197 protein-coding genes, 2 tRNA genes, 2 pseudogenes and 1 other annotated feature (1 of these 202 only partly in view) are annotated in these 214,532 nt (G+C 52.4%); of the genes and pseudogenes, 87 read left to right on the top strand and 114 right to left on the bottom strand.

The features are described from left to right. Positions 1-221 (top strand): annotated as a pseudogene (locus OGY17_RS17935) (IS110 family transposase); the annotation flags it as partial. Positions 222-397: 176 nt separating this feature from the next. On the opposite strand, the gene rsmJ reads toward OGY17_RS17935, so the two are convergent. Beyond that, complete coding sequence (gene rsmJ / locus OGY17_RS17930; RefSeq protein WP_003827462.1) at positions 398-1,147, bottom strand: 16S rRNA (guanine(1516)-N(2))-methyltransferase RsmJ; 750 nt, start codon at positions 1,145-1,147, stop codon at positions 398-400. A 134-nt stretch (positions 1,148-1,281) separates the two neighbouring features. Beyond that, the gene (gene prlC / locus OGY17_RS17925; protein ID WP_286582431.1) at positions 1,282-3,324 is read right to left on the bottom strand and encodes an oligopeptidase A; all 2,043 of its coding nucleotides are present in this window, start codon (positions 3,322-3,324) and stop codon (positions 1,282-1,284) included. A 208-nt stretch (positions 3,325-3,532) separates the two neighbouring features. Here prlC and OGY17_RS17920 point away from each other — a divergent pair, with 208 nt between their 5' ends. Together OGY17_RS17920 and gorA are read left to right on the top strand one after the other, a co-directional pair. After that, complete coding sequence (locus OGY17_RS17920) at positions 3,533-4,375, top strand: 23S rRNA (adenine(2030)-N(6))-methyltransferase RlmJ (protein ID WP_003827459.1); 843 nt, start codon at positions 3,533-3,535, stop codon at positions 4,373-4,375. A gap of 104 nt (positions 4,376-4,479) precedes the next feature. Next, positions 4,480-5,832, top strand: coding sequence for a glutathione-disulfide reductase (gene gorA, locus OGY17_RS17915; protein WP_286607951.1), 1,353 nt, complete (start codon positions 4,480-4,482; stop codon positions 5,830-5,832). An 85-nt stretch (positions 5,833-5,917) separates the two neighbouring features. On the opposite strand, the gene OGY17_RS17910 is transcribed toward gorA, so the two are convergent. Continuing rightward, entirely contained in the window at positions 5,918-7,081 is a 1,164-nt protein-coding gene (locus OGY17_RS17910; RefSeq protein ID WP_008786398.1) for a mandelate racemase/muconate lactonizing enzyme family protein, read from the bottom strand. A gap of 183 nt (positions 7,082-7,264) precedes the next feature. Here OGY17_RS17910 and OGY17_RS17905 point away from each other — a divergent pair, with 183 nt between their 5' ends. Further along, positions 7,265-8,191 (top strand): LysR family transcriptional regulator, encoded by a 927-nt coding sequence (locus OGY17_RS17905; protein ID WP_286607949.1) that lies wholly within the window; start codon positions 7,265-7,267, stop codon positions 8,189-8,191. A gap of 65 nt (positions 8,192-8,256) precedes the next feature. On the opposite strand, the gene OGY17_RS17900 is transcribed toward OGY17_RS17905, so the two are convergent. Continuing rightward, positions 8,257-9,651, bottom strand: coding sequence for a cytochrome-c peroxidase (locus OGY17_RS17900; RefSeq protein WP_003837773.1), 1,395 nt, complete (start codon positions 9,649-9,651; stop codon positions 8,257-8,259). Between the two features lie 427 nt (positions 9,652-10,078). Between OGY17_RS17900 and OGY17_RS17895 the strand changes: the two genes are divergently transcribed. Next, positions 10,079-11,728, top strand: a complete 1,650-nt coding sequence (locus OGY17_RS17895; RefSeq protein ID WP_003827453.1) for an alpha,alpha-trehalase — start codon at positions 10,079-10,081, stop codon at positions 11,726-11,728. Positions 11,729-11,755: 27 nt separating this feature from the next. Here OGY17_RS17895 and OGY17_RS17890 read toward each other — a convergent pair whose 3' ends face one another. Continuing rightward, a complete protein-coding gene (locus tag OGY17_RS17890) occupies positions 11,756-13,345 on the bottom strand; it encodes an STY4199 family HEPN domain-containing protein (RefSeq protein ID WP_032945303.1) in 1,590 nt (529 codons plus the stop codon). Positions 13,346-13,512: 167 nt separating this feature from the next. Here OGY17_RS17890 and OGY17_RS17885 point away from each other — a divergent pair, with 167 nt between their 5' ends. Together OGY17_RS17885 and OGY17_RS17880 are read left to right on the top strand one after the other, a co-directional pair. Next, entirely contained in the window at positions 13,513-14,052 is a 540-nt protein-coding gene (locus OGY17_RS17885) for a GNAT family N-acetyltransferase (RefSeq protein ID WP_048215348.1), read from the top strand. Between the two features lie 86 nt (positions 14,053-14,138). Further along, on the top strand, positions 14,139-14,489 hold the full coding sequence (locus OGY17_RS17880; protein WP_048215347.1) for a glycoside hydrolase family protein: 351 nt from the start codon (positions 14,139-14,141) through the stop codon (positions 14,487-14,489). Between the two features lie 15 nt (positions 14,490-14,504). Here OGY17_RS17880 and OGY17_RS17875 read toward each other — a convergent pair whose 3' ends face one another. Together OGY17_RS17875 and OGY17_RS17870 are read right to left on the bottom strand one after the other, a co-directional pair. After that, positions 14,505-15,110 (bottom strand): helix-turn-helix transcriptional regulator, encoded by a 606-nt coding sequence (locus OGY17_RS17875; RefSeq protein ID WP_003827446.1) that lies wholly within the window; start codon positions 15,108-15,110, stop codon positions 14,505-14,507. Positions 15,111-15,481: 371 nt separating this feature from the next. Next, a complete protein-coding gene (locus tag OGY17_RS17870; RefSeq protein ID WP_048215346.1) occupies positions 15,482-16,240 on the bottom strand; it encodes an SDR family NAD(P)-dependent oxidoreductase in 759 nt (252 codons plus the stop codon). A 119-nt stretch (positions 16,241-16,359) separates the two neighbouring features. Here OGY17_RS17870 and OGY17_RS17865 point away from each other — a divergent pair, with 119 nt between their 5' ends. The 3 genes from OGY17_RS17865 to OGY17_RS17855 all read left to right on the top strand — a co-directional run bounded on the left by OGY17_RS17865 (position 16,360) and on the right by OGY17_RS17855 (position 19,989). Continuing rightward, positions 16,360-17,259, top strand: coding sequence for a LysR family transcriptional regulator (locus OGY17_RS17865; protein WP_103014704.1), 900 nt, complete (start codon positions 16,360-16,362; stop codon positions 17,257-17,259). A 71-nt stretch (positions 17,260-17,330) separates the two neighbouring features. Then, positions 17,331-18,332, top strand: a complete 1,002-nt coding sequence (gene yhjD, locus OGY17_RS17860; protein ID WP_048215344.1) for an inner membrane protein YhjD — start codon at positions 17,331-17,333, stop codon at positions 18,330-18,332. A gap of 334 nt (positions 18,333-18,666) precedes the next feature. Continuing rightward, on the top strand, positions 18,667-19,989 hold the full coding sequence (locus tag OGY17_RS17855) for an MFS transporter (protein WP_286607947.1): 1,323 nt from the start codon (positions 18,667-18,669) through the stop codon (positions 19,987-19,989). 83 nt (positions 19,990-20,072) lie between these two features. Here the strand turns inward: OGY17_RS17855 and OGY17_RS17850 are convergent, their stop codons facing one another. Both OGY17_RS17850 and pdeH read right to left on the bottom strand, forming a co-directional pair. Further along, positions 20,073-22,133, bottom strand: a complete 2,061-nt coding sequence (locus OGY17_RS17850; RefSeq protein ID WP_219988475.1) for an AsmA family protein — start codon at positions 22,131-22,133, stop codon at positions 20,073-20,075. Positions 22,134-22,211: 78 nt separating this feature from the next. Further along, entirely contained in the window at positions 22,212-22,979 is a 768-nt protein-coding gene (gene pdeH / locus OGY17_RS17845; protein WP_008786408.1) for a cyclic-guanylate-specific phosphodiesterase, read from the bottom strand. A gap of 230 nt (positions 22,980-23,209) precedes the next feature. Between pdeH and kdgK the strand changes: the two genes are divergently transcribed. After that, positions 23,210-24,139, top strand: a complete 930-nt coding sequence (gene kdgK, locus OGY17_RS17840) for a 2-dehydro-3-deoxygluconokinase (protein ID WP_267438745.1) — start codon at positions 23,210-23,212, stop codon at positions 24,137-24,139. A gap of 99 nt (positions 24,140-24,238) precedes the next feature. On the opposite strand, the gene OGY17_RS17835 is transcribed toward kdgK, so the two are convergent. The 4 genes from OGY17_RS17835 to OGY17_RS17820 all read right to left on the bottom strand — a co-directional run bounded on the left by OGY17_RS17835 (position 24,239) and on the right by OGY17_RS17820 (position 29,738). Next, complete coding sequence (locus OGY17_RS17835; protein ID WP_286607943.1) at positions 24,239-25,732, bottom strand: M16 family metallopeptidase; 1,494 nt, start codon at positions 25,730-25,732, stop codon at positions 24,239-24,241. A gap of 221 nt (positions 25,733-25,953) precedes the next feature. Further along, positions 25,954-27,240, bottom strand: coding sequence for a C4-dicarboxylate transporter DctC (gene dctA / locus OGY17_RS17830; protein WP_008786411.1), 1,287 nt, complete (start codon positions 27,238-27,240; stop codon positions 25,954-25,956). Between the two features lie 157 nt (positions 27,241-27,397). Further along, positions 27,398-29,404: a biofilm formation regulator HmsP gene (hmsP, locus tag OGY17_RS17825; RefSeq protein ID WP_075553079.1), complete on the bottom strand. Its 2,007-nt coding sequence runs from the start codon at positions 29,402-29,404 to the stop codon at positions 27,398-27,400. Positions 29,405-29,630: 226 nt separating this feature from the next. Continuing rightward, positions 29,631-29,738, bottom strand: coding sequence for a type I toxin-antitoxin system toxin Ldr family protein (locus tag OGY17_RS17820; RefSeq protein WP_003827426.1), 108 nt, complete (start codon positions 29,736-29,738; stop codon positions 29,631-29,633). Positions 29,739-30,163: 425 nt separating this feature from the next. Here OGY17_RS17820 and megL point away from each other — a divergent pair, with 425 nt between their 5' ends. Both megL and OGY17_RS17810 read left to right on the top strand, forming a co-directional pair. Continuing rightward, on the top strand, positions 30,164-31,360 hold the full coding sequence (gene megL, locus OGY17_RS17815; RefSeq protein WP_008786414.1) for a methionine gamma-lyase: 1,197 nt from the start codon (positions 30,164-30,166) through the stop codon (positions 31,358-31,360). A gap of 117 nt (positions 31,361-31,477) precedes the next feature. Next, entirely contained in the window at positions 31,478-32,776 is a 1,299-nt protein-coding gene (locus OGY17_RS17810; RefSeq protein WP_043018665.1) for an aromatic amino acid transport family protein, read from the top strand. A 35-nt stretch (positions 32,777-32,811) separates the two neighbouring features. Here the strand turns inward: OGY17_RS17810 and OGY17_RS17805 are convergent, their stop codons facing one another. From OGY17_RS17805 to OGY17_RS17760, 10 genes are all read right to left on the bottom strand, one after another. After that, positions 32,812-34,014 (bottom strand): sigma-54 interaction domain-containing protein, encoded by a 1,203-nt coding sequence (locus OGY17_RS17805; protein ID WP_048215339.1) that lies wholly within the window; start codon positions 34,012-34,014, stop codon positions 32,812-32,814. A gap of 176 nt (positions 34,015-34,190) precedes the next feature. Next, the gene (dppF, locus tag OGY17_RS17800) at positions 34,191-35,195 is read right to left on the bottom strand and encodes a dipeptide ABC transporter ATP-binding subunit DppF (protein WP_003827418.1); all 1,005 of its coding nucleotides are present in this window, start codon (positions 35,193-35,195) and stop codon (positions 34,191-34,193) included. Then, a complete protein-coding gene (gene dppD / locus OGY17_RS17795; protein ID WP_003024317.1) occupies positions 35,192-36,175 on the bottom strand; it encodes a dipeptide ABC transporter ATP-binding protein in 984 nt (327 codons plus the stop codon). The genes dppF and dppD overlap by 4 nt, the downstream gene beginning before the upstream one ends. 10 nt (positions 36,176-36,185) lie before the next feature. Then, positions 36,186-37,088: a dipeptide ABC transporter permease DppC gene (dppC, locus tag OGY17_RS17790; protein WP_048215338.1), complete on the bottom strand. Its 903-nt coding sequence runs from the start codon at positions 37,086-37,088 to the stop codon at positions 36,186-36,188. 9 nt (positions 37,089-37,097) lie between these two features. Next, the gene (gene dppB, locus OGY17_RS17785) at positions 37,098-38,117 is read right to left on the bottom strand and encodes a dipeptide ABC transporter permease DppB (RefSeq protein WP_032945322.1); all 1,020 of its coding nucleotides are present in this window, start codon (positions 38,115-38,117) and stop codon (positions 37,098-37,100) included. Positions 38,118-38,283: 166 nt separating this feature from the next. After that, entirely contained in the window at positions 38,284-39,891 is a 1,608-nt protein-coding gene (dppA, locus tag OGY17_RS17780; protein ID WP_003827414.1) for a dipeptide ABC transporter periplasmic-binding protein DppA, read from the bottom strand. A 985-nt stretch (positions 39,892-40,876) separates the two neighbouring features. Further along, positions 40,877-40,953: transfer RNA gene (locus OGY17_RS17775), tRNA-Pro, on the bottom strand. A gap of 91 nt (positions 40,954-41,044) precedes the next feature. After that, the gene (gene eptB / locus OGY17_RS17770; RefSeq protein ID WP_032945323.1) at positions 41,045-42,739 is read right to left on the bottom strand and encodes a kdo(2)-lipid A phosphoethanolamine 7''-transferase; all 1,695 of its coding nucleotides are present in this window, start codon (positions 42,737-42,739) and stop codon (positions 41,045-41,047) included. Positions 42,740-42,949: 210 nt separating this feature from the next. After that, positions 42,950-44,152, bottom strand: coding sequence for an L-lactate MFS transporter (locus tag OGY17_RS17765; RefSeq protein ID WP_020996062.1), 1,203 nt, complete (start codon positions 44,150-44,152; stop codon positions 42,950-42,952). Positions 44,153-44,403: 251 nt separating this feature from the next. Beyond that, positions 44,404-45,105 carry an autotransporter outer membrane beta-barrel domain-containing protein gene (locus tag OGY17_RS17760; protein ID WP_048227291.1) on the bottom strand — a complete coding sequence of 234 codons (702 nt, stop codon included), beginning with the start codon at positions 45,103-45,105 and terminating at the stop codon, positions 44,404-44,406. A gap of 159 nt (positions 45,106-45,264) precedes the next feature. Between OGY17_RS17760 and tag the strand changes: the two genes are divergently transcribed. Then, positions 45,265-45,834 carry a DNA-3-methyladenine glycosylase I gene (tag, locus tag OGY17_RS17755; protein ID WP_103014702.1) on the top strand — a complete coding sequence of 190 codons (570 nt, stop codon included), beginning with the start codon at positions 45,265-45,267 and terminating at the stop codon, positions 45,832-45,834. Further along, positions 45,824-46,264, top strand: coding sequence for an N-acetyltransferase (locus tag OGY17_RS17750; RefSeq protein ID WP_003827401.1), 441 nt, complete (start codon positions 45,824-45,826; stop codon positions 46,262-46,264). Before tag ends, OGY17_RS17750 begins: the two co-directional genes overlap by 11 nt. Here the strand turns inward: OGY17_RS17750 and OGY17_RS17745 are convergent. Next, on the bottom strand, positions 46,233-48,566 hold the full coding sequence (locus tag OGY17_RS17745; protein ID WP_048215333.1) for a molybdopterin guanine dinucleotide-containing S/N-oxide reductase: 2,334 nt from the start codon (positions 48,564-48,566) through the stop codon (positions 46,233-46,235). The two genes, OGY17_RS17750 and OGY17_RS17745, sit on opposite strands and share 32 nt — an antisense overlap. Positions 48,567-48,725: 159 nt before the next feature. Between OGY17_RS17745 and OGY17_RS17740 the strand changes: the two genes are divergently transcribed. The 6 genes from OGY17_RS17740 to ghrB all read left to right on the top strand — a co-directional run bounded on the left by OGY17_RS17740 (position 48,726) and on the right by ghrB (position 54,642). Then, a complete protein-coding gene (locus tag OGY17_RS17740) occupies positions 48,726-49,388 on the top strand; it encodes an OmpA family lipoprotein (RefSeq protein ID WP_048215332.1) in 663 nt (220 codons plus the stop codon). Between the two features lie 104 nt (positions 49,389-49,492). Further along, positions 49,493-50,509 (top strand): LacI family DNA-binding transcriptional regulator, encoded by a 1,017-nt coding sequence (locus OGY17_RS17735; protein WP_048215331.1) that lies wholly within the window; start codon positions 49,493-49,495, stop codon positions 50,507-50,509. Between the two features lie 99 nt (positions 50,510-50,608). After that, positions 50,609-51,358 carry a sugar phosphate isomerase/epimerase family protein gene (locus OGY17_RS17730; RefSeq protein WP_079934331.1) on the top strand — a complete coding sequence of 250 codons (750 nt, stop codon included), beginning with the start codon at positions 50,609-50,611 and terminating at the stop codon, positions 51,356-51,358. Positions 51,359-51,361: 3 nt separating this feature from the next. Then, positions 51,362-52,300, top strand: a complete 939-nt coding sequence (locus OGY17_RS17725) for a sugar kinase (protein ID WP_048215329.1) — start codon at positions 51,362-51,364, stop codon at positions 52,298-52,300. A 64-nt stretch (positions 52,301-52,364) separates the two neighbouring features. Next, a complete protein-coding gene (locus OGY17_RS17720) occupies positions 52,365-53,645 on the top strand; it encodes an MFS transporter (protein ID WP_048215328.1) in 1,281 nt (426 codons plus the stop codon). A gap of 22 nt (positions 53,646-53,667) precedes the next feature. Further along, positions 53,668-54,642 (top strand): glyoxylate/hydroxypyruvate reductase GhrB, encoded by a 975-nt coding sequence (ghrB, locus tag OGY17_RS17715; protein WP_048227295.1) that lies wholly within the window; start codon positions 53,668-53,670, stop codon positions 54,640-54,642. Positions 54,643-54,700: 58 nt separating this feature from the next. On the opposite strand, the gene OGY17_RS17710 is transcribed toward ghrB, so the two are convergent. Then, positions 54,701-55,411, bottom strand: a complete 711-nt coding sequence (locus OGY17_RS17710) for a DUF3053 domain-containing protein (RefSeq protein WP_003827386.1) — start codon at positions 55,409-55,411, stop codon at positions 54,701-54,703. A gap of 380 nt (positions 55,412-55,791) precedes the next feature. On the opposite strand from OGY17_RS17710, the gene OGY17_RS17705 reads away from it, so the two are divergent. The 3 genes from OGY17_RS17705 (at position 55,792) to cueP (ending at position 57,300) form a co-directional block, all read left to right on the top strand. Continuing rightward, positions 55,792-56,082, top strand: a complete 291-nt coding sequence (locus OGY17_RS17705; protein WP_003827383.1) for an HTH-type transcriptional regulator — start codon at positions 55,792-55,794, stop codon at positions 56,080-56,082. A 279-nt stretch (positions 56,083-56,361) separates the two neighbouring features. Beyond that, positions 56,362-56,574 (top strand): transcription antiterminator/RNA stability regulator CspE, encoded by a 213-nt coding sequence (cspE, locus tag OGY17_RS17700; protein ID WP_000014594.1) that lies wholly within the window; start codon positions 56,362-56,364, stop codon positions 56,572-56,574. Between the two features lie 186 nt (positions 56,575-56,760). Further along, positions 56,761-57,300: a copper-binding periplasmic metallochaperone CueP gene (cueP, locus tag OGY17_RS17695; protein WP_032945331.1), complete on the top strand. Its 540-nt coding sequence runs from the start codon at positions 56,761-56,763 to the stop codon at positions 57,298-57,300. Positions 57,301-57,413: 113 nt separating this feature from the next. On the opposite strand, the gene glyS is transcribed toward cueP, so the two are convergent. From glyS to OGY17_RS17680, 3 genes are all read right to left on the bottom strand, one after another. After that, positions 57,414-59,483 carry a glycine--tRNA ligase subunit beta gene (glyS, locus tag OGY17_RS17690; protein ID WP_008786433.1) on the bottom strand — a complete coding sequence of 690 codons (2,070 nt, stop codon included), beginning with the start codon at positions 59,481-59,483 and terminating at the stop codon, positions 57,414-57,416. A 9-nt stretch (positions 59,484-59,492) separates the two neighbouring features. Next, positions 59,493-60,404: a glycine--tRNA ligase subunit alpha gene (gene glyQ / locus OGY17_RS17685; RefSeq protein WP_001168551.1), complete on the bottom strand. Its 912-nt coding sequence runs from the start codon at positions 60,402-60,404 to the stop codon at positions 59,493-59,495. 95 nt (positions 60,405-60,499) lie between these two features. After that, on the bottom strand, positions 60,500-60,808 hold the full coding sequence (locus tag OGY17_RS17680; RefSeq protein ID WP_020996059.1) for a YsaB family lipoprotein: 309 nt from the start codon (positions 60,806-60,808) through the stop codon (positions 60,500-60,502). A gap of 172 nt (positions 60,809-60,980) precedes the next feature. Here OGY17_RS17680 and OGY17_RS17675 point away from each other — a divergent pair, with 172 nt between their 5' ends. Further along, positions 60,981-61,976: an acyltransferase gene (locus tag OGY17_RS17675; protein ID WP_265639745.1), complete on the top strand. Its 996-nt coding sequence runs from the start codon at positions 60,981-60,983 to the stop codon at positions 61,974-61,976. On the opposite strand, the gene yiaB is transcribed toward OGY17_RS17675, so the two are convergent. The 3 genes from yiaB to xylA form a co-directional block, all read right to left on the bottom strand. Next, positions 61,973-62,338 (bottom strand): inner membrane protein YiaB, encoded by a 366-nt coding sequence (gene yiaB / locus OGY17_RS17670; RefSeq protein ID WP_048215326.1) that lies wholly within the window; start codon positions 62,336-62,338, stop codon positions 61,973-61,975. The genes OGY17_RS17675 and yiaB overlap by 4 nt on opposite strands. Before the next feature lie 167 nt (positions 62,339-62,505). Further along, a complete protein-coding gene (gene xylB, locus OGY17_RS17665; RefSeq protein ID WP_286607938.1) occupies positions 62,506-63,960 on the bottom strand; it encodes a xylulokinase in 1,455 nt (484 codons plus the stop codon). A gap of 71 nt (positions 63,961-64,031) precedes the next feature. After that, on the bottom strand, positions 64,032-65,354 hold the full coding sequence (xylA, locus tag OGY17_RS17660; RefSeq protein ID WP_286607935.1) for a xylose isomerase: 1,323 nt from the start codon (positions 65,352-65,354) through the stop codon (positions 64,032-64,034). A gap of 361 nt (positions 65,355-65,715) precedes the next feature. On the opposite strand from xylA, the gene xylR reads away from it, so the two are divergent. Further along, a complete protein-coding gene (xylR, locus tag OGY17_RS17655; RefSeq protein ID WP_003827365.1) occupies positions 65,716-66,894 on the top strand; it encodes a D-xylose utilization transcriptional activator XylR in 1,179 nt (392 codons plus the stop codon). 44 nt (positions 66,895-66,938) lie between these two features. Here the strand turns inward: xylR and OGY17_RS17650 are convergent, their stop codons facing one another. After that, entirely contained in the window at positions 66,939-67,763 is an 825-nt protein-coding gene (locus OGY17_RS17650) for a protein bax (protein WP_008786441.1), read from the bottom strand. Between the two features lie 316 nt (positions 67,764-68,079). Between OGY17_RS17650 and malS the strand changes: the two genes are divergently transcribed. Both malS and avtA read left to right on the top strand, forming a co-directional pair. After that, positions 68,080-70,110 carry an alpha-amylase gene (malS, locus tag OGY17_RS17645; protein WP_286607933.1) on the top strand — a complete coding sequence of 677 codons (2,031 nt, stop codon included), beginning with the start codon at positions 68,080-68,082 and terminating at the stop codon, positions 70,108-70,110. 175 nt (positions 70,111-70,285) lie between these two features. Continuing rightward, positions 70,286-71,536 carry a valine--pyruvate transaminase gene (gene avtA, locus OGY17_RS17640; RefSeq protein ID WP_003837697.1) on the top strand — a complete coding sequence of 417 codons (1,251 nt, stop codon included), beginning with the start codon at positions 70,286-70,288 and terminating at the stop codon, positions 71,534-71,536. 34 nt (positions 71,537-71,570) lie between these two features. Here avtA and OGY17_RS17635 read toward each other — a convergent pair whose 3' ends face one another. Continuing rightward, positions 71,571-72,044: a 4Fe-4S dicluster domain-containing protein gene (locus OGY17_RS17635; protein WP_286607931.1), complete on the bottom strand. Its 474-nt coding sequence runs from the start codon at positions 72,042-72,044 to the stop codon at positions 71,571-71,573. A gap of 166 nt (positions 72,045-72,210) precedes the next feature. Next, positions 72,211-73,026, bottom strand: coding sequence for a helix-turn-helix domain-containing protein (locus OGY17_RS17630; protein WP_003827350.1), 816 nt, complete (start codon positions 73,024-73,026; stop codon positions 72,211-72,213). A gap of 252 nt (positions 73,027-73,278) precedes the next feature. Between OGY17_RS17630 and OGY17_RS17625 the strand changes: the two genes are divergently transcribed. Then, positions 73,279-74,679, top strand: a complete 1,401-nt coding sequence (locus tag OGY17_RS17625; protein ID WP_286607929.1) for an MFS transporter — start codon at positions 73,279-73,281, stop codon at positions 74,677-74,679. A gap of 10 nt (positions 74,680-74,689) precedes the next feature. Further along, the gene (locus tag OGY17_RS17620; protein ID WP_286607927.1) at positions 74,690-76,645 is read left to right on the top strand and encodes a glycoside hydrolase family 127 protein; all 1,956 of its coding nucleotides are present in this window, start codon (positions 74,690-74,692) and stop codon (positions 76,643-76,645) included. A gap of 87 nt (positions 76,646-76,732) precedes the next feature. Here OGY17_RS17620 and OGY17_RS17615 read toward each other — a convergent pair whose 3' ends face one another. Then, the gene (locus tag OGY17_RS17615) at positions 76,733-77,473 is read right to left on the bottom strand and encodes a MipA/OmpV family protein (protein WP_286607925.1); all 741 of its coding nucleotides are present in this window, start codon (positions 77,471-77,473) and stop codon (positions 76,733-76,735) included. A gap of 121 nt (positions 77,474-77,594) precedes the next feature. Here OGY17_RS17615 and OGY17_RS17610 point away from each other — a divergent pair, with 121 nt between their 5' ends. Beyond that, complete coding sequence (locus tag OGY17_RS17610) at positions 77,595-78,545, top strand: LysR family transcriptional regulator (protein ID WP_103284581.1); 951 nt, start codon at positions 77,595-77,597, stop codon at positions 78,543-78,545. A gap of 16 nt (positions 78,546-78,561) precedes the next feature. On the opposite strand, the gene OGY17_RS17605 is transcribed toward OGY17_RS17610, so the two are convergent. The 9 genes from OGY17_RS17605 to OGY17_RS17565 form a co-directional block, all read right to left on the bottom strand. Further along, on the bottom strand, positions 78,562-79,698 hold the full coding sequence (locus OGY17_RS17605; protein WP_003827345.1) for an HlyD family secretion protein: 1,137 nt from the start codon (positions 79,696-79,698) through the stop codon (positions 78,562-78,564). A gap of 5 nt (positions 79,699-79,703) precedes the next feature. Then, positions 79,704-80,027, bottom strand: coding sequence for a DUF3302 domain-containing protein (locus tag OGY17_RS17600; RefSeq protein ID WP_121540541.1), 324 nt, complete (start codon positions 80,025-80,027; stop codon positions 79,704-79,706). Between the two features lie 250 nt (positions 80,028-80,277). Further along, a complete protein-coding gene (gene aldB, locus OGY17_RS17595) occupies positions 80,278-81,816 on the bottom strand; it encodes an aldehyde dehydrogenase AldB (RefSeq protein WP_048215318.1) in 1,539 nt (512 codons plus the stop codon). Between the two features lie 92 nt (positions 81,817-81,908). Continuing rightward, positions 81,909-83,060 carry an L-threonine dehydrogenase gene (gene yiaY / locus OGY17_RS17590; protein ID WP_235126189.1) on the bottom strand — a complete coding sequence of 384 codons (1,152 nt, stop codon included), beginning with the start codon at positions 83,058-83,060 and terminating at the stop codon, positions 81,909-81,911. Positions 83,061-83,248: 188 nt separating this feature from the next. After that, positions 83,249-85,093 carry a selenocysteine-specific translation elongation factor gene (gene selB / locus OGY17_RS17585; protein WP_103284579.1) on the bottom strand — a complete coding sequence of 615 codons (1,845 nt, stop codon included), beginning with the start codon at positions 85,091-85,093 and terminating at the stop codon, positions 83,249-83,251. Next, complete coding sequence (gene selA, locus OGY17_RS17580; RefSeq protein ID WP_079934341.1) at positions 85,090-86,481, bottom strand: L-seryl-tRNA(Sec) selenium transferase; 1,392 nt, start codon at positions 86,479-86,481, stop codon at positions 85,090-85,092. Before selA ends, selB begins: the two co-directional genes overlap by 4 nt. A 98-nt stretch (positions 86,482-86,579) precedes the next feature. Next, positions 86,580-87,188 carry a glutathione S-transferase gene (locus tag OGY17_RS17575; RefSeq protein WP_008786453.1) on the bottom strand — a complete coding sequence of 203 codons (609 nt, stop codon included), beginning with the start codon at positions 87,186-87,188 and terminating at the stop codon, positions 86,580-86,582. A gap of 98 nt (positions 87,189-87,286) precedes the next feature. Further along, positions 87,287-88,423, bottom strand: coding sequence for an HlyD family secretion protein (locus tag OGY17_RS17570; protein ID WP_003827339.1), 1,137 nt, complete (start codon positions 88,421-88,423; stop codon positions 87,287-87,289). Positions 88,424-88,425: 2 nt separating this feature from the next. Next, entirely contained in the window at positions 88,426-88,788 is a 363-nt protein-coding gene (locus tag OGY17_RS17565; RefSeq protein ID WP_003827338.1) for a DUF3302 domain-containing protein, read from the bottom strand. A gap of 531 nt (positions 88,789-89,319) precedes the next feature. Between OGY17_RS17565 and mtlA the strand changes: the two genes are divergently transcribed. From mtlA to mtlR, 3 genes are all read left to right on the top strand, one after another. After that, positions 89,320-91,233: a PTS mannitol transporter subunit IICBA gene (mtlA, locus tag OGY17_RS17560; RefSeq protein ID WP_060682944.1), complete on the top strand. Its 1,914-nt coding sequence runs from the start codon at positions 89,320-89,322 to the stop codon at positions 91,231-91,233. 128 nt (positions 91,234-91,361) lie between these two features. Next, positions 91,362-92,510, top strand: a complete 1,149-nt coding sequence (mtlD, locus tag OGY17_RS17555) for a mannitol-1-phosphate 5-dehydrogenase (RefSeq protein ID WP_020996057.1) — start codon at positions 91,362-91,364, stop codon at positions 92,508-92,510. Further along, a complete protein-coding gene (gene mtlR / locus OGY17_RS17550; protein ID WP_003024179.1) occupies positions 92,510-93,097 on the top strand; it encodes a mannitol operon repressor MtlR in 588 nt (195 codons plus the stop codon). Before mtlD ends, mtlR begins: the two co-directional genes overlap by 1 nt. 12 nt (positions 93,098-93,109) lie before the next feature. On the opposite strand, the gene OGY17_RS17545 is transcribed toward mtlR, so the two are convergent. Then, positions 93,110-93,316: a hypothetical protein gene (locus OGY17_RS17545; RefSeq protein WP_032945348.1), complete on the bottom strand. Its 207-nt coding sequence runs from the start codon at positions 93,314-93,316 to the stop codon at positions 93,110-93,112. 292 nt (positions 93,317-93,608) lie between these two features. On the opposite strand from OGY17_RS17545, the gene OGY17_RS17540 reads away from it, so the two are divergent. The 6 genes from OGY17_RS17540 to trmL all read left to right on the top strand — a co-directional run bounded on the left by OGY17_RS17540 (position 93,609) and on the right by trmL (position 99,907). Further along, positions 93,609-93,971 (top strand): YibL family ribosome-associated protein, encoded by a 363-nt coding sequence (locus OGY17_RS17540; RefSeq protein WP_008786458.1) that lies wholly within the window; start codon positions 93,609-93,611, stop codon positions 93,969-93,971. Between the two features lie 262 nt (positions 93,972-94,233). Beyond that, positions 94,234-95,889, top strand: a complete 1,656-nt coding sequence (gene lldP / locus OGY17_RS17535) for an L-lactate permease (protein WP_048215310.1) — start codon at positions 94,234-94,236, stop codon at positions 95,887-95,889. Continuing rightward, positions 95,886-96,662, top strand: coding sequence for a transcriptional regulator LldR (gene lldR / locus OGY17_RS17530; RefSeq protein ID WP_003024170.1), 777 nt, complete (start codon positions 95,886-95,888; stop codon positions 96,660-96,662). The genes lldP and lldR overlap by 4 nt, the downstream gene beginning before the upstream one ends. Next, a complete protein-coding gene (lldD, locus tag OGY17_RS17525) occupies positions 96,659-97,849 on the top strand; it encodes an FMN-dependent L-lactate dehydrogenase LldD (protein ID WP_204558676.1) in 1,191 nt (396 codons plus the stop codon). Before lldR ends, lldD begins: the two co-directional genes overlap by 4 nt. Positions 97,850-98,046: 197 nt before the next feature. Then, positions 98,047-99,387 carry an MFS transporter gene (locus OGY17_RS17520; RefSeq protein ID WP_032945353.1) on the top strand — a complete coding sequence of 447 codons (1,341 nt, stop codon included), beginning with the start codon at positions 98,047-98,049 and terminating at the stop codon, positions 99,385-99,387. A 46-nt stretch (positions 99,388-99,433) separates the two neighbouring features. Next, entirely contained in the window at positions 99,434-99,907 is a 474-nt protein-coding gene (gene trmL, locus OGY17_RS17515) for a tRNA (uridine(34)/cytosine(34)/5-carboxymethylaminomethyluridine(34)-2'-O)-methyltransferase TrmL (RefSeq protein WP_032945354.1), read from the top strand. 181 nt (positions 99,908-100,088) lie between these two features. Here trmL and cysE read toward each other — a convergent pair whose 3' ends face one another. The 5 genes from cysE to OGY17_RS17490 form a co-directional block, all read right to left on the bottom strand. After that, positions 100,089-100,910: a serine O-acetyltransferase gene (cysE, locus tag OGY17_RS17510; protein WP_003024160.1), complete on the bottom strand. Its 822-nt coding sequence runs from the start codon at positions 100,908-100,910 to the stop codon at positions 100,089-100,091. A 77-nt stretch (positions 100,911-100,987) separates the two neighbouring features. Then, the gene (gpsA, locus tag OGY17_RS17505) at positions 100,988-102,007 is read right to left on the bottom strand and encodes an NAD(P)H-dependent glycerol-3-phosphate dehydrogenase (protein ID WP_008786462.1); all 1,020 of its coding nucleotides are present in this window, start codon (positions 102,005-102,007) and stop codon (positions 100,988-100,990) included. After that, the gene (gene secB, locus OGY17_RS17500) at positions 102,007-102,474 is read right to left on the bottom strand and encodes a protein-export chaperone SecB (RefSeq protein WP_003024155.1); all 468 of its coding nucleotides are present in this window, start codon (positions 102,472-102,474) and stop codon (positions 102,007-102,009) included. Before secB ends, gpsA begins: the two co-directional genes overlap by 1 nt. A 46-nt stretch (positions 102,475-102,520) precedes the next feature. Beyond that, positions 102,521-102,772: a glutaredoxin 3 gene (gene grxC / locus OGY17_RS17495; RefSeq protein ID WP_003024152.1), complete on the bottom strand. Its 252-nt coding sequence runs from the start codon at positions 102,770-102,772 to the stop codon at positions 102,521-102,523. Positions 102,773-102,824: 52 nt separating this feature from the next. Continuing rightward, positions 102,825-103,256 carry a rhodanese-like domain-containing protein gene (locus OGY17_RS17490; protein ID WP_003024148.1) on the bottom strand — a complete coding sequence of 144 codons (432 nt, stop codon included), beginning with the start codon at positions 103,254-103,256 and terminating at the stop codon, positions 102,825-102,827. A gap of 249 nt (positions 103,257-103,505) precedes the next feature. Here OGY17_RS17490 and gpmM point away from each other — a divergent pair, with 249 nt between their 5' ends. Genes gpmM through OGY17_RS17475 form a run of 3 tightly spaced genes read left to right on the top strand, consistent with a single transcriptional unit; the run spans position 103,506 to position 107,282 of the window. Then, the gene (gpmM, locus tag OGY17_RS17485; RefSeq protein ID WP_057066896.1) at positions 103,506-105,050 is read left to right on the top strand and encodes a 2,3-bisphosphoglycerate-independent phosphoglycerate mutase; all 1,545 of its coding nucleotides are present in this window, start codon (positions 103,506-103,508) and stop codon (positions 105,048-105,050) included. Between the two features lie 33 nt (positions 105,051-105,083). Next, positions 105,084-106,343 carry a murein hydrolase activator EnvC gene (gene envC, locus OGY17_RS17480; RefSeq protein ID WP_286607956.1) on the top strand — a complete coding sequence of 420 codons (1,260 nt, stop codon included), beginning with the start codon at positions 105,084-105,086 and terminating at the stop codon, positions 106,341-106,343. 3 nt (positions 106,344-106,346) lie between these two features. Further along, positions 106,347-107,282, top strand: a complete 936-nt coding sequence (locus OGY17_RS17475) for a divergent polysaccharide deacetylase family protein (protein ID WP_286607920.1) — start codon at positions 106,347-106,349, stop codon at positions 107,280-107,282. On the opposite strand, the gene OGY17_RS17470 is transcribed toward OGY17_RS17475, so the two are convergent. Next, positions 107,283-108,317, bottom strand: coding sequence for a glycosyltransferase (locus tag OGY17_RS17470; RefSeq protein WP_060682948.1), 1,035 nt, complete (start codon positions 108,315-108,317; stop codon positions 107,283-107,285). A gap of 484 nt (positions 108,318-108,801) precedes the next feature. Between OGY17_RS17470 and OGY17_RS17465 the strand changes: the two genes are divergently transcribed. After that, positions 108,802-109,488, top strand: a complete 687-nt coding sequence (locus OGY17_RS17465; RefSeq protein WP_008786466.1) for a lipopolysaccharide core heptose(II) kinase RfaY — start codon at positions 108,802-108,804, stop codon at positions 109,486-109,488. 52 nt (positions 109,489-109,540) lie between these two features. Here the strand turns inward: OGY17_RS17465 and tdh are convergent, their stop codons facing one another. Continuing rightward, entirely contained in the window at positions 109,541-110,566 is a 1,026-nt protein-coding gene (tdh, locus tag OGY17_RS17460; protein ID WP_204558677.1) for an L-threonine 3-dehydrogenase, read from the bottom strand. A 9-nt stretch (positions 110,567-110,575) separates the two neighbouring features. Beyond that, a complete protein-coding gene (kbl, locus tag OGY17_RS17455) occupies positions 110,576-111,772 on the bottom strand; it encodes a glycine C-acetyltransferase (RefSeq protein ID WP_286607916.1) in 1,197 nt (398 codons plus the stop codon). 214 nt (positions 111,773-111,986) lie between these two features. Between kbl and rfaD the strand changes: the two genes are divergently transcribed. From rfaD to rfaC, 3 genes are read left to right on the top strand one after another with little or no spacing between them, the layout of a single operon-like run. Continuing rightward, positions 111,987-112,919, top strand: a complete 933-nt coding sequence (rfaD, locus tag OGY17_RS17450) for an ADP-glyceromanno-heptose 6-epimerase (protein ID WP_003827312.1) — start codon at positions 111,987-111,989, stop codon at positions 112,917-112,919. A gap of 2 nt (positions 112,920-112,921) precedes the next feature. Next, positions 112,922-113,968 carry an ADP-heptose--LPS heptosyltransferase RfaF gene (gene rfaF / locus OGY17_RS17445; RefSeq protein WP_008786469.1) on the top strand — a complete coding sequence of 349 codons (1,047 nt, stop codon included), beginning with the start codon at positions 112,922-112,924 and terminating at the stop codon, positions 113,966-113,968. A gap of 3 nt (positions 113,969-113,971) precedes the next feature. Beyond that, positions 113,972-114,934, top strand: coding sequence for a lipopolysaccharide heptosyltransferase RfaC (gene rfaC, locus OGY17_RS17440; RefSeq protein ID WP_008786470.1), 963 nt, complete (start codon positions 113,972-113,974; stop codon positions 114,932-114,934). A gap of 60 nt (positions 114,935-114,994) precedes the next feature. On the opposite strand, the gene OGY17_RS17435 is transcribed toward rfaC, so the two are convergent. The 6 genes from OGY17_RS17435 to rfaQ all read right to left on the bottom strand — a co-directional run bounded on the left by OGY17_RS17435 (position 114,995) and on the right by rfaQ (position 121,695). Then, complete coding sequence (locus tag OGY17_RS17435; RefSeq protein ID WP_020996055.1) at positions 114,995-116,101, bottom strand: glycosyltransferase family 9 protein; 1,107 nt, start codon at positions 116,099-116,101, stop codon at positions 114,995-114,997. A 71-nt stretch (positions 116,102-116,172) separates the two neighbouring features. After that, on the bottom strand, positions 116,173-117,210 hold the full coding sequence (locus OGY17_RS17430; protein WP_003827303.1) for a glycosyltransferase family 9 protein: 1,038 nt from the start codon (positions 117,208-117,210) through the stop codon (positions 116,173-116,175). Continuing rightward, positions 117,207-118,592, bottom strand: coding sequence for an O-antigen ligase family protein (locus OGY17_RS17425; protein ID WP_008786472.1), 1,386 nt, complete (start codon positions 118,590-118,592; stop codon positions 117,207-117,209). Before OGY17_RS17425 ends, OGY17_RS17430 begins: the two co-directional genes overlap by 4 nt. A gap of 121 nt (positions 118,593-118,713) precedes the next feature. Further along, positions 118,714-119,514 carry a lipopolysaccharide core heptose(I) kinase RfaP gene (gene rfaP, locus OGY17_RS17420; RefSeq protein ID WP_234103364.1) on the bottom strand — a complete coding sequence of 267 codons (801 nt, stop codon included), beginning with the start codon at positions 119,512-119,514 and terminating at the stop codon, positions 118,714-118,716. Next, entirely contained in the window at positions 119,507-120,631 is a 1,125-nt protein-coding gene (locus tag OGY17_RS17415) for a glycosyltransferase family 4 protein (protein ID WP_008786474.1), read from the bottom strand. The genes rfaP and OGY17_RS17415 overlap by 8 nt, the downstream gene beginning before the upstream one ends. Next, on the bottom strand, positions 120,628-121,695 hold the full coding sequence (gene rfaQ, locus OGY17_RS17410) for a lipopolysaccharide core heptosyltransferase RfaQ (protein ID WP_020996054.1): 1,068 nt from the start codon (positions 121,693-121,695) through the stop codon (positions 120,628-120,630). The genes OGY17_RS17415 and rfaQ overlap by 4 nt, the downstream gene beginning before the upstream one ends. Positions 121,696-122,103: 408 nt before the next feature. Here rfaQ and waaA point away from each other — a divergent pair, with 408 nt between their 5' ends. Together waaA and coaD are read left to right on the top strand one after the other, a co-directional pair. Continuing rightward, entirely contained in the window at positions 122,104-123,381 is a 1,278-nt protein-coding gene (waaA, locus tag OGY17_RS17405) for a lipid IV(A) 3-deoxy-D-manno-octulosonic acid transferase (protein ID WP_003827291.1), read from the top strand. 8 nt (positions 123,382-123,389) lie between these two features. Further along, positions 123,390-123,869, top strand: a complete 480-nt coding sequence (gene coaD, locus OGY17_RS17400) for a pantetheine-phosphate adenylyltransferase (RefSeq protein WP_003024099.1) — start codon at positions 123,390-123,392, stop codon at positions 123,867-123,869. 38 nt (positions 123,870-123,907) lie between these two features. Here the strand turns inward: coaD and mutM are convergent, their stop codons facing one another. The 4 genes from mutM to radC form a co-directional block, all read right to left on the bottom strand. After that, positions 123,908-124,717: a bifunctional DNA-formamidopyrimidine glycosylase/DNA-(apurinic or apyrimidinic site) lyase gene (mutM, locus tag OGY17_RS17395; protein ID WP_003827288.1), complete on the bottom strand. Its 810-nt coding sequence runs from the start codon at positions 124,715-124,717 to the stop codon at positions 123,908-123,910. A 98-nt stretch (positions 124,718-124,815) separates the two neighbouring features. Further along, on the bottom strand, positions 124,816-124,983 hold the full coding sequence (rpmG, locus tag OGY17_RS17390) for a 50S ribosomal protein L33 (protein ID WP_003024094.1): 168 nt from the start codon (positions 124,981-124,983) through the stop codon (positions 124,816-124,818). A 20-nt stretch (positions 124,984-125,003) separates the two neighbouring features. Then, entirely contained in the window at positions 125,004-125,240 is a 237-nt protein-coding gene (rpmB, locus tag OGY17_RS17385) for a 50S ribosomal protein L28 (RefSeq protein ID WP_003024071.1), read from the bottom strand. 276 nt (positions 125,241-125,516) lie between these two features. After that, positions 125,517-126,182, bottom strand: a complete 666-nt coding sequence (gene radC / locus OGY17_RS17380) for a RadC family protein (protein ID WP_286607911.1) — start codon at positions 126,180-126,182, stop codon at positions 125,517-125,519. 171 nt (positions 126,183-126,353) lie between these two features. Here radC and coaBC point away from each other — a divergent pair, with 171 nt between their 5' ends. The 3 genes from coaBC (at position 126,354) to slmA (ending at position 128,723) form a co-directional block, all read left to right on the top strand. Next, positions 126,354-127,574, top strand: a complete 1,221-nt coding sequence (coaBC, locus tag OGY17_RS17375) for a bifunctional phosphopantothenoylcysteine decarboxylase/phosphopantothenate--cysteine ligase CoaBC (protein WP_186413878.1) — start codon at positions 126,354-126,356, stop codon at positions 127,572-127,574. Next, the gene (dut, locus tag OGY17_RS17370) at positions 127,552-128,010 is read left to right on the top strand and encodes a dUTP diphosphatase (protein WP_003827259.1); all 459 of its coding nucleotides are present in this window, start codon (positions 127,552-127,554) and stop codon (positions 128,008-128,010) included. Before coaBC ends, dut begins: the two co-directional genes overlap by 23 nt. Positions 128,011-128,126: 116 nt before the next feature. Next, positions 128,127-128,723 carry a nucleoid occlusion factor SlmA gene (gene slmA, locus OGY17_RS17365; RefSeq protein ID WP_003827257.1) on the top strand — a complete coding sequence of 199 codons (597 nt, stop codon included), beginning with the start codon at positions 128,127-128,129 and terminating at the stop codon, positions 128,721-128,723. Positions 128,724-128,789: 66 nt separating this feature from the next. Here the strand turns inward: slmA and pyrE are convergent, their stop codons facing one another. Beyond that, a complete protein-coding gene (gene pyrE, locus OGY17_RS17360; protein ID WP_003837602.1) occupies positions 128,790-129,431 on the bottom strand; it encodes an orotate phosphoribosyltransferase in 642 nt (213 codons plus the stop codon). Between the two features lie 65 nt (positions 129,432-129,496). After that, complete coding sequence (gene rph, locus OGY17_RS17355; protein WP_003024054.1) at positions 129,497-130,213, bottom strand: ribonuclease PH; 717 nt, start codon at positions 130,211-130,213, stop codon at positions 129,497-129,499. 125 nt (positions 130,214-130,338) lie between these two features. Between rph and OGY17_RS17350 the strand changes: the two genes are divergently transcribed. After that, entirely contained in the window at positions 130,339-131,202 is an 864-nt protein-coding gene (locus tag OGY17_RS17350; RefSeq protein WP_003024052.1) for a YicC/YloC family endoribonuclease, read from the top strand. A gap of 258 nt (positions 131,203-131,460) precedes the next feature. Further along, complete coding sequence (locus tag OGY17_RS17345; protein WP_003024049.1) at positions 131,461-132,078, top strand: trimeric intracellular cation channel family protein; 618 nt, start codon at positions 131,461-131,463, stop codon at positions 132,076-132,078. Here the strand turns inward: OGY17_RS17345 and ligB are convergent. Next, positions 132,075-133,754, bottom strand: a complete 1,680-nt coding sequence (ligB, locus tag OGY17_RS17340) for an NAD-dependent DNA ligase LigB (protein WP_286607909.1) — start codon at positions 133,752-133,754, stop codon at positions 132,075-132,077. The two genes, OGY17_RS17345 and ligB, sit on opposite strands and share 4 nt — an antisense overlap. A gap of 261 nt (positions 133,755-134,015) precedes the next feature. Between ligB and gmk the strand changes: the two genes are divergently transcribed. Genes gmk through recG form a run of 5 tightly spaced genes read left to right on the top strand, consistent with a single transcriptional unit; the run spans position 134,016 to position 139,883 of the window. After that, a complete protein-coding gene (gmk, locus tag OGY17_RS17335) occupies positions 134,016-134,639 on the top strand; it encodes a guanylate kinase (RefSeq protein ID WP_003024042.1) in 624 nt (207 codons plus the stop codon). 54 nt (positions 134,640-134,693) lie between these two features. Next, positions 134,694-134,969 (top strand): DNA-directed RNA polymerase subunit omega, encoded by a 276-nt coding sequence (rpoZ, locus tag OGY17_RS17330; protein WP_000135058.1) that lies wholly within the window; start codon positions 134,694-134,696, stop codon positions 134,967-134,969. Positions 134,970-134,987: 18 nt separating this feature from the next. Then, complete coding sequence (gene spoT, locus OGY17_RS17325; protein ID WP_003024038.1) at positions 134,988-137,102, top strand: bifunctional GTP diphosphokinase/guanosine-3',5'-bis pyrophosphate 3'-pyrophosphohydrolase; 2,115 nt, start codon at positions 134,988-134,990, stop codon at positions 137,100-137,102. A 4-nt stretch (positions 137,103-137,106) separates the two neighbouring features. After that, on the top strand, positions 137,107-137,796 hold the full coding sequence (gene trmH, locus OGY17_RS17320) for a tRNA (guanosine(18)-2'-O)-methyltransferase TrmH (RefSeq protein WP_008786483.1): 690 nt from the start codon (positions 137,107-137,109) through the stop codon (positions 137,794-137,796). Positions 137,797-137,801: 5 nt separating this feature from the next. Next, a complete protein-coding gene (recG, locus tag OGY17_RS17315) occupies positions 137,802-139,883 on the top strand; it encodes an ATP-dependent DNA helicase RecG (RefSeq protein WP_008786484.1) in 2,082 nt (693 codons plus the stop codon). A gap of 42 nt (positions 139,884-139,925) precedes the next feature. On the opposite strand, the gene gltS is transcribed toward recG, so the two are convergent. Beyond that, positions 139,926-141,131, bottom strand: coding sequence for a sodium/glutamate symporter (gene gltS / locus OGY17_RS17310; protein ID WP_003024029.1), 1,206 nt, complete (start codon positions 141,129-141,131; stop codon positions 139,926-139,928). 225 nt (positions 141,132-141,356) lie between these two features. Between gltS and xanP the strand changes: the two genes are divergently transcribed. After that, on the top strand, positions 141,357-142,748 hold the full coding sequence (gene xanP / locus OGY17_RS17305) for a xanthine/proton symporter XanP (RefSeq protein ID WP_003024026.1): 1,392 nt from the start codon (positions 141,357-141,359) through the stop codon (positions 142,746-142,748). Positions 142,749-142,869: 121 nt separating this feature from the next. Next, positions 142,870-144,579, top strand: a complete 1,710-nt coding sequence (locus tag OGY17_RS17300) for an AsmA family protein (protein ID WP_286607905.1) — start codon at positions 142,870-142,872, stop codon at positions 144,577-144,579. 42 nt (positions 144,580-144,621) lie between these two features. Here the strand turns inward: OGY17_RS17300 and OGY17_RS17295 are convergent, their stop codons facing one another. From OGY17_RS17295 to OGY17_RS17255, 9 genes are all read right to left on the bottom strand, one after another. Next, positions 144,622-145,299 (bottom strand): D-lyxose/D-mannose family sugar isomerase, encoded by a 678-nt coding sequence (locus OGY17_RS17295; protein WP_020996051.1) that lies wholly within the window; start codon positions 145,297-145,299, stop codon positions 144,622-144,624. 49 nt (positions 145,300-145,348) lie between these two features. Continuing rightward, the gene (locus tag OGY17_RS17290) at positions 145,349-146,209 is read right to left on the bottom strand and encodes a ketose-bisphosphate aldolase (RefSeq protein ID WP_286607902.1); all 861 of its coding nucleotides are present in this window, start codon (positions 146,207-146,209) and stop codon (positions 145,349-145,351) included. An 80-nt stretch (positions 146,210-146,289) separates the two neighbouring features. Next, positions 146,290-147,141, bottom strand: coding sequence for a class II fructose-bisphosphate aldolase (locus OGY17_RS17285; RefSeq protein WP_008786487.1), 852 nt, complete (start codon positions 147,139-147,141; stop codon positions 146,290-146,292). A gap of 11 nt (positions 147,142-147,152) precedes the next feature. After that, positions 147,153-148,244 carry a PTS fructose transporter subunit IIC gene (locus OGY17_RS17280; RefSeq protein WP_008786488.1) on the bottom strand — a complete coding sequence of 364 codons (1,092 nt, stop codon included), beginning with the start codon at positions 148,242-148,244 and terminating at the stop codon, positions 147,153-147,155. A 26-nt stretch (positions 148,245-148,270) separates the two neighbouring features. Beyond that, the gene (locus OGY17_RS17275) at positions 148,271-148,591 is read right to left on the bottom strand and encodes a PTS fructose transporter subunit IIB (protein ID WP_003827230.1); all 321 of its coding nucleotides are present in this window, start codon (positions 148,589-148,591) and stop codon (positions 148,271-148,273) included. Between the two features lie 19 nt (positions 148,592-148,610). Beyond that, positions 148,611-149,081, bottom strand: coding sequence for a PTS sugar transporter subunit IIA (locus OGY17_RS17270; RefSeq protein WP_286607899.1), 471 nt, complete (start codon positions 149,079-149,081; stop codon positions 148,611-148,613). Positions 149,082-149,107: 26 nt separating this feature from the next. Beyond that, positions 149,108-150,661 (bottom strand): BglG family transcription antiterminator, encoded by a 1,554-nt coding sequence (locus OGY17_RS17265; RefSeq protein ID WP_204558687.1) that lies wholly within the window; start codon positions 150,659-150,661, stop codon positions 149,108-149,110. 456 nt (positions 150,662-151,117) lie between these two features. After that, entirely contained in the window at positions 151,118-153,436 is a 2,319-nt protein-coding gene (yicI, locus tag OGY17_RS17260; RefSeq protein ID WP_286607895.1) for an alpha-xylosidase, read from the bottom strand. Between the two features lie 10 nt (positions 153,437-153,446). Next, entirely contained in the window at positions 153,447-154,829 is a 1,383-nt protein-coding gene (locus OGY17_RS17255) for a glycoside-pentoside-hexuronide family transporter (protein ID WP_103014665.1), read from the bottom strand. 290 nt (positions 154,830-155,119) lie between these two features. On the opposite strand from OGY17_RS17255, the gene OGY17_RS17250 reads away from it, so the two are divergent. Together OGY17_RS17250 and OGY17_RS17245 are read left to right on the top strand one after the other, a co-directional pair. After that, positions 155,120-155,214, top strand: a tRNA-Sec gene (locus OGY17_RS17250). A gap of 108 nt (positions 155,215-155,322) precedes the next feature. Then, positions 155,323-155,889 (top strand): DUF6680 family protein, encoded by a 567-nt coding sequence (locus OGY17_RS17245; protein ID WP_060682980.1) that lies wholly within the window; start codon positions 155,323-155,325, stop codon positions 155,887-155,889. An 8-nt stretch (positions 155,890-155,897) separates the two neighbouring features. Here OGY17_RS17245 and OGY17_RS17240 read toward each other — a convergent pair whose 3' ends face one another. After that, on the bottom strand, positions 155,898-156,092 hold the full coding sequence (locus tag OGY17_RS17240; RefSeq protein ID WP_008786495.1) for a toxin-antitoxin system HicB family antitoxin: 195 nt from the start codon (positions 156,090-156,092) through the stop codon (positions 155,898-155,900). 135 nt (positions 156,093-156,227) lie between these two features. Here OGY17_RS17240 and OGY17_RS17235 point away from each other — a divergent pair, with 135 nt between their 5' ends. From OGY17_RS17235 to OGY17_RS17225, 3 genes are all read left to right on the top strand, one after another. After that, complete coding sequence (locus tag OGY17_RS17235; RefSeq protein ID WP_193134851.1) at positions 156,228-156,518, top strand: SymE family type I addiction module toxin; 291 nt, start codon at positions 156,228-156,230, stop codon at positions 156,516-156,518. A 174-nt stretch (positions 156,519-156,692) separates the two neighbouring features. Beyond that, a complete protein-coding gene (locus OGY17_RS17230) occupies positions 156,693-156,953 on the top strand; it encodes a type II toxin-antitoxin system Phd/YefM family antitoxin (protein ID WP_008786497.1) in 261 nt (86 codons plus the stop codon). A 3-nt stretch (positions 156,954-156,956) separates the two neighbouring features. Beyond that, entirely contained in the window at positions 156,957-157,259 is a 303-nt protein-coding gene (locus tag OGY17_RS17225) for a type II toxin-antitoxin system RelE/ParE family toxin (protein WP_008786498.1), read from the top strand. Between the two features lie 108 nt (positions 157,260-157,367). Here OGY17_RS17225 and misL read toward each other — a convergent pair whose 3' ends face one another. Next, entirely contained in the window at positions 157,368-160,148 is a 2,781-nt protein-coding gene (gene misL, locus OGY17_RS17220) for an intestinal colonization autotransporter adhesin MisL (RefSeq protein WP_286607891.1), read from the bottom strand. Between the two features lie 74 nt (positions 160,149-160,222). After that, a complete protein-coding gene (locus tag OGY17_RS17215; protein ID WP_032945410.1) occupies positions 160,223-160,840 on the bottom strand; it encodes a helix-turn-helix transcriptional regulator in 618 nt (205 codons plus the stop codon). A 577-nt stretch (positions 160,841-161,417) separates the two neighbouring features. On the opposite strand from OGY17_RS17215, the gene OGY17_RS17210 reads away from it, so the two are divergent. From OGY17_RS17210 to OGY17_RS17200, 3 genes are all read left to right on the top strand, one after another. After that, positions 161,418-162,191, top strand: a complete 774-nt coding sequence (locus OGY17_RS17210) for a winged helix-turn-helix domain-containing protein (protein WP_286607953.1) — start codon at positions 161,418-161,420, stop codon at positions 162,189-162,191. After that, positions 162,188-162,652 (top strand): YqeJ family protein, encoded by a 465-nt coding sequence (locus tag OGY17_RS17205; RefSeq protein ID WP_032945411.1) that lies wholly within the window; start codon positions 162,188-162,190, stop codon positions 162,650-162,652. Before OGY17_RS17210 ends, OGY17_RS17205 begins: the two co-directional genes overlap by 4 nt. Before the next feature lie 342 nt (positions 162,653-162,994). Beyond that, entirely contained in the window at positions 162,995-164,491 is a 1,497-nt protein-coding gene (locus OGY17_RS17200; RefSeq protein WP_286607888.1) for a C69 family dipeptidase, read from the top strand. Positions 164,492-164,527: 36 nt separating this feature from the next. Here OGY17_RS17200 and OGY17_RS17195 read toward each other — a convergent pair whose 3' ends face one another. Then, positions 164,528-165,430 carry a LysR family transcriptional regulator gene (locus tag OGY17_RS17195; RefSeq protein ID WP_048215260.1) on the bottom strand — a complete coding sequence of 301 codons (903 nt, stop codon included), beginning with the start codon at positions 165,428-165,430 and terminating at the stop codon, positions 164,528-164,530. Between the two features lie 104 nt (positions 165,431-165,534). Between OGY17_RS17195 and OGY17_RS17190 the strand changes: the two genes are divergently transcribed. Together OGY17_RS17190 and OGY17_RS17185 are read left to right on the top strand one after the other, a co-directional pair. Next, on the top strand, positions 165,535-166,542 hold the full coding sequence (locus OGY17_RS17190) for a zinc-binding alcohol dehydrogenase family protein (protein WP_204558690.1): 1,008 nt from the start codon (positions 165,535-165,537) through the stop codon (positions 166,540-166,542). A gap of 16 nt (positions 166,543-166,558) precedes the next feature. Beyond that, entirely contained in the window at positions 166,559-166,849 is a 291-nt protein-coding gene (locus OGY17_RS17185) for a putative quinol monooxygenase (protein WP_162623446.1), read from the top strand. A 39-nt stretch (positions 166,850-166,888) separates the two neighbouring features. Here the strand turns inward: OGY17_RS17185 and OGY17_RS17180 are convergent, their stop codons facing one another. After that, positions 166,889-167,665, bottom strand: coding sequence for an SDR family NAD(P)-dependent oxidoreductase (locus tag OGY17_RS17180; protein ID WP_071444556.1), 777 nt, complete (start codon positions 167,663-167,665; stop codon positions 166,889-166,891). A gap of 146 nt (positions 167,666-167,811) precedes the next feature. Between OGY17_RS17180 and OGY17_RS17175 the strand changes: the two genes are divergently transcribed. Beyond that, entirely contained in the window at positions 167,812-168,756 is a 945-nt protein-coding gene (locus tag OGY17_RS17175; protein ID WP_286607885.1) for a LysR substrate-binding domain-containing protein, read from the top strand. A gap of 25 nt (positions 168,757-168,781) precedes the next feature. Continuing rightward, positions 168,782-169,684, top strand: a complete 903-nt coding sequence (locus OGY17_RS17170; protein WP_003827166.1) for a carboxylate/amino acid/amine transporter — start codon at positions 168,782-168,784, stop codon at positions 169,682-169,684. 28 nt (positions 169,685-169,712) lie between these two features. Here the strand turns inward: OGY17_RS17170 and nlpA are convergent, their stop codons facing one another. The 10 genes and pseudogenes from nlpA to OGY17_RS17120 form a co-directional block, all read right to left on the bottom strand. Further along, positions 169,713-170,531, bottom strand: a complete 819-nt coding sequence (gene nlpA / locus OGY17_RS17165; RefSeq protein WP_008786507.1) for a lipoprotein NlpA — start codon at positions 170,529-170,531, stop codon at positions 169,713-169,715. A 123-nt stretch (positions 170,532-170,654) separates the two neighbouring features. Beyond that, a pseudogene (locus tag OGY17_RS17160) lies at positions 170,655-170,981 on the bottom strand (Rpn/YhgA-type helix-turn-helix domain-containing protein); the annotation flags it as partial. Between the two features lie 100 nt (positions 170,982-171,081). Next, complete coding sequence (dagF, locus tag OGY17_RS17155; RefSeq protein WP_286607883.1) at positions 171,082-171,825, bottom strand: 2-dehydro-3-deoxy-phosphogluconate aldolase; 744 nt, start codon at positions 171,823-171,825, stop codon at positions 171,082-171,084. Further along, positions 171,812-172,921, bottom strand: a complete 1,110-nt coding sequence (gene dgaE, locus OGY17_RS17150; protein ID WP_286607881.1) for a D-glucosaminate-6-phosphate ammonia lyase — start codon at positions 172,919-172,921, stop codon at positions 171,812-171,814. The genes dagF and dgaE overlap by 14 nt, the downstream gene beginning before the upstream one ends. Positions 172,922-172,924: 3 nt before the next feature. After that, the gene (locus OGY17_RS17145) at positions 172,925-173,785 is read right to left on the bottom strand and encodes a PTS system mannose/fructose/sorbose family transporter subunit IID (protein WP_005121522.1); all 861 of its coding nucleotides are present in this window, start codon (positions 173,783-173,785) and stop codon (positions 172,925-172,927) included. After that, a complete protein-coding gene (locus OGY17_RS17140) occupies positions 173,782-174,531 on the bottom strand; it encodes a PTS mannose/fructose/sorbose/N-acetylgalactosamine transporter subunit IIC (protein ID WP_003023960.1) in 750 nt (249 codons plus the stop codon). The genes OGY17_RS17145 and OGY17_RS17140 overlap by 4 nt, the downstream gene beginning before the upstream one ends. A gap of 25 nt (positions 174,532-174,556) precedes the next feature. Continuing rightward, positions 174,557-175,042 carry a PTS sugar transporter subunit IIB gene (locus OGY17_RS17135; RefSeq protein ID WP_003023959.1) on the bottom strand — a complete coding sequence of 162 codons (486 nt, stop codon included), beginning with the start codon at positions 175,040-175,042 and terminating at the stop codon, positions 174,557-174,559. 12 nt (positions 175,043-175,054) lie between these two features. After that, a complete protein-coding gene (locus tag OGY17_RS17130) occupies positions 175,055-175,480 on the bottom strand; it encodes a PTS sugar transporter subunit IIA (protein ID WP_032945423.1) in 426 nt (141 codons plus the stop codon). Positions 175,481-175,600: 120 nt separating this feature from the next. Then, a complete protein-coding gene (dagR, locus tag OGY17_RS17125) occupies positions 175,601-178,399 on the bottom strand; it encodes a transcriptional regulator DagR (RefSeq protein ID WP_032945425.1) in 2,799 nt (932 codons plus the stop codon). 90 nt (positions 178,400-178,489) lie between these two features. Then, positions 178,490-178,906 (bottom strand): GNAT family N-acetyltransferase, encoded by a 417-nt coding sequence (locus OGY17_RS17120; RefSeq protein ID WP_003827152.1) that lies wholly within the window; start codon positions 178,904-178,906, stop codon positions 178,490-178,492. Positions 178,907-179,036: 130 nt separating this feature from the next. Here OGY17_RS17120 and OGY17_RS17115 point away from each other — a divergent pair, with 130 nt between their 5' ends. Beyond that, complete coding sequence (locus OGY17_RS17115) at positions 179,037-179,330, top strand: YicS family protein (protein WP_008786509.1); 294 nt, start codon at positions 179,037-179,039, stop codon at positions 179,328-179,330. A gap of 37 nt (positions 179,331-179,367) precedes the next feature. On the opposite strand, the gene OGY17_RS17110 is transcribed toward OGY17_RS17115, so the two are convergent. Beyond that, a complete protein-coding gene (locus tag OGY17_RS17110; protein ID WP_032941556.1) occupies positions 179,368-180,315 on the bottom strand; it encodes a LacI family DNA-binding transcriptional regulator in 948 nt (315 codons plus the stop codon). Positions 180,316-180,607: 292 nt separating this feature from the next. Between OGY17_RS17110 and OGY17_RS17105 the strand changes: the two genes are divergently transcribed. From OGY17_RS17105 to OGY17_RS17085, 5 genes are all read left to right on the top strand, one after another. Continuing rightward, complete coding sequence (locus tag OGY17_RS17105) at positions 180,608-180,922, top strand: PTS sugar transporter subunit IIB (protein ID WP_008786511.1); 315 nt, start codon at positions 180,608-180,610, stop codon at positions 180,920-180,922. A 12-nt stretch (positions 180,923-180,934) separates the two neighbouring features. Beyond that, positions 180,935-182,266, top strand: a complete 1,332-nt coding sequence (locus OGY17_RS17100) for a PTS cellobiose transporter subunit IIC (RefSeq protein ID WP_008786512.1) — start codon at positions 180,935-180,937, stop codon at positions 182,264-182,266. A gap of 20 nt (positions 182,267-182,286) precedes the next feature. Continuing rightward, positions 182,287-183,669, top strand: a complete 1,383-nt coding sequence (gene gmuD, locus OGY17_RS17095) for a 6-phospho-beta-glucosidase GmuD (protein ID WP_008786513.1) — start codon at positions 182,287-182,289, stop codon at positions 183,667-183,669. A gap of 12 nt (positions 183,670-183,681) precedes the next feature. Continuing rightward, positions 183,682-183,984 (top strand): PTS lactose/cellobiose transporter subunit IIA, encoded by a 303-nt coding sequence (locus tag OGY17_RS17090; RefSeq protein WP_008786514.1) that lies wholly within the window; start codon positions 183,682-183,684, stop codon positions 183,982-183,984. A 205-nt stretch (positions 183,985-184,189) separates the two neighbouring features. Further along, positions 184,190-185,569, top strand: coding sequence for a carbohydrate porin (locus OGY17_RS17085; protein ID WP_008786515.1), 1,380 nt, complete (start codon positions 184,190-184,192; stop codon positions 185,567-185,569). 61 nt (positions 185,570-185,630) lie between these two features. Here the strand turns inward: OGY17_RS17085 and nepI are convergent, their stop codons facing one another. From nepI to OGY17_RS17070, 3 genes are all read right to left on the bottom strand, one after another. Next, positions 185,631-186,824, bottom strand: a complete 1,194-nt coding sequence (gene nepI, locus OGY17_RS17080) for a purine ribonucleoside efflux pump NepI (protein ID WP_008786516.1) — start codon at positions 186,822-186,824, stop codon at positions 185,631-185,633. Between the two features lie 141 nt (positions 186,825-186,965). After that, entirely contained in the window at positions 186,966-187,490 is a 525-nt protein-coding gene (locus OGY17_RS17075) for an SRPBCC domain-containing protein (protein WP_286607878.1), read from the bottom strand. 99 nt (positions 187,491-187,589) lie between these two features. Further along, positions 187,590-188,042 (bottom strand): DUF1198 family protein, encoded by a 453-nt coding sequence (locus OGY17_RS17070; RefSeq protein ID WP_003827141.1) that lies wholly within the window; start codon positions 188,040-188,042, stop codon positions 187,590-187,592. Positions 188,043-188,147: 105 nt separating this feature from the next. Between OGY17_RS17070 and OGY17_RS17065 the strand changes: the two genes are divergently transcribed. Then, complete coding sequence (locus OGY17_RS17065) at positions 188,148-189,053, top strand: LysR family transcriptional regulator (RefSeq protein ID WP_220394479.1); 906 nt, start codon at positions 188,148-188,150, stop codon at positions 189,051-189,053. Positions 189,054-189,100: 47 nt separating this feature from the next. Here the strand turns inward: OGY17_RS17065 and uhpT are convergent, their stop codons facing one another. The 7 genes from uhpT to rbsK all read right to left on the bottom strand — a co-directional run bounded on the left by uhpT (position 189,101) and on the right by rbsK (position 197,508). Then, positions 189,101-190,492, bottom strand: a complete 1,392-nt coding sequence (uhpT, locus tag OGY17_RS17060; protein WP_153687844.1) for a hexose-6-phosphate:phosphate antiporter UhpT — start codon at positions 190,490-190,492, stop codon at positions 189,101-189,103. 142 nt (positions 190,493-190,634) lie between these two features. Further along, entirely contained in the window at positions 190,635-191,963 is a 1,329-nt protein-coding gene (locus OGY17_RS17055; RefSeq protein ID WP_286607873.1) for an MFS transporter, read from the bottom strand. Between the two features lie 9 nt (positions 191,964-191,972). Then, entirely contained in the window at positions 191,973-193,475 is a 1,503-nt protein-coding gene (uhpB, locus tag OGY17_RS17050; RefSeq protein WP_057066455.1) for a signal transduction histidine-protein kinase/phosphatase UhpB, read from the bottom strand. Next, positions 193,472-194,065: a response regulator transcription factor UhpA gene (gene uhpA, locus OGY17_RS17045; RefSeq protein ID WP_003023923.1), complete on the bottom strand. Its 594-nt coding sequence runs from the start codon at positions 194,063-194,065 to the stop codon at positions 193,472-193,474. The genes uhpB and uhpA overlap by 4 nt, the downstream gene beginning before the upstream one ends. A gap of 153 nt (positions 194,066-194,218) precedes the next feature. Further along, positions 194,219-195,232 (bottom strand): aldose 1-epimerase family protein, encoded by a 1,014-nt coding sequence (locus OGY17_RS17040; protein ID WP_048215247.1) that lies wholly within the window; start codon positions 195,230-195,232, stop codon positions 194,219-194,221. Between the two features lie 11 nt (positions 195,233-195,243). Further along, positions 195,244-196,560, bottom strand: coding sequence for an L-fucose:H+ symporter permease (gene fucP / locus OGY17_RS17035; RefSeq protein WP_111464454.1), 1,317 nt, complete (start codon positions 196,558-196,560; stop codon positions 195,244-195,246). 27 nt (positions 196,561-196,587) lie between these two features. Beyond that, entirely contained in the window at positions 196,588-197,508 is a 921-nt protein-coding gene (gene rbsK, locus OGY17_RS17030) for a ribokinase (protein ID WP_003827124.1), read from the bottom strand. A 324-nt stretch (positions 197,509-197,832) separates the two neighbouring features. Here rbsK and OGY17_RS17025 point away from each other — a divergent pair, with 324 nt between their 5' ends. After that, on the top strand, positions 197,833-198,618 hold the full coding sequence (locus tag OGY17_RS17025; RefSeq protein ID WP_003827122.1) for a DeoR family transcriptional regulator: 786 nt from the start codon (positions 197,833-197,835) through the stop codon (positions 198,616-198,618). A 1-nt stretch (position 198,619) separates the two neighbouring features. Here OGY17_RS17025 and ilvN read toward each other — a convergent pair whose 3' ends face one another. The 3 genes from ilvN to ivbL all read right to left on the bottom strand — a co-directional run bounded on the left by ilvN (position 198,620) and on the right by ivbL (position 200,808). Further along, entirely contained in the window at positions 198,620-198,910 is a 291-nt protein-coding gene (ilvN, locus tag OGY17_RS17020; RefSeq protein ID WP_003023914.1) for an acetolactate synthase small subunit, read from the bottom strand. Between the two features lie 3 nt (positions 198,911-198,913). Next, positions 198,914-200,602: an acetolactate synthase large subunit gene (gene ilvB, locus OGY17_RS17015; protein WP_008786525.1), complete on the bottom strand. Its 1,689-nt coding sequence runs from the start codon at positions 200,600-200,602 to the stop codon at positions 198,914-198,916. Positions 200,603-200,709: 107 nt separating this feature from the next. After that, on the bottom strand, positions 200,710-200,808 hold the full coding sequence (ivbL, locus tag OGY17_RS17010) for an ilvB operon leader peptide IvbL (protein ID WP_003827118.1): 99 nt from the start codon (positions 200,806-200,808) through the stop codon (positions 200,710-200,712). A 522-nt stretch (positions 200,809-201,330) separates the two neighbouring features. Here ivbL and tisB point away from each other — a divergent pair. The 3 genes from tisB to emrD all read left to right on the top strand — a co-directional run bounded on the left by tisB (position 201,331) and on the right by emrD (position 203,753). Then, positions 201,331-201,420 (top strand): type I toxin-antitoxin system toxin TisB, encoded by a 90-nt coding sequence (tisB, locus tag OGY17_RS17005; RefSeq protein ID WP_003023909.1) that lies wholly within the window; start codon positions 201,331-201,333, stop codon positions 201,418-201,420. Between the two features lie 123 nt (positions 201,421-201,543). Next, positions 201,544-202,377, top strand: a complete 834-nt coding sequence (locus OGY17_RS17000; RefSeq protein ID WP_079934375.1) for an EamA family transporter — start codon at positions 201,544-201,546, stop codon at positions 202,375-202,377. Positions 202,378-202,568: 191 nt separating this feature from the next. Next, positions 202,569-203,753, top strand: a complete 1,185-nt coding sequence (emrD, locus tag OGY17_RS16995) for a multidrug efflux MFS transporter EmrD (protein ID WP_032934162.1) — start codon at positions 202,569-202,571, stop codon at positions 203,751-203,753. Here emrD and OGY17_RS16990 read toward each other — a convergent pair. Together OGY17_RS16990 and dsdC are read right to left on the bottom strand one after the other, a co-directional pair. Beyond that, positions 203,680-204,762: a cellulase family glycosylhydrolase gene (locus OGY17_RS16990; RefSeq protein WP_286607866.1), complete on the bottom strand. Its 1,083-nt coding sequence runs from the start codon at positions 204,760-204,762 to the stop codon at positions 203,680-203,682. The genes emrD and OGY17_RS16990 overlap by 74 nt on opposite strands. 78 nt (positions 204,763-204,840) lie before the next feature. Beyond that, a complete protein-coding gene (gene dsdC, locus OGY17_RS16985) occupies positions 204,841-205,767 on the bottom strand; it encodes a DNA-binding transcriptional regulator DsdC (RefSeq protein ID WP_057067116.1) in 927 nt (308 codons plus the stop codon). Positions 205,768-205,996: 229 nt separating this feature from the next. Between dsdC and dsdX the strand changes: the two genes are divergently transcribed. After that, on the top strand, positions 205,997-207,334 hold the full coding sequence (dsdX, locus tag OGY17_RS16980; protein ID WP_003827107.1) for a D-serine transporter DsdX: 1,338 nt from the start codon (positions 205,997-205,999) through the stop codon (positions 207,332-207,334). A gap of 17 nt (positions 207,335-207,351) precedes the next feature. After that, positions 207,352-208,674: a D-serine ammonia-lyase gene (dsdA, locus tag OGY17_RS16975; RefSeq protein WP_284884595.1), complete on the top strand. Its 1,323-nt coding sequence runs from the start codon at positions 207,352-207,354 to the stop codon at positions 208,672-208,674. A 12-nt stretch (positions 208,675-208,686) separates the two neighbouring features. On the opposite strand, the gene OGY17_RS16970 is transcribed toward dsdA, so the two are convergent. The 6 genes from OGY17_RS16970 to ibpA all read right to left on the bottom strand — a co-directional run bounded on the left by OGY17_RS16970 (position 208,687) and on the right by ibpA (position 212,818). Further along, a complete protein-coding gene (locus tag OGY17_RS16970; protein WP_219987981.1) occupies positions 208,687-209,199 on the bottom strand; it encodes a radical SAM protein in 513 nt (170 codons plus the stop codon). 14 nt (positions 209,200-209,213) lie between these two features. Continuing rightward, positions 209,214-209,576, bottom strand: a complete 363-nt coding sequence (locus OGY17_RS16965; RefSeq protein ID WP_032945444.1) for a DUF202 domain-containing protein — start codon at positions 209,574-209,576, stop codon at positions 209,214-209,216. Beyond that, positions 209,566-209,913 (bottom strand): YidH family protein, encoded by a 348-nt coding sequence (locus OGY17_RS16960; RefSeq protein WP_003023888.1) that lies wholly within the window; start codon positions 209,911-209,913, stop codon positions 209,566-209,568. Before OGY17_RS16960 ends, OGY17_RS16965 begins: the two co-directional genes overlap by 11 nt. Positions 209,914-210,098: 185 nt before the next feature. Further along, a complete protein-coding gene (locus tag OGY17_RS16955) occupies positions 210,099-211,760 on the bottom strand; it encodes a putative transporter (protein WP_286607861.1) in 1,662 nt (553 codons plus the stop codon). 123 nt (positions 211,761-211,883) lie between these two features. Then, the gene (gene ibpB / locus OGY17_RS16950; RefSeq protein ID WP_003827096.1) at positions 211,884-212,312 is read right to left on the bottom strand and encodes a small heat shock chaperone IbpB; all 429 of its coding nucleotides are present in this window, start codon (positions 212,310-212,312) and stop codon (positions 211,884-211,886) included. Positions 212,313-212,404: 92 nt separating this feature from the next. Then, positions 212,405-212,818 (bottom strand): small heat shock chaperone IbpA, encoded by a 414-nt coding sequence (gene ibpA / locus OGY17_RS16945; protein WP_003023882.1) that lies wholly within the window; start codon positions 212,816-212,818, stop codon positions 212,405-212,407. Then, positions 212,812-212,884, bottom strand: a sequence feature (ROSE (Repression Of Heat Shock gene Expression) occurs in the 5'-region of heat shock genes and acts as an RNA thermometer to modulate expression.). It overlaps the preceding gene by 7 nt. A gap of 238 nt (positions 212,885-213,122) precedes the next feature. Between ibpA and OGY17_RS16940 the strand changes: the two genes are divergently transcribed. After that, a complete protein-coding gene (locus OGY17_RS16940; protein ID WP_003023879.1) occupies positions 213,123-213,455 on the top strand; it encodes a YceK/YidQ family lipoprotein in 333 nt (110 codons plus the stop codon). 1 nt (position 213,456) lies between these two features. Here the strand turns inward: OGY17_RS16940 and OGY17_RS16935 are convergent, their stop codons facing one another. Further along, positions 213,457-214,532: the 3' portion of a YidR family protein gene (locus OGY17_RS16935; RefSeq protein WP_286607859.1), read on the bottom strand. Its footprint extends 151 nt past the window's final position; the window shows 1,076 of its 1,227 coding nt (coding positions 152-1,227); the start codon falls outside the window, past its right edge — the gene reads right to left on this strand; the stop codon is at positions 213,457-213,459.

Raw genomic sequence — 214,532 nt, 5'->3', positions numbered from 1 at the left:
GCGGCCATGTATCCCTGCGCAGGGCTCTGTACATGCCAGCGATGGTGGCAATAAGTAAAACGGAATGGGGGCGGGCGTTCCGCGACCGTCTGGCAGGAAACGGTAAAAAAGGGAAAGTGATAATAGGCGCAATGATGCGCAAGCTGGCGCATGTGTCTTACGGTGTACTGAAATCAGGTGAGCCGTTCGATGCGTCGAGACATGGGGTGATAACAGCCTGAAGGGAAGATGAATCAGGAAAAAACAGCGCCTGACGGCGCTGTGACTGGTCGTGCCTGCTATCCGTAACCGCGGAACCTGAAAAGGCTTGCAGGCGATAACAGTATCTACAAACCACACGCTGCCGTAGGCCTGATAAGCACAGCGCATCAGGCAGCACAGCGCACAGATCTACAAACTATGCTGTCCCAGCGTAGATATCAAACCGATGCCCTTTCGTGACTACCGCGTTCGGCGTGGCGACATCCGCCAGCGGCGGCGCGTAATCTGGGCGCTTCACCACCACACGTTTGGTGGCCAACTGACGCGCAGGCTCCAGCAGCCCATCCGCATCTAAATCCGGCCCCACCAATGACTGAAACACCCGCATTTCTTTTTTCACCAGCGCGCTTTTCTGCTTATGTGGAAACATCGGATCGAGGTACACCACCTGCGGGCGCGGCGTGATATCGGTTAACGCCGTCAGACTCGACGCATGGATCAGCTGTAAACGTTCCTGCAGCCACGGACCGATTTCCGGGTCGGCATAGCCGCGCGCCAGGCCATCATCGAGCAGTGCCGCAACCACCGGATTACGTTCCAGCATTCGTACGCGGCAGCCTACCGAGGCCAGTACAAACGCATCGCGCCCGAGCCCCGCGGTTGCATCGACCACATCCGGCAGGTAATCGCCTTTAATGCCAACCGCCTTCGCCACCGCTTCACCGCGTCCACCGCCAAATTTGCGCCGATGGGCCATCGCACCGCCCACGAAATCCACGAAGATACCGCCGAGTTTGGGTTCATCACGTTTGCGCAGTTCCAGATGTTCCGGCGTCATCACCAGCGCCATCAGGTTATCTTCATCGTGTTCCAGTCCCCAGCGGGCGGCAAGAACAGATAAGGCGCCGTCTCCGGCGCCTGTTTCATCTACTAAGCAGATTTTCAATTCCGCTTTACCCTAAATAATTCGAGTTGCATCAAGACAACAAGTGAAGGAATCCCTGGGAACGTACAAATAGTACGTGACCAGGGTGAGTAAGCGCAGTTGCCGAAGAGGCAGCTTGAAGTATGACGGGTAAATCAGCCTTTGATCCCGTAATGCTCCAGCATTGCATCCAGCTGTGGCTCGCGGCCACGGAAGCGCTTGAACAGTTCCATCGGCTCTTCAGAACCGCCACGGGTGAGGATGTTATCGAGGAACGATTGTCCGGTTTGACGGTTGAAAATCCCTTCATCTTCGAAGCGAGAGAAGGCATCTGCCGCCAGTACGTCTGCCCACAGATAGCTGTAGTAACCCGCTGCGTAGCCACCAGCAAAAATGTGGCTGAAGGCATGCGGGAAGCGGCCCCACGTTGGGCCCGGCACCACGGCGACCTGTTTTTTAATTTCCGCCAGCGTCTCGAGGATTTTAGCCCCTTGCTGCGGGTTAAACTCCGCGTGCAGACGGAAATCAAACAGACCGAACTCCAGTTGACGCAGAATAAACAGCGCTGCCTGGTAGTTTTTCGCCGCCAGCATTTTATCCAGCAGTTCCTTCGGCAACGGCTCACCGGTCTCAAAGTGACCAGAGATAAACGCCAACGCTTCCGGCTCCCAACACCAGTTCTCCATAAACTGGCTCGGCAGTTCGACCGCATCCCATGGCACACCGTTGATACCGGAAACGCCCGCGGTTTCGACACGGGTCAGCATATGGTGCAGACCGTGGCCGAACTCGTGGAACAGGGTGATCACTTCATCGTGGGTAAACAGCGCAGGTTTACCGTTCACCGGACGGTTAAAGTTACAGGTCAGGTAAGCGACCGGCTTTTGCAATGTGCCGTCTGTCTTGCGCATCTGGCCGACACAGTCGTCCATCCACGCCCCACCGCGTTTGTGTTCACGGGCATACAGATCAAGATAGAAGCTGCCGCGCAGCTCGTTGTTTTCGTCGTACAGCTCGAAGAAACGAACTTCCGGATGCCAGACGTCAACATCGGTGCGCTCTTTGGCGGTGATGCCATAAATACGTTTAACCACTTCAAACAGACCGTTAACGGCTTTGTTTTCCGGGAAGTAAGGACGCAGCTGCTCGTCGCTGATGCTGTAGAGGTGCTGTTTTTGTTTCTCGCTGTAGTAAGCGATATCCCACGGCTGCAGCTCATCAACACCAAATTCCGCTTTCGCGAAGGCGCGCAGTTGAGCCAGCTCTTTCTCACCCTGCGGACGGGCACGTTTCGCCAGGTCAGTCAGGAAGTCGAGTACCTGCTGCGGGTTCTCCGCCATTTTGGTAGCCAGAGATTTAAAGGCGTAGCTTTCAAAGCCCAGCAGTTGTGCCAGTTCGTGGCGCAGCGCGAGGATCTCTTCCATTATCGGGCTGTTGTCCCATTTGCCCGCGTTTGGCCCCTGGTCAGATGCGCGCGTGGAGTATGCACGATACATCTCTTCACGCAGCCCCTGGTTATCACAGTAGGTCATCACCGGCAGGTAGCTTGGGATATCCAGGGTTAACAGATAGCCTTCCTGCTCTTTGGCTTCAGCCTGCGCTTTTGCGGCGGCCAGCGCGCTTTCCGGCATCCCGGCAAGTTCCGCTTCGTCGGTCACCAGCTTGGTCCAGCCCATCGTAGCATCGAGGACGTTATTGCTGTACAGGTTGCCGAGCTCAGACAGGCGGGTGGCAATCTCACCATAGCGCTGCTGTTTTTCCTTCGGCAGACCAATACCAGAAAGCTCAAAATCGCGCAGCGCGTTATCAACCGCTTTTTTCTGTGCGGTGTTCAGGGTGGCGTAATGATCGCCATCACGCAGGTCGCGGTACGCTTTGTACAGGCCTTCATGTTGTCCAACCCAGGTACTGTATTCAGACAGCAGCGGCAGCGTTTGTTCGTAGGCTTCACGCAGTTCCGGGCTGTTTTTCACCGAATTCAGGTGACTAACCGGAGAGAAAATACGCCCCAGCACATCGTCGACTTCCGCCAACGGCTGGCAGAGGTTTTCCCAAGTGTACGGCGCGCTCTGCGCAACCACGCGCTCAACGTTTTCACGGCAATCGTTCAGCGCCTTAGTGACGGCAGGCACAACGTGTTCTGGCTGAATTTTAGAAAACGGCGGCAGTTCGAAGGGAGTCAGCAATGGATTGGTCATTAGCGCGGTCCTGTTGAAAAGAGTGAATGAAGCGCGTATCCGGCGCTGTGCATATTAATTTGTACAATGGGGTTAAGTGTAGAGGATTTCAATGCTAACCGTGATGGAAAGACGCCCGGTGACGCTGCGCTTACCGGGCCTACGGGTAATCCGTGTCGATCTGCTGTAAACTGTGGCAAATCGTCATTTCAGCGGAATTTCATTACCCATGCTCAGTTATCGCCACAGTTATCACGCAGGCAACCACGCCGACGTCCTTAAACATACCGTTCAGAGTCTGATCATCGAGTCGCTCAAAGAGAAAGAAAAACCGTTTCTCTATCTGGACACCCATGCTGGCGCTGGCCGTTATCAGCTGAGCAGTGAGCATGCCGAACGCACCGGTGAATACCTGGAAGGAATCGCCCGTATCTGGCAGCAGGACGATTTGCCTGCCGAACTGGAACCCTACATTGGCGTTGTGCAGCACTTCAACCGTAGCGGTCAGTTGCGCTACTACCCGGGCTCTCCGTTAATTGCTCGCCAGCTGCTGCGCGAACAGGACAGTCTGCAATTAACTGAACTGCACCCGAGCGACTTCCCTCTGCTGCGCGGCGAATTCCAGAAAGATGAGCGCGCTCGCGTGGCCAAAGCCGATGGTTATCAGCAGCTGAAAGCAAAATTACCGCCGGTTTCCCGTCGTGGGTTGATCCTTATCGATCCACCCTACGAAATCAAAAGCGACTACCAGGCAGTAGTGACCGGTATTAACGAAGGCTACAAACGTTTCGCGACCGGCACCTATGCGTTGTGGTATCCAGTGGTTCTGCGCCAACAAATCAAGCGCATGATCCACGATCTCGAAGACACCGGCATCCGCAAAATTCTGCAAATTGAGCTGGCAGTACGCCCGGACAGCGATCAGCGCGGCATGACGGCATCCGGCATGATTGTGATTAACCCACCGTGGAAGCTGGAGCAGCAGATGAACAACGTCCTGCCGTGGTTGCACAGCAAACTGGTTCCGACAGGAACCGGGCATACTTCCGTAAGCTGGATAGTGCCGGAGTAATCGCAGCCATCGGTGGAACCTTTTAATATCAGGTATACAATCGCGAATATTTTGGCGGATGGCGTAACGCTTCTCCGCCCTACAATGAACATAAAGGAGCGGTCATGACCAAGCACTATGATTACATCGCTATTGGCGGCGGCAGCGGCGGTATTGCCTCCATTAACCGTGCAGCAATGTACGGTCAAAAATGCGCACTGATTGAAGCCAAAGAGTTAGGCGGCACCTGCGTTAACGTTGGCTGCGTACCGAAGAAAGTGATGTGGCATGCCGCACAGGTCCGCGAAGCGATCCACATGTACGGTCCGGATTACGGTTTCGACACCACCATCAATAAGTTCGACTGGGATAAACTGATCGCCACGCGTACCGCTTATATCGATCGTATTCATACCTCGTACGACAACGTGCTGGGCAAAAATAATGTCGATGTGATCAAAGGCTTTGCTCGCTTCGTTGATGCAAAAACCGTTGAAGTGAATGGTAAAATCATCACTGCCGATCATATTTTGATTGCCACTGGCGGTCGCCCGAGTCGCCCGACTGTCCCTGGCGCGGAATACGGTATTGATTCTAATGGTTTCTTTGAGCTGCCAGCGTTACCAGAACGCGTGGCTGTTGTTGGTGCAGGCTACATTGCCGTTGAGCTGGCTGGTGTGATTAACGGCCTGGGTGCCCAAACGCACCTGTTCGTACGTAAACACGCGCCGCTGCGTAGCTTTGACCCGATGATCGTCGACACGCTGGTTGAGGTAATGAACGCCGAAGGCCCGACTCTGCATACTCACGCGATTCCAAAAGCGGTTGTTAAAAACGCTGACGGCAGCCTGACCCTGCAACTGGAAGATGGTCGTAGCGAAACGGTAGACTGCCTGATTTGGGCGATTGGTCGTGAGCCAGAAACGGACAACTTCAATCTGGCTGTTACCGGCGTGAAAACCAACGAAAAAGGCTACATCGTCGTTGATAAATTCCAGAACACCAGCGTGCCGGGTATTTATGCCGTCGGCGACAATACCGGTGCCGTTGAGCTGACGCCGGTTGCCGTTGCCGCGGGCCGTCGCCTGTCCGAGCGTCTGTTTAACAACAAGCCGGACGAGCATCTGGACTACAACAACATCCCGACCGTGGTCTTCAGCCACCCGCCAATTGGCACCGTGGGCCTGACCGAGCAGCAGGCTCGCGAACAGCACGGCGATGACCAGGTGAAAGTGTATAAATCCTCGTTTACCGCGATGTACACTGCCGTGACTTCACACCGCCAGCCGTGCCGCATGAAGCTGGTTTGCGTGGGTCCGGAAGAGAAGATTGTTGGTATTCATGGCATCGGTTTTGGCATGGACGAAATGCTGCAAGGCTTCGCGGTGGCGCTGAAAATGGGCGCGACTAAGAAAGACTTCGATAACACCGTCGCTATTCACCCGACTGCGGCAGAAGAATTCGTCACTATGCGCTAATTGCCCATGTGTAGACGTTATTCACTACACGCTTAAGTAACACTCCTCCGGCAACCGGAGGGGTGTTATGTCACCGCCGCCCGCGCTATTCGGCCAACGCGCGCATCTCTTTAATCAGGTCAGATTTACCTTCAAACCCTATGCCCGGCAGTTCTGGCATGACGATATGACCCTCTTCCACCTTAACTGAATCCGGGAAACCGCCGTACGGTTGGAACAGATCCGGATAACTTTCATTCCCACCGAGACCAAGACCCGCCGCAATGTTCAGCGACATCTGATGACCGCCATGCGGTATGCAGCGTGATGGGGACCAGCCAAACTGCGCCAGTACGTCGAGGGTACGCAGATATTCGACCAGACCGTAGGAAAGCGCACAGTCAAATTGCAGGTAGTCGCGATCCGGGCGCATGCCGCCGTAGCGCAGCAGGTTGCGCGCATCCTGATGAGAAAAGAGATTTTCACCCGTCGCCATCGAACCTGGGTAAAATTCTGACAGCGCGGCCTGGAGAGAATAATCCAGCGGGTCGCCAGCTTCTTCGTACCAGAACAATGGATAATCTCGTAGCATTTTGGCATAGGCAATACTGGTTTCCAGATTAAAGCGTCCATTGGCATCAACGGCAAGACGCGCTTCATCGCCAATTTCAGTCAACACCGCTTCGATACGGCGACGGTCCTCTTCCAACGATGCGCCACCGATTTTCATTTTAACCACGTTGTAGCCGCGGTTCAGGTAGCCTCGCATTTCCTGACGCAGCGCGCTCAGGTCTTTACCCGGATAATAGTAACCCCCCGCCGCGTAGACAAAGACGCGTGGATTCGCCTCAACACCCTTCATCTCAGCCAGCAGACGGAACAACGGCTTGTTGGCAATTTTGGCAACGGCATCCCAGATAGCCATATCCAGCGTACCCACAGCCACCGAACGCTCACCATGGCCCCCCGGCTTCTCATTACTCATCATGACGTCCCAGATTTTATGCGGATCCAGGTTATCGCCTTCGGCATTCAACAAACTTTCCGGGTCAGCGTCCAGAATGCGGTTACGGAAGCGTTCGCGGATCAATCCCCCCTGGCCGTAACGGCCATTAGAGTTAAATCCGTATCCCACCACACGGCGGCCCTCTATCTCAACATCAGTCACAACGGCCACCAGGCTGGTCGTCATCTTGCTGAAATCGATATAGGCATTACGAATAGGGGAAGCGATGGGTTTGGTAATTTCTACAACATCGAGGATACGCATGTTTTCTCCGGCGGGTTCTTGGTCAGTTATGCTTGCACTTACGCGCCTGTAAAAAGTGATAACTCATGCCGGTTTATTATTGGCATAATGCACTCAGGCAGCATTTAAGGACGCCATCGTCCTGTATTTCTCCATCTTAAGCAGTGCCTATTTACTGATCTAATGCCAAAGAGGCTGACTGTAATGCAAAATCGGCATCATCTGGAACTCACCTGGCTTGAAGACTGCGTTGCGCTGGCGCAGTCACTCAATTTCTCCCGCGCAGCCGCTTCCCGATATGTGACGCAGCCCGCATTCAGTCGGCGCATTGTTTCGCTGGAAGAGTGGCTTGGAACGCCGATTTTTGAACGTAACCGCCGTGGTGTCAGCCTGACCCGTGCGGGGGAAGTTTTCGTCGCTCAGGTGCCCGAACTGATCCGGGCGCTATACACCCTGAGAAATGAAACCATCGAAGCGGCGGGAAATTCCCGACCGGATGTTATTTTCTCCGCAACGCATTCCCTGTCGTTCTCATTTTTTCCGGCGCTGATGCGCAATAATGAAAAAATCGCCCGTTTCGGCTCATTTCGCCTGCTGTCAGACACGCTCAGCGCCTGTGAACGGATGATTGAAAAAGGGGATGCGCAGTTTCTGCTGTGTTATTACCACCCTCACATGCACATCAACCTCGATCAGACGAAATATCTTAGCGTCCGTCTCGGTCGAGAAATGTTATTACCTTACTCCAAATGCGATCCCCTCTCTCATCAGCCGCTCTGGCAGGCTACGGGGGGCAAAAAATTTCCGTTTCTCTCCTTCTCTGCAGAATCCGGTCTGGGGAGGATCCTCTCGAACACGTCATCGGTGAATCATGCCCGACGCGGTATGAACATCGCATTCACCGCCGATCTGGCCGCCACGCTGCTGGCGATGGTCAAAGCCGGGGACGGCATTGCCTGGCTGCCGGAAAGTCTGGCGGCCCCGGACGTTCAGGCCGGGACGATCGCCGCGGCGGCTTTACAGAAGAGCGGGTTATGGATACCCATTGATATCCGACTGTTTCGGCCTGCGGGCAGAATGTCCAGAGCAGTAGAAGAATTGTGGGGAATATTTGTGGATGAGCAGAGGTAAATACTCGCCAGGTAAAGAAGAATCATCCAGCCTGCAAAACGCGTCAGGCTGGATAACGCCAGAGGTTATTTACCCTGCATATATGGCGTATACACGCCGTTTAAGCTTTCGAGGAACGCCACGATATCGTCGATATCTTCCTGCGGCAGTTCTTTACCCACCTGATAACGCAGCATCAGTTTTACCGCGCCATCGAGCGTAGGCACATCACCGCGATGGAAATAAGGTGCGGTCAGCGCAACATTACGCAAGCCCGGGACTTTTTGACGCAGCTTGTCACGTAATTCATTAGTGACGTTCATGCGGCCAATATCTGCGGCAGTGACCTCACCGAAATTAAAGTCCTTTTTCAAACCCAATGGCTCAAATGAGCGCCCGCCTAAAATAATACCGCCATGACAGGTCGCACACTTATTATCTTTAAACAATTGATAGCCATGTTTCTGCTGAGCAGTTAACGCCGCTTCATCGCCGCGTAGCCATTTATCAAACGGCGAATTTGGCGTAATTAGCGTTTTCTCAAACTCAGCAATCGCATCGGTAATATTATCTCCGCTGAATCCCTGCGGATAAACCGCGATAAACTCTTGCTTCAATTGCGGATCTTTATCCAGTTTCTGGATAATTTCATCCCAGGATTTAGACGCCATTTCGATAGGGTTCAACGGCGGGCCGCCTGCCTGCGCCTGCAATGTTGGCGCACGACCATCCCAGAATTGTTCAACGTTGAAGACCGAGTTAAACACCGTCGGCGCATTAATCGGGCCAACGGCGCCGCCTACGCCGATCGACGTTTTCCGGCCATCCACGCCGCCTGCATTCAGGGCGTGGCAATGCGCGCAAGAAATCGTGCTGTCGCCTGAAATACGCGGGTCGTGGTAAAGCGTAAAGCCAAGCGCTACTTTGCGGGCATCGGTCGGGATACTTTCTGGTATCGGTTGTACCGGTTCATTACGATGCTGCGCGGCGGTATCGTTACTGGCGTAATACTGCTCACGCTGTTTCGCAATCCAGCCCAGGATCTCGGCTCGCTCCGTATCGCTGACCTTCCCGGCCCAGTGCAGCGCGGTATATCGCGTTGGCGGCATGGTGTCGTACTGCATCACCCATTCAATTTTATTCAGGTCGCTTTGCGAAACGGGTTTATCTGCGACCAGCGCCGCACGAACGGCTTCAAGATTGAATGATTTGTATCCCAGTTGAATGTCGTAATTCATCAACTGCTTAGCGACAGGAAAAGAAGAATAGAAAGGTAATTCAGCTGAAGGCGTGTGACAATAATCGCATCCTTTTTCGCGTAAAAATCCTAATACCTTATTATTTTCTTCCAGCGTAGAGGCCTGAACATCAGCCTGTTTGCTACGTTGATTATCGTGATACCACACATAACCGGATAATCCAAAATAACAAATCACGACGCCAGCTATGGCAATCGCGGTAAGACGGGTAATGATTTTCATTATTTTACCCTCACCGTTGTGAGTTATTGTGACCCAGAAAAATTAGAATAATTAATGCACAGTCTTTGTCAGACCTGACCATCATAGGAAATAAGGGGATTACTATTTTGATAAGTATCAAGCAATTACATGGAGGAGAACTATCAATAGAATAGCCTGCGCCTATTATAGAGATAAGACGTTACCTGTCTCTGTTCACACCTCGTTGCAATCGAATGCTCTGAAAATGGAATATATTCAGATTATGCAGAATTTTGAATTATCCATTATTTTCATTGGGATAGTCTGATTCTTTAAATTTTGCTCAGCATTAAAACGTGATCAACCGCACGCTTTACTCACCCGACACCGAAGCGAGTGTCTACGCTTAACTGACGACCGGGCAATAGCCTTAATCTTTCAACGTCCATCGGAGGTCTTTCTCATTATGCTCAACCAGAAACTACCCCACGCCCCTTCTGAAGAAATGACGATCGACATCGATCTGCTTTATGAAATGGATCCGTGCGAGTTAAAGCTGGATGAAATGATTGAGGCGGAGCCTGAGCCGGAGATGATTGAAGGGCTTCCCGCTTCAGATGCGTTAACTCCTGCCGATCGTTATCTCGAACTGTTCGAACACGTCCAGTCATCCAAACTGTTTGCGGATAGTAAAACCTTCCCAGATTGTGCGCCCAAAATGGACCCGCTCGATATTTTAATTCGCTATCGCAAGGTTAAACGCCATCGGGACTTCGATCTGCGACGCTTCGTCGAGAACCATTTCTGGCTCCCGGAAACGCCCTCCAGCGAATACGTTTCTGACCCGGAAAGTTCGCTGAAAGAACATATTGATCAACTGTGGCCGGTGCTGACGCGCGAGCCGCAGGATCACATTCCCTGGTCCTCGCTGCTGGCGTTACCGCAGTCATACATTGTGCCAGGCGGGCGTTTTAGCGAAACCTACTACTGGGATTCCTACTTTACCATGCTGGGTCTGGCAGAGAGCGGCCGCGAAGATCTGCTGAAATGTATGGCAGATAACTTTGCCTGGATGATTGAAAACTATGGTCACATCCCGAACGGCAACCGTACTTACTATCTGAGCCGCTCACAGCCACCCGTTTTTGCCCTGATGGTGGAGCTGTTTGAAGAAGATGGCGTACGCGGCGCGCGTCGTTACCTTGATCATCTAAAAATGGAGTACGCGTTCTGGATGGATGGCGCCGATTCCCTGGTACTCAACCAGGCCTACCGCCACGTGATCAGAATGTCGGACGGCTCTCTACTTAACCGCTATTGGGACGATCGTGATACGCCGCGCGATGAGTCATGGCTTGAAGACGTCGAGACCGCCAAGCATTCGGGTCGCCCGCCCAATGAAGTGTATCGGGATTTACGCGCGGGCGCGGCTTCTGGCTGGGATTATTCATCGCGCTGGCTGCGCGACGCAGGCCGCCTTGCCAGCATACGCACCACGCAGTTCATCCCAATTGACCTGAACGCATTCCTCTACAAGCTGGAAAGCACTATCGCCAATATTTCCGCGCTGAAAGGTGACAAAGAAACGGAAGCGCTGTTTCGCCAGAAAGCCAGCGATCGTCGTGATGCGGTAAACCGCTATCTCTGGGACGATGAAAACGGCTGCTATCGCGATTACGACTGGCGGCGCGAACAAATGGCCCTGTTTTCTGCCGCCAGTATTGTGCCGCTGTATGTCGGTATGGCAACGCATGAACAAGCCGATCGGCTTGCTAACGCAGTTCGCAGTCGCCTGCTCACGCCCGGTGGCATTTTAGCCACGGAGCATGAAACCGGGGAACAATGGGATAAACCCAACGGCTGGGCGCCGCTGCAGTGGATGGCGATCCAGGGCTTCAAACTGTACGGTGACGACCATCTCGGGGATGAAATTGCCCGTAACTGGTTGAAAACGGTGAATCTCTTTTATCAGGAACACCACAAACTTATCGAAAAATACCACATAGCCGACGCAGCGCCGCGCGAAGGCGGCGGTGGGGAATATCCGTTGCAGGACGGCTTTGGCTGGACCAATGGCGTGGTGCGCCGACTCATCGGTTTGTATGGCGAACCCTAGCAGCTGACGGTCTGAGTCATCAGGCTTTTAGTTAATCGCATCGTACAGCTCGGCGTGAATTTTCTGCCATTTCTTGTTCTCAGGGCTTGGCTGGGCGCGAACACGCAGCTCGGCCTGCTCAAGATCATATTGCTGACGCGCAACGACCGCAGGCACGGAACAAAAACTTTGCAGATAACTTTTATGCAGCGAAGTGAGCGATGCCCCATTCGACATCGCATGGCTGAGCGTAGTCATAAACTGTCGGCATGGTTTGCTTTCATCCATCTGCGAAGGGTAACGCAGCAGCAGTCTCAACACCTCTGTATTGCCCGCCGAAAACGCCTGCTCCGTCCACGCCAGCTTCCAGTCCATCCCGCCCTGTAGGAACAGTGACGTCACGCGGGTGTCATTGCGATCGATAGCCGCCCGCATGTTAAAGGCATCCCAGGTGATGCCCATTCGGGTCACCGCCTCCCGTGCGCTAGGGGCATCACGTCGCGGTTCCTCCTGCACAATTTCAACGGATTGTCCGGAAGACGCCTGTGGCGCTGGCGAAGTGAATAACCAGAACGCACCCAGCGAAATCGCCAGCACCATCACGCCGACCGCTACCCACAACATACCGGAAATCAGCTGTTCACGTTCTTCCGCAGTGCGCTTGGCCCGCTTTTCCGGCGGATCAATACTGTCTGCGATTTCATGCTTATCGCCTCCCGCTTGCTCGTCTTTTTGCTTTGCTGTTTCCCAAAACTGGCGGACCATGGCCTCATCAGATTCCAGATACGACGCAGGATTAATGCGCGTACGCCGTTCTTCAAATGCCCGTTGCACAGGATGAGTTATCTGTCGGTACTGGTAGTCCAGCAACATCAGTTGTACCGACGTCAGCGGCTGCTGCGCGATAACGCAGTTACGAGCCAGGCGGCAATCATCCAAAAACATGCGTAGCGTGATACGCGGCTCAACAAATGACATGAGCACTGAGGTATCGTTAAAAATCTGCGTAAAGTGGCGAACGAATAATTTCTTATCGACGACCATCAGCGCCAACTCGCTAAACATCATACCGTCCAGCGCATCTCGTCCTTCGCCCAACTTTAGCCAGCGACGCAGACGTTCACCACCAAAGTGCTGTTTCAGAAAGCTGTTGAGAGGATGTTGATCCGGCCATACCCGTGCAATCAGAGATTTGAGGGTTAATTCTATTGCGCGAAGTTGACGCTGCGCCCGCATCTGAGCATCCGGCTCCACAGGTGCAATTTCGGTTTGATACTTCAGGATGGGCTGTTGCTGGCGTAATTGTTCCAGAGAAGCCACAAAGCGCAGCGCTGAAATCAGCTGGTTTTCACTGACGTCCTGGCCATTTTCATATTGGGGTACACTCTGTTGAAGATGACGTAGCCGCAGAGTGAACTGGCTCAATTGCGCATCATTCATCTGCAACCGTCTGGCGACAGCCCCCCAGCCACCCAGATTCAGTCGTGCCTGATCCAGTTGCTCGAGAAACCACCGTGGGTCTTTGCCTTCTGCGGCATGTACGCCTAGCAGCAGTAATATTTCTACCGACGCCTGGCGGATAATCCCCAGACAATGTTCAAAGGGTGTACATGTCGCTTGTAACGCGCTATTGGTCATCATCTTCCCTAAAAGGACCCAAAACGTGCGGCCTCACAATGGTATGTAATTATCTTTTTTAAACGCAACGTTGTGCCGATGTAGACTAGAACACATTCATATAGCAAATAAATAAGTTTTACAGTGACTTCCGCACAATCATTGAAAATTATTCTGGAGATAAGCCTGTGCCTGTACTGCAAACATCACGTCTGCTCTGCCGCCCACTGACAGAAAATGACTGGACGTTCTTCTTAACGCTACAGCAGAACCCAGATGTGATGCGCTTTGTCGCTGACGCACGTACTGAAGAGGAAATACGGACAGCCTTCGACTCCCGCCTGCCTGAATGGTTTCCCGGCAGCCCGCACTGGCTATGTCTGCTCCTGTGCGATAAGACATCGGGAGCACCGCTTGGCGTGACAGGATACATTCAGGAGAGCAATGAGTGTGCCGAGGTTGGCTTTCTGCTCGCCCCAGAGGCGCAGGGTAAAGGGTATGGCGCTGAATCTCTGCATGCCGTGTGTGAATACGCATTTGCCAGCGGCGGTCTGCGGCGACTGACCGCCTGTGTCACCGCAGGAAACGAAGCCTCACGGCGTCTGTTGGAAAAGGTCGGGTTCATTCATGAAGGCACGCTACGCGCAAGCTACTGGCTACATCATACCTGGCACGATGACTGGATTTTTGGTCTGTTAAAACAGGAATATCAGCCGCCCACGGCATAGGTCGTTTTGCGGTAAATACTGGCTGTCAGGCAACTAGCGTAACGGCGTGTTTTTTTTAGAATAGGTCTCTTTGCACAGAGACTATTATGCCGCTGCGTTCGACGCATTTCACGCCCGCTTGTATTGCATTTATTAAGCAATGGCAGGGCCTGTCGCTGGAAAAGTATCAGGACAAAAAAGGCATCTGGGTCATTGGCTACGGACACGAAATCACCGCCAATGAATCCTTTGATACCCCAATTACGGTGATGCAGGCAGAAACATTGCTGCTCGCAGATATGAGGATCTGCGAGGCATTCATCCATAAGGAAATGACGCAAATAAAAGACAGGTTTCAGCTGGAAGCATTAATTACGTGGATATTCAGTGTGGGAATTACCCAATTTTGCGCTAAAAATATCTGGCCGGTGTTTATTTCACAGCCAGAAATATTCTGACTGTGAAATATGTTCCTAGTAAATGGTGTTGTTTAACATCATTGCCGCCTGCGTACGGTTTTTTACCTCCAGGCGCTGGTACAACGATTCAAGATGGGCTTTTACCGTTCCGGTACTGATATTTAACAGTCGACCAATTTGTTTATTAGATTCTCCGGCGGCCAGCATGGTCAAAATCTCCCGCTGACGCGCGCTGAGCAATCTGATATTTTGCCCACCGCTTTCGGTAGCGGTTATGCAGTCTCTGGGGATAAACATCATACCCATCGCGACGCTATTGAGGGCCAGCGTAAAGGTTTCCGCGTCAGAATCGCGCGGAACAATGGCCAGCACGTTCAGTTTAGTGACCTCTTGCAGCCATTTTTTACGGCAGTCCGTTGCGGTCACCAGCACCTTCACCATCGCAAAGCGCTCTGCTATCTGTTGCAGCAAGCTACAGCAGAACTCAGCATCAAGGTCGCCATCCAATATAACTAATGCCTCGGGTTTATCTTCCAGCGTCAGCCAAAGTTCATCTGCCTGACTGACACCCTGAACATCCACTCCTGGAATACGTTGCTGCAAACTTACATTCATTCCATGAATAAATATTGACTGCCTGTCAAACATTACTACCTGCATTATTTATCTCCATCCGAATAGGATATTAGCCTTAACATGCGGAAGGGTATTACCCATAGGGTAAAATAAGAAGTCACCATTTGGCGGGGGGCCATTTTACCGATAGATGGGGAAGAAAGAAGCAGAAGTTATGAATAGTTACAGCTCAACCCGAAGGATCATACAAAGGAACAAAAACAGGTTCGAAAATTAGGGAAAGTCTTAATATTCGACGCTCATGATAAGACAATGAATATTAATTAATATGATTTTATATTTTTAGCTAAAAATAAGATATCTACGACAATGGATAAATCTGTTACAAAATACAATCTAGCATTAAGTGCTCATTCAACGCATGCCGTGACCTGTTGAATAAGCACCTTATGGGTTTACAGGAACATTCCGCCGGATACCTCGATACGCTGTGCCGTCATCCAGGCCAGTTCATCGCTAAGCAGCGCAGCAATTGCATCGCCGATATCATCCGGCAAACCAACGCGTCCCAGCGCCGTTTGCGATGCAATGTACGCATTCAATTGCGCATTATCCCGCACATTTCCGCCGCTAAAATCCGTTTCTATTGCGCCTGGCGCAATAATATTCGCCGTTATGCCGCGCTCTCCCAGCTCTTTTGCCTGATAACGGGTTAACACTTCCATCGCACCTTTCATGGCTGCGTATGCGCTGTAACCCGGTAGCGCAAAGCGGGCAAGCCCGGTCGAGACATTGAGGATGCGACCACCTTTATTCATCAGCGGTAGCAAGCTCTGCGTCAGGAAAAAGGGGCCCTTAAAATGGATGTTCAAAAGTTGGTCAAATTGCGCTTCAGTAAATGCCGGATACGGTGCGTTAATGCCGATCCCGGCATTGTTCAATAAATAATCAAATGCGTTACTTTGCCACTGCGTTTGTAACGTTCCCTGCACCTGTTGAACAAACTGAGGGAATGTAGAAATATCACCGACATTCAACGGTAATGCCGCCGCTTTACCGCCAGATTGGCGTATTTCATCCACAACCTGCTGCGCTTCTTTTTCATTGCTGTTCCACGTCAGGATAATACCGATTCCTTTACTCGCCAGCTTCAGCGCCGCGTTCTTACCGAGTCCACGGCCGCCGCCAGTCACCAATGCGATACGTTGCGTCATAAGAAACCTCATTTCAGGTGTTGTGAAGATTGAGACAAAGCTTATTAGGTGATAGAAGAACAATAAATACTGCTAACTGCGCATTACTGTTTCATTTAGAACAACAATAGGGCATGAGAATGGATAAAATTCACGCAATGCAGTTGTTCATCCGCGTCGCAGAACTGGAGAGCTTTTCGCGCGCGGCAGACACCCTCGGACTTCCTAAAGGTAGCGTATCGCGCCAGATCCAGGCTCTGGAAAATCATCTGGGCACGCAATTGTTGCACCGCACAACACGCCGCGTTCAGCTCACGCAAGACGGCATGATCTATTACGAACGCGCGAAAGATCTGTTGAGTAATCTGGATGAGCTGGATGGGCTGTTCCATCACGATCCGTCCAGCATCAGCGGCAAGCTGCGCGTTGATATGCCGGTCGGTGTAGCAAGAAACCTGGTGATGCCCCGCTTACCGAGCTTTTTGCATCAGTATCCGGGCCTGGAACTCGAACTCAGCAGCAGCGACCGCCTGGTGGATTTGATCCGCGAAGGTTTCGACTGTGTGGTACGCGTAGGTACGCTGAAAGATTCAGGGCTGATTGCGCGCCCGCTGGGGAAACTCACGCAGATTAACTGCGCCAGCCCGCAATACCTCGCCCGCTTTGGTTACCCGGAAAGCCTGGAGGATCTTGCCTCGCATGCAGTGGTGCATTACTCGGTCAATTTGGGAACGCGTGCGCAAGGTTTCGAAGTGGCGACAGAAAACGGCACGCAATGGGTTAAAACCGGCGGCATGCTAACGGTAAACAGTACCGAAACCTATCACGCAGCATGCCTTGCCGGTCTGGGCATTATTCAGGTGCCGCGCGTTGGCGTGCGTGATGCCCTGCGCGCCGGTACGCTGGTCGAAGTGTTGCCGCAATATCGCGCCGAGCCAATGCCAGTCTCTTTGCTTTATCCGCATCGGCGCAACCTCTCCCGCCGGGTACATCTGTTTATGGAATGGCTGACTGGCGTGATGAAAGACTATGTGGATTAGTCCATTTTTCAGGATGCGCCCCTGAGCAGGCTATAATGTCATGAGTGAACAAAATAAGGACAACCGATCGGATGACGCAGGAACAAGACGCAAAACACCCTACGCCAGAACATAAATCAGCCTCCGCCGCGCCGGAGAAAAACGCTAAAGCGAACCAGGCGCTGAAAACCGCGCTGACCTTCGCTGATAAAATTCAACGCCAGCCCATCATCGCCCATCTTATTCGTGCCGCAGAGCGGTTTAACGATCGTATGGGAAATCAGTTTGGCGCCGCCATTACCTACTTCTCGTTTCTGTCGATGATCCCAATCCTGATGGTGTCGTTTGCCGCTGCGGGTTTTATTCTCGCTTCGCACCCTACGCTGTTGCAGGATATCTTCAGCAAGATTCTGCTGAACGTCAGCGATCCGACGCTCGCCTCTACGCTGAAAAACACCATCAATACCGCCGTTCAGCAGCGTACGACCGTAGGTTTGGTTGGGCTGGGTATCGCGCTCTATTCCGGCATTAACTGGATGGGGAACCTGCGCGAAGCGATTCGTGCCCAGTCGCGGGATGTTTGGGAACGTACGCCGCAGGATCAGGAAAAAATTTGGGTCAAATATCTGCGTGATTTTGTTTCCTTGATTGGCTTACTGGTTGCGCTGATTGTTACTCTGTCCATTACCTCTATCGCCGGTTCCGCCCAACAGATGATTATCTCTGCGCTGTATCTCGACGGTATCGAATGGCTGAAGCCCGCCTGGCGACTGATCGGCCTGACCATCTCTATTTTCGCCAACTACCTGCTGTTCTTCTGGATTTTTTGGCGGCTACCGCGTCACCGACCGCGTAAGAAAGCGCTCATACGCGGTACCTTTATCGCGGCGCTGGGGTTTGAAGTCATCAAAATGATCATGACGTATACGCTGCCATCACTGGTGCAGTCGCCGTCAGGCGCGGCATTTGGTTCCGTGCTTGGACTGATGGCATTCTTCTACTTCTTCGCTCGTCTGACCCTGTTTTGCGCAGCCTGGATTGCCACGGCGGAATACAAAGACGACCCGCGTATGCCGGGGAAAACACACCGCTAATCTTTGTTAACTGGCCGGATGGGGCTGCGCTTATCTGGCCTACGGGAGAGTATTGTTGGCCGGATAAGCGCAGCCCCATCCGGCAATTATAATGCCGCCTGCTCTCACTGATTTAGTGAATAAATCCAACCCGTAACTTTTATTTAACCAAAAACCAGTTTTATCATCCAAGTTTTAAATTGTGTGAAGCATTTCATGGAAGTGAAATCTCAAGCCTAAAAATTATCCCCTTTTTGCTCTGTTTTTGACCAATCTCAAAGTTTGTTACAGATTGAAATGTCTCTTTTGCTGTGCGTAATATGACCTTTCGTTCGGCCAAAAATAAGAAAATATTATGCAAGCAACAGCCACAACACTCGACAACGAACAGGAACACACCCCGGTCAACTCGCGCAATAAAGTTGTCGTCGCCTCGCTCATTGGCACCGCCATTGAGTTCTTCGACTTCTATATTTACGCCACCGCCGCGGTGATCGTTTTCCCGCATATCTTCTTCCCGCAGGGGGATCCGACCGCGGCAACGCTACAGTCCCTCGCCACTTTTGCTATCGCCTTTGTGGCCCGACCAATCGGTTCCGCGGTGTTCGGACATTTCGGCGATCGCGTCGGCCGTAAAGTCACGCTGGTTGCTTCACTGCTTACCATGGGGATCTCAACAGTCGTCATTGGCCTGCTGCCGGGCTATGAAACTATCGGCATTTTCGCCCCACTGCTGCTGGCGCTGGCGCGTTTTGGCCAGGGTTTAGGTCTGGGCGGTGAATGGGGCGGCGCAGCGTTGCTGGCGACGGAAAATGCGCCACCGCGCAAACGCGCGCTGTACGGATCATTTCCGCAGCTGGGCGCGCCTATCGGTTTCTTCTTCGCCAACGGTACCTTTCTGCTGCTCTCCTGGCTGCTGACCGACGAACAGTTCATGAGCTGGGGCTGGCGCGTACCGTTCATCTTCTCCGCGGTGCTGGTGATTATCGGTCTGTACGTCCGCGTTTCGTTGCATGAATCCCCGGTCTTCGCCAAAGTAGCCGCGGCGAAAAAACAGGTGAAAATCCCGCTGGGTACTCTACTGACAAAACATGTTCGCGTGACGGTCCTCGGCACGTTCATCATGCTGGCGACCTATACGTTGTTCTATATCATGACCGTCTATTCGATGACGTTCAGTACCGCCGCAGCGCCCGTAGGGCTTGGCCTGCCGCGTAATGAAGTGTTGTGGATGCTGATGATGGCGGTTATTGGTTTTGGCGTCATGGTACCGGTGGCGGGCCTGCTGGCCGATGCGTTTGGTCGCCGCAAGAGCATGCTTATAATCACCACGCTGATCATTCTGTTTGCGCTGTTTGCCTTTAAACCGCTGCTCGGCTCTGGCAATCCGGTGCTGGTGTTCGCCTTCCTGTTGCTGGGCTTAAGCCTGATGGGTCTGACATTTGGCCCGATGGGCGCACTGCTGCCGGAGCTGTTCCCGACCGAAGTGCGCTACACGGGGGCGTCGTTCTCGTACAACGTTTCGTCGATTCTCGGCGCATCGGTTGCCCCATACATCGCTGCATGGTTGCAGGCGAATTATGGTCTGGCGGCTGTTGGTACGTATCTGGCATCGATGGCGGCATTGACGCTGATTGCACTGCTGTTGACCCACGAAACCCGCCATCAGTCGTTGTAATTCTTTTGCCGGATGCGGCATAACCACCTTATCCGGCCTGGGTTGAGCATGAAATCCAGGCCGGATAAACATCCGGCCAGACATCACTTCTTCATCTGCGACAGGATCGTCCGGCACTGATTCGCGTCACCCTCTGACGGCGAAATCAGCGCCAACAAGGCTGCCGCGGGAGTAACTAACGTGGCTAATGCGGCAGCAACCGCACCGCGCGCAATCAGCGGTCCGGCCTTCACGCCAGCCCGCGGATTCTTAAATGTGCCGCGAACATACAGCGGCGAACGCAGAGTAATAATACGAATCCCTTTGCTCTCCGGATCGATGGTTAAATCCAGTTGCTCCGACGCAAAGCTTGCCGTACCAGTGACATTGATGACTGCGTTTTCCGTGTCGAAAGCAAAAATCTGCGGACGCGCCACGCCGTTAACAATATCCAGATTCGCCGCCGCGCAGTTCACCCGCACTTCGTCATCACCAAATATCTGCCCGACAAGATAGTTCCCCAGATTCAAGCCCACAATTTCCATCAGATTCCGGCTGATCAAGCCGTCATTCATCAGCAGTTTCAGGTTGCCATTGCTGTTACCCAGCAGCGCCGCTACCGAGTTTCCACTTCCGCTAAACCGGGCGTCCCCGTTCATTTCACCGAGCGTTTTCTGCATCAGTTCCACATCGGGCATCAGCGCTTTTAGCTTCAGCCGCCGCGCCTGAATATCCGCCTGCCCCCGCATCGGCTTTTTATCCCCTTCCAGATGGATGCTGGAGACAATGCTGCCTCCCGCAAGACCAAATTTCAGCGGTTGCAGGCGCAGGTCGGCATTTTTCAGGATGATATGAGTGGAGAGATCGCTGATCGGCAGGCTACTGCCATGCTCAATACGCCGTCCTTTGAAACGCACGTCAGCGTCCATCACGTTCCATTTATCGGTTTCAAAACGGTCATACGGCAAGACCTTGTCCGCAGGCTGAACGCTCTTCTCACCTTTGCGTTGTTCAGATTGTTTTGCCCGTTCCGCCCCTTTGCCTGAATCCACCCCGATCAGCGGCCCCAAATCGGCCAACCTCAACTGGCGTGATTCCACATCACCCTTCAGCATGGGTCGCGGCTTACCGGTGGTGTAGGCCAGCGTTCCGTGAATATCGCTGTCGCCAATACGACCATTGAAATCGCGATAATCAAAAACAGAGGATTTTTCCGGGTCAATTTTCGCCACCAGACGTCCGTCGGTTTCAAACGGCGGCGTATCCGGGAGCAGTACGCCGGTCAAATCGTACAAATCCCCTAGCGAATCTCCCGAGAATTTAAGCCGCAGATCCGCCCCGCCCATATTCATCGGATCGTTTATCGTGCCGATAAACGCTACGCGCGTATTGCCCGAACGGAAATCAGCCTGAATCGGGAAAGGCGTATCTTCGCCACGCAGCGCCAGCATTCCGCCTATTTTTCCGCTACCGCTTAGCGGTTCGCCGTTATATCGTCCTTGCGCTTTCAGCCCAAACACGTAGTCCTCGACGCGGGCGTTGCTCTCTTTACCTTTTGCGCCGGTCACTTCGCTAAAGGGTAACGGTTTACCCAGCGGATCGACCAGGATCTCAATCTCCGACTTCGTCACCTTATCGTTAATGGCGATACGTCCCTGGTCGAACAGAATGTTATCCAGCCGGAAAGACCATGCTGATGGCGGCGCATCAGGATCGCGGTTTTCGTCCCCAGCTAAGTTAAAGGTCCAGTTATTGTTTTTCTCCGACAGGCGGATCAGCCGCGCATCGGGTTTGACCAGCTTGACCCACGGGAGCCAGACGGTTTTTGTCAGCAGTGCCAGCGGGGCGAGCGTAGCTTCAACACGCGGCAGATGCACCATGGTGACGTCAGGAATGTCCGGCGGGTTGCCGAGGATAATATCTTCAGCATGAACATGCGGCCAAGGAACCCAGCTACGCCAGCCAGTTTCCTGCTTCTGGCGTTCCCAAACCACGCCCAGGTCACCCCGTATAGCAAAGGGCCGGTTGAGTTCTGTAGAGACTTTCTGGTTGATGGTCGGTTTGAGCCGGTTCCAGTCAAATGTCGCAATCACAATGATGAGTACGACGATCAACAACAAGAAAACCCCTATTACTGAAGTGGTTATTTTACCTGTTCTCGTCATGTCTAACCTCCTTACTTCCTTCCTTGCCTGTCCTAAAGATAGTCCAGCAGGATGAAAAGGAGGTGCACTACGCCCTCATCAAAGCGACAGGATCACCTCTTCAAGCGTATCCAGAGGCACTGGACGAGAGAGAAAATAGCCTTGCGCAGCGAAAGCCGGTGAGTTTTGCACATCGCGCCACTCTTCCAGCGTTTCAACACCTTCGACAATGACACCGCGGCAATAGCGGTTCATGAGCTGTAATAGTAGTGTGAAGAGATTACGTCCCTCCGGCGTCTTGCGCAGCATGACGAACAGATCCCGCGCCACTTTGATATAGTCATAACTCACTTCACTAAGCGCCGAGAAGTTCGCCATTCCGGTACCAAAGTCATCCAGCCAGAGCGGGCCGAACTCGCACATTGAGGCGAACGACGACCCCTTCGGCAAGCGGATATGTTCCACCAGCTCAAAACGCAGCCACGGCAGGCCTTCAATGATTTTCAGGATTTCGGGATCCTGACGCATCGCAATGAGTGTTGGTCCATCGACATTCACTGAAGCCAGCAGGTTGTTGGCTCTGAAAAAGCCCCCTTTCAGCTCAAGCTGCAGAAGTTGCTCTTTCACAACATCAACACGATGCCGTACAGCCACTTCAGCAAAATAGCGGTCTGGTGCAATACGTTGGGAAGGGTTATCAGGATGGCTCACGACGGTCAGCAGTTCAACGGCCATCAGCCGTCCGTTGGTCTGGTAAATTGGCTGGTAGGTGTAAGCACGCTCGCACTGCAGCCAATAGCGTCTTTCCAGCAAGCTTTCAATACTCGCATCGGGCGTAATGAGCTGCTGGGTAACCTGCTTTATCATCTGAGATGTCCTGTAAATAAGAGTGTGACTGACCGGACTCGTCAAAGGTTATCGGCGCTCAGACGAAGAACTTTACGTTCAGCTGTGCGCAAAAATAAAAACTAAGCGGCAAAAACAACGCAGAACACGTGCTGGCTCAAAAAAATAATGGAACGATGTTTTAATATAGTTGACCACTTAACACCCACAGCGCACACTAACGCTAATTTTTTTCAGAGCAGGTTACGACTATGTCCAGAAAGATTGCCGTGATTGGCGAATGCATGATTGAGCTGTCACAGAAAGGCGCTGACGTTCAGCGCGGATTCGGTGGCGACACGTTGAATACATCCGTTTATATCGCCCGTCAGGTCGATGCGGCGGCACTTTCCGTACACTATGTGACTGCACTGGGTACCGACAGTTTTAGCCAACAAATGCTGGAGTCCTGGCAGGGTGAAAACGTAGACACTTCATTAACCCAGCGCATGGAAAACCGCCTGCCAGGTCTCTACTACATTGAGACCGACAGCACTGGCGAGCGCACCTTCTATTACTGGCGTAATGAAGCCGCCGCAAAATTCTGGCTGGAGAGCGATCAGTCTGCCGCGATTTGCGAAGAGCTGGCGACATTTGACTACTTGTATCTGAGCGGAATCAGCCTGGCGATTTTAAGCCCGGCAAGCCGTGACAAGCTGCTGTCATTGCTGCGTGAATGCCGTGCCAACGGCGGAAAGGTCATTTTTGACAATAACTACCGCCCACGTCTGTGGAGCAGCAAAGAAGAAACCCAGCAGGTGTATCAGCAGATGCTGGAATGCACCAATATCGCATTCCTGACGCTGGACGATGAAGACGCACTGTGGGGTGAAAAACCCGTTGCCGAGGTGATTGCCCGTACTCACGCTGCTGGCGTTCAGGAAGTGGTTGTGAAGCGTGGCGCAGACTCTTGCCTGGTTTCAATTGCAGGCGAAGAACTGATCGACGTTCCGGCCGTTAAATTGCCGAAAGAGAAAGTGATCGATACCACTGCGGCCGGAGACTCCTTCAGCGCCGGGTATCTGGCGGTCCGTCTGACCGGTGGCGATGCCGCCGAAGCCGCAAAACGCGGCCACCTGACGGCAAGCACCGTCATTCAGCATCGTGGGGCGATTATCCCCCGCGACGCCATGCCGCAATAATTTATTGTTCCTGTAGGCCGGATAAGGCGTTAACGCCGCATCCGGCACTGGGTAAGCCGGGAGCGCTTCACTTGCCCGGCTTACAGGTTACGATACCCTTTACTGTACAGGCGGGATATCCGTCACTTCAGGGTGTGATTCATCCGTTTCAACAGACGTTGCCGCTGCGGTAACGGGCGCCATAATGCTATCCCACGTCGCCTGCAGATCCTTCATATTGAATTCAGGTTCACCCTTCGGCTGCAGCAGAATTAACGCCATATCTTGCGACAGCTGCTGACGCAGGTCCTGATTCAGCATCTCAACGCTCAGGCTGTTGAGGAAGCTCTGGCGTAAACGCTGGTACTGTTCAGGCGCAATATCCACCACCTGATTTTGCAGCGAGCGCAAACGCTGGCTGATCAAAATATCGGTATCGGTACGACCATAGGTGGCAAACAGCTTCTGCAGTTCCAGATTCTTTTGCGCTACCAGCGCATTGAACTCTTCTTCCGGCAGTCCCTTATCACGCACTTTCGCCAGCTCACGCGCAACCGTACCCAGATTGGCGTTCAGCTTATCGTTCGGCGACTCAACGTTAATCGCGCACTGCGCGCGCAGGAACAGCACCCGGCAGTCAAATCCGAGGCCAATGTCTTTGGCATTGTTTTTGGTTAGCTCTTGCTGAATGTGCCAGAACAGCGCCTCACGAGCTAAATCAGCGCGCCAGTAACGTAACAGCGCGGCAGATTCACGGATCGGCTGCCACGGCGTATCCCACATAATAGACAGGCGATCCTGGCGTACCGCATCGGTCATAATACTCACGGCTTCAGCTCGCAGCGGAGAGAGCGTGGGAACCGGTGCAGGCGTTTCGCGTTTTCCTTTTAACTCGCCAAAGGTTTTATTGATTTGCTCAGCTACGCTGCGTGCATCAACGTTACCGACGATGATCAGCGTCATCGCGTCCGGGGTATACCATTTTTGGTAGAAAGACTGAATTTTCGGCGCGTCTACCGGCGTTTTCAGCGGATCGGCGGGATCGTGCCCCAACAGGGTCGATCCCTTCAGACGGTAACGCCACCACCCTTCTTTGGTATCTGACGGCCAGGTTGCAACCATGTCTTCGCTATTCAGCGCATGATTGACCGTTTCAGAGGTGATGCTCAGTTTACCGGAGATATTTGCCAGATAAGAAAGTGACTCTTTCAGTAGGTCGTTACGGCTGTTAGGCAGACTGAGGTTATACAGCGTGGAATCATAGGAAACGATAACCGGCGGCATGGGACGTTTGGGATCGAACCCCTGCTGCCACAGTGAACGGGCTTGCGTGGCATCGAGGCCACCGCTTTGCGTCAGCGCGATACGCGGGATCGCATGGCTGAAACCACTCTGTTGCGCACTTTCGGTGAGTGAACCGGTATTGACCAGCAGGCGAACCTCAATACGGTCGCTCGGACGCTGGGGAGTGGCTAACACTTGCCACTGTAAACCATTTGCCAGCGTGCCCTGTTGCCACGCTGGATCAGGCTGGAGCGCATCTGCCTGCACATAGCCGGCAGTGGCCATCATCAGCAAGCCGCCCGCTAAAAGTCGAATTTTTGTGCCCTGCATGTGAACCCCTGATCAACTATCCTGGAAATAAAAAGACAGCCCTCGAAAGGACTCTCTGAATATGACGTTAAAAACACTTCGTGTTAGACCGCGAGAACATAAAAATGTCACGGAAGAAGTGAAAAAATCCCGAGCCGCCGAATCGACGGTTTCAGGCACAGGGGGTAATTATGCGCAAACGCCCGCAGTCCTGGAAGGGACTACGGGCATAAGTGACGAGATTAAGAGGATAAATCGTGCGTTTTGCCATCCGGCGCACGATTATTCAGCGTGTCATCCAGCTTTTTGGTATCCAATTCTTTCACCCATTTAGCCACAACGACAGTTGCAACACCGTTACCAATCAGGTTGGTCAGCGCACGGGCTTCAGACATGAAGCGGTCAATACCAAGAATCAGTGCCAGGCCTGCAACCGGTAAATGCCCCACCGCAGAGATAGTCGCGGCCAGAACAATGAAGCCACTCCCGGTCACACCCGCTGCACCTTTTGAGGAGAGCAGGAGCACCACCAACAGGGTTATCTGATGGAAGATATCCATGTGGCTGTTGGTCGCCTGAGCGATAAACACCGCCGCCATAGTCAGATAGATTGATGTCCCATCAAGGTTAAACGAGTAGCCCGTGGGTATAACCAATCCGACAACCGACTTCCGACAGCCCAGTTTTTCCATCTTATCGAGCATACGCGGCAGCGCAGACTCGGAAGAAGAAGTACCCAGAACGATCAGCAGCTCTTCACGGATATAGCGGATGAATTTAAAGATACTGAAGCCGGTTGCGCGCGCAATTGAACCCAGCACCAGCACCACAAACAGAATACAGGTGATGTAGAAGCAGATGATTAGCTGACCCAGTTGCACCAGCGTTCCGACGCCATATTTACCGATGGTAAAGGCCATAGCACCGAAAGCACCGATAGGCGCCAGGCGCATGATCATATTGATGATGCCGAAAATAACCTGCGAGAAACTTTCAATCACGTTGAAAATCATCTGGCCCTTGCTGCCCAGACGATGCAGCGCAAAACCAAACATTACTGCAAACAGCAATACCTGCAGGATGTTACCGCTGGCAAACGCGCCAATGACGCTCGCCGGGATAATATCCATCAGGAAACCTACGATCCCCTGGTCTTTTGCCTGTTCGGCGTAAATCGCAACCGCTTTGGCATCCAGCGTCGCCGGATCGACGTTCATCCCGGCACCGGGTTGCACCACGTTAACAATGATAAGACCGATGATCAGCGCAATCGTACTGACCACTTCAAAATAAAGCAGTGCAACCGCACCGGTGCGGCCTACGGCTTTCATACTTTCCATGCCTGCAATGCCGGTAACGACAGTACAGAAGATGACAGGTGCGATGACCATCTTGATGAGCTTAACGAAGGCATCACCAAGCGGTTTCATTTGGGCGCCTAATTCAGGGTAGTAATGGCCAAGGAGAATACCAATGGCAATCGCTGTCAGGACCTGAAAGTAAAGGCTTTTGAATATAGAGGTTTTCATAGGGTGTCCTTAAAGTAAAAACCACAGGTCTTGTAAGGTTTTGTTTAACCTGCGGCCTTAAAGTAACACCCACACAACTTGACAGAAATGTACCTGGATCATAATTGATACAAAAATGTTAAAAATTTTGAGCTGGCTCGCACAAGCGAGACCTTTTTTAACTTTTGTAATCAGCGCTTTCCGGCGCCAGATAACGTTCTTCGAAGATATTTGCCGGAACCGGTCGGGCAAACAGGAACCCTTGTGCCACTTCCACCCCGGCTTGTGATAGCCATTCACGCTGCGCTTCGGTTTCGACACCTTCGGCGATCATCTGCAAATTAAGGCTGTGGGCCAACTGAATGATGGCGGAGATCATGCTGCAATCCTCAGGTACTCCGTCGACAAACATCTTATCGATTTTGAGGACATCCACCGGTAGCGACTTCATGTGCTGCAGCTGTCGCAGGCCCGCATACCCCATGCCAAAGTCATCCAGTGCGATACGTACTCCCGCATTACGCAATGGGCGCAAAATGGCCACCGCGGCGTGGGGATCATCGATATGCCGGCTTTCAGTCACTTCCAGGATCAACGTACCAGGCTTGATGCGATAGCGGTTTAACAACTCCAGCAGGTCCGAGACCATACTCGGGTGCATCAGCTGTAGTGCGGACAAATTCACCGACAGCGGCAGCATCAGACCCCGTTCCTGCCACGCTGACAGCTGGCGGCACGTCTCTTCCAGCACCCAGTAACCAACAGTCACCATCAGACCACAGGACTCAATCCTGTCGATTAATCCTTCGGGCAGCTCCCAGCTTCCGTCCGGCTGCTGCATCCGCAATAATGCTTCTGCGCTCAATACCTTACCGCTGGACATTTCCACCTGCGGCTGCATCCAAAGCGCGAACTGACGGTTATCCAGCGCGGTAAGAATATCGTTCTCTTCCGTCAAACGCTGCTGCGCCTCTTCCATCTGTAACGGATCAAAGAACTGAATTTGATTTTTACCCTTATGGCGCGAGGTTAATACGGCCGAGAGAGCGCGGCGGTAAAGCTGTTCTGCGGTCAAATCACCATAGAACATTGCTACTCCAATGTTGCAGGTAGGACGCAGTTGAATACCCTGAATAGGTAATCGCTCGTTAACGATAGTGAGTACTTGCTGACCTAGAGTAATAGCGTGCCAGGGTTCTTTTACACCATGGGCGATGATGGCGAAGTCATAGCCACTCACCTGGGAAAGCACCATCCTGGGGGCTAATACCGACTTGAGTTTTTCGACCAGCGTAAGCAGCAGGATTTCCCGCTGAGTTTCAGTTAACACCCCCGCGGTGTCACGTAGGGTTTCGCAGGTGACAATCATCAGCGCCGTCGTCTGCTGGCGGGTAACAACCTGCTCCAGCAGCCCCATTAAAAACGACTTATTGGGCAGTTCGGAAACCGGGAAACGCATTGCAAAGTCGCTTTGCTCTTCGCTATGTCGCTGAATCAACTGCTGATTAAGATTGTAGCTACGCACCAGCATACCAATCTCATCATCCTGATGTAGACGCGGCAATGCCAGTTGATAGCCAATCAGATCCTGCTGTTGGATATCGTTCAGCTCACGGGCAATTTTACGTAAGGGGTGCACAATCAAGCGGTTAATGCACCAGGAGATGGCGACGGTCAGTATTAACGACAAAAGTAAGTAAATGGTCACTAACGTCGAGAGCGTACTCATCACGAATTTGTACATGCGGTACGAATCCGCCTGCAGTACCAGATACGCCAGCGGTTGCGGGTTAGCTGAACGCTCAAGAGAATAGATCGGCAGCGAAATTTGTACCGGAAGCTCAAACAGGCGAGTCACCGTAACAGGAACGGGGCGTTCAGGGATAAAGCTCATCCGCAACGCCTGAAACTGATTGGGCAGCACCACATCGGCGCGACTTACCACGCCCGCTGGCCGAATACTTTTTAAAATGGCTTCCGCTTCGGGAATATCCCCTTTCAGGATAGTGTCCGACAGAGGCTCACGGACGGAGCGAGCGATACTTTCCAGTTGCGTAGCCGTGTTATAGCGGTTTTGCTGGACCAGATGGAACAACAAAACGGTGCAAAAAATAAAAACGAACACCATAACAACGGCCGCAACCATTGCCATCTGCTTAATTGTTAACGAGCGACTGACACGCAAACTGACTCTCCACGGATAGACGAAACTGCCGTCAGAGTATACCCGATCGTAGCGGTATTAAGAGAGGCGGTATCTGAAAACTTCCCAACGTGCATTATCGCGACAGGATAGGCACCTGGCGACGAGATTTATCTGCATTTAAGCCGAAAAAGGCCGCAAGGTCGCCCCCTGCGGCCTGGTTCGGGCGCATGTTGCCATCACGGCAGGCAGACGCCCACAAAGCGCATTACTTCCTGTTACGCAGCCAGCTCACAATCAGGCTGGCAATAGTGCCAGCGATGATTGGAGCCGCTAAATCGTGCCAGAAGGCCACGCCTAACTGTGCGAGCGTCATATAGCCGCCTGTGTTGCAATGGCAACTGTTCACGGCTATCCTTGAGTTGTTCAGGTTCAAGTCAGCCCCCGTTTTGTTGCCAGGTTTATACCGAACAACGTGCGGGGGTTTTCTCTTTCCAGCAACCGATGCCGCCGGGGATCAAGCCCCCGCAACATTGCGCCTCACCGGGAATTCCCGGCTTGCCGCTGATTCTACGGCAGCCCACTTGCCATATCACTGCGCAATATTGCGCTCTGCGTAGCGCCTCGCAATTCACCCATTTTCTTACCAGCACGCTGGAAAGATTCTTGCCAGTTGGCAATATTCCTGCCGACCATTCGTTCAGACAAAAACATAACACATTGATATCTATCAGTTCATTTTCTGGCACAGCGATTGCTATTTGACTGTGAGCTGTTCTGTTCCGAATTAAAGGAGATATCATGTCTGACTGTCGTACTTACGGATTCAACACCCAGATCGTTCACGCGGGGCAACAACCCGACCCTTCAACTGGCGCGCTTAGTACGCCTATTTTCCAGACCTCAACGTTTGTTTTTGACAGCGCCGAACAAGGTGCCGCCCGCTTTGCGCTCGAAGAGTCCGGGTACATTTACACCCGTTTGGGTAACCCCACCACCGATGCGCTGGAGAAAAAGCTGGCGGTACTGGAAAGAGGTGAAGCCGGGTTGGCAACCGCGTCCGGTATTTCTGCTATCACCACAACGCTGTTGACGCTTTGCCAGCAGGGTGACCATATCGTTTCCGCCAGCGCGATTTACGGCTGCACCCACGCGTTTTTGTCGCACAGCATGCCGAAGTTTGGGATTAACGTCAGCTTTGTCGACGCGGCAAAGCCTGAAGAAATCCGCGCCGCCATGCGACCAGAAACCAAAGTTGTGTATATCGAAACGCCCGCCAACCCAACGCTGTCGCTGGTCGACATTGAAACGGTTGCCGGTATCGCCCATCAACAGGGCGCATTGCTGGTGGTGGATAACACCTTTATGTCGCCGTACTGTCAGCAGCCTTTGCAACTGGGCGCGGATATTGTGGTTCACAGCGTCACCAAATATATCAACGGTCACGGGGATGTGATTGGCGGCATCATTGTTGGTAAGCAGGAGTTTATCGACCAGGCGCGGTTTGTAGGCCTGAAAGATATCACCGGCGGCTGCATGAGTCCTTTCAATGCGTGGTTAACACTGCGCGGCGTTAAAACGCTGGGCATTCGTATGGAACGCCACTGTGAAAATGCGCTGAAAATCGCCCGCTTCCTCGAAGGGCATCCATCTATTACTCGGGTGTATTATCCTGGCCTGACTTCGCATCCGCAGTATGAGCTGGGCCAGCGGCAAATGAGCCTGCCAGGTGGAATTATCAGCTTCGAAATCGCCGGCGGCCTCGAGGCTGGTAGGCGGATGATCAATTCTGTAGAATTGTGCCTCCTCGCGGTCAGTCTCGGTGATACCGAAACCCTCATTCAGCACCCAGCGTCTATGACACATTCGCCCGTTGCACCTGAGGAACGGCTCAAAGCAGGTATTACCGACGGGCTTATCCGTCTTTCTGTGGGTCTTGAAGATCCAGAAGATATTATTAACGACCTTGAACACGCCATCAGAAAGGCAACATTCTGACCAATATGGCCTGAACCGACGTCGTTCGGTTCAGGTTGTTGAGAATCAAGGCACAACAGTCTGGCAATACACGCGATCCTCTTTCGGGGAGAACGTGTATTTTGGGCAGGGGGTTCTATGCAGGACAACACATTACAATTAAGCAACAATACAGCAACCGCCGTACCATTCTCAAAAAAAATACCGTTTACGAAATACGATTTTGGCTGGGTATTACTGTGCATCGGCATGGCCATTGGTGCCGGAACGGTACTGATGCCGGTACAAATTGGCTTAACAGGCATTTGGGTATTTATCGTTGCCTTTATTATTGCTTATCCGGCAACTTATATTGTGCAGGATATTTATTTAAAAACATTATCAGAAAGCGAAACCTGTAATGACTACACGGATATTATAAGTCATTATCTGGGAAAAAACTGGGGCGTATTTCTTGGCGTCATCTATTTTCTGATGATTATTCACGGCATATTTATTTATTCCTTATCCGTGGTTTTTGACAGCGCCTCATATATCAAAACCTTCGGCTTGACCGAGGCCGATCTTTCGCAGTCGATAATCTATAAAGTGGCCATTTTTGCCGTGCTGGTCGCCATTGCTTCCGGGGGAGAAAAGCTGCTGTTCAAAATCTCCGGCCCGATGGTGGTGGTCAAAGTGGGTATCATCATCGTATTTGGTTTTGCGATGGTTCCGCACTGGAACTTCGCTAATATCAGCGCCTTCCCTGAAGCATCGGTCTTCTTTCGTGATGTACTGCTAACCATCCCGTTCTGCTTCTTCTCAGCGGTGTTTATTCAGGTGTTGAACCCAATGAACATCGCCTACCGCAAACGGGTGGCGGACCGGGTGCTGGCTACGCGTATGGCAATCCGTACGCATCGCATCAGTTACATTACTCTGATTGCTGTCATTCTGTTTTTCTCCTTCTCTTTTACCTTTTCCATTAGCCATGAAGAGGCCGTTTCGGCTTTCGAACAAAATATTTCAGCACTGGCGTTGGCGGCTCAGGTCATTCCTGGGCAGATTATTCATATCACCTCAACGGTATTAAATATCTTCGCCGTATTAACCGCGTTCTTTGGTATTTATCTGGGATTCCACGAAGCGATCAAAGGTATTATTCTCAACGTTCTGAGCCGCGTCATTGACGTTGAGAAAATTAATCCGTTGGTGCTTACGCTGGGTATTTGCACCTTTATTGTTATCACCCTGGTCATTTGGGTGTCATTTCGCGTATCGGTACTGGTGTTCTTCCAGTTAGGTAGCCCGCTTTACGGGATTGTGTCGTGTATTATTCCGTTCTTCCTGATCTATAAAGTAACGCAACTGGAAAAACTGCGCGGACTGAAAACCTGGTTGATCCTGCTGTACGGAATTCTGCTGTGCCTGTCGCCCTTATTGAAGCTGATTGAATAACCCATGTATATCGCGCCGTCAGACGCTGGCGGCGCTTAACCCACACTCTCCAGCTGATAGCCGCGAATTTTATTCAGCACCGTGGTGTGCGACACACCCAGCGCTTTGGCGATATGCCGTGACGACACATTATCTTCCACCATCTGTTCAATGAGCTGGCGTTCAGCGCAGAGAACCTGCTCTTTAAAAGGACGTTCTGTCGCGCCCCGCTCAACGGCAGGCAAATTCACCATCCCTAATTCTTCCCGCGTAATAACATCGGATTCCGCCATCAGCATCAGGCGAATAATGGTATTTTCCAGTTCGCGCACGTTTCCCGGCCAGGTGTGATGGTGCAGGGCATCAAAACAGGCTTTATCCAGAATGATCCGCCGCTGGAATTCCTTTGCGTATTTCTGCACAAAGTGGCGAATCAGCAGGCTGATATCCTGTGGACGCTCGCGCAAAGGTGGAATGGTCAGTGAAAGCACGTTGATGCGGTAATAGAGATCGGCGCGCAGCAGACGTTGTTCTACCATCTCTTCCAGATTGGCATTGGTTGCCACAATAATGCGCACATTGACCGGAATAATATGCGCTCCGCCAACGCGCCGAATCCCGCCATCCTGAAGCACGCGCAGGAGTTTAGCCTGTAAGCTCAACGACATTTCGCCAAACTCATCGAGAAAAAGGGTGCCTTTATCGGCCATTTCAAACAGCCCTTTTTTGCCTTTACAATCCGCGCCGCTGAAAGCCCCTTTCTCATAGCCAAAGAATTCACTCTCCATTAGCGACTCAGGTAGCGCAGAGCAGTTGACCGGAATAAACGGATAAAAACGTCGCTGCCCGGAATTATGGATAGCCCGGGCCAGCAGCTCTTTACCGGTCCCCGTATCGCCACGGATCAGAACGGTATATTTGCTGTCGGCAATTTTTATCGCCTTTTCGATAAGCGCGTGCATGCTCTGGCTGCTGCAAATAATGTCAGAGAAATAGCGCGGCCGTTCCGGCTCCGGCGTTGACAGCTCACTTATCTCCTCACAGAGGTAAGCGACATGAATAATATCGGCGCGCTGGCTTAAACAGGATTGCACACAGGAAATATCCTGTAGCTGGCGGCACCAGGATTTAATCAGGATCCGCCCAGGCGTGACTTTCATGGAGATGATATTGATATCACAGCAGGAAAACTCCTTCAGGACATCCTCAACCATCGACAGACGATCAATTGTTTTAATATCCCAGCGTATCGTGACCACATTTGCTCCTGGTAGTTAGCAACTGCGAAATAGATATTTCTGTGACTAGAGGAAATCTGACTACATTCTAGACGCTGTGGAATAATGTTCTGCCAAAGGACTCACATTGTGGACGTAAAGAGAAAATATAAAAAAACCGGAGCACAAGGCTCCGGTTATCGGGTCATAACCCAGGTTTATTGCTGTGGATTCTCATCCTGATCAACGGCAAAACACGCCACCAGTTGACCGCCGTAATCTTTCAACTGCGGCTGAAGCTGGGTACACGGACCAAAGCGACGACGGCAGCGGGCGTTAAACGCGCAGCCCGGCGGCGGATTCAGCGGGCTTGGCAGTTCACCGGTCAGCTTGATACGCTCACGGCGATCGTCCGGGTTCAGACGCGGCGTTGCGGAGAGCAGCGCTTGCGTGTACGGATGACGCGGATTATTGAAGATTTGGTCCTTCGTCCCTTTCTCCACGCAGCGGCCTAAATACATCACCATCACTTCATCGGCAATGTGCTCGACCACCGACAGGTCGTGCGAGATAAAGACGTATGACAGCCCCAGTTCCTGCTGCAAATCCATCATCAGATTCAGCACCTGCGCACGCACCGAGACGTCCAGCGCTGAGACCGGTTCATCGGCAATCACCACGTCCGGGTCAAGCATCAGACCGCGAGCGATGGCAATACGCTGACGCTGACCGCCGGAGAACATATGCGGATAGCGGTCGTAGTGTTCGGTTTTCAGCCCCACTTTCGCCATCATCGCCAGCGCTTTTTCACGACGCTCCTCTTTGCTGAGCGTGGAGTTGATCAGCAGCGGCTCTTCCAGAATCTGCCCCACTTTCTTACGCGGGTTCAGGGAACCGTACGGGTTCTGGAATACAATCTGGATTTTCTGCCGACGCAGCTTTTGCGCCTGCGGGTCGTGCTTAAGCAGATCCTGTCCCTGGTAATACAGCTCACCGCCGGTCGGGACTTCAATCATCGTCAGCAGGCGGCCAAGGGTGGATTTCCCACAGCCCGACTCGCCTACCACCGCCAGCGTTTTACCACGCTCTAAGGTAAAGGAGACGCCGTCCAGCGCTTTCACCAGGCGCTCCGGGGCGAACATGCCCTTTTTCACCGGGTAGTGTTTTTTCAGATCAATAGCCTGCAACAGCGGCTGTGGCAAAGCGGCCTTTTGCGTACTCATAGCCCAGGCCTCCCGGCATCATCAAGTGGGTAGTGGCATTTCGACTGACGACCGCCTTCCAGCAGGTTCAGTTCAGGTTCTTCAGCGCGGCATTTGTCGGTCGCATAGGGGCAGCGTGGGTTCAGCAAACAGCCGCTCGGGCGGTCATATTTCCCGGGAACCACGCCCGGCAGCGAGGCCAGACGTGCTTTATCCTGAGCAAACTCAGGCAGCGCACGCAGCAGCGCCTGGGTGTAAGGATGACGCGGCGCGCGGAAAATATCCTGCGCGGCTCCGGTTTCTACCACCTGGCCGGCGTACATCACGATGATTTTGTGTGCCGCTTCAGCCACCAGCGCCAGATCGTGCGTGATTAAGACCAGCGCCATGTTCTCTTTTTGCTGCAATTCCAGCAGTAGCTCGATGATCTGCGCCTGAATAGTCACATCCAGCGCCGTTGTCGGTTCGTCGGCAATCAGCAGTTTCGGACGACAGGCTATCGCCATCGCGATCATCACGCGCTGGCTCATCCCACCGGACAACTGGTGAGGATATACATCCAGACGTGAGGCCGGATCGGGGATCCCCACCAGCGTCAGCAGGTCAATTGCCCGCTGAATACGCGTTTTTTTGTTGCCGCCCTGGTGCACCTTGATGGCTTCCATAATCTGGTAGCCGACGGTATAGCAGGGATTAAGGCTGGTCATCGGGTCCTGGAAGATCATCGCCACTTCCGCGCCCACTAACTGGCGACGCTCTTTCTCAGAAATGCGCTTCAGGTCACGACCATTAAACTCCAGATTTTCGGCCATAACGCGGCCTGGGTAGTCAATCAGTCCCATAATCGCCAGCGAGCTGACGGACTTACCAGAGCCGGACTCTCCTACAATGCCAACCACTTCACCCTGATTCACACTGTAGCTAATGCGGTCTACGGCGCGGAATTCGGAACCTACGTCGCCGAAATGCACCGATAATTTATCTACATTTAATAACGCCATCTCGAACCTCTTACTGCTTCAGTTTGGGATCGAGCGCGTCACGCAGACCGTCACCCATCAGGTTAAATGCCAGCACCGTCAACAGGATCGCCAGCCCCGGGAAGGTCACAACCCACCAGGCGCTTTGGGCAAACTGCAGAACGTCAGAGAGCATGGTGCCCCATTCCGGCGTAGGCGGCTGTGCGCCCATCCCCAGGAAGCCGAGGGCAGCCATATCGAGAATGGCGTTAGAGAAGCCAAGCGACGCCTGAACAATCAGCGGCGCAAGACAGTTAGGAAGAATGTTGACGAACATCTGGCGCATCGCGCCGGCTCCCGCCACGCGAGATGCTGTGACGTAGTCGCGGTTAACCTCCACCAGCACGGCGGCGCGCGTCAAACGGACATAGTGCGGCAATGCCACGAACGTCAGCGCCAGCGCGGCGTTGCCAATCGAGGGGCCAAATACCGCCACCAGCACCAGCGCCAGCAACAGGCTCGGCAATGCCAGCATGATATCGACCACACGCATGATGACGTTATCAACAATCCCGCCAAAGTAACCGGCGATCAGCCCAAGAACCACGCCCATCAGCAGGGAGAGTACTACCACCAGACAGCCGACCAACAGCGACAGACGCGCACCGTACATCAGGCGGGACAACACGTCGCGGCCTACATCATCAGTACCAAACAGATGCGCCATGGTACCGCCGTCCTGCCACGCGGGAGGAGCCAGCAGCGTATCGCGGAACTGGTCTGCCGGGTTGTAGGGTGCGAGGACGTTGGCAAAGACCGCAATCAGGATCATCACCACAACGTACACCAGCCCAACAACCGCACCTTTGTTGCGTTTAAAATAGTGCCAGAACTCCTGCAACGGAGTCATCGGCACCGGTGCAGCAATAACTTTATTTTCAGTAACCTGTGACATGATGGCCCCTTACTTCTTATGCCGAATACGCGGGTTCACCACGCCGTACAGCAGGTCTACCAGCAGGTTGACGAGGATAATCATCGTCGCGACCAGCAGCACCCCGCCCTGCACCACCGGATAATCGCGGCGTTGCAGCGCATCGATCAGCCAGCGCCCCAGCCCCGGCCACGAGAAGATGGTCTCGGTCAGAATCGCCCCGGCCAGCAGCGTACCAACCTGCAGGCCGATAACGGTCACCACGGGCAGCATCGCGTTACGCAGAGCGTGAATAATGATGACGCGCATACGGGTCAGGCCTTTGGCGCGCGCGGTACGGATGTAATCTTCACCCAGCACTTCCAGCATCGATGAACGGGTCATACGCACAATGACCGCCAGAGGAATGGTACCCAGCACCATCGCAGGCAGGATCATATGCGCCAACGCATCAATAAAGTTGCCCTCTTCACCCCAGATGGCGGTGTCGATCAGCATAAAGCCGGTTAGCGGATTGGAATCATCAAGGAACACCATGTCGCTCACCCGCCCAGAAACTGGCGTCAGGTTCAACTGCACGGAAACCAGCATGATCAGCATCATGCCCCACCAGAAAATCGGCATAGAGTAACCGGTCAGCGCCAGGCCAACTGCCGTGTGATCGAAAATGGAGCCGCGCTTAACGGCAGCAAGTACACCCACTGGGATACCCACTGCGACGGCGAAAATCATCGCGCAGACGCCGAGTTCCAGCGTTGCTTTGAAGCGAGGTACGAACTCTTCCCACACCGGTAAGCGGCTTTTCAGTGAGATACCTAAATCACCATGCATAACCCCCCAGATATAGTGGAGGTACTGCTGCCACATCGGCTTATCCAGACCGAGTTCAGCCAACAGTTGAGCATGACGCTCAGGGGAGATCCCACGTTCACCCGCCATGATCATAACCGGATCGCCGGGGATCATATGGACAAAGGCAAAGGTGAGAAGAGTGATACCGATAAACGTGGGGATGACGAGTCCCAAACGTCGGAGAATGAACTGCAACATAACCCGGATTCTCTCTAATGACGCACGGCCTGGAACCGTGAGTCTGTATTGCTCACAAATCTTATCCCACGCAAACTGCATCGCGGGTAAAGCATTACGCCGGAGGGCGCTGCGCTTATCCGGCCTACACAACACCGGGGCGCAGCGCTTCCTTAATTGCTTTTAATTATTCGACAGAGACGTTTTCGAAGTGGTGTTTGCCTAATGGATCAACCACATAGCCTTTCACTTCTTTACGCACTGGTTCGTACACGGTGGAGTGAGCAACAATCAGAGCCGGAGCCTGGTCGTGCATAACAACCTGAGCTTGCTTGTACAGTTCAATACGTTTGTTGTGATCGTCGGTCGCACGCGCCGGCTGGATCAGGTCTTCAAACGGCTTGTAGCACCAGCGAGAGTAGTTAGAACCGTCTTTCGCTGCCGCACAGCTGAACAAGGTCGCGAAGAAGTTGTCCGGATCCCCGTTGTCACCGGTCCAACCCATCATCACCGCCTGATGCTCACCCGCTTTGGCGCGTTTCAGATACTCGCCCCACTCGTAGGTCACAATCTTGGCCTGAACGCCAATTTTCGCCCAGTCAGCCTGAACCATTTCTGCCATACGACGTGCGTTCGGGTTATATGGACGCTGTACCGGCATAGCCCACAGCTCAACGGTAAAGCCTTTGTCCTGACCAGCTTCCTTCAGCAGCGCTTTAGCCTTCTCAGGATCGTAGGTGTAGTCTTTAACGTCGTCGTTATAGCCCCACATGGTCGGCGGGATCAGGTTTTTCGCGGCAACGCCAGCGCCCTGATAAACCGCTTTGATGATCGCTTCTTTGTTTACCGCGTAGGTCAGCGCCTGACGGACTTTCACGTCATCAAACGGTTTCTTCTCGGTGTTGAAAGAGAGGTAGCCCACGTTCAGACCCGCCTGCTCCATCAGGTTGATGTTTTTATCCTGCTTCATGCGCGCGATGTCTGCCGGGTTCGGGTACGGCATCACCTGGCACTCGTTCTTCTGCAGTTTGGCGTAACGCACGGAAGCGTCAGGCGTAATGGAGAAGACCAGACGGTCGATCTGCGGCTTGGTGCCCCAGTAACCTTCGAATGCTTTATACAGAATACGGGAGTCTTTCTGGTACTGCTGCAGCTGGAACGGACCGGTACCAATTGGGTTCAGATCCACTTTCTCCGGAGAACCGGCTTTCAGCATGTTGTCAGCATATTCTTTGGAAAGAATAGAAGCGAAGTCCATCGCCAGGTCAGCCAGGAACGGCGCTTCCGGGCGAGTCAGCACGAACTGAACGGTTTTATCGTCCACTTTTTTCACTTCGGAGATCAGATCCGGCAGACCCATCCCTTCGAAGTATTCATAGCTGCCGCCAGAGACTTTATGGTACGGGTTCTGGGCATTTTTCTGACGATCGAAAGAGAACACCACGTCATCGGCGTTAAAATCGCGCGTCGGTTTAAATTCTTTGTTGTCCTGCCACTTCACGCCCTGACGCAGGTGGAAGGTGTAGGTTTTGCCGTCTTCGCTGATTTCCCACTTCTCAGCAAGGCCCGGAATCACTTCAGTCGTACCGGTTTTGAACTCGACCAGGCGGTTATAGATCGGTACGGAGCTGGCATCATAGGTGGTGCCAGAGGTGAAAAGCTGCGGGTTAAAGCCTTCAGGAGATCCTTCTGAACAATAAACCAGAGTTTTAGCCTGTACGCTTGCTGCGACGGTCATAGCCACCAGGCTCAGACCAAGCTTCAGCATCCCTGACTTCTTCAAGGAAATACTCATTCTTCTGCTCCAATGTGATGTTTGTTGTTTTACCCTTTGCAGTGGGTTTGCACCGCCTGGCCTTTTTTGTTTTTTACCCGGCCGGGTCGGCGTTAAGAGGATGGGGATTCCGTTCACATAAGCGACTGAGTTGCAGTGCGGATTCTCCATGAAATGCCCCTCATACCCTACAATCTGTCAACAGAATGTGAAAACGTCAATACAGGTCACCGTGATTTACGCCAACGGTGAGAATTCACAAACAAAGATTAAAAAAAGTGCGGAAGGACATTTTCAGCAGGGAAATTTGTGCTACGCGTACTATGCCAGAATAAACATCTTCATATTTCGCAACATTTGGTGATTAACATTTATGCAATTTATTCAAACTTTCTAAATTAATGCTGCATATCTGAGCGATTAATACCATGAACGTTAAAACGCACAGCGGAAAATGCCAGCTTCAGCCATAAGTAGCGCAAAAAAAGTTTCAAGCAAATATAAAAAAAGGCAATGGAATATGTCACAGAATCGTTAACAGTCAGTGGGAAGTGGTGCACAATTTTTGCAGATAAAATGAAGGTCAAACGTGGGGTCGGAAAAACAAAAAATACGCCCTGCCAGCGCTTCGCCTGTAGGCCGGATAAGGCGCTTGCGCCGCATCCGGCAATGTCTGTTATAGCGTGATGTTTTGCCTGATGGCGCTTCGCCTGTAGGCCGGATAAGGCGCCTGCGCCGCATCCGGCAGTGTCTGTTATAGCGTGATGTTTTGCCTGATGGCGCTTCGCCTGTAGGCCGGATAAGGCGCCTGCGCCGCATCCGGCAGTGTCTGTTATAGCGTGATGTTTTGCCTGATGGCGCTTTGCCTGTAGGCCGGATAAGGCGCCTGCGCCGCATCCGGCAGTGTCTGTTATAGCGTGATGTTTTGCCTGATGGCGCTTCGCTTATCAGGCCTACAAAAGCCACAAATGCAAAAAGCCCGCTCAGAGAGCGGGCTTTTCTAATTTGGTCGGTGATAGAGGATTCGAACCTCCGACCCCTTCGTCCCGAACGAAGTGCGCTACCAGGCTGCGCCAATCACCGAATGCGGGGCGCATCTTACTGCTCAGCTGCGCGCCCGTCAATCCCTTAGTATCAAAATGCCATTTGATCGGCGAGAAAGTCAGCAGCTCAGTTACTGGGCTGTCGCCTTATTCGCGTCCGGGATACGGCACCAGTTATTATTCTCGTTAATACCGCCATTTGGCGAGGTATAACCGAGGCAACCCAAAATGGTGTCGTACAGTTCCACATGACGACGCGGCACCTTCATATCAGCTTCTTGCTTCAGATGTGCAAACGCCTTCGCATGGTCGGGGTCTTCCAGATATTTGTCAGACATCCACACCATCATAGGAACGCGGAACTGCTCAGGTGGCGCCATTTTACGCGGCGTACCGTGCAGGTGCTCGCGCTCGTTAATCGACTCACCGTGATCGGCGGCGTAAAACACGATCGCTTTCTTATCACGTAGTTGATCAAATACTTTGGTAATAAAGTGATCAACATAGGTTACCGAGTTATCGAATGAGTTGATCATCTCAGCTTTCGAGCAACCGCTATCAACATTGACACATTCCGGCTTCCACTGCGCATAATCACGGGTATAGCGCTGGGTGTAGTTAAAATGCGAGCCCTTGGTATGCAGAATAATCAGATGTTTGCCACCATCTTCATTATTTTGCAGAGACTGCTGCATCTCGGTAATCAACAGCATATCGTCAACGTTCTTGCCACGGTTGCGCGGCTCTGCGCCAATCTGCTCACGATAGGCGATGTTCTCCGCCATGGTGTTACTGTAGAACCACATCTCGCTTTGCATCGCGTAAAGATCGGTCTTGAACCCTAACTGGCCGAGCACGGAGAAGACGTTTTGTTCTTTCAGAGTACGCTGCGGGTTTTCTTCTGCCCCACCCTCACGCACAAACATGCAACGCAGCGAAAGTTTGGTTGCCGTATCACAGGAATATCCACGGAAGGCGGCCAGATTTTTCTCCTGGGCGAGCCTTGGCGTGGTATTGCGCTCATAGCCAAAAATTCCCATATGATCCCAGCGGGTCGTTTCGCCGATAATAAAGACCACATAGGTGTCGTCGAGGTTTTTGGGGGCAACATAGGTAAACTTCTTCGCCGGGTTCATCAACGATTTGTTGTCTGAGGATTCATCCACCTGTGCCCAGGCGTACAGACCCAGCGCGGAGAGCCAGTTTGACGGCAGATAGGAATTCGCCACTACCCCGCCATAGCTGGGTAAATCGATTCCCGTTGCTCGCTCAACGCTTCTCTGTTGCATGCTCAGCAGGCGAATCGGGACCCATACCATCAGACCAGCCAGTAAAACTACCGCCACGCTGCGCCATCTCATGCCAGGCGTACGTATCTGTTTCATCAGGGTATAGCGGCAGCGATTACTCCAAATCAGAACCAACGGTAAAATGCTGACCGAAACCAGCCACACGACAAAATGCCAGCCAACCACTTCTTTCGATAAATCAATATCCGTGGTCATTACGGAGGCAATAATACCGTAACCAATTACCACGTTCAGGAAGGTCATGTAATAGCTGGCACCGGCAGAACACAGCACCACTAACGTTGTCAGGACACGCCAGGCGCGCCGACCAAATAAAGAGAGAAGTCGTAGTAAAAAGAAGGTCACCAGCACAGTGCCGGCTAATTCAACAACCGCAGAGAGTCCTTTCCAGACGGTAAACTCGTGTGCATATCCGCTAAAGCGCCGGAAAAATACAGCACAGTTCATAAACAAACCGATATAGATTGCCAGCAGGAAACTGAGTTTCTGCTGCGTCATCGACTTAATATATCTCATGCAAACAAACCCTGGGAATCGGGATTAAAACACCCTGAGCAGTAGTCAAACAGACCAGGCAGGGGAAAATGCGACAACAGCAGAAGTGAAATGTCTACGGGCGCGGGTAAGTAGACCACAGGAGGGGGAAAAAGTGCTTATGGAGAATGCAAATGACGCATATATTTTTGTAAATATATGCGCCAGGTATTAATCAGACTACTAATAGGTTTAGGCGTGCGCCTCGGTATATACGCTACGCTGTGGCTGGCGGATGGTGGTGGAGAGTGCCAGCGAGATAATTAACAGCGCAAAGATAACGCAGAAGGTCACATAGAAACCGCCGAACAGCGAGGCGATAATGGAACCACAAATGCTGCCGATACCGAAACCTAAGTAAATGACGCCGTAGTTTTTAGCAAGGTTATTCAAACCGAAGAACTCGCTCACCAGTGACGGGAACACGGTGATGGTACCGCCAAAGTTAAATGCTACACAGGCAATCGCCGCGAAGAAGGTCGCATCATTCAGCGGGGCGAACAGCAGTGCCGCCATACCGACCAGCGAAACGACCTGCCCAATGGTGATAACGCGAATACGAGAGATTTTGTCGGACAGAATCCCCAGAACCAGACGACCTGACAGGTTAGCGATAGAAATGACGGTAACCGCATTTGCCGCCGTTGCCACATCCATATGCGCCAGGCTTTGCGCAATATCTTTCGCCACGCCAATCACATATAGCCCACTCATACACGCCGTCAGGAACATCACTGCCAGCATCCAGTACTGCGGTTTACGCATGGACTGCGCCAGGGTGTAGTCATTCTCAACCACGCCATTTTTCGTTTTCACTTCCTGATTCGGCGCGTCTTTCATCAGCGTGGAGCCAAAGACGATCATCACCAGCACAATCGCGCCCCAAATCATGAAGGTTTTTTCCAGACCCACAGTGCTCAACAGTTGGCTGTCGATGAATTTAAAACCGAGGCTGCCAAGACCGTAAGAACCGATGGCAAAGGCGGAAATCAGCCCTTTACGCTCAGGGAACCATTTTACACAGTTGGAAAGTGTTAACAGGTAGCCTGCGCCATCCGCCAGACCGACCAATACACCGGCGCTCAGCCACAGCATAATCAGGCTGTCAGAGTGGGCGGTTAAGAAGAAGCCGACACCCAGTAAAATACCGGAGGCCATGGTGACGCGTTTCACGCCAAAACGTTCCTGCAGTTTCCCGGCGACGGAAGAAGAAATTGCCAGCCCGAGGCTCAGCAGGCCAAAGGAAAAGGCAACCTGACTCACCGGCGCATCAAGCTTAGAAGAGAGCGCACCGTTAAACAGGCTCCAGGTATAAACAGAACCTAAAGCAAATTGGGTAATGATGGTGCCGATCAGTGTCAGCCAGCGGGTACGCTGATAATCAGAAGTTTTCATGGCAGTCTTCCTGCATAAACAAAATGGGAAATTCTCTGCCAACAACCATACCGAAGCGCTTTTATGAGCAGGAGAAAACGGCATGAAATGCCGCCAGGACGGAATGAAATGCCTGGAATGCGGAATGAATGACGAGACAAAAAGTCGGGTTACTGAATTTTATCGCATGAGTTAGTACACGCTATCGCTGGAGTGCGTGTGATTGTTGATCTCAACATGTAATCAAGATGTTTATATGCTGATTACTTACGTTAAAATTTGGCGCTCACTCCCATGGTGTACATATAGTCGCTGTTGTTGGTACTGTTTTCCGCCTGCGAAAGCGCCGCGTAAGCCGCCATGTGCGGGTTCAACAGCATATCTGCACCGACGGTGACATCCACCCAGTTACCATCCTGACCCGCTGCTGACATGCGGCTGAGACCCGACTGCGCCTTCCAGATATTCTCGCCAAACTGCTGGTTATAGCTGATTTGCGCCCACGGACGCACATCACCGAACTGCGAATTGACTCGCCAACCCAACGAACTCACGCTGGCATGCCACAGCGGATCGTTCTGCGTTACCGACGTCGCGCTATCGCCAAATTCGTTGTAAGTAGATGTGGTTGAACCGTCATAATGCAGCGCGGCAACCGGACCAGTTGTCACCTGCCTTGAAAGCGGGAAGTTCCAGCCCATACTCATGCCGCTGGTCGCATCCATAGGCGTCTCATCCGCCAGATTTACCACGGGACCCGCCACGTTCTGAGTGGAACGAATACGTTCTTCCAGAATGTCGTTATAACGTGGTTGGTGATCGCTGTCCCATGTATAACGTTCAGCCGTATGCCCTGACATCGCATCAACGATATATTCTTGTTGCCAGCCATATGCTGTATTGATGGACAGCGCACAAACTACAACGCTCGCCAGAGTTAACCTTTGGCGACCACTACCGTTTCTTATAATCATCAACGCGACTCCAGAAAAGAGCCGAATTCGGCGATATTATTGTCATTGTGTGAAGGATATTGGGCCCATCAGGCCCTGTATTAAATATTGTCTTTTTAGCTGGCGCGTCAAGGCGGGCCGAATGAAATTTTTACGCCAGTAAAAACAGCGAGGAAGAATATGCAGCGTTGCGGATGGGTCAGCCAGGACCCACTTTACATTGCCTACCACGACAAGGAATGGGGCGTCCCCGAAACCGATGGTAAAAAGCTGTTCGAAATGATCTGCCTTGAGGGCCAGCAGGCCGGGTTATCGTGGATTACCGTGCTCAAGAAACGGGAAAACTATCGCCACGCCTTCCACCATTTTGACCCGGAAAAAGTGGCGGCCATGACCGAAGAGGATGTGGAAAGGCTGGTACTGGATGCCGGCATTATTCGTCATCGCGGAAAAATTCAGGCCATTATCGGCAACGCTCGCGCTTTTCTGACGATGGCGCAAAACGGAGAGTCGTTTAGCGAATTCGTCTGGTCATTTGTTGATAACCAACCGCAAGTGACTCACGCCGCCAATCTGAGCGATATTCCCACCTCCACGCCTGCGTCAGACGCGCTGTCTAAAGCATTAAAAAAACGCGGATTTAAGTTTGTCGGCACCACCATTTGTTACTCCTTTATGCAGGCGTGCGGCCTGGTCAACGACCATGTCACCAGCTGCATCTGTTATCCGGGAGAACAACATGATTCGTGAATCCAAGGCTGAAGATCTGCCGTCAATTTTGGCGCTGTGGATGGAAAGCACAATCCATGCCCATCCATTTATCGAAGAGCGCTACTGGCGCGAAAGTGAATCCGTGGTGCGGGATGTTTATCTGCCAGCCGCGCAAACCTGGGTTTGGGAAGAAGAAGGCGAGCTCAAAGGCTTTGCCAGCGTGATTGACGACCGCTTTCTCGGCGCGCTGTTTGTCGCACCTGCCGCCATCAGAAGCGGGATCGGCAAAGCGCTGGTGCAGCATGTCCAGCAGCGCTTTTCAATACTCAGCCTTGAGGTATACCAGAAGAATCAATCAGCGGTGAACTTCTACCATGCGCTGGGTTTTCGTATTGAAGACGGCGCATGGCAGGAAGAGACTCACCACCCCACGTGGATTATGGGCTGGCAGGCGGATCAAACGCCGTAAGCGCCAACGTTGGTCCGCTATATTTTTCAAGCCACGCCAGCGCGGTGTTGCCCGCGCAGCCATTCCCCAGCTTCGAGCTGGGGAGATCTTTGGTCAGCACGTTGACGGCGCCATTTTTACAAATACCGTTCGCTGCGAGATCCAAATCAGGCCAGGCGCCTTCATGAATACAGATGACGCCGGGTTTAATACCCGCCGTCACCACCGCGCCCGCCAGAACTTGCCCGCGCTGGTTCCACACCCTGACCGTATCGCCATCCGCAATGCCGCGCGCGTGGGCGTCCTGCGGATGAATCGTTATCGGCTCACGATCCGCTACCGCGTACTGCTCCCGTAGCGCACTGTAGTTAAGCTGACTATGCAAACGGTGCGCCGGGTGGGCGGAAAGTAGCTGTAGCTGGTCCGGTTCAGCGTTACCGAACCACTCATCCGGCTCCAGCCACATCGGGTGTCCCGCGCAGTCCGCGTAGCCGTAACCTGCAATCCTCGCGGAGTAGATTTCAATTTTGCCGCTGTCCGTTTTCAGCGGATGCGCCTGCGGGTCGCGGCGAAAATCCGCAAAACGGATAAACTGTGCGCTGGCGGCGTTTTCCGGCATTTCGATCAGGGCGTTGCGCTGCCAAAACTCGGCGAAAGGCGGCAATGTCACCTGCTGACTGGCCCCACGTTGCCCGGCAATATTGTAAAAAGTCTCCAGCCACGCCAGTTCGCTTTTACCTTCGGTGAACCGTTCATATCCGCCCTTTTCCCAGCGCTCACTCAGCTCGGCAAAGACATCAAAATCATTTCGCGCTTCGTCCTGCGGCGGTACGACCTGCTTCATCGGCACCAGGTGCTGGTTGCTGTAATCGCCAGTCATGGTCAAATCATTACGCTCAAAGGAGGTGGTTGCTGGCAGCACGATATCAGCATGCTTTGCTGCTGCGGTCCAGAAACACTCCGAGATGACCACCAGCTCCGGTTTTTGCCAGGCGCGAATTAAACGGTTAGTGTCCTGATGATGGGTGAAGTTAGCGCCACCCGCCCACCACAGCATACGGATGTCCGGGAAATGGCGGTCCATGCCGTTGTGCTGGTAAAAACCGCCGGGATTTTCCAGCGCTTCGACAATTCGCGCCACCGGGATTTTATCTACCGCGTCGGTGCCGCCTTTAACGCTGCCCTGCATTGAAGCCAGCACCGCAGCCCGGCGCGTTGGGTTGCCGCCGTTGGCAAAATGGTACGACAGCCCAAAACCGCCGCCTGGCGTCCCGATTTGTCCGAGCATGGCGGCCAGGGTGACAATCATCCAGTGTTTCTGCTCGCCATACTGTTGGCGCTGCATGCCCCATCCGGCCATCAGCATGGTGGTATTTTGGTGAAATATCGCTGCAAGTTCGCGTATCTTCGCTGCCGGAATGCCACAAATCTCTGCCGCCCATTTTGCCGTTTTTGCAACATCGTCAGATTTACCCAGCAGATAGTCGGCAAAACGGTCATATCCGGTAGTACACCGGGAGAGAAAGTCCTCGTCATGCCAGCCGTTTTCCACCAGCGTATGCGCGATGCCCAGCATCAGCGCTACGTCGGTCCCCATATGCGGGGCAATCCATTCCATCTTATCGCCAAAGAAATCGACGCTTTCCGATCGCATCGGATCGATACAGATCAACCGTTTACCGCTGTCGCGCAATGCCTCAAAGTACGCGAGGCCCTGCTCATCGGACGCGTTCCAGGCAATCTTCAGGGTATTCAGCGGATTGGCGCTCCACAACACCACCACCTCGCTGTTCTCCAGCACCACCGGCCAGCTGGTTTGCTGCTGGTAAACTTCGTTCCCGCCCACCACGTACGGCATGATCGCTTGCGCAGCCCCCGTCGAGTAATCCCCCAGATGCCCGGTATAACCGCCCGCCAGCGCCATATAACGCTGTAACAGGGTCGCCGCTTTGTGTAACACGCCGTTGGAACGCCAGCCGTACGAACCGGCAAAAATTGAGGCCGGGCCGTAGCTGTCACGGATGCGTTTATGCTGCGTATGGATAAGATTCAGCGCGTCGTCCCAACTGACACGAACAAACTCATCCTGCCCACGTACGCCCTGTGGGTTTTCCGGCGAGGCGAGAAACCCTTTACGCACCATCGGAAAACGTACCCGCGTTTTACTGTGAACCTGGTCGCGCACCACGGTTTGCAAAGAGTTGGGATGAGCGGTGGGCAGCGCGCCACGCGAGGAGAAAACCGTCTCACCATCAGTGTCGACGAGGATTGGTCCCCAGTGGGCGGCGGTTAACACCGAGTAATGTGCGGGTGAATTAGCCAAGATGGCGCTCCTGAATGCGATGTGACGGATTATTTATTATGCCGTTCAATGTTACTTACAAATTTCAGAGTCTTCCCTGGAATTTTCTTCATGTTCACACGTCATAATCAACCGCCACGGTCGCTGTGGCAAAGAAGAAAAAGTCATTAAGGAATTAAGATGAAGAAACGTGTATTTGTTATTGCTGCCATCGTGAGCGGCGCCCTGGCGGTTTCTGGCTGCACAACAAACCCTTACACCGGCGAACGCGAAGCGGGTAAATCCGGCATTGGCGCAGGTATTGGCTCTCTGGTCGGCGCGGGCATTGGCGCACTCTCTTCTTCGAAGAAAGATCGCGGCAAAGGCGCACTGATTGGCGCAGCGGCTGGCGCGGCCGTTGGCGGTGGTATCGGCTATTACATGGACGTGCAGGAAGCGAAACTGCGCGAAAAAATGCAGGGAACGGGCGTCAGCGTGACGCGCAGTGGCGATAACATCATTCTGAACATGCCAAACAACGTCACCTTCGACAGCAGCAGTGCCAACCTGAAGCCTGCGGGTGCTAACACCCTGACCGGCGTGGCGATGGTACTGAAAGAGTACAATAAAACCGCCGTCAACGTGCTGGGCTTCACCGACAGCACCGGCAGCCAGGATCTGAATATGCGTCTGTCACAGCAGCGCGCAGACTCCGTAGCCAGCGCCTTGATCACTCAAGGGGTCGCAGCTAACCGCATCCGCACTCAGGGTATGGGCCCGGCAAATCCGATCGCCAGCAACAGCACAACGGAAGGTAAAGCGCAAAACCGCCGCGTAGAAATTACCTTAAGCCCGATCCAGTAACGTTTTGTGCCGGATGGAAGCAGACCGTATCCATCCGGCATGAAGCACTTGCCATCGTTGATTTTCGCGTTAAGGTGTTGTCACCAAATTCAGGGAAATCAGCGATGAGCAAATCAACACGGGCAACCATCAGCGATGTGGCGAAAGCTGCAAAAACCGGCAAGACCAGCATTTCACGTTATCTCAACGGTGAAAAGCACCTGCTTTCCGACGCGCTGCTGGCCCGCATTGAACAAGCCATTGCCGATCTCGACTACCGTCCCAGCCTGATGGCAAGAGGCCTGAAACATGGTCGTACCCGCCTGATTGGCCTGATCATCGCCGATATTACTAATCCCTACTCCGTCAACGTGCTAAGTGGTATTGAAGCTGCCTGTCGCGATAAAGGCTTTACCCCGCTGGTGTGTAACACCAACAACGAAGTGGATCAGGAACTGCATTATCTCGACCTGCTGCGCAGCTACCAGGTCGAAGGGATTGTGGTCAACGCCGTCGGGATGCGCGAAGAGGGGCTGAACCGCCTGCAACAGTCTGCGCTGCCGATGGTGCTGATTGACCGTAAAATTCCCGATTTCGCCTGTGATATGGTCGGGCTGGATAACACCCAGGCGGCAACGGTTGCCACCGAACATCTGGTCGAACAAGGTTTTGAAGCCATCCTGTTCCTCAGCGAACCACTCGGCATGGTGAATACCCGCCGCGAACGCCTGAGCGCTTTTCGTGCCACGCTCGCGCAATACCCCGGCGTGATCGCGCAAAATGCCGAAGTCCCGCTCACGGACAATACGCAACTGGACGACACCCTGCGCCAGTTTCACCAGCAGCATCGTGGAATGCGCAAAGCCGTTATCTCTGCCAACGGTGCCCTCACGCTACAAGTAGCCCGCGCCCTGAAACGCATTGGCCTCAACTGGGGGAGCGACATTGGCCTACTCGGTTTTGACGAGCTGGAATGGGCCGAGCTGGCGGGCGTTGGTATTACCACATTGAAACAACCCACCTGGCAGATTGGTTACACCGCCGTTGAGCAGGTTGTGCGCCGGATCGATGGCGGCTCTGCGGCCATTCAGGAGCAGGTCTTCTCCGGCGAGCTGATCGTGCGCGGCTCTACCTGCCGTTAAATTACCTTCGTGATGGTGATCATAAATTCGACATCATAGGCTTTTCTTTGGAACCGGTTCCATCTAGCGTTATAACAAGAACGCTAGTCTGGAGTTTCCATGAAAAGAAAAATTATGGTGGTCACCGCCGCTTATGGGCACGACCAGGTACGGGCCGCAGGCGGGCAAACGGCAATGCTGCCCATCATCGCTGAAGCCGGTGCTGACGGCGTCGAAATCCGCCGCGAGCTATTAACCGACGTTGAGCTGAAGACGCTGTCCACGATGGCCTCTGCGATCGAAATCTTCGGCCTGCTGGCCTGTTACTCTGCGCCTGAACCGTTGTTCCTTGAGGACGGTAGCCTCAACCCCCGTCTTCCAGAACTACTTGAGGAAGCGCAGGCCTTGCAGGCACTGTGGTTAAAAGTCTCCCTCGGCCATTTTTCCCATACCGAACAGTTCGACGTTCTACGCCAATGGCTGGACAACAGCGGAATGGAGCTGGTTGTCGAGAACGATCAGACCGACTGCGGACGCCTGCAGCCGATGCAGCGCTTTAACGAAGCCTGTCAGGCGCAAAACCTGCCGATATCTTTAACCTTCGATATGGGCAACTGGCTGTGGGTGGGCGACTCCCCGCAACTGGCGGCGCAGAACCTGGCGTCAACCGTTGGGTATATCCATGTCAAAGCCGCAGTTGCACATCGCGACAGCTACCGCGCCGTACCGCCAGATACCGCCGATCCGCGCTGGCTGGCGCTGCTAAAAACGCTGCCCAACGATGTCCCACGCGGCATTGAGTTCCCCCTGGAAGGGCAGGATTTGGCGGCGGTTACCCGCCGCTACGTCGAGCTGTTACGCGAGGAGTAACGCATGAAAAATTCACTGGATGTGGTCACTATTGGTGAAGCGATGGCGATGTTTGTCGCCACGCAAACCGGCGAACTGGCGGATGTGGAGCAGTTTATCAAGCGCGTTGCAGGCGCGGAGCTCAACGTGGCGACCGGTCTTGCCCGTCTGGGCCTGAAGGTCGGTTGGGTGAGCCGTGTAGGCAACGACAGTTTTGGACGTTTTATCGTTAAGTCGCTGGAAAAAGAAGGGATTGATGCGCAGGGAGTCACCCAGGACGGGCGTTACGCTACTGGCTTTCAGCTTAAATCTAAGGTCGAAAATGGAACCGATCCCATTGTGGAATATTTCCGTAAAGGTTCCGCTGCCAGCCACCTCAGCATTGAGGATTACCACGAGAACTATTTTGCCAGCGCACGTCACTTGCACCTGAGCGGCGTGGCAGCCGCGCTTTCTGCCAGTTCCTATGAACTTCTGGCGCATACCGCCCGCACGCTGAAAGCCCAAGGGAAAACCATCTCCTTTGACCCAAATTTGCGCCCGGTATTGTGGAAAAGCGAAGCCGAAATGGTGGAAAAACTGAACCGCCTGGCATTTCAGGCTGACTGGGTTTTACCTGGGTTAAAAGAGGGCATGATTTTAACCGGTCAGCAGACGCCTGAAGCCATCGCCGACTTTTATCTGCGCCATGGGGTGAAGGCTGTGATCGTCAAAACCGGGGCTGATGGCGCCTGGTACAAAACCGCCAGCGGCGAACAAGGCTGCGTGGCACCGGTAAAAGTCGACAACGTGGTCGATACGGTCGGCGCAGGCGATGGCTTTGCCGTGGGCGTTATTAGCGCCCTGCTGGAAGGCCACTCGGTGCATCAGGCGGTGACACGCGGCAATAAAATTGGCGCACTGGCCATTCAGGTTCAGGGCGACAGCGAAGGATTACCCACACGTGAACAATTAGGGGAATAAACTCCCGGCCAACTCTGTACCCTACATACAGAGGCGGCGTATCAGCATAACCAGAGGGCAGTCTATGAATAGCTCAACTAATGCAGCAAAACGCTGGTGGTACATCATGCCAATCGTGTTTATCACGTATAGCCTGGCGTACCTTGATCGCGCGAACTTCAGCTTCGCCTCCGCCGCCGGTATCAACGAAGACCTCGGCATTACCAAGGGGATCTCTTCCCTGCTGGGCGCGCTGTTTTTCCTCGGCTATTTCTTCTTTCAGATCCCGGGCGCAATTTACGCTGAACGACGCAGCGTACGAAAACTGATTTTTGTCTGTCTGATCCTCTGGGGCGCATGCGCGTCGTTAACCGGCATGGTCAGCAATATTCCAATGCTTGCCGCCATCCGCTTTATTCTTGGCGTCGTTGAAGCCGCCGTGATGCCGGCAATGCTGATTTATATCAGCAACTGGTTTACGAAATCTGAACGCTCGCGCGCAAACACTTTCCTGATCCTCGGTAATCCGGTCACCGTTCTGTGGATGTCCGTGGTTTCCGGTTACCTGATTCAGGCGCTGGGCTGGCGAGAAATGTTCATCATCGAGGGCTTCCCGGCCATCATCTGGGCGTTCTGCTGGTGGGTGCTGGTAAAAGACAAACCGTCTCAGGTCGGTTGGCTGTCAGAATCTGAAAAAGCCGCGCTTCAGGCACAACTGGAAAAAGAGCAGCAAGGCATCAAAGCCGTACGTAACTATAGCGAGGCTTTCCGCTCACGTAACGTCATCCTGCTGTGTATGCAGTATTTCGCCTGGAGTATTGGCGTCTATGGTTTTGTCCTGTGGCTGCCGTCGATTATCCGCAACGGCGGTGCAAATCTGGGGATGGTGGAAGTTGGTTGGCTGTCATCCGTACCGTATCTGGCGGCAACGGCGGCGATGATCCTCGTCTCCTGGGCGTCCGATAAGCTGCAAAACCGTAAGCTGTTTGTCTGGCCACTGTTATTAATAGCCGCTTTCGCGTTTATCGGCTCCTGGGCCGTAGGCGCAGACCACTTCTGGATTTCTTACACGCTGTTGGTTATTGCAGGCGCGGCAATGTATGCCCCCTATGGTCCCTTCTTCGCCATCATCCCGGAAATGCTGCCGCGCAACGTCGCCGGTGGGGCAATGGCGCTGATCAACAGTATGGGCGCGCTAGGTTCATTCTTTGGATCATGGTTTGTCGGCTACCTCAATGGCGCTACCGGCAGCCCGTCCGCCTCGTACATTTTTATGGGGGTAGCGCTTTTTGTCTCAGTGTGGCTAACTTTAATTGTTAAGCCTGCTAATAATTCTCAAATTCCGGTTGGCGCACGCCACGCTTAAATTTTAACTTACGGAGATTCGCATGAAGCCGTCCATTATTCTCTATAAAGCGTTACCTGACGATTTACTGCATCGCCTGGAAGAACATTTTACTGTGACTCAGGTGCCTAACCTGCGCCCGGAAACGGTCGCACAGCACGCCGACGCTTTTGCCAATGCAGAAGGTCTGCTGGGCTCCAGTGAAGCCGTCAATACCGCTCTGCTGGAGAAAATGCCCAGGCTGCGTGCGACATCCACGATTTCCGTAGGCTATGACAACTTCGACGTCGATGCCCTCAACGCGCGTAAGGTGCTGTTGATGCACACGCCAACCGTGCTGACGGAAACCGTCGCCGATACGGTAATGGCGCTGGTGTTAAGCACCGCTCGCCGCGTAGTGGAAGTTGCCGAACGGGTAAAGGTTGGCGAATGGACCAAAAGTATCGGACCGGACTGGTTTGGTACCGATGTACACCACAAAACGCTGGGGATTGTCGGTATGGGCCGCATTGGGCTGGCGCTGGCACAACGTGCGCATTTCGGCTTTAGCATGCCGATTCTCTATAATGCGCGCCGTCACCATCAGGAAGCAGAAGAACGCTTCAATGCACGTTACTGCGACCTCGATACGCTGTTGCAGGAGTCTGATTTTGTCTGCCTGATCCTGCCGTTAACCGACGAAACGCATCATCTGTTCAGCACCGAGCAGTTTGCAAAAATGAAGTCTTCCGCCATTTTTATTAACGCCGGACGTGGCCCGGTGGTCGATGAAAAAGCGTTGATTGCTGCCCTGCAAAAAGGCGAAATTCATGCCGCTGGCCTGGATGTATTTGAGCAAGAGCCATTATCGGTAGACTCACCGCTACTGTCACTGCCCAACGTGGTGGCCGTACCGCACATTGGTTCAGCCACACACGAAACGCGCTACAACATGGCGGCCTGTGCGGTGGATAACTTAATCGATGCGCTGCAAGGACGCGTTGAGAAGAACTGCGTAAACCCGCAGGTCGCATCATAAACAAAAGGCCGGGTAGCGCTTACGCTCACCCGGCCTTTCATGCATTACCGTATCTTAATTACTGAGCGGCATTCACCGCAGCAGTCCAGGCCTGATTAAATGCCTGATGCTGAGCAGCCAACGGGCCAATCAGCGTATTGTACTGACTTGCCTGCTGTGACGTTGGGAACTGGATACCGTTGGCGACAAAGCTCACCTGTGTATCCTGCTGCGCCACAAAATCACCAACCTGCACCAACTGCTGCGTGAAAATTTGCGCGGCAGGGATCAGCGGCTGTAAGGCCTCTGCTGGTGCAGTAACAACTTTGTTGTACACCTGATCAAAGACCGGCTTCAGATCTTCGCCCTGCTTCAGCGCGCCATGCGCAGCATCTGCCTGTAGTTTCGCATTCTGCAACTGTTGCCCTAATACACCTAGCGCACCATTTGCCTGACGCAGCGGCTCACGCTGAGTCACATAATCCTGAGGAACACGAATCGCATTTACGCTATCAACCACCGGGCGCAGACCGGAGTCCATCGCCTGATTAACCTGCTGCGAATAGCCATACAGAATCGCGTAATCGGACACAAACGGGCCAAACTGTTTTTTCTGATCGGCGGTCAGCGTTGGTAAACGCTCTCCGCTACGCATTGCAGTATTCTGCAGAAAATCGATAAACGCTTTGCGTTGATCGCCTTCTTTATCAAAACACCCACTCAGGCCAACTACCATTAAGAGCGCCAAAACAGGCGCAAACCAGCGAGAGCAGGACTTACCTGTCGCCATTTTAATACTCCTTTCACCCAAAAATGCGCACAACGACACCCGCGTGCCTGACGTTGACAAGGATAGTCCAGGTCAGCCCCGCAAGATACCCTTTCCGCGTAATCTTGTGGGGGAAAATAACCGTTCCCGCCACCGTTCGTTTTGCTAAACAATGCTGCATTTACCACTCGGCGTCATATTTTAGTCATCTTTACAATCGGAATCGATCGTTCGGAGATCCTGACCTTTATCAGTTCGTTAGCCAGCAATAGATTGTCACCTGCGATCCGCTGAAACGAATCCATCACGCAAACCTTAAATCCGGCTTCATTTTTTCCGACTACTCTTAATGAGCTTCGAAGAAATTCACGATCCCGCTGTGTGATTTGTAGGAGTTCTCAATGGAATACAAAGATCCTATGTTTGAACTGCTAAGCAGTCTGGAGCAGATTGTTTTTAAAGATGTATCGCAGACGGTCACTCTGCCGCAAAAAACCAACCCTTTCACCGAATTTGAACAGCTACGACGAGGGACAGGTTTAAAAACAGATGATTTTGCCCGAGTGATGGGCGTGACGGTCGCGATGGTTCATGAATGGGAGTCTAAACGCGTAAAGCCTTCCACTACCGAATTGAAGTTAATGCGCCTGATTCAGGCAGACCCTAGGTTAAGTAAGCAACTGATGGATTGAACTATTTTTCAATTTTGCTCAAGAACGGTCCTGTAACAGGGCCGTTCTCTTACGAAGGTTATCCACAAAAAAGAAAATAGTAGTTGCATCCACATGCGTAAAATGAGTTAATGCCCTCAACGGTTTGACGTACAGACCATTACAGCAGTTAGTAAGGCAAGTCCCTTCAAGAGTTATCGTTGATACCCTTCGTAGTGAGCATTTCCTTTACTGTTAAAAAATCTGTAAAGCACGCCATATCGCCGAAAGGCACACTTATTTTTTAAAAGGTAATACACTATGTCCGGTAAAATGACTGGTATCGTAAAATGGTTCAACGCTGACAAAGGTTTCGGCTTCATCACTCCTGACGATGGCTCTAAAGACGTGTTCGTACACTTCTCTGCTATCCAGAACGATGGCTACAAATCTCTGGACGAAGGTCAGAAAGTTTCCTTCACCATCGAAAGCGGCGCTAAAGGCCCGGCAGCTGGCAACGTAACCAGCCTGTAAGCTTAAAAAGCTCAAAATTCTGAATCCCTGCCAAACGGCGGGGATTTTTTTATCTGTATTTTGTAAGTCTCCCCTCCCCAACGCTTCTTTGCATTACTTTACCCGTCGTCCCTTTGACCTTTCCCTAAGGGCAAGCTTTATAGTGAGCCAGTCTATATTCCACAATTTTCACAAGGAATTGAAGCTATGTCGAAATCCTCACTGCTGCTGATTTTAGGTTTGCTCACCACTGGTACTGCTTTCGCGGCAACGCCGGAAGCTACTTTTCTGGCCGAACACGGGCTTAGCGGGAAATCCGTCGAACAAATCGTAGAGACGATTGATCAATCACCGCAGAGCCGCCCGCTGCCGTACTCAGCGTCCATCACCAGCACCGCGTTGAAGCTCTCTTCGGGCGATCAGGTTTATACCCTGCCGCTCGGTGACAAGTTCTATCTGTCGTTTGCCCCGTATGAATGGCAAACACATCCTTGTTTCAACCACAGCCTTTCTGGCTGCCAGGGCGAAATGCCGGAGAAGACATTCAATGTCAAAGTGACGGATAACAAGGGTGATGTGGTGGTACAAAAAGCGATGAAGAGCGGCCGTAATGGCTTTGTCGGGGTATGGCTACCGCGCAATATGGAAGGCACCATCGCAGTGAGCTACAACGGTAAAACGGCGGAGTATCCTATTAAGACGATGGAAGACAGCCAGACCTGTCTGACAAAATTGCAGTTGCGCTAATAACATAAAAAAATGCCGGATAGCGCAATGCTTATCCGGCCTACTGGTGTTTCTCTCGTAGGCCGGATAAGGCGAAGCCGCCATCCGGCATTTTCTAAGTCAGCGCAGGGTCGTTACTGCAGCAGAGAAATATCTGCCACGCGCAAGAACAGCTCGCGCAGTTTTTCGAGCATAGACAGACGGTTAATACGCAGATCTTTATCTTCTACGTTGACCATCACTTTCTCGAAGAACGCATCAACCGGTTCACGCAGTTCCGCCAACTCAACCAGCGCTTCCTGGTAACGACCGGCAGCGAAGACAGGCTCCAGCTTATCGCGCAGCACAACCACCTGCATCGCCAGCGCAATTTCTTCCGGCTCTTTCAGCGTTGCCGCATTCACGCGGTCATTCAGCGTCTCTTCAGACTTCGCCAGGATGTTCGATACACGCTTGTTCGCGGCAGCCAACGCGGACGCGGCTTCCAGCGTACGGAAGTGCGAAACCGCCTTCATACGTGCGTCAAAATCAGCCGGACGAGTCGGACGACGTGCCAGTACGGCCTGAATGGTGTCGACGGTATAACCTTCGTCCTGATACCAGGCGCGGAAGCGACCGAGCATAAAGTCGATAACGTCATCCACCACGTTGGCGTTGGTCAGCTTGTCACCATACAGACGAACCGCTTCTTCGGTCAGCGTTTGCAGATCCAGATTCAGGTTCTTCTCAACGATAATACGCAGCACACCCAGCGCAGCACGACGCAGCGCAAACGGGTCTTTGTCGCCTTTCGGATGCTGACCGATACCGAAGATACCCGCCAGGGTGTCCATCTTGTCAGCAATCGCCACGGCACAAGCTACCGGGTTCGACGGCAGATCATCACCAGCAAAACGCGGCTGATACTGTTCGTTCAGCGCAACAGCTACATCTTCCGCTTCGCCATCGTGACGCGCATAGTGCATGCCCATCACACCCTGGGTGTCGGTGAATTCGAAGACCATGTTGGTCATCAGATCGCACTTGGACAGCAGGCCAGCACGCGTTGCGTGGTTAACATCAGCGCCAATCTGACCAGCAATCCAGCCCGCCAGCGCCTGAATACGATCAGTCTTGTCGCGCAGCGTACCCAGTTGCTGTTGGAACAGCACGGTTTGCAGACGCGGCAGATGGTCTTCCAGACGTTTTTTACGGTCGGTATTGAAGAAGAACTCGGCATCCGCCAGGCGCGGACGAACGACTTTCTCGTTACCGGAGATAATCTGGATCGGATCTTTCGATTCGATGTTGGCAACGAAGATAAAGTTCGGCAGCAGTTTGCCGTCGTTCGCGTATACCGGGAAGTACTTCTGGTCACCTTTCATGGTGTGTACCAGCGCTTCAGACGGAACAGCGAGGAATTTCTCTTCGAACTTCGCAGTCAGCACTACCGGCCATTCCACCAGCGAGGTAACTTCTTCCAGCAGGCTTTCGCTCAGGTCAGCGTTACCGCCAATCTTACGCGCCGCTTCTTCAGCATCGGCTTTGATTTTCGCTTTACGCTCAGCGTAATCCGCAATTACTTTGCCGCGCTCACGCAGGATTTCCGGGTACTGATCGGCAGAATCGATGGTGAATTCCGGCTCGCCCATAAAGCGGTGCCCGCGGATCACGCGATCGGACTGAATGCCCAGAATCGTTGCCGGAATCACTTTGTCGCCCAGCAGCAGGGTCACGGTGTGAACCGGACGCACGAAGTGGACATCAGACGCGCCCCAGCGCATCAGTTTCGGGATAGGCAGCTTCGCCAGTGACGTGGCGATCATGTTTGGCAGCAGCGTTTCTGCGCTTTCGCCTTTTACATGCGCACGGTACAGCAGCCATTCGCCTTTGTCGGTAGTCAGACGCTCAGCCTGATCAACCGTGATGCCGCAGCCACGTGCCCAACCTTCTGCCGCTTTGCTCGGTTTGCCTTCAGCGTCAAACGCCTGGGCAATGGCCGGACCGCGTTTTTCAACTTCGCGATCGGGTTGAGATTCCGCCAGATTCGCGACTTTCAGCGCCAGACGACGCGGCGCGGCGAACCACTCAACGTTGCCGTGCGCGATGCCAGCGTTATCCAGCTCCGCGGTAAAGTTTGCAGCAAAGGACTCAGCCAGGCTGCGCAGTGCTTTTGGTGGCAGCTCTTCAGTGCCGATTTCCACCAGAAAAGTTTTCTCAGACATGGCCGCCTCTTATTTGTCTTTGTTGCACATCGGGAAGCCAAGGGCTTCACGGGAAGCGTAGTAAGCTTCTGCCACTGCTTTGGTCAGGGTGCGAATGCGCAGGATATAGCGCTGACGCTCGGTGACGGAGATGGCTTTACGCGCATCCAGCAGGTTGAAGCTATGGGCGGCTTTCAGAATACGTTCATACGCAGGCAGTGGCAGCGGATTTTCCAGCGCCAGCAGCTGCTGCGCTTCTTTCTCGTACTGCTCGAAGCAGGTGAACAGGAAGTCCACGTCGGCGTATTCGAAGTTGTAGGTGGATTGCTCCACTTCGTTCTGATGGAACACGTCGCCGTAAGTGGTTTTACCCAGCGGGCCGTCGCTCCAGACCAGGTCGTAAACGCTGTCTACGCCCTGAATGTACATGGCCAGACGTTCCAGACCGTAGGTAATTTCCCCGGTTACTGGTTTACATTCCAGACCACCAACCTGCTGGAAGTAGGTGAACTGCGTCACTTCCATGCCGTTCAGCCACACTTCCCAACCCAGACCCCAGGCACCCAGCGTCGGGTTTTCCCAGTTATCTTCCACGAAACGGATATCGTGAATGGTCGGGTCCATACCCAGTTCTTTCAGAGAACCCAGGTACAGCTCCTGAATGTTGTCCGGAGACGGCTTAATCACTACCTGGAACTGATAGTAGTGCTGTAAGCGGTTCGGGTTTTCGCCATAGCGGCCATCGGTCGGACGACGAGAAGGCTGCACATAAGCAGTCGCCATCGGCTCCGGCCCCAGCGCACGCAGGCAGGTCATTGGGTGAGATGTTCCCGCGCCGACTTCCATGTCCAATGGTTGAACGATGGTGCAGCCCTGGCGAGCCCAGTAATCCTGTAAGGTCAGGATCAAGCCCTGGAAGGTCCTGGTATCAAACTTTTGCATATTATTTCGTGCTGGATACGTGTGGATTTAAAGGAAGCGGTCAGTATACCCGCTGGCTGCAAGATATACAGTACGAAACGGGAAAAAGGGGGAACTTAGCGCATGGAAAGGTGCAAAAACTGCCCGTCTGCATCAAAAGAGCAGACAAAACTCTCTTTACGGAAGGTAGAACCACGCATCTCATAGCTACCCTGGAATTGCTCCAGGCCGGAGATATCAATTTTCTGCGCGCCAGTGTTGTAGCGTTGCGCCGCCTCATTTTTGCACAATGACTCCATATCCAGCGAACGTGTGGCACTGACCTTAACCTTTTGCGCTTTCTGCGCAGGTGCAGACGATTGTGTGTCAGCGCACGCTACCAGCAAAAGGGCAGCGATCGCGGGAAAGAAATACTTCATCATCATTTTATTACCGCCTGGTTTGCTGGTCAGTCTTATTATTAGTGTCTGGAAACAGATCCTATTTTGAGAATCTCATCAGACCATCTCAAGCTTTAGCGTAAGAACTCGGATTATTCCAGTGAGCTACGTTCGCAAAATATCGGTCAGACTTTTTTTAATGGACACAGAGGAACTGATGCAGCCCAAAATTTTCTGGATTGATAACCTGCGCGGGATAGCCTGTTTAATGGTCGTGATGATCCACACCACAACCTGGTACATCACCAATGCGCAAAGCGTCAGCCCGTTGAATTGGGATCTGGCTAACGTGCTCAATTCAGCCTCTCGCGTCAGCGTTCCGCTGTTCTTTATGATTTCGGGCTATCTGTTCTTTGGTGAGCGTAGCGCCAAACCGCGCCATTTCCTGCGCATCGCACTTTGCATTCTGTTTTACAGCAGCGTGGCGCTGGCCTATATCCTGCTGTTTACCTCGATCAACGCTGAGCTGTCGCTGAAGAACCTGCTGCAAAAGCCGGTGTTCTATCACCTGTGGTTTTTCTTCGCGATCGCCGTCATCTACCTGGTTTCTCCGCTGATACAGGTGAAAAATATCAGCGGCAAGATGCTACTGGCGCTCATGGTTGTCATTGGGGTGATTGCCAATCCCAACACCGTCTCGCAAAAAATCGGCGGCTTTGAGTGGCTCCCAGTCAACCTGTACATCAGTGGCGATACTTTCTATTACATCCTGTACGGCATGCTGGGCCGGGCGATTGGCATGATGGATACGCAAAAGCGTGCGCTCAGCTGGCTCTGTACGGCGTTATTCATTACCGCAGTATTTATTATTTCTCGTGGCACATTGCATGAACTGCGCTGGCGAGGCAATTTTGCCGACACCTGGTACCTCTACTGCGGCCCAGCGGTATTTATTTGCGCCGCCTCGCTCCTGACGCTGGTCAAAAATACGCTCAGCGCACGTACTCTGCCGCTACTGGGCCTTATTTCCCGCCACTCGCTGGGCATTTATGGCTTTCATGCGCTGATCATTCACGCACTACGTACCAACGGAATTGAACTCAAAAACTGGCCACCGCTGGACATGCTGTGGATTTTTAGCGCCACGCTGGCGGGTAGCCTGCTGTTGTCCATACTCTTGCAGCGTATCGATACGCGCAGGTTGGTGAGTTAAGACTCACCCTTTTGTTCATTCGGCCCTGGACGCAGGAGTAAAACTTGTCCGGCCAAACACACGAAGAATGCTGCCGGGTATAACCCTATTTCGAAGGGCGCCAACGGGGCATTCCACACCCCCACCAGCAACAGCCCTGCCGTGATGAGCGCCACCATCTGACATACGGAAGCGAAGCGTTCATCGTTTTGATTGAGATTTACTGCGCGCTGATAGGCATACGTTACGAACATCCCCGTCATCAGCGCCCCCAAAAAATACCCCTTGCCGCTCAATAACGGGCATGCGCGCCATAAACCGATACTGTAAGTCAGTATGCCTGAGAGGAATAATATCCATGGCAACAGCCTGGTTGTCTTCATTGGGATCTCCTTATCCATCATGGATACAATATGAATAACCCGCTAAAGACAACACAGAAAAAAGCGACTACACAGGACTTTCAGAATACATCCATACGTGTAATTTATTATTTTTGTGGATATATGTATGCGGCAAATTCCCCTCTGCTAGCCAGAGGGGAAAGTGGTCAGGACATCAGCGGTTGTAATTGCTGATAGATACGACGGAAGGTTTCTCGACGCTGTTGATAACGAGCATGACGCTCCGCGTCAGGATAATGCGCCTGCTCCAGCGTAAGTTGAGGCAGTAACTCTGATAACGACGTTTGCGGATTCATGGCAACTTGCGCCAGGCGCGCCGCGCCGAGTGCAGGACCAACGTCACCGCCGGTACGGTAATCCAGCTGCAATCCGCTGATGTCAGATAGCATCTGACGCCAGTATTCACTACGCGCCCCACCGCCGATCAGCGTAATGCTGGCGGGCTGAATGCCACAGGCATGTACCACGTCCATACCGTCAGCCAGCGCAAACCCCACACCTTCCAGCACCGCCTGTGCCAGTTCTGCCGGACCATGCTGATGCGTCAGACCGAAAAATACGCCCTTGGCCTGCGGATTGTTATGCGGCGTACGCTCGCCGGACAAATAAGGTAAAAACCAGACCGGCTCCGCGTGTTCATCCGCCTGTTGCGCAGCGTCAATCAACGCAGGAACGCTCGCCAGTCCGGTTAATTTTGCCGCCCAGTCCAGACACGATGCCGCACTTAACATTACAGACATCAGATGCCATCGCTCAGGCAAAGCATGGCAAAAACTGTGAACCGCACTTTCCGGTTTGCTAAGGAAACCATCACTCACCGCAAAATAGACGCCGGATGTCCCCAGCGAAAGCATCGCCTGACCGGCATTCATCATGCCTACGCCAACCGCGCCCGCCGCGTTATCACCACCTCCGGCAACAACCGCAACCTCCTGCATTCCCCAGGCTTTAGCGACGTCTGGCAATAAAGTTCCGGTAATCTCGCTGCCTTCATAGAGCGCAGGCATATGTTCGCGAGTCAGTTTACAGGCAGCCAGCATGACATCGCTCCAGTCACGCTTCGCGACATCCAGCCACATTGTCCCTGCCGCATCAGACATATCGCTGGCAAAATCACCGGTCATGCGCAAACGCAGGTAATCTTTCGGCAGCAGGACTTTATCAATCTGGTTGAAAATCTCCGGCTCGTGGCGTTGCACCCACAGCAGTTTTGGCGCGGTAAAGCCAGGCATCATCAGGTTGCCGGTGATGGCACGAGACTGCGGAACCTGACTCTCCAGCATCACGCACTCTTCAGCACAGCGACCGTCGTTCCATAAGATAGCCGGACGCAATACCTTCTGTTGTTCATCCAGTAGCGTAGCGCCGTGCATCTGCCCGGCAATCCCTAACGCTTTCACCTCGCGGAGTGAATGCTGCTGACCCAGTGCTTTTACCGCGCGATCCGTTGCCAGCCACCACTGCTCTGGGTCTTGTTCTGACCATAACGGGTGCGGGCGCGAGACGGTGAGTTTCTCCGTTTTTGAAGCCACCACATCGCCCTGCTCATTGAGCAGAATGGCCTTTACGCCTGATGTGCCAAGATCTATCCCGATATACATAAGGCATCGTTCCTTAAAGAAAGGCCCGGTAGCGCTAGCTGACCGGGCGTACGGACGTTCTCAGAGACCCGTTATTTGTCGAAAAAATAATGGTTTACCAGATTTTCCAGCAATTCCTGATGACCGCTCTGGTGCACTGGCGCCAGGTTGTGTTGTTCAGCGTACTGCGCAATTTCTGTCAGCGTCATCTGGCCTTTCAGAATTTGCTGGCCCAGCTCACCATTCCAACCGGCATAACGTTTAGCCACACGCTGATCCAGACCACCGTCTTCAATCATACGGGCCGCAATTTTCAGGGACAGCGCCATGGTATCCATCGCGCCAATATGACCATAGAACAGATCGTATTTATCGGTACTCTGGCGACGTACTTTGGCATCAAAGTTCAGGCCGCCGGTAGTGAAGCCGCCCGCTTTCAGGATTTCGTACATCACCAAGGCATTCTCTTCTACGCTGTTCGGGAACTGGTCGGTATCCCAGCCCAGCTGTGCGTCACCGCGGTTGGCATCGACAGAGCCAAACAGACCCAGCGCGATAGCGGTGGCGATTTCGTGATGGAACGAATGGCCTGCAAGCGTAGCGTGGTTGGCTTCGATATTCAGTTTGATCTCTTTTTCCAGACCGAACTGCTTGAGGAATCCGTACACGGTCGCCGCATCGTAGTCGTACTGGTGCTTGGTCGGTTCCTGCGGTTTCGGCTCAATAAGCAAAGTGCCCTGGAAACCAGTTTTGTGTTTGTGTTCCACGACTAATTGCATGAAACGACCAATCTGCTCACGTTCCTGACGCAGATCGGTATTCAGCAGTGTTTCATAACCTTCACGGCCGCCCCACAGAACGTAGTTTTCACCACCTAACTTGTGCGTGGCATCCATGGCCGTAACCACCTGCGTGGCGGCCCAGCTGAACACTTCTGGATCTGGGTTTGTGGCCGCACCCGCACCGTAGCGTGGGTTAGTGAAGCAGTTTGCTGTACCCCACAGCAGCTTCACGCCGCTCTGTTCCTGTTTTGCCGCCAGCACATCAACCATCTGCGCAAAGTTGTTTTTGTACTCTTTCAAAGACGCGCCTTCCGGCGAAACATCCACGTCATGGAAGCAGTAGTAAGGCACGTTCAGCTTGTGGAAAAACTCAAATGCCACATCCGCTTTGCGTTTCGCCAGCGCCAGAGCTTCACCAGGCTGCTGCCATGGACGATCGAAAGCGCCCATACCGAACATATCCGCCCCGTTCCAGCAGAAGGTATGCCAGTAGCAGGCCGCAAAACGCAGATGATCTTCCATGCGCTTGCCCAATACGATTTCGTCAGGGTTGTAATGGCGAAATGCGAGCGGGTTGGTGGATTGAGTGCCTTCGAAACGAACACGATCGAGTTGGTCAAAATAAGCCGGCATAATAAGCTCCATAATCAGGTAATACGGCAAGTAAACTGCGATATGGCTATACTGGAATTTCCTGATTTATTGCTCAATTACGTTATTTCACACCGCCATTAAGAGAATACCCAAACGTGCGCTGGCTCCCAAAAAAACGCGCTAAATAAAGAAATAAAAAAGCGATCGCGATCGAAGGTTAGTCATTAAACAAAAAACCGTAATGCGCAGATAAAAAATGACAATTGTCATCCCGCGACCAGTATGTAAATTTTGCGTAGCCTCAGGCAATCAGGAATTTTGTCACGCTTCATCAAGCAGTCGTACCTGCGGTTTTGCTAGTATCGACAGGCCCACGTTAACCTTTCCAGGACAGGTTCTTATGTTTGATAAACGTCACCGCATCACTCTGCTATTTAATGCCAATAAAGCCTACGACCGCCAGGTGGTAGAAGGTGTGGGTGAATATTTACAGGCATCGCAATCCGAGTGGGATATATTCATTGAGGAAGATTTCCGCGCCCGTATCGATAATATTAAAGACTGGTTAGGCGACGGCGTTATTGCTGATTATGACGATGATGATATTGCGCAATTACTTGCCGATGTTGAAGTTCCCATCATCGGCGTTGGAGGCTCCTACCATCTGGAGCAAGATTATCCACCGGTACATTACATCGCCACCGACAACCATGCGTTGGTAGAAAGCGCTTTCCTGCACCTGAAGGAAAAAGGGGTTAACCGCTTTGCATTCTATGGTCTGCCATCGTCAAGCGGCAAACGCTGGGCCGCGGAACGTGAATATGCGTTTTGCCAGCTGGTTGCCAAAGAGAAGTACCGCGGCGTTGTCTATCAGGGGCTGGAAACCGCACCGGAAAACTGGCAGCACGCGCAAAATCGTCTGGCGGACTGGCTACAAACACTACCGCCGCAAACAGGTATTATCGCCGTTACCGATGCACGGGCACGACACGTCCTGCAAGTTTGCGAACACCTGCATATTCCGGTTCCGGAAAAGCTGTGTGTGATTGGGATCGACAACGAAGAACTGACCCGCTATCTGTCGCGGGTGGCGCTTTCATCCGTGGCTCAGGGAGCCAGGCAGATGGGGTATCAGGCCGCTAAGCTCTTACATCGTTTACTGGCAAATGAAGAGCTGCCGCTGCAACGTACACTGGTTCCTCCGGTGCGCGTCATTGAACGCCGCTCAACCGACTACCGTTCATTAACCGATCCGGCGGTGATTCAGGCGATGCACTTTATCCGCAACCATGCCTGTAAAGGTATTAAGGTTGAACAAGTGCTGGATTCAGTGGGGATTTCTCGTTCGAATCTGGAGAAGCGTTTTAAAGAAGAGGTCGGAGAGACTATCCACGCCGTGATTCATGCCGAAAAGCTGGAAAAAGCGCGCAGCCTGTTGATATCTACCACACTTTCAATCAACGAAATCTCACAGATGTGCGGCTATCCGTCTCTGCAATATTTTTATTCGGTCTTTAAGAAAGAGTATGACACGACGCCCAAAGAGTATCGCGATGTGAACAGCGAAGTGTTGCTGTGAGGATTATTGCCGGATGCGGCGAAGCCGCCATCCGGCACACAGAATTACATATGCGCGGCGATTAAACGCTGGTTATCCTGATACATTGCGAACAGATAATTGTTGTAGCTCTGTCCTTTAGTGGAATAACCCTTCAGCTTATGAATCATCGCGGTAGCGGTGACTTCCTGATCGGCTTTACGCAGCTGCGCACGTGACTTACGGAATGAAGAGTAAGCCGGATGCGTGTTCAGGTTGATGACGTAAGCATTCACCGACTCTTTCACCGATTCAAACTGTGAGTAGCCTTTCACCTTACCCGGGGCATTATTACAACGACCTTTGCCACATTTCATGCCAAACAGGTTGTTGTTGCTACGCGCCAGCTTCGACGTACCCCAGCCACTTTCAGCCGCAGCCATGGTTGCCACCATACTGGTCGGGATAATGTCTACGCGCTCAAGCAGCGTATTCCATGGGATTTTACGCGTGTTGCCAGACCAGCTCACCTTGTAGCGCTTCGCGATGTCTTTCATACGCGTACGCTCAGTCGGTGACCAGCGGTTCTGGTACTGTTTTGAAATCAACCAGTTACGGTCCGCCGTAATGGCAGCATTTTGACTGGTAATATAAGGCATAACCGTCCGGAGAAACGCTTTTTTCCTTGGTGTTCCGGAAGGGTATTTTCGCAAATCAGGAAGTGAACTACTCTTTGCACTATTGCGAGAATACTCTTGTTTACTGCTTACCTGTGTATTACTTGTCTTGATTACCTGGGGCTTGTGACTCGTTGTCGCCGTGTGTGTCTTTGCCAGCACCTCACCCGAAAATGCAACGGTGAGTAACATAAGAATCATTGCCCCATATCGTCGAATGGGAGTCAATATCATTAGGTCTCCTGGTCGGATTTATACATTCCAACACCTTATATTTTTCACAAAAATGAGAGATGAATCTCAAATCATATCAAAAATAGCCGTCAAGAGCACCCAAAGGAATAGTCCAATTCTGAAACCATGTCACGCATTAACGGTTCAGGGTGCTATTAATTCGAAGAAAATGTGGAGGTTATCGCAAAATGAGTTCATTTTTTGCGCGCGTTCGCTCACCCTCACTTCTCCTCCTGGCGGAATCGACTCAAAGGAGGAGTTTCCGGCCTGATTTCACTGGCAAACTGGCGAAAATCGCAGCACCAAGGACAGCATTATGAAACTTGCCGCCGTTGCGCTGGCGCTCATGCCCGGCATTGCCATCGCCTCATCATGGACTTCTCAGGGACTCCCCACCTTCGAAGCGGAAGGTACGGGTAAATTCGTCAGCCATGCAGCGTTGACGAAGGGTACGCGTCCTTTAATCCTAAATTTTGACCAACAGTGCTGGCAGCCTGCTGATGCGATAAAACTCAACCAGATGCTGTCGCTAAAACCGTGTGAAGGCGCCCCGCCGCAGTGGCGCTTATTCAAAGACGGCGATTACACGCTGGAAGTGGATACCCGCTCCGGAACGCCAACGTTGATGCTCTCGGTAAAAAGCGCCGCAGACCCTGTCACGACCCAGATTCGCCAGTGCCCGAAATGGGATGGTTCGCCGTTAACACTGGATGTGAGCCAGACCTTTCCGGAAGGTGCCGTGGTGCGCGATTTCTACAGCCAGCAAACGGCAACGGTAAAAAATGGGTCTATTACACTACAGCCTGCCGCAGCCAGTAACGGACTGTTGCTGCTGGAACGGGCGGAAACTGATGCCCCGGCCGCTTTCGACTGGCATAACGCTACGGTGTATTTCGTCCTGACGGATCGCTTTGTAAATGGTGACCCGAGCAACGACCACAGCTACGGTCGGCGCAGCGATGGCATGCAGGAAATTGGCACCTTCCACGGGGGCGATTTACGCGGTCTTGCCAGCAAACTCGACTATCTGCAACAACTGGGCGTCAATGCGTTATGGATCAGCGCGCCGTTTGAGCAAATCCACGGCTGGGTCAGCGGTGGCACCAAAGGCGATTTCCCCCATTATGCTTACCACGGCTATTACACTCAGGACTGGACCACGCTCGATGCGAATATGGGTAATGAAGCTGACCTGCGTGCGCTGGTTGACGGCGCGCACCAGCGCGGCATTCGCATCCTGTTTGATGTCGTCATGAATCATACCGGCTACGCCACGCTGGCGGATATGCAGGAGTATCAGTTTGGGGCCCTGTACTTGTCGGGCGATGAACTGAAAAACACGCTCGGTGAACGCTGGACGGACTGGAAGCCAGCCGCCGGGCAAAGCTGGCACAGCTTTAATGATTACATCAACTTCAGCGATAAAGCAGGCTGGGAAAAATGGTGGGGGAAAAACTGGATCCGCACCGATATTGGCGATTACGACAATCCGGGTTTTGACGACCTGACCATGTCGCTGGCTTTCCTGCCCGATCTGAAAACCGAATCCACCACGCCTTCCGGGCTGCCAAACTTTTATCAACACAAACCGGATACGCACGCTAAAGCTATTGCTGGTTATACGCCCCGCGATTATCTGACCCACTGGCTCAGCCAGTGGGTGCGTGATTACGGGATTGACGGGTTTCGGGTCGATACCGCCAAACACGTCGAACTTCCCGCCTGGCAGCAGTTAAAAACACAGGCCAGCGCGGCGCTGGTTGAATGGAAGAAAGCGAACCCGGATAAAGCGCTTGATGACAAACCTTTCTGGATGACCGGCGAGGCCTGGGGTCACGGCGTTATGCAAAGCGACTATTACCGTCACGGCTTTGATGCGATGATCAATTTCGACTATCAGGAGCAGGCGGCAAAGGCCGTCGATTGTCTGGCAAATATGGATGTCACCTGGCAACAGATGGCTGAGAAATTGCAGGATTTCAACGTTCTGAGCTATCTTTCCTCGCACGATACGCGTCTGTTCCGCGAAGGTGGAGACAAAGCCGCCGAGCTATTGCTGCTGGCGCCAGGCGCGGTACAACTCTTTTACGGAGACGAGTCGGCCCGGCCCTTTGGACCAACAGGTTCAGACCCATTGCAGGGTACGCGCTCAGAAATGAACTGGCAGGATGTGGCCGGGAAATCTGCCGCCAGCGTCACTCACTGGCAGCGCATCAGTCAGTTCCGGGCCAGACATCCCGCCATCGGTGCTGGTAAACAGACCACGCTGACATTGAAGCAGGGATACGGATTTATCCGCGAGCATGGCGACGATAAGGTGATGGTGGTGTGGGCCGGTCAGCCCTGATCCCAACAGGCTTCTCGCTGTGCATACAGCGGGAAGCCCAACACAAAATAAAAAACCAGCCAGGCAAACATCTGTAGCACAAAACATCAATCTAGCTCGTCCCCCTGATTTGCACCCTGCCATAGGTAGCGCTATGGTTAGCCACTTTACTACTCAGTTCGACAGACCCCCTGCTATGACATTCTCACTTTTTGGCGACAAATTTACCCGCCATTCAGGCATCACCCGCCTGATGGAGGACCTCAACGACGGTTTACGCACCCCAGGCGCCATCATGCTCGGCGGTGGTAATCCGGCGCAAATTCCAGAGATGCAAAATTACTTCCAGTCTCTGCTGACAGATATGCTGGCAAACGGCAAAGCCACTGATGCGCTTTGCAATTATGACGGTCCGCAAGGGAAAACCGAGCTACTGTCTGAACTGGCGAAACTGCTACGTGAGAAGCAGGGTTGGGATATCGAGCCACAAAATATTGCACTGACAAATGGCAGTCAGAGCGCGTTTTTCTACTTATTCAATCTGTTCGCCGGACGCCGCGCTGACGGAACAACGCAAAAAGTGTTATTCCCGTTAGCCCCGGAATACATTGGCTATGCCGATTCCGGGCTGGAAGAAGATCTCTTCGTCTCAGCACGTCCGAACATTGAGCTGCTACCGGAAGGCCAATTTAAGTATCACGTTGATTTTGAACACCTGCACATCGGTGAAGAAACGGGCATGATCTGCGTGTCGCGCCCCACTAACCCGACAGGCAACGTGATCACCGACGACGAGTTGATGAAGCTGGACCGGCTGGCCAACCAGCATGGGATCCCGCTGGTGATTGATAACGCCTATGGCGTACCATTCCCTGGCATTATCTTTAGCGAAGCACGCCCACTGTGGAACCCCAACATTGTGTTGTGCATGAGCCTTTCCAAGCTGGGTCTGCCAGGTTCCCGCTGCGGCATCATTATCGCGAATGAAAAAATCATCACTGCGATTACCAATATGAACGGCATCATCAGCCTTGCACCTGGCGGAATGGGACCGGCGATGATGTGCGAGATGATTAAACGTAACGATCTGCTGCGCCTGTCCGAAACGGTTATCAAGCCGTTTTACTATCAGCGCGTTCAGGAGACGATTGCGATTATTCGCCGCTACTTGTCTGAAGATCGCTGCCTTATCCATAAACCTGAAGGCGCGATTTTCCTGTGGCTATGGTTCAAAGATTTACCGATCACCACCGAACTGTTGTATCAGCGTCTGAAAGCGCGCGGCGTACTGATGGTTCCTGGTGACTACTTCTTCCCGGGGCTGGATAAACCCTGGCCGCATACCCATCAGTGCATGCGGATGAACTACGTGCCAGAGCCGGAGAAAATCGAAGCTGGCGTGAAGATTCTGGCTGAAGAGATCGAACGCGCCTGGCTGGAAGGCTAACGCAAACCCGACCCAAGTGCGGGTCGGGCTCACTTCACAGCGGCTGTGAACGCAGGCGCTGGCGCTGAATACTGACGGCATCAACACACTGCAACGCGCTGGTCGGGCAGGCTTCGACACACGCTGGTCCCGCCTCGCGATGCCAGCACAAATCGCATTTTATCGCCTGCACCCGCGACGAACGGGCAACGACATTCATTGCCCCAAACGGGCAGGCCAGCATACAGCTTTTACAACCAATACAACGTGCCTGTTCAACGAAGATATGCCCATGTTCACGACGAATAGCGTGAGTTGGACAAACATTCGCACAGGGAGCGTCTTCGCATTGATGGCAGGCGACCGCCGTGGTAAAGGCGTCGTCTTTGATGACCCGAATCCGCGGTACAAACGCTGAAGAAGAAACCGAAGCACAGTCCTGGTTTTGCTGATGCGCGACGACGCAGGCAACTTCGCAGGTACGACACCCAATACATTTTGCCGCATCCGCCATAATAAACGCGTTCATTGCCCCCTCCCTCTGCGTGAAAACCACAGAGTGCCAGAGAGACCGCCCCTGACGCTTTGATCGGACAGGGGAAACGGTTAAATATTGTCAGGTGCCTGAACGACTTTGGGGGATTGCATGCACTTTTGTAGGCCGGGTAAGCATAGCGCCACCCGGCGATCCTCATTTACGCCGAATTAATATGCTCTTTGCAGTAGCGCCGTTTCCACGCCGCAGGCGTCAGGCTGGTATGCTTACGAAAGATTTTACGAAAGTAACCCACATCATTAAATCCACATTTAATCGCCACTTCGGTAAGCGACAGCGAGTCACTGATCAACAGCTTTTCTGCCGCCCTTACCCGCTGGCGATGCAATGCTTCAGTTAGCGTCAGCCGGAAAGCGCTACGGAATACACGCCCCAGATAATCCGCATTGCAATGCAGCTCTTTCGCCAGAGTTGAGGCACTAATCGGCAGGTGGAACTGGGTGTGGATTATTTGTTGCGCTTTCCATGCCAGCGCATTACCGGGGCTATCTGCGGGTTGCTCGCTAGCCGCCGCGGAGATTTGCTGCAAAATCAGCAGTAGGATCAGTTCCAGCGCAACGCTGCGATGAATATTTTCCTGCTCGCGTAAGAACTGGCGAAACAGCGAAATAATATATTGTGGCTCGCTAACCCGGGCATGCTGAGGAATCGCAAGCAACGGTTCTGTAAGTGAAGCATCGTTTTCTGCTGTCACCTCAAAGTGTAGCCAGTAAAATTTCAAATCAGCCGGAAACTGTCCCACACCAATATGCGAACGCTGCGGCCATAACAGCAAACTTTCTCCAGCATTCACGCAAAAAACGGTCTGGCCTTCGCGAATCGTTAATGTCCCTTTTTCGACAAAGATGATTTCCCAGGATTGCAATTGCCGCGCCGGATGGCTTCCCACACCTCGGGAAATAAATAGCCCACCATTTTGCACTTTAATCGGAAGAGACATGGATAATTCGAGCATATATATTCAAATTCCCGCTTTTTACATCATTTAAACTTCTCTTTATTATTGATTATTCACGATAAACTTGCTTTTCGCTGGATCGAAATCACATTTTTATAATGAAGTCGGAATTGTCATCTTTTTATACTTTTCTCTTCCCTTGTTGACCCAAACATTTCGTGCAGAATAAATAACGTACTTTGCAAATTACAAACAAATAACCCGCAACGTAGCGGGATACTTTCTGAACATCCTCTCCGGGAGTTATTTATGACTTCGGCTCCGATTACGACATCTGATTTGGCACAGCGTGCCCAGGACGACAAATTATCCCTGCGTGAAAAAATAGGTTATGGGTTAGGCGATGCTGGCGGGACGGTAATTACCTGTCTGATCATGAACTTCCTGACATTTTTCTACACCGATGTCTTCGGGTTAACGCCCGCACTGGTCGGCACATTGTTTATTGCCCTGCGTGTATTTGATGCCATTTCCGATCCGATAATGGGCATACTTGCCGACCGCACGCAAAGCCGCTGGGGGCGTTTTCGCCCATGGCAGCTGTGGGTGGCAATTCCCATTGGCATCATTGGCGTACTCACGTTTACCGTCCCTGACGCCAGCATGAGCGTAAAAATCGCCTGGGCATTCGGCACCTATCTACTGCTCTCTGTCGGCTATACCGCCATCAACGTACCGTATTGTGCGCTGATCAACACCATGACGACCCGCCATAACGAGGTGATCGCCTGTCAGTCCTGGCGCTTTGTGCTGTGCGGCGTGGCGGGATTCCTTGTCTCCGTTGGTCTGCCGTGGATGGTGGATATTCTGGGTCAGGGCAATGTCGCGCAGGGTTATCAGTTCGGCGTGGGCATCCTGTGCGCCATCGCTGTGATGATGTTCCTGTGCTGCTTCTTCTGGGTTCGCGAGCGTGTGCCGCTGGCGATGATGGGGAAATTTACCCTGCGTGAACACATTGGTGGGCTACGCAAAAATGACCAGTTGCTGCTGATGCTGGTGATGTCTTTCCTGCTGATTAACGTCTTCAATATTCGTGGCGGCGGGTACATGTATTTCATTACCTACGTGCTGGAAGGCAGTACCGCTTACACGTCGCTGTTTTTCACCATGGTGACCTTTGCGTCCATCATCGGTTCAGTGGTTGTCAGCCCGCTGACCCGCCGTATAGATACCGTCAAACTCTATTACTACACCAACCTGGTGCTGGCAGCCCTGGCAGTGATGATGTGGTTCCTGCCGACCGGTCCGGCTTATCAAACATTATGGCTGGCGGTTATTCTCGGCAACGGCATTATTCTGGGCTTTACGCTGCCTCTGCACTTCTCGCTGATGGCCTTTGCCGACGATTACGGCGAGTGGAAAACCGGCGTGCGTTCTTCCGGCATGAATTTCGCCTTCAACCTGTTTTTCATCAAGCTGGCCTGGGCCTCAAGCGCGGGGATCATCAGCCTGTTATTTATTTTTGTCGCCTATCAGCCAGGCGCTGGTAACCAAACCGCCAGTTCGCTGCAAGGAATTACCGCGATGGAGACGCTGCTTCCCGCGCTGTTCCACCTGCTGTTGGCGCTGTCTATCCGCATCTGCAAACTCAATAATCCGATGATGTCGCGCATTGCCACCGATCTGCGTCAGCGTCATGTACAGCCTTAAGGAGCACGAAATGAACGTACTGGAAGTCGACCTGCATAAGCTCACCGTCAGCGATCCGTTCCTCGGACAATACCAACAGTTGGTCCGTGATGTAGTGATCCCCTACCAGTGGGATGCGCTGAATGACCGCATTGCAGAGGCGGAACCAAGTCATGCGATAGAGAACTTTCGTATCGCCGCAGGACTGCAGGATGGCGAATTTTACGGCATGGTTTTTCAGGATAGCGACGTAGCGAAATGGCTGGAGGCAGTCGCCTGGTCCCTGTGCCAGAAACCTGATGCGGAACTTGAGAAAACCGCAGATGAGGTCATCGAGTTGGTGGCCGCTGCGCAGTGTGAAGACGGCTATCTCAATACATACTTTACAGTGAAAGCCCCGGATGAACGCTGGACTAACCTCGCCGAGTGTCATGAGTTGTACTGTGCAGGTCATTTGATCGAAGCAGGCGTCGCGTTCTTTCAGGCGACGGGAAAACGTCGTCTTTTAGACGTAGTGTGTCGTCTGGCAGACCACATCGATAACGTTTTCGGGCTTGGAGAGAATCAACTGCGCGGCTATCCGGGACACCCGGAAGTTGAGCTGGCGTTAATGCGCTTATACGAAGTGACCCAGCAACCACGCTACATGGCGCTGGTAAATTACTTTGTGGAGCAGCGCGGCGCGCAACCCCATTTCTATGACGAAGAGTACGAAAAGCGTGGCCAAACCTCTTACTGGCATACTTACGGCCCGGCATGGATGGTGAAGGACAAACCCTATAGCCAGGCTCATCAGCCCATTTCAGAACAGCAAACGGCGATCGGTCATGCAGTACGTTTTGTTTATCTGATGACCGGCGTGGCGCATCTGGCACGCTTGAGTCAGGACGAAGGCAAACGTCAGGATTGCCTGCGTCTGTGGAAAAACATGGCCCAGCGTCAGTTGTACATTACCGGCGGGATCGGTTCACAAAGCAGCGGCGAGGCGTTTAGCAGCGATTACGATCTGCCTAACGACTCCGTGTATGCGGAAAGCTGCGCCTCAATCGGTCTAATGATGTTCGCCCGCAGAATGCTGGAGATGGAGGCAGACAGCCAGTATGCCGACGTGATGGAGCGCGCCCTGTATAACACCGTATTGGGCGGGATGGCGCTCGATGGCAAGCACTTCTTCTATGTGAACCCGCTGGAAGTGCATCCTAAATCATTAAAATTCAATCATATTTATGACCACGTGAAACCCGTTCGTCAGCGCTGGTTTGGCTGCGCCTGTTGCCCGCCGAATATCGCCCGCGTACTCACCTCTATTGGTCATTACATCTACACACCACGTCAGGACGCGCTGTATATCAATATGTACGTGGGCAATAGCATGGAAGTCCCCGTGGCGGATGGCTCGCTCAAGCTGCACATTAGCGGGGATTATCCATGGCATGAGCAGGTGAAAATCGCCATCGAATCGCCGCAGTCGATATATCACACCCTGGCCCTGCGCCTGCCAGACTGGTGCACCGCACCGCAGGTTTTACTGAATGGTCAGCCAGTTGAGCAGGATATTCGTAAAGGCTATTTGCACATCAGCCGAACCTGGCAGGAAGGCGATACGCTCAGTCTGACCCTGCCAATGCCGGTGCGTCGGGTGTACGGAAATCCATTAGTTCGTCATGTTGCCGGTAAGGTCGCCATTCAGCGTGGACCGCTGGTGTATTGCCTGGAGCAGGCCGATAACGGTGAGGAATTGCATAACCTGTGGTTGCCAAAAGAGAGTGAGTTCAGAGTATTCGAGGGTAAGGGATTGTTCAGCCATAAAATGTTAATTCAGGCTGAAGGCGTGAAGCAAAGTACTGCCGATGCAGCACAACAATCGTTGTGGCACTACGATGTTTCCCCAGCTTCGCGCCAGGCGCATACATTGACGTTTATTCCGTGGTTTAGCTGGGCGAACCGTGGTGAAGGCGAAATGCGTATCTGGATAAACGAGCAGTAATAATAAGGCGGATGGCGGCGGTTAGCCCCCATCCGTCAATGTCTCATGAAAAGATTGCCCTCCTCCCTGAGGACAAACGGGTGAGAATCAGAAACGCCAGGTCAGACCGGACATAAAGGTGAAGCTGTCATCACGATCAACCATCGGACTATTTTTAATGTCATCCGGCAGTGCGCTATAGTTGGCGCTTGCCAGCAGCGTCAGGTTAGTGGTTAATGCGTATTTAGCGGACAGGCCAACATACGGTGTCCAGCTATCGCCTGGGGAATAGCTTGATAAACCACTACGACGGGACTCATTACCCGAAATGCCGTAGTAGTATTCATTGAATTTTTCGTCATAGTAGAGCACGCCAATTGATGGCGTCAGCGTCAGCTTGCCCATCGGCATTGGACGGAACAGTGAAACTTCCCCTACCCAGCCATTACTGTTGTCCAGCACATCCGCAGCGGCGGAGACTTTCACGCTACCCCATCTTTCATGGTGATACCACGCGGCACCCGCCATTGCAGTTGTGTCACGCTTATCCAGCGCTTTCATTGCGTGATCGTCATTGTCACCGGGATCAAACTCCAGCGGCATATAAGAGGCAGTAATACTAAATTCATTACTTTCACTCTTAGACAAAATATAACCTAGCGTTGTTTGCCTAAAATAAAATGATTCACTTTCATAACTGACAAGCGGTACTGCGTGAACATTATCATTATACCCGCGATAAGGTGATTCATTATATACAGCGCCAGCGCCAATAGAAAATTCTGCGGCAGTTGCACTCGCCATAAAAGAAAAGGCGAGCAGCGCCACAATATTGTGTTTAATTAACATGCCAACATTCCATTTTAAAATAAGCTACAAAGCGGGTGCATAATAATGCTTACAATTTCATCGGTGCAAGGTTCATATTTATATAGTAATATATATAAAATTATATATATTGGGCTTGGCGATGAATAAATTACAACTTAAACACCGGGAACTGAAGATTATTTCGGTAATTGCTGCCAGTGAAAATATCAGCCATGCCGCTACTGTTCTCGGCATTGCTCAGGCCAATGTAAGTAAGTATCTTGCTGATTTTGAATCAAAAGTTGGGCTAAAGGTATTTGACCGCACCACCCGACAACTGACCCTCACGCCGTTTGGTATAGCGTTACTTCCTTACATCAATGACATGTTAGACAGAAATGATCAGTTAAATAATTTCATTGCTGATTATAAGCACGAGAAACGTGGAAAAGTAACGGTATATGCACCAACCGGAATTATTGCTTACTTATCGCAACATGTTATTGCAAAAATTATGGATATTGGCGATATCAGTCTGGTGCTAAAAACCTATAACCTGGATCGCAAAGCATTTTATGAAGGCGTCGACTTTCCTGACGATTGTGATATTTTACTTTCCTATGCTCATCCTAAAGATGAATCACTGGTCGCCAGTTTTATCACTAAATATGCGGTTATTGCTTTTGCCAGTCGGGAATATCTCACCAAGAATCCTATTAGTAGTCCTGATGAATTAGTTAACCATTCCTGCATTCTAATTGATTCTATGATGATTGATGATGCCAACATTTGGCGATTCAATTCTGCTGAAGACAAAAAGATGCGCGACTATCGTGTGACGGGAAATTACATCTGCGACAATACACAATCCGCACTGGCGCTGGCGCGTAATCATTTGGGGATTGTTTTTGCGCCAAATGAAAGTGTGCAAAGAGATTGTCGTTCCGAGATGCTGGTCCCGTGTTTCTCGGAGCAACATGAATGGTGGCTGGATTTAGTGGCGATTTTCCGCAAGCGTGAATACCAGCCCTGGCGAGTGCAGTATATTCTCGATGCAATGCTCGCGGAGATACGTCAGCAGCTTGCTCAGGCGATACGACAGCCTGAGTAAGCGAAATAGCCTGCGCTTAGTGGTCGAGATACAGGTAATGCACCCAACTGGTCATCCGCAGCAACACCTTGCGCATGACCGACACATGTTCGAAATGGTCAGAGTAAACGGCAACCTGGGCGTAAATCCCATCAGGTAATGCGTTCACATCCGCATTGTCGTTCAGCTCAATCGTGGCGATTACCCCTTCCGAACCGGGCGTAGAGTTTAAAGATTGCAGTGCCCCGTTCGACTGGTATGTACCACCCGGTACTGCCGGACTAATGGCGGCCAGTTTACCGCTAAACACCTTACCCGGCAGGGCATTAAACACCACTTCCGCTTCATCGCCTGGCTCCAGTCGCAACAACGAGTTTTGACGGAACTGGGCGATAATTTGTCGTTTCTGATCCGGGATGAATACCATGACCGGGCGCATCGGCAGCGCGGCGGCATAGGTTCCTGGGCGCATCAGCACCTGAGTGACGTAACCATCGCTGGGCGCGCGAACCACGGTCTGGTCCAGGTTGAACTCTGCTTCCGCTAGCTGTGCTTTCAGGCTGGCAATTTGCGAATTCTCACCCAGTACCAGGCTGTCCAACTGGCTCTGAATTTGCTGTTGTTCTGCAACGGAGGATTTCACCGAGGCTTCCTGCGCCAGGTAGTTTTGGCGCGCCGCATCGATATCGCGTTCAGAAAAAGGATTCACTTTCGCCTGACTCCCCTGCGCATAGCGCTGGTAATCTTTTGCCAGTTTGTCACGCGTGGCCTTTGCCCGCTGCGTGTTGGCTTTCATTTCGTCTAACTGCGCAACCAGAGCCTGCTCTTTATGCTGTGCGGTAACAATATCAGCCTTCAGGCGATCGACCCGCGCCTGATAACGCCCTGGATTAAGCTTAAACAGAACCTCGCCTTTTTTGATTAGCGTATTCTTCTTATCCGTTACTTCTGTCACTACACCCGTTACCTGCGGCACCACGGGAATAGAAATTACCGCTTTTTGTGCCTTAAATGTATACGGATGGTTATAATTCATCAGTAATATAAGTCCGCAAACAATGAATATACCGCCTAATGCCGCGGTAGGAACTGTCCATTTATTTACAGGAATTTTAAAAATTTTAAATATTGACCATGCACACGCCACATAGGTCAGAACAATCAGTAAATCCATCGATATTACTCCGCCGGAGAGGTCTTGACCTCACCCAGTTTCTTTTCCAGATCCGCAACCCTTGCCTGAAGCTGGATCAGGGAAGAATCCGCGCTCTGCATGCCCCACCCGCGTTCCGGGCGATAAAGCGTTGCCCAGATCCATAAAAAGGGCCAAATAACATGTAAGGTAAACAAACTAACCCAACCCGCAACATGTATTGCGTCGGCATGAGGATGGTTACGTTTCTTTGCAATTAGATAGGGAATATCATGCAGAATAATAATCCCGTAAAAAATGACCAGGAATACAAAAATAAGCACTCCTAATGCAAAATAATTAAGGAACATATTTGCCTCAGGGATTTAAATTAAGGAATTCGGATGCAATTTGATTTAAACAATAGAGTTGATAATAGTATTGGAATGACCAGATTGGATGCAATTATCTTATTTATATAACGATATATGGGTTTATATATACCCGTCGTCTTTCGAGCTGCTTCTTTTTTGGCTGCGTTCGTTCACCCCAGCCACTTACCTGAGGACATAACTTGATGCCCGGTACGCTAAACGCGACCGGGCAGTAGGTGACGTGAAATTAAAACAGCCCCAGTGGTTTATCAGAGTAGCTTACTAACAGGCATTTGGTTTGCTGATAATGCTCAAGCATCATCTTATGCGTCTCGCGCCCGATACCCGACTGCTTGTAGCCGCCGAACGCCGCATGCGCCGGGTAAGCATGGTAACAGTTGGTCCAAACTCGCCCCGCCTGAATCCCACGCCCCATTTTGTAAGCCAGATTTCCGTTTCGACTCCAGACACCAGCGCCAAGCCCATATTGGGTGTCATTAGCGATTTCCAGCGCTTCCTCCATGGTTTTAAACGTCGTGACGGCCAGCACCGGTCCGAAGATCTCCTCCTGGAAAACCCGCATGTTGTTCTTACCAAACAGAATGGTCGGTTCGAGGTAGTACCCCTCTTTTAACTCGCCATCCAGCTGCTTGCGCCGCCCGCCGGTGAGAACATCTGCCCCTTCTTTTTTACCAATGTCGATGTAATTCAGAATGGTTTCCAGTTGACCATGCGACACCTGTGCGCCCATTTGCGTCACGCTGTCTAACGGGTTGCCGCTACGGATACTTTCCACCCGACGTATGGCTCTTTCCATAAAACGTTCGTAAATGGATTCTTGTACCAGCGCCCGACTCGGGCAGGTACATACTTCGCCCTGGTTGAAGGCAAACAATGCAAAACCTTCCAGCGCTTTGTCAAAGAACGCATCTTCTTCATCCATCACGTCCGCGAAGAAGATATTGGGGGATTTCCCGCCCAGCTCCAGCGTGACAGGGATAATGTTCTGCGTGGCGTACTGCATGATCTGCTGCCCAACTTCCGTTGAGCCGGTAAACGCCACTTTTGCAATGCGTTTTGACGTCGCCAGATACTCACCGATTTCCCCTCCCGCGCCGTTTACCACGTTCACCACGCCAGGCGGGAGCAGATCGCCGACAACTTCCATCAGCAACAACACGGACAGCGGCGTCAGACGCGCAGGTTTAAGCACGACACAGTTACCGGCAGCCAGGGCGGGCGCCATCTTCCAACTGGCCATCAACAGCGGGAAGTTCCACGGGATAATTTGCCCCACCACGCCAAGAGGTTCATGGAAGTGATACGCCACGGTATCGCTATCAACTTCGCTTATTCCCCCTTCCTGTGCACGAATACAGGACGCGAAATAGCGGAAATGGTCAATCGCCAGCGGCACATCTGCCGCGCTGGTTTCACGGATGGGTTTACCGTTATCCCAGGTTTCAGCCGTCGCCAGCAGCTCCAGATTTTGCTCCATACGATCGGCAATTTTGAACAAAATCGCCGCCCTGTCCTGCACGGAAGTCTGCGCCCATTTGTCTTTTGCTTTGTGCGCGGCATCCAGTGCCAAATCGATGTCCTTTTTGCCGGAAGAGGCCACTTCGCACAGTAATTGCCCGGTTACCGGCGTCAGGTTTTGGTAATACTCACCGTCCACCGGTGCGACCCAGTCACCGCCGATAAAGTTATCGTATCGGGCTTTTAACTTCAGAGGGTAACCATACTCGCCGGGATAAATACGCGTTGAAGGGGGGTTATTGGTCATGACCGTCTCCTTGCTGTAGGGGTACTACAAGGGTAGACGGGACTGGCGAATTATTCGCCAGCCTTTTACTGCTTTACGACAGGTATCACGAATTACATGGCAGCACGATAAATCGCCATGATTTCTTCATGTGTCGCCTGAATCGGGTTAGTGAAACCACAGGCATCTTTCAGGGCATTAGTCGCCAGAACGGCAAAATCTTCTTCTTTCACGTTCAGCTCACGCAGCCCAGCCGGAATATTCACTTTCTGCGCCAGTTCGCGGATCGCCGCGATGCAGGCTTCCGCCCCTTGCTCTTCGCTCAGTCCAGCCACGTTAACGCCCATCGCAGCCGCGCAATCGCGCAGGCGGGCGGCAGCAACTTTGCTATTAAATACCTGTACATGCGGCAGCAGTACGGCATTACATACTCCGTGTGGCAGATCGTAGAAGCCACCCAGCTGGTGCGCCATCGCATGCACGTAGCCAAGGGAGGCATTGTTAAAGGCCATACCTGCGAGGAACTGCGCATAGGCCATGGCTTCGCGCGCCTGAGCATTGCCGCCCTCTTCCACGGCGACCGGCAGGTTTTCCGCAATCATGGTGACGGCTTTAAGCGCGCACGCATCGGTAATGGGGGTCGCAGCAATAGAAACATAGGCTTCGATAGCGTGAGTCAGCGCATCCATACCGGTAGCCGCCGTCAGAGACTTCGGCATACCGACCATCAGCGAGGAGTCATTGACGGACAGCAGCGGTGTAACATGCTTATCCACAATCGCCATTTTAATGTGGCGTACTTCATCAGTGATGATGCAGAAGCGGGTCATTTCAGATGCCGTACCCGCCGTGGTGTTGATGGCGATCATCGGCAGCTGCGGTTTTGCAGAGCGGTCTACACCTTCGTAGTCACGAATATCGCCACCATTAGCCGCCACCAGCGCAATGCCCTTCGCACAATCGTGTGGAGAGCCGCCGCCGAGAGAAATAACGCTATCACAGTCATTTTCTTTCAGCATTTTCAGGCCAGCAGCAACGTTACTGGTCGTGGGGTTAGGATGCGTACCATCGTAAATTACGCTGGAAATATCATGTTCCTGTAGCGCTTTTTGAATATCGCCAGCCATACCTAATTTCGTCAGCATGGCATCCGTAACAATCAGCGTACGGCGAAAACCATATTCCGCCATTGTATTCATTGCGTCTTTTAATGCGTCAGCGCCGATTACATTCACGGAAGGAATAAAAAATGTTGAAGCAGCCATTGTACGATCCTTAATTACTCTAAAGAGGTAGGAAGCATACGAGTGAAATTTCCAACAAAATATGATCGTGGTTGTTATTTTAATAACACTTACAATTAAAAAGCACATTAGGTTCATAATCTAATGTGCTTATTTCAATCAACATCTATTTTGTATTAATTCATTTAATCCATGAATTAATTGTTTCATTATTTTTCAGGGAACAGCAAGGCATCGCGTAATAAATGATCATTTCCCCGACGGCGAGTAAAACCAATGCGGTCAAAATATTCCAGAATTTGGATAGCCAATTTGCGCCCAACGTTGAGCCTGTCGCGAAAATCGGCGGCACATGTCGATCCCCTTTCCTGATCCAGTTCGCGGATCATATTGGCAAAGGCCACAATCCGATCGTTACGGTAATAACGATCTTTCACGATCGCGGTAATGATGCCTTGCTGTGCCGCTTGTCGTAACGCCACACGCATCATCTGTTCATCCGTTCCCGTCTGTTTTGCCAAATCGCGCACCCACCACGGCTCATCGCCAAAAAGCGGTTCTACTTTTTGCCAGATTGCCAACTGCTCATCGCTGAAACCCGCCTTATGTTCCGGCAAATGCAACCAGCCATGATGGCTATGAATAGCGCCACTCTCGCGCATCTTTTCAATTAGCAGCAATACCAGCGCTTCGTCTTCCATCGGCAAAGCCATACGGCGCAGGCGCTCGCGCCCGGGCCCTGGTTCATCACGGTGCTGCTCATGGTAGGTCGCCAGCGTATCGAGAACTTTCCGCTGCCAGCGCGCGGCAACAGGGGCATTCAACAGGCTGTATCCCGCCTGAATAAATCCATGTTGCTCAATCAACGGACGCATACCGTTGCCATTGAGCTGACGCGCCCAGGCAAAGTCAGGAATATTCACCGCCCCACGCGCCAGGTGCAGCGCCAGGGCGTCACCGTCAGTCTGCGCGTTTTCCAGCGCCGACAGCCACTGCAAATATTCCGGCTTACGCTTTCCGCGTCGCGGCGGATTAAGCGTCACAACACGTGCACCTGCCAGCGTTGTCCGGGCAGAAATATCACGCAGCACCAGACGGTCGTTATCAGCAAGCCAGAGTGGTGTATCAAACACCAGTTCAGCTAGTGTCCCTTCAAGCAGAGAGATACGCCCGGTAACATGGCTAGCCGCGTGGTGAATATGCAACGGTTGCCACTGCATCAGCGGCGCGGCATGTTCTAAAGAAACAATCACGCGGGTAAAAGCCTCTGGCGGCGCATCGGAAAGCAGCCAGTCGCCGCGGTTTAGTTCTTCTTTTTGCGCATCGCCGGCAATATTCAGCGCAATACGTTGTCCCGCTTGCGCGCGGTCGGTGGCCTGGTTTTGTGCATGCAAGCTACGTACGCGCATCGGTTTGTTGACGCCCGTGAGCCACAGCGTGTCACCGACATTCACTTCACCGCTGAGCGCCGTCCCGGTTACCACCAGTCCTGCGCCTTTGACCGTAAAGGCGCGGTCAATCGCCAGGCGGAAGCTGTGATCGCGGGCATGCTCGCGCGACGTTAATTGCAACAAATGGTCACGCAGTTCCTCGATGCCACGGCCTTCACTGGCCGCAGTGACGAAAAGCACCGACTCCGCGAAACCATAATTCCCCAGCGTGGCCTGAATCTCCGCACGCACCTCTTCAATTCTTGCTTCGTCTACGCGGTCGGCTTTCGTGAGCGCCACGGTGATCTGCGGATTGCCCGTCAGCTGCAGAATTTGCAAATGCTCACGGGTTTGCGCCATTACGCCATCATCACACGCCACCACCAGCAACGCGTGATCGATGCCGCCGACCCCCGCCAACATGTTGGACAGAAACTTTTCGTGTCCAGGAACGTCGATAAACCCCAGCACCCGCCCATCCGGCTGCGGCCAGTAGGCATAGCCGAGATCGATGGTCATGCCGCGCTTTTTTTCTTCCGGCAGACGGTCGGCATTCACACCGGTAATCGCCTGTAATAACGTTGTTTTTCCGTGGTCAACGTGTCCGGCGGTTGCAATAATCATTTCAGCATCATCTCCATAAACCGGGTCTCGTCTTCAAGGCAGCGCAGATCCAGCCATAAGCGGCCATCATAAATTCGCCCAATAACCGGCACGGGCAGCGTACGCCAACGGGTTGCCAACGCTTCAAGGCGGCTCCCGCGCCCGTCATGTGGGGTAAAGGTTAGCGCCGCGCTGGGCAGCCTATCAACAGGTAGTGAGCCGCTGCCAATCTGCGACAGGCAAGGCATCACATTCAGGGCGAACTCATCACCGTAATGCTCTGCAAGCTGTGCCTGTAATTGCTGTGCCTGCGCGTGGATCGCTTCTTGTGAGCGGGTGAGCTGGCGCAACGTCGGCAACTTCTCCGCCAGTGCTTCCGGGTGCAGATAGAGCCGTAGCGTCGCTTCCAGCGCAGCCAGTGTCATTTTATCTGCCCGTAATGCGCGTTTCAGCGGATGGCTCTGCAAACGAGCGATCATCTCTTTTTTACCGACAATTATCCCAGCCTGCGGCCCGCCCAGCAGTTTATCGCCGGAGAAACTCACCAGACTGACGCCAGCGGCAATCAGTTGCTGCGGCATCGGCTCCTGCGGCAAACCATACTGGCTGAGATCGACCAGCGAACCACTGCCCAGATCCGCCACCACCGGTACATCCAGCTCCTGGCCAATTACGGCCAGCTCCGCCTCATCCACCGACTTTGTGAAGCCTTCAATGCTGTAATTACTGGTATGCACTTTCATCAGCAGACCGGTGTTTTCATTCACCGCCTGGCGGTAATCTTTCGCATGGGTCCGGTTGGTGGTCCCCACCTCGCGTAGAATGCATCCGGCCTGACACATGACGTCCGGAATACGAAACGCGCCGCCAATTTCCACCAGCTCGCCGCGAGACACAACCACCTCTTTGCCGTTCGCCGTGGCGGCCAGCATCAGCAGAACAGCTGCCGCATTGTTATTGACGATACAGGCGTCTTCCGCCCCCGTCAGACGGCAGAGTAAATCCGCCAGGGCCCGATCCCGATGCCCCCGCCCGGCATCATCCAGACTGTATTCCAGCGTCACCGGCGTGCGCATCGCCTGTACCACCGCTTCAATTGCTTCTTCGGCCTGCGACGCGCGCCCAAGGTTGGTATGCAGCACCGTTCCGGTCAGGTTAATCACCGGGCGTAGCGCGCTTTGCGATTCTCGTTCCAGCCGGGCGCTGGCTTCTTGTGCCCAGTCCTCACACCATGCCGGGAGCGCGTGCGTGTCGCGAATAGCTTCTCTGGCTTCGTCGAGCATGTGACGCAGCAGGTCAACCACCCGGGTATGGCCGTGAGATTCACGTAAGGCTGGGAAGGCGCTATCGCGCAATAAACGATCGATAGCAGGAAGCTGGCTGTAGAGTGAACGCATGTCGGTTGTCATGAAAGGGCCTGGCTGTTGGTGGCCCTCTCCACCGTGGAGAGGGATATCGATATAGGAAGGATTGTACCGTGACTTTGCTCAGGCGGACATAATACGCATCAAGCCTTTGGCGGTTCCGTGCGGGCAAAACTCTCGCGTTGAAAGAGCGTTTCCACCAGTTTGACCAGACGGGGTCGGTCAACACACCAGCCGGGCGCAACCCGACGGAAATTGAGATAACCGACGGCGCAGGCAATCGCAATGGTTGCCAGGTTAACCGTATCCGTTTTCAGCGTACCATCCGCCAGATAGCCTTCCAGCACATCCAGACTACGGGTGATCTTCTCACGCTGACGTAACAATTCTGTTTCTGACTGCTGCGCGGCAGGGCGAGCCTGTTCGCGCACCGAAACTAAACCGGCATCCATAATGCCGTCTGCCAACGCTTCCAACTGGCGTACCTTCAGCGCAGCCAGCGGATCACGCGGCAGCATGGCTGGTGCAATATCCAGTAGCTCTATATATTCCGCGATGATAGGAGAATCAAACCAATACTCGCCCGCATCGGTGACCAACGCGGGTACTTTACCTAACGGGTTATAGCGCGCCACGCCGCTATCCGCGTTATAGGGGAGTTCATTCACAAATTCGAAGGTGATGCCCTTTTCCAGTAACAGAATAGAAATTTTACGCACAAAAGGGCTGGTATAGCTGCCAATGAGTTTCATGCCGGGTCCTTTTTGCCAACAAAAAAAGCGGTGCCCAACGATAGTGGGACACCGCTTAGTATGGCTCAGGTCACTGAAAATGGCAGGTGATGGCAGTCTCAATGATCCAAATAAAGGTAATGCATCCAACTGGTCATGCGCAGCAGTACTTTACGCATTACCGACACGTGGGCGAAATGGTCGGAATAGACTGCAACCTGAGCATAGATACCGTCCGGCAGCGCATCCACATCGGCATTCGGATCCAGCTCAATCGTAGCCAGCACGCCATCGGTACCCGGCACCACCGTTAAGGACTGTAATGCGCCCTGCGCCTGATAAGAACCGCCCGGAACGACCGGAAGAATACTGGTCAGCTTGCCGGTGAAAACCTGGCCAGGCAGCGCATTAAACACCACTTCCGCTTCATCGCCCGGCTTAAGGCGCAGCAGCGAGTTCTGGCGGAATTGCGCCACGATTTGCCGTTTTTGTTCAGGAATAAACACCATTACCGGACGCAAAGGTAATGCTGCTGCGTAAGTCCCCGGACGAATTAAAATCTGCGTGGCATAACCGTTGCTGGGGGCACGAACTACCGTCTGTTCAAGATTGTATTTAGCCTCGGCAAGCTGGGCACGTAGGGACGCAACCTGAGATTGCTCACCGTTGACCATACTGTCTAATTGGCTCTGAATCTGCGTCTGTTCTGCAACCGAGCCTTTGACCAGCGCATCCTGTGCCAGATAGTTTTGCCGGGCGTTATCGATATCGCTTTCAGAGAACGGGTTAACCTTCGCCTGACTGCCTTTCAAATAACGTTGATAATCTTTATACAGACGGTCACGTTCAGCAGATACACGGGTGGTATTGGCGACCGCTTCCGACAACTGTGCTTTCAGGTTGTCGATGTTGTGCGTAGCGGTAACCAGATCAGCCTGCAGCCTGTCGACACGCGCCTGATACCGTACCGGATCGAGCTTAAACAGCACATCGCCTTTTTTAATTAGCTGATTATTTTTATCCGTTACCTCACTAACAATTCCTGTGACTTGCGGAGTGACCGGAATTGAAATAACCGCTTTTTGCGCCGTAAAGGTATATGGGTGGTTATAGTTCATTAATAAAATCAATCCCGCAACAATGAACACCCCACCTAATGCAGCGGTAGCAAGCGTCCATTGGTTTACCGGAATACGGAATATTTTAAAGATGGCCCAGGCAAAGGCCACATAGGTCAGGACTATCAACAAATCCATGATTAAATCTCCGGAAAGGTGGAGTTATCGGTTTTTTTCTCCCCATCCAGTCTTTTTTCCAACTGGGTGATTCGCGCTGCCAGCGCGGCAATCTCAGGGTCTGACTCCTTTCCGGTCGGTGTGATGTGTGACTGCATTCCCCATCCCTTTTCAGGCTGGTAGAGCGTGGCCCAGATCCACAGGAACGGCCAAATAACATGAAGAGTGAACAAGCTCACCCATCCTGCAGTATGGATGGCATCGGCATGGGGATGGTTGCGCTTCTTAGCCATGTTATAGGGGATATCGTGGATGGCGATGATTCCATAAAACAGAACCAGAAATACGAAAATCAGCACGCCCAACGCGAAATAATTTAGAAACATACCTGCCTCGAATTCACGCTAATTAGAGTTTTTTTATGCCGGCAGCCGTATGCACCCTGGCTGATGTTTTGAACATAACTGGAGTTAAGGGTTTTTGCCATACCACAAAATAAATATTTTTTCTGGTGATAAATTGCTTTGTTTTGCAATAAAAAATGTCGGGGGTAGAACCTGCCGCAGATCACATCTGATAAATTTCAGATGAAAATACTTTGCGATTCACATCACAAAAATCCAACAAACAAGGAAAGCAAAAATGTGAATCACTTCACATTTAATCCTCATTTTCAGCGAAATATTGCGCTGCGATGTTTTTTTGTACCGGTATTTTGTGATGAAAATCACATTAACCAACGCCATACACCCTATATTTACGTGACGAATGTCACATAAAAGGCCGTCGACTGGACAGTTGAACGATTCAGTGCCAGATTTCGCAGTATCTACAGGGTCCGGCTACCTCCTGCCGCTACATTAACAAACCTCGGGCTTTCAGCCTGCGTGATAGCAAACATAAGAAGGGGTGTTTTTATGTCATCCGATATTAAGATCAAGGTGCAAAGCTTTGGTCGATTCCTCAGCAACATGGTGATGCCAAATATCGGCGCGTTTATCGCGTGGGGTATTATCACCGCATTATTCATTCCGACAGGGTGGTTGCCGAACGAAACGCTGGCGAAGCTGGTCGGCCCGATGATCACCTATCTGCTGCCGCTACTGATCGGTTATACCGGTGGTAAACTGGTTGGCGGCGAGCGTGGCGGCGTAGTTGGTGCAATCACCACCATGGGCGTTATTGTCGGTGCGGACATGCCAATGTTCCTCGGCGCGATGATTGCAGGTCCACTGGGCGGCTGGGCGATCAAACACTTCGACAACTGGGTAGACGGTAAGATCAAATCCGGTTTTGAGATGCTGGTGAATAACTTCTCCGCTGGCATCATCGGTATGATCCTCGCCATTCTGGCATTCCTTGGCATTGGTCCATTGGTTGAAGCACTGTCCAAAATTCTGGCGGCAGGCGTTAACTTCATGGTTGTCCATGACATGCTGCCGCTGGCATCGATTTTCGTTGAACCGGCGAAAATCCTGTTCCTCAACAACGCCATTAACCACGGTATTTTCTCACCGCTGGGTATTCAGCAGTCCCATGAGATGGGTAAATCCATCTTCTTCCTGATTGAAGCAAACCCGGGTCCGGGTATGGGCGTCCTGCTGGCGTACATGTTCTTCGGTCGCGGCAGCGCTAAGCAATCTGCAGGCGGCGCGGCTATCATCCACTTCCTGGGTGGTATCCACGAAATTTACTTCCCGTACGTGCTGATGAACCCGCGCCTGATCCTGGCCGTTATTCTCGGCGGTATGACTGGCGTATTTACCCTGACTATCCTGAACGGCGGTCTGGTTTCTCCGGCGTCTCCGGGTTCTATCCTGGCCGTGCTGGCAATGACACCGAAGGGAGCTTACTTCGCTAACATCGCTGCTATCTGTGCGGCTATGGCAGTCTCCTTTGTGGTCTCAGCCATTCTGCTGAAAACCAGCAAAGTGAAAGAAGATGATGACATTGATGCCGCAACCCGTCGTATGCACGACATGAAAGCGGAATCCAAAGGCGCATCTCCGCTGGCGGCTGGCGACGTCACCAACGACCTGAGCCATGTGCGTAAAATCATCGTTGCCTGCGATGCCGGTATGGGTTCCAGTGCCATGGGTGCGGGTGTACTGCGTAAGAAAGTACAGGATGCAGGGCTGTCTCAGATTTCCGTCACTAACAGCGCGATTAATAATCTGCCGCCGGATGTGGATCTGGTCATTACCCACCGTGACCTGACCGAACGCGCGATGCGCCAGGTGCCTCAGGCACAGCACATTTCGCTGACCAACTTCCTCGACAGCGGTCTGTACTCCAACCTGACCGAACGTCTGGTCGCTGCGCAGCGCCACAACGTGAACGAGGAGAAAGTTCGCGACCACCTGAAAGACAGCTTTGAAGAGGGTGATACCCACCTGTTCAAACTGGGTGCGGAGAACATCTTCCTTGGCCGTAAAGCGGCTAACAAAGAAGAAGCGATTCGCTTTGCTGGTGAGCAACTGGTGAAAGGTGGTTACGTTGAGCCAGAATACGTCGAGGCGATGCTGGACCGCGAAAAACTGACCCCGACTTACCTGGGTGAGTCCATCGCAGTACCGCACGGTACGGTTGAAGCCAAAGACCGCGTGCTGAAAACCGGTGTGGTGTTCTGCCAGTACCCGGAAGGCGTTCGCTTCGGTGAAGAAGAAGACGATATTGCCCGTCTGGTTATTGGTATCGCAGCGCGTAACAACGAGCACATCCAGGTGATTACCAGCCTGACCAACGCTCTGGATGATGAATCCGTGATCGAACGTCTGGCCCATACCACCAACGTGGATGAAGTTCTGGAACTGCTGGCAGGTCGTAAGTAAGCGTTATTGCCCGGAGGCGCTCACGCTTACCGGGCCTACAAAATCCTCTCCCTTGTGGAGAGGGTTAGGTTGAGGGAAAAGCCTCACCCCAGCCCTCTTGGGTAAAAACATTAATGAAGGTTAATACTATGAAAGCATTACATTTTGGCGCAGGTAATATCGGTCGTGGCTTTATCGGCAAACTGCTGGCGGACGCGGGGATACAGCTGACGTTCGCGGATGTAAATCAGGTCGTGCTCGATGCCCTGAATGCCCGTCATAGCTATCAGGTTCATGTCGTGGGTGAAAATGAGCAGGTTGATACCGTCTCCGGCGTCAACGCTGTAAGCAGCATCGGCGATGATGTTGTTGAACTGATTGCCCACGTAGATTTAGTCACTACCGCCGTCGGTCCGGTTGTACTTGAGCGTATCGCTCCAGCCATCGCCAAAGGACTGGTTAAACGCAAGGCGCAGGGCATCGCTACTCCACTAAATATCATCGCTTGTGAAAACATGGTGCGCGGAACGACCCAGTTGAAAGGCCATGTAATGAACGCGTTAGCAGATGAAGATAAAGCCTGGGTTGAAGAACATGTTGGCTTTGTCGATTCTGCCGTGGACCGCATTGTTCCGCCTTCGGCTTCAGCAACCAACGATCCGCTGGAAGTTACCGTCGAAACCTTCAGTGAGTGGATTGTCGACAAAACACAGTTCAAAGGTGAACTGCCAAATATCCCAGGAATGGAATTAACTGATAACCTGATGGCATTTGTCGAACGTAAACTCTTCACGCTGAACACCGGGCATGCTATAACCGCGTACCTCGGAAAATTGACCGGTCATCAGACCATCCGTGACGCGATTCTCGACGAGAAAATCCGCGCAGTGGTAAAAGGTGCGATGGAAGAGAGCGGCGCGGTACTGATCAAACGCTATGGCTTTGATGCAGCAAAACATGCGGCATACATTCAGAAAATCCTCGGTCGTTTTGAAAACCCGTATCTGAAAGATGACGTTGAGCGCGTGGGTCGTCAGCCGCTGCGTAAGCTGAGCGCAGGCGACCGCCTGATTAAACCGCTGCTGGGTACGCTGGAATATGGTTTGCCGCATGCGAATCTGGTTACCGGTATTGCGGCAGCGATGCACTATCGCAGCGAAGAAGATCCGCAGGCACAGGAACTGGCCGCGCTGATTGACGAAAAAGGTCCACAGGCCGCGCTGGCGCAAGTTTCCGGGCTGGATGCCAATAGTGATGTCGTGCTTGAGGCTGTTAACGCGTATAACGCAAAGAAATGATGCAGGACCTGGCGCAGGATATCCTGCGCCTGAATAATAGATTGTCAGATATGCAGGCAATAATGGAACAAACGCAGGCCTTTGAAAATCGTGTGCTTGAGCGTCTGAATGCTGGCAAAACCGTACGCAGCTTCCTCATCACCGCCGTAGAACTGCTCACCGAGGCGGTGAATATCCTTGTGCTTCAGGTATTTCGCAAAGACGACTATGCGGTGAAATACGCCGTAGAACCGCTGCTCGACGGCGATGGTCCGTTGGGCGATCTTTCTGTTCGTCTGAAGTTAATCTACGGCCTGGGCGTACTCAGTCGTCCGGAGTACGAAGATGCGGAGCTGCTGATGGCGCTGCGGGAGGAGCTGAATCACGACGGCAATGAATACGCATTCACCGACGACGAAATTCTTGGACCGTTTGGTGAACTTCACTGCGTGACGGCACTCCCGCCGCCACCCCAGTTTGATACCTCAGACTCTGGTTTGCATGCCATGCAGATCCAGCGTTACCAGCAGATGGTACGATCCACCATGGTCCTTTCCCTGACCGAGCTGATTTCTAAAATCAGCTTAAAAAAAGCCTTTCAAAAATAAGACGATGCTTGCTTATTTCTCTTCCTGCTGCGGTCGATACAGCTGCCGATAGTACGCCAGACGTTGCAGATACAGCTGCGCGTTTTCCTGCGGTATTTCTGAAGGGACAACGTTGCGCGGCGGTGTTTTATTCAAATATTCGCGAAAAGCCTGGCTTGAAGCCATAAAATCGACAGTTTTATCAATCAGGATTGAAACGTTCTCACCTATTTTCGCCATAATCTTCCCTCCTCCATGTATTAACCGCGCTCAGCCTGTGCGGTTGATCATTTAAGTTTAGGATCAGTTGGGTGTTTATATTGAGGAAAACGTGCTTCACCACGAACACGCCAATAAAAAGCACCACGGCCGATCTTATCGCTTAAAATTCCTTGTTAATCAATGCATTAACATTATCATTAGCTAATTAATACTTACGGTATTTGATTATTTATCTTCGAGCAGTTGTGAATAATCCCGCTCTGCGCGCATACTATAGGATATTCATCCTATTTTTATCAGAAGCTATCCTATGAAAGAAGTCGAAAAAAACGAAATTAAACGCCTGAGCGATCGTCTGGACGCTATTCGCCACCAGCAGGCAGACCTGTCCCTGGTTGAAGCCGCCGACAAATACGCCGAGCTGGAAAAAGAGAAAGAAACTCTGGAAGCCGAGATCGCACGCCTGCGTGAAGTTCACGGCCAGAAGCTGAGCAAAGAAGCGCAAAAGCTGACAAAACTTCCGTTCCGTCGGGCCATCACCAAAAAAGAGCAGGCGGATATGGGCAAGCTGAAGAAGAGCGTGCGCGGCCTGATTGTCGTTCACCCGATGACCGAGCTTGGCCGTGAAATGGGCCTGAAAGAGATGACGGGCTTCGCGAAGAGCGAGTTCTAATCTCCCACCGGGCAACATCCGCTTGCCCGGTCCTTCATTTCCCCTCGCAATTGGCCCTACCAATTTCAGTCAGATCCTACCAGTACCTCACATTTCATTAAAATGCGCGTACAATACCGTTGCCAATAAATAACATTTGATTAACCATTCATTGTCATTACCCCTACACAACAATATTGGCAGGGCCACTTTTACACATAATGTGACGAAGATTTGAGCAAAGACTCATTCCATTATGTCAGCGGCCCCCAGGAGACCTGCAATGAATCTCTGGCAACAGAACTACGACCCGGCCGGTAATATCTGGCTTTCCAGCCTGATCGCATCGCTCCCTATCCTGTTTTTTTTCTTCGCCCTGATTAAGCTCAAGCTGAAAGGCTATGTTGCGGCGTCCTGGACGGTGGTGATTGCTCTGGCAGTCGCCCTGCTGTTTTACAAAATGCCGGTCGATCACGCGCTGGCATCCGTAGTGTACGGTTTCTTCTACGGTCTGTGGCCAATTGCCTGGATCATTATCGCCGCGGTATTCGTCTATAAAATCTCGGTGAAGACCGGACAGTTCGACATTATCCGATCATCGATACTCTCGATTACCCCAGACCAGCGTCTGCAAATGCTGATTGTCGGTTTCTCCTTTGGGGCATTCCTCGAAGGAGCAGCAGGCTTCGGTGCTCCGGTAGCGATTACCGCCGCACTGCTGGTTGGTCTTGGCTTTAACCCGCTGTATGCGGCAGGTTTGTGCCTGATCGTAAATACCGCGCCGGTCGCTTTTGGCGCAATGGGCATTCCGATTCTGGTTGCCGGTCAGGTTACCGGACTGGACAGCTTCGAGATTGGCCAGATGGTAGGTCGTCAGCTGCCGTTCCTGACCATTATCGTGCTGTTCTGGATTATGGCGATTATGGATGGCTGGCGTGGTGTCAAAGAAACCTGGCCTGCGGTGATGGTCGCTGGCGGCTCGTTTGCTATCGCACAGTACCTCAGCTCTAACTTTATCGGGCCGGAACTGCCGGATATCATCTCTTCTCTGGTCTCACTGGTGTGTCTGACGCTGTTCCTGAAACGCTGGCAGCCGGTACGTATCTTCCGTTTTGGCGATATGGGCGCTTCGCAGGTCGATATGGATCTGTCGCGCACCCGCTACACCGCTGGGCAGGTGGTACGCGCCTGGTCACCGTTCCTGTTCCTGACAGCTACCGTCACGCTGTGGAGCATACCGCCGTTTAAAGCGCTGTTTGCGCCAGGCGGCGCGATGTACCACTGGGTGGTCAATATTCCGGTTCCGTTCCTCGACAAGCTGGTTGCCCGTATGCCGCCGGTCGTACACGAAGCCACGGCCTACGCGGCGGTGTACAAATTTGACTGGTTCTCCGCGACCGGTACTGCGATTCTGTTTGCCGCCCTGCTGTCTATCGTCTGGCTGAAGATGAAGCCATCTGCTGCGCTGCAGACCTTTGGTAGCACGCTGAAAGATCTGGCGCTGCCTATCTACTCCATCGGGATGGTGCTGGCGTTCGCGTTTATCTCTAACTACTCCGGGCTTTCATCCACCCTGGCACTGGCCCTGGCACATACCGGCAGCGCATTTACCTTCTTCTCGCCGTTCCTTGGCTGGCTGGGGGTATTCCTGACCGGGTCCGACACCTCATCAAACGCATTGTTCGCCGCCCTGCAGGCCACGGCCGCTCAGCAAATCGGCGTTTCGGATGTGCTGATGGTGGCCGCAAATACCACCGGCGGCGTGACCGGCAAGATGATCTCTCCACAATCTATCGCTATCGCCTGTGCGGCAGTGGGATTAGTGGGGAAAGAGTCTGATCTGTTCCGCTTTACCGTGAAGCACAGTCTGATTTTCACCTGCATGGTGGGTGTGATTACCACGCTGCAGGCCTATGTCTTAACCTGGATGATTCCATGATAGTGATGCCCAGACGCCTGTCAGACGAAGTCGCATCTCGTGTGCGGGCGCTGATTGAAGAACAACAGCTGGAGGCGGGCATGAAGTTGCCCGCTGAGCGCCAACTGGCCGTACAGCTCGGCGTATCGCGCAACTCGCTGCGCGAGGCGCTGGCGAAACTGGTGAGCGAAGGCGTGTTGATTAGCCGTCGTGGCGGCGGGACGTTTATCCGCTGGCAGCATGAGGCCTGGTCTGAACAAAACATCGTTCAGCCGCTGAAAACTCTGCTGGCAGACGACCCTGATTACAGTTTCGATATTCTGGAAGCCCGCCACGCCATCGAAGCCAGCACCGCCTGGCATGCAGCTATGCGTGCCACTGCTGCCGACAAAGAGAAGATCAGACTCTGTTTCGAGGCCACACAAAGCGAAGATCCAGATCTCGCCTCGCAGGCAGACGTTCGCTTTCATCTCGCCATTGCGGAAGCCTCGCACAACGTGGTGCTGTTACAGACCATGCGCGGTTTCTTCGACGTATTGCAGTCTTCGGTGAAACAGAGCCGCCAGCGAATGTACCTTGTGCCGCCCGTATTTTCACAACTGACGGCGCAGCATCAGGCCGTCCTGGATGCGATTGTTGCCGGAGATGCCGACGGAGCGCGTAAAGCAATGATGGCGCACCTCAGTTTTGTCCACACCACGATTAAACGATTTGATGAAGATCAGGCCCGCCAGGCGCGTATCACCCGCCTGCCCGGTGACCCTGGTGAGAATAGCAGGGAGAACAACACATGATTATTTCAGCAGCCAGCGACTATCGCGCCGCAGCCCAGCGCATCCTACCCCCCTTCTTGTTCCACTATATAGACGGTGGGGCGTATGCAGAGCACACTCTGCGCCGTAACGTGGCAGACCTGTCTGAAGTGGCACTTCGCCAGCGCGTGCTGAAGAATATGTCCGACCTGAGCCTGGAGACAAAGCTGTTCAACGAAACGCTCTCCATGCCGGTGGCCCTTGCACCTGTCGGTCTGTGCGGCATGTACGCGCGCCGGGGCGAAGTTCAGGCCGCCGCCGCCGCTGATGCCAAAGGCATTCCATTTACGCTTTCCACGGTATCCGTATGTCCGATTGAAGAAGTCGCCCCAACCATCAAACGTCCGATGTGGTTTCAGCTATATGTTCTGCGCGATCGTGGCTTTATGCGCAACGCGCTGGAGCGCGCCAAAGCGGCGGGTTGCTCCACGCTGGTCTTTACCGTCGATATGCCAACCCCTGGTGCACGCTACCGTGACGCCCATTCCGGGATGAGCGGCCCAAATGCCGCACTACGCCGCTACTGGCAGGCAGTCACCCATCCACAGTGGGCATGGGACGTTGGCCTGAACGGTCGCCCACATGATTTAGGTAATATCTCGACTTATCTTGGTAAACCTACCGGTCTTGAGGATTACATCGGCTGGCTGGCGAATAACTTCGATCCGTCGATTTCCTGGAAAGACCTCGAGTGGATCCGCGAATTCTGGGATGGCCCGATGGTGATCAAAGGGATCCTCGATCCCGAAGATGCCCGAGACGCCGTACGCTTTGGCGCGGACGGCATCGTTGTCTCTAACCACGGTGGTCGCCAGTTAGACGGCGTGCTGTCTTCAGCTCGCGCGCTGCCCGCCATTGCCGATGCGGTAAAAGGCGATATCACCATTCTGGCAGACAGTGGGATCCGCAACGGTCTGGACGTCGTACGTATGATTGCGCTGGGCGCGGATAGTGTTCTGCTGGGACGTGCTTATCTGTACGCGCTGGCCACCCACGGTCAGGCCGGGGTGGCGAATCTGCTGAATCTGATCGAGAAAGAGATGAAGGTGGCAATGACCCTGACCGGGGCGAAATCGATTAGCGAAATCAGCAGTGATTCGCTGGTACAGGAACTGGGTCAGAACCTGCCTGCTGCATTAGCGCCTCTGGCCCAGGGTAGCGCTGCGTAACACTCTCCCCCGTAAAATCGCGTTTTCTGCATGGTCGGCCTGTTCTCAGTCCGGCCATTTTTTATGCAAAAATAACGACCAGTTAACATTTACAACCAATATATTTGACAACTTTTTATCCACCTGCCAAATGTATATACAAGCTAATACAAGAGCGATTTATACAGATAACAACCATCATAACGGGCGAGGGTGACATGGCTTATTCCGGTAAAGTGAATATCCAGCAGGCGATAGATGACAGTCCTTTTTCGCGCTTCCATTGGGTCATTATTGTCCTGGGATTTCTGGTTTTAGCCATTGACGGCTTCGATACCGCGGCGATGGGTTATATTGCTCCCACGCTCTCAGCCGACTGGGGCATCAAGAAGCAAGATCTCGGACCGGTGTTAAGCGCCGCGCTATTAGGCCTGTCATTTGGCGCCCTGCTCGCCGGACCCATTTCCGATCGTATGGGCCGTAAGCGTGTCCTGGTATTTTCCTGTCTGTTCTTTGGCCTCGCCAGTCTGGGAACCGCCTATGCCCAGACCCTGAATATGCTCACATTTTGGCGTTTTCTCACTGGGCTTGGACTTGGCGCGGCAATGCCCAACGCCATCACCCTGGTGTCAGAATTCGCCCCGAAACGTTGTCGTTCAATGGCGATTAACACCATGTACTGCGGCTTTCCGTTAGGCGCTGCGGGCGGCGGCGTAATCTCCTCCTGGCTTATTCCCAATTACGGCTGGCACAGTGTTCTGCTTGCCGGTGCGATCGCCCCGCTGGCCCTCACCGTACTGTTGGTGCTGTTCCTGCCGGAGTCGGTGAAGTATCTGGTTCACCGCGGTAAAGGGGTGGCACAGGTTAAACGCATTGCTCAACGTTTTATGTCGGGAAATCTGGAACAGGTTACTCAGTTTTATCTGGATGAAGACCGCGTCACGATCAAAAAAGGCAGCGTGGCGCAGCTATTCAGTATGCCCTGGCTGCCGGGCACGCTGATGCTCTGGACGACCTACTTTATGGGGCTGGTTATCTATTACGTGCTGCTGAGCTGGATGCCAACGCTGATGCTGGGCATGGGCTATCCGCTGGCTGAATCCGCCTGGCTGACGTCACTGTTTACCTTCGGCGGTACCGCAGGGATCCTGCTGGCCGGTTGGTTAATGGACCGTTGGGAAGCGCATAAAGTGGTATCACTCGGCTTTATGCTGACGATGCTGTTTGCCCTCGCTCTCGGGTTTGAACACAACCATATCATCCTGTTCGGCGCACTGATCTTCCTGATGGGGATTACCATGAACGGCGCGCAGTCCGGGCTACAGACGCTGGCTGCAACGTTTTATCCAACCCACTGCCGCGCAACGGGCATTGCCTGGATGCAGGGCGTGGGCCGCTTCGGCGGCGTAGCCGGAACGATGATGAGCGCCCAGTTGCTTTCCCTGCAATGGCAGGCAGACAGTATCTTAATGTTCCTCAGCCTTCCGGCTTTGGTCGCCGCTGCCGCGACGATTTACAAGCTGCAACGCTATAAACCGCACGCGCTGACCGTCGCATAGTACCGGCTCTTTCTGCTATTCTGCCCCCCGTACTTAAGGGGGCAGCATGCTAAACATCGTTTTATTCGAACCAGAAATCCCGCCAAATACCGGCAATATTATTCGCCTTTGCGCCAACACCGGCTTTCGTCTGCATATTATTGAGCCAATGGGCTTTACCTGGGACGACAAGCGCCTGCGTCGCGCGGGGCTGGATTACCATGAATTTGCCGCCGTGCAACGCCACCCTGATTACGCCGCCTTCGTCGCCGCAGAAAATCCGCAACGTCTGTTTGCCCTGACCACCAAAGGTACGCCAGCGCATAGCGCGGTAAGCTATCAGGATGGGGATTATCTGATGTTTGGCCCGGAAACTCGCGGTCTGCCAGCCAGCATCCTCGACGCGCTGCCTGCCGAACAAAAAATTCGTATTCCGATGATGCCGGACAGTCGCAGCATGAACCTGTCGAATGCGGTGTCGGTGGTGGTGTATGAGGCCTGGCGCCAGTTAGGTTATCCCGGCGCGGTATTGCGTAGTTGATTTTTGTCGGATGGCGGCTAACGCCTTATCCGACCTACGAAAGAATTTACCGTTATTTTTCGAGCGTTATCGGCGCAGTCAGGTTGGACACGGACTGCACTTGCCGACCTGCGCGTACACGTAGTACGTGAGGATGGCGAGCACAGCCCGGGTTCAAGATGACAAGTAAGATAGCTCGAAATCAGATTCCATCGCCGTATTCGAAAGTATGATGAATCCCGTTGAAATGCTGATCCATATCCATAGACGGTTTATCGCTATCTGGCTTACCGACGATGCGCGCCGGTACGCCTGCGGCGGTGGTATGCGGCGGTACGGGCTGTAGCACGACCGAACCTGCGCCAATCTTCGCGCCGCGCCCGACTTCAATGTTGCCGAGAATTTTTGCTCCCGCGCCGATCATCACGCCTTCACGAATTTTCGGGTGGCGGTCACCGCCGGCTTTACCGGTCCCGCCCAGCGTGACGGATTGCAGAATAGAGACGTCGTTTTCAATCACCGCGGTTTCACCAACCACAATGCCGGTGGCGTGATCGAGCATAATCCCACGGCCAATTTTTGCCGCCGGATGAATATCTACCTGGAAGGTAACGGACACCTGATTTTGCAGGAAGATCGCCAGTGCCTGACGCCCCTGATGCCACAGCCAGTGACCGATACGGTAGGCCTGAAGCGCATGAAAGCCCTTCAGATACAGCAGTGGAGTGGAATATTTATCGACAGCCGGGTCACGCGTGCGTACTGCCTGAATATCGCAGGCCGCTGAGGCAATCATTTCAGGATCGGCCGCGTAGGCCTCTTCTACGACTTCGCGAATCGCAATGGCGGGCATGATTGGAGAAGCGAGTTTATTCGCCAGCATATAGCTTAGCGCACTGCCGAGATTTTCATGCTTGAGCAGCGTTGCGTGGTAAAAACTGGCCAGCATTGGCTCACATTCCGCCAGTGCCCGGGCTTCCGCTTTAATGTTTTTCCAGACGATATCCAGTTCTTCACACGGCATTGCGTACTCCAGAAGGTAGCAAAACGACCGATCCGTTCTTCGCGGATCGGGTCGTTATATTCAACAGTTCCTTACAGCTAGTGGCGACTCAGCTCGTCCTTGCGTGCACGGCCTAATAACGTCAATGCTGCCTCGCGCGCGTTTTTTCCGCAATACAATACTTGATAAATTTCCTCGGTTATTGGCATCTCAACACCAAAACGGTGCGCCAATTCACGAACTTCTTTCGTATTGCGATAGCCTTCAACCACTTGGCCAATTTTGTCCTGCGCACCCTGCACGTCCATCCCCTGGCCGAGCATCATGCCAAAACGACGGTTGCGCGACTGGTTGTCGGTACAGGTCAGCACCAGATCGCCTAAACCCGCCATCCCCATAAAGGTGGCAGGATCGGCCCCCAGCGCCGCACCAAGACGAGACATTTCGGTCAGCCCACGGGTGATCAATGCGGTTCGTGCATTCGCACCGAAACCGATGCCGTCAGACATCCCCGCACCAATGGCAATGACGTTTTTCACCGCACCGCCAAGCTGTACACCAATGAAATCCGGATTGCTGTATACGCGGAAGCTTTTGCCGCAGTGCAGCAACTGCTGGAGATCGTCAGCAAAGGTGTCGTCCGTCGAGGCCAGAGAAATCGCCGTCGGCATGCCCGCAGCCAACTCTTTGGCGAACGTCGGGCCGGAAATAACCGCCAGTGGAATTGAGTCCCCCAGCGCTTCACGCGCGACGTCCTGCAGCAGACGCCCTGTTTCCGCTTCCAGACCTTTTGTCGCCCAGACCAGTCGTGCGTCAGGACGCATCAATGGTTTGATGTTACGCAGCACTTCGCCAAAGACGTGGCTCGGCACCACCACCAGAATATTACGACTGGCGGCCAGTGCAGTGGCTAAATCACTTTCCAGGCGCAGCGTGTCGGGAAAAGGCACATCAGGAAGGAACGCGACGTTGCAGCGATCGTGCTCGAGAGTCGCGATATGTTTAGGATCATGGCCCCACAGGACAACCTGATGGCCATTTCTTGCCAGGGTGATGGCAAGAGCGGTGCCGTACGAGCCGGCACCAATCACAGTCATTGAAGCATTACTTTGGTTCATCAGGCATCCTGATGTTCTTCAGTACCTTCGCCAGCCTGCTGCTGTAAATAGTTCATGAACAGCGCATCAAAGTTGACCGGCGCAAGGTTCAGTTGCGGGAACGTACCGCGTGAAACCAGGCTGGTGATGCATTCGCGGGCATACGGGAACAGAATGTTCGGGCAGTATGCGCCCAGGCAATGCGCCATCTGAGTCCCTTCGATACCACTGATGGAGAAAATACCGCCCTGCTGAACTTCGCACAGGAACGCAGTTTCTTCACCCAGGGAAGCCGTTACGGTGACACGCAGCACTACTTCATACACGTCATCTGCCAGTTGGGTAGATGCGGTATCAAGATCCAGTTTAACCTCTGGCTGCCAATCTTTCTGGAAAACATGCGGTGCATTTGGCGCTTCGAAAGACACATCCTTGGTATAAATACGTTGGATCTGGAAAGCCATTTCAGTGTTATTTTGTTCTGACATGTTGAGAAAACCCTTTAGTGTTGTCCTTTAAATACTTCGGTACGCCTTAACGCAGCAGTGGATCCAGTCCACCACGCGCATCCAACGCATACAAGTCGTCACAACCACCAATGTGCTGTGCATCAATAAAAATCTGCGGAACCGTAGTACGGCCACTGCGCTTGATCATTTCTTCACGCTTCACGGCATCGCCGTCAATCGGAAGCTCCTGGAAACTCACACCCTTGCTGTTCAGGAGCGCCTTTGCGCGATGGCAAAACGGGCAGGTTGCTTTGGTATAGATCTCAATATTGGCCATGACTTATCTCCAGTGTTCTTTTTACCCTGCGGCATGAAAGAAGACGGGTAAATTATTTGCCGCGAACCAGTGGCAGATTCTCACCACTCCAGCCCGCTACGCCATCTTTCAGTACAGACACCTGCTCAAAACCGGCTTTGATCAGCGCAGTTGCTGAATCCTGGCACTGCATGCCTGAACCATCAACCACAATCACAGGTTTGTTTTTGTGTTTTTCCAGTTCGCCAAAGTTGTTGGCTTTGATTTCGCTCGGCAGCAGGTTAGTGGAGCCTGCGATATGGCCTTTGCGGAAGTCGTCGCGCTGACGTAAATCCACGACAACGGCGTCTTCTTTATTGATGAGACGTGTGGCTTCTCCGCGCGTAATCACCTTCACTTTGGAAGTCAGGCTCTTAAACGTGGTAAATAATACAGCCGCCAGTAACGCAATCCAGGCGATACTCAATACAGGGTGGCGACTAACAAATTGCATAATTTCTTGCATGGGGGGTAACAACTCCCGACTCAGTGATTAAAAAAACCAGGAAAGGAGTATACCTGCGCGTTGGCGCAAATACAGCCAGAGCGTGCATTGGATTGCATTTTTGCGGGGCGCTACGGAAAAAAAAACCTAAAACCACGCCTTCTGCGGCGCGCTCTGGTCGATTATTTGATCTTCCGGGGCTACTTTATCGATTCAGCTGTAGTAAAATTACGCAATTATTTTTTATCTATTAAGTGTGAGGTTGTCGCAATGTCGGTTTCTAAAAAACCTATGGTACTGGTGATTCTGGATGGCTACGGCTATCGCGAAGACAGCCAGGATAACGCCATTTTTAGTGCTAAAACCCCGGTAATGGATGCCCTGTGGGCAAAACGTCCGCATACCCTGATTGATGCGTCTGGCCTGGAAGTTGGCCTGCCCGATCGCCAGATGGGCAACTCCGAAGTCGGTCACGTCAACCTGGGCGCGGGCCGCATCGTGTATCAGGACCTGACCCGTCTGGATGTAGAAATTAAAGAGCGTACTTTCTTCGCTAACCCGGTACTGACCAATGCGGTCGACCAGGCAAAAAATAGCGGCAAAGCGGTTCACATCATGGGTCTGCTCTCTGCAGGCGGTGTTCACAGCCACGAAGATCACATCATGGCGATGGTAGAAATGGCTGCTGAACGCGGCGCGGAAAAAATCTATCTGCACGCTTTCCTTGATGGCCGCGATACCCCGCCGCGCAGCGCTGAACATTCACTGCAGAAATTCGAAGAGAAATTTGCCGCACTGGGCAAAGGCCGCGTAGCGTCCATCATCGGTCGTTACTACGCGATGGACCGTGACAACCGTTGGGATCGCGTTGAACAGGCTTATGACCTGATGACGTTGGCCAAAGGCGAGTTCCAGTTCGCTACGGCGGTTGAAGGCCTGCAGGCTGCTTATGCCCGCGACGAAAACGACGAATTCGTGAAAGCGACCGTGATCCGTGCTGAAGGCCAGGCTGAAGCCGCCATGGAAGACGGCGATACGCTGATTTTCATGAACTTCCGTGCTGACCGTGCGCGTGAAATCACTCGTGCGTTTGTTAACGCTGACTTCGACGGCTTCGCCCGTAAGAAAGTCGTTAACCTCAACTTTGTGATGCTGACCGAATACGCGGCCGACATCAAAACTGCGGTTGCTTACCCACCAGCATCTCTGGCTAACACCCTTGGCGAGTGGATGGCGAAGCACGACAAAACGCAGTTGCGTATTTCCGAAACCGAAAAATATGCGCACGTGACCTTCTTCTTCAACGGCGGCGTAGAAGAGCCATTCAAAGGCGAAGACCGCATCCTGATCAACTCACCGAAAGTTGCGACCTACGATCTGCAGCCGGAGATGAGCTCTGCTGAGCTGACCGAAAAACTGGTTGCGGCGATTGAGAGCGGAAAATACGACACCATCATTTGTAACTACCCGAACGGCGACATGGTTGGTCATACCGGAGTGATGGAAGCAGCGGTTAAAGCGGTTGAAGCGCTGGATCACTGCGTTGAACAGGTCGCGAAAGCGGTTGAATCCGTTGGCGGCCAGTTGCTGATCACCGCGGACCACGGTAACGCAGAGCAGATGCGCGATCCGTCCACCGGTCAGGCGCACACTGCGCACACCAACCTGCCCGTTCCGCTGATTTATGTCGGTGGTAAGAACGTTAAAGCAGTCGAAGGCGGCAAACTTTCTGATATCGCCCCGACGATGCTGACGCTGATGGGTATGGAAATCCCGCAAGAGATGACTGGTAAGCCGCTGTTCATCGTGGAATAATCCCTCCCCATGAGGGGAAAGGCGATTAATACCATCACTCGGGCCGTGAAACCGCGTAAGTTTTCAGTCAGGCCCTTGTTCTACGCCAGCGCGCTTAGCGCTGGCGTATTGCTGTGCGCCTTTTCCGCCCACGCGGACGAACGCGACCAGCTCAAATCTATTCAGGCTGATATCGCGGCAAAAGAACGCGCGGTACGCCAACAGCAACAACAACGCGCCACCCTCCTCGCTCAGCTTAAAGCTCAGGAACAAGCCATCGCCGTTGCCGCAAGGCAGTTGCGCGAAACGCAAAACTCACTGGCGCAGCTGAATGCGCAAATCGCAGAGATGAACGCAGCACTCGCGAAGCTGGAAAAACAGCGGGCCGCGCAAGAACGCAGCCTGGCAGCCCAACTCGACGCAGCTTTTCGCCAGGGCGAACACACAGGCATTCAGCTCATTCTTAGCGGTGAAGAAAGCCAGCGTGGGCAACGCCTGCAGGCCTATTTCGGCTACCTGAACCAGGCGCGACAGGAAACCATCGCGCAGCTGAAACAAACCCGCGAAGAGGTCGACTCGCAAAAAGCCGAGCTGGAAGATAAGCAGAGCGAACAGCAGACGCTACTGTACGAACAGCGCGCTCAGCAGGCTAAGCTGGAACAGGCACGTAACGAACGCCAGAAAACACTTTCGAGTCTGGAATCATCGATTCAACAGGGTCAACAGCAACTGGGCGAAATGCGCGCCAACGAATCCCGTCTGCGCAACAGCATTGCTCGCGCCGAAGCCGCGGCCAAAGCGCGTGCGGAACGTGAAGCGCGCGAGGCGCAGGCCGTACGTGATAAGCAGAAGGATGCGTCACGAAAAGGCTCAACCTATAAACCGACCGAAAGTGAAAAATCACTGATGTCGCGTACCGGCGGTTTAGGTTCGCCGCGCGGTCAGACATTCTGGCCCGTTCGTGGTCCAACTCTACATCGTTATGGCGAACAGCTGCAGGGTGAGCTACGTTGGAAGGGTATGGTTATTGGTGCATCCGAGGGCACCGAAGTTAAAGCCATTGCCGATGGTCGCGTCATTCTGGCGGACTGGCTGCAGGGCTATGGCCTGGTGGTCGTCGTTGAACACGGTAAAGGCGATATGAGCCTGTACGGTTATAACCAGAGCGCACTGGTCAGCGTCGGTACGCAGGTTCGCGCCGGGCAGCCTATAGCACTTGTGGGTAGCAGCGGCGGTCAGGGCAGGCCGGCACTCTATTTCGAAATTCGTCGCCAGGGTCAGGCGGTCAATCCACAGCCGTGGTTGGGAAGATAAGTTTTGCCACAACAATTTCGTCGTCTACTACTCTCTCTCGCCAGTCTGCTGGCCTTCGCAACACCTGTATTTGCTGGCAAACTCGCCATCGTCATTGATGATTTCGGCTATCGCCCACACACTGAAAACCAGGTACTGGCGATGCCTTCTACCATCTCCGTTGCCGTTCTGCCTAACGCCCCACATGCGCGTGAAATGGCAATCAAAGCGCATAACAGCGGGCATGAAGTCTTAATCCATCTGCCAATGGCGCCGCTGAGCAAGCAGCCGTTAGAGAAAGACACGTTACGCCCTGAAATGAGCAGCGAAGAGATTGAGCGGATTATTCGCGACGCGGTAAGCAAAGTACCGAATGCGGTCGGTCTGAACAACCATATGGGCAGCGCGATGACCTCCAGCCTGTTCGGCATGCAGAAGGTGATGCAGGCGCTGGAACGCTACGACCTCTACTTCCTGGACAGCATGACCATCGGTAACAGCCAGGCAATGCGCGCAGCGTCAGGAACCAGTGTGAAGGTCATCAAACGCAAAGTCTTCCTGGATGACACGCAAAATGAAGCCGATATTCGCCGTCAGTTTAATCGTGCCGTCGAGCTTGCGCGCCGCAACGGTTCCGCAATCGCCATTGGCCACCCTCACCCGTCTACGGTTCGCGTTCTGCAGCAGATGCTGTATAGCCTGCCAGCCGACATCACGCTGGTTCGCCCAAGCAGCTTGCTCAATGAACCACAGGTGGATACCTCCAGACCAAGCCTCACACCACCGAAGAACGGTACGCCTGATGCACCACGTAATCCTTTCCGCGGGGTGAAATTATGCAAACCGAAACAGCCGTTAGAGCCGGTGTACGCCAGCCGCTTCTTCAGCGTGCTCGGCGAAAGCATCACCCAAAGCACGCTGGTGCAGTATATGCGCCTGCAGTGGCAGGGCTGGCAATAATCAGTCTTTACTATCCAGCGTTAAATGGGCCAGGCGGCGCGGCGTCAATGATTTATCGCGCCACTGGCTAAAACGGATAGCCCACAACAGCACCTGATAACCCAGCTTAACGCTGCAGATATTACTCACCATACGCTTGAACATACCCGATACAAATACTTCAGCAATCATGCGCTGGCGGATCTGTGGATCGGGTTCTTTACGAATACAATGACATACTCGCAGTCCCTCATAAATCACTTGTTGCTTAAACTCAGGATGGATAGTGATGCGGTTAGCATAGCTATGATTAAGTTCGTCCAGCAGGCGAGTGATCTTTATATAGTGCCGTTGATAGTTTAAATTCGCTTCACCCTGCCGCTTCATGTGGCTAATTGAGCCATCGTGTTGGTAGTATTTATATAATGGTTTTTCCGTATATTTCACACGAGTGGCATTAAACATAAAAACCGTACTCCACATGATATCCTGATGATGTAACCCAGGGATAAATCTTATATTGTGTTCTTTAATGAGGTCATTTCTATATACCCCCATCCAGAGAACATGCGTCCAGCGGCGCGAAGCAAGCCCCATACGCAACCAGTCTGGGCCGGAGAGAATACCGGTAGAGCGCAGACGATCTGTTGGAATGGATACCCAGACTCGGGATGTTTCCCGCGAACTCCAGTCTGCGTTGCTTTGTACAACGTCAAGGTTGTCATGCAAGGCCATTCCCATCAATGTCTCATACATCTCCGGATAGACTTCATCATCGGCATCAACGAATGCGATGTAATCCCCCACAGCGACATCCAGGCCAAGGTTTCGCGCGACAGAGACACCCTGGTTGGCCTGATGCAGCAGCCGAACATGGGGATATTTTTCCGCATAGTATTGCGCAATATCGACTGAACAGTCCGTAGAACCATCATTTACAATAATGATTTCAAGATCTTTCCAGGTCTGCGCAATTAACGACTCCATACAGTCACGAAAGTAACTACCGGCATTATATAACGGGATAATAACGCTTAATTTATATTTACTTTTCATCGTAGGGTAATCATCTAATCTATGGGATTGTCGTTACTCTATCACCCGATTATTAAGATATTATTAAGGCTTAGCAAGAGGTACAATTTCCAGAGAAATAGGCCAGCATTCCTATAAATTTATATTAGCTAGATTGATAACCTATTTACTTACACGTCCGAGAAACAAAAAACAGCACAAATAGCTAACTTAGTTGTTACCTGTGTATGACAAAGGATTTTGTTATACTAACTTGATCTCTATCACAAAATGAACAGTGCAAATGTAATGATGACCAAAGCACTCTTACTACATTGATGCTTTAAGTCATGAAATTTTCATAACGTAAAACAATTAATCAATTACTTTCAATTAGATAGAACATAACACCGTTTTTTGTGTGCCTTTTACATAAAAGCATGTATTAACTAACCACCGTCGATACAATTTTGTATAATACAGAGCATAACTATCCACAACAGATTAATATACGAAGGCGAATTTAATGAACATTAGTAAGGCTGAATTAAATGACTTTAATGTTTATTTCAAGAAAGAAAAAATTAATTTCCCTTTGTTGATGGAAAAAGTATCAAATAATGAAATAAAAGGGAAACAACTGAATGCTGAAAATGGCTTTCGCAGCGTCCATCTTGTCGAATATGAAAATAAAAAGTTTATTGTCAAGAACGACCGTGAAATAGACAATCGCTTTGAAAAAAAAGCGCTAAACTTTATTTCCGGGCCCTTTTATTCACATATGATTAAACGACTGGCACGCTTAACTCCAGAGCAACGCGCCTGTACTGCAGACCTGTACTACGTTGCCGAAAAATGTCACTTTCGTCAATGTGTTGAAGTGTCAACCGTGCATGAATACATTGATGGTAAACCCCTTGCCGATATCAATGAAAGTAATGCCGAAGAGGTGAAAGACTGTATTATTAAGCTTCACAATGCAGGTCTTGCATCGAATGATATTCACCCTGGGAATTTTATTAGAACGTCATCAGGTGAACTTAAAATTATCGATCTTTCATGCAAAGGCATTATGAAAATATGCCAGGCGAACGATATCCTCACGCTCCGGAATAAATACAATATCGATATTCAGGGTCATGGCTTCGTTTATAACCTGATTTTATTGAAAGAAAAGCTTCGCCGACTTTCACGAAAAATTCGCGGCAAGTAAAAAATAGCCAGATATTAATCATATCTGGCTATTCATTCTTACCGGCTTAATACTAATCCCAGCTCAGGATCACTTTCCCTGACTGGCCTGAACGCATCGCGTCAAAGCCCTGCTGGAATTCATCGATGGAGAATCGATGGGTGATGATCGGCGACAAATCCAGACCAGACTGGATCAGTGCAGCCATTTTATACCAGGTTTCAAACATCTCACGACCGTAGATACCTTTAATAAACAGTCCTTTAAAGATAACTTTGGTCCAATCGATTGACATATCAGATGGCGGAATACCCAGCATAGCAATACGGCCACCGTGGTTCATGGTGTCCAGCATGGTGCGAAACGCTGGCGGCGCCCCGGACATCTCCAGGCCCACATCAAACCCTTCGGTCATACCCAGTTCAGCCATCACGTCGGTCAGATTCTCTTTCGACACGTTGACCGCGCGGGTGATACCCATTTTACGCGCCAGCTCAAGGCGATACTCATTAACGTCGGTGATCACCACGTGGCGTGCGCCAACGTGCTTCGCGACCGCCGCTGCCATAATTCCGATTGGACCCGCACCGGAAACCAGCACATCTTCCCCAACCAGATCAAACGACAGCGCCGTGTGCACCGCATTACCGAACGGATCGAAAATAGACGCCAGGTCGTCGGAGATGTTGTCCGGAATTTTAAACGCGTTAAATGCCGGGATCACCAGGTACTCTGCAAAGCAGCCAGGACGATTTACGCCGACACCGGTCGTATTGCGGCACAGGTGAGTACGCCCACCGCGGCAGTTACGGCAATGCCCGCAGGTGATATGACCTTCGCCTGAAACGCGATCGCCGATTTTAAAGCCTTTAACTTCCTGGCCGATGCCAACAACTTCGCCGACATATTCATGCCCAACGACCATCGGTACCGGGATGGTTTTTTGCGACCATTCATCCCAGTTATAAATGTGAACGTCAGTCCCGCAGATGGCTGTTTTACGGATTTTAATCAGCAAATCGTTATGGCCGACTTCCGGTTCAGGAACGTCGGTCATCCAAATGCCCTCTTCCGCTTTCAGTTTGGATAACGCTTTCATTTCACATCCTCAGGCAATAACGCCCAGTTGTTTACCAATGCGTGTGAACGCCTCAACAGCACGCGTGATCTGCTCAGGGGTATGCGCCGCAGACATCTGGGTACGAATACGCGCCTGGCCTTTTGGAACCACCGGATAGAAGAATCCGGTAACGTAAATCCCCTCTTTTTGCAGTTCACGGGCGAACGCCTGCGCTACAACCGCATCACCCAACATGACCGGGATAATCGCGTGATCCGCACCCGCTAACGTAAAGCCTGCGGCAGACATTTGCTCACGGAACTGACGTGCGTTCGCCCACAGGCGATCGCGCAGCTCGTTGCCAGCCTCGACCATCTCCAGCACTTTAATGGAGGCTGCAACAATCGCTGGAGCCAGTGAGTTGGAGAACAGGTACGGACGGGAACGCTGACGCAGCCACTCAACAACCTCTTTGCGCGCTGCGGTGTAACCGCCGGATGCGCCACCGAGTGCTTTACCCAGCGTACCGGTGATGATGTCCACACGGCCCATCACATCACAGTATTCATGGGAGCCACGACCGTTTTCGCCGACAAAGCCGACCGCATGAGAATCATCAACCATGACCAGCGCGTCGTATTTATCCGCCAGGTCACAAACGCCTTTCAGGTTAGCGATAACGCCATCCATAGAGAACACGCCATCGGTGGCGATCAGGATATGACGAGCGCCCGCTTCACGCGCTTCTTTCAGGCGGGCTTCCAGTTCCACCATATCGTTGTTGGCGTAACGGAAACGTTTTGCTTTACACAGACGCACGCCATCAATGATAGAAGCGTGGTTCAGGGCATCGGAAATAATTGCGTCTTCTGCGCCCAGCAGCGTTTCAAACAGGCCGCCGTTGGCGTCGAAGCAGGAAGAGTAAAGGATGGCATCTTCCATACCGAGGAATGCCGCCAGTTTTTGCTCCAGTTGCTTATGGCTGTCCTGGGTACCGCAAATAAAGCGAACCGAAGCCATACCAAATCCGTGAGAATCCATACCCGCTTTTGCCGCTGCAATCAGTTCCGGATGGTTAGCCAGTCCCAGATAGTTGTTCGCACAAAAGTTAATAACGTGGCTTCCATCCGCCACGGTAATATCCGCCTGCTGGGCAGATGTAATAATGCGTTCTTCTTTAAACAATCCTTCCGCACGTGCGGTTTCGAGATCGTTCGTTAACTGTTTGTAAAAATCCCCACGCATTTCAATTCTCCAGACTGGGCAAATTTCAGCACATATTACCCAAAGCTATACGTTGATACGAGATGACGCATCATCACTTCTTCAAAATGAAGCATAAATCACGTGTACCCGCACGGCTTATCGGTGAATGGCTGAAGCCTAAGCCATGTAGTGATATGATAGAAGTATTCGTGTCTGAGATTGTCTCTGACTCCATAATTCAAAGGTTACATTTATGATCATCGTTACCGGCGGCGCGGGCTTTATCGGCAGCAACATCGTTAAGTCCCTGAATGATAAAGGTATCACCGACATCCTGGTGGTGGACAACCTGAAAGACGGCACCAAGTTTGTTAACCTGGTGGATCTGAATATTGCTGACTACATGGACAAGGAAGACTTCCTGATCCAGATTATGGCCGGGGAAGATTTCGGCGATATCGAAGCGATTTTCCACGAAGGCGCATGCTCTTCCACCACCGAGTGGGACGGCAAGTATATGATGGACAACAACTATCAATACTCCAAAGAGCTACTGCACTACTGCCTGGAGCGTGAAATCCCGTTCCTGTACGCGTCCTCTGCCGCCACCTACGGCGGTCGCACTTCTGATTTCATCGAATCCCGTGAATATGAGAAACCGCTGAACGTCTACGGCTACTCAAAATTCCTGTTCGACGAGTACGTGCGTCAGATCCTGCCAGAAGCCAATTCTCAGATTGTTGGCTTCCGCTATTTCAACGTTTACGGACCGCGTGAAGGCCACAAAGGCAGCATGGCAAGCGTTGCTTTCCACCTCAACACCCAGCTTAACAATGGCGAAACGCCAAAACTGTTTGAAGGCAGTGAAAACTTCAAACGTGATTTCGTTTATGTAGGCGACGTGGCTGCGGTAAACCTGTGGTTCCTGGAAAACGGGGTTTCCGGCATCTTTAACCTCGGTACAGGTCGTGCGGAATCTTTCCAGGCGGTTGCCGATGCTACGCTGGCGTACCACAAAAAAGGCAGCATTGAGTACATTCCATTCCCGGAAAAACTGAAAGGCCGCTACCAGGCATTTACCCAGGCAGATCTGACGAACCTGCGCGCAGCGGGCTATGACAAGCCGTTTAAAACCGTCGCCGAAGGCGTCACGGAATATATGGCCTGGCTGAACCGCGACGCGTAAGTATGAAAATTTTGGTGGTTGGCCCATCTTGGGTGGGCGACATGATGATGTCGCAAAGTCTCTATCGCACGCTCAAGGCGCGCTATCCCCAGGCGATAATCGACGTGATGGCACCTGCATGGTGCCGTCCGTTATTGTCGCGCATGCCAGAAGTCAACGAAGCTATCGCCATGCCGTTGGGGCACGGCGCGCTGGAGATCGGCGAGCGCCGTAAACTCGGCCTCAGCCTGCGTGAGAAGCGCTATGACCGCGCTTATGTGCTGCCTAACTCGTTTAAATCCGCTCTGGTGCCGTTCTTTGCGGGTATTCCCCATCGTACCGGTTGGCGTGGCGAGATGCGCTACGGCCTGCTAAACGATGCGCGCGTACTGGATAAAGACGCATGGCCACTGATGGTCGAGCGCTATGTGGCTCTGGCTTATGATAAAGGCGTGATGCTGACGGCCAAAGATTTGCCGCAGCCTCTGCTATGGCCACAGTTGCAGGTCAGCGAAGGCGAGAAATCACTGACCTGTAGTCAGTTTTCCCTTTCAGCCGAACGCCCCATCATCGGTTTTTGCCCAGGTGCGGAATTTGGTCCAGCAAAACGCTGGCCACATTACCACTACGCAGAGTTGGCGAAGCAGTTGATCGATGAAGGCCATCAGATTGTGCTGTTTGGCTCAGCAAAAGACCATGAAGCTGGCAATGAGATCCTGGCAACGCTGAGCACAGAACAGCAAGCCTGGTGCCGTAATCTGGCGGGCGAAACACAGCTGGAACAGGCCGTCATTCTGCTCGCCGCCTGCAAAGCGGTCGTCACCAACGATTCTGGATTAATGCACGTGGCCGCAGCACTGAACCGTCCACTGGTCGCATTGTATGGTCCAAGCAGCCCGGATTTTACGCCCCCGCTTTCCCACAAGGCACGTGTCATTCGCCTGATTACGGGGTATCACAAAGTGCGTAAGGGCGATGCGGCAGAAGGCTATCACCAGAGCCTGATTGACATCACACCCCAGCGCGTACTGGAAGAACTCAACGACCTGTTGTTACAAGAGGAAGCCTGACGGATGCGGGTTCTGATCGTTAAAACGTCGTCTATGGGCGATGTACTGCATACGTTGCCCGCATTAACCGATGCGCAGCAGGCTATTCCGGGTATTCAATTTGATTGGGTGGTGGAAGAAGGGTTCGCTCAAATCCCCTCCTGGCATTCAGCTGTTGACCGGGTTATTCCAGTAGCGATCCGTCGCTGGCGTAAAGCCTGGTTTTCAGCGCCGATTAAAGCCGAGCGTAAAGCGTTTCACGATGCGGTGCGTTTACAGCATTATGACGCAATAATCGATGCTCAGGGTTTAGTTAAAAGCGCCGCGTTGGTGACACGTCTGGCACGTGGCATCAAGCATGGTATGGACTGGAGCACAGCCCGCGAACCGCTGGCAAGTCTGTTTTATAATCGCAAACATCACATAGCCAAACAGCAGCACGCGGTGGAACGTACCCGTGAATTGTTCGCCAAAAGCCTGGGGTATGCTAAACCGCAGTTGCAGGGTGATTACGCGATTGCGCAGCATTTTGTAAAACAGCAAACGTCTAATTCGCAGCCCTACGCTGTATTTTTACATGCGACCACGCGAGATGATAAGCATTGGACAGAAGCGCACTGGCGGGACCTTATTACGCTGATACCGAAGACAGGGATTCGCATTAAACTTCCCTGGGGAGCAGCGCATGAAGAGGAAAGAGCAAGAAGAATTGCGGAAGGATTTGATAATGTCGATGTATTGCCAAGGATGAGTCTTGAGGAAATTGCGCGTATCCTCGCCGGTGCTAAATTTGTAGTTTCGGTTGATACAGGCCTTAGTCATCTGACCGCCGCGCTCAATCGCCCAAACGTTACGCTGTATGGTCCCACCGACCCAGGGCTCATTGGTGGCTACGGTAAGAATCAGTTAACGTGCATTGCTCCGGAAGGAAAACTGTCGTTACTCACCGCTCAGCAAGTACTAACACACCTACCGTCCGACGTATAATCCCCCGACTCGGGACGGGTGCTCTGCACGCTTATCAGAACATGCAGAGCATCGGTAAGCTTACTGCAGGAATGGTTTTACATGCGCCATGATCTCTTCGCAACTCACCTTCTCTAGCGCTGAACGATACTTAATTTCATCCAGCGTCGTATAGGCTTTGTAAACCACCTTGTGCAATTGAGGGTCCTGATAGGGGCCATAAAGATAGGGTGAGGTGATCACATACATACTCACCGTCGGTACCCGCATTGCCACGGCAAGGTGCATAGGTCCTGTATCAGATGTTACCAGCAGGTCCATATTCTTCACTTCCTGAATCAACCCTTTAAGCGTCGTTTTACCGATAAGTGGCTTTACGCGGTCATGAAAGCGGCTATCCAGCTTTTGCAAAAATTCGTCCTGCAGAGGCACTTCATTCGGCGCGCCAATCAGGACGACACGCACATCATCATGGGCAAAAAGTTGGTTTGCGAAAGTGACAAATCGCTCAACAGGCCAGCATTTCTTAAAGGATGATGCTCCCATTTGAAAACCAATCCAGCGCAGCTTTGAATCTTCCTCGCTCATCGTACGTTCGACAGGAAACGGCAGGTGCATACTGTTGTCTGGCTTTTCATTCAGCAACGGCATGATAAGCTCCAGCTTTCGCTGAATAGTATGCCCAACGAATTTACTGATTCTGTTGGTTGCCCATTTACTTACGAGTGGGATGTCCTGCTTATCGTTATCCACAAAGACATACTTTGTGCCAGCAATAATGGCGCTAAGGAAATCGTAAGGTGTATGTGAGTGAAGAATTACCGTCAGGTCTGGCGTTCCACGTTTCTTGATCTCTTTAACCAATGCCGGGAGGGTGGTGAGCTTATTATCCCATGAGATAAGATCGTCCCAGTCACTCCCCCCTTTGAGGAAGTCATACATCTTTTTGTGGCAAATCAGGGTGATTGTCGCAGAAGGATATGTCTGGCGGAGCGCATGAATTGCTGGAGAGTTCATCATGAAATCACCCAGCGCCGTTGAAGAATAAATCAGGATATTCTTCAGCTGATTTTTATCCTGATTTTCAAATTCTTGCTGACTAAAAGAAAAATCTTTCTTACGGGTGTATATCATTAAAAAAAGATTAACCAGTAATAGCTGAATTTTTTTTCTCAATGCTCTAATCATTAAATAAAACCCATTTAATCTATCGCCAGACAGGGATCAATATATCAACTTATCTATAGCAATAAGTAAACTTATGCTTCATCCATTGCGGTATTTTTACGCACTTGCTCCTGCAGACTTACAAACCGCGTAAATACATCATCGACGCTAATATTGCGAGCATCATAATCTTTTCCTTGCAGCATTTCGTACGGCACACCCCATGGCGTCCATAGCCATGCAGCCTTGTTGCCGAACAACGCCACCACTGGTTTGCGCACCCCAGCAGCAATATGCAAGGCACCGCCGTCACTAGTCACAATCTGATCGCATAGTGACATACCGGCCATCAGCTCACGAACGCTATTCGTTCTTACTGGAATAATCGGCAGATCGGCACATTGCGCGCTGATAAAATCAGCCTTATCATCATCACCGGGATGTAATTTATTATCTGATTTTCCTGGAGACCAGAATAACATAATATGGCACGCCTGTATGGCTGCAAGTTTATGCGCAAGCTCAACAAACTTTTCTTTTTGCCATTGTTGTTCTTCTCTTCGGGAACTTATCTGCAACCCATAAACAGGTAAATTATCCTGTGGAAATTCTATCTTTGCTTTTATATCAGCCAGTTCTTGGGGTGTGACATACAGCTCCAGCGGACCTGGTTTAGAAGTACAGCCTAGCGGTCCCGTTAATCTATTCAATAAATTGACCAGATGAAGCTGCTCCTGAGTTTCAGGAATGGCATCGGTGACAATGTCCGGGCAGTCATTACCAATAGCGATAATTCTTTTAGCACCCGCTAATTTTGCCCACTGTAAAGGTCGTTTATCCCAATGCTCTTTGGCAATAATCGCGACATCATATTTAGCACGACGCAGATCGATAATCGTCTTCAGGCGCTGAAACAATACCTTAAGGCTAGATGTACCTTTAGAACGGTGGTGCAGCTTGCTGTATAAGAAAACTTTACCTACATGAGGATTATTTTCGATAATCGATTGATTGTAGGTGTTAACCAACAAATCAACTTTACAATTCATGTCTTTTGCAATAGTCGAGATCAGCGGCGTTGTCAGTATCAAGTCGCCAATATTATCTCTACGAATAATTAAAACTTTCATTTTTTAGCCCGTGATATTTTATTACTCGTAAAGATCAGACCCAGCATTAAACCTGATAACGCAAGGTTTTGCTCAAGGTAGTGATCGCGCATCATGTTATCTACACCACTACGGAACAAGAAGCTCACCGTTAAAAGAGACAAGTACAGACCCGGAATTATTAAATCACGAGAGAATGCACGCCAGCCAATAAGGATCATCAACATGACGAATGCCAGCCAGTTGATAAGCCCAAGGACACCGTTCTGAAGCGCGACATCAATCAACCCGTAATGGCTGTTAGATTGCTGAATAATAGGGTCGTGATATTTTTCCTGCATAAGCACTAAGAATGCATCTTTTCGCGGACCCGCACCAAAAGGATATTCAGCGATCAGTTCGCTCCCCTGACGGAAGAACGATGCCCGGCAGCTATTCGAGTCATCCATGATGCGTCCAGTGCTGTCCTGCATCAACGGGCCATCAAAACCGTTATAGCAACGACTGTGCATACCCAGATCCCAACCAGCAACCATATCCATGCTTAGGCTTTTCCAGCGGGAGTCCTGATGCCAGGAAGTGTAGCCTATAATGCCTACTACTATCGTAACGACCAGTGCAGCCAGACAGAGCTTCGGCAAGTTCTTTCGGCTAATCGCTTTTAAGGCAATAAATACGCAGATAGAAATCGTACTACCAATCAGACCAATAGTGCCCCAGCGGGTCTTCGCTAATGCTGAACAGATGAAGCACAGCAAAATAAAGGCAGCCATCAATTTGTTGCTGAAAATAAGATATTTACGGCCAAGGAACAGTCGACAGGCAAGTTCTGCCAGTAAAATTCCCGTAACCATGTTTATCTGAAAGCTCATCTCGGTGCGAGTTGGCACAATCCACGTCTCACCCCAGAGTATCGTTCCCGTCTTGATATAAAAATAGATATTCTGCAGCAGGTGAATAAATATCACCCCTAGCGAACACAGAACAACTAAAGACAATACCTTATTGGCAGTTATATATTTAAAATGATACTTACAGATTGGATATAAAAAGAGTCCAACAAAGAATAATAGCCCCGCACGCAGGTATTGTCCCTGCCAACCGCGCAACATTTTCCCCACATCAATTGCAACAAATAACCCATTGACCAGTGTAAACACGAGAAAAATAAGAATTAAAGCGACAGCATATTTTGCCAGTCGACTAAGCTCAATAGATACATATTTTTTACGGACGTAAAAGTATAGCACTAATGCCGTACTTAAGTATATAAAGAGATTTCTATTAGTTGGTAAAATTGAGTTCTGGATAGGCCAGATAAAACATAGAACACAAAATGAAATTAACAACAAATAAACTGCAATACCTTTACATGAGGCTTGCGTTTGTGTATTTGAATTCATATAAACCCTATTGAAACAAAACCTGACACATATTTATAAATAAAAAATGCAAGAAGAGACATAGTATGAGTTCATTCCATGAAATACAAATTCCATTTACAACATATTTTTGCAGTTAAAATTACAATGATTTGCGAATTGTTCTTTCGCGAATAGATCTGGCTTTTCCTTCAACCTGTTCAATGAACACACCCTCATTCTTAATAATATCTTTCAGGCTACGATTGAAGTATATTTTTAAAAATCTATAATAATCTCTGGCCGTCAATCCAATATTGTCGGACGAAAAATAAAGCCCGATAAGATCCTTATTACGCCAACGTAAAGGCACTTTATTTCTAATTTGTGCCCGATGCAGATCGATCACCGAAATTTTTAGACTATCTTCATTTTTATCATCAAATGGAAGATGAAGTAAGAAATGGCAAATATAACAATCACGATGGTTAACACCACCAAGATGCATCGCGCGAACCATATCGGCTACACGTTGAATCAGCATTCTTTTTACGTGCGGATGCGGGGGTTCAACACACCAATTCGCACAATAATCTTCCAGGCTAATAGTTGGCGTTAAATCTTCGGTAATGATAAAAGAGGTTTTCTTTACCGGATTCCAACCCGTTTCGCCAAATGCAACGCCATGCATCGTATCAACGCCTAAGGAGGCTAAACGGTGTATGGCATTCCACTCACGGTCGGCACCCAGTACCGGCATACGAAGTGACAGTAGATTTTTAATGACTTCTTTATAAGTGGTACCTCGGTGCCACTTCAAAAAATAGCTCTTATTAGCAACGCTAAAACGAAGTGTGCGACGGGTTTCTAGTTCCCGAAAGACCTCACCCTGAAGCCTTCTAACCTCGATGAATGGGTCTTTTCCCTTCCACAATGTGGCAAAGGGTTCATTTAACTCAACCATGCAATTCACCTGTAATAATATCCGCTACATGTTCTGGCAAACTATAAAGATCCTGCGTATCCGCATAATGCCGCGCATTTTTCGCCCACTTTTCACGAAGAGAACTATCCGCCAGGACCTTATGCAAACCGTCATCAAGCGCATGTTGCTCAAAAGGTTCACTCAATACAACACCGCATCCTGCCGCCGCTACGTGAGGTGCGTACCCGCAGACCTCCGTCACGAGCACAGGCAAACCCGCCGCGATAGCTTCAACCAGTACAATTCCCGCAGCTTCCTGCTTCGCCGGATGTAATAACACGTCCGCAGCCGCCATCAGATGTGCAACATCATCACGCCCAGCAAAGAAATGGACGTTCTCTTTCACACCCATTCTTTCTGCCTGCGCAGCGAATGCGCGAGGTTTATCCTGACCAACAACAAAGAGCTGGGTTTGACGACGGAGAGCCTCAGGCAGTGCGGCGACAGCGGCAATTGAGCGGCCGACTCCTTTTCGTGAAAAATCAGAACCAACCTGCAACAATAAGAAGTGATCCGGAGTGATGCCGTTGGCTTCACGGTAGCGTTCACGGTTACCGGGGGCCTGGCTACTGTATTTTCTATCGGGATAGATGCCGGGCGGAAGAAGCTGAAAGCGCTCGTCTTCCGTATGGTAATACATTTTAAAATCAAGGATTTGTTTTGTAGTCAGCATCAGCAACTTTGTCTTCATCCCTGGTTTAAACACAGCTTGCTCAAAGGCTGAGTAGTGACGGTATCGCGCCGTTAAGCGATACAAGACCCCCTTTTCTTTCGCTACCTTCGCCGCATAACACACATCCGCTGCGTAGTAATAATCCAGCCCCGGCATTTTATTAAAACCCAGGACACGGTCTGCCGGGTACTGAGATAAATGCTGCTGAACCCACGTCTGATACTGTTTATCTCGTCCATGGTTGGAATGTGCGGTAACCGGGACATCAACGCACTCAAATTCCGCCGGGCGCTCCCCTTGCCAGGCTCGTGTATAGACTCGGACATGATGCCCGCGCGCCGCGATCGTTTTAGCGATACGCATAAAGTCACGCTGTAGCCCACCATAGGGAAAATATTTGTACAGACAGAGGGCAACAATCATTGTGCATTCACCTCAATTTCTGGCGCGTCGCCATTGAGCACTTGCCAGGCGGCGTTAATAACATCTTCCGCAGGGATCACTGACGGATATTTATAACTGCGGTCCAGCTGCTCTCTTGGCGGTACTGGCTGATAGTTTCCAGCCCATAGCAGCGTGACATTTTCCGCCCATGGCCGCCACGCGATATGATCCGTCGCGCCAAACAAACAAATGATAGGGGTCTTCACCGCTGCGGAAATATGCATAGGCGCGGAGTCAACACCGATAAACAACGCAGCATGATCAATGAGAGCAGCCAATTCAGGAAACGTCGTTTTACCCGCAAGCGCGGTGACGGGAGATAATTTGCATCCCTCAGCAATATCATGGATACATTCCTGGTCTTCCTTCCCTGGTCCAGAAGTCAGCACAACCGGATAACCTTGTTCCTGTAAGGCATCAATAACCTCGCAAAATTTCTCGTTATCCCAACATTTAAAGATCTGACGTGCGGTTGGCTGAATAACCACATAGCGCTCACCCACGTTGAGCTGTTTTAGCTGTTCATGGATATTTTTCCAATGGGAAGGAGCGTAGTGCATGGACAGTTCGTGATTGAGTGTTTTAAGCCCAAGTGGATTCAGAATCGACAGGTTACGCTCGACGATATGGTCGCCAGTAATCGGCACAAGATGCGTAAAGCTCTTCTGCCAGAAAGGCTTCTGACGGTGCGGGAAATCAGGGGAAAGTTTTGTATCCGCGGACAAAAAGCGGACCAATAGTGCAACCAGCCACTGATCGGTCAAGTTGATTACTAAATCATATTGGTTTTGGCGTAACTTTTTTATTAATGAAATGAAATTAGCGATTTTCTTTTTTGTCGTGGCGTTTTTCTTACTGATTCCATATAGCGCATTAATTTCCGGATTTTCAGATAAAATCGGCTTTGTGTCTTCGTAAAGGAGCACATCGATTTTGGCATCAGGATAGTTACGTTTTAATGTACTTATGACGGGGGTTGTCAGCAGCATATCGCCATGAAAACGCATTTTAATGACTAGGATATTTCTGAATAACTTTTCCACAAGCGGCTCTTTTGTTGAGAGTGTCCGATACCGTTAAGCAAAAAAAAGCACGCTACCGCCCCAAGCTCAACAGTTGCCTGATTACTGATATCGCACTAAAATTTTGCGCGCTAGTGTACCACTTCTTTAGTGGCAATCCGATACGAATAAAAGTTAAGCACATTTTTCTTTTCGTCTTTCCAATCAATTCATTAGCGCAGATTGATGCCAACTTTAAAACCAATTTTGTTACCTTCTCTAGCCCCTGACTTTAATTTCAAAGAGTTACACCAGAATGTAACTTAATGGTCTATCACACGTCAGATTGACCACTTTAGCGTCTAATTGGTCCCTGAATGGCAAAAGTAATAGCAAAGCACCGGGTAAATACATAGAATCCACAGCACATCCATTAGCCAGCTAACGCCCATGCTTGAGTTGCTTTACACCACATTGCTCTATCTTATTCAGCCTTTGATCTGGATACGGCTTTGGGTGCGCGGACGTAAGGCTCCGGCCTACCGTAAACGCTGGGGCGAACGCTACGGCTTTTATCGCCGCCCGCTAAAACCTGGCGGCATCATGCTTCATTCGGTTTCTGTGGGCGAAACGCTGGCTGCAATCCCATTAGTTCGCGCTCTGCGACATCGTTATCCCGACTTGCCGATCACGGTAACCACCATGACGCCAACCGGTTCCGAGCGCGTACAATCTGCTTTTGGTACTGACGTTCAGCACATTTATTTGCCATACGATTTACCGGATGCCCTGAACCGTTTTCTGAATAAAGTTGACCCCAAACTGGTGTTAATTATGGAAACCGAGCTGTGGCCAAATCTGATCGCGGCACTCCATAAGCGCCACATTCCTCTGGTCATTGCCAACGCACGTCTTTCTGCTCGTTCAGCCGCTGGTTATGCGAAATTAGGTAAATTTGTTGGCAGACTACTGCGTCGAATTACGTTGATTGCCGCACAAAACGAAGAAGATGGCGCACGTTTTATTACGCTTGGCGCCAGAAGCAATCAAGTCACCGTTACTGGCAGCCTGAAGTTTGATATATCCGTCACGCCGCAACTGGCCGCAAAAGCGGTGACATTACGTCGTCAATGGGCGCCTCACCGCCCGGTATGGATTGCAACCAGCACCCACGACGGTGAAGAAAGCATCATCATTGCCGCTCATCAGGCGTTATTAAATCAGTTCCCGAATCTTTTATTGATTCTGGTTCCCAGACATCCAGAACGGTTCCCGGATGCCATTAACCTCGTACGCCAGGCTGGACTAAGCTATACCACTCGTTCTTCGGGTGAAGTTCCGTCATCAGGTACTCAGGTTGTGATCGGCGATACCATGGGTGAGCTGATGTTGCTGTATGGCATTGCCGACCTTGCTTTTGTCGGCGGTTCACTGGTTGAACGTGGTGGACACAACCCGCTGGAAGCGGCAGCGCATGCTATTCCGGTGTTGATGGGACCACATACGTTTAATTTTAAAGATATTTGCGCCCGTCTCGAACAGGCAAGCGGATTGATCACCGTCACCGACGCAACTACGCTGGTGAAAGAGGTCTCTTCCTTACTGACCGATGCAGATTATCGTAATTTTTATGGCCGTCACGCAGTTGAAGTTCTGTATCAAAATCAGGGCGCGCTACAGCGTCTTCTGCAACTGCTGGAACCTTACCTGCCACCCAAAACGCATTGAGGCAAGTCATGCAAAAACGGGCGATTTATCCAGGAACCTTTGATCCTATTACTAACGGCCACCTCGATATCGTGACGCGTGCGACAAGCATGTTTGATCACGTGATTCTGGCGATTGCCGCAAGCCCCAGTAAAAAGCCGATGTTTACTCTGGAAGAGCGCGTTGAGCTGGCACAACAGGCAACGGCGCATCTTGGCAATGTGGAAGTGTTGGGATTCAGCGATCTGATGGCAAACTTTGCCCGTGATAATCAGGCGAACATTCTGATCCGTGGCCTGCGCGCGGTAGCCGATTTTGAGTATGAAATGCAGCTGGCCCATATGAACCGCCACCTCATGCCACAGCTGGAAAGCGTTTTTCTGATGCCATCTAAAGAGTGGTCATTTATCTCATCGTCACTGGTGAAAGAAGTTGCCCGCCACCAGGGTGACGTGACGCACTTTTTGCCGGAAAACGTCCATCAGGCGTTAATGAGTAAACTGAAGTAATGCACCTGGCCGGATGCAGCATCCGGCCAGCAATGAAACTATTTCTGACAGCGACGACAATAGAACGTTGTACGCTGGGCGTGTTTTGTCGCAACAATCGGTGCGCCACATGCGCGGCAAGGTTCACCTTCTCTCCCATAGACCTGCAGCTCCTGGGCAAAATAGCCAGGCTTACCGTCACTTTGCAGAAAGTCCTTCAGCGTCGTCCCGCCCTGCTCGATAGAACGCAGCAACACCGCCTTAATAACGCGTACCAGCAATTCACACTCATCTTTCGACAATGATGACGCAAGACGGTCAGGATGAATCCCAGCCGCAAATAGCGACTCGCTGGCGTAGATATTACCCACACCCACCACCAGCTTGTTATCCATCAGCCAGGGTTTAATCGCCGTTTTCTTCTTCGCACATTTCTGCTGTAGATAATTGGCGTTGAAATCGTCGCTCAGCGGCTCAGGGCCAAGATGAGCGAGGACATTATGTCCATCCAGTTCTTTAGTCCACAGCCAGGCGCCAAAGCGACGGGGATCGGTATAACGCAGAACTTTGCCGTTGCTCATCACTAAGTCAACGTGGTCGTGCTTGTCTGCCGGAAGCTCTTCAGGAAGGATACGCAAGCTACCCGACATCCCCAGATGAATGATTATCCAGCCATCCGCCAGTTCTAGCAGCAGGTATTTCGCGCGCCGCTGTACGCTGAGGACAGGTTGATCACTCAGACGATAGATTTCCTCAGATACTGGCCAACGCAAACGACCGTTACGCACCGTCGCGTGCATAATCGTTGCCCCCACCAAATGCGGCTCAATACCACGGCGGCTGGTTTCGACTTCAGGTAATTCAGGCATAGTATCTCCGGCGGTATGTCAGGTCTCATTAATATGGGGACGGCCAGAAAACAAAAAACCCCGCCGAGGCAGGGTTTTTCTTTACATCAAAACGAAAATTATTTGATTTTCGCTTCTTTGTATAAAACGTGCTGACGAACAACTGGATCGAACTTTTTCAGTTCCAGTTTTTCCGGCTTAGTACGTTTGTTCTTCGTAGTGGTATAGAAGTGACCAGTACCAGCAGAAGAAACCAGCTTGATTTTCTCACGAATACCTTTAGCCATGATTTATTTCCTCTTAGTACTTAGTACTTTTCGCCACGGGCACGCAGTTCAGACAGAACTGTTTCGATGCCTTTCTTATCAATAACACGCATACCTTTAGCAGATACACGCAGGGTGACAAAACGCTTCTCGCTCTCAACCCAAAAACGGTGAGAGTGCAGGTTAGGCAGGAAACGGCGTTTAGTCGCGTTCAGTGCGTGGGAACGGTTGTTACCGGTCACCGGACGCTTGCCAGTAACTTGGCAGACTCGGGACATGTCTATTCTCCAAAAATCAAATTAGCTCGAGCTTCGTATGGGGTATTGGCGCCTCGTCAGGCTTCTCAGCCCGGTTATCGCAGTTCAATACACTCAATCTTTCAATGTTGCCTCGTCATTGGACGCAACAAGAATGATTTTGCGTATTTGCGAACTCTCGATTGCCAGGCCCAAATGCCAAACCCGAGATTCTCAAAGGTGGCGTAGTATACGCTGAGTCAGCGATGTGCTCAAGTCCCGAACAGACAAAGATCCCGATGGATCGCGTAAAGTGCGTTAAATCCAACCGCGTTCCGCAAAAGAAACGTACTCTCCACGCCCAATGACCAGATGATCAAGCACCCGGATATCCATGAACTGACAGCATTTCACAACACGCTCGGTGATGAGTTTATCTGCTTTACTCGGCTCTGCACACCCCGAAGGGTGATTATGCGCAAGGATCACCGCAGAAGCATTCATTTTTATCGCTTCACGGACAATTTCTCTCGGATGCACCTCGACATGGCTAAGCGTACCGGAAAAAAGTTTGCTGTGTTTAATCACGCGATGTTGAGAATCCATAAAGATCACCAAAAAGATCTCGCGTTCCTCTTGCGAAAGCTGGCTTTGCAGAAATTCACGCGCCATTTCCGGACTAAGTAGAGCCCGCTCCTCTATCATTCGCACGTTGTAGTAGCGTCTTGCCAGCTCCGCAATCCCCTTCAACTGCGCGTACTTCGCGATACCGATTCCCTGAACATAGCTAAAATCCATGTAATCAGCAGACAACAGGCCATACAGCGACTCAAAATGCTGAAGCATCTCTTTCGCCAGCGTAAGCACATCTTTACCCTGCATGCCGGTACGTAAAAAAAGAGCCAAAAGCTCAACATCGGTCAGAGAACTGGCCCCCTGCGCCAATTGCTTTTCCCGGGGCATCATACTTCCTGTATTTTCCATGCTTCTCCCTCCTCTCGCGTCCGCATAGTGGCATAACACCGACGGTGATTCGACGCGTTGTTTTCACTTCTTCGTAGCGCCTCGCAAAGTGGAGCACGGTCAAAAGCACGACAAATTGCGGATTGTGATAAAATATCCGCCTTCTGGTGAAACCCAACAGGAAAGATCATGATGAGCCTGGCCGGTAAAAAAATCGTACTTGGCGTCAGTGGCGGTATTGCTGCGTACAAGACCCCTGAGTTGGTGCGTCGTTTACGGGAACGCGGCGCTGACGTCCGCGTGGCGATGACCGAAGCGGCAAAAGCATTTATTACTCCCCTGAGTTTACAGGCGGTTTCAGGTTATCCCGTTTCCGACAGCCTGCTTGACCCCGCAGCCGAAGCCGCGATGGGCCACATTGAGCTGGGGAAATGGGCCGATTTGGTCATCCTGGCGCCCGCTACAGCAGACCTGATTGCTCGTGTCGCCGCAGGTATGGCCAACGACCTGGTGTCAACGATTTGTCTGGCAACGCCTGCTCCTGTTGCTGTACTGCCAGCCATGAACCAGCAGATGTACCGCGCTGCCGCGACCCAGCACAACCTGGGTATTCTTGCCTCACGCGGTTTACTCATTTGGGGTCCTGATAGCGGTAGTCAGGCATGTGGTGATATCGGCCCTGGGCGCATGCTGGATCCGTTAACGATTGTGGATATGGCGGCAGAACATTTTTCACCTGTCAACGATCTGCAACATCTCAACATCATGATTACGGCGGGTCCGACACGTGAACCGCTTGATCCCGTGCGTTATATTTCCAACCACAGTTCCGGGAAGATGGGGTTTGCGATCGCGGCCGCTGCCGCAAAGCGCGGGGCAAACGTCACTCTGGTATCGGGTCCCGTTTCGTTATCCACACCACCATTTGTTCAACGGGTTGATGTGATGACCGCGCTGGAAATGGAAGCCGCTGTGCAGTCTACGGTGCAACAACAGCATATTTTTATCGGCTGCGCTGCAGTCGCTGATTATCGCGCTGAAACTGTCGCCCACGAAAAAATAAAAAAACAAGCGACGCAGGGTGATGAATTAACAGTAAAAATGGTCAAAAACCCGGACATTATCGCCGGTGTTGCCGCACTGGATGCTAACCGTCCTTTTGTCGTTGGGTTTGCCGCCGAAACAAATAATGTGGAAGAATATGCCCGGCAAAAACGCATCCGCAAAAACCTTGATGTGATCTGTGCGAACGACGTTTCGCTGTCAAATCAAGGGTTTAACAGCGATAGCAACGCATTACACCTTTTTTGGCAGGATGGAGACAAAGTCTTACCGCTTGAGCGTAAAGAACTCCTGGGCCAATTATTACTCGACGAGATCGTGACCCGTTATGATGAAAAAAATCGACGTTAAGATTCTGGACCCGCGCGTAGGGCAACAATTTCCGCTCCCGACGTACGCCACTTCTGGTTCTGCCGGACTTGACCTGCGTGCTTGTCTTGATGACGCCGTAGAGCTGGCGCCGGGCGCAACAACGCTGGTGCCAACCGGGTTAGCTATCCACATTGCCGATCCTTCTCTGGCAGCGGTAATGCTCCCGCGCTCCGGGCTGGGCCATAAGCACGGTATCGTGCTGGGCAATCTGGTTGGTTTGATTGATTCCGACTACCAGGGCCAACTGATGGTGTCCGTCTGGAACCGTGGTCAGGACAGCTTCACTATTGAGCCGGGCGAACGTATCGCGCAGATGGTATTTGTACCGGTCGTGCAGGCTGAATTTAATCTGGTGGAAGAATTTGAAGCCACCGATCGTGGCGAAGGTGGCTTCGGCCATTCCGGGCGCAAGTAACCCGCAGAAAAGTATCCCATAGCGTAATAACGCAATAACACACCGCAAACAACAGTTTGCGGTCGCTGTGTGGATGCCTGCCTGGCAAGAGCTTATTTTCAGGGGTATTTTGTAACATGGTAGAAAAGCAAACTGCGAAAAGGAATCGTCGCGAAGAAATACTTCAGTCTCTGGCACTGATGCTTGAGTCCAGCGATGGTAGCCAACGCATCACCACAGCAAAGCTGGCAGCCTCAGTTGGCGTATCCGAAGCGGCATTGTATCGCCATTTCCCCAGCAAGACCCGTATGTTCGATAGCCTGATTGAGTTTATCGAAGATAGTCTGATTACGCGTATCAATCTGATTTTGAAAGATGAAAAAGACACCAACGCGCGTCTGCGTCTGATCGTTCTGCTGATTTTAGGGTTTGGTGAGCGTAATCCAGGCCTGACACGAATTCTGACCGGACACGCGTTGATGTTCGAGCAAGACCGTCTGCAAGGTCGCATTAACCAACTTTTTGAGCGCATTGAAGCGCAGTTGCGCCAGGTTCTGCGAGAAAAAAGAATGCGTGAAGGTGAAGGCTACACCGTGGATGAAACGCTGCTGGCCAGCCAGTTACTGGCTTTCTGCGAAGGTATGCTGTCCCGGTTTGTGCGTAGCGAATTTAAATACCGCCCAACGGATGATTTTGACACCCGCTGGCCGTTGGTTGCCGCTCAATTGCAGTAGCGATTTCGTCTTGTCCGGCCTACGGGGTTACGTAGGCCGGACAAGCGCAGCGCCATCCGGCAGTTCTTAAACTCCGTACGCTTCGCGATAGGCCCGTACTGCCACCAGATGCTCCGCCATCTCTGGTTTCTCTTCCAGATACGCAATCAGATCTTTCAGGGTAATGATAGAAATCACCTTGCAGCCATAATCGCGTTCCACTTCCTGAATCGCGGAAATCTCGCCGCGACCGCGTTCCTGACGATCGAGAGAAATCAGTACCCCCGCCAGAGTGGCGCCATTCGCCTGGATAATTTCCATCGACTCACGAATCGCCGTACCTGCGGTGATAACATCATCCACCAGCATCACGCGTCCCTCTAGTGCGCTACCGACCAGATTCCCGCCTTCACCGTGGGTCTTCGCCTCTTTACGGTTAAAGCAGTACGGCAAATCTTTATCGTGGTGTTCCGCCAGCGCAACGGCCGTTGTGGTCGCAATCGGAATACCTTTGTAGGCAGGGCCAAACAGCAAATCGAACTCAATACCGGAATCCACCAGCGCTTCGGCATAAAAACGGCCTAACAGTGCCAGGTCGCGCCCGGTATTAAACAGCCCGGCGTTGAAGAAATAGGGGCTTTTGCGCCCGGATTTCAGCGTAAATTCGCCAAACTTTAGTACCTGCTTGCTAAGCGCAAACTCAATAAACTGGCGCTGATACGGTTTCATGGATTCGCTCCTCATCTCACTTTATTACAGACAAAAAAAAGGCGACTCATCAGTCGCCTTTAAAATCAATTTTCTAACGCCGCCTTCTGCGTCGCTACAATGGATTCGATTCCCCCTCGGGCCAATGCCAGTAGGGTGAGAAGTTCTTCATGGCTGAACGGTTCGCCTTCCGCCGTACCCTGAACCTCTATAATGCGACCGTCCTCAGTCATCACTACGTTCATGTCGGTTTCAGCGGCAGAGTCTTCAACGTACTCAAGGTCACAGAGTGCTTCACCGTTCACAATGCCCACGGAAACCGCGGCAACCATCCCTTTCATCGGGTTAGTTTTCAGCTTACCGCTCGCCACCAGCTTGTTCAGCGCATCCGCCAACGCAACGCATGCGCCGGTAATTGATGCGGTGCGCGTACCGCCATCGGCCTGAATAACATCGCAGTCCAGCGTAATTGTGAATTCGCCGAGCGTTTTCAGATCAACAGCTGCGCGCAGCGCGCGGGCGATCAGACGCTGGATTTCCATGGTACGACCGCCCTGCTTACCTTTTGCCGCTTCACGGGCGTTACGGGTGTGCGTAGCGCGTGGCAGCATGCCATATTCTGCGGTGATCCAGCCCTGGCCCTGACCTTTCAGAAAACGCGGTACGCCTTCATCAATAGAGGCGGTACACAGCACTTTGGTATCACCAAATTCGACCAGCACGGAGCCTTCAGCGTGTTTTGTATAATTACGGGTCAGGGTGACGGGACGCACCTGATTGGCACTACGACCTGCTGGACGCATGATAAAATCTCCGGCTTGAAACGAATGTGGCTGCGCATTATACGGACTTCCGACTGTTATTCCTATCCTGACAAGACGCGGATGGCTATAATCCTCCCATCTCATCTTTAAAAACAGGAACGTCTATGATCCGCAGCATGACCGCCTACGCCCGGCGTGAAATCAAGGGTGAATGGGGTAGCGCCACCTGGGAAATGCGCTCGGTAAACCAGCGTTATCTGGAAACTTATTTTCGCCTGCCGGAGCAGTTCCGTAGTCTCGAACCCGTTGTTCGCGAACGTATTCGCACGCGTCTGACGCGCGGTAAAGTCGAATGTACGCTGCGTTTTGAGCCTGATGCCAGCGCGCAAGGCGAGCTGATTCTGAATGAAAAACTCGCTAAACAGCTCGTTAGCGCTGCTAACTGGGTCAAAATGCAGAGCGATGAAGGTGAAATCAACCCGGTTGATATCCTGCGCTGGCCAGGCGTAATGGCTGCCCAGGAGCAGGATCTGGACGCCATTGCCGCCGAAATCCTCGCCGCGCTTGACGGTACGCTGGATGACTTCATCGTTGCGCGTGAAACCGAAGGTCAGGCGCTGAAAGCGCTGATCGAGCAGCGTCTGGAAGGCGTCAGTGCTGAAGTCACAAAAGTGCGTGCACATATGCCAGAAATCCTGCAATGGCAGCGCGAGCGTCTGGTAGCCAAACTGGAAGACGCCCAGGTGCAACTGGAAAATAACCGCCTTGAGCAAGAGCTGGTGCTGATGGCGCAGCGTATCGATGTGGCGGAAGAATTAGATCGTCTGGAAGCCCACGTCAAAGAAACCTACAACATTCTGAAGAAAAAAGAGGCGGTTGGCCGTCGTCTGGACTTCATGATGCAGGAATTCAACCGTGAGTCGAACACTCTGGCATCGAAGTCTATCAATGCCGAAGTGACGAATTCCGCGATTGAACTGAAGGTACTGATCGAGCAAATGCGCGAGCAAATTCAGAACATCGAGTAAGCAGCCATTCTACGTAGCCCGCCAATAAATGGCGAGGCTACGTATTTTTCCCGACGCTTTGGTACTCCCTTGTTCAATTCGAATTATATTTTCTCATCATTCTTTATTAAAGCTCATAACACAAAGCGCATATCACCACGCATTTTCGGCGAACTCGCATTAGCTGTAGTTATTAAAATCACTTCACCTTAGAAAATCTCAATCGTGACAAGGCGCACAAATCGTTAACCTTAGCCCCCAGCAAATCAGGGGGAATACATGCTGTTACACGTTTTATATTTAATTGGTATTACTGCCGAAGCCATGACCGGTGCGCTTGCGGCTGGGCGTCGGCGTATGGATACATTTGGCGTCATCATCATTGCCACCGCAACGGCCATTGGCGGCGGATCGGTACGCGATATTCTTCTCGGCCACTATCCTCTTGGCTGGGTAAAGCACCCTGAATACGTCATTATCGTGGCGACCGCTGCAGTACTCACCACCATTATTGCTCCCGTCATGCCCTATCTGCGCAAAATATTCCTCGTACTGGATGCGCTGGGCCTGGTGGTCTTTTCTATTATCGGTGCTCAGGTGGCACTGGATATGGGTCATGGACCGATTATCGCCGTGGTCGCCGCGGTCACGACCGGCGTCTTCGGTGGCGTATTACGCGACATGTTCTGCAAACGCATCCCGTTAGTGTTCCAGAAAGAGCTGTATGCTGGCGTATCATTCGCCGCTGCTGTGTTGTACATCGTGCTACAGCATTATGTCTCCAGTCATGATGTAGTGGTTATCTCTACTCTGCTCTTCGGCTTTACCGCCCGATTACTGGCGCTGCGCCTGAAGTTAGGTCTGCCAGTATTTTACTATCGCCACGAAGGCCATTAAGGCATAAAGCCCGCGATCCGCTGAGCAGCTAACCAGTTGCTCAGCACTGTGACCTCTCGATCCTCCAGCCATTGAATAACCTGCCGTGCCCGCCGTTCCCCCATGAAAGGGAGCTGCCGCCAGCTTTGTTCATCGCGTTCTTTTAATTGCTGCCACGAACCATCCCGGCTGGCATTCAGGGTTGCCTGTGTTAACGGTATTCCCATGGCAATAACCCAGCGCGTGAACGGGAGATCGCGCGACAGGTTGAACTGATGCCACAGCTTCTCCCCTTTGATTACACCAAGTGTGGACTGTAACTGTTCCTGAGTTAACCCAAGCCAGGAAAAGATATGTTCAAAGCGATACGCCTGGTTGAGCTCTCGCCATCCAGCCTCGCCGATCCCCTCCAGCCCCAGCACCTCTTTGCCGCCCAGCCAGACCAGTCTGGCAACAAACTGTTCCTGGCACTCCGCTGTAGCATAAAAACAGGTTAATGAATTGAAGCGCCCCTCGGGGGGTATTGGCTTAGTACGCTGAGTGCTGCGCCAGACCACTTCGTCGATACGGGGTATCCCTTGTCCGGCCAGGCTCACCAGAATCTGATCGCCAGGCGCGATATCCCATTCATTCCAGCGTCGGACGGAGCCAATATTGACGCGCTGTACGCGTTTATCATCCAGCATGACGGGAGTCAGCAATGCAACCACCGCAATTTTCCCGCTTTTACCAACGGAGAACTGAATACCAGTAACCTCAGATACCCTCGTCACGGGAGGATATTTCCGCGCCGCCAGCCACTCACCCTGCCCGGGTAGCCAATACTTTGCCCGTGGCTCTTTTGCCGTTCGCACCACGACACCATCTGTCACAAAAGGTAATGCTGAACTCCACCACCTGGCGCGCAACTTTTCGACTTCATCCGCATTCTTCACGGCGTGAGTATAACGTTGCGTGTAACTGAACCCGGCAGCCGTGAGCTGCTCCAGTCTTTCAGGCATGACCGCCGGACCATCAGGCCAGGCCCAGATAAAAATTGCCAGCGAGCGTAACATTTCCGGATTGCCCTGGCGCATCATTAATCCAGCAACCTTCGAGCGGGCGTTCATTCCCCCTCTCTGCTTCTGAATATGCCCCTCTTGCTGCAAAAATATCTCACCCTGCAACGTACTGTTAGCGAGTTTCCCCTTGGTGGAATGTGGTACGGAAGGGATCTGCAGAACCTTTTGCGTCCAGTCTTCGCCTTTCAGGCCATTACCACGGCTAATCGCCCGTACCAGATTGCCATTGCGATAGACTAACGTCACCGCCACGCCATCCACCTTCGGTTGCACCCAGAGATCGCTGCGAGCGAGCATCCATTGCTGTAGCGCTTGCTTATCAGCAAGTTTTCGAACGCCCGTGTGGGGAACTGGATGCGAGACGGTGCCACTTATTGGGGGCACAGACAGATCTGGTGGGACTTCATCGCCAAAACAGCGCTGCCATTGAATTAGTTGCGCATTGAGCTGGTCATAAACGCCGTCGTCTACGGCACTTTCCCCTTGTTTCCAGTAACTGTCATTCCACTGTGTAATCTGCTGCTGTAGTCGTGAAATTTCCTCGTTTGCCCTGGCAGGCGACCAGACGGGGCATACCGCCCACGCAGGTAAATGCCACACCAGTAAAACCAGCCCTATGCATTTCCATAATCCCATGCTATCTCCGCTGAACGATACGTTTCCCGGCAGGTATAGCGCGAAGTGAAATAGAAACAGAGCGGCAAAAATTCATCCTGCGAACAGCTTTCCGGACATTTGCATGTATTGCTGCAAATCACCGATAAAACAGGAAACTGGTACGCAAAACGCAATAAACATGCGCAAAAAGTGTGACAAGGGCTACGTCACATAGCGGCTACGTGTATAATAAGCCCGTATGTAGGCTCTCTTTCGACAATCACATACATTAAGATACTCATGGCTCAAGGCACGCTTTATATTGTTTCTGCCCCCAGTGGCGCGGGTAAATCCAGCCTGATTCAGGCTTTATTAAAGACCCAACCGTTGTATGACACCCAGGTTTCTGTTTCGCACACTACGCGCGCACCGCGCCCGGGGGAAGTGCACGGTGAACACTATTTCTTTGTGAACCATGATGAATTCAGAACCATGATTGGCAGAGACGCGTTCCTGGAACACGCGGAGGTTTTCGGTAATTACTACGGCACCTCGCGTGAAACCATTGAGCAAGTATTAGCATCCGGCGTAGACGTCTTTTTAGATATCGACTGGCAAGGTGCGCAGCAAATTCGTGAAAAAATGCCGCATGCGCGCAGTATTTTTATTTTGCCACCGTCTAAGATTGAGCTGGACCGCCGCCTACGTGGCCGCGGTCAGGATAGCGAAGACGTGATCGCGAAACGTATGGCGCAAGCTGTTGCAGAAATGAGCCATTACGCCGAATATGATTATCTTATTGTGAATGATGATTTCGACACCGCCCTTGGCGATTTGAAAACCATCATTCGCGCCGAACGTCTGCGCATGAGCCGCCAAAAGCAGCGTCATGACGCTTTAATCAGCAAACTGTTGGCAGACTGAACCCACATTCAGTATCATGCCCAGTCATTTCTTCACCTGTGGAGCATTTTAAGTATGGCACGCGTAACTGTTCAGGACGCTGTAGAGAAAATTGGTAACCGTTTTGACCTGGTACTGGTCGCCGCGCGTCGCGCTCGTCAGATGCAGGTAGGCGGAAAGGATCCGCTCGTACCAGAAGAAAACGATAAAACTACCGTTATCGCGCTGCGCGAAATCGAAGAAGGTCTGATCAACAACCAGATCCTCGACGTGCGTGAGCGCCAGGAACAGCAAGAGCAGGAAGCCGCTGAATTACAAGCCGTTACCGCTATTGCTGAAGGTCGTCGTTAATCACAAAGCGGGTCGCCCTTGTATCTGTTTGAAAGCCTGAATCAACTGATTCAAAACTACCTGCCGGAAGACCAGATTAAGCGTCTTCGGCAGGCGTATCTCGTTGCACGTGACGCTCACGAGGGCCAGACACGTTCAAGCGGTGAACCCTATATCACGCACCCGGTAGCGGTAGCCTGCATTCTGGCCGAGATGAAACTCGACTACGAAACGCTGATGGCTGCGCTGCTGCATGACGTGATTGAAGATACCCCAGCCACCTATCAGGACATGGAACAGCTTTTTGGTAAAAGCGTTGCAGAGCTGGTAGAAGGGGTATCGAAACTTGATAAGCTTAAGTTTCGCGATAAGAAAGAGGCGCAAGCTGAAAACTTTCGCAAGATGATTATGGCGATGGTGCAGGATATCCGCGTCATTCTCATCAAACTTGCCGACCGCACCCACAACATGCGCACGCTGGGCTCATTACGCCCGGACAAACGTCGCCGCATCGCCCGTGAAACCCTCGAAATCTATAGTCCGCTGGCACACCGTTTAGGTATTCATCACATTAAAACCGAGCTGGAAGAGCTGGGTTTTGAAGCGCTGTACCCAAACCGCTATCGCGTGATTAAAGAAGTGGTTAAAGCCGCTCGCGGCAACCGCAAAGAGATGATCCAAAAAATCCTCTCGGAAATCGAAGGGCGTTTGCAGGAGGCAGGTATTCCGTGTCGCGTAAGCGGGCGTGAGAAGCACCTGTACTCTATTTACTGCAAAATGGTGCTCAAAGAGCAGCGTTTTCACTCCATCATGGATATCTACGCATTTCGCGTCATCGTTCATGATTCCGATACCTGCTATCGCGTACTCGGCCAGATGCACAGCCTGTACAAACCACGCCCTGGTCGCGTGAAAGACTATATCGCCATTCCGAAAGCGAACGGATATCAGTCTTTGCACACCTCAATGATCGGCCCTCATGGCGTCCCGGTTGAAGTACAGATTCGTACTGAAGACATGGACCAGATGGCAGAGATGGGTGTCGCAGCGCACTGGGCTTACAAAGAGCACGGCGGCGAAAGCAGCACCACTGCGCAAATCCGCGCTCAGCGCTGGATGCAAAGCTTGCTGGAACTGCAGCAGAGCGCCGGTAGCTCGTTTGAATTTATTGAAAGCGTCAAATCTGATCTCTTCCCGGATGAGATTTATGTTTTCACACCGGAAGGGCGCATTGTCGAACTGCCCGCCGGTGCAACGCCTGTCGACTTCGCCTACGCCGTGCATACCGATATCGGTCACGCCTGCGTCGGCGCGCGCGTCGACAGACAGCCTTACCCGCTTTCACAACCGCTCTTTAGCGGCCAGACCGTTGAGATTATCACCGCGCCGGGCGCACGTCCGAACGCAGCGTGGCTAAACTTCGTCGTCAGTTCGAAAGCGCGCGCCAAGATTCGCCAACTGTTGAAAAACCTCAAGCGCGATGATTCCGTCAGTCTGGGTCGTCGACTGCTCAACCATGCCCTGGGCGGTAGCCGTAAATTGGCTGAGATCCCCCCAGAGAGCATCCAGCGTGAGCTTGAGCGTATGAAGCTCGCCACGCTTGACGATCTGCTCGCAGAAATCGGTCTGGGTAACGCCATGAGCGTGGTGGTAGCGAAAAACCTCCAGCAGGGCGAAGCAACAGCGAACGTACCAGCACAATCTGGCCATGGTCATCTGCCAATCAAAGGCGCAGACGGCGTGCTGATCACTTTCGCGAAATGCTGTCGTCCAATTCCAGGTGATCCAATCATTGCCCACGTCAGTCCGGGTAAAGGTCTGGTGATCCACCATGAGTCCTGCCGTAATATTCGTGGCTACCAGAAAGAGCCAGAGAAGTTTATGGCGGTGGAATGGGATAAAGAGACGGAGCAGGAATTCATCACCGAGATTAAGGTGGATATGTTTAACCACCAGGGTGCTCTGGCGAACCTGACGGCGGCAATCAACACGACCACCTCCAATATTCAAAGTTTGAATACGGAAGAGAAAGATGGCCGCGTTTATAGCGCCTTTATTCGCCTGACCGCTCGCGATCGTGTGCACCTGGCGAATATCATGCGCAAAATCCGCGTCATGCCGGACGTGATAAAAGTCACCCGTAACCGAAACTAGTCTTATGAATGAACAGCGCTATGCACGTATCCGCGAGATGCTCGCACGTCGTCAGCCCGATCTGACCGTCTGCATGGAGCAGGTTCACAAACCTCATAACGTTTCTGCGATTATTCGTACTGCAGATGCGGTCGGCGTGCATGAAGTCCACGCCGTCTGGCCGGGTAGCCGTATGCGCACCATGGCCTCTTCTGCCGCAGGCAGCAACAGTTGGGTGCAGGTGAAAACTCACCTTACCATTGGCGATGCGGTCACACATTTAAAAAGCCGGGGCATGCAGGTCCTGGCAACCCATCTGTCAGATAAAGCCGTGGATTTTCGCGAGATTGATTACATGCGCCCCACCTGCATCCTGATGGGCCAGGAGAAAACCGGCATCACTCAGGAAGCATTGGATCTGGCTGATCAGGACATCATCATTCCCATGACTGGCATGGTGCAGTCACTGAACGTTTCTGTCGCCTCCGCGCTGATTCTGTACGAAGCACAGCGCCAGCGGCAAAACGCGGGGATGTACCGACGAGAAAACAGCATGCTGCCACAAGAAGAGCAGCAGCGCTTACTGTTTGAAGGCGGTTATCCGGTGCTGGCGAATGTCGCTAAGCGCAAAGGTCTTCCCTACCCTCACGTAAACACGCAGGGCGAAATTGAAGCCGATGCAACGTGGTGGGCCACTATGCAATCTGCGAGATAAACGCGATGAAAGGCCGTTTACTGGATGCCATCCCACTCAACTCTCTGACCGGCGTTGGCGCAGCGCAAAGCAGTAAACTGGCTAAAATTGGCCTGCACACCGTGCAGGACCTCCTGCTCCATCTCCCTCTGCGTTACGAAGACCGTACCCATCTATACCCAATTGGCGAACTGCTGCCGGGTGTCTATGCCACCGTTGAAGGCGAAGTGCTGAACTGCAATATCACCTTCGGCGGCCGCCGGATGATGACCTGTCAAATCAGCGATGGCTCGGGGATTCTCACCATGCGCTTTTTCAACTTCAGCGCAGCGATGAAAAACAGCCTTGCTACCGGGCGTAGGGTACTGGCCTACGGCGAAGCCAAACGCGGGAAATATGGCGCAGAGATGATTCACCCGGAATACCGCGTACAAGGCGATCTCAGCACGCCAGAATTGCAGGAAACACTCACACCAGTGTATCCAACCACCGAAGGTGTGAAGCAGGCCACGCTGCGCAAGCTGACCGATCAGGCACTGGATCTGCTCGATACCTGCGCCATTGCCGAACTGCTGCCGCCAGAGCTGTTACAGGGCATGATGAGCCTACCCGAAGCACTGCGCACATTGCACCGCCCCCCACCGTCGCTGCAACTCAGCGATCTGGAAACCGGACAACATCCGGCGCAGCGACGTCTGATTCTCGAAGAACTGCTGGCGCATAATCTCAGCATGCTGGCACTACGTGCCGGGGCACAGCGTTTTCACGCCCAGCCGTTAAGTGCTAACAACGCGCTAAAAGATAAGCTGCTGGCAGCATTGCCGTTCAAACCTACTGGCGCACAGGCCCATGTTACCGCTGAGATTGAACGCGATATGGCACTGGATGTGCCGATGATGCGCCTGGTACAGGGTGATGTCGGCTCCGGTAAAACGCTGGTTGCCGCGCTGGCCGCGCTGCGGGCTATCGCACATGGTAAGCAGGTTGCGCTAATGGCTCCTACCGAACTATTGGCTGAACAGCATGCGAATAACTTCCGCAACTGGTTCGCGCCACTGGGCGTTGAAGTGGGCTGGCTGGCGGGCAAGCAGAAAGGTAAAGCGCGTCTGGCGCAACAGGAAGCTATCGCCAGCGGTCAGGTGCAGATGATTGTCGGCACGCACGCGATTTTCCAGGAACAGGTGCAGTTCAACGGGCTGGCGCTGGTTATCATCGACGAACAGCACCGCTTCGGCGTACATCAGCGTCTGGCGCTGTGGGAGAAAGGTCAGCAGCAGGGTTTCCACCCACACCAGCTAATCATGACCGCCACGCCGATTCCACGTACCCTGGCGATGACGGCCTATGCTGACCTCGACACATCGGTCATTGACGAACTCCCTCCGGGGCGTACGCCGGTCACTACGGTCGCCATTCCGGATACCCGCCGCAGCGATATTATTGATCGCGTGCGCAACGCCTGTACCCACGAAGGACGTCAAGCATACTGGGTCTGTACGCTGATTGAAGAGTCTGACTTGTTGGAAGCTCAGGCGGCAGAAGCGACGTGGGAAGAGCTTAAACTGGCGCTGCCAGAACTCAATATTGGCCTGGTACACGGGCGCATGAAGCCCGCCGAGAAGCAGTCGGTAATGGCGGCCTTTAAGCAGGGTGAACTGCATCTGCTGGTTGCCACCACGGTGATTGAAGTGGGCGTGGACGTGCCAAACGCCAGTCTGATGATTATTGAAAACCCGGAACGCTTAGGTCTGGCCCAGTTGCACCAGTTGCGTGGTCGCGTAGGCCGTGGCGCGGTGGCTTCCCACTGCGTTCTGCTCTACAAATCACCGCTGTCTAAAACCGCGCAGAAACGCCTGCAGGTTCTGCGAGACAGCAACGACGGGTTCGTAATTGCGCAAAAAGATTTAGAGATTCGCGGCCCCGGCGAGCTGTTAGGTACTCGCCAGACCGGAACGGCAGAATTCAAGGTCGCAGATTTACTGCGCGATCAGGCGATTATTCCGGAAGTTCAGCGCATCGCCCGCCATATTCACGAACGTTATCCGCAACAGGCCGCGGCACTGATAGAGCGCTGGATGCCGGAAACCGAACGCTACTCCAACGCGTAGTTAATTCATAGCGGCGGCGGATGTTACCCCGCCGCACAGCCGTTATTGCGCGAAAATCGGTAACAGCAGATACAGCTTAATCACCAGCGCGTTGACGATATCGATAAAGAACGCCCCCACCATCGGCACCACCAGAAACGCCATATGGGATGGTCCAAAACGTTCGGTAATCGCCTGCATGTTGGCAATCGCCGTCGGCGTCGCGCCGAGACCAAAACCACAGTGTCCGGCTGCCAGCACGGCGGCATCGTAGTTCTTACCCATCATGCGCCAGGTGACGAATATCGCGTACAGCGCCATGAAAATAGTCTGCACAACCAGGATTGCCAGCATCGGCAAGGCCAGTGAAGCCAGTTCCCACAGCTTCAGACTCATCAGCGCCATCGCCAGGAACAGCGACAGACTTACGTTACCCAGCACCGAAACTGCACGTTCGAACACCCGATAAAAACCCAGTAGCGCCAGACCGTTACTGAGGATCACCCCAACAAACAGGACGCAGACGAAGGTCGGCAATTCCAGCACTGTTCCAACCAGCATTTGCGCAACGATTTTACCCACCGTCAGACAGATAGCGATCAGAGCAATGGTTTCAATCAGCACCAGCGAAGTGATCATGCGCCCAACGTCCGGCTTTTCAAATGCGGTCGGCACGGCCTGATCGTCCGGCATACCGTCTGGCGTGGTGGAGTGTTTGACCAGATAGCGTGCCACCGGGCCGCCAATCAGCCCGCCCAGCACCAGACCAAACGTTGCGCAAGCCATTGCCACTTCAGTTGCATTGGTGAAGCCATAACGTTCAATAAACAGCTTGCTCCACGCGGCCCCGGTTCCGTGTCCACCAGAGAGAGTGATCGAGCCAGCGATCAGACCCATCAGCGGGTCCAGACCCAGCAGGGTCGCCATACCAATACCGATGGCGTTTTGCATCAGCAACAGGCCAACAACCACAATCAGAAAGATACCCACCACGCGGCCACCGGCACGCAAACTGGCGATATTGGCGTTCAGACCGATAGTGGCGAAGAAGGCCAGCATCAGCGGATCGCGCAGGGTCATATCGAAATTCACTTCCCAACCCATGCTTTTTTTCAGCACCAGCAGCGCAATCGCCACCAGCAATCCGCCAGCAACGGGTTCGGGAATGGTGTATTTTTTCAGGAAGGAAACAGACTGGACGAGCTTACGTCCCAGCAGCAACACAAGGGTTGCCGCAACCAGCGTTGATAACGTATCGAGATAAAACATTTACAGCTCCATTAGTGCGTTTAGCACAATCACGCACGATGCATTCCAGACCGATTTTTAGCTCTTATTGAGTTTTCGGAGTGGATTTTAAGCAGAAAATGATGAAAAGTTATATAAAAATGTTTGTTTATCCGTTTTAAATATTAAGAATACCTGCTAGCAAACGTTTGCTTTTCTGCCCTGGTCAGATAAAATCACCGCTTTTCCACCATGGGATTGCCTCTGATGTCCGTTAACGCCGTAGAGTCAACAAATGCGCAACCGGTTGCGCAGACTCACAACAGTGAACTGATTTACCGTCTTGAAGATCGCCCCCCGTTAGCCCAGACCCTGTTTGCCGCCTGCCAGCATCTGCTGGCCATGTTCGTCGCGGTGATCACCCCTGCTCTGTTAATTTGCCAGGCGCTTGGTTTACCGGCTCAGGATACTCAACACATTATCAGTATGTCGCTGTTCGCCTCCGGCGTGGCTTCTATCATTCAGATCAAAGCCTGGGGGCCGGTCGGCTCAGGGCTGCTATCCATTCAGGGCACCAGCTTTAACTTTGTTGCGCCACTGATTATGGGCGGTACGGCGCTAAAAACCGGTGGCGCAGATGTCCCAACCATGATGGCGGCGCTGTTCGGTACGCTGATGCTGGCAAGCTGCACCGAGATGGTTATCTCGCGTGTCCTGCACCTGGCGCGTCGTATTATTACTCCGCTGGTCTCAGGGGTGGTGGTGATGATTATCGGCCTGTCGCTGATTCAGGTAGGTCTGACATCGATTGGCGGTGGCTATGCCGCAATGAGCGACAACACCTTTGGTGCGCCGAAGAATTTACTGTTGGCAGGCGTGGTGCTGGCGCTAATCATCCTGCTTAACCGTCAACGCAACCCGTACCTGCGCGTTGCGTCATTGGTGATTGCGATGGCGGCAGGCTATCTGCTGGCCTGGTTTATGGACATGCTGCCGCAAAATACCGCACCGGTAAGTCAGGACCTGCTGATGGTGCCAACGCCGCTGTATTATGGCCTGGGCATCGACTGGAGTTTACTACTGCCGCTGATGCTGGTCTTTATGATCACGTCACTGGAAACCATCGGCGATATTACGGCCACCTCTGATGTCTCCGAGCAGCCGGTTTCTGGTCCGCTGTATATGAAGCGCCTGAAAGGCGGCGTGCTGGCGAACGGTCTGAACTCGTTTGTTTCCGCCGTGTTCAACACCTTCCCGAACTCCTGTTTTGGCCAGAACAATGGGGTTATTCAGTTAACAGGCGTTGCCAGCCGCTACGTTGGTTTTGTGGTGGCGCTGATGTTGATCGCGCTGGGCCTGTTCCCGGCAGTCAGCGGTTTTGTACAGCATATTCCTGAGCCGGTACTGGGCGGCGCAACGCTGGTGATGTTCGGTACTATCGCAGCATCCGGTGTGCGTATCGTGTCCCGCGAGCCGTTGAACCGCCGCGCGATTCTGATTATCGCGCTGTCGCTGGCCGTTGGTCTGGGTGTTTCCCAGCAGCCGCTGATTCTCCAGTTCGCCCCGGATTGGGTGAAAAACCTACTCTCTTCCGGTATCGCCGCTGGCGGTATTACCGCAATCGTTCTGAATCTGGTATTCCCACCAGAAAAGCAATAAGCAAAATGCGGCGTTGGTTCTGAATCAACGCCGCTGTAACGCTCTTTCACCATTCCCGCCTTGAGCATTGCGCCTAAATCGTGCATAACTTGACTATGTGCACTTCGCGGGATGGAAGACCATGAAATTTATTGGAAAGCTGCTTCTTTACGTGCTGATCGCCCTTGCAGTGGCGATTCTCGGCCTTTATTTTCTACTGCAAACCCGCTGGGGGGCAGAGCACGTCAGCGCCTGGGTTTCGGAGAACAGCAGCTACCATCTGGCGTTTGATGCCATCGATCACCGGTTTTCCTCCCCTTCCCATATTCTGCTGGAAAACGTCACCTTTGGCCGGGATGGTCAGCCCGCAACGCTGGTCGCTAAAACAGTCGATATTGGGCTGAGTAGCCGCCAAATCACCGACCCGCTGCACGTAGACACCATTTTGTTGCAAAACGGCACGCTGAATCTTTCCCAGCAAACCGCACCGCTGCCGTTCCAGGCCGATCGCCTGCAATTGCAGGATATGGCGCTTAACAGCCCCGGCAGCGAGTGGAACCTCAGCGCCCAGCGCGTTAACGGCGGCGTCATTCCCTGGAGCCCTGAGGCAGGTAAAATTCTCGGGAGCAAAGCGCAAATTCAGCTCAGCGCCAGTTCGTTGACGCTCAACGATGTTCCAACTACCAACGTCTTGATTGAAGGCAGCATCGACCATGACCGGGTGACGCTAAGCAATATTGGCGCTGACGTGGCGCGTGGGGCATTAACCGGCGTAGCGCAACGCAATGCCGACGGGAGCTGGGTTGTGGAGAATCTGCGCCTGAACGATATCCGGCTGCAAAGCGACAAATCGCTGGCCGACTTTTTTGCCCCGTTAAGCACTATTCCTTCCCTGCAAATTGGTCGTCTGGAAGTGACGGATGCCCGTCTGCAAGGCCCCGATTGGGCGGTGACGGATCTCGATCTGAGCTTGCGCAACATGACCTTCAGCAAGGACGACTGGCAAACTCAGGAAGGCAAACTGTCGATGAATGCCAGCGAGTTTATTTACGGCTCTCTGCACTTCTTCGATCCGATTCTGAACGCCGAGTTCTCACCGCAGGGCATTGCGCTGCGCCAGTTCACCACCCGCTGGGAAGGCGGTATGGTCAGAACATCCGGAAACTGGATGCGCAGCAACAAAGCGCTGGTCCTTGACGATGCCGCTATTGCTGGTCTGGAATACACGCTGCCGGAAAACTGGAAGCAGCTGTGGATGAAACCCCTGCCAGCGTGGCTAAACAGCCTGACGCTGAAGAAATTCAGCGCCAGCCGCAATCTGGTGATTGATATCGATCCGAGTTTCCCGTGGCAGCTCACCGCGCTGGACGGCTACGGCGCTAACCTCGGGCTGGTACAGAACAATCAGTGGGGGATCTGGAGCGGGAGCGCCACCCTCAACGCTGCCGCAGCCACCTTTAACCGTACGGATGTGCGTCGTCCTTCTCTGGCGCTAACGGCAAACAGCAGCACCATCAATATCAGCGAACTGAGCGCCTATACGGAAAAAGGACTGCTGGAGGCCACCGCCAGCATTTCGCAGCTACCTCAGCGCCAGACGCAGGTCAGCCTGAACGGGCGCGGCGTGCCAATGACGATCCTGCAGCAGTGGGGCTGGCCCGCACTGCCGCTTTCCGGCGGTGGCAACATCCAGCTTACCGCCAGCGGCAATATTCAGGCCGATGCGCCGCTCAAGCCAACGGTCAACGGTCAGCTGCATGCGGTGAACGTGGAGAAACAGCAGGTAACGCAAACCATGCAGGCGGGCGTGGTTTCGGGGAGTGAAGTCACTGCACCACCACCCGCACAATGATTTATTGCCCGGTGACGCTTCGCTTACCGGGCCTACTCACGCTCATAAGCGAATATATTCACTGCACAACAGCCATTTCACCGGCTCGTCTTCTTCAATCACCGGGAAGCGACCGCCAGGTTCCAGAAAGTGGTTGTCATGCTGGTCGTCATTGACCATCGAGATTTCCCAGCCCAGCACGAACGCCTTCTCCGCCCAAAAGCGATGATACAAGCGCGGTGGCAGGCACACTCCTTGTCCCGGTTTCAATACCAGCGTCTCGCCAGCGTTAACGGTACGCCGCTGACCATCCACGCTAACCTCAACAACGCGTCGGGCGTCATACTCATCATCAGGCGTGACCCACGCCAGCTGCATACATAAATCACCGCCGCCGCGATTAACGATATCTTCCATTTTATGGCGATGAAAATGCCATGGCGTTTGCTGATCCTGCTGAATTTGCAGCATCTTTTCGGCATACGATTTGGGGTAATCCGCTGACCCCATCAGACCATTGCGCAACGTTAGTAACGTCAGCCCCGTTTGCGCAAAATCTCCGTGCCCGAAGTCGGTAATATCCCAGCCCAACTGGAGATCGCGCACTTCACGCCACAGAGTTTGATCCTGTTGCCGCCAGGCATCGACCGTAAAATACGCAAAATCAGGCAGACAGACCCGAAAAGTCTCAGCGATGGCATGCGCTTTATCGACGGCATAATTAATGTGTGAACGCTTCATTCCACTTTTCCTTGTTGCGAAAGAGGCGGGTCGCCCCGCCTGCATGCCGTTAGTAAAGTGATGCTTTGCCGGTTGAACCGAACAGTTTCATTTTGTGGCGGATCACGTCCCGCGCGGCGCTAATGGCTTCCGGATAGATTACGTTCGGGTCCCACCAGGTTTCTTTCGCCAGGATTTCGCGGACTTTCTGGAAGTAGGCGTATTTCATATCGCTGGAAATGTTGATTTTGCCAACGCCTAGCGTCACGGATTCGGCAATTTCCGCATCCGGGTTCGCGGAACCACCGTGCAGCACCAGCGGAATATCCACACGCCCGGCGATGTCGCGCAGGATGTTCATTTGCAGCTCAGGCTGCATCCCTTTCGGGTAGATCCCGTGCGCGGTTCCAATCGCCACCGCCAGCGTGTCTGCACCCGTTCGGGCGATAAAATCCTCAGCCTGAGCAGGATCGGTATAAGTTACTTTCGACACGCCGCCTTCCACTGACGTCCCAGTCTGGCCAATCGTTCCCAACTCCCCTTCCACCGAAACACCTACCGCATGCGCCAGTTTGACCACTTCGCGGGTCAGCGCCACGTTCTCATCATATGGTAGCAGCGAGCCATCAATCATCACCGAGGTAAACCCACACTGAATCGCTCGCAGGACATGCTCAACCGAAGCGCCGTGGTCCAGATGCAGAGTAAAGGGAACCGGGCTGCGCAGGGTGATATCACGGACATAGCTAAAAAACGCATCGCCGACAAAATCATGTTCGCTGGGGTGAATGGAGATAATCGCCGGGGTATTGGTCGCTTCCGCTTCTTCCACTACTGCGCGTACAAAGCAGCTGTCCGCCACGTTGAATGCGCCGATGGCAAAACCGTGCTGACGGGTAGGTTGCAGTAATTCTTTCATCGAAACTAACATGTTAATTCTCCAGTTTCAGGGTGTAGAAAGCCCTGCCAGTGCGTCATCGCAGAGGCATAGAAGGCGTTACAGAAAATGAATCAGGCTTTGCCGATAGCGCCGCTGGCCTGCAGGTACGGAATAATGGCTTCCTCGCAGGCCTGTTCCATCAGGGCCAGGGCATCAACGAGTTCACCGGATGTGTCGCGACACAGGGTATGCAGTAGCGCAGCCTTTCCGGCTTCGAAAACCGCCGCACCAACGTTTATCTTGGCGACACCAAACGTCGGGCAGCGCTGTAGCTGGTCAAACGGCGTTCCGCTGCCGCCATGCAGCGCCAGCGGCACCGTTGATAACCGGGCTATTTCCTCCAGCCGCTGGAAATCAATAGCAGGAGTGATACCCGGCGCGTACATGCCGTGTGCCGTACCCACCGACACCGCCAGCAAATCGATCCCGGTCTGTTGGATGAAGGGTTCCACGTCGGCGACCTGGGTCATCAAATCAGCGTTAGCGGCGTGGTCATAGCACGGAGCATCGGCCAGATGGCCCAGCTCGCCTTCCACGCACAGAGAAACGCTGGCGGCAAGCTCAACCACCGCCCGGGTCTGGCGAATGTTCTCCTCCAGCGCAAAGGCGGAGGCGTCGATCATTAAGCCGCTGAATCCGGCGCGAAAAGCCTGGCGAATGCGTACAGGATCCTTTCCATGATCCAGCGCCAGCGCGACCGGTACCGAGGCTTCCTCTGCCAGCGTTTTGACCACCGCTGCCGCTATCGGGGCCGGAAAATGCTCCAGATGCCCCTGATACAAATTCAGAATGATGGGCGCACGGTGTTTCTCCGCCACTCGCACCGCTGCGCGGGCGCTTTCCAGGTTCATACAGTTGATGGCCAGCAGCGCGTACTGCTCGCGCCAGGCTTTGGTCACCATGCTTTTCATATCGGCAAACATACGGCCTCCGGTTATTCCAGGGTGAAGGTGATTTCTTCGTCTTTCAGCTTTTGATCGCTGAGTTCGTCAAACTCTTCATCACGCTCGGTTACCGGTTTCTTCCACAGCGACAGCATGACGCCACAAATCAACGTACCGATCCCCAGCGCCAGGCAAAACAGCAACGGATGCGTAAAGAGCGGAACCACAAACATGCCGCCGTGCGGTACCGGACTTTCGACACCCCACACCATAATCAGGCCACCCGCAATCGCCGAGGCCACCACGCAGGAGCCCACCACCCGCAGCAGGTCGCGCGCCGCAATCGGAATAACCCCTTCGGTAATCATGCAGAACCCCATCGGGAATGCGGCCTTCAGCGCCTCACGTTCCGCACGGGTGTACTTGTGACGCGTCAGCAGGAAAGAGAGCGTAATGCCAAATGGAGGGATCATCGAACCAACAAACTTCACCGCTTCCGGACCGTACACGCCGCTGACCAGCATGCCGTCAGCAAACAGCGACATGGTTTTATTCACCGGCCCACCGAAGTCGAATGTCGCCATCGCACCGAGGATAGCGCCCATCAGAAAGCGGGATCCGCCCTGCATGGACTCCAGCAGATGAATCAACGCGTCCTGCAGCCAGGCAATCGGCTTGCCAATCAGCGTCATCATCAACAGGCCGCCAATGACGGTACTCAGTACCGGCAGCACCATAATGGGCATCAACCCCTGCATCGACTGCGGCAAACGGATATAGCGCTTGAGCAGCAGGACGGTATAACCGACCAGAAATCCGCCCAGCATCCCACCGATAAAACCGGTATGAATTTCTCCGCAGACGAAGCCGACAATCAGGCCCGGCGCGAATCCCGGACGGTCAGCAATGGAGTACGCAATCGCCGCACTAATCAGCGGTACGATTAACCCCATCCCCCAGCCGCCAATCTGGTTGAGCATCCAGGGAATGGTTCCTGTTTTTTCACCGACGTTAGTGCCGCCAAGTATTTGCCCGAGAGCAATACAGATCCCGGCGGCGACAATTAACGGGATCATCCACGAAATTCCCGTTAATAAATGTTTTTTTATTTCCTGAGATAGCGGAATTTTATTTTCACTCATGTGAAACCCCTCCAAAATGAGGATCGCTACTGGTTATTATTAACTAATGATTTTTCGACCTTTTCAAGAAACTGAATGGGCGATTTTATGACGATTTCAGTTTTTACTCGCACAATGCGTTTGTTTGAAAATCGCTCCTCCCCTTTTATTTTTACATCGACAGCAAGAATCACGACATCAGCCGCAGAAATATCTTCTGTCAGCAGTTCGTTTTCTGTGCCAATGGTGCCCTGGGTTTCAACTTTTATATTATGACCAAGCGCTTTGGCACCTTTAATTAACTTCTCACGGGCAATATAGGTGTGCGCAATACCCGCCGTACAGGCGGCAACACAAACAATATTCATAACATGCTCCACATTTTATTTAGCAGACATTGGATTCAGCATATTGGCTAAAAAGCTCAATAATTTTTTGTGGACTACTTTCAACTAATAGTTGTTCAATAATGTCGTCATCTGCCAACGCGCCAGCAACCTGCGAAAGCAGACGAATATGGGTGGTGTTTTGATCTTCAAGACGTACGGCAAACAGAATAATGCACCGTACATTGCTGCCGTCCAGGGTTTCCCAGGGAATATCCTGGCGGGTACGCCCAATCGCCAGCGTGGTATTGACCACCGCCGAGGATTTCCCGTGCGGGATCGCAATATGGTTTTCGAAGCCGGTCGAGCCTTCTGACTCACGTTGCCAGACATCCTGAATAAACGTTTCGCGACAGCTAATTGCTCCATCTTTTTGCAGAATATCCGTCAGTTCCTCAATAGCCTCCGTTTTGCTTGTAGCCTTCATTTCCAAAATAACGCGATTTGTATTGAGTATTTTCGTGATGTCCATCAATCATACCTCATGGAGTTCAGACATTAATTTTCAACGACCAGCGACGTCGCCCGATGTAATTTTTCCGTAATAACCGTTTCTGTTACCCGCTTAATATCCGCATCATTGAAGAAGGCAGTGACATACACGACCGGCATGGCAACCGCGGGTAAATTAATCGTCGATACCACCAGTTCAATATCGTCCGTCAGTACAGAGGGCAGGCTGCCTGCCGACACCACGCCGACGATAGTCCAGTCCGGAAAGGCGCGCAGAATACGGCTTTTGAGTAAGTGAGAAGTGCCGATACCCGTTGAACAGACCAGTAGTACGCGTTTACGCGCTATCTGACGCTCCATTGCGGCCTGAAAATGCACGGTTAAATATCCCACTTCATCTTCCGACACGGCCCGCTCGCCCCAACCGCTAAACACCCGATTCACCGCACACTGGGTCAGACGCCACACATCCTGCAACTCGCCTTTGATATCCTCCAGCAGCGGATTACGAATGCGGATCTGGTAGTTCAGTCGGTTAATCAGCGGCTTAATGTGGATCAGCAATCCGTCATACAGCGCCGTGTCCTGGCTAAGATCGCTGTCGACCATCTCGGCGAAGGTGGCAATCAACCGATGGGTAATCAAACGCGCTTCGTCGCTGGAGTGCATATGGCCAATCACACTCACGTCATTATGCTCTTCAATCACCACACCCGAGGAGATAATGTATTGATATATAAACCAGACTTCGTCTTCCGGCAGCGGGTGGGCAATGCGTTTTTCGATATGCTGAATCATGCGACTGGCAATGGAAAATATGTTCTCATCACAGGTAGAGATGCTCTCTTCTTTTCTCGGAAGCGCATTGCCCCGCGTGATGCGGTACATCATGATCAGAATATGGGTAAAGATATTGACGTAATAAGGCTCGCCGAGCGACCAGCACAGGTCGTTCTCCATTTCCTGCAATAACGTCTGGACAAATAAAACGTCTTCTTCGCCAAAGTAATGCACTAACGCTTTATAACTGCCCGGATCCAGGCGTGAATAAATCACGCTGCCGGGTTCATTATGGTTAATCACACCGTTAATCAGCGATGCCATCGCCTGGCGCACACCGCTCTCGCTGCCTTCAATGTGCGTGCCGCTCTGACTACGAATCAACGACAGGCCCAACGGGGTAATCCAGGATTCAATTACTTTCAGATCGTTAACAATCGATGCGCTACTAATGAAATAACGTTCGGATAATTTACTGATCGACGTTTCATGCGGCGTTTCGCTTAATAACTGTGAAGCTATCTTGACTCGCCGTGAATTATTCATCATGCCGTCAGCATCATCACCCTCCGATCCTAATAACTGGTCCATATATAAAAGGTCGGTAATATTATCTGCACTTAATATCACCCCAGCACCAGCACGTTTATCGATGGCTATTTTCCATTCTGATAACCATGGTTCCAGTAAGCGCAGATCGCGCTGCACAGTTTTCTCTGAAACAGATAAATATTCGGCAATTTTCAGCAGCGTGACATATTCCTTCTTAGACAGAAGAAATTTTAATAATCTGTTTTGTCGCGAGGTAATCATTTGCATTATTTACCCTTATTACATACCAGATTAAATATCTATACCCGTCATACTTCAAGCTGCATGTGCGTTGGTTTTCCTCGCTCACCCCAGTCACGTACTTATGTACGTTCAGGGGATTCGCTGCGTCGCCGCCTTCCTGCAACTCGAATTATTTAGGTTATAAAGAAGCATTTATGCTCCACGTGTAATCCGTGATGATAAATATAAGAGGACTACGATGCGCCAACAATACTAAATCGTGTCCTGTATTCCGGACAGAAATAAGACAAAAACGGGAAATAGTGAGATATTTACGGCGCAGATCACATTTTTCGTGGGATTCAGAGTGATATCGCTCGCAAATATGGGGAGCTAAAAATTTAATTCAGGATATTTTGGGTTTTCAGATCTGGAATGCTGCTCGCAGCGTGGGCCGGATAAAACGCATTGCGTCGCCATCCAGCCCACGTTGAGATTTACTTACAGGGTAATCGTCAGCACATCCGCATCCGGCGTGACAACCGTTCCCCACTCACTGCCCACAGACGAGCCGCCCTTCACGCCGCTAACCTGCGTAATATTACGCAGACACAGCGTCCAGTTACGCGCTTCGCCACTTCCTTGCACGGTGATGGTATTACCCGTGCGCGTCGCTTTCAGCGTGAAGATAACCGAGCCGTCAGCCGCCGGGACTTCACAAATCGCCTCCCGACCCTCCTGCAGATGGAACAGCTGGAACGCCGTCCCTTCGTGCCAGGCGTAGTCCGGCTTCTGGTTATTGCAGCCCAGCGCCAGCAGTGTATTGTCGCGCACATAAACCGGCAGACTCAGGAAGTCATGCTGCTGCTTATGCCAGCGGCTGCCCGCCACCTCGTCGTTACGCCACAGATGCGTCCAGCGTCCTTCCGGAAGATAGAACTGCACATCACCCGCCTCGCTAAACACCGGCGCAACCATCACGCTATCGCCCAGCATGTACTGGCGGTCGAGATAATCACATGCCGGATCGTCCGGGAACTCCAGCATCATTGCGCGCATCATCGGCGTTCCGAGTTCATTGGCGCGCGCCGCTTCGCGATACAGGTATGGCATCATGCGGCATTTCTGCTCAGTGAAGTAGCGTACCACGTCGCAGGATTCATCATCGTACGCCCATGGCACACGGTAGGATTTACTACCGTGCAGGCGGCTGTGGCTGGAGAGCAGCCCGAACGCACACCAGCGCTTGTAGACGTGCGCCGGGGCGGTATTCTCAAAGCCGCCAATATCGTGACTCCAGAAACCAAAGCCGGACAGACCAATGGACAACCCGCCACGCAGACTTTCGGCCATCGATTCATAGTTGGCGTAGCAGTCGCCGCCCCAGTGCACCGGAAACTGCTGCGCGCCGACCGAGGCCGAACGGGCGAACAGCACGGCCTCTTCTTCACCGACGGTCTCTTTCAGCACGTTCCATACCAGTTCGTTGTAGATGTACGCATAATGGTTGTGCATTTTCTGCGGATCGGCACCGTCAAACCACTGAACGTCAGTAGGAATGCGTTCGCCAAAGTCAGTTTTGAAGCAATCAACGCCGATATCCACCAGACCTTTCAACTTGTTGGCATACCACTCGCAGGCTTCAGGATTGGTAAAGTCATAAATCGCCAGGCCCGGCTGCCATTTATCCCATTGCCACAGGGAGCCGTCCGGGCGCTTGAGCAGATAACCTTTATCTTTCAGTTCATTGAAAAGCGGGGATTTCTGGCCGATATAGGGGTTTATCCATACGCAGACCTTCAGCCCTTTCTCTTTCAGGCGGCGGATCATACCTTCCGGGTCAGGGAAGGTCACCGGATCCCACTCAAAGTCGCACCACTGGAAGGCTTTCATCCAGAAGCAGTCGAAATGGAAGACGTGCAGCGGCAGATTGCGCTCGGCCATCCCATCGATAAAACTGTTCACCGTCGCTTCATCGTAATTAGTGGTGAACGATGTAGTCAGCCACAAACCGAATGACCAGGCTGGCGGCAGCGCCGGACGACCGGTAAAGCGGGTATAGCGATCCAGCACCGCTTTCGGCGTAGGGCCGTCGATGACGAAATATTCCAGATACTCGCTTTCAACGCTGAACTGCACTTTTGACACTTTCTCAGAGCCAATTTCAAACGACACGCACTGCGGATGGTTTACCAGCACGCCGTAACCACGGTTGGTGAGATAAAACGGGATGTTCTTGTAAGACTGCTCGGTACTGGTGCCGCCATCGCGGTTCCATGTTTCCACCGTCTGGCCGTTACGTACCAGCGCAGTAAAGCGCTCGCCCAGACCGTACACCGTTTCGCCAACGCCCAGATCCAGGCGTTCAAACATATAGTTTTTCCCGCTATTGGTGTCCTGCACGTAGCCGTTATTTTTCAGCTGGCTGCCGGTAATACGTTCACCGTTACGCAGGAAATCCAGCGACCAGAACTCACCTTTAGTGACCCGCACGCTCAAATTTCCGCTTTTCAGTTCGGCAAATTCAGCGGTGTTTTGTATCTCTACATTGACGTCCTGCAGCACGTTCAGCGGATAGTGCGGACCGTTATCCAACGCGCCCTGGAAGTGTTCCATACGCACCCCAACCACGCCTTCCTGCGGCGAGAAAAAGCGCAGGGTGAAGAGTGGAGTATCCAGTTGCCAGGTACGTTCACGCACATCGCGCGGTGCAACGTAGACAATCATCTCGTTACCCTGTTGCTCGACCTCGAATACCTGAATCGGGTGAGTTAAATTCAGGCCAGGCTGCGTCAGCCAGTTTCCGTCGCTAATTTTCATCGTTGGTTCCTTAGTTCTGTAATTCTTTCGTCGAAAAATCCTGCTGATTGCGGTGCGCACCCTGAGCCAGCTGACTCATGATTTCCGTCAGATACGGCGTTTTCAGGGTATAAAAGCGTTTGGCAATCACGGCACTCAACAGGTAACAAATAGCCGGGACAATCGTGAACAATGCGATAATGATGCTAATGGTGGCGCTGTTCTGGGTTTTCGCTGCGGCATCGTAACCGCCGCCCGCCAGCATCCAGCCGATCATCGCCCCGCCGAGCGCCAGACCCAGCTTCAGCACGAACAGCGTGCCCGCGAAGCTGATCCCCGTCAGACGTTTTCCGTTACACCACTCGCCGTAATCAACGGTGTCGGACATCATCACCCACTGGATTGGCGTCACGAGCTGATGCAGTACGCCAATCACGAAGATGAAGGCGAACATGGTGAGATTTGCGTGCATCGGCACAAAGAACATTGCCAGACTGACGACCGCTAGCAGGGCGTTCGTCCACCAGAAGACGCTGACTTTGCATTTCCAGTCAGTCAGCGGTTTTGCCAGCGCAGAGCCGATAAGATTGCCGACGCAATAGGTGGTGAGGAAGGCGACAAACACTTCCGGGGTACCCAGAATCCAGGTGACGTAATACATCATCGCCCCGCCGCGTACGCAGACGGCAAGGATGTTGAGGATGGTCAGCAGGCCGACGATGCGCCATTGGTCGTTCTGCCAGATGTCGCGCAGGTCTTCACGCATTGAGTTGCTGCTCGGCGGCGCTTCCACACGTTCTTTGGTAGTGAAGAAGCAAAACGCCAGCATCAGGAACGCCACAACCGAGAGCACGGCAATCCCGCCCTGGAAGCCCAACGCTTTATCTTCGCCGCCAATCAGATTCACCAGCGGCATCATCAGCACGGTGGAGAGCATGCCGCCCGCCGTCGCCAGCACAAAGCGCCATGACTGCAGGGAGATACGCTGCGTTGGGTCATTGGTTATCACACCGCCCAGCGCGCAGTAGGGAATATTCACCACGGTATAAAGCAGGGTCAGCAGCGTGTAGGTGATTGCGGCATAAATCATTTTGCCGTGCAGGCTGAGATCCGGCGTGCTGTAGGCGAGCACACAGACCAGACCAAATGGCAGAGCGCCAAACAGCACCCACGGGCGGAATTTCCCCCAGCGCGAACGGGTGCGGTCGGCGAGCAGTCCCATGCAAGGGTCTGAGATAGCATCCAGCGCGCGAGCCAGTAAGAACATCGTGCCGACAAAACCGGCCGGGATACCAAAAATATCGGTATAGAAGAACATCATATATAACATAACGTTATCAAAGATGATGTGGCTGGCGGCATCGCCCATGCCGTAGCCAATCTTCTCTTTAACGGACAAAATCTCACTTTTCATTACGCATCCTTGTTAGCACTTTCACACGCACTGATACCGGTTACAGTTCTTGTAAACCATCCCTGTGAGCGCGGGTATTCCGATATCTCGTTATCAGATTACGATTCTTGTTTTCTGTGATCAGAGTAGCGTCAAAAAATGTGTCTAAGTGTAAGTAATGGATTTTGCGGGGATTTATTTGAAACTGGTCATGGTATGGAGAAACGGAAGTTAAAAAAGTGAGTGAGGGGGTGTGGAAACGTTTGGAAGTAGCTATAATGCGCCCCGCCTCCATGTAGCAATCGAGGCGCGGAAGATCGTCATCTCCGGTGAGGTGGCTGGACTTCAAATCCAGTTGGGGCCGCCAGCGGTCCCGGGCAGGTTCGACTCCTGTGATCTTCCGCCAAAATTCTCATATCATCCCAGCCATTTGCCATATATTCTCAGCATATGCATGCTTTTATAATTCTCGCCCACAATATCTATTTTCATTTATGATTAACGAGAATCCCATATGAGCACTGCCCTTACGATCATGGCCATCGCTGCTACTGTAATTAGCCCATTATTAGCCATTCAGACACAGAAATTTATAGAAAGATATTCTCAGAAAAAATCATTAAAAATTGATATATTCAAACAACTTATGGCTACTCGATCTCAGAACTCTCGACTGTCTAATGAACATGTTCGCGCATTAAATATGATCGACTTAGCATTTTACGGAAAAATAAAAAGAGGAAGAACCAAGAGAAGCGATTCTGAAAGTAAGGTATTATCTTCGTGGAAACTATACTTTGCGCATTTAAATACATCTTACCCTGATAATGATAATGCATCTGGCACCATATGGAACCAAACAAGCAACAATCTTTTTCTAGACTTGCTATCAGAGATAGCGAAAGATATTGGGTATGATTTTGAGCGAGTTCAATTACAAACAGCCATATATTCACCTATGGCCCACGGGGCAATAGAAAACGATAAATTAAAAATTAGACAGGGGTTGGCTGCAATATTCTCAGGAGAAAATGCCCTAAAAATGGAAATTATAAATATTCCTGCAAGACAGGGCAATTAATCTATTCACTATTTATCCTGTGGCTCAATACCTAACCGTTCCAACTCCTTTCTCCCTAATGTTTTGAGCCAATTCCCTAAACTCATCCCTTCGGCCTTTGCCGCAGCCTCGAACTGCGCCTTTAACTCGGGTGTGATACGAATCTGGAAAGTTGGTGCTTTTCCGGATTTAGACTGATTTGGATCGCGTTTAGCTGTTGACATGTACGTACCTATAAGAGCAGTACACCACCAACCAGGTACGTACCTTTATATCTGGCGACCTGACTTATAACGCCCTCGCCTGGTACTCGCAGTACCCGACGAGAGCTAACCTCATCAACTATCAAGGAGTTGATTATGGCTGATTCGCATTCTACCCCAGACATCGACCAATCCGGAACTGAGCGTTCGGTAATTGTGGGATACCGCCCTAATGTTTTCGACAAATCTACACCCAAAATTATTCTTTCCGGCAAGTGGCTACGCGAAGCGGGGTTTGATACCGGGCAACAGATTACCGTAAAAGTGATGAATGGCTGTATCGTCCTGATGGTCTATGGCGAGCAGGAGCAACGGTTGCAGGATGAGCTGAAAGAGGCCAATCAGAAGTTAAAAAGAATTGAGAGCACGCTTGCGACTCTCCAGTGAAGCACGGCTGAACCTGCAAGCGGTACTTACAGGTTTACTTGGTGCCGGATGGCGCTTGCGCTTATCCGGCCAACTTTCACTATCCCCTTTGCCTGCTCTCCACCTCATAGTGACCACCAGAAAGATATCGACTATAATGAACGAATCGAACGATTCATGCGAAATGGTGGCAATATGCATACTCTTACGGCAAATGAAGCCAAAACCCAGTTTGGCGATATGCTACTTAAAGCGCAGCGAGAACCTGTGCAAATTAACCGTAACGGTAAACCTGTTGCAGTCGTCGTTTCCATTGAGGACTATGAACAAATGGAAGCCATGAAGCTCCAGTTACTGAAGGCCAAAATTCAGCGTGCTCAAAACGATATTCATTTGGGCAATATTGTTGATGGTGATGCTTTTTTTGATGAGTTGATGGATCAACACAAAGGATAAAAAGTGAGTTACAAACTTACTGGGGAAGCACAGCACGATATTATTGAAATCCGTGATTACACATCAAGAAATTGGGGCGCTAAACAGTCCAGGGATTATCTTAGGAAATTACAGGTCGTTCTCTCTCAGTTAGCTGAAATGCCAGGCATGGGGCAGCATCGCATTGATGATTTTGGTGCAGATGTTTACAGCTTTCCTTATGTTAGTCATATGATTTACTACTGTGCACAAGACACAAATATTGTTGTATTGGCAGTCTTACACCAAAGCCGAGTACCAACAAAACATCTGGGACAACGTTTGTAACCCACCACCTTAATGCCGGATGGCGCTAACGCTTATCCGGCCTACGATTCCCAGAAAAAATAAAGCCGCCGATCGGTTAATCAGCGGCTTTTACATTACTGCATTACATTAGAAGTTATATTTCACGCCGAGCATACCGCGGGTATCGCTGTAGCCTTTATCGCCGACCTGTTGGGCCACGTTGCTCCACACGTTGAGGCGCGGAGTGATTTGACCTTCAACGCCGACTTTCAGCTCGCCGATGTTTTTGGTGCCGCGCATGTCGTTGCTCACATCGTCCATCTTCACGCTGGTCGTCTGCGTGTTGTGGATCCAGTTGGCTTCAACAAACGGCTGGAACTCGCGAGATTTACCGTCGTCGATGGCGTTGTGCCCGTTGATAAAGGCTTTCACACCCAGACGGGTCATCAGGTTGCCATCGGTGTTGTCCTTCACGCGGGTACCGTTCGCTTCGCGGTGACTGTCGGCTTGCACGTCCATCCATACCACCTGCGCTTTCGGTTGCAGCCAGTAGCTGTTGCGTTCGCTTTCACCCAGTTTGAAGCTGTAACCGGCTTCAACCGAAGCGGTTATCCCGCTGGATTTGTATTTCTCTGCTGCCTGCTCCTGGCCCATCACTTTGTTATCAAACCAGTTGTACAGCGCCCAGGTATCCACGTAGGTGCCGGTCTTGTCGGCGTCATTGGCATACCATGTGCCATACAGCCCCACGCTGTAACCGGTGACCTGGCCACGTGAATGGTAGCCGGTCAGGCTGGACTGCGTGCGGTTCTGGCTGTTGGCATAACCGGCCATCGCGCCGAGGTGCCAGCGGTCAAGACCGTCGCTACTCCACTGCGCCAGGTCGCCGCCTAGCTGCATCACATAGCTGTTGCTTTGGGTTTTCAACTGCCCGCTACCGTCTTTGAAGCGGGTATGCGCCCCAACGTTACGCATCCACAGGCTGGTAACTTTCTTCTCGCCTGTCAGCATATCGACGAACTGCGTTTCACCCAGACGATCGTGCAGTCGGGTCATAAACAGCGTGTTAGCCGCATAGTTGTTCGCCAGATAACTGCCTGCTTCCGGACGGTATTGCTGCTCAGTGACAGGAGGCGCAACAGGTTCTTCCGGCTCAGGGATAATCGGGTCTACAGGATCGACCGGGTCTGGATCAATAGGGTCAACCGGGTCCGGATCAACAGGGTCCGGGTCTTCCGGATCCGGCGGAGCAGGAATAAAGCTGGTCAGATACCAGTTACTGCCTTTCTGCACCACGTTATAGTCGTACGCACCGGCAACAATACGGCCCGCTTTCTCAAAAGTACCGTCAGAATTACCGGCCACTTCGATGATCTCAATACCTTCAATGGTCTGCGCCCCGGTTCCGCCAATGTTATTCACCGCCACAAACGCATTACCCGCGGTGTTGCCGAGCACTTTCAGCTTGTCGGTTTCGGAGGTATCGTCATTCAGGACAGTATTGAAAACCAGTTTGCCGCCGTTCCCGGTAAAATCTTCATTGATGGTAAGCGTCTGCCACGGTTCGCCGTCAGCATGCCCAAAGTTCACCACTGACCCGCCGTTCAGCGTCAGGTCGGTGAGCGTTGAACTGTTAGTCATGTTCCAGGTCGCGTCGCTCATTTGCAGCGAGATAACGCCCGTCCCGGCAGTGGCGCTGGTGATGTATGACGCCCCGCTCCACAACGAGTTGTCGGTCATGTTGAGCTTAATGGTACTGTTTTGCTGCGGCAGGCTGCTGGTTGCAGCAGTCGCGCCAGCGGCATGAAGATCGCCGTCGATAAGAAAACGCCCGCCAGTAGAACCGTCTACGATGCCGCCCGTTTCAGTACTGATGGCATAACTTTCGTTGCTGTGATCGCCCGCCATGGTAATGGCGGCACCGCCTGCCAGGTTTATCGCCCCGCGTGAAGTCGCATACAGGCCGCGTGGCGCTTTGCTGTATGATGCCGCTTTCGCCGAACTGTTCACGTTGATCGTTGCATTTTCACCGAGATTCACGGTCGCGTTGGTGGAATAAACCGCATGAGCGCTGACGCCGTTGACCGTAATCGTCGCGTTGTTGCCCAGTTCCGTTTTGGACGATGAGGCGGCATAAATCCCCGTTGAAGAAGCACCCGAAGTCTCGATGGTGGCGTCATTGCCAAGCAGTATCGAGGAACCGCTCTGCCCGGTGCGAAGACCCTCTGAACTGTCACCGATCGTCACAATGTGTGCCCGGTCGCCGACCACAATTGTATTTTTGGCCTGCGTGGCGTCTTTCATCGCGTTTGCTGTGATACCACGTCCCTGGGAACCGGTGGTCTGAATATACAGATCGTCACCGACGTAAATGCTGGCCGAGCCCTTCCAACCCTGGCTATAGGAGTTGTAACCGGCGTTAATACCGTCACCATCCTGACCGTCCACATAAATGCTGGTGCGATCCCCGGTGATGATAAAGACCGGGTTATCCGGCGTATTGGCCCCGTGCGTGCGGATACCGTCAACATCTTTACCATTATTGGCGGCATTCTTCGACTGCGTGCGAATCGTCAGGTCGTCCCCAAAAATAACGCCCGGACTACCCGTTGTACTGTTCTGAATAACGGTAACAGAGTGCTCAAAAGCTTCAGCGCCGGGTCCATTAATCGTTAATCCATTGCCATAAACGGGAATCGTGCCCGCACTCCATTGATAAACATAATTCGGCATGGCGCTGGTTTTAGCGAAACTGGCATTTGCCTGCGCTGGAATTATTGCCTGCAATTCCGGGGGCAGACTGCTAACCAGTCCGGTGGAGGGTAGACTATCAACGTCAACCCATGCCGCTTGAGCTGAAAATACCATAGAGGTTAATGCGGCTGAAACCGCTATGGCAATACGAGAATAAGATTTGGGATTTGGCATATTAGCCTCCTGCTTTCAGGCGTAGAGCGTCCACCACATCGCAAGGATGTGAAATAATAAAATTCAAAAATACGTTATAAAATATTCGACAATATTTGATGAATACTATGGCCTAACTTATCTTCAAGCCTGAGCTTGTAGACATATATTTTCTTAATATCGATATTATCTATTTTGGTAATTTGCTGAATACTTTTCCCTGACACAAAACGCTTCAGTAATATCATTTCAGTATAGTTAAGTGAGCGTCCACGTTTGCTGTTAGCGAGATGACCCGTAAAGAGTCGCCTAATTTTCTGATGTTGAACTTCGTCATCATCATCAGAATATATAATCCCTTGGATTTTATTGCTTTTGGACAGCCAGTAGTTGGCTAACGGCGCCAGGTTCCTGTCTGCTATCAACACAATATGCATACCGCTGTAGGCAAGCCGGTCAACCCATTGCGGGTCGGCAAACAGGCGCAGATTCGGGAAAGAAAAGTCCACAAAAATAAACCCACGCGACAAATGGTTTTGATTATTAAGCAGAAGCTTTTCAATAATTCCTTTTTGCAGAAAACCATTCCCCTCAGGCCAGATCGCAAAAGCGGCACGGTGGCAGTAACTGGCGCGAACCGCAGTATCCGGAAATAATTGACAGGATAATTCACAGCTTATGCAACGAACAGTCTGTGACGGTGATCTCTTCATCAAAAATGACTCCTGTTATTTTTCCATAAATATTTCATTGGTAAATAAATGTGTCAATCCAACACGTAGTACGTTCCTTGTCAGCTAATAACAGTGGCGCTAATAAAATGTAATAAACTCCTGATGCACTAATATGTATGGTCTGTGAGTAATACGATTGCGCTAAGCTTATTTACGCTTTATCTCAGAATAACAACCTATGCATTAGGAATTTTATGCATAAATTCAGATTCCAGGATAAACAGTAAAAAAGCACTATTTGCTAAAAAATAACCTGCGTAAAAGTTACTTACTAATTACGTAATTCTGATAACTCAATCACCCTTGTCATGTTGTGGACAAATATAAAGATAATTCAGATAAAACTGTAATGAATTCTCATTATTTAACCTTAGTTAATTCTCACCTAAGAAATAAGATCGCTAACATATTGTATTTAAAGAGGTTTTAATGAATTGGTGAAATTCTTATCTTCGTTCATGAACAAAGAGTGAGGCGCATTTTCGATTTGGATGTAAAATTTAAAGGATGCGTTAGCACACGCTGTGATTCGTTTTGGTTACTGAGGGCTGGGCAATTGTACCTTATCAATCAGTTGGTCGAATTTAATCCTGATAGCAAAAGTCTGGTCAATCGTCATACCGGGCGAGCAATTCAGCTCCAGCTCCCTGCCTCGCTCTGTTTTCTCTATTTAATTACTCACGCAAGTGACATTGTTTCCCAGAACACGTTGATGACAATTGGTTGGGGTGAAAGAAATAATGTGACCACCACCAACACATTTTACCAGGCTATTCTGACGCTACGAAACGCGCTGGCGGACGTGGGGTTGCCTCGTGATACGGTGAAAACTATTTCCCGACGCGGGCTCAGATTAAATGAGAATACGCAAGTAGAGACAATAACGCTTCAACTGAGTGAAGTTTCCCCGCCGCCGGCTATTGAAGAAATCCCCCCCGCAAAGATAATTCCTTCGACACCACAACAAACGACGCAGATACCCTGGTTTGAGGTTTTATTTAGCGCCAGTGTCGTGATTGCCACGTTGATCATCTGGCTGGTGTGGTATCAAACGCGCCCTGTTATGCCGTTTAGTAAATTTGTCCAGGCTTCCATGCAGACGCCATCGCGGCAAAATTGCAAAATCTATTACTCACCAAATGAACACGACCAGCAAGGCTATTTCAATCTGATGCAGTTACATCCCTATCTCTGTGAAAACAACAAGCACGTGTTTCTTACCGGTTACAGCAAAGCGGAAAGGATCGTGGCATTTGTCTGTGATAAAGATGCACGGGTGGATGCTAACGCATTTTGTACTACTCATTATTACTGGATGCGCGGGCAATGAAAAAAACACGCCACCTTATAGTGCTCGTGGCCGGGCTGGTTACTGTGCTCGGTTCAGGCGGATGGTTATGGCATTCACGCTATGCCGACAAACCGCTGAATTGCATCGGTAACATTGAATGGAATATTGGCAGCAACCGCTTTACGGGTACGTTATCGTTTCGGATGTACAACAGTGAAGGCCTGGCCACTATTACCGGCAAACTGTACGGGCGTAATACCTCAGACATTAGCAGGAACATCTATTTTAACTACACCCAAAAGCGCGATGCCCGAGTGCTACAGGCGATGCAGGTCGTCAAAACCTTCGCTGACACCGCTGATGAAGCGGATATTAACGACACATTACCTGGATTTTACCGCCAAAGCGGACGAAGCCTGAGCCTGGTCATGGAGGAGTATAAAGGTGCATGGATTTTTGCCAGCTCCAATGTGCCCTCGCTGTATTGCCGCAAAAGGTAACGTCATATCCGGAAACAAAAAGCACGGCCCCTCAATGAAATTCACATTTGTCATCATTGACTTACGCGACATGGGTCACTGAATCCACACATAACCCATTGCTATTCTTCATCGCGAATCAGGAAACATCCTGAATATCATAATATCCGTTGCGTAATAATTAAGCGAAATGGGCGTTATATTTTGCCCAGAAGACTTCAACCTACGGATGGATATTTGGAGAAGACGTGGGCAGGGGCGTTTATCTCTCTCGCGAGCAATGTCTGAGCGTTCAGGCGTTATCGCATTTCAGGAAACGGTGTGTTTCCGGTGTATTTTTGGCGTACATATGAGGGATACGTAATGTTTACTTTTAAAAAGTGCCTGATTGCACTTTCTATAAATTTGGCCGTTGTTTCATCAGGTTTTGCTTGTACGACCCTGCTGGTCGGCAACGAAGCATCAGCGGACGGCTCCATGCTGGTCGCCCGTAGCGCAGACAGCGATGCCCTGAAAGCACAGCATTTTGTCATTCATCCGGCAAAGCAAAATCAGAGCGGGGTATACAGCACCAAAGCACATAATGGTGCGAATGATTTTACCTGGCCACTGCCGAAAAACTCTCTGCGTTATACCACTGTCCCAAACTGGAAAACCCAACTGCACGGCGCGACCGGATTTAACGAGCTGGGTGTCGGCGTGAGCGGTACAGAATCCATTTTTGCCTCACCGAAAGCACTGGCCGCCGACCCGTACGTTGAGGATAAAGGGATCACCGAAGACGATATCCCGGATATTCTGCTGTCACAAAGTAAAACCGCACGTGAAGCTGTGGCGCTGTTGGGCCATATCGTTGAGACCGTCGGCGCAGGCGAAGGTTTTGGCGTTGCCGTCGTCGACGATAACGAGATCTGGTACCTGGAAACCGGTAGCGGCCATCAGTGGATGGCGCAGCGTCTGCCGAATAACCAGTATTTTGCCACCGGTAATCAGGGCCGCTTACAGGATTACGATCCTAAAAGTCCGGACATGATGGCGTCAAAAAACCTGATTCAATTTGCGACTGAAAAAGGGCTGTACGATCCGGCGAAAGACGGTAAATTCAACTTCTCCAAAGCCTATACCCGTGATGACGAGCGTGACCGCACGTATAACGACCCTCGCGTATGGACCATCCAGAAAGAGTTCAATCCTTCCGTAAATCAGGATATGGCCAAAGGGCGCGAATTCCCGGTCTTCATGACGCCAGAGAAGAAAATGACGCTGGACGATGTGAAAGCCGTGTTGCGTAGTCACTATGAAGGGACCAGCCATGACCCGTACACCAACGGTCTGAACGGCAAAGAGCCATGGCGTCCGGTCAGCGTTTTCCGTACCTATGAAGCGCACGTTATGCAGGTCCGTCCGTGGTTGCCAAAAGAGATTGGTGAAACGACCTACATTGGCCTGGGCATGGCTGACCTCACCGCCTTCGTTCCGTACTACAGCGGTCTGAAAGCGTATCCGGCTAACTACACGATGGGTACCGATAAAGCGGACGATCAGTCTATCTACTGGAAATATCGTAAATTACAAACGCTGACGATGACCGATTATCCGAAGCTCGCGCCAATCGTCAAAAAAGCCTACAAAGCGTGGGAAGACAAAGTGGCGAAGGAGCAAAAAGAGGTCGAAGCAGAGTATCTGAAGATGGCGAAAACCGATAAACCCGCCGCGGATAAGATGCTGAATGACTTCAACCTGCGCATCATGGCCGACGCCGAGAAGCTGACGGAAGATCTGACTAATCAGCTCTTTACCATCCGAACTAAAGACATTCAGTCTGATATTTTCTTTGCGAATGCAACGAAAAAAGACTGAGTAACGACGCGATAGTATTCTGGCGTAAAGCGCTTATTAGCTTTGCGCCAGCATTTCACACCGTGCCTTCACCGCCTCGTGCAGAAGGCGTACCGCGGTTGAAAGCTGCTTCCGATGCGGGCAAATCATATTCAGCGGGACTTTCTCTCCCTGATAATCCGGCATCAGCAGTTGTAATCGACCGTCACGCACATCCTCGCTGACATCCAGCCACGACTTGTACGCCACACCTTCTCCGGCAATCGCCAGGCGCCGGATCACTTCCGCATCGTCACTCATAATGGTGCCGTTAACCTGCACACTGCTGACCTCGCCGTTGCGCGTAAACGTCCAGCGATCGTGCAGGCGGCCGCGTAATACGAAAGTCATGGCGTTGAGCTGTGTTAAATCATCCAGTTTTTGCGGCGCGCCGTTTTGCTCAACCCATTCCGGTGATGCCACCAGCACGCGTCGGTTACCCGGTGCAACCGGCAGCGCAATGTAAGACGCGTCTTCGGTGTTGCCATAGCGAAACGCAACATCGACGGGGTCTTTAAAGACATCCGTTACCTGGTCGGAGAAAAAAATCCGCAGGCGCAGCGCGGGATAGCGGCGTCGAAACGACTGAAAGACCGGCAGCAGCAGGTTACGACCGAGATCGGAAGGCACGGCGATTTGCAGCGTGCCAGAAACTTCATCTTCCGGAGTCTGAATTTTTTGCAGCCCGGCATGCATTACGTCCAGCATCTGGCGGGCATAGGGTAACCAGACTTCACCTTCTGGCGTCAGGCGCAGGCTGCGCGTGGAGCGGGCGAACAAGCGGATAGCCAACGTAGACTCCAAGCGCTTGATAGCTGAACTGACCTGAGCAGGCTGAACGCCGACTTCGCGCGCAGCATCACTAAAACTATTCAGCGCCGCGGCGCGGACAAACAACGTGAGATCTTCAAGCCGGAACATTTTCACTCCCCGAGTATAAGTCCTGTCGCCATAGGGCTATTTTTCCCGTTCTGTTACCGGTTTACCATCGAATTATTCAACTGATTCCTGTGACCGGAGATAATATGAAAGCCATCGCCATTACCCGCGCCGCGACCGACGGCAATAACATTGAATTTTTACAAGAGATTGACTTGCCCATGCCAGTTGCTACCGGGCACGATCTGCTGGTTGAAGTGAAAGCCATTTCCGTCAACCCCGTTGATACCAAGGTCCGCGAAGGTTTTAACGCTGATGTGCCGCGTGTGCTGGGCTGGGATGCCGTTGGCGTGGTGAAGTCCGTGGGCGAAGCCGTCACCCTGTTCGCACCCGGCGATGAAGTCTGGTACGCCGGAGCGCTCGGCCGCGCTGGCAGTAACAGTGAATTTCAGCTGGTTGATGAACGTATTACCGCGCTGAAGCCAAAAACACTGGATAATGCTTCTGCTGCGGCGCTGCCACTAACCGCTATCACCGCCTGGGAAATGCTGTTCGACCGTCTGGGCGTTGAGGAAAATGGCAATGAAGATGATGTGTTATTGATTGTTGGCGCGGCTGGCGGCGTCGGTTCTATTCTGACACAACTGGCCAGTAAGCTGACCAAAATGACCGTCATCGGTACCGCATCACGTCCGCAGAGCCAGAAATGGGTACGTGAAGCGGGCGCTCATCATGTGATTGACCACAGCAAGCCGTTGACGGAAGAGCTGGCACGGATAGGCATTAAAGAGGTGACGCACGTTGCCAGCCTGAACAATACCGAGCAGCACTATTCGCAAATTATTGCCGCACTGGCGCCGCAGGGCAAACTGGCGCTGATTGACGATCCGCAAACTCTCAATGCGCGCCCGCTGAAGGCCAAAAGCATTTCGCTGCACTGGGAGTTTATGTTTACCCGTTCGATGTTCACAACCCACGACATCATTGCTCAGCATCAGTTACTGACCCGCGTGGCGCAGCTGATCGACGACAGCATCCTCCGTACCACGCTGGGCGAACATTTTGGCGCGATTACCGCGGCAAATCTGCAAAAAGCCCACACGCAAATTGAAACCGGCCGCTCGGTTGGCAAGATTGTGCTGGAGGGGTTTTAACATGTCTGATTCTGATGTGATTTCAATTATTGCGGTACTGAAAGCCAAACCGGGGAAAATCGACGCACTGAAACAGGCGCTACAAGCTCTGCTGCTGCCCACGCGCCGGGAGCCGGGCAATATTGAATATGCCCTGTTCCAGTTACGCGACACGCCGGATGTGTTCTACGTGCGCGAATCCTGGCGCGGTCAGGCCGGTCTGGATGAGCATATCGCTCTGCCACATTTCCAGGCGTTCATTCTACAAATGAACGATCTGCTAGCCGAACCGCTACGGCTGGATTATCTGACGCCGATTGAGCCTTAATGTCTCGACGCGCCCCCGCAGCTATGCGGGGGATTTACATCAGCCATTGCGTCCGGCCATAACACCGCCATCCACATCCCAGATGGCGCCAGTTACCCATTGCGCTTTGTCTGACAACAGGAAGGCGACGGATTCAGCCACATCACGCGGCGTACCAACCCGACCAATCGGATGGAAGCTGTCAAAGCTACTCATCACACCTTGTACGTCTTCTTTCGGGATAAATCCTTCGTAGATAGGTGTATGCACCACTGCTGGCGAAACGGCATTGACGCGGATCCCATTCGCCCCCAGCTCGATGGCCAGATTTTTAGTTAATGCATGCAGGCCCGCTTTTGCCATTGAGTACGCTGAAGAAGGTGTTGCGCCAATTGCCTGTTGCGCCCACATCGAACCAATATTCACGATGGCACCCTGGATGTTAGCCGCCACCATATTACGCACGACATCGCGGGTGATAAAAAACGTCGCGCGGTTGAGGCTCATGTACAGTTCATAATCTTCAACTTCATGATCAGTGAAAGGTTTTGGGAAGAAAACCCCAGCTGCATTTACTAACAGGTTGATGTCTTTGTGCTCAGCATTCACCGTTGCCATCACCTGCTTAACGCCCGCTTCTGACATCAGATCCGCCACAATGACAGAGACGTCACCCAGCTCCGCCAACGCCTGACGGGCCCGTTCCGCTTTCTCGACGCGATTGCCAACCAGCACCACTCGACCACCACCCTGGAGGATCAGTTTTGCGGTTTCAAATCCGATACCACTGGTACCGCCCACCACTAACAGTTTTTTGCCGACAAATAATGTGTTCATCGCTAGCCTCGTTTCACGTATTCGTTAATGCGCTAACAATGCCACTACCCTGAGGCGCTGACGAATGAGAAGAAATAGCGAACCGAGAAAGAAAATCTATCTCGATGGCATATACTGAAGATATTCACAAAACGGGAAATGACCTAATGCGCTCACTTAATCGGCTTAAATGGTTACACGCTTTTGAGGCCACAGCCCGCCACGGCAGTTTTACTGGTGCGGCGCAGGAACTGGGGGTCACTCCGGCTGCCGTTGGGCAACTGGTTCGTGCGCTGGAAGACTGGGTTGGCCACCCGCTGCTGCATCGAACCCGTTCAGGCAAAGAGCGTCTCACGCTGGTCAGCGAAGCACAGGACGCGTTGCGTGAAATAACCCAAGGACTGGATAGCCTGGAATCTGGGCTGAACAAGTTACGCGGCCGACGGGCGCGCTCGGTGGTGATCATCACGGCCTCTCAGGTACTGGTGATGAACTGGCTGATGAGCCGCCTCAATCGCTTCTCACAAGCGCATGAAAACATAGAATTACGCTTGAACGTGACGGAAAAGCTGATGGATGTTGCTCATGGCGAAGCGGATCTGGGCGTACGTTGCGGTAAAGGCGACTGGCCTGGGGTAAATAAAACCTGGCTGATGGATGAAGAAGCGGTTCTGGTTTGTAGCCCGCGTATTGTGCCAGTAGATAAAATTTCCTGTGGAGAATGGTTGGCCGCACAGAAGCTTATCCATGATGACACTCCCCACCCCGGCGCCAATTTCCCAGGCTGGAATGATGTCCTGACCGCCACCCAGGCACCTGCCGTTCGCGACAGTGGATTGCACATCAACTCTACCTCTGCAGTGATTCTGGCGGCGCTCAGCGGTCAAGGTGTCGCCATTGTGCGTAGAGCATTGGTGCAGCAGCTACTGACAGACGGACAACTGGTTCAGCTTCATCCCAACACCCGCTGGCCTCTGACGTGGTCTTACTACATTGTTACGCCACAGCACGCGGTAATGCGTCCGGAGGTAAAAGTCTTTAATGACTGGCTGATTGCGGATGTGCTGGCAGAAATCACAACCATCTCTGCTATGATGCCTGCACACAAATAAAACAAAACAACATGCCGAGGGAAAGATGAGTTCCACCAGAAGAGGGATGATGAACGTCCTGATTGCCGCCGTATTGTGGGGAAGTTCAGGCGTTTGCGCGCAATACATCATGGAGCAAAGCCAGATGTCGTCGCAGTTTCTGACCATGACGCGCCTGATTTTCGCCGGGCTCATTCTGCTGATGCTCTCTTTCGTTCACGGCGACAAAGTGTTCTCCATTATCAAAAACCGCAAAGACGCCATCAGCCTGCTGATTTTTTCCGTGGTTGGGGCGCTCACCGTACAGCTAACCTTTCTGCTGACTATTGAAAAATCCAACGCCGCCACCGCGACGGTGCTGCAATTTTTGTCACCGACCATAATCGTGGCGTGGTTTTCCGTGGTGCGCAAAGCACGACCGGGGATTTTAGTGCTGACTGCGATCTTCACCTCGCTTATCGGCACCTTCTTGCTGGTCACCCACGGTAACCCGACATCGCTGTCTATCTCACCTGCCGCGCTGTTCTGGGGAATTGCCTCGGCGTTTGCCGCCGCGTTCTACACCACCTACCCCTCAACGCTTATCGCGCGCTACGGCACGCTGCCGGTCGTCGGCTGGAGTATGTTAATCGGCGGCATGATCCTGCTGCCGTTTTATGCCGGACAGGGCACTAATTTCGTGGTGAATGGCAGTTTGATTCTGGCGTTTTTCTATCTGGTGGTCATCGGCACGTCGCTGACGTTTAGCCTGTACCTGAAAGGCGCGCAGATGATTGGCGGACCGAAAGCGAGCATTTTAAGCTGCGCGGAACCGTTGAGCAGCGCATTGCTGTCCCTGCTGCTGTTAGGTATTACCTTTACCCTGCCAGACTGGCTGGGCACGCTTTTGATCCTCTCTTCGGTAATACTTATCTCAATGGACTCACGTCGCCGCGCCAGAGCGGTTTAACACCAACCGGCGCGGCAAAAGTTCATGATTACCAGCCCGGAACCGCGCCACCGTTAAAGATAGTTTCTGCCGCCTTCGCCACTTCAGGTGACTGATAAGATTGCAGGAACTCTTTCACATTCTCGGCATCTTTGTTGTCTTCTCGCGCCACCAGAATGTTCACATACGGTGAGTTTTTGTCTTCAATAAATACGCTGTCATGTACCGGGGAAAGCCCGGTTTGCTGGATGTAGGTGGTACTGATAATCGCCACATCCACTTTCTGATCGTCCAGCACACGCGGCAACTGCGCACCTTCCAGTTCCATAATTTTCAGATGCCGAGGATTATCAGTGATATCCAACGCTGTTGGCAGCAGGCCGGTATCCGCTTTCAGCGTAATTAACTTCTCTTTTTGCAGCAGCAACAGCGCCCGGCCCAGATTGGTTGGATCGTTAGGTATCGCAATCGTTGCACCGTCTTTTAGTTCAGCGACAGTTTTGATTTTCTTCGAATAACCAGCCATCGGGAACACAAAGGTATTGCCCACCGCAACCAGCTTATAGTCGTGTGCTTTATTATCTTGTTCAAGGAACGGACGATGCTGGAAGACGTTGGCATCCAGCTCACCATGATTGGTGGCATCGTTGGGCAGCAGAGAACCGCTAAAACCCACCAGTTCCACCTCCAGACCATATTTTTCTTTAGCGACTTTCTTCGCGACCTCCGCTACATCCTGCTCAGCACCGTTAATTACACCCACTTTTATATGCTTTGCATCGCTGCTCTGTTGATCGCATCCTGCCAGCAATAATCCCGCCAGTAATACCGCCGCCCCGGCCCCGAAATAAGGTATCTTCAGCTTCACGTTTTATCCTTTTGCAATAACCGCCTGATGAGTAATGAAATGACTATAGCGGGAAGGCCGCTGCGGTTTAAAAAACGAAAAAGCATCAGCAAGAAGAAAAAAGCATAATGGGGCTAAGATAAATTAGTCGGAAGATACCGTTAGTTCATCAATTGCAAGCCCGGTAATAATTAGCACCAGTTCACGATCGATCCCCTTCTCAAGCATGGCATGGGCTATCCGCAACGCTTCGTCTTTTTTGCCCTCGCGTTTGCCTTCGAGTTTGCCCTCTAGCAACCCTGTCCTTCGCCCCGACTCACGTAAGCATTCTGCAATCGTCATTAATCTCTCCTTATGCTGGGGAACGCGCAGAGCAACCTCTCGAATAAACGCCTCAAAACGCGGTGCGCTGCCAGACTGCACCAGGTAATTAAATAGCGTTTCTACCTGACTGTCATTAGCGTGTCCTTTATATACGTCAAAATGCCCGATAGCGCTTACGCTGACCGGGCTGGTGACATGAGGTTATCTGTAGGCCGGATAAGCGAAGTGCCATCCGGCGATAGCAATATCACACCAGGGCTTTGACTATCTCCATCAGCCTGACGATATCTGCAGGCCGGGTATTACCGGTCTGTGGGTCGATAATCGAGCTATAAACATGCGGCATGACGCGCGGTACTCCCGCCTCCAGACAGGATTGCAGGATAACGCCGAAGTTATCGAGATCGATACCGCCGGTCGGTTCAATCAGCGTCATGCCGTTTCGTGCTGCAGTCGTCGCCAGTGCGTATAGCTCAGGCAGCGACTGTTCACCGCCCATTGGGAAGAACTTCGCCGCATGGGCTCCTGAATCCAACATCATACGGACCGCTGCCTCGCAGGAAACGCGGGCTGGCGTGCCCTGGCTGCTGCTGACGCCGGTCGAGATCAACACGTCCCCCGGCGTGCCAGTGGGACTGACTAACGCGTTGATATGGGTCTGTTCACCGCCCGTTGCCGCCAAGGCGCCTGCCGCAAACCCGCAACCGGTAAAGGTCTGGTTGACGTGTGCTGGATGTACCTGTGAGGCAATCATCGCCGCTTTGTAATACTGCGCCGGGTCACCGGCCCCCAACCCCACAGAAATCGACGGCACGTCGTTCATCCAACGTTTTACTTCCAGAATACCTTCCTCAACCGAGGAAAACTGCGCCGAAAGAATGCCAATCACCGCGTGGCCTTCGGCAGCATCATAGATTTCCCGCGCATTGGCGATATCCTTCGCCAGCACGTTAATAGCCACTTTATTACGATAAAAATTAATGTGTTGCATGTTCTGCAATCTCCTTTAATCGGGCCACGATCAGCGCCATTTCCCCTTCTGCGACCGTACGCGGGTCAAGGCTAAAGACGCCCTGATGAAGGTTGTAACGGCGAGCGTAGATCGCGATATCGCCCTCACGCAGGTGCGCTTCTACAGCGTAAGCATCCATTCCCAGCACCTGCGCATTCACCCGAATACGAATCCGCCAGATAGCGCGTCCGGCCTCATCCTGCTCGATATCCGCATCCAGTCCGCGAATCTCTGAAATCGCCTGCGCCACGGGGCGGAGCTCTTCGGTGGTGACCACGGTTTGTCCCTGATGGTAGTTTTCCAGGGCATACACCAACCCAACCATATTCTCTTTGCCGATTTTCATCGCCCGGGCAATCCCGTGGTGCTGCGCTTTACACGCGGCAATCCACTGTTTCTTCCCGGTGATAAATCCGGAGGTCGGCGCGTTAAAGGCTTTTGCCCCGCTGTAGACCACCATATCCGCCCCGCTCGCCACCCATGCGTGTAAATCCTCCTCGGCAGCAGCATCGACAATCAGCGGCAGGTTGTGAACCTGCGCGATCTGCACAAAATCCGCAATGCTCAACATCCCCTTCTGCACGCAGTGGTGCGATTTCACGTACAGCAGCGCGGCGGTGCTATCGGTAATCGCGCTCTCCAGCTGCCAGCGGGCCGCCAGATTACTTGAGCCAACCTCCACCCCCCTCCCGCCGCCCAAACGGATGGCGCTGGTGATAGGCGCACCGTAGTCAACGTTATGCCCGCGCAGCATGACCACTTCATTGGCCATACCTGCGCTGTCCGGCATCAGCGAGACTCGCGCCTGGTCACCACGGGTAATGGCGGCGGCAACAGCGATAGCAATGCCCGCCGATGCACAGGAGGTGACATAGCTGTCTTCAGCCCCGGTGTAGCGGGAAACCAGTTCTCCAGTTCTGTCCACCAGCCGATCAATTTCAACAAAGGCTGAAGCAGCCCGCGCGGTGGCCTGCATTACTTCCGGCGCTACGCTGGAAACACCCAGAATCGTCATCTTGCCGCAGGCGTTAATGACCTGTTTTAGCCCCAATTGTTGGTAGATATTCTGTGTCATGGCTTACAGCACTCCCAGCAGCGAACAGACCACGCTGAGCGCGACAATCGACAGTAAAATCGTGGTGTAACGCGGCCCTTTCTTCACCAGATAGAAATAGATGGCGAACACCGCCGCCAGCGGCAACAGGCCGGGGGCAATAGAGTCGAGGATTTGCTGGACCACCACTTCAGAGCCTTTCAGGGCGCTAAGTTTTAACGGCGTGGTGATCTTGACGTAGCTTGCAGAAAGCGCGCCCATCATGATCAAACCCAGCACGTTAGCGCCGTAGATAAGTTCCTTTATTCGCCCTCCCTGCAGCAGCCCTATTATCGAGTCACGCCCCAGCGTATAGCCTTTGTGAACCATGCCATAGCTGATTGCCAGCGTAATAGCAGGATAGAGAATTAACGGTACAATTCCGCCCATCGCGCTGCCATTCGCCGCAAACGGGATGAATATAGCAATTAACAGCGGCATCACGGCGGCCCAGATGATGGAGTCCCCCATCCCGGCCAGTGGTCCCATCAGCCCGGTTTTAATCCCGGTAATTGAGGCGTCGCTGATCGGCTCGCCGCGGGTTTTCTGTTCCTCCATCGCAATGGAGATCCCCTGAATCACCGCCCCGAACGTCTGCTCCGAGTTGAAGAAGTTCAAATGGCGTTTCAGCGCTTCAACCTGCTCCTCTTTTTGCGGGTAGAGTTTTTTGATGATCGGCGTCATTGAGGCGCAGAAAATAAGGCTTTGCAAACGTTCATAGGAGCTGGAAACTTCCGCGCCTAGCCAGTAGATAAACCAGGCTTTGGTGATGTCTGCTTTGGTCAACGTGCCGCTTTCACGCGCGCGCTCCACCAGTTCATGCTGCATTACATCGCTGCTCATCATGCTGCTCCTTCATTTTTCGCCAGACCTTTAATGAGGAAGGCCACACAGGTACCAAAGATTGCCATCGCCATGATGTCTACCTTCAGGTACAGCACCGCAAAGAAACCGCCGATAAACCATGGCAGCAGGCTCTTTTTACCGATCACCATAATGGTGATGGCGAAGCCCAGCGCCGGTAGAATGCCGCCCATAATTTCAAAGGAGTGCGTCAGCCAATGCGGCATCAGCTTAAGGAAGCTTTCCACAACGTCCTGACCAAAATAGTTGGCGGCGAAGACCACCGGGAAACGCAGTACCAGTCCGAGCAACGCCGGGTAGAGGAACGCACAGCGCATAATGCCCGCCATGTTTGCCGTTTCCGCATGCTTATCGGCCATATGTACCCACGCCGCGTTTAGCGTGCGGCGCAACTGGTCGAGGAACACGCCGATAACGCCAAACGGGATCGCCAGTGCGATAGCCAGGTTCGGGTCCATTCCGGCCTTCACGGCGATAGGAATTGAAATGCAGGCAGCCAGCGCCGGATCCGACGGGACGTTGCCGCCTGGCGTGGAGGTCACGCCGAGATAAACCAGCTGCATACCTGCACCGATGATCATCGCCGTTTCCATGTTGCCTAACAGCAGACCAACGAATACGGCAATCACCACTGGCTGTAGCAGCATGGCGGAGAAGGTGTAGCCAAGGCGTAATCGGGCAAACCAGTAATACAACCCCATCAGGCTTGCGAAGACTAAAGTATCCATAATTAAGTACCCTGTTATCAAAGAATTAGAATTTTTTCAGGATATCGTCCAGCGACTGCGGCTTATCTTCCGGGATAGTCTGGAAGAACACCTGAATCCCACGATTTTTCAGGTCGCTCAGAATGCCGACGTCTTTTTCATCCAGCGTAATGTTCTGGAATACCGCTTTGCGGTTTGGCCCACCGCCCAGCCCACCGACCTGAATGGTGGTGACATCAAAACCCAACTGGACCGCTTCCTGAACCGCCGCCAGAGAGGGGAACAGCACCAGAACCTTGCCGTCACCAAGCTGGTTTTCTTTCCATGCGGCGGCAAAACTCTGGTTACCAAAGCAATCCACTTTGATGTTCGGCGGCGCGGCCATCAGGTAGATGTTTTTCATAAACGGATCGGCATCCAGCTCATCGCTGACCACTGCAATCCGGTTTGCCTGAGATTGCCCAACCCATTTGGTCACCACTTGTCCATGAATCAGACGGCTATCGATACGACATAAAACGATGTTTGCCATGATGTTTATTCCTTATTGTGATTGTTGTAATTGACGTACGTGGGCAACAACGTCCAGGCAGCTACTACGCCCGGCCTCGACCAGATCGGCCACGCAGGTGGTCAATTGGCCATGCTCGCGTTTGTCCAGCGCCTCCAGTAACAAAGAGGCGTTGAGCCCGGAAATCACTGCCACCGGGTAATCGGCGCTCAGCCGCGCGGCCACGTTAGAGGTGGTGCCGCCAATAAAATCGGTCAGAATCAGTGAGCCTTCCGGCATGGTTTTCACCACGGCTTCGACGCGTTGATAAAATTCGCCGAGCGTATCAACAGGCATTAGCGGAATTTCCGTCACGCCTTTGATTTCACCCATCACCATGCGCAGGCTGTTGCAAAGCTGTTGCCCCCAGCCGCCATGGGTCAGCAGCAGGATCTGGGGCAAGGATTCAGTGGTAGTCAAAATGGCCTCCTGGCTCGATTACATAGACATAGGTAAACAGAGCAAAGGCTGTGCCAGAATTTGTGTCACGCGGGGGAGTTATGGATGCCGACGGGGCGCAAAGCCCCGCAAGTCTTGGGATTAGCTATACAGCAGTTCGTAGATATAAAAATATTCCGCGTCCGATAAGCGAATGGCATAGGCCTCTTCGATCGGCAGGAAAGCAGATTTAATGACACTAAACGCACGAACATCCAGATCCGGCTTGTTCTCCAGCGCCATCTGTAACGGTTTGCGGTTAATCACGATACGCTCGACCATACAGCAGCAATGGATCAGGAAGCGCAGTGTCACCTGACGGCTCGGTTTGAGCGACAGCGCAGCGGTCAGATGATTCAGCACGCCTTCCATCTCTTTCAGAATACGCTGCGGGTTGAGCACCGAAATATGGTTAATGATGCTCTCCATAGTCAACGCGCTGATAAAGCGCATCGCGCTACGCTCCATCTCCAGTCGGCGTTCGCTGCTGGAGAGATCTGGCGTCAGCAGGCTGAGCACCAGCTCAGGGCCTTGCTCAGAGAACAACTCCTCGAGCGAGATAAACGGAATATCCGGCAGTCCTGGCTGGAAAGTACCCACTATGCCCGCCAGACGTTCACTGGCGTTAATCGCCTGCTGAACACGCTCCAGGCTGCGAACTTCGTTGTAATCGAGGATCACCATCCGCGTATCCTGCGACATCAACTCACCGAAGCTCTCTTCCAGCACCTTTTTGATTTTTTCTGCTGTTCCCATCCCTGTAATGCAAGAAATGACCAGCACTTTACCGCTGTTTTCCTGCTGTGGCGTACAGAGCTGACAGGGAATATTTTTGCTCTGCATCAACGCCGCCAGCTGCGGCAAGTCGCTGGTTTCGTAGCTTAAATCCAACCCTATTTCCAGCAGACTGGTGAGCGTGATGTTGGGCATCAGCAGAACGTCTATCTGGAATAATTTGCTGATCGTACTGCCAAAATGGACCAGCGAGCCAATATCCACCATCAGGATCAATCGGCGATACTGCCGGGTTTGGATCATCTGTGTCAGAGCTTCCAGCGTGTCATGCACTGACTGCTCGAAAGGCATATCGATAGCGCTGAACACCTCGCGCTCCAGCACGCGATTCACGTACTGCGCCTGGCTTGTGGCGGTCGTCGCGCCATGGGCAATCAAAATCACCCCGCAGTCAGGACTGGCGTCTATCCGTTGGCGGTAATGGCGACACTCTTTGAGGAACAGGCACAGCCAGACCACCTCCGTCGCCGGACACTGAATATGCAGCAGTTCATTGATTTTTCGGCATAACAGCGTGGCGTTTTCGTATTCATCTTTGCAGCGATCGAGGATCAGGCTGGAAGAATAAAGTTGCGGAATAAGGCCGCGCTGCACGTAGCCAATCAGCGCCAGAAAGTGTTTGCGCAGCGGGTTAACCAGATTTTCTGGCAGCGTAAAACCAAGCACCTGCTCAACGCAGCCGATCAGCAGCGTAACTCGCTCTTCAATCTGATCGCCATAGCGCGGGGGATGCGCCACACTGTCGCGGCTGTAGAGACCGTATTCAAAAATCGAGCTGAGTTTGTTTTTGAGGATTGCCAGCGTTTCAGCAGGTGGTACGTTGCTGTTACGCAGGTTGATATATTCCCGGGTCAGGAAGCTGTAAAAGAGATCGCTCTCTTCAATTTCGGCTCCGGTGGCCAGCGAATTTTTCAGTGCCGGCAACGTGCGGGCATCGATGCTCAGGTGCTCTTTGCCTTCGAACAGCGCTCCAACCAACAGACGTTGTTCCGGTGTGGCATTAAAGGGGATCTCGGTCAGACGTTTATCCAGCTGTAGCGTATCGCTGTGCTCCGTCATTCCCGAGGCCCAGGCCTGGGCGCAGAGAAACTGAATATCGCTCTTGAGCTGACCAATATTGCCTTCCAGCGGCTTGTTCAGCAGCCAGAGCAGCAGGGTACGGTCGATGCTTATCGTACGCTCGATTTTGCGGCTCTCACGCTGTAAGAAACCAACGATCAGCTCAACCTGCTCTTCCACCGAACGCTGGCGAATGCCGGGGAGATCGATACATACCTGAATACGTCGCTGGAAAGTGCGCAGCAACGCCGAACTTACCGGTTCGGTGGTCGCACATATCAGGCGAACCGAGATTGAACGCGCCACGGCGCTGGAACCCAGCGGCCGGTATTCACCTTTGTCGAGAATAGAGAACAGCTTTTCCTGACCTTCATACGGCAGACGATGCACTTCATCGAGCAGGAGATAGCCGCCATCAGCCTGTTCAACCAGACCGGGTTTATTCTCGTTTGCACCGGTAAACGCTCCCTGTCGATGACCAAACAGGTGCGATGAGAGCAGCTCCGGGTTATGCGCGTATTCCGCGCAGTTGAAATAGACCAGCGGTGGAGGTGTTCCCGGTGCACGTTCGCAGGCGAAACGGTGCATCAGTTCGGCAAAAAAGGTTTTACCCACGCCGGAGGGACCGGTCAGCAGAACATGTAGCCCGTGGGGATACAGCACCGCCGCGCGGCCTTTTTCCACCGCATCGCGCAGGCTGCGATCGTAACCAATCAGGCTGGAAAAGGGATCGTCTGTCGCCTGGTTTTCCTGAACAGGCAACAGGTCGGCAACGGTTTGCACTTCTCGCTCGGACTCATCCAGTTTGCGCCCCAGCAGCGTTTCAATCGCCTGACGATGCAGAAAGAATACCGGGCGCCCGCGGCTTTTAATCGCCAGGCCGTCGTTCCAGAGCTGATTGAGATCTTTACTGACCGAGTTGCGCGCCAGCCCGAGGTTGAAGCCAATGGCCTCCGCCGTGAACGCCGTTTCCTGCGCCAGATGGGCAAGATTCAGTCCTCGCGTCAGCCGTTCCAGCTCTCCCAGTATTATCTCAATCCGTCTCATCTCTTTACCGCTTAAGAAATAAATGATTGTTCAGAACATACACTATTATGCTGCGCAAGAAAGTGAGGCGGCATCCAGACCTTCCGGTCATCAAAACGTTTTCGACAAATAATGGCGCGCGGAACCGGTTTCCGGGAAGTTATCGAGGGTCATTTGCAGCTGATAGCCGTTTTTCTGATAAAACGGCAGCGCCTGGAAACTCATGGTATCCACCAGCGCATGCAGGCATCCTCTCTCACGCGCCGTCTGTTCTGCGGCCTGCATCAATTTTGTGCCGTAACCACCTTTACGCAGCGAGTCATGCATCCACAGAAAATCAATGCACAGCCATTCGCCTTTGATTTTGCCGATCAGCCCACCCAGAATGTCATTGCGCTCATCGCGCCAGTACACCGCCAGGTCGCCAAAATTGGTGGTTCTCAGAAACTGCCGGTTGTAAGCGCGCAATCCAGCAAGCAGGGCATTTTGATCGTCTTCGGTAATCGTATCTGTAATCTGTATTTGCATCCTATCCTCCTGAAATAACTACAACTTCTGGCTGATTTATTTTTAGACATTAACACAGGGTGATGAGTGAGTCGTATGCCGTCTACACTTACTCTTGAGATGATGCGCATAGACAACAAGGATTATTATCATGAAACGAGTCATTTTTCCGATTATTGCCGTCCTTTTCACGCTACCCGGTCTGGCACATGCCGACTCGGCTTATGGCAGTCTGCAGGCTGTACACGAAAAGAATACTGTTATGAAGGATTTACGTAAGATTTGCACCCCGCAAGGGTCGCCATCTGATGAGGTGTGGGAAAAAACGATTATGGCTGATACGCGTAATCAGCAGCACATCCGCGAAGCCATTCTGGCAATTCAAAGAAACAATCAAAACAACTACTGGGAAGCGCTTGGCAAAGTTGAATGCCCGGATTTATAGGCGTGAAGCGAAATAGCCCCACGCCAGAGGGAAAGCGTTAACGCTGAGGAATAATTAAGTCGCCGCGCAGCACGTACGACCCCAGCACGCTCTGGGTTTTCTCGTTAAGCCAACTGACGATCCGCGCCGCCATGGCGTCCATGGAATATTCAATCGCCGGGATCGTAGGGATTCCCGGCAGATGCAGCGAACCGGCCAGGCTAAAGACCATAATGTCTTGCGGTACTGATTTATTAAACGCCTGCAACTGCGGGATCACCCGCTGTGCCTGCTGTTCATCCGCCACCAGCAGCGCGTTAAAATTCAGCGTTGACGCGTTGTTCAGCAGCTCCTGCAAGGCCACTGACGATGACGTTGCAGCCATAAATACCAGGTTACGGTTAAACGGCAGGAAGTTTTTTTCCAGCGCGTGTTTATAGCCCAACAGCACCTGATCGGAGAAACCCATCCCGTCCGGATGAATTAAAGCAATCTGGCGTCGGTTCTGACTTATCAGGTAGTTACAGGCGGTTTCGGTAGCGAACTCATGATCGAACTGGATGCTGTTGACGTCATCGCCGGAATCCAGACAATCCACCAGAATGACATTCTCCTGATTGATGTTCAGCGGAAAACGCGCGCCAATAATCAGGACGTCATCGCACAAGCCGCAGCTTAATTCATCAAGAGCGCTCATGACTTCCGCTTTGGTATTGGCAAAACGCAGCAGCAGGTGCTTTTGATGCTGGCTAAGATGCTTTTCCAGCGCGTAGAGATAACCCGTGGTCTGATTAATGTTGTCCTGCGCGCATATCACGCCGATACAGCCCGTAGACTGGCTGAGTAGCGACTGCGCAATCACGTTCGGACGATAATTGAGTTCATCCACCGCTTTCAACACGGCGAGGCGGCTGGCCTCTTTTACGCCACGCGATCCGCTCAACACGCGTGACACAGTGGCTTTTGACACGCCAGCCAAACGCGATACATCGTTGATAGTAGACATCATTCTCCCCTGACAGGACCCGCCTGGCCCTTTCCATCCTGAATTTAACATTGGCTCAAATAATCGCCATCCGCAGTATAGCTGTTTCCGTTTTTCATGGAAACCGATTTTCCATTTGGACTCAAAAAGAGATCTTCACAGCTAATTTCGTGAGCTAAATCCAAATAATTAGCCTTATAAGAATAAGATCTTGATGGCCGTCACAGTTCTGTTTTCCATGAATGGAAACCGGTTTCCGTATGATATCAAATCAGACTCGCAATAAGTTTTTACATTTAAAGGATGGTTCACTATGTTCAGGATTATGTTGTGTTGTTCGGCAGGGATGTCCACCAGCTTGCTGGTTCGCAAAATGGTTGAAGAGGCAGAGTCTCGCGGATTGCCTGTGAAGATTGAGGCCTACGGCGTTTCCGAATTTGACATTCAGTTTCCAAATTACCAGGTGGTGCTACTCGGCCCCCAGGTAAAGTACATGCTTAATACGCTCTCCGAAAAGGCTGCCACCCAGGGTATACCCGTAAAAGCCATAGATATGATGGATTACGGTATGCAACGCGGTGACAAAGTGCTGGATTATGCTCTGTCGCTGATTGAAGCGACACACTAGAAAGGTGTCATTATGAGTTCGTTATATCAGTCAATGGTTGCCGTCATTGAACAATCCATCACCCCGCTCGCTGGCAAGTTAGGTCAGCAGAAGTATGTGATTGCAATTCGTGACGGTTTTACGGCGGCGCTGCCGTTTATGATCATCGGCTCCTTCATGCTGGTGTTTATTTTTCCGCCGTTCTCTGCCGATACCACCAACAGCTTTGCCCGGGGCTGGCTCGATTTCTCGGCAACTTATCGTGAACAGCTGATGCTGCCGTTTAACCTCAGCATGGGTGTTATGACGTTCTTTATCTCCGTGGGCATTGGTGCCAGCCTGGGCCGTCAGTTTAACCTCGATCCGGTGATGTCTGGCCTGCTGGCCTTTATGGCGTTTTTACTGGTTGCTGCACCCTATGCCGACGGTAAAATCTCGACGCAGTATCTTTCCGGTCAGGGTATCTTTACCGCCCTCATCACCGCCATTTACTCCACCCGTATATATGCATGGCTGAAGCAGAATAACGTGACAATCCGCCTGCCGAAGGAAGTCCCGACCGGCGTCGCGCGTTCATTCGAGATCCTCATTCCGGTACTGGTGGTGATTGCGACCCTGCATCCGCTGAACCTGTTTATCGAAGCACAAACCGGGATGATCATCCCGCAGGCGATTATGCACCTGCTGGAGCCGCTGGTTTCCGCTTCTGACTCACTGCCCGCTATTCTGCTTTCTGTGCTGTTGTGCCAGATTTTCTGGTTTGCCGGCATTCACGGCTCATTGATCGTAACCGGCATCATGAACCCATTCTGGATGGCGAACCTGTCCGCTAACCAGGCCGCTCTGGCAGCGGGCGCTGCGCTGCCCCATGTCTATCTGCAAGGTTTCTGGGATCACTACCTGCTGATTGGCGGCGTCGGTTCAACTTTACCGCTGGCATTCCTGCTGCTGCGCAGTCGCGTCGCGCATCTGCGTACTATCGGCAAAATGGGAATTGTGCCTAGTTTCTTTAATATCAATGAGCCTATTCTGTTTGGTGCGCCAATCATCATGAACCCGATGTTGTTCATCCCGTTTGTCTGCGTCCCGCTGGTTAACGCCGTGCTGGCCTATAGCGCCACCAAACTCGGCTGGCTGGCACAGGTTGTTTCACTGACGCCGTGGACTACGCCTGCGCCAATCGGTGCTTCCTGGGCCGCAAACTGGGCATTAAGTCCGGTGGTGATGTGCTTTATCTGTATGGCGATGTCAGCGCTGATGTACCTTCCATTCCTGCGTGCTTACGAACGTTCTTTGCTGAAAACCGAAGAGCAAAAAGCACAGGATGCCGTCTCCGTGGCGAACGCTGCCCGTAGCAACTCATAATGAATCAAGGAGTCAGAACAATGAGATACCGTTTTCCTGAAAACTTCTGGTGGGGCAGTGCCTGCTCAGCGCTGCAAACCGAAGGGGATAGCCTGAACGGCGGCAAAAGCCAGACCACGTGGGACGTGTGGTTCGACCGTCAGCCAGGTCGTTTCCATCAGGGAGTTGGCCCGGCAACTACCTCGACCTTTTATCAGCACTGGAAACAGGATATCGCACTGCTCAAACAGCTGAAGCATAACAGCTTCCGTACGTCTCTGAGCTGGTCGCGCCTGATTCCGGACGGTACCGGCGAGGTTAATCCTGAAGCCGTCGAGTTCTATAACAACGTCATCGACGAGCTGCTGGCACAAGGCATTACGCCATTTATCACCCTGTTTCATTTCGACATGCCGATGGTGATGCAGGAGAAAGGTGGCTGGGAAAACCGTGAAGTGGTCGAGGCGTTTGGCCGCTATGCACAAACGTGTTTTACATTGTTCGGCAACCGGGTTAAGCACTGGTTTACCTTTAACGAGCCAATTGTCCCGGTTGAAGGCGGCTATCTGTATGACTTCCATTACCCTAATGTGGTGGATTTCAAACGTGCAGCCACCGTGGCGTATCACACCGTACTGGCGCATTCGACGGCGGTTCGGGCATATCGTGCCGCAAACCATGACGGTGAAATCGGCGTGGTGCTGAATTTAACGCCTTCCTACCCGCGCTCACAAAATCCGGCGGATGTAAAAGCCGCACACTATGCGGATCTGCTGTTTAACCGCAGCTTCCTCGACCCGGTGCTGAAGGGTGAATATCCGGCAGATCTGGTTGAGCTGCTGAAGGAGTATGATCAATTACCAACATGTCAGCCAGGCGACAGCCAGTTAATCGCCGAGGGCAAAATCGACCTGCTCGGCATCAACTACTATCAGCCGCGTCGCGTGAAATGTCGTGATAGCGCCGTCAACCCGGATGCACCGTTTATGCCGGAGTGGCTGTTTGATTATTACGAAATGCCGGGGCGGAAAATGAACCCCTACCGTGGCTGGGAAATTTATGAGCCGGGTATTTACGATATTATTACCAATCTGCGTGATAATTATGGCAACCCGCGCTGTTTTATTTCTGAAAACGGTATGGGTGTCGAGAATGAGCAGCGTTTTATTCAGCAAGAGCAAATCAACGACAGCTACCGTATTGAATTTGTTTCTGAGCATCTTAAATGGCTACATAAAGGAATTAGCGAAGGCTGTAATTGTCTTGGCTACCATATGTGGACCTTTATTGATAACTGGTCATGGCTTAACGGTTATAAAAACCGCTACGGTTTTGTTCAATTAGATTTAGCAACGCAAAAACGTACGGTGAAAAAAAGCGGCGAATGGTTTGCCCAGACCGCCGAAAATAACGGATTCGATTAGGAAGAGAACAACATGATTGCATTAGAAGAAGCAGTAATGGAAATCATCGTCAATGCCGGGCAGTCCCGCAGTCTGTGCTTTGAAGCGCTGCATGCCGCGCGCGCTGGCAATATTGACGAGGCAAAAAGCCTGCTTCGTGAGGCTGACGGTTACGCCCGTCAGGCTCATCACATGCAAACCAAATTGATCGAACAGGACGCCGGGGAAGCCCGGCAACCAATGACATTAATTATGGTGCATGCGCAGGACCACTTAATGACGTCGTTATTAGCCCGCGAACTGTCAGAAGAAATTATTCATCTGTATCAGCGTTAATCGTTAATTACACATTCAACAACGGAGAAAGCATTACGATTAAATAAAGCAGCCCTGTACCCGTTATTAAATAGACAAATCAACTTGTTTTGGTGATAGCAAATTAAACCGAGACGGGATGGTTATTATCTTAAAATAAATTAATGCACACGCTTATTCAGAATGCTCTACGCAAACTGAAGGGTAAAGTGTCGATGAGATAACCATGAACATGATAAAAAAACTTCCAGTCACGCTGGCGGTCGTCGCCGCGCTGTGCCCAATTTCTGTCCTCGCACAGGAATTCACACAAGAACAAATCGATGCCATCGTTGCCAAAGCCGTCGATAAAGCGCTGGCTGAGCGTCAGGCTAAAATGGACGCCGCCGTGGCGAAAAAAACCGATGTCATTAACGAGCCGCAAAGCGCGGCGCAATCGCCGGATATGGCTATTCCGTTCGGTGTGAAATTCAGCGGCTATGCGCGTTACGGCGCGCATTTCCAGAGCGGCGATCAGAAATACGTTGGCGTTGATGGCTCCTACAACGGTGCTTCCGCTATCGGTCGCCTGGGTAACGAAGGCAACGGCGGCGAGTTCCAGCTCTCAAAAGCGTTCAAAAGCGATAACGGCGCCATCTGGGACATCAACGTGATGATCGACCACTGGGGCGACGAAGTTAACCTGAAAAAAGCCTACGCGGGCGTCACCAACGTACTGGAATCCAATCCCAACGCCTATATCTGGGCAGGCCGCGACTTCCACCAGCGTCCGCAACAGGGTATCAACGACTACTTCTGGATGAACCACGACGGCCAGGGCGCCGGGGTGAAGAACTTCGACATCGGCGGCGTACAGTTTGATGTCGCCACCGTTGCCGCAGTTGAATCGTGCAGCCCGGAAGTGATGGAAGACGAAGCCAACCCATCGCGTATTACCTGTACCGGCGGTTCCGGTACCGGCGATAAAGGCAACTACGCTGTGACGTCAAAAATTCACAATATGAAAGTGGGCCCGCTGGATCTGGAGATCTACGCCAACTACGGTTTTGACTCCAAAGCCGTCGAGAGCGATGACCGCCTGAAAGCCTGGCAGGGCGCATTCGTGCTGAGCCACACCAACGACAGCGGCGTGAATAAAGTGATTGCCCGTTATTCTGATAACTCCGACAACAGCGTCTATAACAAAACCGACGACCTGACTACGGTTTACGCCAGCTTCGAGGGAAGTCATAAGTTTACCCGCCAGGCGCAGGTGGAATACCTGTTAGCGTTCCATGATTACGATAACAGCACCGATAAGAGCGATAACCGTAAGAACTACGGCGCGATTGTGCGTCCAATGTACTTCTGGAACGACGTTCACTCCACCTGGCTGGAAGCGGGCTATCAACGCGTAGATTACGACAACGGCGGGGATAACCACGGCTGGAAACTGACGCTGTCGCAGAACATGTCGATCGCCATGGGACCGGAGTTCCGCCCGATGCTGCGCTTCTACGTCACCGGCGGCAAGGTGGATAACGATCGCACCGCGCGGGTCAACGGCACGCAGGATGAAACGCTGGACGACTTTAACCTTGGTGCCATGTGGGAAGCATGGTTCTGATTAGTGAGTCGTGAAGTGCCGGATACGGCGAGAACGCCTTATCCGGCGAACAACACCGAGATTATTGCATACCTTTTATGCGAACTTTCGCTGCCACCAAAAGCGCCGTCAGCAGCATCAGGCTGCCGGAAAGCATCAGGGGCGACAGCAGTCCGAGGGTATCGAGCGCATAGCCTCCCACCGCTGCCCCGCAGGTATTGGCAAGCTGGATCACGGCGACCTGGACGGATCCGGCTTTTTCTGCCTGATCGGCAAGTGAACGGGTGATCCACGTCGACCAGCCGACCGGTACCAGCGCAAACAACAGTCCCCAGATAATCGCAATACCCGCCGCGACCACTTTGTCGCTGCCCCACAGGATCAGGACCAGCGCACTGAGCGCCAGCACCAGTGGCGCACCGGCTAACGCCAGTTTGACCGAACGCTTCAAAATCATCGACGAGAACGACGTACCAACGAAACTGGCAATACCGAAGCTCAGCAGCACCAGCGTCAGGCCATCAACGTCAAAGCCCGCCAGATTCATATAGATCGGGCGAATATAGGTAAAGAAGGCGAACTGACCAGCAAAGGACATGAAGATGGCAATCATCCCGGCCATCACCCCAGGACGCTGCAACAGGCTGAACATGTTTTGTTTCTGATGCGAAGGTTCACCAGGCAGCGAAGGCAACGCTCTCACCACCCAAATCGTGCACAGCACGCCCATTACCGCCGCCGCATTAAACACGTTGCGCCAGCCGATAATGCCGCCCAAAAAGCTCCCCAGCGGCGCGGCAATTACCAGCGCGATGGAGACCGCGCCAAAAATAACCGACAGCGCTTTCGGCACCGTACGTGCAGGAACCAGACGCATGGTCAGCGACGCCGACATCGCCCAGAAGCCGCCAAGCGCCAGACCGAGGCAGGCGCGGCCAACGAGCAGCAGCGAAAAAGAATTGGCAAAGGAAACCAGCAGACAGGAAAGCGTCAGTAGCACCGAAAACAGGATCACCACATAGCGACGATCGGTCGCCTGAATAATTTGCGTCACAAACAGGCTGGCGAACATGGCGACAAATGCCGTCACGGTCACCGATTGCCCGGCCACGCCTTCAGAAATCCCCAAATCCTGCGCCATCGGCGTTAACAGGCTAACGGGGAGAAATTCAACGGTTATCAGGCAGGCAACGCAGAACGCCACGGCAAATACCGCCGACCAGTTAGGTCGGGAATTTGCCTCAGCGCGGGATTTTTGTTCAACAGCTTCACTCATTTTGCTACCTGCGTGGGGTTATTGTAGAAAAGTTACGCAGTGTAACATTAAATTTGTGACGTAATTAACGTTTTGACAACTATTCACCAGAGATCGGCTGCGCCTTATCCAGCCCAGGACAGAGAGCCCTTTCTGGCTCAATTAAGCGTCACGCGCAGCCCGGGCCAGGCCGGTTATCCACTCCTGATGACCGTTGATCATCGGATTGGGCAGCGTACGTGCCAGTTCTTGTGCCGGAACGCCAATTTGTGATTCCTGGGTCAGAATACGTACGCGCCCGCCGGGTAAATCCTCAAAGAGCCAGGCGTGGATCACATCCAGACGTGTAGTGGCGTCGCCTTCCGCCCAGCCATGCCAGGCAACACGCGCGGCCTGGCCGTCAACCGGCGGCACATACTCAGTGATTTGCGCTTCGATGGGGAAACCAAAAGTCGTAAAACGAAAGCGGGCATCCATGCTTAACAATGGACCGGAACCGTCGTGAAAACGGATATCCGCTACGTTGCTGTAATACGTCGGCCAGCGCGTTGTGTCATTAAGCAGTGCCCAGACGGCACGGGCGCTCAGTCCGGCAACGATAATTTCATTTGAAGCAAAGTTATCAGTCGTCCCCGGCAGATACGCTGCAGGCCAGATAATTGCACGTTGTTGAGTCGCTTGATTCATGATGTACCTCGTCGTGTGAGTTAACGAGGTACATCATGCTTTCGCGTAAGATATAAAGATAATGACGATTCAAAATAGTCGTCATCATAAATTTTGATATCAGTGCAGCCAGTGCACGCCATCCTCGGGCTGGAAAAAGGCGTTATAGCGCATCTGGAACGCATTAAGCTCCTGCATATCCGGCTCCATCTCGCGCAGAAAACCGAGCGCCAGACGCACTTGCGCGTCGGTAATCGGTGCAGCCAGCCGGGCTTTTTGCAGCCAGCGGTGCCATTGCAACAGGTTCTGCTCACTGCCGTCGACAATAACGATTTGCCAGATCAACAGCACCTGGGCAGCATTTTGTAGATGCGATTCATCAGGACGGTGGAGGTACTGTAAAAAAGCCTCTCCCTGTACTTTTCCCATCTGATCGATCATCGATTCTACCGGCACGACATCAATGTTCAGCCGCTCGCTCAGACGGCGAATTGCCCGCCGCGACCCGGACGTTAGCACCCGAAATCCCACCACAAAAACAACCACCAGCGTGGCCAGCATTATCCAAATCATGCGCACATCCATTACCAGACAGGACGCCCATCATAGCGGCAAATTCACCTCTGTCGACGACTGAACGTGTCATAATGTGACTTATCGAACTCGCAGGCAGACATCATGAAATCTGATATCAGAACGCTCGATCTCAATCTGTTAAAAACGCTGGATGCCCTGCTGGATGAACGCAGCGTAACCCGGGCGGCGCAGCGGCTGTCGCTCACCCAGCCTGCGGTAAGCGGTATGCTCAACCGCTTGCGCGACTATTTTGACGATCCGCTGTTTAGTCGCACACCGCATGGCATTGTTCCGACGCTGCGTGCCCAACAGTTGGCCGCTCCGGTCAAACAAATCCTCAGCGATATCGATATCCTGCTTAAACCGACACAATTTGACCCGCTCACCGCAGCGCTCACCTTTACCGTCGCCGCTACGGATTACGCGCTCAAAGCGGTTATCGTGCCATTTATTGCCGCGCTTCGCATGCGCGCGCCGGGCATTCGTGTACGAGTGATCCCGGTTGAGCCAGTGCTGCTCACCACACAGTTTGAGCAGGGGAAAATCGACCTGGCATTGCTGACGCCGGATTCCACGCCCGACAACCTGCACAGCCGGGCGTTATATGATGAAGAGTACGTTTGTCTCATGCGTCATGCGCATCCTGATGCGGGGGGACCGCTGACGCTCGATCGCTTCTGCGCGCTGGAGCATGTGCTGGTTTCTTATGAGGGTGAAAGTTTCTGGGGCGTCACCGATGAGGCACTGGCAAGCGTCGGACGCCAACGGCAGATTGGTTTGTCAGTTAGCAGCTTCCTGGTATTGCCGGACATCCTCGCTATCAGCGATATGATTGCCGTTGTTCCTGCCCGTCTGGCGTATGACGACACCCGTATGCACGTTTTACCGCCCCCGCTGCCCATAACCGGTTTTACAAAAAGCATGGCCTGGCATGAACGCACGCACCGCGATGCCGCTCATCAGTGGCTGCGCAATCTGGTACATGAAACCAGCCAGTTTAGAGCATAAAAAAGCCCGCCATTAAGGCGGGCAAAAGTTACCAATGCACACTTAACTCAAGCAACTTTCAATTGTTGAATCTTTTTCTCGCGGCGAATTTTACGTTCTTCAAACACGGCCACGATGGCCATCAGGCAGATACAGCCAATGGCGGCGGTATCCAGCGCAGCAAAGGTGCCTGCCCAGCCGGTCAGCCCGAAAATCGGCGTGCCGTCGGCAATCATCCCCAGACCGAGCTTGGCGAAGCTGTCACCAATCAGATAAGCGAAAGTGCCTTTAATCCCATCGGCTGCGCCGATCGCTTTTTTCGGCACAAATCCAACTGCCGCAACGCCGATTAACAGCTGCGGGCCAAACACCAGGAAGCCCAGCGCAAACAGCGAAGTCAGATAAACGTACTGGTTGCTGGCGTGCTGATAAACGCCCAGAGTGGCGATAATCAACGCCAGCGCTACACAGGCCACCAGCGCACGACGACCGTTAGCCAGATCGGAGAGCCAACCCCACATCAGCGTGCCAACCAGCGCGCCCACTTCAAACAGGGTAAAGCCCTGAATCGCCACTTCTTTGGAGAGCTTCAGCTCCTGGAAAGCGTAGACGGTGGACCACTGGTCGATACCGATACGCACTACGTACAGGAAGATGTTCGAGAAACATAACAGCCAGATTACTTTGTTTTTCAGCACGTACTCAACAAAGATCTGCCATTTGGTCATCTCGTTTTCTTCGGTCTCTTTGTCTTCTTCGCTGATCTCCTCACCGAACAGCTCTTCGGCTTTACCGAGGCCATAAGATTCCGGGGAGTCGCTGCCGTAGCGCAGGCCGATAAAGCCAACAATCAGAGCAATAATCGACGGGAAGATAAACATACCGATGACGTGACCGTCGAACAGATAGTTAGCGCCAAACAGCGCCACGCCCGCTGCACCCGCACCGCCGAGGTTGTGGGAGATATTCCACATACCGAGGTAAGAACCCCGCTTGCGACGCGGCGTCCATTTAGTAATGGTGGAATAGCTACATGAGCCGCCAGTACTCTGGAAGAAACCGCTCAGCGCGTAGAAGGCGATCATCAAAAACAGGCTGGTTGAACCCGCGCCCATGCTGGCGCTGAAGCCGAGCATACAGATGGCGGAGAGGATCAGCATAAACGGCAGGAACTGCTTGGTGTTTTTACCGTCCGCGTAGTAGGAAACCAGCGTTTTACCCACGCCGTAGGTGATGGAGAAGCCCAGGCCAATCATCCCCAGCTGCGTCATGCTCAGCCCGTAGGTGGAGATCATGTCGTTCTGCGCGATGTTGAAGTTTTTGCGGATCAGGTACATGGTCAGGTAGCCGATAAAGACCACCAGATAGGACTGCATGAACGGTTTGAACCACATTTTGCGCCGCACATCGAGCGGCAGATCCAGGGTCGGCTTGCGCACCTGGTTTAGAAAGGCCAGCATTTGACACTCCCGAGCTAATTTTTATACCTGCGAATAGCAGGCATTGTAAAAATCAGCCGGAAGACGCGCCTGAGACAGCGTCCAGGTGAAACCGGGAAAATTTCTTAGTTTTGCTCCACTCGGGGCAAAAAGGTGAGGTACATCACGCTTCGTTGAGTTCGCGCGGAGCCTGGGCGTTTAAAAACGGCAGCAGCAGCAGCGCGGAAATTCCCGCCGCAATAGCGATTGCCACAAAGAATCCGGTCCAGTGCCAGACCTCCATCACCTTCGCCAGCGGCCAGCCGGAGAGCGATGCCCCCAGATAAGCAAACAGCCCGACAAATCCGGTTGCCGCGCCCGCCGCCTCTTTGTGCGAACACTCCGCCGCCGCCATGCCGATCAGCATCTGCGGGCCGAAGACGAAGAATCCGGTGGTGAAGAAGCACGCGGCCTGCATCACATAGCTGGCGAACGGCATTAGCCACAGCGAGCCAACGGAGAGCAAAATTCCGGCGGCGAAAATCAGGTTCATTGGACCGCGGTTGCCGTTAAACAGCTTGTCCGAGCCCCAGCCCGCGACCAACGCGCCGATGAAGCCGCCCAGTTCGAACATGGTCACGGCGGTATTGGCAGTGACCAAATCAACGCCAAGTGTCTCCGACATGTACAGATTGCCCCAGTCGTTAATCGCGGCACGGACCACGTACACCAGCACATAACACAGTGACAGCAGCCAGATATAAGGATTCAGTAGCACATAACGGGTGAGGATCTCTTTGCGGCTCAGCCCAGCACCTTCCTGCTGTTGGGCAATTTCCAGTTCATCATGCCGCCAATCGCCAATCGGCGGCAGACCAATCGCCTGCGGCCTGTCTCGCAGCCGCCAGCAGAGAAAAATCCCCACCACAATCGCCAGCAGCCCGGCGATCATCATCCCGGCGCGCCAGCCGTAGTGCAGCGCTGTCGCCGCCATCACGATAGGGATCAGCGCCCCGCCGACGTTGTGCGCGGTGTTCCACAGCGCCCACCAGCCGCCGCGTTCAGTACGCGAATACCACGCGGTCAATAAACGCGCGCAGACCGGCGATCCCCAGCCCTGGAAAAAGGCGTTCAGCGCCCACAGCACCGCAAAGGCCCATAGCGAGGTGGAGAATCCAAACAGAATGTTTACCACGCCGGTGGCAATCAGTCCGATGCCCATAAAATAGCGAGCGTTGGATCGGTCGCTGACGATACCGGAAACAAACTTCGACAGGCCGTAGGTGATGTAAAACAGCGTCGCCAGCAGCCCAATGTCGCTGCGAGTCAGCACGCCGCTGGTGAGGATATCCGGTACGGCGGCATTGAAGCTTTTGCGTGTGAAATAGAACAGCGCGTAGCCGAGCCAGATAGTGGTCAGGATATGCCGCCGCCAGTAGCGGTAGAGGGCATCCACTTCACGCTTATCAGTAATGAGCGGCGCACTGGCCGGAGCTTTTAAAAACGAAAACATGACCGCGCCTTACACATATCGCTGGGGTAACGACACGCTGACCCGCGTGCCATGCGTACAGGAAATCGAGAGCGATCCGCCGAGGGCGCTAATCCGTTCACGCATTCCAGTGAGGCCAAATCCCTGTTGATTCGACCCTGGCGGCAGGCCGCTGCCGTCATCCTCAATCACCAGCATTAGCCGTTCATCCTGTTGCCAGCCCTGAAGCGTCACCGCGCTGGCGTTGGCGTGCTTAACGATGTTGTTCAGCCCTTCCTGACAGACGCGAAACAGCGTCACCCGCTGGCTTTCGCTGAGTGCAGATTCATCAATTCGCCAGTCGAGATGGCTGACGATACCGCGACTTTCCAGCTCCATTTCGCGCATCAGTGAGCGGATGGCCTGCTCCAGCGTGAGATCGTCCAATTGACGTGGTCGCAGACGGCCTAACAGGCGACGCACCGAATCGTACACGCCGAGAGAAAGTTGTTCAATGTGCGCCCCGCTGCGCTTCACCCCTGCGTTTTCCGGCGCCAGGCGCTGGACAATACCCGCCTGGGTGCGAATGGCGGTGATGGTCTGGCCGATATCATCATGCAGTTCGCGCGCCACATCACGGCGCACGCTCTCTTCGGTTTCCAGCAGACGTTCCGCCAGACGATGGTTGCGCGCTAATTCATTTTGCAGCGACTGGTTAAGTTCGCGCAGACGCTGAATACCCGCACCGAGCAGCAGCCCGGTCAGGCTTTGCACCAGCAGCGAGAGCAACAGGTCAACGGGATGATCGTGCCAGGTCTGGCTGGCAATCAGCGCGATGGCGTTCATCAGCGTCGCAATCAGCGCCCCCTGCCAGCCGTAGTGCCAGGCCAGCGCAATGATCGGCAACGCGAGGCAAAACGGCGTGAAGCGCGAAAGTTCGGCGGGTAAACCGAGCTGTAGCCACAGGCTGACGCTAAACAGCAGCAGGTACCAGACCAGATGTCGCCCGCGCCAGTTCACCGGCTGCGACACCACCGCCGGGCCCAGCGGCAGCCAGGTCGTGCTGGTCAGATAGTGCCAGAACACCAGGCAGATCGGCGCCAGCGTTAATCCGCCGGTGAGCGTCAGCAGCAGCGCGTTCCACGCCTCTTCACCTTGCCCAAGCCAGGGCAGCGATTGCAGCAACGCCGCCGCCGTGAGCGCCGCGCCCTGCAACAACAGCGTGCGCCAGTCGCGCTGATGGCGGTATCGCGAAATCAACATCACCGGGAGTAACGTGAGGAAGCTGCCGATCATCAAAAGTGGTAAATGGGCCAGCGCCACTTCCTGCGCCAGCCAGAAAAGAAGCAGCCATTCCGCGCCCAGCAGCACCGGCCAGTAGCCGCGCGGACATTGCAGCATCAACCCCAGACGCAGGCCAAACGGAAACAGCAGTACCGCCAGCTCCGGGCGCTCAACCAGATGCAGGCTGATGCTCCACAAGCAAAACCACGCGGCGGAGAAGATAAAAAAGCAGGCAACAACGGTGATTAACCGGGAACAGAGCGTGTTCATTGCCAGCCGTCAAACATCCGGCGGGCCAGTTCGACGTCGTTGCTGACCCCCAGCTTTTCCATCAGGTTGGCGCGATGCACGTGCACCGTTTTCGGCGACAGACCCAGTTCAGCGGCAATCTCTTTGACCGCCATACCTTGCGCCAGTTTTTCCGCCACCTGGCGTTCGCGTTTGGTGAGCGGATCCTGACGACCGGCCGCCAGTTTGACGGCGATGTCCGGCGTCAGGTAACAGCCGCCAGTCGCTACGGTATGCACCGCCGCGATCAGCTCATCCGGGCTACAACGTTTAGAAAGGAAACCACGCGCGCCCGCGTTGAGCGCCTGCTCCACCAGCGCCGGGCTGTCGTGGACAGAGAGCATGATAATCGCCATTCCTTTTGGCAACTGGCTTAACAGTTCAAGACCGGAGATATCAGGCATCGAGATGTCGCAGATACACACCTGCACGCCGCGTCCCGGTAATCCCGCCAGCGCCTCACTGCCTGAGCCAAACTCAGCGACCACCTGCAAATCAGGTTCCAGCCCCAGCAGTTGGGCAAAGCCGGAGCGGACGATGAGGTGGTCGTCAATAAGGGCAACGGTAATCATGGGTTCATCCTGGCGCTAAGGCATGCCTGATGGCGCTACGCTTATCAGGCCTACGGGCGGGTGCCGTTGTAGGCCGGATAAGGCATTAATGCCGCCACCCAGCAAAAGCGCTTACCTTAACGATAAGTGCTTTGGTGTTCAAGCCTTGAGCGATCAGGCTATGCCAGTTGTGACTGTAAATGTCCGGGTGTGCTGCGGTTCTATTTCAATCAAGGTGCCATTGCGTTGTGCTGCCAGGAATCCTTCAGGTCGACAGGTTGCAGGCAAGGCGAATGCCGCAACCTGCTGATCGCCGTTATAGAGGATCCAACGCGTCACATAATTCAGCTCCGTGCTGGAGAAACGCGTAACGAACGTGGTGCCATCAGGCGCGATCATGCTAAATTCCGGCTTATCTGTGTACCTGTCCAGTTGGTCAGCAAAGAAGACAATTTCCGGATCGTAAAAATGCGGTTCATTGAGCCGCGCCAGAGAAGCCTCGCCCTGAACAATCCGCTGATTAAACGCCAGCCACTGCTCAGTCGGCTTAACATGCGCGGGTATCGACTCACGCAGCTTCATGGCCTCATCCGGAATATTCTGGCTGAAGGTAGCTTCCGGTACGTAGGCATAGTTCATATGGCACATGTACTGCAACGGCATTGCCACTGAGGCGAGGTTGGTAACCGCCATCTGAATATCAAACAGCGCGCTCGCTTTGTGCATTACCACCGCAGGATGCGCCTGATAATGATGACCGAACCCCATCACATACTCATAGCGTCCAGCCACGCGCAAATTCTCACCCTCCAGCTCCAGCCAGGCTTCATCCATCGCGGCACAAGCCATTTCACCATGCAAAGGATGTGAATCCTCTGGTGATGGGCAGCCATTTGCCAACAGACCTGAGTGGAAGGCAAAACAGCCGTAGGTCGCCACCACTTCCGCCGCCGGTTTCGGCTGACTGAACATGTTACGCATGGTCAGGTCATGGCCATCAAACTGAGCATCCCAGATCATCTGCCCCATCCAGGGCAGAATAACCAGATGTCCACGACTGTTTTCTACCTTCAGCCCTTCCACTCCGCTGGCGTAACGAAATGCGGTAACCGTGAAGTCGTTATTCTTCAGTAAGATTCGCGGATGCTCTGCAAAGAGTTCTCGCCACAGCGTTATACGTGTTGTCATGATCGCTCTCCTCAGGAAACTGTCGCTTCAGCCAGGTTGTGGCGCACTTTGCTTTCGCGCCAGAAGTAGATCCCGACATACACGAAGCACAGCATGGAGACCAGGAACGAGAGTTGCAATGAATGGAACATATCGGCCACATAGCCCTGAATCGCCGGAACCACCGCCGCACCGACAATCGCCATGACAATGACAGCACCTGCCATTTCGGTATGCTCGTTATCCACGGTATCAAGCGTACCAGCATAGATTGTCGCCCAGCAGGGTCCAAACAGGACACTCACCAGCACTGCGACATACACAGCGCTGAAGCTTGGCGCCAGTGCAACATAGACGAGGAACAGCGCACCAATGATGGAATAGAGAATCAGCACTTTTTCCGGATTGAAGCGCGTCATCAAAATGTTGGCGATAAACTTGCCGATAAAGAAGCAGGCGAAGCTATAGACCATGAAGGTTGAGGCGTCGCGCTCGTTGATATCACCTAATTCCAGTGCCAGACGGATGGTGAATGACCACACCGCGACCTGCATCCCCACATAAAGAAATTGCGCCACAATTCCACGACGGAAACGGGCATTGCTGGCCAGATAACGCAGTGTATCCATCGCTGACGGGCGTTTATGACTCGTGGTTTGCGCGACTTTACAGGTCGGGAAGCGAGTCAGCAGGAATAACACCATCACCACAACCAGTACCATAATCATGTACTTGTATGGCTCAAGGGTATTTTCCAGCATCAACACTTTAAAGTTATGGATCTGCTCAGCGTTCATCCCGGCCATCTGTTTTTCCAGGCTTTCGCCTTCAGAGAAGACCAGATATTTACCTAGCAGAATGCCAGCAGCCGCACCAATAGGATAAAAAGTCTGACTGATGTTCAGGCGTAAAGTGGCATACGCTTTTGGGCCGATCATTGAGCTGTAGGTGTTGGCTGCTGTTTCCAGGAAGCTCAGACCAATCGCAATCGCGAAAATCGCCGCAAGGAACATGGTGTAGGTGGCCATGTGCGATGCCGGGAAAAAGAGCGTACACCCAACGATATAAAGGGTCAGCCCCATTAAGATGGCGACTTTATAACTGGTCTTTTTAATCACCAGAGATGCTGGAATCGCAATTAAAAAATAACCGCCATAAAAGGCACTCTGAACTAATGCCGAGGCAAAGTTGCTGAGTGAAAATACGCTTTTAAATTGCGTAATCAGAATATCATTTAATGCGGCTGCGCATCCCCATAACGGGAATAAACAGGATAACAAAATAAACTGGAACAGAGGGGTCTTATTCAAATAGCCGTCAGGCATCTGAATGATGTTTTTATCGTTCATAGTGCTACCTTTTACAGTGCAGGAGTATTATTCGTTTAAGGTAAGAAACTCATTAAATTGTTCGATGCTTGGATAAGATGATTGAGTGCCTTTCCCGGTAACGCTGAAAGCAGCGAAGAGAGCGGCTTTTTTCATGGCGGCTTCCACATCACCGCTTTGAACGTAATAGTGAGCAAAACAACCGATGAAAGCGTCGCCTGCGCCACTGGTATCGACAGCATTCACTTTAAACGCTGGAACATGGACTTCCTGGTCACGCGTCATCCACAGCGCACCTTTCTCACCCATGGTGACGATAATATTGTTCAGACCTTTATCAACCAGAGAACGTGCCGCTGCGCGAATATGGTCATAAGTATCTACTGGCATACCGGTTAATATTTCCAGCTCGGTTTCATTCGGCACAAAAAAATCACATTTACAGGCATAAGACATATCTAATTCCCGTAATGCAGGGGCGGGATTTAGTAACACTTCAATACCGTGTTTTTTGCCAAATTCAATCGCGTGATAAACGGTTTCCAGCTGCACTTCCAGTTGCAGGACAATAAGCTGACATTTTTTCAGATCTTCCGCCGCACGATCGATATCTTCCGGGGAGAGAAATTTGTTCGCTCCTTTAATAATCAGAATACTGTTGCTGGAGTTGGCATTAACAAAGATCGGTGCGACACCGCTGCTGGTGCAGGGTACCTTTTCGACATAGGTAGTATTAATTCCCCAGGATTCGAGATTGCGAATAGTGTTATCCGCAAAAATATCATCACCGACTTTTGTCAGCATCAGCACTTTGGAATTGAGCTTAGCGGCCGCAACGGCCTGATTTGCGCCTTTGCCCCCGCAGCCAATTTTGAACGCCGGTGCTTCCAGCGTTTCCCCTTCTTTGGGCATCTGGTTGATGTAGGTGATGAGATCCACCATGTTGGAGCCAATAACCGCGATATCCATTTTACTACCTCTCAGAAACAATCACACAACAATGATATTAAAATAACATTATCATGTTACTTTCGTATCATTTGTGACTAGGATCGCGATTGGAAGATCATTTTATTGTTTATTTATTGCACTAAATGTTACACCCACATCACAATACAAATGATGAAGTTGCTTACAATTGACTGAAAATTAACTGGTTATAATCAATAAAACGTGAAAAAACACGCTTTTATTTCCGGATAGTCAGACGTATAGTAATGCGGCAATGTCATGTTCTCAGAAACACAAAAATGTTACTGAAGGAACATGGGAACATGATTCGTGGAGAAGCACATGGAAACTAAGCAAAAAGAACGTATTCGACGTCTGATGGAATTGTTGAAGAAGACCGACCGAATCCATCTGAAAGAGGCGGCACGAATGCTGGAAGTTTCCGTGATGACTATTCGTCGGGATCTCAGTCAGGATGACGAACCGTTACCACTCACGCTGCTCGGTGGTTACATTGTGATGGTGAACAAACCTGCTGCCATCGTTAACGCGCCACTCCCCGCGCAAAAACAGTATCACCGCGACGATTTACCGGTTGCCATTCTGGCTGCGGGACTGGTGAGTGAAAATGATCTGGTCTTTTTTGATAATGGTGCGGAAATGCCGTTGGTGGTCAGCATGATCCCGGACGATATTTCCTTTACCGGGATTTGCTACTCGCACCGGGTGTTCGTAGCGCTAAATGAAAAGCCCAACGCCACAGCGATTCTTTGCGGGGGGACCTACCGGGCGAAAAGTGACGCCTTTTACGACACCAGCAATCCCTCACCGCTGGATGCACTCAACCCACGGAAAGTCTTTATCTCCGCCAGCGGAGTCCATGAGCATTTCGGCGTTAGCTGGTTCAATCCGGACGATCTGGCCACAAAACGCAAAGCGATGGAACGCGGATTACGCAAAATTCTGCTGACGCGCCACGCCCTGTTCGATGAGGTCGCCCCCGCCAGCATTGGTCCACTCTCCACCTTTGACGTACTGATAAGCGACCGTCCGTTACCGGCAGATTACGCAACCCACTGCCGGAACGGCTCTGTCAAAGTGATCACCCCGGATTCAGACGGCGACTAACTCACTCAAAGAACACGGTAATTTTGTTAAACATCGACGGATCGGACTGGTTGCGGGCCACTTTCACCACATCTTCCAGCTTGTCGATCTGGCTTATCATCTGCTCAAGACGTTGATCGTCGTTGACCAGTAGCCAGATGCGGCTCTTATCGCTGTCCTGAATCGGTAGACAGAGAATGCCTTCTACGTTGAACGCGCGGCGGGCGAACAGCCCGCAAACGTGAGTCATTACGCCCGGATGGTTGCGTACGGTGAGTTCCAGGATTACGTTGTCATGTGTCTGCTGTTGCATGGCTTATTCCCCCACCATTTCTGTGTTTGCCGCACCCGGCGGCACCATCGGGTACACTTTTTGTTCGGCATCGATGCGCACGTGGATCAGCGCAGGCCCAGGGCGATTAATAATCTCCTGCAACGCTGCCTGTGGGTCCGCTTCGTTATTCAGATCGCAGGTTTCGAGACCAAACCCGGCGGCTATCTGCATAAAGTTAATCATCCCCGGATAGGTCGCGGCAAAAACACCCTGCTTATAGAACAGACTCTGCTGCTGATATACAAGACCCAACGCTTCGTTATTCATCAGGATGATTTTAATATCCAGCTGATTTTCGCTGGCTGTCGCCATTTCCTGAATATTCATCATCAGGCTGCCGTCGCCGGAGAAGCACAGCACTTTCTTGTCTGGATTGGCCAGCGCTGCACCAATTGCCGCTGGCAGGCCAAAGCCCATAGTTCCCAGACCGCCGGAGGTCAGCCACTGACGCGGACGGTTCAGCGGATAAGCCTGTGCCGCCCACATCTGATGCTGGCCTACGTCGGTGGTGATAATAGCGCTATCGTCTACGCAGGCAGCCACGGCGTTGATCAATCCATAGTGGCTGAGCGGGTCGCTTTCCTGCGGAATAGTGCAAGGGAATTCACGTTGTAAATCGGCCACCGTCTGATGCCACGACTCTCGCGGCTGCGCGTCAATTAATGGGATCAATTGCGCCAGAACCTCATCGACATCCGCCTGAATCGCCACGTGCGGTTGTTTGATTTTACCCAGCTCCGCGCGGTCGATATCTACGTGAATGATTTTGGCGTTCGGGCAGAACTGCTCCGTTTTACCAATCGCCCGGTCATCAAAACGTGCGCCCAGAACAATCAATAAATCCGCTTCTTGCAGAATAAAGTTAGTGCTACGCGCGCCGTGCATGCCCAGCATGCCTAACGACAGCGGATGGGCTTTCGGCAACATACCGAGCGCCATTAAGGTCATAGTGGTGGGCAGCATCGCTTTTTCCGCCAGTTCACGTACGCGCTCAGGTGCGTTAATCACGCCGCCGCCAAGGTACAGCACCGGACGCTGTGCGGCGTTAATCATGGCTGCGGCATCGCGAACGCTGTCCTGGCTGAACGCTGGTGCCGCCATTTTCTGCGCAGGCTCCGGCATCTCTTCAATGTCAAAAACGGCGGTTTGAATATCCTTAGGAATGTCTATCCACACCGGGCCTGGACGTCCGGACTGCGCAATGCGGAACGCATCGCTCATGACCTGAGGTAATTCACTGATATGGCGGACCAGATAGTTGTGCTTAGTGATGGGGATAGAGATGCCGTAGGTGTCGACTTCCTGGAAGGCGTCGGTGCCGATCATTGAAGCCGGAACCTGCCCGGTGATACACACCAGCGGGATGGAATCCAGACGCGCATCGGCAATAGCGGTCACCAGATTGGTTGCGCCCGGTCCGCTGCAGGCCATACAGACGGCGGGTTTGCCATCGGTTCTCGCCATTCCCTGCGCGATAAACCCTGCTCCTTGCTCGTGGCGCGCCAGGATATGACGGATTTGCGTGCTTTGACTTAAGGCGTCATAGACGGGAAGAATCGATCCGCCGGGAATACCGGTAACAACCTGAATTCCCTGGCGTTCCAGGAAATGAACGATGAATTCTGCGCCCGTAAAACGCGTACGCTTGGATGTTATGCCCGAACTTGCCATGCTCCAGTCCTTTTATTCTGGGCCTTTGCTCCGGGCAGGTCTCTGAAACGAAAAACCCCGCCCGGTTTGCGCCGGCGGGGTTTTGGAATCGTGTGTTGATTCGGACCCTACGGCGCATTGCCGACGACCACCACCACACGCACGACGACCGCTGCGCGAGATGGCGCAGTTTTTAGTAGGGTCGCAGTCAGCATGGAAGGGTTCATTAGGGACCTGTCTGTTTGTTGATTAACTGGATTTATACAAACACAGGTTTTTCAGCGTGACAATGGAAAAATCTTCATCTGCATAAAAATGCGTCAACGATCACATTTCGTTGTGCATTGCTGAAAAACAAAAAACCCCGCCGTAGCGAGGTTTTTTTCAGTGCTGTGCGGTTGGTAGCCGCCGAACACACTGTGTTATGTCAACGAAAAAAGTATACGCGTTCTGCGAAGAACACGCAATTTCGGTACGAATTTTGATGGTTTTGAGTATGGAACATGAATAGCGTAACGTCCATAAAACACTGTTAATTTATACAGTGTTTATCTATAATGTCTCGGTACGCAATGTGTTATGCGGGGGCCGCATCGTAAACCGGCGCATCAAAGTCCTGGCTGAAACGGGTGGTGCCGTCAGCGCCTTAACCCCCGTGTGAGCACACTGTGTTATGTCAACAAAGGTGCTGGCAACAGGCAGCGGCGAGGTACGTCAGCACCGTGCTCCTTGTACCAAAAGGAGAGCGTATGAGCCTCGTGGATATCGCTATTCTTATCCTCAAACTCATTGTTGCAGCACTGCAACTACTTGATGCCGTTCTGAAATACGTTAAGTAATTCGGATTCAAGTCGCACCTAAGGGGGGCGGGTAACACTCCGCTCCCCTTTCACCTTCTCCCTGGTGCTTGTGTCGCGCCAATATGTTACGTTTTTATGACATTCTCAGGGAAGAATTCCACCATGACGCTTTCTGTTTTCTGCATTTTGCTGTTCGCCGCGCTGCTGCATGCCAGCTGGAATGCCATTGTTAAAGCTGGAAACGATAAACTGTACTCAGCGATCGGTGTCAGCGGTTCTGCCGCAATTATGGCATTGATTTTCTTACCCTTTGCGCCGCAACCTTCCGCCGCCAGCCTGCCGTTTTTAGCCGTCTCAACTGCGTTGCAAATTGTATATACCGTCCTGGTCGCCAAAACCTATCAGGTTTCGGATATGAGCCAGACCTATCCGTTAATGCGCGGCACAGCGCCGCTGCTGGTCGCAATTATCAGCGTCCTGTTTCTTGGCGATAGCCTCTCTGTTCTAGCCTGGGTGGGGATTGCCACGATCTGTCTGGCGATCCTCGGCATGGCGTTTAACGGACGCAGCAGCTCGCAACGCGGGATCGTGCTGGCGCTCATTAACGCCTGCTTTATCGCCGGATATACGCTGGTTGATGGTACCGGCGTACGTTTATCAGAAACTGCGCTGGGTTATACGCTGTGGACCTTCTTTCTGAACGGCTCCTGCCTGCTGGGCTGGGCGATGATTGCCCGACGCCGGGAAGCGTCGCGCTATCTGGTACAGCAGTGGAAGAAAGGTATTCTTGGCGGGATTGGCACAATGGGTTCTTACGGTCTGGCGCTGTGGGCCATGACTCAGGCTCCGTTGGCGGTAGTCGCTGCGCTGCGTGAAACTTCCATCCTGTTTGGCGCGCTGCTCGCGTGGCTGCTACTGAAAGAGAAGGTTGCCGGAATACGTCTTGTTGCGGCTGGAGGCATTGCCATAGGCGCCGTTTTGCTACGCTTATCATGACCTCTGTAAACCCGATGCAATCCGGCAACATTTGTTGCCGCTTTTTGTTTACATTTCCTGCCGTTCATCGTTTAAACATTCCAGCCCACTATCTGGCCTTCTTTTTCTGTTGTGGTAGATTCCACGCGCATTTACGGGAAAGTGCAGCACCTTATTCTTATTTTTTCACTTTTTGAAAAGTAATCAGCGAAATGAAAAGGCATAGAAGCGTCAATTTGTTGTTGATGTTGGTATTACTGGTGGCGGTAGGTCAGATGGCGCAAACCATTTATATCCCCGCGATTGCTGATATGGCGCGTGAACTGAACGTTCGCGAAGGGGCGGTGCAAAGCGTGATGGCCGCCTATCTGTTGACCTACGGCCTGTCACAACTGATTTACGGCCCACTTTCCGATCGCGTTGGCCGCCGCCCGGTGATCCTCGCCGGGATGTCCATTTTTATGCTGGCTACGCTGGTCGCCATAACCACCCACAGCCTGACGGTATTGATTATCGCCAGCGCAATCCAGGGGATGGGAACGGGCGTCGGCGGCGTGATGGCGCGAACGTTACCGCGCGATTTGTATGAAGGCACGCAGTTACGCCACGCTAATAGCCTGTTAAACATGGGGATTCTAGTCAGCCCACTGCTGGCACCATTGATTGGCGGTATGCTGGATACCCTGTGGAACTGGCGTGCCTGTTACATCTTCCTGCTGGTGCTGTGCGCAGGCGTTACGTTTAGCATGGCGCGCTGGATGCCGGAAACGCGCCCCGCAGGTGCGCCGCGTCCACGGCTTATCGCCAGCTACAAAACGCTGTTTGGCAACAGCTCTTTCACCTGTTACGTGCTGATGCTGATCGGCGGCCTGGCGGGCGTTGCGGTCTTCGAAGCCTGTTCCGGGGTGTTGTTAGGCGCGCGTCTCGGCTTAAGCAGCATGGTGGTCAGTATCCTGTTTATTCTGCCCATTCCGGCGGCGTTTTTTGGTGCCTGGTTCGCCGGTCGCCCGAATAAGCGTTTCTCGACGCTAATGTGGCAGTCAGTTATCTGCTGTCTGGTCGCCGGTTTGATGATGTGGATCCCTGGTCTGTTCGACGTGATGAACGTCTGGACGCTACTGGTTCCCGCCGCACTGTTTTTCTTCGGCGCCGGGATGCTGTTTCCGCTGGCAACCAGCGGCGCAATGGAGCCTTTCCCGTTCCTGGCCGGTACTGCTGGTGCGCTGGTTGGTGGATTACAGAACATTGGTTCCGGCGTGCTGGCGTGGTTCTCTGCCATGCTGCCGCAGACCGGGCAAGCCAGTCTGGGCCTGCTGATGACCCTTATGGGGCTGTTGATTTTTGTTTGCTGGCTTCCGCTGGCGTCACGCGTGTCGCATCAGGGACAGGCGGTTTAAGCGTATGATGGCCCGGCTTCTCGCCGGGCTTTTCACACTCAGGGGCAATCATGGTATTCAACAACGGCTCCAGCGCCGGTCTCCATGCCCCTTCCTCACCATCATAGAACTGCGTATCCGCATTGATAGCATAGGGAATTTTCGCTTTCTTCAGCTCGCAAGCCATAAAGCGGGCAAACGCCATTTGCGAGGCAGAAGGCGCGTTCCTGATGGTTTCTCCCGGCGACCAGCCTCCTACCCAACTAACATGACCGGTTTTCTGCTGCCAGTGAATGGCAGTATTGATACGGGCGCGAATGGCGGCCTTTTCTGCCGCTGTCCCTGAGGTCCACGGGTATTTACCGTTATTTTTCAGCGGCCCCCACGGGAAAATATGCCATTGGGCCAGCACGGTATTCTGACTTTGCGGCGGCAACTTTAGGTTGGGCAAATCTTCCGGAGCGGCATGCAGTTTCGGCGCGATAAATATCATTCGCTGTGGATCGATGGCATGGATGGTACGGATGGTTTTGTCATACACCCTATTGAGCGACGCCTGATTATGGTTGAGCTTATCGGCAGGTTCATAAATCAGGTCGAAACCCAGCAACGGCGAGCTTTGGCCAAAGTAATGCGCCACCGCCACCCACCAGTTAACCACCTCTTTTTCGTTACTGGCACTGGGGTCTTTTTTATACTCGTCAGCCTGATAGGCGATTATCGGGATCACGCCATACTGCTCGCAGGCTTCCACCAGCTTGCGCAGATGAATGAGCCGCGCCTCCGTAGGCTCACCCGCCACGCGAATGCGCACGTGGGTCAACCCTTTCGCCTTATAATCCCGCACCACCAGCGGATCGAATTCACGGATGCCCCGATCGGTACGCGCCCAATCTACGTTCATCCCAACCCCAAGCTGCTGCACATACTGCGCCGCCGTCAACACAGGTTGCGCGGCACACACGGTGGCGCTGGCCAACAGTAAAATGGAAACAATCGGCTTTAACACGGTCGTCCTTACGCAAATCATCAGGAGTGATATCACGTATTTAGCACGCTTTTTCACTTTCCGTGTAGAGCGAAAGCGTAAAAAATATTCGCGACCCGCTTATTTAACCTGCTCCTGTAGCCAGCCAATAAACGCCTCGATTTTCGGCCACTGCCTGCCGGGCAGCGTGGTGATGTAGTAATGCTGATGACATTTCAGCGCCATATCGCCAAAAGGCGCAATCAATTCTCCGCTGTCGAGGCGTTTTTGCACCAGCCGTTTTCGGCCCATCGCTACGCCGATATGGTTCATTGCCGCAATCACTGCTAAATCAGAACGATCAAAACCAATCCCCGACGATGTCGGCAAATTCGCCGCAAAATTCTGCGCCCAACTGTGCCACTCATCGGTCCCGGAATCGTTACTCCACGCCTGTCTGTCGTGCAGCAACGTACAGTGCGGCAAATTCACCAGCGAACCGGTAAGGTCATGGCGGCGGGCGTAGTCCGGGCTGCACACCGGTAGGATCTCTTCATCCATCAGGAAGTGATGCGTGAGTTGCGCGGAGGGTGCATCGTCAAAATAGATGGCGAGATCGATACCCGCACGCTGTAGATTGACGTTGTCGTTCCCGGTCAACATGGTTAGCGAAATTGACGGGTAGCGACGGGTAAAGTCGCCGAGCGCCGGAACCAGCCAGCACTGGGCGATAGAAGGCCGTGAGTAGACGGTGAGCGTCCCCGAGAGCTCCTGATTCTTAATATCAAGAATCTCCTGGTTGAGCGTGTCCAGTGACGACTTCAGCGCCCAAAATACCCGCTTACCCTCATGAGTGAGTTCCACTTTGCGATGAGAACGAACAAATAATTGGATACCAAGCTCATCTTCAAGCTGATTTATGCGATGGCTGACGGCACTGGGGCTCAATGACAGCTCGTCTGCCGCCAGCGCAAAAGACTGATGCCGGGCCGCCACTTCAAAAGTATACAGCTTTGATAGCTGCCAGCCGTTGAGCAGCCGGTTTCTGACTTCGCGTAGGGGATCCATTCTCACCTCCTTTCCTTCTGATTCATGCGCTGGAGTGTAAAAAAGTTCGCTGCAAAAATCAGCTCAAAGGTGAATCAGAGTGAACCATATCGCATAAACAAAGCGCAATTAGACATAAATCACGCATTTGATGCAATTTGGCTCATGTGAATGGGGATTTATATCGTTTGTCAGACCATGCCTTATTTTTGTCCAATAACCCTATATTAATCACAGGGCAAGGTGAGTTATGCACTCTCAAATCTGGGTTGTGAGCACGCTGCTGATAAGTATCGTGTTAATCGTTTTGACCATCGTGAAGTTCAAATTCCACCCGTTTCTGGCGCTACTGTTAGCCAGCTTCTTCGTGGGTACGATGATGGGCATGGGGCCGTTGGATATGGTCAATGCCATTGAGAGTGGCATCGGCGGTACGCTGGGCTTCCTCGCCGCGGTTATCGGCCTTGGGACCATTCTGGGCAAAATGATGGAAGTGTCCGGCGCAGCCGAACGTATTGGCCTGACGCTGCAGCGCTGCCGCTGGCTATCCGCCGACGTCATTATGGTTCTGGTTGGGCTGATTTGCGGGATCACGCTGTTTGTTGAAGTCGGCGTGGTGCTGTTGATTCCACTGGCCTTTTCAATTGCCAAGAAAACCAATACTTCATTACTGAAGCTGGCGATTCCGCTGTGTACGGCGCTGATGGCGGTGCACTGCGTGGTTCCACCGCATCCGGCAGCCCTGTTCGTGGCGAACAAGCTGGGCGCAGACATTGGCACCGTGATTGTCTACGGCTTACTGGTCGGCTTGATGGCCTCGCTGATCGGCGGTCCTCTGTACCTGAAATTCCTGGGTAACCGTCTGCCGTTTAAACCGGTTCCGGCTGAGTTTTCTGACCTTAAAGTGCGTGACGAAAGTACGCTACCGTCGCTGGGTGCTACGCTGTTTACCGTTCTGCTGCCGATTGGCCTGATGCTGGTAAAAACCGTCGCTGAGCTGAACATGGCGAAAGGCAGCACGGTATATACGCTGCTGGAGTTTATTGGTAACCCAATCACCGCGATGTTTATTGCCGTTTTCGTTGCCTATTACATTCTCGGCCTGCGTCAGCACATCGGTATGGGTACGTTGCTGACCCACACTGAAAACGGTTTTGGCTCCATCGCTAACATTCTGTTGATTATCGGCGCAGGCGGCGCATTCAACGCTATCCTCAAGAGCAGTGGGCTGGCGGATACTCTTGCGCTGATCCTCTCGAACATGCATATGCACCCGATTCTGCTGGCGTGGCTGGTGGCGTTAATCCTGCATGCCGCGGTGGGTTCCGCCACGGTGGCAATGATGGGCGCCACGGCAATCGTTGCACCGATGCTGCCGCTCTATCCCAACGTCAGCCCGGAGATCATCGCCATTGCTATCGGTTCCGGCGCTATTGGCTGCACGATCGTTACCGATTCCCTCTTCTGGCTGGTGAAGCAATACTGCGGTGCCACCCTGAATGAAACGTTTAAATACTATACGACCGCGACATTTATCGCGTCCGTGATTGCACTGGCTTGCACATTCCTGCTTTCCTTTATTATCTAAGCGCAAAGAGACTGACTATGGAAAACATTCAAACACTTATCGCCCAGTATCCTTTAGTGGAAGATCTGGTTGCTCTCAAGGAGACAACCTGGTTTAACCCTGGCACCACCTCTCTTGCGGAAGGTTTACCGTATGTTGGCCTGACTGAACACGATGTTCAGGATGCTCACGCCCGTCTGACGCACTTTGCGCCGTACCTGGCAAAGGCATTCCCGGAAACCGCGGCCACCGGCGGAATTATTGAATCTGAGCTGGCCGCGATTCCGGCCATGCAAAAGCGGCTGGAGAAAGAGTACGGGCAGCGCATCAATGGCGAAATTCTGCTGAAGAAAGACAGTCACCTGCCAATTTCTGGCTCGATTAAAGCCCGTGGTGGCATTTATGAAGTACTGACCCACGCGGAAAAACTGGCGCTGGAAGCCGGTCTGCTGACCACACAAGACGATTACAGCGTTCTGCTTTCGCCTGAGTTCAAACAGTTCTTTAGCCAGTACAGCATCGCGGTAGGCTCCACCGGTAACCTCGGCATGTCGATTGGCATTATGAGCGCCCGTATCGGCTTTAAGGTGACGGTGCATATGTCTGCCGACGCCCGCGCATGGAAAAAAGCCAAACTGCGCAGTCATGGCGTGACGGTCGTGGAGTATGAAGAAGATTACGGCGTGGCGGTTGAACAGGGCCGTAAGGCGGCGGAGTCCGATCCAAACTGCTTCTTTATCGATGATGAAAATTCCCGCACGCTGTTTTTAGGCTATGCGGTGGCCGGACAGCGCTTAAAGGCGCAGTTTGCCCAGCAGGGACGCGTGGTGGATGCAGACCATCCACTGTTTGTTTACCTGCCATGCGGCGTCGGCGGTGGCCCTGGCGGCGTGGCGTTTGGCCTGAAGCTGGCGTTTGGCGATAACGTGCACTGCTTCTTCGCAGAACCAACCCATTCACCGTGCATGCTGCTGGGGATTTATACCGGGCTGCACGATACGATTTCCGTGCAGGATATTGGCATCGACAACCTGACGGCGGCTGATGGGCTGGCTGTCGGCCGTGCGTCTGGCTTTGTTGGCCGGGCAATGGAACGTCTGCTCGACGGTCTGTACACCCTGGACGATCAGACGATGTACGACATGCTGGGCTGGCTGGCGCAGGAAGAAGACATTCGCCTTGAGCCGTCGGCGCTGGCCGGGATGGCCGGTCCGCAACGCGTATGCGCCTCTGCTGACTATCAGCAGATGCACGGCTTCAGCGCAGAGCAGCTCAATAACGCCACCCACCTGGTGTGGGCGACCGGCGGCGGCATGGTACCTGAAGAAGAAATGGCGCAGTATCTGGCCAAAGGACGTTAAATACAGCTGAGCTTAACGCAGCATCGCCATCAGCTCCATCGGTGAGCGATGCTGCTTAAGCAGGTCACGCATCACGCGCATATGCGGTGCGGTGTGGCTGAAGAAAGCCTGATAGCCTGCACACAGCACGCCCTTTCCATTTTCCTCACAGTACGCAGGACAATCACCGTGGTAATATTGAAACAATGAGCATGTCTGGCAACGCGTATTCATTGATGACATGGTCTGTCGTTCAATCTGTGCCGTCAGACCACACCACTGGCGAAGCGTTTTATCGAAAAGCTGGATAGATATCTGATTAATATCTTCACGTACCCAGATATCAAATATCGTAATTAAAAATCGGCCCCATGCCTCAGACGTAACCGATTCGTCTGTCAGATGACCTGAACCATCGCACCTAACCAGCGGAATAAACTGTACCAGGCGAACATTTCCTTGTTGCAAACCACGGTACACTTCAACCGGTTGTAAACACTTCTGATGGTCAATCACCACGTTTAAAACATCATCACTAACATCCATGTTCTCACATCCTGTCATGCAAAATTCCCGATAAATACGATAAGTTGGCGAACATGCGTTACAGCAAACAGCATTGCGAGGGATAACACCGCGAGGGAGATCATAAATTTGTCACGCACCGCGCGAGATTCAGAAAAATCGCTATGACTCACATCCATCAGATTACGGCTGCGAGTGTAGCGCCAGAGGATAATCGCCACTATCGCCAGCACAACTACCGATATCCAGAACAACGCTCCCGCCTGGTGCCAGTTGTGCTTAATCGCCAGCGCCATTAACGCGCCATAGCCCAACAACGTGCGAAACCAGGCCAGTGAAGTCCGCTCCGGTTGTAACCCCGGGTCAGCGATGCGTCGCGATTTGCGGCTATCCGGCATACAGCACCAGCGTCATGACAATCACCGCCACAATAGTCAGCATGACGCTGATAATCAGCAGGCTGTGGGTGTAGGGCAAGTCCTCTTTCAGTCGCATCGCCTTTTCGTTACGTAGCCAGCGCAGATAGCCGTAGATCGCCAGACCGCCGGCAAATAGACACAGCAACAAGGCAAGCGCCTCACGGATGACCGGCGTGGCAAAATCCGGGGCCAGTTGATCAAGGCCAACCCCCGCCGCCAGAAATCCGAGCGCGGTGCGGATCCACGCCAGAAAGGTACGTTCATTTGCCAGCGAGAAGCGATAATCCGGTGCTTCTCCAAGGCGAGAAATCTTCATGACAGCTCCTTAAATATTGTTGTCTGGTCGTTATACCGGAACAGTTAAGGAGTATGAACCTGATTCTCAAACGAGAGGGCGAGTCGGGTGATGAGACAATGGGAAAGAGAGAGGGTGTTTGTAATGCCGGATGGAGAGTTGCGTTTTATCCGGCCTACAGGAGATGCAGGCCGGATAAGTCAGTTTTAACCTAATCCCCAGAAGAGCACCGCCAACAGTTGCGGGGTGATAATCCTCAAGAACATGACCAGTGGATAAACGGTAGCGTAGGAGAGCGCTGCTGCCCCGCTGGTGGCATGCAGGTTATTAGCAAACGCCAGAGCCGGGGGATCGGTCATTGAGCCAGCCAACATGCCGCACAGCGTCAGATAGTTCATTTTGGCAAAGATTCGCGCCAGCAAGCCCACGGTAATGAGCGGAATCGCGGTAATGAAAATACCGTAGCCCACCCAGCTCAGGCCATCTCCCTGTGTTAGGGTATCGACAAATTCACCGCCTGACTTCAGACCCACCACCGCAAGAAACAGCACGATACCCAACTCTCGCAACGCCAGGTTAGCGCTGGGAGGCATAAACCAGTACAGCTTACCGATGCTACCAATACGCCCCAGGATCAGGGCCATAATCAGCGGCCCACCGGCCAGACCCAGTTTTAACGCCACCGGGAACCCCGGGATGAACAGTGGGATTGAACCCAGAAGAACACCCAGCCCGATACCAATAAATACCGGTAGCATCTGCACCTGCTGCAGTTTTTGCTGCGCGTTACCCACAACATTGGCGACGGCATCAATGGATGAAGGCCGCCCCACCAGATTGAGGATATCCCCGAATTGCAGGCTGGCGTCACTGCTGGCTACCAGCTCAACACCCGCACGGTTCAGGCGGGAAATCACCACGTCGTAACGTTCTTTAAAGTGCAGGTCGCGGATACGTTTACCCAGCACCTGTTCGTTGGTCACCACCACGCGTTCGACGCGTAAATCGGTACCTCGCGTAGACAGCGATGTGTCTACCTCCTGCCCAATCACCACCTGCGCGTTATGCAGGTCAGCAGGCTGTCCGACCAGGTGTAGCAGGTCGCCCATCTGGATAACAGTCCCTGGCGACGGCACCATCAATGTCTCGTCACGTTTCAGACGCGAGCAGATGATTTTGTCGCTGTTCAGAATCGGGACATCCTGAATCGCCATATTGTTGATGTTTGGGTTTTCCACGCGGATGTTCATCGTCTGAATCAGTGCGTGCCCGTTGGTCAGCGTGGATTCATGCTGATGGGCTTCAGCATCGACGTTAACGCGGAAAATAAGGCGCATCAGCCACATGGTCAGTAAAATTCCGCAGATGCCGAAAGGATAAGCCATGGCATAGCTCATCCCCATCTGGTCAACCACATCGCCAGGCGTACCTAAATCGCGCAGAATTTGCTGCCCCGCACCTAACGCCGGGGTATTGGTGACCGCTCCAGAGAATATTCCCAGCACCACAGGGAGAGGAATGGCAAAAATCTTATGCAGGATCGCGGTGACCAGGCCCCCCATGATGACAATCAGCACAGCAAACAGATTCAGCCGCAGGCCCGAAACGCGCAGAGAAGCAAAAAAGCCCGGCCCCACCTGAATACCAATGGTGTAGACGAAAAGAATCAGGCCAAATTCCTGAATAAAATGCAGCATGTCGCCGCTCAGGGTCATCCCTGCCTGATCGACAAAATGCCCGACGATAATACCGCCGAACAGCACGCCTCCAATGCCAAAACCCACGCCACGTATTTTTATGTTGCCGATCCATAACCCGACAACTGCCACTAATGCCAGAACGCTGACCGTCAATGCTATATCACTCATATCCTGTTCCCTGTGAATAACATCATTAAGTAAATGGATTCTCGCAGAGTACAGTCGCAATGTATGGGTGGTAAAGCACAAAAAAGCCCCGTCATTTCTGGCGGGGCAAAGGCATGGAGCTATTTAACTATCTAATGCGGGACGTTCGCTGATGGCGATACGTTGTGGAGCAATGGTTTCAGGTTCATTCCGGGTCAAATCAATATGCAGCAAGCCGTTAGTGAAGCTTGCGCCGGAGACCTCCATATTTTCAGCCAGCGTAAAGCTCAGGCTGAACGGCTGAGTGACCAGCCCCTGATGCAACCATTTGGTCTCTTTTTCCGGCTGCTGCGGCGTACCTTTTACGGTCAGGCGCGTGCCTTCCAGTTGAATATCCAGATCTTCCTGGCGGAAACCGGCTAACGCAAGGGTAATGCGGTAGTGGTTATCATCGCTCTTTTCGATGTTATAAGGCGGGAAGCTCTGGCTTTCACCGGTGTTTTGCAAGGCATTGGCCAGTTTGTCAAAACCGATCCATTGACGCAGCAGTGGGGATAAATCGTAGTTACGCATAATAATCTCCTTCTAAGAAGCGAGTAGGTACCTTTCGGCTCCCTGACGGCAAGCCGATGACTTAGCAAGGCCGCCTGAAGCGGCCTACAGAATTAGTTAATTTCGATGCGGCGCGGTTTGTTCGCTTCAGGAATCACGCGCTCAAGATCGATATACAGCAGACCATTTACCAGGTTTGCGCCGCGAACATGAATGTTCTCCGCTAACTGGAACTTGCGTTCAAAGTTGCGCTCGGCAATACCCTGATACAGGTAAGTACGTTCTTTTTGATCGTCCGCATGGGCGCCTTTTACCACCAGCAGATTGTCCTGGGCAGTAATTTCCAGTTCGCTTTCAGCAAAACCGGCAACGGCAATTGCAATGCGGTAATGGTTTTCGTCTACCAGCTCAACGTTGTACGGAGGGTAGCCGCCATTGCTCTGGCCCTGATTGTTTTCCAGCAGGTTAAACAGACGGTCAAAACCAATAGCAGAACGGTACAGCGGGGATAAATCAAAGTTACGCATAATCAATAGCTCCTGAAATCAGCGAGAATAATTGACCTTCCATCATGGACAGGTCAGGTAGCCAGGACACCCATCAGGCATGCCCTTCATTTGTCTACACTCTAAAAATGGGTCTTAATACAAACTTTTCAAGCGTATTCATCTGACTTTTTTTGCAGTTTGTTGTCTATTGCATACACTGGGGGGAGCAGTTGTTCTCGTTAAATCGCGATGGCCGCCACAGTGCGACGAAATGGTGATGTTATTTTCGCAACGGATCGCTTTAACTCACCATGCAAACACGATAAATACAGATGAATAAATGATGATTAAAAAAATGTTGGTAACACTGACGATGTGTAGTGGGATGGCGTTTGTAAGCGGTTGTTCCAGCATCATGTCGCATACAGGTGGCAAAGAAGGGACGTATCCTGGCACGCGAGCCAGTGCCACAATGATTAGCGAAAGTGATACAAACTGGGGAACCAAGTCGCTGGCGATTCTGGATATGCCTTTTACCGCGGTGCTCGATACGGTATTGCTACCTTGGGATCTCTTTCGCAAAGATAACTCGGTGAGATCCCGCGTAGAAAAAAGCGAGGAGAGAACTCAGGCCACGAACGCCGTTATTCCCCCGGCAGAAATGTCTGCTCCATAAATTAACGCCCGGTTTCAGTCACCCACAGCTGGCGGAAACCCTCGACGTCTTCCATCCACGCAACCTGTCGACCATCAGGGGAGAAGACGATCGCATCGGCCGACGGCGGGTTATCATGACGTTCCGTTAAAAAATCAATCTCGCCCGTTTGAACATCACAACAGGCAATTCTGTTCTCCAGTACAAATCCCAGCCATTTCCCCGATGGGTGCCAGTTAAAGGCTGACTGAATATTCGTAGCGCACTGGGTAAGCTGACGCAGCGATCCACCCTGTGGGGAAATCAGCCATAGCTGTACAATACCGTTGTCATCACGCATTAAAAACGCAATCTCAGATGCCTTTGGATTACTGCGTACCCAGTGGCGAGGCTGATTCACCAGCCCCGGGAAGGCGCGCTCATGGGTAAACGTCAGACGGCGTTGGCGAATACCGGATGGTGGCGCAGGCATGGTCATGTCAGTCCCCTCCAGAGGCGCGTCCCCCGGCTGTTTCCAGCCGCTTTCATCCTGTGGCAAATCAACAATAAACAGCTCCGGTACTTTCTCGCCAGTGGCTGATAGCGTATCACCGATAAACGCCAGCCTGTTTTCTCCAACCCAGCCCTCTTCATAGGCGCGGTTAATCTCATCGCTACCCGGTTTTGGCGTTGGTGTCGTCTGGCTCACCAGCACGCACCAATGGCTGCCACTGTATTCACGCGGATGCTGCGCGGAGACCTTCACCGGACCATACGGTGCGGCCACACCGACGTTGCGTAAATCGAGCGCCGGAGAGCGCTCATGCAAAACATGGTCGTTATAGGTGAAACTGACAAACTCACCGTTCGGGCTAAAGACATGCACATGACTCCCGCCGCGCAGCGCACCTGGCGTATAGGGCGCGGTAATATCCATTGCATCCAGATTCTCCACCCCAGCCTGCGTAACAATCACCCCACGACGATGATGGAAGTCGTAATGCCATGTTTCATCAGGATTTTCAGGCCCGTGAATGAAGACATATTTTTCCAACTTTGGATGAACGGTCACCACGCCAACGTGCGATCCCTGAGTAGCCCGGTAAATCACTTCCAGCT

The sequence above is a fragment of the Citrobacter sp. Cpo126 genome (genome assembly GCF_030332445.1).
Taxonomy (GTDB): Bacteria; Pseudomonadota; Gammaproteobacteria; order Enterobacterales; family Enterobacteriaceae; genus Citrobacter; species Citrobacter portucalensis.
Note: the sequence above shows the minus strand (reverse complement) of the source record. Positions and strands in the feature narration are given on the sequence as shown.

Coding starts and splice junctions, on each gene's coding strand:
- prlC (WP_286582431.1), bottom strand. CDS start 3,324: ATGACCAATCCATTGCTGACTCCCTTCGAACTGCCGCCGTTTTCTAAA.
- OGY17_RS17920 (WP_003827459.1), top strand. CDS start 3,533: ATGCTCAGTTATCGCCACAGTTATCACGCAGGCAACCACGCCGACGTC.
- gorA (WP_286607951.1), top strand. CDS start 4,480: ATGACCAAGCACTATGATTACATCGCTATTGGCGGCGGCAGCGGCGGT.
- OGY17_RS17910 (WP_008786398.1), bottom strand. CDS start 7,081: ATGCGTATCCTCGATGTTGTAGAAATTACCAAACCCATCGCTTCCCCT.
- OGY17_RS17905 (WP_286607949.1), top strand. CDS start 7,265: ATGCAAAATCGGCATCATCTGGAACTCACCTGGCTTGAAGACTGCGTT.
- OGY17_RS17900 (WP_003837773.1), bottom strand. CDS start 9,651: ATGAAAATCATTACCCGTCTTACCGCGATTGCCATAGCTGGCGTCGTG.
- OGY17_RS17895 (WP_003827453.1), top strand. CDS start 10,079: ATGCTCAACCAGAAACTACCCCACGCCCCTTCTGAAGAAATGACGATC.
- OGY17_RS17890 (WP_032945303.1), bottom strand. CDS start 13,345: ATGACCAATAGCGCGTTACAAGCGACATGTACACCCTTTGAACATTGT.
- OGY17_RS17880 (WP_048215347.1), top strand. CDS start 14,139: ATGCCGCTGCGTTCGACGCATTTCACGCCCGCTTGTATTGCATTTATT.
- OGY17_RS17875 (WP_003827446.1), bottom strand. CDS start 15,110: ATGCAGGTAGTAATGTTTGACAGGCAGTCAATATTTATTCATGGAATG.
- OGY17_RS17870 (WP_048215346.1), bottom strand. CDS start 16,240: ATGACGCAACGTATCGCATTGGTGACTGGCGGCGGCCGTGGACTCGGT.
- OGY17_RS17865 (WP_103014704.1), top strand. CDS start 16,360: ATGGATAAAATTCACGCAATGCAGTTGTTCATCCGCGTCGCAGAACTG.
- yhjD (WP_048215344.1), top strand. CDS start 17,331: ATGACGCAGGAACAAGACGCAAAACACCCTACGCCAGAACATAAATCA.
- OGY17_RS17855 (WP_286607947.1), top strand. CDS start 18,667: ATGCAAGCAACAGCCACAACACTCGACAACGAACAGGAACACACCCCG.
- OGY17_RS17850 (WP_219988475.1), bottom strand. CDS start 22,133: ATGACGAGAACAGGTAAAATAACCACTTCAGTAATAGGGGTTTTCTTG.
- pdeH (WP_008786408.1), bottom strand. CDS start 22,979: ATGATAAAGCAGGTTACCCAGCAGCTCATTACGCCCGATGCGAGTATT.
- kdgK (WP_267438745.1), top strand. CDS start 23,210: ATGTCCAGAAAGATTGCCGTGATTGGCGAATGCATGATTGAGCTGTCA.
- OGY17_RS17835 (WP_286607943.1), bottom strand. CDS start 25,732: ATGCAGGGCACAAAAATTCGACTTTTAGCGGGCGGCTTGCTGATGATG.
- dctA (WP_008786411.1), bottom strand. CDS start 27,240: ATGAAAACCTCTATATTCAAAAGCCTTTACTTTCAGGTCCTGACAGCG.
- OGY17_RS17820 (WP_003827426.1), bottom strand. CDS start 29,738: ATGACGCTCGCACAGTTAGGCGTGGCCTTCTGGCACGATTTAGCGGCT.
- megL (WP_008786414.1), top strand. CDS start 30,164: ATGTCTGACTGTCGTACTTACGGATTCAACACCCAGATCGTTCACGCG.
- OGY17_RS17810 (WP_043018665.1), top strand. CDS start 31,478: ATGCAGGACAACACATTACAATTAAGCAACAATACAGCAACCGCCGTA.
- dppF (WP_003827418.1), bottom strand. CDS start 35,195: ATGAGTACGCAAAAGGCCGCTTTGCCACAGCCGCTGTTGCAGGCTATT.
- dppD (WP_003024317.1), bottom strand. CDS start 36,175: ATGGCGTTATTAAATGTAGATAAATTATCGGTGCATTTCGGCGACGTA.
- dppC (WP_048215338.1), bottom strand. CDS start 37,088: ATGTCACAGGTTACTGAAAATAAAGTTATTGCTGCACCGGTGCCGATG.
- dppB (WP_032945322.1), bottom strand. CDS start 38,117: ATGTTGCAGTTCATTCTCCGACGTTTGGGACTCGTCATCCCCACGTTT.
- dppA (WP_003827414.1), bottom strand. CDS start 39,891: ATGAGTATTTCCTTGAAGAAGTCAGGGATGCTGAAGCTTGGTCTGAGC.
- eptB (WP_032945323.1), bottom strand. CDS start 42,739: ATGAGATATATTAAGTCGATGACGCAGCAGAAACTCAGTTTCCTGCTG.
- OGY17_RS17765 (WP_020996062.1), bottom strand. CDS start 44,152: ATGAAAACTTCTGATTATCAGCGTACCCGCTGGCTGACACTGATCGGC.
- OGY17_RS17760 (WP_048227291.1), bottom strand. CDS start 45,105: ATGATTATAAGAAACGGTAGTGGTCGCCAAAGGTTAACTCTGGCGAGC.
- tag (WP_103014702.1), top strand. CDS start 45,265: ATGCAGCGTTGCGGATGGGTCAGCCAGGACCCACTTTACATTGCCTAC.
- OGY17_RS17750 (WP_003827401.1), top strand. CDS start 45,824: ATGATTCGTGAATCCAAGGCTGAAGATCTGCCGTCAATTTTGGCGCTG.
- OGY17_RS17740 (WP_048215332.1), top strand. CDS start 48,726: ATGAAGAAACGTGTATTTGTTATTGCTGCCATCGTGAGCGGCGCCCTG.
- OGY17_RS17735 (WP_048215331.1), top strand. CDS start 49,493: ATGAGCAAATCAACACGGGCAACCATCAGCGATGTGGCGAAAGCTGCA.
- OGY17_RS17730 (WP_079934331.1), top strand. CDS start 50,609: ATGAAAAGAAAAATTATGGTGGTCACCGCCGCTTATGGGCACGACCAG.
- OGY17_RS17725 (WP_048215329.1), top strand. CDS start 51,362: ATGAAAAATTCACTGGATGTGGTCACTATTGGTGAAGCGATGGCGATG.
- OGY17_RS17720 (WP_048215328.1), top strand. CDS start 52,365: ATGAATAGCTCAACTAATGCAGCAAAACGCTGGTGGTACATCATGCCA.
- ghrB (WP_048227295.1), top strand. CDS start 53,668: ATGAAGCCGTCCATTATTCTCTATAAAGCGTTACCTGACGATTTACTG.
- OGY17_RS17710 (WP_003827386.1), bottom strand. CDS start 55,411: ATGGCGACAGGTAAGTCCTGCTCTCGCTGGTTTGCGCCTGTTTTGGCG.
- OGY17_RS17705 (WP_003827383.1), top strand. CDS start 55,792: ATGGAATACAAAGATCCTATGTTTGAACTGCTAAGCAGTCTGGAGCAG.
- cspE (WP_000014594.1), top strand. CDS start 56,362: ATGTCCGGTAAAATGACTGGTATCGTAAAATGGTTCAACGCTGACAAA.
- cueP (WP_032945331.1), top strand. CDS start 56,761: ATGTCGAAATCCTCACTGCTGCTGATTTTAGGTTTGCTCACCACTGGT.
- glyS (WP_008786433.1), bottom strand. CDS start 59,483: ATGTCTGAGAAAACTTTTCTGGTGGAAATCGGCACTGAAGAGCTGCCA.
- glyQ (WP_001168551.1), bottom strand. CDS start 60,404: ATGCAAAAGTTTGATACCAGGACCTTCCAGGGCTTGATCCTGACCTTA.
- OGY17_RS17680 (WP_020996059.1), bottom strand. CDS start 60,808: ATGATGATGAAGTATTTCTTTCCCGCGATCGCTGCCCTTTTGCTGGTA.
- OGY17_RS17675 (WP_265639745.1), top strand. CDS start 60,981: ATGCAGCCCAAAATTTTCTGGATTGATAACCTGCGCGGGATAGCCTGT.
- yiaB (WP_048215326.1), bottom strand. CDS start 62,338: ATGAAGACAACCAGGCTGTTGCCATGGATATTATTCCTCTCAGGCATA.
- xylB (WP_286607938.1), bottom strand. CDS start 63,960: ATGTATATCGGGATAGATCTTGGCACATCAGGCGTAAAGGCCATTCTG.
- xylA (WP_286607935.1), bottom strand. CDS start 65,354: ATGCCGGCTTATTTTGACCAACTCGATCGTGTTCGTTTCGAAGGCACT.
- xylR (WP_003827365.1), top strand. CDS start 65,716: ATGTTTGATAAACGTCACCGCATCACTCTGCTATTTAATGCCAATAAA.
- OGY17_RS17650 (WP_008786441.1), bottom strand. CDS start 67,763: ATGATATTGACTCCCATTCGACGATATGGGGCAATGATTCTTATGTTA.
- malS (WP_286607933.1), top strand. CDS start 68,080: ATGAAACTTGCCGCCGTTGCGCTGGCGCTCATGCCCGGCATTGCCATC.
- avtA (WP_003837697.1), top strand. CDS start 70,286: ATGACATTCTCACTTTTTGGCGACAAATTTACCCGCCATTCAGGCATC.
- OGY17_RS17635 (WP_286607931.1), bottom strand. CDS start 72,044: ATGAACGCGTTTATTATGGCGGATGCGGCAAAATGTATTGGGTGTCGT.
- OGY17_RS17630 (WP_003827350.1), bottom strand. CDS start 73,026: ATGCTCGAATTATCCATGTCTCTTCCGATTAAAGTGCAAAATGGTGGG.
- OGY17_RS17625 (WP_286607929.1), top strand. CDS start 73,279: ATGACTTCGGCTCCGATTACGACATCTGATTTGGCACAGCGTGCCCAG.
- OGY17_RS17620 (WP_286607927.1), top strand. CDS start 74,690: ATGAACGTACTGGAAGTCGACCTGCATAAGCTCACCGTCAGCGATCCG.
- OGY17_RS17615 (WP_286607925.1), bottom strand. CDS start 77,473: ATGTTAATTAAACACAATATTGTGGCGCTGCTCGCCTTTTCTTTTATG.
- OGY17_RS17610 (WP_103284581.1), top strand. CDS start 77,595: ATGAATAAATTACAACTTAAACACCGGGAACTGAAGATTATTTCGGTA.
- OGY17_RS17605 (WP_003827345.1), bottom strand. CDS start 79,698: ATGGATTTACTGATTGTTCTGACCTATGTGGCGTGTGCATGGTCAATA.
- OGY17_RS17600 (WP_121540541.1), bottom strand. CDS start 80,027: ATGTTCCTTAATTATTTTGCATTAGGAGTGCTTATTTTTGTATTCCTG.
- aldB (WP_048215318.1), bottom strand. CDS start 81,816: ATGACCAATAACCCCCCTTCAACGCGTATTTATCCCGGCGAGTATGGT.
- yiaY (WP_235126189.1), bottom strand. CDS start 83,060: ATGGCTGCTTCAACATTTTTTATTCCTTCCGTGAATGTAATCGGCGCT.
- selB (WP_103284579.1), bottom strand. CDS start 85,093: ATGATTATTGCAACCGCCGGACACGTTGACCACGGAAAAACAACGTTA.
- selA (WP_079934341.1), bottom strand. CDS start 86,481: ATGACAACCGACATGCGTTCACTCTACAGCCAGCTTCCTGCTATCGAT.
- OGY17_RS17575 (WP_008786453.1), bottom strand. CDS start 87,188: ATGAAACTCATTGGCAGCTATACCAGCCCTTTTGTGCGTAAAATTTCT.
- OGY17_RS17570 (WP_003827339.1), bottom strand. CDS start 88,423: ATGGATTTGTTGATAGTCCTGACCTATGTGGCCTTTGCCTGGGCCATC.
- OGY17_RS17565 (WP_003827338.1), bottom strand. CDS start 88,788: ATGTTTCTAAATTATTTCGCGTTGGGCGTGCTGATTTTCGTATTTCTG.
- mtlA (WP_060682944.1), top strand. CDS start 89,320: ATGTCATCCGATATTAAGATCAAGGTGCAAAGCTTTGGTCGATTCCTC.
- mtlD (WP_020996057.1), top strand. CDS start 91,362: ATGAAAGCATTACATTTTGGCGCAGGTAATATCGGTCGTGGCTTTATC.
- mtlR (WP_003024179.1), top strand. CDS start 92,510: ATGCAGGACCTGGCGCAGGATATCCTGCGCCTGAATAATAGATTGTCA.
- OGY17_RS17545 (WP_032945348.1), bottom strand. CDS start 93,316: ATGGCGAAAATAGGTGAGAACGTTTCAATCCTGATTGATAAAACTGTC.
- OGY17_RS17540 (WP_008786458.1), top strand. CDS start 93,609: ATGAAAGAAGTCGAAAAAAACGAAATTAAACGCCTGAGCGATCGTCTG.
- lldP (WP_048215310.1), top strand. CDS start 94,234: ATGAATCTCTGGCAACAGAACTACGACCCGGCCGGTAATATCTGGCTT.
- lldR (WP_003024170.1), top strand. CDS start 95,886: ATGATAGTGATGCCCAGACGCCTGTCAGACGAAGTCGCATCTCGTGTG.
- lldD (WP_204558676.1), top strand. CDS start 96,659: ATGATTATTTCAGCAGCCAGCGACTATCGCGCCGCAGCCCAGCGCATC.
- OGY17_RS17520 (WP_032945353.1), top strand. CDS start 98,047: ATGGCTTATTCCGGTAAAGTGAATATCCAGCAGGCGATAGATGACAGT.
- trmL (WP_032945354.1), top strand. CDS start 99,434: ATGCTAAACATCGTTTTATTCGAACCAGAAATCCCGCCAAATACCGGC.
- cysE (WP_003024160.1), bottom strand. CDS start 100,910: ATGCCGTGTGAAGAACTGGATATCGTCTGGAAAAACATTAAAGCGGAA.
- gpsA (WP_008786462.1), bottom strand. CDS start 102,007: ATGAACCAAAGTAATGCTTCAATGACTGTGATTGGTGCCGGCTCGTAC.
- secB (WP_003024155.1), bottom strand. CDS start 102,474: ATGTCAGAACAAAATAACACTGAAATGGCTTTCCAGATCCAACGTATT.
- grxC (WP_003024152.1), bottom strand. CDS start 102,772: ATGGCCAATATTGAGATCTATACCAAAGCAACCTGCCCGTTTTGCCAT.
- OGY17_RS17490 (WP_003024148.1), bottom strand. CDS start 103,256: ATGCAAGAAATTATGCAATTTGTTAGTCGCCACCCTGTATTGAGTATC.
- gpmM (WP_057066896.1), top strand. CDS start 103,506: ATGTCGGTTTCTAAAAAACCTATGGTACTGGTGATTCTGGATGGCTAC.
- OGY17_RS17470 (WP_060682948.1), bottom strand. CDS start 108,317: ATGAAAAGTAAATATAAATTAAGCGTTATTATCCCGTTATATAATGCC.
- OGY17_RS17465 (WP_008786466.1), top strand. CDS start 108,802: ATGAACATTAGTAAGGCTGAATTAAATGACTTTAATGTTTATTTCAAG.
- tdh (WP_204558677.1), bottom strand. CDS start 110,566: ATGAAAGCGTTATCCAAACTGAAAGCGGAAGAGGGCATTTGGATGACC.
- kbl (WP_286607916.1), bottom strand. CDS start 111,772: ATGCGTGGGGATTTTTACAAACAGTTAACGAACGATCTCGAAACCGCA.
- rfaD (WP_003827312.1), top strand. CDS start 111,987: ATGATCATCGTTACCGGCGGCGCGGGCTTTATCGGCAGCAACATCGTT.
- rfaF (WP_008786469.1), top strand. CDS start 112,922: ATGAAAATTTTGGTGGTTGGCCCATCTTGGGTGGGCGACATGATGATG.
- rfaC (WP_008786470.1), top strand. CDS start 113,972: ATGCGGGTTCTGATCGTTAAAACGTCGTCTATGGGCGATGTACTGCAT.
- OGY17_RS17435 (WP_020996055.1), bottom strand. CDS start 116,101: ATGATTAGAGCATTGAGAAAAAAAATTCAGCTATTACTGGTTAATCTT.
- OGY17_RS17430 (WP_003827303.1), bottom strand. CDS start 117,210: ATGAAAGTTTTAATTATTCGTAGAGATAATATTGGCGACTTGATACTG.
- OGY17_RS17425 (WP_008786472.1), bottom strand. CDS start 118,592: ATGAATTCAAATACACAAACGCAAGCCTCATGTAAAGGTATTGCAGTT.
- rfaP (WP_234103364.1), bottom strand. CDS start 119,514: ATGGTTGAGTTAAATGAACCCTTTGCCACATTGTGGAAGGGAAAAGAC.
- OGY17_RS17415 (WP_008786474.1), bottom strand. CDS start 120,631: ATGATTGTTGCCCTCTGTCTGTACAAATATTTTCCCTATGGTGGGCTA.
- waaA (WP_003827291.1), top strand. CDS start 122,104: ATGCTTGAGTTGCTTTACACCACATTGCTCTATCTTATTCAGCCTTTG.
- coaD (WP_003024099.1), top strand. CDS start 123,390: ATGCAAAAACGGGCGATTTATCCAGGAACCTTTGATCCTATTACTAAC.
- mutM (WP_003827288.1), bottom strand. CDS start 124,717: ATGCCTGAATTACCTGAAGTCGAAACCAGCCGCCGTGGTATTGAGCCG.
- rpmG (WP_003024094.1), bottom strand. CDS start 124,983: ATGGCTAAAGGTATTCGTGAGAAAATCAAGCTGGTTTCTTCTGCTGGT.
- rpmB (WP_003024071.1), bottom strand. CDS start 125,240: ATGTCCCGAGTCTGCCAAGTTACTGGCAAGCGTCCGGTGACCGGTAAC.
- radC (WP_286607911.1), bottom strand. CDS start 126,182: ATGGAAAATACAGGAAGTATGATGCCCCGGGAAAAGCAATTGGCGCAG.
- coaBC (WP_186413878.1), top strand. CDS start 126,354: ATGAGCCTGGCCGGTAAAAAAATCGTACTTGGCGTCAGTGGCGGTATT.
- dut (WP_003827259.1), top strand. CDS start 127,552: ATGATGAAAAAAATCGACGTTAAGATTCTGGACCCGCGCGTAGGGCAA.
- slmA (WP_003827257.1), top strand. CDS start 128,127: ATGGTAGAAAAGCAAACTGCGAAAAGGAATCGTCGCGAAGAAATACTT.
- pyrE (WP_003837602.1), bottom strand. CDS start 129,431: ATGAAACCGTATCAGCGCCAGTTTATTGAGTTTGCGCTTAGCAAGCAG.
- rph (WP_003024054.1), bottom strand. CDS start 130,213: ATGCGTCCAGCAGGTCGTAGTGCCAATCAGGTGCGTCCCGTCACCCTG.
- OGY17_RS17350 (WP_003024052.1), top strand. CDS start 130,339: ATGATCCGCAGCATGACCGCCTACGCCCGGCGTGAAATCAAGGGTGAA.
- OGY17_RS17345 (WP_003024049.1), top strand. CDS start 131,461: ATGCTGTTACACGTTTTATATTTAATTGGTATTACTGCCGAAGCCATG.
- ligB (WP_286607909.1), bottom strand. CDS start 133,754: ATGGGATTATGGAAATGCATAGGGCTGGTTTTACTGGTGTGGCATTTA.
- gmk (WP_003024042.1), top strand. CDS start 134,016: ATGGCTCAAGGCACGCTTTATATTGTTTCTGCCCCCAGTGGCGCGGGT.
- rpoZ (WP_000135058.1), top strand. CDS start 134,694: ATGGCACGCGTAACTGTTCAGGACGCTGTAGAGAAAATTGGTAACCGT.
- trmH (WP_008786483.1), top strand. CDS start 137,107: ATGAATGAACAGCGCTATGCACGTATCCGCGAGATGCTCGCACGTCGT.
- recG (WP_008786484.1), top strand. CDS start 137,802: ATGAAAGGCCGTTTACTGGATGCCATCCCACTCAACTCTCTGACCGGC.
- gltS (WP_003024029.1), bottom strand. CDS start 141,131: ATGTTTTATCTCGATACGTTATCAACGCTGGTTGCGGCAACCCTTGTG.
- xanP (WP_003024026.1), top strand. CDS start 141,357: ATGTCCGTTAACGCCGTAGAGTCAACAAATGCGCAACCGGTTGCGCAG.
- OGY17_RS17300 (WP_286607905.1), top strand. CDS start 142,870: ATGAAATTTATTGGAAAGCTGCTTCTTTACGTGCTGATCGCCCTTGCA.
- OGY17_RS17295 (WP_020996051.1), bottom strand. CDS start 145,299: ATGAAGCGTTCACACATTAATTATGCCGTCGATAAAGCGCATGCCATC.
- OGY17_RS17290 (WP_286607902.1), bottom strand. CDS start 146,209: ATGTTAGTTTCGATGAAAGAATTACTGCAACCTACCCGTCAGCACGGT.
- OGY17_RS17285 (WP_008786487.1), bottom strand. CDS start 147,141: ATGTTTGCCGATATGAAAAGCATGGTGACCAAAGCCTGGCGCGAGCAG.
- OGY17_RS17280 (WP_008786488.1), bottom strand. CDS start 148,244: ATGAGTGAAAATAAAATTCCGCTATCTCAGGAAATAAAAAAACATTTA.
- OGY17_RS17275 (WP_003827230.1), bottom strand. CDS start 148,591: ATGAATATTGTTTGTGTTGCCGCCTGTACGGCGGGTATTGCGCACACC.
- OGY17_RS17270 (WP_286607899.1), bottom strand. CDS start 149,081: ATGGACATCACGAAAATACTCAATACAAATCGCGTTATTTTGGAAATG.
- OGY17_RS17265 (WP_204558687.1), bottom strand. CDS start 150,661: ATGCAAATGATTACCTCGCGACAAAACAGATTATTAAAATTTCTTCTG.
- yicI (WP_286607895.1), bottom strand. CDS start 153,436: ATGAAAATTAGCGACGGAAACTGGCTGACGCAGCCTGGCCTGAATTTA.
- OGY17_RS17255 (WP_103014665.1), bottom strand. CDS start 154,829: ATGAAAAGTGAGATTTTGTCCGTTAAAGAGAAGATTGGCTACGGCATG.
- OGY17_RS17245 (WP_060682980.1), top strand. CDS start 155,323: ATGAGCACTGCCCTTACGATCATGGCCATCGCTGCTACTGTAATTAGC.
- OGY17_RS17240 (WP_008786495.1), bottom strand. CDS start 156,092: ATGTCAACAGCTAAACGCGATCCAAATCAGTCTAAATCCGGAAAAGCA.
- OGY17_RS17235 (WP_193134851.1), top strand. CDS start 156,228: ATGGCTGATTCGCATTCTACCCCAGACATCGACCAATCCGGAACTGAG.
- OGY17_RS17230 (WP_008786497.1), top strand. CDS start 156,693: ATGCATACTCTTACGGCAAATGAAGCCAAAACCCAGTTTGGCGATATG.
- misL (WP_286607891.1), bottom strand. CDS start 160,148: ATGCCAAATCCCAAATCTTATTCTCGTATTGCCATAGCGGTTTCAGCC.
- OGY17_RS17215 (WP_032945410.1), bottom strand. CDS start 160,840: ATGAAGAGATCACCGTCACAGACTGTTCGTTGCATAAGCTGTGAATTA.
- OGY17_RS17205 (WP_032945411.1), top strand. CDS start 162,188: ATGAAAAAAACACGCCACCTTATAGTGCTCGTGGCCGGGCTGGTTACT.
- OGY17_RS17200 (WP_286607888.1), top strand. CDS start 162,995: ATGTTTACTTTTAAAAAGTGCCTGATTGCACTTTCTATAAATTTGGCC.
- OGY17_RS17195 (WP_048215260.1), bottom strand. CDS start 165,430: ATGTTCCGGCTTGAAGATCTCACGTTGTTTGTCCGCGCCGCGGCGCTG.
- OGY17_RS17190 (WP_204558690.1), top strand. CDS start 165,535: ATGAAAGCCATCGCCATTACCCGCGCCGCGACCGACGGCAATAACATT.
- OGY17_RS17180 (WP_071444556.1), bottom strand. CDS start 167,665: ATGAACACATTATTTGTCGGCAAAAAACTGTTAGTGGTGGGCGGTACC.
- OGY17_RS17175 (WP_286607885.1), top strand. CDS start 167,812: ATGCGCTCACTTAATCGGCTTAAATGGTTACACGCTTTTGAGGCCACA.
- OGY17_RS17170 (WP_003827166.1), top strand. CDS start 168,782: ATGAGTTCCACCAGAAGAGGGATGATGAACGTCCTGATTGCCGCCGTA.
- dagF (WP_286607883.1), bottom strand. CDS start 171,825: ATGCAACACATTAATTTTTATCGTAATAAAGTGGCTATTAACGTGCTG.
- dgaE (WP_286607881.1), bottom strand. CDS start 172,921: ATGACACAGAATATCTACCAACAATTGGGGCTAAAACAGGTCATTAAC.
- OGY17_RS17145 (WP_005121522.1), bottom strand. CDS start 173,785: ATGATGAGCAGCGATGTAATGCAGCATGAACTGGTGGAGCGCGCGCGT.
- OGY17_RS17140 (WP_003023960.1), bottom strand. CDS start 174,531: ATGGATACTTTAGTCTTCGCAAGCCTGATGGGGTTGTATTACTGGTTT.
- OGY17_RS17135 (WP_003023959.1), bottom strand. CDS start 175,042: ATGGCAAACATCGTTTTATGTCGTATCGATAGCCGTCTGATTCATGGA.
- dagR (WP_032945425.1), bottom strand. CDS start 178,399: ATGAGACGGATTGAGATAATACTGGGAGAGCTGGAACGGCTGACGCGA.
- OGY17_RS17120 (WP_003827152.1), bottom strand. CDS start 178,906: ATGCAAATACAGATTACAGATACGATTACCGAAGACGATCAAAATGCC.
- OGY17_RS17115 (WP_008786509.1), top strand. CDS start 179,037: ATGAAACGAGTCATTTTTCCGATTATTGCCGTCCTTTTCACGCTACCC.
- OGY17_RS17110 (WP_032941556.1), bottom strand. CDS start 180,315: ATGTCTACTATCAACGATGTATCGCGTTTGGCTGGCGTGTCAAAAGCC.
- OGY17_RS17105 (WP_008786511.1), top strand. CDS start 180,608: ATGTTCAGGATTATGTTGTGTTGTTCGGCAGGGATGTCCACCAGCTTG.
- OGY17_RS17100 (WP_008786512.1), top strand. CDS start 180,935: ATGAGTTCGTTATATCAGTCAATGGTTGCCGTCATTGAACAATCCATC.
- gmuD (WP_008786513.1), top strand. CDS start 182,287: ATGAGATACCGTTTTCCTGAAAACTTCTGGTGGGGCAGTGCCTGCTCA.
- OGY17_RS17090 (WP_008786514.1), top strand. CDS start 183,682: ATGATTGCATTAGAAGAAGCAGTAATGGAAATCATCGTCAATGCCGGG.
- OGY17_RS17085 (WP_008786515.1), top strand. CDS start 184,190: ATGAACATGATAAAAAAACTTCCAGTCACGCTGGCGGTCGTCGCCGCG.
- nepI (WP_008786516.1), bottom strand. CDS start 186,824: ATGAGTGAAGCTGTTGAACAAAAATCCCGCGCTGAGGCAAATTCCCGA.
- OGY17_RS17075 (WP_286607878.1), bottom strand. CDS start 187,490: ATGAATCAAGCGACTCAACAACGTGCAATTATCTGGCCTGCAGCGTAT.
- OGY17_RS17070 (WP_003827141.1), bottom strand. CDS start 188,042: ATGATTTGGATAATGCTGGCCACGCTGGTGGTTGTTTTTGTGGTGGGA.
- OGY17_RS17065 (WP_220394479.1), top strand. CDS start 188,148: ATGAAATCTGATATCAGAACGCTCGATCTCAATCTGTTAAAAACGCTG.
- uhpT (WP_153687844.1), bottom strand. CDS start 190,492: ATGCTGGCCTTTCTAAACCAGGTGCGCAAGCCGACCCTGGATCTGCCG.
- OGY17_RS17055 (WP_286607873.1), bottom strand. CDS start 191,963: ATGTTTTCGTTTTTAAAAGCTCCGGCCAGTGCGCCGCTCATTACTGAT.
- uhpB (WP_057066455.1), bottom strand. CDS start 193,475: ATGAACACGCTCTGTTCCCGGTTAATCACCGTTGTTGCCTGCTTTTTT.
- uhpA (WP_003023923.1), bottom strand. CDS start 194,065: ATGATTACCGTTGCCCTTATTGACGACCACCTCATCGTCCGCTCCGGC.
- OGY17_RS17040 (WP_048215247.1), bottom strand. CDS start 195,232: ATGACAACACGTATAACGCTGTGGCGAGAACTCTTTGCAGAGCATCCG.
- fucP (WP_111464454.1), bottom strand. CDS start 196,560: ATGAACGATAAAAACATCATTCAGATGCCTGACGGCTATTTGAATAAG.
- rbsK (WP_003827124.1), bottom strand. CDS start 197,508: ATGGATATCGCGGTTATTGGCTCCAACATGGTGGATCTCATCACCTAC.
- OGY17_RS17025 (WP_003827122.1), top strand. CDS start 197,833: ATGGAAACTAAGCAAAAAGAACGTATTCGACGTCTGATGGAATTGTTG.
- ilvN (WP_003023914.1), bottom strand. CDS start 198,910: ATGCAACAGCAGACACATGACAACGTAATCCTGGAACTCACCGTACGC.
- ilvB (WP_008786525.1), bottom strand. CDS start 200,602: ATGGCAAGTTCGGGCATAACATCCAAGCGTACGCGTTTTACGGGCGCA.
- ivbL (WP_003827118.1), bottom strand. CDS start 200,808: ATGAACCCTTCCATGCTGACTGCGACCCTACTAAAAACTGCGCCATCT.
- tisB (WP_003023909.1), top strand. CDS start 201,331: ATGAGCCTCGTGGATATCGCTATTCTTATCCTCAAACTCATTGTTGCA.
- OGY17_RS17000 (WP_079934375.1), top strand. CDS start 201,544: ATGACGCTTTCTGTTTTCTGCATTTTGCTGTTCGCCGCGCTGCTGCAT.
- emrD (WP_032934162.1), top strand. CDS start 202,569: ATGAAAAGGCATAGAAGCGTCAATTTGTTGTTGATGTTGGTATTACTG.
- OGY17_RS16990 (WP_286607866.1), bottom strand. CDS start 204,762: ATGATTTGCGTAAGGACGACCGTGTTAAAGCCGATTGTTTCCATTTTA.
- dsdC (WP_057067116.1), bottom strand. CDS start 205,767: ATGGATCCCCTACGCGAAGTCAGAAACCGGCTGCTCAACGGCTGGCAG.
- dsdX (WP_003827107.1), top strand. CDS start 205,997: ATGCACTCTCAAATCTGGGTTGTGAGCACGCTGCTGATAAGTATCGTG.
- dsdA (WP_284884595.1), top strand. CDS start 207,352: ATGGAAAACATTCAAACACTTATCGCCCAGTATCCTTTAGTGGAAGAT.
- OGY17_RS16970 (WP_219987981.1), bottom strand. CDS start 209,199: ATGGATGTTAGTGATGATGTTTTAAACGTGGTGATTGACCATCAGAAG.
- OGY17_RS16965 (WP_032945444.1), bottom strand. CDS start 209,576: ATGCCGGATAGCCGCAAATCGCGACGCATCGCTGACCCGGGGTTACAA.
- OGY17_RS16960 (WP_003023888.1), bottom strand. CDS start 209,913: ATGAAGATTTCTCGCCTTGGAGAAGCACCGGATTATCGCTTCTCGCTG.
- OGY17_RS16955 (WP_286607861.1), bottom strand. CDS start 211,760: ATGAGTGATATAGCATTGACGGTCAGCGTTCTGGCATTAGTGGCAGTT.
- ibpB (WP_003827096.1), bottom strand. CDS start 212,312: ATGCGTAACTACGATTTATCCCCACTGCTGCGTCAATGGATCGGTTTT.
- ibpA (WP_003023882.1), bottom strand. CDS start 212,818: ATGCGTAACTTTGATTTATCCCCGCTGTACCGTTCTGCTATTGGTTTT.
- OGY17_RS16940 (WP_003023879.1), top strand. CDS start 213,123: ATGATTAAAAAAATGTTGGTAACACTGACGATGTGTAGTGGGATGGCG.